The sequence below is a fragment of the Paraburkholderia sp. BL23I1N1 genome (genome assembly GCF_003610295.1).
GTDB lineage: Bacteria > Pseudomonadota > Gammaproteobacteria > Burkholderiales > Burkholderiaceae > Paraburkholderia.
The window spans coordinates 6,377,345-6,608,030 of the sequence record NZ_RAPV01000001.1 but is presented as its reverse complement, the minus strand read 5'-3'; the positions used below and the strand labels follow the sequence as shown (position 1 = coordinate 6,608,030).

Below are 230,686 nucleotides of genomic sequence, written 5' to 3'. Positions count from 1 at the left end.
ATGCACGGTCTGCTCGAAGCGCGGCGGCGCGGCGTGCGGTATGTCGTGGTGACCATGTGCGTCGGTGGCGGGATGGGCGCTGCGGCACTCTTCGAAACAGCGGCGTAGACCGCGGTCGGAGCTTTACATGGGACCAGAGTAACGAGCTTTACATGGGACCAGAGTAACGAGCTTTGCATGGGATCGGAGTAAGCGCTAAAGCGCCAACTCCGATCGACAGCTAAAGCGCGAACGCCGATCGACATCTGGTCGACAGGAGACAAAAATGAAATCGACAATTCCCGGCTTGCTGCTCTCGGCGGCCGTGCTGGGCGCGGCGCTGTTTGCGTTTTCGCCTCGCCCGGTGCCGGCTTTCGCGGCGACCACCATTCAGGCCGATCGCCTGCAGATCAACGGACTCGCCAAAGCGGGCACGCGCGTCGTCGCGGTGGGCGAGCGCGGCGTGATCCTCCTGAGCGACGACGCGGGCGCGTCCTGGCGGCGCGCCGCGATGGCATCCGACGAGGCGTCTGCGCTGACGCAGGTATTTTTCATTTCGCCGCGTATCGGCATCGCGGTGGGGCACGACGGCTGGATCGTGCGCACCGTCGATGGCGGCGCGCATTGGAGTGAAGTGCGCTTCGAGCGTAAGCATTCGGACCCGTTGCTGTCCGTGTGGGGCAATGCAAACGGACTGGTATTCGCCAGCGGCAGCTTCGGCCAATTGTTCGTTTCGCACGACGCGGGCGCCACCTGGACCCAACAGAAAACGCCCGCTGACGATCGTCACCTGAATGCGATTTCTGGCGATTCCAGCGGCTGTCTGATGATCGCCGGCGAAACCGGCACGCTGCTGCGCTCAATCGACAACGGCGCGACCTGGGAGAAGCGGCCCGTCCCCTATCAGGGCTCGTTATTCGGTGTGCTGAAGCTTGAGAACGGCGACTGGCTCGCGTACGGCATGCGCGGCAACGTGCTGCGCAGCACCGATCAGGGCGACACGTGGACACATATCGATAGCCGCATCGGCACCTCCTACTTCGGCGCGGTGCAACTCACTGACGGCGAGCTGGTGCTGGTCGGCCAGGGCGGCGCGATCGTCACCTCGCGCGATAACGGAAAGAGCTTCACGGTCCGCAAGGTGGGTGGCGTGCAGAGCCTCGCGGCCGTGGTCGACGCCGGGCATGGCGAGCTTGCGCTGGGCGGAGAAGCAGGCGTGGCGTTGCTGCCAGTGTCGCCAGCAGTCCAATCTCAGCTTGCGTCGCCCGGCGCGCCACCTTCCTGAACGCGCGGCTTCGTTCGCCGACATTCCATAGCGCGCGCGCCGGCTACCGATTCGCCGCGCCCGCCGCGCTCCCCGTTGCCTTGCCGTGAGACGCATCATGAACGCATCGTCCCATCCTTCTTCGTCCCGCCTTTCGCATTTTGTCGAGCGTTGCGCCGACGCCATCATGCGGCACCGGCGCATCCTGCTGACGCTGTGCCTCGCGGTGACCGTCGCGCTGGGGTGTTCCGCGACGCGCCTGCGGCTCGATCCCGGGTTCAACAAGATGATCCCGATGCAGCACCCGTATATGCAGGTGTTCAACCGCTATGCGAGCGCCTTTCCGGGCGCCAACACGATTCTCGTGAGTCTGCGCTGGAAGGGGCACGGCGACATCTACAACCAGGCGTTCATGGACGACCTGCGTCACGCGACCGATGACGTGTTCTTCATTCCCGGCGTAAACCGCTCGCGCGTGTTCTCGCTGTTCACGCCGAATGTGCGCTATACGGAAGTCACCGAAGCGGGTTTTCGTGGCGACGTAGTTGTGCCCGGCCAGTTCAGCAGTGCGAACCCCGACGATCTCGCCAAAGTGCGCCGGAACGTGGCGCGCTCCGGGCAGATCGGCAGACTGGTCGGCAACGATCTGCATTCGGCGCTGATTCGCGCAGAACTACGCGAGACCGATCCCATCACCGGCAAACATCTGGATTACGGCGCGGTGGCGCGGCAACTCGAACAGATTCGCGCGCGCTATTCGAATCAGGATGTCGAGGTCGACATCATCGGCTTTGCGAAACTGGTGGGAGATGTCGAGGCGGGCATCAGCGGGGTGATCGGCTTCTTCGCGCTCGCGTTCCTGATTACCGCCGCGTTGCTGTTCGTGTACACGCGCTCGGCGAAGACCACGGTGCTTGCGCTGTTCGTCGCGTTGCTGCCGGTGGTGTGGCTGCTCGGTGCGTTGCCGATCCTCGGCCTCGGCATCGATCCGATGTCGATCCTCGTCCCGTTCCTGATTTTCTCAATCGGCGTCTCGCATGCCGTGCAGATGACGAATGCCTGGAAACAGGCGCTGGTTACGGGCATGTCTTCCACCGATGCGGCACGTGACGCATTTCGCAAACTATTCGTGCCGGGCACAGTGGCGCTGCTGACGAATGCGCTTGGCTTCATGGTGATCATGCGCATCCAGATCGAGATCGTGCGTGAACTCGGCGTGACGGCCTGTCTCGGCGTGCTGCTGATGATCGTCACCAACAAGGTGTTTTTGCCGATCCTGTTGTCGTACACGCAGCTGGAAGCCGGCACCCTGACGCGTGCACAGAACCGCGCCGCGCGTGGCGGCAGCCGCCTATGGACGCGCTTCGCGATATTCGCGCGGCCCGCACCGGCGCCTGGCGTGTTCGCGATCGCGCTGCTGTTGCTGGCGTTCGGCGCAAAGGAGTCGCGCAATTTGCAGATCGGCGACATCGGCGCCGGCGCGCCCGAATTGCGCAGCACCTCGCGCTACAACCTCGACAATGCGCGAATCACGAGCCAGTACAACATCGGCGTCGATGCGCTCGCGGTGATTGTCGAGACGACCGGTTTCGACGATGCCTGTCTGCACTATCCGGTAATGAGCGCGATCGAACGCTTCGAGATGGAGATGCGTGGTGTGGCGGGCGTGCAGTCGGTGGTGAGTGTGCCTTCGCTCGCGAAGATTTCGATTGCCGCCTTTAACGAAGGCAATCCGCGTTGGGGCGCACTGCCGCGTTCGAGCGACGGCCTCACGCAAGGCGCGAGCGCGTTCGATCCGGACAACGGGATGAACACTGAGAAGTGCCAGGCGATTCAGGTGTTGATCTACACCACCGATCACGAGGGCAAGACGATCGCGCATATCGTCGATGAAATCAAACGGCTGGCGGCCGCGGACCACACGCCGAATATCGCTTTCCGGCTCGCGGGCGGCAACGTCGGCGTGATGGCGGCGACTAACGAAGCAGTCGGCGACGCCGAGGTGGCGATGCTGCTGTCGATTTTTGGCGCGATCGCATTGCTGTGCTTCGTGACCTTCCGTTCGTGGCGCGCGGTGTTGTGCATCGTCGTGCCGCTGACGGTGGTGTCGATTTTGTGCAACGCGGTGATGGCGGGGCTCGGCATCGGGCTGAAGGTTGCCACGTTGCCGGTGATTACGCTGGGCGTGGGGGTGGGCGTCGATTACGGCATTTACCTGTATGAACGGTTGCAGCACGAAGTGCGCGCGGGCGCCTCGTTGCCCGAAGCGTTCGCGGCGGCGATGCGTCAACGCGGCACCGCGGCCTTGTTCACCGCGGTGACCATGTTCATAGGCGTGGGGACGTGGGCGTTTTCGGCGCTCAAGTTCCAGGTCGATATGGGTGTGCTGCTGGCCTTCATGTTCCTCGTCAATCTGTTCGGCGCGGTGTTTCTGTTGCCTGCGCTGGCGGCATGGCTCGGGGTGGAGCGGGCGGAGCGGCGTGCGGGCGCGCGGCTTGGCGCAGCGGACGTGCCGAATGCGGCGGACGTGCCGGATCTGCCGGCAGGACCGGGGGCGTCTGTGCGCGGTGCTGCGTCGGCTCCTGGCGAAGTCGAGCCCGCAGCGCTCGAGCATGGTAATCCCGCACGCTGACGGGTAGCTGAAGTCCCTAGTCCGTCGGGACGATGAAGGCGGAGTGCGTCGCGCTTATCGTCAGGCGTGAGCGCGAAAGTGTCCGCGCGCTCCGCAAGAACACTGATGACGGCGGCTATCCAGGAGCGCCGTCTTTTCCAATGGAGGAGATACGAGATGTCCGCACGTCCCTACAGAATTGAAGCGCAGCCGCTGGTGCAGCGATATGCACGCGGCTGGCATTGTCTTGGTCTTGCCAGTGACTATAAGGACGGCAAGCCGCACACGCTGAACATCTTTGGCCAACGTCTTGCCGCGTTCATGGATTCGCAGGGGCGCGTGAACGTGGTCGACGGTTTTTGTCCCCATATGGGTGGCGATCTGAGCAGTGGCCGCGTGGACGGCGACACGCTGGTGTGTCCGTTTCACGGCTGGCAGTGGGACGGAGAGGGCAACTGCCAGTCGATTCCGTACTGCAAGCGGATTCCGCCGAAGGCCAAAATCGGCACATGGCAGACGTGTGAACAGAACCAGTTGCTATTCATCTGGCACGATCCTGAAGGCAATCCGCCGGGCGAGGACGTCGCGATTCCCCGCATCGATGCATGTTCCTCCGACGAGTGGTCCGATTGGGTCGTGGACCTGATGGTGATCGGCACCAATTGCCGCGAGCTGGTCGACAACATTTCGGACATGGCGCACTTTTCCACGGTGCACGGCGCGCCGGTCGATTACTTCGCGAACCTGTTCGAAGGGCACAAAGCGACGCAATTGCTGGTGGGCCGCAGCGAACGTCTCGGTGACGACGAGTTGATCGCGCTGTCCACTTACTTTGGCCCGGCGTATCACATCACTGAGATGACGGGGCAAAGCGGCGGCCATCCGATTCATTCGATTCTGCTGAACTGCCATGTGCCGATCGACATGAACAGTTTCGAGTTGCGTTATGGCGTGATGGTGAAGAAGGTTCCCGGTTTATCCGACGAACAGAACATGGAGATTGCGCGCGCGTATTCGAAGCAGGCGCAGGCCGCGTTTTATGAAGACGTGACGATCTGGGACACCAAGACGCGCATCGACAATCCGTTGTTGTGCGAGGGCGATGGTCCGTTGTATCAGATGCGTGATTGGTATTCGCAGTTTTATCTGGATGCGGCGGAGGTAAGGCCGTCTAGTACGGCGAGGAAGGTTGTGGAGATTAAAGTGCGCGATGGCAGTGCGCCGCCGGCTTTGCGGCATGTGTTTGAAGGGTGATTGGCCCTTGCAGGGCGGTGCTTTGTTGTGGTTTTTGCCTGCGCGGCGCTTTTTGTCTGTGCGCTTATGGTTTTGGCCTTTCCTTGATTTGATATTGGTTTATTAGCGTCGCCCCTGTGCGGGGCAATGCTCTCAACTTAAGCCCCACTGCATCAGGCGAGTTTGTAGGCGAGATGGAAGTGGGGCTTGGCTTTTCTGGGTGGCCTTGGATAGGAGCGTGAGGGCTGTATCCGGCATCGGGTGTGGTGGATCATTTCCAGCACACCGGCAAGGCCGTCCAGACAGCGCCGGATGCGCAGAAGGCACGCGCCGAGGATGGGCTTTAGTGCGCCCAGTGCGTACACCCGGTTAGGACGGCTGGCATGTCTGTCGTCGTGCGGCGCATCGAGATCGCTGAGCAATGTACACAGGTTGTCGGCGAGGATTTTTGCACCGAAGTCCTGCTGCAATGCCAGGTAATCGAGGCCTGTAACGGCTTCCAGCCTGAGACGGTGCTTGAGTCGTTTGAACGCCTCCTCGACCCGCCAGCGCTGGTGATAGAGCGCGCCGAACGATGCGCCCGGATAACGCTCGCCATCGAGCAGCGAGGTCATCAGCACACGCACGCGCCCGCCTGGCGTGACGTCGCGGATCAGCCGCACGGTCGTCGGCGTACGCGCCAGTTCATAGTCGCGGGCATCCAGTTCGCTGGGCGCCTCCAGTGTCACGACGCGCTCGGCTTTACCGCTGCGGGCAAAGACGGTGACGCACTTCCAGTTACGCGCATCCACGCGCATGCAGAACGGGATCTCGCGCTGCGCGAGCGCCGCCACCATCGCGTTGCCGATATAGCCGCGATCGAGCAGCAGCAGGTCGGTGCGCGGCTGCAGTACATCGAGGGCTTCGAACAGCATCTGCCGCTCGCCGCCGTCGGCGGGATGAAGTGCGGCGTGCAGGGTCAGTTCGGAGCCCGGCAGGAACAGCGCAAACGCGTAGTGATCGGCGCGCAGTTCATGGCCGCGACGCGTGCCCACACGCAGGCGACTACCGTCCGCTGCGACCAGTCTCAGCCCGTTCCAGCGCATCGAATCGATATGGGGTTGGGCCAGTGAAATCAGGCGGGTGCGGGCCAGTTCGAACAGTTCGGCAGACAGTCCCTGTCGCGCCTTGCTGAAGGCCTGTGCGCTGACAGCGCGGGTGCGTCCGCCGCTTCCCAGTGCGCCGAATAGCGCGTCAAGTTCGGTCTGCACGCTGGCGCACATGCCAGACATCATCAGCGCGGCCATGCGCGGCAAGGTCAGTCTGCGATTGCGGGTAAAGGCGGTGGGAGAACGACGCACGCGATCGGCGAGCGCCGGATCGAGCAGGAAATCGGAGAACTCAGCCAGAAACCGCGAGGACGCTGGTATTTGAGTTCATATCGTTGATTTATCAGTGAGTTATGCGATGAAGTTTACAGGGGCAATGCCTCGTTTACAAGCCCTTTAAGGCTTAAGTTGAGAGCATTGCCCCGCACAGGGGCAACGCTAATAGACCACTAACAAATCAAGGAAAGGCCAACGGCATAAAAACACAGACAGCAACCGCCGAGCAGGCAAAAAAACCAGGCAAAGCCCACCGCCGTGGGCATACAGACCAAAAGCGCCGCGCAGGCAAAAAAAGCCTATGACACCAATACCCCCCGCTCCCGAGCAAGCGTCAACGCCGTATCTTCAATCATATCCTCCTGCCCGCCGACCAGGCGCATCCTCCCCATTTCGACAAGAATATCCCGCGCCGGAACCCGATACTTCGCTTCAGCCCGCTTGGCAAACAGCAAAAACGACGAATAAACCCCCGCATACCCAAGCGTCAACGCATCGCGATCAATCCGGATCGGCGCATCCATGATCGGCAACACAAGATCTTCAGCCACATCGGAGATGCTAAAAACATCAACCCCAGTCTCAATCCCCATTCGCTCGCAAACAGCGATAAAAACTTCCATCGGCGTATTGCCAGCGCCAGCCCCAAGCCCTGCTGCAGCGGCATCGATACGATTGGCCCCGGCAGCGATAGCAGCAATCGAATTAGCCACCCCCATCGCCAGATTGTGATGCCCGTGAAATCCAAGCTCGGTCTCCGGCTTCAGCGCCGCACGCACAATGCCAATCCGTGCAGTCACATCGTCAGGCAGCATGGAACCCGCCGAGTCGGTGATATAGATGCAGTTCGCCCCATACGATTCCATCAGCTTCGCCTGGCTTGCGAGCTGCTCGGGCGGCGACATATGCGCCATCATCAGAAAGCCGACCGTGTCCATCTCCAGCTTGCGCGCAAGACCAATGTGCTGTTCCGACACGTCCGCTTCCGTACAGTGCGTCGCGACGCGGATGGTATGCACGCCGAGCCCGTGCGCCATGCGCAAATGTTCAACCGTACCGATACCCGGCAGCAGCAGGGCAGACACCTTGGCCTGTTTTAGCTCGCCGATCACGGCGCTTAGATAGGCTTCGTCGGTATGCGCAGGAAAGCCATAATTGACCGATGCGCCACCCAGGCCATCGCCGTGCGTGACTTCGATCAACGGTACGCCGGCGGCGTCGAGGCCGCGTGCGATCGAACGCATCTGGTCGAGTGAAATCTGGTGACGCTTGGGGTGCATGCCGTCGCGCAACGTCATGTCGTGCACGGTGATGCGGGTTCCTGCTAATGACATGGTGGACTCCTTACGCAGTGGCAGGGGATGCGGCAAGCATCTGTTGTGCAAATACTTCGGCGGTGCGCGCGGCAGCCGCGGTCATGATGTCGAGATTGCCGGCGTATTTCGGCAGATAGTCGCCGAGACCTTCGACTTCCATGAACACGGACACGCGGCGGCCGTCGAACACGGGGCCGTTTTTCAACGTATAGCCGGGTACGTATTGGCGTACTTCCTCGATCATGGCGTGCACGGAGGCCGTAATTGCTTCGACATCCGGATCGGTTTCGGTCAGGCAATGGATGGTGTCGCGCATGATCAGCGGCGGCTCGGCCGGATTGATCACGATGATCGCCTTGCCCACCGCAGCACCGCCGACCTGCTCAATCGCACGCGAGGTTGTGCGGGTGAACTCGTCGATGTTCTTGCGCGTGCCGGGGCCGACCGAGCGCGACGACACGGTCGCGACAATCTCGCCATACACCACGCGCTGCACGCGCGAAACCGCGTACACCATCGGAATGGTGGCCTGACCGCCGCACGTAACCATGTTGACGTTCATCGCCTGCTGATCGATCTGCGCGGCGAGATTGACCGGCGGCACGCAGAACGGCCCGATCGCGGCGGGCGTCAGGTCGATCACGCGCACGCCGCGCGCGGTCAGCTTGTCGGAATGTTCGCGGTGCACGTACGCGGAAGTGGCGTCGAAGGCGATACGGATGTCGTCGGCGGCCAGATGCGGTAGCAGGCCGTCAATGCCGTCGGCAGTCGTTTTCAGTCCCATCTCGCGGGCCCGCGCGAGGCCGTCGGAGTCCGGGTCGACGCCCACCATCCACACGGGTTCGAGCACCGCACTGCGGCGCAGTTTGTAAAGCAGATCGGTACCGATATTGCCGGGCCCGATCAACGCGCATTTGATCTTGCTCATTGAATGCATCCTCAAGGAAAAGACGGTGAAGCGCTTAGATGAAGCGCACGGAACAACTCCCGATGCCCTCAATCCGCATGTGCAACTGGTCGCCGCAAGCAACGGGAATCAATGCCGCCAGTGAACCCGACAGCACGACTTCTCCGGCGAGCAGCGGCACGCCGAGCTCGCCCAGCGTGTTCGCGAGCCATGCGACAGCATCGGCCGGGTGACCCAGCGCGGCCGCGCCGACTCCTTCCGCTACGCGCGTGCCGTTCTTATCGAGCGTCATGTGGCATGCGGCGAGATCGAGCCCGTGCGGCGAAACACGCTCATCGCCGAGCACGTAGACGCCGCATGACGCGTTGTCGGCCACCGTGTCGCCAATGCGGATCGCCCAATCACGGATGCGCGAATCGACGATTTCGAAACACGCGCCGACGGCTTCGGTTGCGGCCAGCACCGCTTCTCGCGTGATGCCCGGACCGCGCAAATCATCCTTCAGATAGAACGCAATTTCGCCTTCCGCGCGGGGTGCAATCAGTTTCGCGATCGGGATGTCCTCGCCGGCGACGTAGTGCATGCCGGACAGCAGCACGCCGAAATCGGGTTGGCGCACGTCGAGCATGTCCTGCACGGCCTGGCTCGTCACGCCGATTTTCTTGCCGACGATGGTTTCGCCCGCTTCGATGCGGCGTGCGACGAAGTGCTGCTGCACGCGGTAGGCGTCGGCGAGCGACAAGCCGCCGGCGCGGGCCGAGAACGGAGCGATCGGCGCGCGCTCGCGCCATGCGTGGTAAAGCTCGTCGCCGAGTGTGGCGTGAAGTGTCGAAGTCATGGCGAGCGCCAATAGAAAGGGAAAAACGCCGGGGCGGAACCTGAATCCGTCCCCGGTCGTGGCCTCAAAAGAGGTGCAATGAGATCAATTACCCGCGCCGCGAATCGCGTCGGGCGAGAAGTACGCTTCGGTCAGTTGCGAGCCGCGCGTGAGCACCGGCATCGGTTCCTGATTCGACAGACGGTCTGCGTAGTAGGCGCCTGAGATCAGATCGTGATAGAACACGGAGGTCGAGTAGAACGTTTTGGCGTCGAACGCGTAGAGCGTCGGGGCGAGGTTGGTGCGCCACAGCGTGCCGCGGGCGTCGTAGTTATCGGCGGTAACTGCGTTCCAGGTGTCTTCGTCGAGATACAGCACCCGTTTCGCGTATTGATGGCGATAACCCGACTTGAGCGTGGCCTGCAACACCCACACGCGATGCAGTTCGAAGCGCATGTATTGCGTGTTCTCGTGACCCTTGGTCAGCAGATCGGTGTACTTGATCGACGAGTCCATCAGCTTGTAGTTGTCGTACGGCACATACACTTCGCGCTTGCCGATGATCTTCCAGTCGTAACGCTCGCCTGACCCGTTGAAGAGGCGATCGTCGTCGACGGTACGAAAACCGCCTGGCCCCTCGGGCTGGTCGAAGCCGAACTCCGGCGCCTGGCGCACGCGTCGCGTGCCGGGGTTATACGACCATGTACGGCGCGTATCGGAGCCTTCCCGGTCCCACATTTCAAAGCCGGTGATGATCGTGCCGCGATCCGAGAGCGGCAGCATCGTGGTCTGGCGGAAGAAGCTCTTCGCGTTCAGCGTGTTCTTCGGATCGAAGTGGTCGGCGCTGCGCGGCCCGTAAATCGCGTACTGCACCTTACCCCATGCAATATTGCCGTCGGGGTAGACCACGGCCTGATCGTAGGTCGCGGTTTCGCCTTCGATCGCCGATGCGAAACGCAGATTCCACATCGCCTCGACACCGTGTTTCGGCACTGGGAATGGCGTGACCGGCGGGAAATCCTTCAGGCCGTTCTGGTCTTTCGTCATCGTGGTGGTGGGGGCGTACAGGCGGATATCCTTGTACACGGCGTCACCATAGCTGAAATCGCGGTGGCTCGGATAGACGGGAATCTTGAAACTGTCAGGATACTTCTTCAACAGCGCTTTCTCGCCGTCGGTGAGACGCGCTTCGTACTGCTGCATGTTCTGCGCGGTGATCACAAAGAGCGGTTTCTCGTTTGCATACGGATCGGGGAAGCGCTGGCCCGGCTTGTAGTCGACGCCCGGCGGCGTGCCGAACCATTTGCCGCTCCACGCGGGAATCGTGCCGTCGGCGTTGCCCGCGCGCTCGGCGCCCATCGGCGTGAGCGGACCTTCGAGTTTGGCGAGATCTTCCGGGCTGGTTTTGGCGAACGATGGGGCGCCCAGTGCGGTGGCGAGCGCGGCGGCGGCCGCGAACGCGCAGACGCGCAATGCGGGATTGAAAATTCGACTCATGACCAAATCCTCTTGCAGTAAAAAGACGGCTGATTCAAAGGGTGATGCATGCTGCAAAGCGCCTGATACGCTAGGCGCTCGTCAAGCTCGGCGCGCGGCGTCAGAACGAGTAAGTCGCTGTTGCAAGCACATAATCGCGATCGGCGAGCGGGCGATTGTTCGGGTCCGGCGTACCGAGAAATTTCGCGTAGACGATCCCGAGCTTCAGGTTGCTCAGGCGCGTGAAGTTCACGCCGACGGTCACGCGGTGGTCGCCCACGCCGGTCAGTGAACCCAGTGCACCGGAGAGCGCGGATTTGCCGGTGAAGTCGTCGGCATAGGTGAGCGGCACGTCGACGTCCCAGCCGTTGAACACGTTCTTGTAGCTGAGCGTCCATGCCACCTCGAAGGCGGCGGAATTGCGCGTGGCGTTGAGCGTCGTCGAGCCCATAATCGGCGTGAGGTTGCCAGCGTGCACATACGAGACTTCACCCACCAGCGTTTGTGATGCGGCAAGGAAGGTCGGTCCGATCGAATAGATCGCCGAAAGATTCGATTGCCATACGTCGCCGCGCGTCGACTGCGCACCCGTGGGTGTGTTCACGAGCACGGCGGCGCCTTGCCGGTACGACGTTTCACCAGCGACATTCACGCCGTTCAGATCGGTCGAGAAGCTCAGGCCGGTGAGTTTGATGTGATCGAAGTACTTCTGCTGGTACTGCAGCGTCGGGAAATACGTCGTCACGACACTCGGGTTCATGTCGTTGTAATGCAGGTAGTACGCACCGATTTCGGTGTCGCCGAACACGCGCCAGCGTGCGCCCACGCCCCACTGGTCGTCGCCGTTCGGCCGGATGTCGTTGCCGCGCGGAATCTGGAGGCCACCCGGCCCGATGATGTACTGCGCGCCGGGGCCGACGACGTCCGAGTAGCTCCAGAAGGCGCCGGGCGGCACGAGTCGGTTAGGCTGGAACGCAAACTGGTAATAGCCGAGCAGGCTGAAGTTAGGCGCGATTTGCCACTGCGTCGAAATTTGCGGCACGGGCAGCAGGATGTCCTTGACCTCCGCTCCGGCCACATAGCTGGCGGTCGCATTGGCTGGCCCCTGGGCGCCTGAGATGTTCGGAAAGAACACGCTCTCGCCCCACGCGACCACTTGTTCGCCCACCTTGACGTTCAGGCTCGTGCCGCCAAAGTGGATCGTGTCGTACGCGTAGGCTGCGAGCAGCTGCGGGTATCCGCCGGCAAAGTAGCTCGCGTCGCTGGTGAACTGGTTGTACGCGCCGCTATGGTTGACGGTGAAGGGCGCGTCGTTGTTGTTCGGGTGCTGGTATGCCTGATCGTAGAACACGTTGGCCCGCACGAAGATACCCCAGTCGTCGTGCTTGACGTTCACTTCGCCGAGCAGGCTCACCTGATTCTCGATCAGCTTGTTCTTCGCGAAGTTGCGGTCGCCGTCGTCGCCGTTGATGTTCGCGGGCGTCAGCAGATTGCCGCTCGGCGCGCGCGTGCGCATCCCCAGGCCATAGCCGAGCGTGAAGGTGTAATCGAGCGTGGTGTCCGCGCCGAGATTGACGGTGTCGCCCGCGTAAGCCGGGGTGGCGAAGGTCGTCATCGTTGCTGCGGACGCCGCTGCCAGCACGGCGAGCCTGCATGCCGCGCACACCGCGCGCATCGCCGGTGCGCGCTCTTGTGTTCTGTTGATCTGCATCCTGTCTCCTCTGTGGTCACATCTGAAATTTGTTGTGATCAGAGGTTAGGGGGCACGTGCGGCGCGAGAATCGTCAAAACGGACTAGTCGCTTGCCCCAGGGATGCGAGGCGTGCGCGAGCGAATGCGTCTACGGCTTGGTGGCGAACGCTTTGTGCAGATCGGTGGCGGCGAGAAAGGCGGGCACTTCGCCGCCGCCTTCGAGAATCAGATTGCTGCCCGAGGCATAGGCGGCGTGCGGCGAGGCGAGAAACAGGCATGCGGACGCAATGTCGCCGGGTTTTGCGAGCCGGCCGGCGGGAATCGTCGCGGTGATGTTGTCGAGCGAAGCCGCGCCGTCCGCCGATGAGGACCCTGTATGGCCGCTGGTGGCGGCTTCGGTTTCGACGAGACTCGGACTCACCGCGCACACGCGAACCTTGGGGGCCCATTCCACCGCGAGCGAGCGCACGGCATTCAGCAAGCCGGCTTTCGCTGCGCCATAGGCGGCTGTTCCGGGCGACGCCCGCAAACCGCTCACGCTGCCGTTGAACAGCAGGACGCCGCCTTCCGCTTGCTGTTGCATCAACGCATTCGCACGTTGCGCGAGTTGGAGCGGCGCCAGCAGGTTCAGACGGATGACGGCTTCGGTGAAGCGCGGCGAAGCCTGCGCAGCGAGTGCGAACGGCGCGCCGCCCGCGTTGTTGACGAGCACGTCGAGCCGGCCGGTTTCGCGTTCGATCCGCGCGAGCATGGCGTCGATGGTGTCGATGTCGCGCACGTCCGCAGCGATGAAGCGCGGGGCGTTGTCAGGCAAATCCGCATGTGGACTCTCTTGCGGATTTGTCTGCGAACCTGCTGCCGCGCTCGCAGGCGGTGTGCGTCCGCATATGTACACCGTTGCGCCTGCCTCCCTGAAAGCCTGTGCGATGGCCGCACCGATCCCTTTGGTGCCGCCTGTCACCAGCACCACCTTGCCGCTGAAATCGAACCCTGTCATTGCCGTTATCTCCCTCCGCTCATGTGGGGCCGATGGTAGGAGAAATGCGGCGCTGCCTCGTAGTCCGAAAAGACGATGTTTCGCTGCGGATTCGAAGGGATGATGCTTTCGCTAGCGACCCTCATACAATCTGCCGCGCGAAAGAGCGCGGCGCGCGGCAGCAGCCAACTTGCATGGCCGACACAGGAGACAAGCGCGCATGAACGCAACGCCCACCGAATCCCAACACGCCCGAAGCGCACGCCAGGTCCGGCAACGCGCCGGTAACCCTGCAGGCGCCCAAGGGGATTTTCACGGAAGTCCCTGGCGGCCTGACGCTGCATCACTTCGAGGCCGGCAGCGGCGCGCCCGTGGTGTTCATTCACGGCAGCGGCCCGGGCGCGAGCGGCTTCAGCAACTTCAAGCACAACTACCCGCAGTTCGCCGCCGCCGGTCATCGCGCGATCGTGGTCGATCTGCCGGGTTATGGCGCGTCGTCGAAGCCCACGGACGTGAACTACGCGCTCGACTTCTTCGTCGACGCGTTGCGCGCGCAGCTCACCGCGAACGGCATCGGCCGGGCGACCTTGCTCGGCAATTCGCTCGGCGGCGCGATCGCGTTGCAATACGCGCTCGACTATCCCGACGACGTCGACAGCCTGATCATGATGGCCCCAGGCGGTGTCGAGGAGCGTGAGACTTACTTCAGGATGGAGGGCATCCAGAAGATGGTGTCGCTCTTCACGAACCGCCAGATGAACCGCCTGACGATGCGGCAATTGCTCGAACTGCTGGTGTTCGATCGCAGCCTCGTCACGGATGCGCTGGTCGAAGAACGCCTCGCCGTGTGCGAGCAGCAACCGCCGGAAGTGCTGTCGACGATGCGCGTGCCGAATCTCACTGAACGGCTCGGCGAACTCAAATGTCCGGTGCTGGGTTTCTGGGGCACGGACGACCGCTTCAATCCAGCCAGCGGCGCGATGCGTTTTCTCGAACACTGCGCCGACGCGCGCTTTGTTCTGATGAATCGCTGCGGGCACTGGGTGATGGTCGAGCATCGGCGGTATTTCAATCGCGAATGTCTGGAATTTCTCGCGGAACGGCGCGCCGCTTGAGGCATGCTTCGGATGCGGCGTGCCGCAGAAACCCCAACTAAAACATGACGGAGACGGTATGACATTTCCCCATCAACTGTTCGACATGAGCGGCAAGGTGACCGCCATCACGGGCGGCGCGCGCGGCATCGGTGCGCAGACGGCCCGCACGCTGGCCGCGGCCGGTTCGGCGATCGCGGTCCTCGACGTGCTGACAGAGCCGGGCGAGAAACTGGTCGCCGAGATCAACGAGTCGGGCGGGCGCGCGGCGTTCTGGAAGATGGACGTCACGCAGGAAGACAACGTGCAGCGCGTGTTCGGCGAAATCGCCACGCGCTTTGGACGGCTCGACGCGCTGGTGAACAACGCCGGTATCGAAGGCGCGAATCTGCCCACGCACGAAATGACGCTGCAGCAATGGCAGAAAGTCATCGATGTGAATGTGACGGGCGTGTTTCTCTGCACCAAGTACGCGATTCCGCACATGCTGACGGCGGGCGGCGGCTCGATCGTGAATCTGTCGTCGATGTATGGGCTGGTTGGCGGGCCGGATGTGCCGGCTTACCACGCATCGAAGGGCGCGGTGCGGCTGATGGCGAAGACCGAGGCGATGCTGTACGCCACGCAGAACATTCGCGCGAATTCCGTGCACCCTGGCTTTATCCGCACGCCGTTGCTGGAAGAGGCGTTCGCCAAACTCGGGGATCCGGAGCAGATTTTCGCGCATATGAAAACGCTCGTGCCGCTCGCGAAGATCGGCGATCCGCAGGATATCGCGGCGGGCATTCTGTATCTGGTGTCGCCGGCCGGCCGCTATGTGACCGGCACGGAGTTGGTGATCGACGGCGGCTACACCGCACGTTAGGAGATCAGATGAACACCAGCGAAACCATGAAGGCTCGCCTCGTCGACTATATCGAGGCGTTCAACGCGGCCGACGCTGCACGCGTCGTCGCGCTGTTCGCCGATAACGCGAGCGTCGAGGATCCGGTCGGCACGCCCCTGAAAGAGGGCAAGAGCGAAATCGAAACGTTCTATACATACGCGACGTCAGTGGGTGCCCGGCTCGAACTGATGGCGCCGCCGCGCGGCTCGCACGGCAACAGCGCGTCGATCAGCTTTCGCGTGCATATCGCGGGGCAGGACGGCGGGCCCGCGCATATCGACGTGACCGATGTCATGGACTTCGACGCTGCTGGCAAGATTCTGCGCATGCGTGCCTACTGGGGTGCGGACGACTATCACGTGCTCGCGGACGCGAGCTGAACCGGCGCGATGGCGCTCTACGAGTTCAACGGCAAGCGGCCGCGCGTCGATCCGTCAGCGTACGTTCATCCAAGTGCCGTGCTGATCGGCGACGTGACGGTGGCCGCCTGCTGTTACATCGGGCCGCATGCGAGCCTGCGTGGGGATTTCGGCGCGGTGGTGGTGGAGCGTGGCAGCAACGTGCAGGATAGTTGCGTGCTGCACACCGGCGTGGCGAATGCTTGCCAGCTTGGCGTCGACAGTCATGTCGGGCACAGCGCGATCATTCACGGCGCGACCCTGGAACCGAACACGATGGTGGGCATGCATGCCGTCGTGATGGACGGTGCCGTACTCGGCGCGACGAGCATCGTGGCCGCTTGCGCGTTCGTCAAGAAGGACTGGCGGGTGCCGGCGGGCGTACTGGTGGCCGGGGTGCCGGGGCGCGTGGTGCGCACCCTGAGCGAAGAGGAGATCGTGGCGAAATCGTCCGGAACCCGGCTTTACCAGCAGCTCGCGGCGGATTGCCTGCGCACCATGCGCAGCGTTTGAGATTCGACGCGGCCCATTGGGTGGCGCCAGTGTGGCATTAAAGTAGAAACGCAGCGGCCGGCGCAACACACGCGCCGGCCGCTGCGCTCTTCCATACCTATACTACGTCACATACCCCTGCGCCACATTGATCAACTGCACGCGATTGCGCACGTTGAACAATTGCCGCAAGCGCCGCAGGTGATAGTCGACGTTGTGCGGCGACAGCCCGAGGAAGTAGGCAATTTCCTTGTCGCGCTGACCCTGCACGACCGCCTTCAGCACCGCATGCTGCAAATCGCTCAGCGCGACGCGTTGCTGCTGCGCGGGCGCGATGCCGATCACGCTTTTCGCGTGCGTCCAGATGAATTCGTGGATCGTGTGCGCGAACATCAGCGTTTCGGCCACGATCGATTCCGTCATCCAGCGCGGGTTGCCGATCTCCGAGTTGAAGCACAGGCTCGCGCTCAGTTCCGGCTCGGGCAGCGGCATCTGCGTAAGAATCCCGCTTTTGCGGCCGGTGGCCTCCAGCAAGTCGATCAGCCCGCCGAGCCTTTCACTGCGCATCTGCGCGCGCGGCAGGTCGGCGCGCATGTCGGCGGTGTTCCAGAGGAACGGCATGCCGGTCGGCGACGCCAGCGCGACGCGCGGATCGAGCTCGAAATAACGCTCTCGGAAATAGCGCGTGAGCCATGTCTGCGACTCGTAGCTGGTCAGCACGAACATCGTCTTGTGATGCGCGGTGGTGCGCGTGGCCGAATAGCTGAACGAGTCGAAGCCGAGTTGCCTGATGCGCCGCCGCACGAATTCGATGCGGTCCTGCGCGCTGCCAAAACGCACCAGCGGGCTGATTATCGGTGCGGACCGCCGCGCGGCGGGCGAGGGCGTGCCAATCTCCTCCTCGGTGAAGAGCGTGAGAAAACCTGCGGGCGCCATGCCTGATGCGGTGCGGGCGGATGCCCTGGATGCTTCAGCCGCGTGGGCTGATTTCTCGGGTTGCCGCATGCCGGCCGGGTAAACCGGTTGTGCGGTAACCGCTGAGTTGTAAGCCGCCGACACGTGGCTGGCTTCGCCTTGCGGCGAGCCGGTCAGCCAATGCGGCAGCGTATCGCATTCGTGTTCCATGAAACGGTAGCTCCAGCGTTCGAAACGCGTGATGGACGACAACCTGGATGATTAACTATTTCCAAATATTACGGTAGCCGGTTCCTTGCTATCATTTTTGAGATCTTGCGCTGACCTCTAACCGGGACCTGGCTTAACCGGCAATACGGGTGTGACAGGGTTTGCTCATGTGCATACGGGACCTCCCAGGAATAGACGACGTGACGGCAAAAATTCCAAAACTGACAACGACGCTTGCTTACGACCGCTATATGGCGGGCCAGAAACTGGTGTCGAGCGTGGATCGCCCGTGGCGGCACCTGGTGCTGCGCTCGTACCTCGAACCCGCCGAGCAGGAACTGCTGGAGGCGCCTGGCCTGCAGGATGTCACGCTGATGACGCTCGGCAGCGGCGCCGAACACCTCGAGCGCAACCTGAACGGACGCTGGGAAAGCGCCGACCTGCGCGTGGGCGACGTCTGGTTCGTGCCGCCCGTGCCGATCGCGTGGCGCTGGCGTTCGATCAGCGATGAGCCGCTGTCGACCGTCCATTTGCACCTGGAGCGCAGCCTGATCGACAGCGTCGCCGACCAGATGGGGCTGGGCGGCTCACGCGAGCTGTCTCTTGGCGACGCGATGCAGTTTCATGATCCGTTGATCGCCGCGATGCTCGGCGCATTGCATCGCGCCGCGGGCGACCCTGCCGACTCGCGGCTGTACGTCGACGCGCTGGCTCACGCGCTCGCCGCTCATCTCCTGCAACATTACTCGCGCGGCCGTCGCGCCGAGGCCGGCCTGCCGCCGCAGCCCGAGCGCCTGGTGCCGCGCCGCATCCGCCGTGTAACCGATTACATTCGCGCCAACCTGGCCGCCGATCTGGCCATCGGCGAACTGGCCACACAGGCCGGGTTAAGCAGCTTTCATTTTGCTCGTGTGTTCCGCCGCGAAACCGGTGAAACGCCTCACCAGTTCGTCACGCGCTTGCGGCTCGAGGAGGCTGCGAGGCTGCTGCGCGCCACCGATCAGCCGGTGCAGCAAATCGCGATCGCGGTTGGTTTCGAGAACGCCAGTCATTTCTCCGTGCAGTTCAAGCGTGGCTACGGCGTCACGCCGCTTGCCTACCGGCTGCGCGGTTAAGAGTCGGGCTGCGCGGCTGGATGGTGTGGGCGGCTTGCCGGCGTGCGACGTTCAAGCGGCAGGCCGGCGATTGACGGCACGCGGGCCGTTCTCCGGCTGCGATACGCTGTACTGCCTGGCCGCGCGGGAATGCCTGGTCGCCGCATGACGCAGCGCATCGAGGCCAACCGCCGTGCATCATCGAGGGCAAGGTTCAATGAATCGCCGAAACGGCAATCACGTACTTTTCGCAGTTTGCTGCGCATTGCGCGGCTTGCAAACTACGAACTTTCGTGGCGCTATTGAGGACGGACCTGGCATGGGCAGGCCTTGACGCTGTTCCGGCCAGTTCCGGAGCCTTTGGGTTCAATATGTGGTTAGCATGAAGCCGCGCGCAACTGTTGTGCCTGTTGGATTGCAAGAGGTGACGGCGGTTCGTGGCGGGTCGCCATGAATGGGTTGTGGCCTGCGTGACGTGCGGTCGCCGCCGCCACTGGTTCAACTGGCCTGACCAGATGTACCGCAACTGTATCTGTCGAAGCCTTGCATCGGCCGACAGAATGTTGCGCCAGCGGCCTGGCCCCGGCCGGCGTCTGACCGATCTTTCCACTTAACCTTCACACCGGATACCCAGCGATGACCCGACTTCGAATCACCTCCTGCGGCCACGTCTTTACTGCCGAAACGCATCCTGACGCACCGCAAACGGTGGCCGCCTTTCTGAAGCTCCTGCCGTACCGTCAGAAGATCATCCACGTGCGCTGGAGCGGCGAGGGTTGCTGGGTTCCGCTTGGCGACTTCAAACTCGAAAACGACGGCGCGGCGGTCGGCTTTGAAAATCACACGAGCCATCCGTCGGTTGGCGACATCCTGTTCTACCCGGGCGGTTACAGCGAAACTGAGATCATTCTTGCGTACGGTTCGTGCTGCTTCGCGAGCAAGATGGGCCAGCTTGCGGGTAATCACTTCCTGACCATCGTCGAAGGCAAGGAAAAGCTGCGCGAACTCGGCACCAAGGTGCTGTGGGAAGGTGCGCAAGACGTGCTGTTCGAGAAGATCTGAAGTTCTTCGATGAAATGATGGCGTCGCGCTGGCTCCCGATCGAAGCGAAACGGCGGCGCCTCGTCAAATAGTTGTGTCTACCTCGGCGAGCGGCATCAGACCGCTTGCCGACTTGTCTCGTTCAATGCCCGTGTCTCGCACGGCGCTGCGTCACTCCATGTCACGTCGTTGGCTCAATACCCCTCCTCCCGGTTTAAGAAACGTTAGGAGCGTGTCTTAACGCCGCCTAAAAATATCCCGGCTGACCTAAGACGTTTGGCACTTTTCGTCCTAAACGCGGTATGTCGTTTGTCCTTATTCAAGCTAAAAAATCGCTTTTAGGAGTTGTCGTATTCGCCATCGTGTAAGCGGACGGCACACTAGGGGACTCGCGTTTGCCGGTCAGTGAACGTGCAGTGCATTCTTAAGTTTTTCTGCGTTTAAGTTAAATATTTAGGATGTCTTAAGAAAAATCATGGTGTCTGAATGTCGATAAAAATGATTGGGAGGAATGTTGAACAAGATCTATAAGACTGTCTGGAATAGAACGACCCGCACGTATGTGGCCGCGTCGGAGGTGGCGAAGAGCCGTGGCGCGAAGGGTGCGTCGGCGTGCGGTGCGCTGGCGGTCGCCGGCGCGGGGTTGTTGGGCGTACTGGCGTTTTCGCTGCCGGTGAGTGCTGCTGAGTGTGGAGCGGAGACGGGTTGTATCAAAGTGGATGAGGTTCCAGGCGCGCAATCTGCCGACACTGCGAAGCCGGTGACCGTCGATACAGCAACGCCCGTACAGTTGGCGGTGGCGATCAACAACGCGAGCGGGTTTGCGGGCAATCCGCCGGTTGCCGCGGTGCAGCGGGCGGGCCGTGCCCAGGCGAGTTCAATGAACCTCGGGGCGGTCTCTGCGGCGGCGTCTGTGATGGACTACATTGCCGTGAGTGCAAACGTCGTTCAGGGCACCTCCACCAGCGCGTCGAGCGATATGAACGCGATGGCCATCGGTCCAGCGGCGACAGCCTCCGGCGTCAATGCTCTTGCAGTTGGGGCGAAGGCTGTTGCGGGTCTCGTCGGTGCGACGGCAGTCGGCTCGGGTGCCGCCGCTCTGGCGGCGAATACCACCGTGATCGGTGCGGGCGCGTCGACCAGCGCCAAGGCAAGCAACGCTGCGGCGATTGGCTACAACGCCGACGCTGAAGGATTCAACACGTTGGCCTTTGGCACCAATGCGATGGCAAATGGAGGCTGTTCGGTTGCCATTGGCTATAACGCGTTCGTCGCTTCCGCGGCGGGGAGTTCGATGGCGTTGGGCACTAACGCATTAGTTAGTGCGGCCGGCTCTGTCGCCTTGGGTAACGACTCGGTGGCGGACAGGTTGAATTCGGTTTCAGTGGGCACTACCGCCCAGCGTCGCCAGATCATCAATGTCGCAAGTGGAACATTCGATTCCGACGCGGCGACAGTCGGGCAACTAAGAGGCGTGGCTGGGGCACTTGGGGGCAGCGCCGCAGTGAACCAGGACGGTTCAGTGACCGCGCCGGCCTATGCCATCGCAGGTTCTACCTGTAACGACGTCGGTGCGGCTTTAGCCGCGGTTGCGAAAAGCAGTGCAGCCGGCAGCGCCGACGCGCTCCAGTACGACTCCGCCAAGCACGATATCGCGACGCTCGGCAATGCTGGCACGCCTGTCAAGCTCACTAACATCGCGACTGGCGAGCTGACTGCAGATAGTTCGGACGCCGTCACCGGCGCGCAGCTTTACGGCACCAACCAGGCGGTCGCGCAAAATGCCGCGGACATTGCCGGCATCACCACGAACATCAACAACGGCACGATCGGTCTTGTTCGGCAAGACCCCGTTTCGCGTGACCTGACTGTCGCGAAAGCCACCGACGGCAAGCGCGTCGACTTCACCGGGACCGCCGGCTCGCGTGAGTTGCTCGGCGTGGCAGCGGGCACAACGGCGGGTTCCGCGGTCAATCTGAGTCAGCTCAGTCCGGTCGTCTCGTCGCTCGGGGACGGGGCCGCGGTCAATGCGGACGGTTCAGTAGCCGGCCCGACCTATCATGTTCAAGCCGGTACTCAAACCACGGTGGGCGGCGCGCTCAGCTCGCTCGACACCGGACTGTCGTCGTTGCAGACGCAAATCAATACCGGTACCGTCGGGTTGGTGACACAGGATCCAACCTCTCATGACCTTCTTGTCGGTGCAGCGACCGACGGGGGTCACGTCAATATGGCGGGCAGGGGGGCAATCGTTCAATATCGGGCGTGGCCGCAGGTGCGATCAACGCCGTCAGCGATCAGGCGGTGAACGGCTCGCAACTGTTCGCGACCAACCAGGCCGTGGCGCAGAACACCAGCGATATCGCCACCAATACCACCAGCATCACCAACCTCGATCAGCGCACCACAACCATCGAAGGAGACGTGACCAACTTCACGAATCAGATCACGAACGGCGAGATCGGGCTTGTCCAGCAAGATCAGGCGTCGCGCAATTTCACGGTCGCCAAAGATCTCGACGGCGCCAGCGTCGATTTCACCGGCACCGGCGGCGCGCGCGAACTGACCGGGATCGCGGCGGGCACCACGGATGCGTCCGCAGTTAACCTCGGCCAGTTCAAGCCGGCGGTGTCGGCGCTCGGCGGCGGCGCGCAGATCAACGCCGACGCTACGGTGACCGGCCCCACGTACCACATGCAGGGGGCCACGCAAACCACGGTCGGCGACGCGCTTGGCTCGCTCGACAGCGGGCTCACCACGCTGCAGCAGAGCATGCAGATCGACGGCATCGGCATCGTCACGCAAGATCCGGTGTCGCGCATCATCAACATCGGCGCGACCACGGGCGGCAGTCTGATTAACGTGGCCGGCACGGCGGGCAATCGCGTGGTCACCGGCGTGGCTGCAGGTGCGGTCAATCCCGCGAGCGCGGATGCAATCAACGGTTCGCAACTCTATACGCACGCGGCAAGTACCGCGGTGGCGCTCGGTGGCGGCTCGACGGTCAACCAGGACGGGTCGGTAACGGCTCCGTCGTACAGCGTGGGCGGCACGGTTGTGAACAACGTCGGCAGCGCGATCACCAATCTGGACGGCCGCGTGACGCAAAACACCAGCGACATCGCAGGCTTGCAAACCACGATCGGCACCATGAGCGGCACCGTGGCGAATGCGGTCCAGTACGACAGTTCCGCACACAACAAGGTTACCCTCGGCGGCACGGCAGCCAATACGCCGAAGGTTACGCTCACCAACCTGCAGGCGGGCGATGTATCGGCCACCAGCACCGATGCGGTCACCGGCGCGCAACTCTGGAACACCAATCAGCAGATTGGCAGCCTCGGTCAGCAGTCGGCGACCTCGGTCAGGCGGTGAAGAATACGCAGATCACCGGCAGCTCATATGTCGCCGTCAACAGCTCAGGCAATGCTGCGCAGGCGATCGGCAACGGTACCGTGGCGATCGGCGGCGGCGCAAAAGCGAGTGCGCCGAACTCGGTTGCGATTGGGGAAGGCTCGGTTGCCGATCTGTCGAACACGGTGTCGGTCGGTTCGAGCGGCAACGAGCGCCGCATCACCAACGTCGCAGCAGGACAAGCGCCCGGCGACGCCGTGAACATGCAGCAATTCCAGGGCGGCATGAACGAGATGGCGCGCAATGCGTATTCGGGCACGGCGTCGGCTATCGCGTTGACCATGGTTCCGGAGGTCGATGCGAACAAGAACCTCGCAATCGGTGTCGGAACGGCCGGCTATAAGGGCTATCAGGCGGTCGCAGTGGGTCTGTCGGCTCGTGTCACTCAGAGCATCAAGGTGAAGCTCGGTGCGGGCATCAGTTCTGCCACGACGACAGTCGGCGCCGGTGCGGCGTACCAGTGGTAGCGGGAGGAGGAGGCTAGGAAAAGACGGCTAGAAGAAGGCGAGAAGAACGCGCGCGGCTTGCGCGCGCGTTCTTCCGCTTGTCTGACACCCCGCACGTTCGATCGTGCGGGGTACAGCGCAACACTTACTTGAACAGTTTCATCGCTTGCGTGAGCGTATTGATCACGCCCCATGCCAGCGGCAGCGTGACATACAGCCAGAAGACGGCGAGCTTGACCTTGTTGGTCGGATGAGCGGCTTGAACGGTCGACATGCGAGTCTCCTTAGGCGCCTTTGGCGAGTTGTGCGTCGGTCATGTGGTGCTTGTCGTCGACGCGCTTGACCAGCAGGTTGCAGACAAAGCCGATCACCAGCAGCACAACCATGATGTGGATCGTCATCGTGTAGGCATCCGCCTTTGCCACGCCGTGCGCCACTTGATAGGCACGGATGTAATTCACCAGCACAGGGCCCGCAACGCCGGCCGCGGCCCAGGCGGTCAGCAGTCGGCCGTGAATGCCGCCGACGAACGCAGTGCCGAACATGTCCGCGAGATACGCAGGCACCGTCGCGAAGCCGCCGCCGTACATCGACAGAATCACGCAGTAGGCAAGCACGAACAGGGCGATCTGTCCGGATGCGGCAAAGCCGGGCACGAGGTAGTACAGCACGGCGCCGAGCGCGAAGAAGATGAAGTAGGTGTTCTTGCGGCCGATCCAGTCCGAAGCCGAGGCCCATACGAAACGGCCGCCCATGTTGAACAGCGACAGCAGCCCGACGAAGCCGGCGGCCGCGGCAGCCGTTACGGTGTCCTTGAAGCTCTCCTGAATCATCACCGAGGCCTGGCCGAGAATGCCGATGCCGGCCGTCACGTTCAGAAACAGCACCAGCCAGATCAGATAGAACTGCGGCGTCTTCAACGCCTGATCGATGTGAACGTGGTTGCGCGAAATCATCTTCTTCTGGTTGGTCGCGGGCGGCGTCCAGCCGGCCGGCTTCCAGTCCGCCGGCGGCACGCGAATCGCGAGCGCGCCAATCGACATCGAGATGAAGTACGCAATGCCGAGCACGACGAAGGTCTCGGCCACGCCGATGCTGGTCGCGCTGCGGAAGTGATTCATCAACGCCACCGACAAAGGCGCGGCAATCATCGCGCCGCCGCCGAAGCCCATGATCGCCATGCCGGTCGCCATGCCGCGACGGTCCGGGAACCAGCGGATCAACGTCGACACCGGCGATACATAGCCGAGACCGAGTCCGATCCCGCCGATCACGCCGTAGCCGAGATAGAGCAGCGCGATCTGATGCAGATGCACGCCGAGCGCTGAGACCAGGAAGCCGCCGCCGAAGCAGCACGCGGCGGTAAACATCGTGCGGCGCGGGCCGACATGTTCGAGCCATTTGCCGGCAAACGCCGCCGACAAACCCAGGAACACGATCGCCAGCGAAAAGATCCAGCCGAGCGAGGTCAGCGACCAGTCGTCAGCGGTGGATTGGGTGATGCCGATGACTTTGGTCAGCGGACCGTTGAACACGGAGAAGGCGTACGCCTGGCCGATACAGAGGTGAACGGCAAGGGCCGCGGGCGGAACCATCCAGCGCGAGAACCCCGGTTTCGCAATGGTGGCCTGTTTGGAAAAGAATGGGGCAGAGCCTGAATGGCCGTTCGGCTCGGTGATACTACTCATGGTCGGTCTCCGGTGAGGAATTCTTTGTTATCGGCGCTTCATACACAATGCTTGAGTGCCCGGCGTAAAAATTGCTGGCCGACGCCTTGCAAATATATGCATTCGAATGTCATATATAGTATGCATATTTAATACAAAACCCGATTCGACGAACAATAGGATGTGGATTTGGCCTTTGCAATATGAGATGTAAATGCATAATGCATTAGCTTGTTGAAATTCGACCGTAATCTGTCGAATTGCGGCAATGCGGCATGACGCCTCGGAATGGGCTAGCGGACACGGGGGAAGTTGGACGCCGGAATCGGCAGGCAGGCGGAAATAAGAAAAAAGCGGGCCGGCGTTGGCATCTTCGCCAAGCCGGCCCGCTGCAACAGTTACTAGCTATCGAGTCGAATCAGGCGACCGTGCGCCCGGTCTTCATCTTCGCTGCCACCAGCACCGAGATCAGGCAGCCGATCGCGAGATACGCCGCCACCGGATGCCAGGAGCCGCCGGCAAAGCTGACCAGCGCCACCGCGATAAACGGCGTGAAGCCGCCGCCGACCACGCTCGCTACCTGATAACCGACGCCCGCGCCGCTATAGCGATACTCGGTGCCGAACAGTTCGGTGAACATGGGTTGCTGCACGCTTACGACCATGTCGTGGGCGACGTTGGCGAGCATGACCGCGAAGATCACGATCCACACGGTCGAGCGTGCTTCGAGCGCGAGAAAGAACGGCACTGCGCTGAACATGCCGACCAGCGCGCCGGCGATATACACGCGGCGGCGGCCGAAGCGGTCCGCGAGCCACGCAAAGCAGGGAATCGTCACGCAACTCACCGCGCCGACCAGCAGGCCGATCGAGAGGAAGAATTCGCGCGGCATGTGCAGATTGGCCGTCGAGTAGTTCAGTGCGAACGCCGTCACGATATACATCGTGAACAACTCGGCAAGGCGCAACGCGATGATCAGCAGGAACGCCTTGGGGTGCTTCAGCAGAGCCTCGACGATCGGCAGCCGCACACTGCGTTCGCCGTGCTCGCCAACCTTCTCGACGAACTCCTTCGATTCTTCCATGCTCGAGCGGATCCACAGCGCGATCAGCACCAGCACCACGCTGAACAGAAAGGGCAGGCGCCAGCCCCAGCTCAGGAACGCGGCGTTGTCCATCGAGCGGCTGATGATCGCGACAAGCCCGGTCGCGAGCACGAGACCCACGCCATAGCCGACCTGCACGCCGCTGCTGTAGAACGCCTTTTTCTTCTCCGGCGCGCTTTCCACCGCCATCAACGCCGCGCCGCCCCATTCGCCGCCAACCGCGAAGCCCTGGATCGCACGCAACGTCACGAGCAGCACCGGCGCCCACCAGCCGATGCTGGCGAAGGCCGGCAGCAGGCCGATCGCCGCGGTGGAGAGGCCCATCATCATCACCGTGAGGACCAGCATGCGCTTGCGTCCAAGCCGGTCGCCGTAGTGGCCGAACACGAAGCCGCCGAGCGGCCGGAACAGAAAGCCGACACCGAAGGTCGCGAATGCGGCGAGCGTGCCCATCGCCGGGCTGACCTTCGGGAAGAACTCGGCGTTGAAGACGAGCGCGGCGACGATGCCGTACAGCAGGAAGTCGTACCAGTCGACCACGGCGCCGACGAAGCTGCCGAGCGCCGCTTTGCGTGCGCGGCTGCGCGCCGTGCGGTTGTCGGCCATGGCCGTTTTCGGCGCATTTGGGAGGGCGGTACTCATGACGGTGTCTCCTTCAAATTCTCGGGTGCTGTCTGGAAGCGCGCGGCGCAGGCGAGGTTGATGCAGGGCAGTGGCCGCCACGGGCCCATCACAGGATTCCCGAAGGTTAATGATGGGACGCCGTTCCCACAATCCGCATTCAGGCGAAATTGCGCGATCATCGAACGCAGATGCGCGCATAGCGCGCGTTTTGCGCGTTTACACCGAGCTTCATCGGTTTGGACGAGCAGACGAACCGCCGGCAAGCTGCTCGTGCTACCTTGAATATGTGATCCTAAAAACAACATCAACTGATATACTACATACGGAATATTGATTTTTGCGGCGTTGCAGCATATGATTGAGTCATCTGTTCACTTAATCATTCGGAGTTGCAAATGGAATTTGTTCCTCTCGCGCTGCTTGCCGCTGCTGTTGTGGGTTTAGGCTTTGCCGCCACCGTCCTGCTGACCCGCTGGATTCCTCAACCGGTTGCGCAGCTTGCAGCGCAACATGGCCGGTTCATCGGCCTGGGCGAGCAAGACGGCGGAATGGCTGCGGCGGCGCCGTATCGTAAGCGTGTTCAACAAGAGGCGATGAATGTCGTCAAAACTTCAAACTGAAGCAGTGGCTACACCCCTGACGCTGTCGTTGCAGCCGATCAGCGCGAGCGCGAGCTTGCGCGATCAGGCGTACGTCATGCTGCGTCAGGCTATTGCCGACGCGGATATCTATCAGACGCATGAGGAAATCCGCCTCGACGAGCGCGTGCTGAGCGAATCGCTGGGCGTGAGCCGCACGCCGGTGCGCGAGGCAATGACGCTGCTCGAACAGGAAGGTTTTCTGCGCATGGTGCCGCGGCGCGGCATCTACATCGTGCGCAAGAGCAAGCGTGAGATCGTCGAAATGATCCAGATGTGGGCCGCGCTCGAAAGCATGGCGGCACGTCTTGCCACGCTGCACGCCACAGACGAGGAAATCGCCCGCCTGCGCCACATGTTCGACCATTTCCGCGACGCCACGCCGGCCGAGCACATCGCCGAGTATTCGGACGCCAACATCGCGTTTCATCAGGCAATCGTCGAGTTGTCGAAGTCGCAGATCATTCTCGACACGATCAAGAACATCTTCATCCACGTGCGGGCGATTCGCCGTATGACCATTTCGCAAAGCGACCGCGCGTCGCGTTCGATCGTCGACCACCTGCGCATCACCGAGGCGCTGGAGCAGCGCGACACCGAGCTGGCCGAACGGCTGACGCGGCAGCATTCGCTCGATCTGGCGGCGTTTGTCGAAGCGAATTGCGATTTTCTGGATTGACGGCGGGTTAGGCGCCTGATTGGCGTTACGGATCAAAAGAGGCCTGCGGTGAGGACATCACCGCGGGCCTTTTTGTTTCTCTGACCTGCATGGGTCGGGGGAGGCCGGCCAGCACATGGCGCCGCCGCGTTGCGCCACCAGAATCGTCTCCCCAATGCCGCGTCCAGCCGGCGTCTTCTGTACCTGTCCATGTTCATCGTCTCCCCGTTTGGACGCCGTCAACCTGCAGTACGGGTTAAGCCCTGCTTGACGCTCCGTGAAATATAGTATGTGATATATCAAAAAGCCGGAAATGCACAGCGACTCAGTGTTTTCCCTCGGATCAAGAGCACGTGCGTGGTGTTATTTCGCTGCAATGTAGACCCGGCAGGCATTCAGCACGAAAACTCCGGAACAGCAGTATCTTGAAATCGATCTTGATTGAATGTGATATATCACATACCGTATGTATCGAGGCTACCCAGGCATCCACGCTAGTGGACGTTATCGAAGCGGGCGCGTCGGTCGATAACCGCTGCACAAAACTGACTGATCAGGAGACATGACATGAGCAAAGCACTCGACGGCGTGCGCATTCTCGATTTCACGCATGTGCAATCGGGGCCGACCTGCACGCAATTGCTCGCGTGGTTCGGCGCGGACGTGATCAAGGTGGAGCGGGCCGGTGCCGGCGACATCACGCGCGAGCAACTGCGGGATATTACCGACGTGGACAGCCTGTACTTCACGATGCTCAATCACAACAAGCGCTCGGTCACGATCGATACCAAGAACCCGGAAGGCAAACTGGTGCTCGAGGCGCTGATCCAGAAGTGCGACGTGCTGGTGGAGAATTTCGCGCCGGGCGCACTCGACCGGATGGGCTTCACGTGGGAGCGGATTCAGGAATTGAATCCGCGCATGATCGTGGCTTCGGTGAAGGGTTTTGGCCCGGGTCCTTATGAGGACTGCAAGGTCTACGAGAACGTCGCGCAATGCGCGGGCGGTGCGGCCTCGACCACCGGTTTCGACGACGGTCCGCCGGTGGTGAGCGGCGCGCAGATCGGCGACAGCGGCACGGGTTTGCATCTGGCACTCGGCATTGTCACGGCGCTCTATCAGCGTACGCAAACCGGGCGTGGGCAGAAGGTGCTCGCGGCGATGCAGGACGGCGTGCTCAACCTGTGCCGCGTGAAACTGCGCGACCAGCAGCGGCTCGAACGCACGGGCACGATGAAAGAGTATCCGCAATATCCGAACGGAACGTTCGGTGAAGCGGTGCCGCGCGCGGGGAATGCTTCAGGCGGTGGTCAGCCGGGCTGGATTCTGAAATGCAAGGGCTGGGAGACGGATCCGAATGCGTATATCTACTTCATCACGCAGGCGCCGGTGTGGGCGAAGATCTGCAACGTGATCGGCAAGGAAGACTGGGCCACCGATCCGAATTACGCGACACCTGCCGCGCGCTTGCCGCATCTGAAGGACATCTTTGCCGAGATCGAACGCTGGACCATGACCAAGACCAAGTTCGAGGCCATGCAGATCCTCAACAAGTACGACATTCCTTGCGGGCCGATCCTGTCGATGAAGGAAATCGCCGAAGAGCCGTCGCTGCGCAAAACCGGCACGATTGTCGAAGTGGATCATCCGACTCGCGGCAAGTATCTGACGGTTGGCAATCCTATCAAACTGTCTGACAGCCCGACCGAAGTCAAGCGCTCGCCGCTGCTGGGCGAACATACCGACGAGGTGATGACCGAACTCGGCTACTCGCCCGAACAGATCAGTGCATTGCGCACGGCTGGCGCGATTTGAACGTTCAAGGAGCGACATATGGATACGTGGATGCGTTTCATGTCGAACGACGGTAGCGTCGTGTTCGGCCGGGTGGAAGGCGGTTATCTGCACGAGTACGAAAGTCTCGATCAACCGGTGCCGACCGGCGCTGTGCTGTCGACCCGTGCACTCACGCCGCTCGCGCCTTGTGCGCCCCGCAAGATCGTCGCGTTGTGGAATAACTTTCACGCGTTAGCGGCGAAGCTCGACAAGCCTGTGCCGGCACACCCGCTATTTCTGCTGAAGCCGGCGGAATCGGTGATCGGTTCGGGTCATGCGATCCGGCGGCCGCTCAGTTACGCGGGCAAGATCGTCTACGAAGGTGAGCTAGGCATTGTGATCGGGCGGCGTTGCCGCGATGCAAGTGCCGAAGAAGCTGCGGATTCGATCTTCGGCTATACGCTGGTCAATGACGTGACCGCTGCCGATCTGCTGAACGAGAATCCCCACTTCCCGCAATGGTGCCGGGCAAAGGGCTTCGATACGTTCTGCTGTATCGGACCTTCGATCGTTTCCGGATTCGACTGGCGTTCTGCGCGTCTCGTGACAATGCTCGACGATGTGGAGCGGCAGAACTATCCGCTCTCCGATATGGTATTTTCGCCTGCCGAGCAGGTGCGTCTGATTTCGCAGGACCTTACGCTCGAGCCAGGGGACGTGATCGCGTGCGGCACGTCGGTCGGCGTTGGATCGATCAAGGACGGCGCGACGGTAACGATCACGGTCGACGGAATCGGCACACTAAGTAATACGCTGGCCGCTGTGTGCGAGGTAGCGGTATGACGCGACGGCCTGGGCTCGTTGCGTTGCTTGGCAGCGCCATGGGGCTCGCTGTCATGTTGGGCGGGTTCGCCTGTTATTTTTCGGTGATGGCGCAGGCGTCTGCGTCCGTGACAGCCCAGGCGAACGTCGAGCGTGTCGAACTCTATGCCGCGGTGTTCATCGGTGCGTTGGTCTTCGCCACATCCGCCATCGCATTCTTCAAGTTGCGCGGCGCGTTGGACCTGAGCGTGGCAGCGCGTCCGGGCCACGGCATCGTCAACGTGTCGGCGCTGCTGCTGTGTGGATGGCTTGGCTACGGTTTCGTCACTGAACAGGCACAGCCGTTCGGACTCGCTGCGTTGCTGGCGATGAGCGTGCTAGCGGCTGCGCTGGGCACGCATCTGATGGTGACTCGTGGGTACTCGAATGAGCGCGATTCGCACATTCATGCATTCGCCGGCCGCTGCCATGGATTTGCGCTCGAGCGGCACGGACTGTTGGCACGTATCGAATGGCACGGTGGCGAAGAGCAAACATGGGCGCTGCGCGAGATAGCGCCCGGCATGATCCGCGCGGCATCACACCGGCACCGCCGCGGCTGGCATAACACCGGGAACATGGGTGTACAAAAGCGCGGAACTGTCCGCCTACGTTTCATTCACCGCGCGATATTCCGTCAAAGATGAATACACCGGCGCGTCGAGCGGCAGGCAGCGTGATTGGCAGAAGCGCCTCGCCGACGCCCTTACTCGCCGGCTGCCGCGAACTCGCTGTAATACCAGGCCTTCTTGCTCAGGATCATCTGGGCGAGAAACTCGGCGTCGTACGCCTTGTGAAGATGCGCGTGAAATCGCTCGATGTAGGCCGTAATGCGTGCGGCTTCACTATTGAATTCCTTCAGCACGTCGAGGGTGACCTGATCCCAGCGGAACCGCAGGCCGAGATCGCTGAAGGCAGCGTTGTACGCGCTCAGATGGGCGTCGTCGGGACTTTGCACCGTAGCGCGTGCAGTACGCGTGCCGGCATGAGACTCAACCGAAGCGTGATTCATGATCGGCCTCCTGGGCTGACAAGTAAGGGAACTCACTTGCAGCATAGGGATACTGATCAACGTGCAATAGTTAAAGTTTTAATGGCTTTCCATAAACTACTGCTTATAGACGCTCAATTCCTTCACGCGAGTGATCTTCTCGATGAGACTCGCGCCTTCTTCCATCAGGAAGCGTTTGAAGGCGACGGCGACCGGCGGCAGGCGCTTGTTCTTCCGATGCACGACGTACCAGTTGAGCATGACTGGAAAGCTCTCGACGTCGAGTACGACCAGATGGCCGAGTTGCAACTCGAGACTGATCGTATGCGCCGAGAGAAATGCGATGCCCATGCCGGCGATCACGGCCTGCTTGATCGTCTCGGTGCTCTTGATCTCCATGGCGATCTTGAGATTGGAGAGGCGGCCGGCGAAGCCTTCCTCCATCGAATTCCATGTGTCCGAGCCGCGTTCGCGCACGATAAAGGCCTCGTTCGCCAACTGGCTCATCTTGATGTTGCGCTTGTTCGCGAGCGGATGCGTGGGCGCCGCCACGATCACGTAAGGGTGCGGCGCGAACGGTTCGTTGGTCGCGTCGGTTTCGTGCGGCGGACGCACCATGACCGCGAGATCGGTCTGATTGGTCGCGAGTTGATGCAACAGTTCCGCGCGATTGTGCACCGCGAGATTGAGCGCGACACCCGAGTAGCGCCGCGTGAATTCGGCCAGCAGGCGCGGGAAAAAGTAGTCGCCGGCACTGATCACCGCGACGTTCAGCTTGCCGCCGGAGACGCCCTTGAGCTGGCCCATCGCCTCGTCGACTTCGTGGAACTGCTGAATGATCGCGCGGCTGTAGTGAAGCATCTCGGTGCCGGCCGGCGTCAGATAGATTTTTTTGCCGAGCTGCTCGAACAGCGGCAGCCCTGCATGCTCCTCGAGTTGCCGGACCTGGGTGGAGACGGCGGGCTGCGTGAGGTGCAATTCTTCCGCGGCGCGCGAGAAGCTCAGGTGGCGCGCCACCGTTTCAAAGACCTTCAGTTGCCGCAGCGTGGCATTGCGCATCGTCATGGCCAATGTATAAGCAAATGTGAATCAACATAATAACAAACTTTAATTATTAGTAATTCAGCAATGACCCTAGCATGGGTCTTATAAGAGGCGGAATTGCTGGCGTGATACTCGGGTTAACGCTCGGATTCGAGGCGTGGCGCGGGTGGCAGCGAAGATTTTCAGGCAGCGCCGATACTTAATTGATTGGAATAAAGAATTGATCTGCAAAGCGATGATTCAAGCAGAACAGTTTTTAAAATAATGCGAATTAAAGACGAAATATTAAATGTCGCCGAATGGCAAGGCTATTCGGGTCGTAACCATAAGGTGAGACGTATACAGTGCGGCGCGAAGTCGGCTCGCACCATATAAATGGCGGAGACAAGGCTCATGGACGACAACAATCAGCAAACCACGACTCGCGTTTTCTGGGCGAACCGCTGGTGGCAGCTCGTCATCGGCATGATGTGCATGGCATTGGTGGCCAATCTGCAGTACGCATGGACGTTGTTCGTCACGCCGATGAATGCGCGGCATCACTGGGGTGAAGCGTCCATTCAACTCGCCTTTGCCATCTTCATTCTCACCGAAACGTGGCTCGTGCCGGTAGAGGGTTGGCTGGTCGACAAGTTCGGTCCGCGCCCGGTGGTCGCCGGCGGTGCGGTATGCGCGGGCCTCGCATGGGTCATGAATTCGTATGCGACGACCTTGCCGATGCTGTATGTGTCGGCGGTCATTGCCGGGATTGGCGCGGGCGGTGTGTACGGTACGTGCGTCGGCAATGCGTTGAAGTGGTTTCCGGATCGCCGCGGTCTCGCGGCCGGCCTGACGGCGGCAGGTTTTGGCGCCGGCGCGGCTGTCACCGTGATTCCGATTGCCAGCATGATCACGCGCTCGGGATATGAACATACCTTCTTTTTCTTCGGCGTCCTACAGGGTGTTTGCATACTCGCGCTCGCGTTGCTGTTGAAGAAACCGAATTTGCGCCCGCAAGCTGCACCGAAGAAGAAATTCGCGGTCACCAAGGTCGATTACACGCCGGGCCAGATGATCAAGACGCCGGTGTTCTGGGTGATCTATGTGTCGTTCGTTGCGGTGGCGGCGGGCGGCCTGATGGCGACTGCGCAAATCGGTCCGATCGCGAAAGACTGGGGACTCGCACGCATCCCGATGACGATCTTCGGCATGAGCTTGCCGCTGCTGACCGCCACGCTTTCTATCGACAACATTTGCAACGGCTTTACCCGTCCGCTGTGCGGTTTCATCTCCGACAAGCTCGGCCGTGAAAACACGATGTTCGTGATCTTCATTGGCGAAGGCCTCGCCTTGCTCGGCCTCATGCAGTACGGCAGCAACCCGTATGCGTTCATGACGTTCGCCGCGCTGATTTTCCTGTTCTGGGGCGAAATTTTCTCGATCTTTCCGGCGATCTGTGCCGACACGTTCGGCAGCAAATATGCGGCGGCAAATGCGGGCACGCTGTACACAGCAAAAGGTACGGCGTCGCTGCTGGTGCCGATTGCTTCGGTGCTGTCGGCCACAGGCGGCTGGAATCTCGTCTTTATCGTTTCCGCCATCGTCACGATCGCCGCGGGCATCTCGGCGAAGTTCATTCTCGCGCCCATGCGTTCGCGCTGGATCGAATTGCACAACGAGCCCCAGGGCGTGCTGGCCGTCGCCGGCAGCAAGTCCTCGCGGCTGAGTCAATGGCCCGAACAGTCAGGGGAATAGGGTGAGCTGCCCGCGCCCTGCAGTGACGTTATGAATGTCTCGCTGCAGCAACTCAAGGTGTTCGTCGCCGTCGCGCGTGAACGGAGCTTTACGCGCGCGGCGCGCGAGTTCGATCTGACGCAGTCGGCGGTGAGCCGTTGTGTGCGCGAACTTGAAGACGCGGTCGAATTGAAACTATTCGACCGCACCACCCGCCAGGTCGCACTGACTCATGCGGGCGCGAGTCTCGAGCGCCGAATCGGCCGCCTGCTCGATGAAATCGATCTGACGCTGCGCGAGGAGCGTGCCGCTTACGAAGGACACACCGGCGTGGTTGTGCTGGCGAGCAATCCCGTGCTGTCGTCGAGTTGGGTGGCGCAGGGGCTTGCCCGCTGCGCGTCGGCGTTTCCAGAGCTGATCGTGTCCGTCAAGGATCAGGCGCAAAGCAACGTGCTCGCGAGCGTCGAACAGGGCGAAGTGGACTTCGGCGTGGTCTCGGTAGCGGAGCCCCTGAGCGCCGATCAGTTGCACGCGCAAGTGGTTTTCACAACGCCGCTGCACGTGGTGATGCCGCCCGCGCATCCGCTGGCGCGGCACGCCGGCGTTGCGTGGAGCGCATTGCAGGATTGGGCGCTTGTCACGCTGAACGCCGATGCGGGCATGCGCGCGGCGTTCGAGCTCGCCCTCGGCGCGCGCGGCATGAAGGGACGGCCGGTGCAGGAACTCGGACACGTCGCGGCGGTGTCGCGCATGGTCGAGCTGGGCATCGGCATCGGCGTTTTACCCGTCGGTGGACATTGGCCCGCGCCCGCCGCGTCGCTAGTGAGCCGGCCGCTCGTTCCTGAGATCAATCTGACGACGCTGCTCGTGCAACGCCGCAACCGCTCCCTCAGACCCAACGCAGCGGCGGCGTGGGCACAGTTCGCTGCGCTCGCCGATCCGCTGCCCGTCAGCCCACGCGACATTCCATACAAGGAGCTTCATGATGGAAACTGAAACCGACCTCAGGCGCCATGATCTGTTGATCGACGGCAAGCGTTTGCCGCCCGGCACGGGCGAATATTCCGTCGACATCAACCCGGCGACCGAAGAGCCGATTGCGCTGGTTGCGCAAGGCAGCGCCGCCGATGTCGATACCGCGGTACTCGCTGCGCGTGCCGCGCTGAAAGTGTGGAACGCGATTCGGGCGGCCGAACGAGGCCGCATCCTGATGCGTTTCGCCGGCCTGATGCGCGCGAATCTGGACGAGCTCGCCGCACTCGAAAGTCTCGACGCCGGCAAGCCGATTTCGGCGGTGATGCGCCAGGATATTCCCGCGGCGATCGATACGCTGGAATACTACGCAGGCTGGTGCGACAAGATCAACGGCCAGGTGGTGCCGGTGCGTCCCGACGCGTTGACTTACACGCTGCGTGAGCCGGTCGGCGTGGTCGCCGCGATTGTGCCGTGGAATTTCCCGCTGATGATCGGCATGTGGAAAATCGCCCCCGCGCTGGCATGCGGTTGCACGCTGATCGTCAAACCGGCGGAGATTACGCCGCTAACCGCGTTGCGCATCGGCGAACTCGCACTCGAAGCGGGCGTTCCGCCGGGAGTACTGAACATTGTCACTGGCAAGGGGCGGGTAGTCGGCGATGCGCTGGTGGCGCATCCCGGCGTCGATAAAGTAACGTTCACGGGCTCGCCTTCCGTGGGGCGCGGTATTTTGCAGGGCGCGGCCGGCAATTTCAAGCGCGTTACGCTGGAGCTCGGCGGCAAGTCGGCGAACCTGATTTTCCCGGATGCCAATCTCGACAATGCGGTGCGAGCGGCGGCGTCGGGAATTTTCTTCAACACCGGCCAGGTATGTTCGGCCGGCTCGCGCATTCTGGCGCATCGCGATGTCTACGACGAAGTTGTCGAGCGTCTCGCGGCGCGTGCAAAGGCGATCAAGGTCGGCGATCCGGCTGCGCGCGAAACGTCGATGGGGCCGCTCATCTCCGCCGCGCAGATGAAAACCGTGCTCGGCTATGTCGAGACAGGGCGCGCCGAAGGCGCGTCACTCGTGGCTGGCGGCGCGCGTGTGGGCGAGCGCGGCTTCTTCGTCGAGCCGACAGTGTTCGCCAACGTCGAGCATGAAATGCGCATCTCGCAGGAGGAGATCTTCGGGCCGGTGGCATCCGTGATTCGCTTCAACGACGAAACCGATGCGATCCGTATCGCCAATGGCACGTTGTACAGCCTCGCGGCCGGCGTATGGAGCGCGGATATCGGCCGCGTGCATCGGGTGGCGCGTGAGCTGAAAGCGGGCACGGTGTGGATCAATACCTACGGCTATACCGACGTGCGCCTGCCGTGGGGCGGTTCCGGCGATTCCGGTTTTGGCCGCGAGCATGGCGACGTGGCGATTGAAAACTTCACCGAGCCGAAGGCGGTGTGGCTGGCGATCGATCAATAGGGATCAATAGGGATCAATAGCGGATCAATAGCGGATCAATAGCCATGAAAAAAGGATCGAACGCGTGGCGTTCGATCCTTTCCTGAAAATTAAGACTTCGTTCGAAGCGAAAACCTGCGCTCAATCACCCTGCAATGCCATCCGTTCGCGCAGTTTGACGAGAGCAAGCACGACGTCGATCGTCGGCGTGGGCTCGCCAACGAGACGGCCCATTTCCTGCACCACCGTCAATAGCGGATCGATCTCCATCGGACGGCGATTCTCGAGATCGACCAGCGTCGAGGTCTTATGCACGCCGACTGCGCCCGCACCGTCGATACGTTTTTCCACATCGACCCGAAAATGCACGCCGAACTGATCCGCAATGCGCTTGGCTTCCAGCATCATCGTGCGCGATACCGCACGCGTGCCGGGGTCGCTGGTGAGGATGTCGAGCGTGGCGTGCGTCAAGGCGCTGATCGGGTTGAAGCACAGATTCCCCCACAACTTGAGCCAGATTTCGTCGCGGATATTGTCGCGGATCGGCGCGTCGAATCCCGCTGCCTGCATGATCTCGTGCAACTGCTGGATGCGCGGTGTGCGTTCACCGCTCGGCTCGCCGATCGGGAATTTCTTGCCGTACACGTGCTTGATGACGCCCGGCTCGACGATTTCGGCAGCGGGATACAGCACACAGCCGATCGCGCGTTCGGGGCCGAGGCGCGACCACTGGCTGCCGTCCGGATCGATGCTGGCGAGGCGTGTGCCGGCGAATTTTCCACCGTGCTGGTAAAAGTACCAATACGGAATGCCGTTGACGCCGGTGACGATCGCCGTGTGCTTGCCGAGGAGCGGCTGCATCGTGTCGACCACACCGGGCAGCGAGTGCGCCTTCAGCGTGACGACCACGACATCCTGCACGCCGAGTTCGCGCGGGTCTGACGTACAGCGTACCGGCACGCTATAGGTTTCGCCGTCCATGATCAGGCGCGCGCCGTGCGCGCGCATTGCAGCAAGATGCGCGCCGCGCGCGACGAAACTCACATCCGCGCCGGCTCGGGCCAACTGCACGCCCATCAAACCGCCAATCGCTCCTGCTCCGAAGATACAGATCTTCATGATGCCGCCCCTGTGACGATGAAAAGTCGCTTGCCCAATGCCGCATCGGGTCTTGCCGCGGCGGCGGGTCATTCTTCGAGCATAGGGGTGCAGGACAATTGCTGATAGTTAAAGTTTCTGCGGCCGAACATTAGCTATCGTTTATGGTTGCGCCAGTGGTCCGGCTAGCATGCTGGTGCCGACGGACGGTGCGAGAGGATGCCGTACAGTCGGAGCATGACAGGTGAGATCGTTCGGTAAGCTTAGTACTTGTTATTGCGCTGCGAATCAGGCGTGTTACGTCCGCCGAACCAGCAAAAAGCTCACACCGATTGCCGCCAGAAACGTCCCGCAGCAGCGATTGAACCACCGGCGAACCTTGGTGCGAACGAGCCACTTGCCAAGGTGCATGCCGGCCCAGGAATAGAGCGCGATCGCCACCCATTCGAGGATCAGAAAGCTCGCGCCGAGCACCGCGAACTGCGGCAGCATCGGCTTGGCGATATCCACGAACTGCGGCAAAAATGCGGTGAAAACCAGAATCGCCTTCGGATTGCCTGCCGCCACCAGACACTCCTGCCGCGCGATGCGCCAGAGCGACGCGTCGTCCTGCTGGGTCGTATCGATGGCCGGCGCGTTGCTGCGCCACAACTGGATGGCGAGCCAGATCAGATAGGCGGCGCCGGCGAGTTTGATCGCCAGAAAGAACCACTCGGATGCATGCAGCACGACCGCGAGGCCGGTGGCGGCCAACCCCAGCATCAACGCGAAGGCCACAAGCCGGCCGGTGCCGCCCACGAAGGCCGACATGAAGCCGTGGCGCGCGGCGACGTTGATCGATAGAAGATTGTTGGGGCCGGGCGCGAGGTTGATCGCGAAGCACGCGGGCAGAAAGAACAGCCAGGTGGTGATAGACATGACGGCTCGCACGGAGAAGGGGCGGGATTGCAACGAATCGGGGTCGCGAGGTTGATCGCGAAGCAGGCGCTAAGACGCCGTTCCGCGCGATTCAGCTTTTCCCGATATTCCCCGATTGTAGCGAATCGGCGGACCGTGCCGATTCGGTCCGTGCGCTCAATTCACCGATTTGACGAAGCCCGGATCGCTGATCAAGGCATCGACGCTGAGCCTGACCGTGTCTTCGATGGCGATGGTGTTGCTGGTGAATTTAGGCGACTTCTGCCGGACCGTCTTGGTGGTTGCGAACACAACCTTCTGGGTTGCGGCATCGGTCACGATGTAGCGCATTTTCAGTGTCCAGAATGCCGGCGATCGCGAGTCGTCTACCGTGAATTTCTCGATGCTGCCGCTCAGAACCTTCCCGCCTTCGGCGAGATGAAAACCGGCGATCCGCAAACTGCTTGCAATGCCGTTGCGCACGGCCTCGTTGATATCGCTTTTTAGCACAACGGCGGTCATCGCCGTGTTTTCGATCCGGTTCGGCGAAACCTGGCCGTCGCGCGCCGGCACGTAGACGAAATCGCTGGCAGGGGCGACGCTGAGCCAGCCGGTTAAATGCGCGGCCGTGCGCGGTGGGCTATTCAGGCCGAACCATGACCAGGAGCAAGCCGACAGCATCAACGGCAGTGCGACGGCGCCGCAACCCTTGAGCACAGCGGTTCTCAGGGCCGGAGGCGGGGGACCGAGCGGTTGCCGCAGAGACTGACTCTGTTGCGGCGACTCGGGCGCTGTGCTGGAAAAAGCGGCGGTCGAGGTCAGAGGAGTTGCCTTTTAAGTTGAGTCATCGCGGTACAGAACAGCATGGTAACAGCGAGCCGTGCATCTTATTAAGCGGAGCGGGGCCGGAATTTGCTAACGATTGAAACAGTCTTGCGGGGCGGGCAACCCGATCAGAAGAAACCGGCTTTGCCCTGAGTCATATCCACGAGCGCTAGCCGGGCATCGTCGACCGCGTTGACGGGCAGCCGGACCGTCATCTTCACCAGCATCCCGTAGGCGCTGTCCACGAGTCCGTAGCCTTCGGCCTCGATCCATCTGCGCACTTTCGCTTCGTCGGCGTAACTCACTTCGACGATCAGCGTAACCAGAGCAATTCTCTCCACTCGCGGCGCATCTAATAGCGCCGAGGCAATCGCGTCGGTATACGCCCGCACCAATCCGCCGGCGCCCAGCTTCACGCCACCGTAATACCGCACGACGGCCGCCAGCACGCCGTCCAGATCATGGTGCCGCAGCACTTCGAGAATGGGCCGGCCCGCGGTGCCGGACGGCTCGCCGTCGTCGGACATGCCTGACTGGCCACCTGCCAGCAGCGCCCAGCACACATGCGTCGCGCCAGGATGCTCGTCGCGCAGACGCCGCAATTCGGCCATCGCGGCGTCGCGGTCGGCGACCGGTATCGCATGCGCGATGAATCGGCTCTTGCGAATTTCGAGTTCCGCGCAGAGCGGCGCGGGCAAGGTATAGGTGGGCAAGGCAAAGACGTCGGTGGATGAAAAATGCGGGCCTTATGTGGGTCTAATGCATGAGTCTCACGTGTGACTCTCACGCGTGACTCATGCATTAGACCCATGCGGCCCTGTGCCCGCCATGGTAACGGATCGCCGGCGGGGGAATCGGCGAATGTCTATAATCGTCCGCTAAACGCATGCCGGTCTGCTGAATCGGGTGCGCGACCAAGGAGACGACATGCTTGATTTTTCTACACTGGGAACGTTCGTTGCCGTTGTATTAGGGCTCTTTCTGATTCCTGGCCCGGCTGTGCTGCTGGTTTTGACTCGCACGGTGCATGGCGGGCGCAAGGCCGGCATACTCACCGGTCTCGGTATCGCCGTTGGCGATTTCATCCACACGTTGGGCGCGGCGGTCGGGCTGTCGGCCTTGCTGATGACGTCGACACTTGCCTTCAATGCCGTGAAATTCGTTGGCGCCGCGTACCTTGTTTATCTGGGCATTCGCGCCTTGCGCGAAAAGCGGGCGAGCACGCTTTTGCCGACGGTTGCGCCGGTCTCCGCTTCTAAGGCGTTCTTTCAGGCGATTCCCACCGAAGTGTTGAACCCGAAGACCGCACTGTTTTTTCTCGCGTTCCTGCCGCAGTTCGTTCGCCCCGAGCACGGTTCCTCATTCCTGCAGTTCACGACGCTCGGACTGATTTTCGTCGGTATGAGCGCGCTTTATACAACGCTGATCGTGCTGACCATTCGTCCGCTGGGCAAATTCGTCAAGCGTCTGACATGGCTGAGCCGCTGGCAAAACAAGATCATCGGCGTGTTGTTCATCTCTCTCGGCCTGCGCGTCGCCACGCAAACGCGCTAGATATTCCGGCGCTGCCGCCTCAGGCGACCTTCGCGTGCATATTCCATCTGGCCCTGGGTGTGCACGGCGAGCCTTTCCTGTTCGGCGCGGCCTATCTGCCGCGTATCGTCGATATCGCCAACCCGCAGCACTTCCTGCGCGATCCGTATGCGTAGCGTCATTAATGGTTCGCCGCGCTCGACCAGCGTGCGGTCGGCGGCGCGCGCCTGCTGGACGCCGCTGTCGATCAGGTTGCGCAACTCCAGCAGAGTGAGCCGTTGACGCTGGACCTCGAGGATGAGCCGCTGAACGGCCTGCTCGTCGCGCGTGCGCCACCAGGCGCGCAGATCGCCGAGCGTGGGAGGGTCGAAGGGAGGAAGGCGCATTGCTCAGACGAAAAGTACTGTATATATGTACAGTATATCCCGTCTTTTTACGGAAGCGCGTGGCGCGCTTTAAGTGTGTTGGGTGCGTTGAGCGGTTCGCAACCCGCAAGAGGGGGCGTTACACCACTCAGGTGAGCGCGAGCATGATCGAGGTGGAGACCACGATAATGAAAAGACAGGCAGCGGTCAGTAAGTCGTACGGATAGGTCATGTCGAAACCATAGCGCGTCTGGCGGAAGAGTCCATGATAGGCAAAACCGTTCTCCGTGACTGTCAAGCATTGCAAACCCGCTGCGATCCGGCTGCCTATATCCAGGAGGACACTGAACGACGCGGGCGAAACACCTTCCGCGTTATCGCGCACGTCCCTTCGCTGAGGTTTTTCCCGTTGCAGGCACAAGCGGTTCGCCCGCATTGCCGCATAGCAACGCCACCCCCGCAACCGCTGTTGCCCGCAGCGACGCGCGCGAATCGCCCGCGCGGGCGCGCAACGCGAGGCTGTGCAAAATCGCCGACGCGAGCTTCGCGAGGAGTGGCGCTTGTGCATCGGCGGCCAGTTCGCCCGTGGCCTGCGCCAGCTTGAAGCGTTTCTCGAAGGCTTTGTCATAGGTGCGCAGTCCCTCGGAAAGTGCTGCGCGGACCTCGGCGTCATCCACCGCTTCGACCGCGGCGGTGCCGATCATGAAGCAGCCAAGAGGATCGCCGTCGGCGGGCAAGTACCACGCGAGCGCGCCGTCATAAACGCGTAGCAGCGCCTGCGGCAGGGGCAGGTCCTCGCCGAGCGCATGAACCATCGCGAGCCGGCCGGCCTCGATATAACGGTCGAGCGCGGTCAGATACAACGCATGTTTGTCGCCGAATGCGCTGTACAGGCTCGGGCGATTCATGCCGGTCGCGGCGCTCAATTGATCCAGCGAGGTGCCCGCGTAGCCGCTGCGCCAGAACACATCTCTTGCATCGGCGAGCGCCTGGTCGGAATCGTAGGCACGCGGGCGGCCACGAGGGCGGATTCCTTTTTTTGTACTGGTCCGCATAAAAATATGGCGAAAGTGATTTATATGCAATATAGTACAAAAACACCAACGACAGGAGTTTCCCCCATGGATTTGTACTTCTCGCCGCTTGCTTGCTCAATGGCCACCCGCATCGCGTTGTACGAGGCGGGGGCGCAGGCCGGGTACATTCAGGTCGATACGCAGTCGAAACAGTTGTCGGATGGCTCGGACTTCTATCCGATCAGTCCGCTTGGGCAAGTGCCGGTGTTGCGCACGGACGAAGGCTGGCTGTTGACCGAAAACACGGCGATCCTGCCGTACGTGGCCGATCATTTTCCGGCCGCACGGCTCGCGCCCGCCGCGGGCACGGCGCAGCGCGCGCGGCTGCAGCAATGGCTGGGTTTTATCAGTACGGAATTGCACAAGGCGGTGTTCGTGCCGCTACTCGACGCGCGCGCACCGGAAGACGTGAAGCGCTATGCACGCGACAAGGCCGCGTTGCGGCTAGGCGCTCTGCAAGATCATCTGGTGCAAAGCGAGTATCTGCTCGACGCATTCAGCGTGGGCGATGCCTATCTGGTCACCGTGCTGAACTGGGCGTCGTATGGCGGCATCGATCTGTCGCAATGGCCGGCGGTGGCTGAGTACTACAAGCGGTTGATGCAGCGCCCGAGTGTCGCCAGGGCCGTTGCGGAAGAATTCGCGCTGTTTAAGGAAGAAGTGGCGAAGCGCGCGAAAAGCTGAGAGGGTGCCAGCTGCGCGATTAGTCGTCGCCTAGTCGTCGATTAGTCGTCGCTATGCTGGCAGAAGCGGCGCCCCGGAATGTGCGATACGACCGCCTGGGCGATTTCGAGTGGCGTGCTTTCCGCGGGCACGACGCGGCGGCTAGACTCGGGGGTGTGCTTCATGGTCCATTCGACGAGTCTGTACGAGCGTCCCCAAGGGGGTTGCAAAGGGTCCGAGACCTTGCATGAGTGGATCTGGCGCACCCATTCGTTGCCGGGCATCGCGCGCAAATGCTCGAATACCGTGTCTTCCACCATCGTTTGACTCCTTCTTCGCAGGCATGCTGTCCATCTATCGGCGCGTCGGCGACATCCCTTTAGAAAAAAAGCGCCGCCGATGTTCTGGCGGCTCAACAGGGGATGTTGTGCGCCATAGTTACAGGTAAGAATTAAGCCAAACTTAAGATCGCGCTCAAAGTTTCCGCGCCTGCTCCCGCTATCTGATCGCCTTGTTACGCCGCTGTTTTGCACGCGCGGTGATGCAACCCTCAAGACCTCGCGGAATTGGCCGTTATTACAGCGATTGGGGCCGTCGACCCCGCTTCGCCTCCGGGCCCGCATCATTGCTAACGTGACGAATCTCGCTCAAACGCCGCTTTCAGACCGCCTTCGCTCGCTCGTCGATACAGTGCAGCACAACGAGCGCACGCTGCGCCGGTTCCAGAACGTCGAGTTGAAGTTGATCGGCGCGCAGGATTTCGCGTCGTTTCTCGACACGCTATTCAGCCATCTGCCGCAAGAATTCTCGCTGGCGAGGGTGGCGTTGTGGCTCGACGATCGCGCGCCGATGTTGCTCGAGCTGCTCGAACCGAACGCTTTGCATGCGCTCGACCAGCCCAATCTGAAAACGTCGCGCGAAGGCGGTCTCGCTGCCCAGGGTCTGTGCGACGAGGGACAGCCGTGGCTGGGCAAGCCGAGCGAGCTGGATGAAACGGCGCGCCGCGCGTTCTTCGGCGACGCCGATACGCCGGCGAGCGCGATCTTGCTGCCGCTTGCCGCCGGCGATACCGTCAGCGGCTATCTATGCCTCTGCAGCGACGATCCGGGCCGTTTCGCCGAAGGCATGGCGACGGATATTCTGGAGCGCTTCGCGAGCATCGTGACCGCGAGTCTCGACAATGTCGCGCATCGTGAGCGGCTCAAGCAACTCGGCATGACCGATTCGCTGACCGGCCTCGCCAATCGCCGCTACTTCGACGAACGGCTGCGCGAGGAGATCATGCGCGCCGTGCGATATGGCGTACCGGTCGCGTGTCTTTTCATCGATATCGACAGTTTCAAGCGGATCAACGATACCTACGGACATCAGACCGGCGACCGCGCTCTTGCCGCGGTGGCGGCCTGTGTGCGACAGCAGGTGCGGCTCGGCGATACCGTGGCACGCTACGGTGGCGAAGAGTTCACCGCGCTGCTGCAAGGCGATCGGGCCGACGCGCTGACGGTGGCCGAGCGCGTGCGGCTGGCCGTCGAAAGGCTGGATTTGCAGGACGATCACGGTGAACGCATTGTGTTGACCGTGTCGATTGGCGTGGCGGCGCGCACGATTACCGGCGCGCCGGCCGAGGCGGCCGTGCACGGCCACGCGATGATGGAAGAAGCCGATCGGGCGATGTATCAGGCCAAACGCAACGGCCGCAACCGCATCGAGGCGCTGGTGAAAGCGGACGGCGATAACGCGCCGCGTTGATCGCCGCAGCGCCAGAGCCCGCCTCACGCATCCGGCGGCACCCCCAGCAATTGCAGCGCGCCACCCGTCACCGCACCGAACACCGGCCCGGCCACCGTCCCGCCGTAGAACGCCTTGCCGGCCGGGTCGTCGATCATGACGGCAACGATCAGCCGCGGGTCGCTCATCGGCGCCATGCCGACAAACAGCGCGCGGTACCGGTTTTTCGCGTAAGTCGCGCCGACCTGTTTGCGCGCCGTGCCGGTTTTGCCGCCGATCCGGTAGCCTTCCACCGCCGCGGTACGCCCGGTGCCGCCCGGGCCCGTGGCCATTTCGAGCATCGAGCGGATCGCGCGCGCGGTGGCGGGCGTCGTGACTGCGTGACCTTTATCGACGGTTTGCGACGGGTCACTCGCACCTGGGTTCCTGTCTGAGTCTCGGTCCGCCTCTTTGTCCTTCCGCAACAGACTCACAGGATGCAGGGTGCCGTCACCGGCATAAGCGGTGTAGACCTGCGCGATCTGCAGCAGCGAAGTGGACAGCCCGTAGCCATACGCCATGGTCGCCTGTTCGATCGGACGCCAGCGTTTGTACGGGCGCACCTTGCCTGATGCGACACCCGGAAAGGTCAGCTCGGGTCTCAACCCAAGCCCGTATTCCTGATACTTGTTCCAGATCTTTTCGGCGGGCAGATTCAGCGCGAGCTTGGCGAGCGCGATATTGCTCGACTTCTGCACGGCTTCGGCAACCGTCATCGCGCCATGATTCGACGTGTCGTGAATCACGGCCGGGCCGATCTTGTACCAGCCCGGCGCGGTGTCGATAACGCTTTGCGGCCGCACCTTGCCTTCGTCGATCGATAGCGCGACCACCACCGGCTTGATTGTCGAGCCCGGTTCGAAGGTGTCGACGACCGCGCGATTGCGCAGTTGCCGTCCGGTCAGACGCGCGCGGTCGTTCGGATCGAAGCTCGGATAGTTGGCGAGCGCGAGAATCTCGCCGTTGCGCGCGTCGAGCACGACCACGCTGCCGGCTTCGGCGTGATGTTTGGCAATGGCGTCTTTCAGTTGCGCGTAGGCGACCTGCTGAATGCGTCGGTCGATTGTCAGGTGGATGGTGTCGCCGTTCTGCGCGGGCACGAGCGGCCGGGTTTCGGACACCACCCGGCCCAGACGGTCGCGGATCACTTCGCGCTGGCCCGGCACGCCAAGCAGTTGCTCGTTGGCGGCGAGTTCGACGCCCTCCTGGCCGTTGTCCTCGATATCCGTGAAGCCGACCACGTGCGCCGCCGATTCGCCTTCGGGATAAAAACGCTTCGAATCGGCAATCTGCGTGATGCCGGCGAGGCCCAGTTTGTTGACGTGATCGGTGGTGTCGGCGTCCACCTGGCGCTTGAGCAGCACGAAGGTCTTGTCGCCGTTCAGACGCCGGCGCAGTTCCGCCAGCGGCAGGTCGAGCAGCTTCGAAAGCGGCGCGAAGGCGGCTTCGTCGAGCAGTTTGGGCGAGGCCCAGATTTCATAGGTCGCGAGGCTGACGGCGAGCATCGAGCCATTGCGGTCGACAATGCGCCCGCGCGTCGCATCGAGTTCGATGGTGCGTTGATAGCGTTTTTGCCCCTGGTCGACGTAGAAATCCTGATTGACCACCTGCACCCAGAACGCGCGCCCCGCCAGCGACGCGAACGCGGCGAACACCAGCAGGACGACAAATTTTGAGCGCCACACCGGCAGGCGCGCGGCCAGCAACTGGTTCTTCGCGACGGGCGCGTATGGATCGTGCGACTGCGATTTCTTCTTTTGGACCATGAGTGCGGTGAGCGAACAGCGAGGCGAAACAGCGATGCGTTGCGTGCCAAAACCGGCAACGCCAGCGGCCTGTTGCGCGTGGCTGTCGAGCGTGCTCCTCGAGTGAAAGCCACACGCGCGAGGCGTGCAGCGGGATTAACTTGCGCCGCCCGAATCGGCGGCGGTGAATACCTTGAGTTGCCAGCGAAACCGCACGGCCAGCATGCGGGCCGCGAAGCCCCCGGCCAGCACCGCGAGGGAGGCCGGCCCCGGCGCCACGTCGCAGGCTTGCAGGGCCACGTACAACGCGCCCGCGCCGAGCGCGATGCTGGCGTACAACTCCTCGCGCAACACGAGCGGCATCTGATTGCACAGCAGGTCGCGCAGCATGCCGCCGCACACGCCGGTAATCGCGCCGGCCAGGAAGACGATTGCCGGGCTCACGTCCAGCGTCGCGGCAACATCGCAACCGATGATGGTGAACGCGATCAGGCCGATCGCGTTCACCGTGACGAACAGCCGTTGCCAGTGGCGCAGCCATTTGGCGCTGGCCGCGGCAATCGACGCTGCCCCGATTGTAATCAGAACGTAATCTGGATGCGAGATCCATGCAAGGGGATAGTGGCCGAGCAACACGTCGCGCACCGTGCCGCCGCCGAGTGCGGTGACGGTGCCGACGAGGCACAGGCCGAAGCGGTCAGTGCCGCGGCGCATGCCCATCATTGCGCCGGACATGGCTTCGGCGATGATCGCAAGCAGGTAGAGGAGGTGGAGCAACATGACGGCGGCCTTGACGGGACGGCACTCGCGAGAGAAACGGCTCCGCATCGGAGCGTGCCGCGAGGCGGGCGTTTGAAAGCGGCCATTCTCGGAAGCGGCGAGTCATGATGAAAATGCCTTAAGCCGAATTCGGCGATGCCAAATTCGGCTTAACCTGGTTGCGGGATGAGGCGCGGTAAGCGTTTGCTGAACGGCAAGGGCCTGCGCTTTCGCCGGGCAGACGCGGCTGTGGCTTTAGCCGCGGACGGCCACAAAAAAGCCGCGCGGACTTGAAAAATCCGCGCGGCTGGTTCGTTCGATTAATGCGTCGACTCCGACGCGGCGTGTTAAAGGGGCGCTCTCTGCCTGTTGAGCGCCTTCTTTTTCTGCTCACTTCCCCTGACGTTCCACTGCCTGACCGGATCCGGCGGCCTCAGGCCGGCAGGGCGAAGCTCGAAATCGCCTCGCGCAACACGCCCACCTGATCCTTCAGCGAATGGGCCGCGGCGGCGGCTTCCTCGACGAGTGCGGCATTTTGCTGCGTGACCTGATCCATTTCGCCGACGGCGCGATTGACCTGTTCGATGCCCGCGCTCTGTTCGCGTGACGCATTGCTGATCTCCTCGAGGATTTCGTTCACGCGGCGCACCGACTGCACGATCTCGCCCATGGTCGAACCGGCGTTGGCGACCAGCGACGCGCCGGCTTCGACGGTATGCGTGGACGTTTCGATCAGCCCCTTGATTTCCTTCGCGGCCGTGGCCGAGCGCTGCGCGAGGCTGCGCACTTCCGCCGCCACCACGGCGAAGCCGCGGCCCTGTTCGCCCGCGCGGGCCGCTTCGACGGCGGCATTGAGCGCGAGAATGTTGGTCTGGAACGCGATGCCGTCGATCACGCCGATGATGTCGCCGATCTGACGCGAGCTGCTGGTGATTTCGCCCATCGTGCGGACCACGTCGTCGACGACGCGGCTGCCGCGCGTGGCCACATCCGCGGCCTGACCGGCGAGATGCGCCGCTTGCAGCGCGCTGTCCGCGTTCTGCTTCACGTTGACGGTCATCTGATCCATGCTCGACGCCGTTTCGACGAGCGCCGCGGCCTGTTCTTCGGTGCGTTGCGACAGATCCGTGTTGCCGGCGGCGATTTCGGTTGCGCCGATATTGATGTTTTCGGTGCCCAGACGCACGCGCGAAACCGTATCGACGAGACCGGCCTGCATGGTGTGGAGGGCGTGCAGCAGACTGCCGGTGTCGTTCGATTGCACCGGTACTTGCGTGGCGAGGTTGCCGCGCGCCATCAGTTGGGCTGCTTCGACCGCGACTTCGAGGTCGCCGCCGAGCGTGCGGCGGATGCTGCGCAACACCAGCAGCATGACGACGGTGGCGATCGTGCCGAGCGTCACGGTGAGGACGATCCAGCGCAGCAGATTGGCGTAGAACGCGCGCTGCACGTCGTCCATATACATGCCGGTGACGAGATACCAGTCCCACGGCGCGAAGTGCAGGGAGAAGCTGGTTTTCGCCACGGGTTTATCGCTGCCGGGCTTGGACCATAGATAGTCGACGAAGCCGCCGCCCTCGTGATTGCCAGCGTCGACGATGTCGGTGAACAGGTGATGACCGGCCGGGTCGGTGAATTGCGTCATGTTTTTGCCGACCAGTTCCGGCTTGATCGGGTGCATCAGCATGACCGATTGCGAGTTGTTGACGGAGATGTAGCCGTCTTTGCCGTAGCGCATGGCGGCGAGTGTTTCGAGCGCCTGTTTTTTGGCTTCGTCTTCGGTGATCGTGTGTTGCTGGGCGAGGGTGTAGTAGCGGTTGACGATATGGTTGGCCTGGTCGATCAGCGCGGTGAGTTGATCGCGGCGGTCCGAGATCATCGACGCGCGGTTCTGCCATGCGCCGAAGCCACCGATCAGGATCAGGCCGGTCCAGAGGACCGCGATCATTGAGGCTAGTTTTTTGTTCAGAGTCATGGCGGTTTGGTTTCGCTTTTGCTTTCGCTTTCGCGAGGTGGTCGGTCAGGGTGGGGGCTATTTCACTTCTTCACTTTTTCGCTTGCAGCGATTGGCTTGTTGCTCACTGTGTTTACGGCCTGGCGCTCTTTGCTCCGCAGGGGAGGGGAAACCCGTTGTGGTTTTGTCTGACTAATTGGGGTGGGTGCCTGCGGCGCTCGGGTTCGCTTGTGTTTTTTGCCTGCGCGGCGCTTTATCTGTTTGCCTGTGGCGTTGGCCTTTCCTTGTTTTCTTATCGGTCTATTAGCGTCCTGTGCGGGGCGGCACTTTTCTTTGCCTGCCGCAAAGAAAAGCAACCGTATTGGAAGTCAAGCGGCGAGCAGTTACTCAAGATAGAAATTGTCAGCGTCAGGGAGCATTTTGCGCGCGCGAGTCGTCCTCGCGACCTGCACGATTGAGTGACCTGCACAAGGGTGGGCACGGGGGGCCGCGAGTGCCTGGGTTAAAGCGCCACAGGCGGCTCAGCCATGCCGGAAGTCAGTCAGCCGATGGTCTCCATGGGGTCGAGTTGTGGACCATGGTGTTGAGCGTCACGATGAGCTTGCGAATGCACGCGGTCATGGCCACCTTGAACGGTTTGCCAGCCTTGCGCAGACGGTCGTAAAAGGCCCTGATCACCGGATTAAAGCGCAGCGCAGGTATGCAGGCCATGTAAAGCGCGCGCCGCACGATGGCACGACCGCCGTGAATGCGACGCTTGCCGGTGTGCTTGCCGCTGTCGCAATTGAACGGTGCGACGCCGGTAAGGGCGGCGATCTCGCGGCGGTTCAGCGAGCCGAGCTGGGGCATGAAGGCGATCAGCGTAGCCGCGGCACCGGGGCCGATACCGGGCACCGAGCGCAGCAGATCTTCCCTCTGGCGCCAGGCGGGCGAAGAGCGCATGAACGAATCGATGTCCTTGTCCGCGACGGTGAGCTGCTGTTTGAGCCATTTGATGTGGTCATTGAGGCTTTCCTTCGCCGCGGCGTGTGCGCGCTCCAGGCGGGCCTTCTCGGCCACGAGCATGTCGATGAGCTGGGCACGGCGCAGCAGCAGCGCTTGCAGCTGCTCGGTCTGCACATCGTTCAGTGGACGCACGACGGGTTTGATGACGGCGGCGAAATGGGCAATGACGAACGCGTCGATGCGGTCTGTCTTCGCCCGTTTGCCGGTGGCTTTGGCAAAGTCGCGCACCTGCCGGGGATTAACCGCGACAGCGGGCAGGCCGGCCTGACAGAGCGCCTTGAGCACGGCAAGTTCGAGCTTGCCGGTGGCCTCCATGACGATCAGGGTGGGACCCAGCGTGATCAGACGCTGGACCAGCTGGTCGATGGCGACGGTTTCATTGTCGACACTGAAATGTTCGGTGGTGTCGTGGATGGCAACGTCGAGGGTGCTACCGCTGACGTCGATGCCGATATAAACGGAAGAGGAAGTCTGGTTCATCACGGTACCCATACTTGCAGGAAAATACGAGCTCGAGGCTCAGTCAACTGTTCGGGTTAAGAGGATGAAAAGGACAGTCGCTCAGGCTTCTCTGCGTGCTCGAGGCACTGTAGGCAGACGAGCTGACTGTCCATGTGGCGGCAACTGATCGGGTCAACGCCACAGGAGGGAATATACAAGTAGGCAAAAGAAAGCGGCTCACACCGCTAATTTTTAAGCGGGTCCCCCGCACGGTCTCGGTGCATCTGGAATCCGTGCTCTCGCACATTCGGCGTGAGTGACTAAGGGCTCATCAGCTCCCACTCCGCACTGCGTGCGTCGCGGATGGGTATGCATGGGAAAAGCGAGGCTTCGTTTTGATGTACTGGGACCGTCGGCTTCACACCGACAAAACGTCTGCTCACTTATGGCGCCGACAACCGCGAATCAAATGTCGGCGGACTGCAGTAGCAATGCAATGACGAGCCACGCTCGCGAGAAAAATACGGGCGATAAACGAAGCGGATGGTTTTACGAAGTACCGCTGCGGCGCGCGCAGCGTCGCCGGAAGAATGACGGCCTTGTCACTCACGCCGAATGTGCGAGAGCACGGATTCCAGATGCACCACTACCGCGACTGCGCGGGGGACCCGCTTAAGAGGTGTCCGATGTCATTGGACCACTACAAGTGCCGCCCCGCACAGGGCAACGCTAATAGACCAATAACCTATTAAATGCAGAAATAGAATAATTCAAGGCAATACAAAGGCAAAAAACCAACCAAATAAGATAAAGAAAAAAACCCCAACACCAAGCCCCGCATGAGCAAAATCACATTTCTCCACACAACGCCAAAAAAATCCAAAGCCAATGCCAATGCCAATGCCAATGCCAATGCCAATCCCAAATCCAATCCAAACCGCATTGCATGAAATGCAAAAAACAACACATTTCAACACTTAACAACAACATCAGAAAACCCAAATACTACTCAGACAACCCATAAAAACGTTTTCAGCTATAGTCGCCATTTTCCAGCCGTCAGCCGGGCAAAAAAAGCGCACCAAAAAGCACCAATAAGCCCGCAAAAAGGAGTAAAAGAAAATGAACGCCCGCGAACCCGCATTCGTCTCCGCGTCCCGCAGCGCGCGCCTGCGCCAGATGCTCGTCAGCAACGAACTCGAATTCATGATGGAGGCCCATAACGGCCTCTCCGCCCGTATCGTCCGCGAAGCCGGCTTCAAAGCGATCTGGGGTTCGGGCCTCGCGATCTCCGCCCAATTCGGCGTGCGTGACAACAACGAAGCGAGCTGGACGCAAGTCGTCGATACCCTCGAATTCATGGCCGATGCCAGCGATCTCCCCATCCTCCTCGATGGCGATACCGGCTACGGTAACTTCAACAACGTGCGCCGCCTCGTGCGCAAACTCGAACAACGCGGCATCGCCGGCGTCTGTATCGAAGACAAACAATTCCCGAAAACGAATAGCTTCATCAACGGCGAAGCCCAGCCGCTCGCCGATATGGACGAGTTCTGCGGCAAGATCAAAGCCGGTAAAGACTCGCAGTCGGATGAAAACTTCTCGATCGTCGCCCGCGTCGAAGCACTCATCGCCGGCTGGGGCATGGACGAAGCGCTACGTCGCGCGGAAGCCTATCGGCAAGCAGGCGCCGACGCGATCCTGATTCACAGCAAACTCTCGCGTCCCGATGAAATTCTCGAGTTCGCGCGCGAATGGGCCGGTCGCGCACCGCTCGTCATCGTGCCGACCAAGTACTACAGCACGCCCACCGCAGTGTTCCGCGAAGCCGGCATCAGCACGGTCATCTGGGCGAATCATCTGATCCGCGCCGCAACCTCGGCCATGCAGGCGGTCGCCAAAGACATTCACGCGAGCGAAACGCTCGTCAACGTCGAAGACAGCATCGCCGCCGTCAACGAAATCTTCCGTCTGCAAGACGCCGACGAATACTCGGAAGCGGAAGACCGCTATCTGTCGAGCGGACGCGCGGCCGGCGCGGCCATCGTGCTCGCGGCAAGCCGCGGCAAAGGGCTCGAAGCCGTCACCGAAGATCGTCCGAAAGTCATGCTGCCGATCGCGGGCAAGCCGCTCTTGCGCTGGCTCGTCGATGCGTTCAAGAAGCAGAGCGTCAACGACATTACCGTGGTGGGCGGTTATCGCGCCGATGCGATCGATACGGCCGGTATCAAGCTGGTCGTCAATGAACGTCACGCGCAAACCGGCGAACTGGCGTCGCTCGCGTGCGCAGTCGAAAAGCTTGCAGGCGACACGGTCATCTCGTACGGCGATCTGCTGTTCCGCAGCTACATCCTGCGCGATCTGGTCGAGAGCGAAGCCGCGTTCAGCGTGGTGGTCGATTCGTCGCTGACCGATGCGGAAAACGCCAGCGTGCGCGACTTCGCGTGGTGCTCGGCGGGCGACGACCGTGGTCTGTTCGGCAACAAGGTCACGCTGCGTCACGTGTCGAGCGGGCAGGAGGCAACGTCCGCCATCGCGTCGCAAGCGCCGCACGGCCGCTGGGTAGGTCTGCTGAATGTACGCGATGCGGGGCGCGAGCGTCTGCAAGCGGTACTCAACAAGCTGCAGGCGCGCCCGGATTTCGATTCGCTCGACATGCCCGCGCTGCTCAATGCGTTGATCGAAGCGGGTGAAGCGATCGAAGTGCAATACGTGCACGGCCACTGGCGCGGTGTGAACGATCTGGAAGACTTCCGTCGGGCCGGCGATTTCGCGCATGCGCAAGCGCCGTTCGCGGCAGCGGCCGGCAAGATGAACGAAGCCAGCGGAGCGGCGCAATGATCGAGGCGGCACAGTTCGTCGAGGCGGCGCGCGAACGCGGCTTCGACTGGTATGCAGGCGTGCCGTGCTCATATCTGACGCCGTTCATCAACTACGTCTTGCAGGATGAATCGCTGCACTACGTTTCGGCCGCCAATGAAGGCGACGCGGTCGCGTTGATCGCGGGCGTCACGCTCGGCGCGCAGAACGGCCGGCGCGGCATCACGATGATGCAGAACTCCGGCCTCGGCAACGCGGTGAGCCCGTTGACCTCGCTCACGTGGACCTTCCGTTTGCCGCAATTGCTGATCGTCACGTGGCGCGGGCAACCCGGCGTCGCGGACGAACCGCAGCACGCGCTAATGGGACCCGTCACGCCGGCCATGCTCGATACGATGGAAATTCCGTGGGAGACCTTCCCGACCGAGGCTGACGCAATCGGCCCGGCGCTGGATCGCGCCATCGCTCATATGGATCAAACCGGCCGCCCGTACGCGCTCGTGATGCAAAAGGGCAGCGTGGCGCCGTACGAGTTGAAAGTAAGCGACTCACCAGCTCGTCGAGTGCCAGCGGTGCCGCGTTCGCAATTCAGGAGCGTCGCGGTGAATGAATTAGCTTCACGTCACGATGCGCTGCAGAAAGTCATCGCGCACACGCCGCTCGAATCGACGGTGGTGCTCGCGTCGACGGGTTTTTGCGGTCGCGAACTCTATGCAATCGACGACCGTCCCAATCAGTTGTACATGGTCGGCTCGATGGGCTGCGTGACGCCCTTCGCGTTGGGTCTCGCACTCGCGCGTCCCGACCTGCACGTGGTCGCGCTCGACGGCGACGGCGCGGCGCTGATGCGCATGGGCGCGTTCGCCACGCTCGGCGCATACGGTCCGTCGAATCTCACGCACGTGCTGCTCGATAACGGCGCGCACGACTCGACCGGCGGTCAGGCGACGGTGTCGTCGCAGGTCTCGTTTGCGGGTGTCGCTGCGGCTTGCGGGTACACGTCGGCGATTGAAAGCGACGACATCAACGTGATCGACGAACTGTTCGAAACAGCGCCGTCGCCCCATGGTCCGCGCTTCGCGCGACTGGCGATTCGCCGCGGCACGCCCGATGGCCTGCCGCGTCCCACTATCACCCCGCCCGATGTGAAGACGCGCCTGATGCGCCACATCGGCGCCGCTTAAGGAGTGTGCTCATGCTGCTACTCAATCCAGGCCCGGTGACCCTCACCGAACGCGTCCGCAACAGCCTGTTGCAAACGGATTTGTGCCATCGCGAAAGCGAATTTTTCGACTTGCAGGAAGAAGCGCGCACACGTCTGGTCGATCTGTACGGCCTCGACGCCAGCGAATGGCAGGCGGTCTTGATGACCGGCTCCGGCACGGCGGCTGTTGAAAGCATGACCGCCGCGCTGGTGCCGCAAAACGGCAAACTGCTGGTCGTGGAAAACGGCGTGTACGGAGAGCGTATTTCGCAGATCGCCACGCAATACGGCATTGCGCATGAGTCGCTGAAACACGACTGGATGCAGGCGCCGGATCTCGCGAAAATCGCCGAACGCCTGGATGCGGACAAAGCGTTCACGCACGTCGCGGTGATTCATCACGAAACAACCACAGGGCGTCTGAACGATCTGCAGGCGCTCGGCGCGTTGTGTCGCGAACGTGGTCTGCGGTTGCTGGTGGATGGCGTCAGCAGCTTCGGCGCGGAAGCGATCGATTTCGCCGACGCCAGTCTCGACGCCGTCGCGGCGACCGCGAACAAGTGTCTGCACGGCGTGCCGGGCGCCTCGTTCGTGCTGGTGCGGCGCGCGGCGCTCGCGCAGGCGGCGAGCCGCACGTATTACCTGGACCTCGGGCGTCTCGCGCGTTTGCAGGACCAGCGTAATACGCCGTTCACGCCGTCGGTTCATGCGTATTACGCGCTGGTCGAGGCGCTGCGCGAACTCGCCGACGAAGGTGGCTGGCGTGCGCGCCACGCGCGCTACGCGGCACTCGCCGAGCAGGCGCGCGCGGGCCTCGCGGAGCGGGGCATCGGCAGTGTGTTGCCGCCGGAGCAGTCGTCGGTGGTGCTGCGCGCGTATCGGTTACCGGACGGCGTCTCGTATCCGCAACTGCACGACGCGCTGAAAGCGCGCGGTTTCGTGATCTATGCCGGTCAAGGCGGGCTCTCGGCCGAGCTGTTCCGCATCTCGACGATGGGCAACATCCACGCTGCCGACATCGACCGTCTGCTGGAAGGCTTTATCGCGCTGACACGCTAAGGTGCGCGTTCAGGCGGGCGTCCGGTGACGATGTCGTGACACGCCGCACGGCAGCGCGTCACACCGGGTCTTTGTCCGGCGGTCCATCGGGCCGCTGAGGCTCTTCGGTGTGATGACCCGGCGATGGCGGCACCAGCGGATCGGCTTCGGGATCCCGGTTCGGATCGGCATTCGGATCGGGAATCGGGCTGGTATGCATGTCGTAGCTCATTGCATCACCTTTTCGTTGAGAAGCGAGCTGAACGCGGGCGGTACGGCCGCAGGCGGACGAACCCACCCGTACGCCGGCTGCTTCTTTCAAGCGCAGGCGATTCAGCTCGCAGGCCGTTCCCTTCTAGCGTAGGCGATCCAGCACGCCATGGCCCCTTACTTTTTCCCGCGGCGGCTCACGCGCAATTGCCAGTAGCGTTCGGCCGCGAAAACGTCGTCGTAATTGCCCGCGCCGAACGCGCGCAGCTGGCTTGCGTAGGCGTTGACCGCTTCGCGTTTGAGCTGGGCGCGGCGCGGGAGATCAATCGTATGACTCGCGCTCGGATAGGCCGGTGTGGCGACGATGCCGCGTTGCGCGAGGTCGGCGAGGCGCGCCTGCACGACCCCGGGTGTGAGGCGGTGAATGGCGTCCTCGTAGGCGAACCACGTGAGATGCGACAGGCGCGGCAGGATTTCGCTGCAGGCTTCGAATACGCGCACGTGATCGTCGTGATACAGACCGAGCGGCATGAGCAGCGTATTCGCGGTCGTGCGGTAGATGGTCTCTTCAAGCGCCGCCGCCAATCTGGCGATCGATGGCGAATCCATGTACTGGCCGTCGCGAAACGGCAAGCGTAAGGGAATCGCGTCGAGCATCTCCAGCGCGAGGTTGTCTTCGCGCGTGCGGGCGTGGACGGCCTGATGGGCGCTCGTGAAACCCGACTTTTCATCCCATTCGGTATGCATTTCCTGCTCGGGCGGCGCGGCAAACACCGTGCAGACCGCTGCGTCGGGATGGGCGGCGAGTAATGCGCCGCAACTGAAGACGGCGTCGTCGAAATGGGGCGAGACGATGAAAAGGCGAGGGCTGGTTTCGCTCATGAATGTGTGGTGGTTTCGAAACGCGCGGGGCCGCATTCGAAGCGTTTGTGTGGCGCGAGACGAACTTGCTGGATGGGTGGCGTCACCTCAGCTTAGGCGGAATCGGCGCGGCTTGTGTAACCGTTGTGAGATTCGCAAGCCGCGTGCCTGGGCGGCCCGGATGCTGCGGGCATCCCGTAGAGGCTCACCGTTTCGCGGTCTGCGGCTCCTGAATGTGCTCACCTTGAGCGGGCGCGCTGCCAGGCGTGCGTCGCGCACGCGTAACCGCTCGGATATGAGCGGTTAGCCTGATTAACCGCTTACCTGCGAGCGGTTACGTTTGTGCTCCTGCTGGCTACGCACCGCCGCCCGCCAGCGCCGCTGCGCGGCTGAACGCCGTCGCAATGCTCGCCAGGATGTCGTCGCGCAACCTGGCGTCGGCCATTCCCAGCGCATACGACGGATGCCAGGCCGGCACGATCAGGCGCCCCTCGTGGGCAATGGTTTGACCGAGGTATTCGGACAGATTGACGTGCGCGCCGGTCAGCGCTTTCAGCGCGGTCGCGCCGAGTGTGACGACCACGCGTGGCGCGACCCGTGTCAGTTCTTTTTCAAGCCAGTACTGGCAAGCCTCGACTTCGCGCCGCGCAGGCGTGCGATGGACGCGCTGCTGGTCGAGCGTTTCCCATTTGTAATGCTTGACGGCGTAAGTCAGATACAACGCCTTCCTCTCCAGTCCGGCGCGCACAAGCACGGCGTCCAGCAATTGACCCGTCGGGCCGGTGAAGGGCTCGCCGTGCTGGTTCTCGTACTCGCCGGGCTGTTCGCCGACCACCATGATCGCCGCGGATGCAGGCCCAGCGCCCGCAACCGTCTGCTTCGCGTTGCGCCATAACGCGCAGCGCCGGCAGGTGGCGAGCGGGCCAGTGGGCTCCAGCAATGGCGGCGTCATCGCCGAATACTCGACCGGCGGTGTAGGGGGAACGGTGACGGCGGCGCTCTGCGCGCCGAGACGGCTGCGCTCGCGCGCGAGGCGTGCGGGCAGCGGCGGACCCGCAGGCGGCATTCTCCAGTAACGCAGCGGCACGGGCGACGGCAGGCCATTGAAGGCGTTGGCGTAGTACGCGAGCCAGAGTGCCTCCGCGGGCGTGCTGGTGATGGCTTCGCCAGTCATGGCGCTTGCCGGCAGCGCGTGGGCGGCTGGTTCGCGTTCCTCCGCTGCCGGCCGGTCGATGCGCAGCAGCATGCCGTTCCAGAACACCGCGCCATGCGGCGTGGCCAGCATCCACGTGGAATCGCCCATGCGTGCGGCAAACCGCGCGGCGGCGCGCTCCAGCAAGTCATGATGCGGCTCGTACCAGCCGACGAACTCGGGTGGCCCCATCGACGGATCGCGCCGTCTGAACAGCGTGAGCGTCAGCAGATCCTCGGTTTCGTGCTCAATCGCCTTGATACGTTGATCGAGCAGCGCGCCGTCGGGGTCGCTCAGATCGAGGACGTGGTGTTCGCCGTGCGTCCAGCGCCACAGGACGCGGTACAGCAGCGCCCAGCGGTCTGGTGCGCGGAAGCATGCGGCTGTTTTCAGCCAGGAGAGGAGTTCGCGGGGGATGGCGAGCGCGGCGGTAGTGCCTGTGTCGACGTCGCCTGCAACGATACCCGCGGGCTCTGCGCCTGGCACGCCTGCTGCCGTCGCGCAGGCGATATGCTCAGCCGCGGAGGTTGCAGAAGATGGCAAGGCGTGTCCGGCGGCCGAACCATTGTCGGCGCCACGACTTTCGACTGCCGCCTCGCTTCCTGATTCGACCCACTCGATTTGCGATGGATCGACGCCTTGCCGCAGCAGCGCCCGCGCGGCGCGCCGCCATGCGGCGAAAGACAGTTCAATCGGAATGCGTTTCATGCTGACGCGCCGTGGATGCGCGCAGCGTCATGCGCGTAACCATGCGTCCCAAATGCTGTATGAATATACAGTATCCACCAAAATGCCGGCCCGAATCAAGTCCGCCGGTTCTGCCGGGAAACTGAATGAGTTAGACCAGGGCACATTCCGCGAAACTGGAATTGCGGAATTCACGAGACTGCCCGGACGCGCGAGCGCGAAGGGCAACAATCGGACCCGGAGCGCTCCCTAATCACAGCGCGGCCGTAGCGTCACGTTGCAAAGGACAGCGATCATTCGCAGCGCTGTCAACCGCTCGACACACAGCGGGATCATCGTTAAACGCCAGGAGCGCCAAGCCGCATTTTGTCGATGCGGCCGATCTGTCAGGACACAGCCCGCAAGCGAGTATCCGCACGGTCCGATCGAACGCGAATTCACAGCCTGTTCGCGATCGACAAAGCGAGAATCCTCGACTTCCAGGCCTACCGTGGCTGATTCGCAAGCTCGCTTACCGCTTCCGCAATCATAAACATCTTCAGGTGCGGGGCGGTAAAGAGAAGAGCAAAATATCGACACGCCGCCCGATCACAGCAAGGACAGCGACAGCTCATGGACGACACGCCCACCCTGAAATCACCGACCAGCGCGGAACCTGCGCGCAGCGGTCTTGGCGTCGCGGCGCTGCAGCGCGACATCGTCGACAACCTGATCTGTCTGCAGGGCCGATATCCAGAGATTGCGTCCCCGCACGACTGGTACATGGCGCTTGCGTTTGCCGTCCGTGACCGGATGATGACACGCAGGGTCGCCACTACGCACGCCTACGTGGCACGCGGTGCAAAGGTCGCCTGCTATCTGTCCGCGGAGTTCCTGATCGGTCCGCAACTCGGCAACAACCTGATAAACCTGGGTATCCAGAGCAATGCGCGCGATGCGTTGCAGGCGCTCGGCCTTGACCTCGACGACCTGCTCGCGATCGAGGAAGAACCAGGGCTTGGCAACGGCGGGCTGGGCCGCCTGGCGGCATGCTATCTCGACTCGCTTTCCACCCTCGAAATTCCGGCCATTGGTTATGGCATCCGCTACGAATTCGGGATCTTTGACCAGGAGATCCGTGACGGCTGGCAGGTGGAAGTCACCGACAAGTGGCTGCAGAAAGGCAACCCTTGGGAGATACTGCGCCCGGACGTTGCCTTCTACGTGAGTTTCGGCGGCCGCACGGAAAGCGGGACCGACGCGCAGGGCCGTTTTTGTGTGCGATGGGTTCCGGCATACACGGTCAAGGGCGTGGCCTGCGATACGCCAATGCCGGGCTTTCGCGTCAACATGTGCAACACGCTGAGGCTCTGGAAGAGTGAGGCGGTCGAGTCGTTCGACCTTCAGGACTTCAACGCCGGCGATTACTACGAGGCCGTCCAGGAGAAGGTGAGGTCTGAAACGCTGTCGAAGGTGCTCTATCCGAATGACGAGCCGGAAGCCGGCAAGCGCTTGCGGCTCGCGCAGCAATATTTCTTCGTCTCATGCTCGCTGCAGGACATGCTGCGTCTGCTCGCGCTCAAAGGCGAACCGATCGGCCGCCTGGCGGACATGTTCACCGCGCAACTCAACGACACGCATCCCTCGATTGCCGTCGCCGAGCTGATGCGTCTGCTGGTGGACGAGCGACAGGTGCCGTGGGACGAAGCCTGGGACATCACGCGGCGCGCGCTCTCCTATACGAATCACACGCTGTTGCCCGAAGCGCTCGAGACGTGGGGGCTGTCGCTGTTTCGGGATTTGCTGCCGCGTCTGCTCGACATCATCTATGAGATCAATCGCCGCTTCCTCGATGAGGTCCGGCAACGCTACCCGGGCGATGACGAACGTCTCGCGCGCATGTCGCTGATCGACGAGAACGGTGCAAAGCGCGTGCGTATGGCGCATTTAGCAACGGTCGGCAGCCACGCGGTCAACGGCGTGGCCGCGCTCCATTCGGAACTCCTTGAGCAGACCGTGCTGCGGGATTTCGCCGAACTATGGCCCGAGCGGTTTCACAACGTGACCAACGGTGTCACACCGCGCCGATTCATGATGCTTAGTAATCCGGGCCTTGCAACCCTGCTGGATGAAACGGTCGGCGAAGGTTGGGTGACCGATCTCGCCAGGCTGCGCAAACTCGACGAGTACGCCGACGACGCAGCGTTTCAGGATCGCTGGCGCCGCGTAAAACAGGCAAACAAAGAGGTGCTCGCCGCGCGCATCCACAGCGCGACGGGCGTCATTGTCGACTCGGGCGCACTGTTCGACATTCAGGTCAAGCGCATCCACGAATATAAGCGGCAACACCTGAACGCGCTTTTCATCGTGGCGCTCTATCTGCGCTTACGGCGCAATCCGCAGATGGCGTTGACGCCGCGCTGCTTCGTGTTCGGCGGCAAGGCCGCGCCAGGCTATGCGATGGCCAAGCTCATCATCCGCCTGATCAACGGAATCGCCGAAGTTGTCAACGACGACCCGGTAGTGAACGGGCGGCTGAAGGTCGTGTTCTTTCCGGATTTCAACGTGAAAAATGCGCAGTTCATCTACCCGGCCGCCGATCTGTCCGAGCAGATTTCGACAGCCGGCAAGGAAGCCTCCGGCACCGGCAACATGAAGTTCATGATGAATGGCGCATTGACCATTGGCACGCTGGACGGGGCCAACGTCGAAATCCGCGAGGAAGTCGGCGACGAAAACTTCTTCCTGTTCGGTCTGACCGCAGACGAAGTGGAACGTGTGAAAGGAGCGGGCCACCGCCCGATCGAGTACGTGAATGCGAACGAGGCGCTACGTGAAGTGCTGGAGCTGATCGCCGCCGGGCACTTCTCGCGCGGAGACCGCGAGATGTTCCGTCCGCTGGTCGACAATCTGCTTCACGCGGACCCGTTTCTCGTCCTTGCCGATTACGCGGCGTACGTGGCGCGCCAGGAGGACGTCAGCGACGCCTGGCAGGACACGCGGCGCTGGACTCGCATGTCGATCCTGAACACTGCGTATGCGGGCAAGTTCTCGTCCGATCGCGCAATCGGCGAATACTGCGAGCAGATCTGGAAGATTCGCCCGGTGAAGATCGCTCTGGAATGACGGCTGTGAAAGCGGGGCGCCTCTTCTTGGACGCCTCGCGCTTTCTCCTCGAGATGCTTGACTGACCGACTCAGGGCGTGAAGCGGCCCTTCGACTCGATGCGAGCGCTATGGCAGCTTCCAAACTGGAACTGCCGGGGGGGGTAACTCAGGCGATGACCTTCTGCTCCCCGGCAGCCTGCTCACGCATGCGACGGGCTTCGTCGCGCAGGAACTGCTGGTAATCGTCCAGGTCGCCGTCGAAAGGCTCGACGCCACCCTTGGTGACGAGCCAGAACTCGTCACATACCGCGCGCAGCAGGGACCGGTCGTGACTGACCAGCATCACTGTGCCTTCGAATTCGTTGAGTGCCATGCCTAGCGCTTCGCGTGTGGCCAGGTCGAGGTGGTTGGTAGGCTCGTCGAGCAGCAGCAGGTTGGGGCGCTGCCACACGATCATGCACAACACGAGCCGCGCCTTTTCGCCGCCGCTCATCGTTCTGACCGCCTGGTGGACCATGTCGCCACTGAAGTTGAAGGTGCCGAGGAAGGTGCGAAGCGATTGTTCGGTGCCACTCTGGCCGGGGGCACGCATGCTCGCCGGCGTGTCCTTGGCAAGGCGGATCATGTGTTCCATCGGCGTGTCGAGAGGACGCAGCACGTCGAGTTCCTGCTGGGCGAAGTAACCGATGTTCAGGCCTTTGCCTTCGCTGATTTCGCCGGCAATCGGCGCCAGCTCGTGCGCCACCGTCTTCACCAGCGTGGACTTGCCCTGGCCGTTGGCACCGAGAATGCCGATGCGCTGCCCGGCCAGCACGGAACGGTTGATGCCCCGCACGATGACCGTGGGCGGCGTGCCCGGCGGTGTGTCGGCCGGTGCCGGGTAGCCGAAGCTCGCGTCCAGCATCGACAACAGCGGGTTCGGGATGTTGAGCGGCTCCTTGAACTCGAAGGCGAACTCCGCGTCGGCAAGCACCGGTGCGATCTTCTCCATGCGTTCGAGCGCCTTGACCCGGCTCTGCGCCTGCTTCGCCTTCGAGGCCTTGGCCTTGAAGCGGTCGATGAACTTCTGGAGGTGGGCGATCTTGTCCGCCTGCCTGGCCACCGCGGCCTGCTGCAACACGAGTTGCTCGGCGCGCATGTCTTCGAACTTGCTGTAGTTGCCGCCGTAACGCACCAGCTTGGCGTTGTCGACGTGCACGGTCACCTGCGTCACCGCGTCGAGGAATTCGCGGTCGTGGCTGATCACGACCATGGTTCCTTCGTAGCGCTTGAGCCACGCTTCCAGCCAGACCAGCGCGTCGAGGTCGAGGTGATTGGTCGGTTCGTCGAGCAACAGCAAGTCGGACGGGCACATGAGCGCGCGCGCCAGCTGCAGTCGCATGCGCCAGCCGCCGGAGAAACTGTTGACCGGCTGGCTAAGCTGCGCAGCACTGAAGCCCAGGCCCTGGATCAGCGCCTGGGCACGTGCGGGGGCATCATGTGCACCGGCGTCGTGCAGGGCCATGTAGGCGTGCGCCATGCGCATGCCGTCGTCGCTGGCCTCAGCGGCGGCTACTTCGGCCTGCGCGGCCAGCAGTACGGTGTCACCGTCGATGACGAAGTCGGTCGCACTTTGCTCGGTCTCCGGCATCTCCTGCGCGACCTGGCCCATCTTCCATGCAGCGGGAATCGAGAACTCGCCGCCGTCTTCGTGCAGCGTGCCGTTGAGAAGGCCGAAGAAGGATGACTTGCCGGCGCCATTGCGGCCGACAAGGCCAATCTTTTCGCCGGGGGCGAAGGTGACGGACGCGCCGTCGAGTACGACATTGACGCCGCGGCGCAGCGTGACATTACGGACGGAAATCATAAGGAGCTACTTCGGAGAGGATAGGCATGATAGCCGACCGGACGTACAGGGCGGTCTCTTTTCTGGCCGCACGAGTGAAGAGCCACTTGCGCTTTGCGGCGCCCACCGGCCGCAAAGCGAGGCGGGCACTGCGCACCGGGCGTTCCGGCTGCGGGGCTAACGAACAGACGGTGAGTGACGGCTCCTGGCCGTATTTAGCCCCACGCGGCCGGCGCGAAACGGGCCAATCTTCCCATCCAGCACCATCATGCCAAACCTAAACATTGCGCAAATCTTCCGGCGTATCCACGTCCCGCAGAATCCCTGCATCGTCGACATCCAGCCGCATCACCCGCTGCGAGGCCAACAACGCGCGCGCGCCAGTATCGCCGTCGAGTGACATCAGCGCGTCCCGATGCTCGACGCCAAAGCCGACCGGATGGCCGCGCTGTCCCTGATAAAACGGCGCCACGATCGACGCGCCGCCGTCGAGCGCCCGCGCCACCGCTTCGATCGTCGTGGTGGCGATGTGCGGCATGTCGGCGAGCGCGACGATCCAGCCCTCGGCGTCGTCGCTGGCTTCGATGCCGGCGGCGAGGCTCGCGCCCATGCCTCGATTGGCGTCCGCGGCGAACACCACATCGCAGCCGGCGTTGTTCAGGAGGCGCGCAAGGGCATCCGACCCCGGCCGCACCACGGCCAGCACACGCGAGACGACATGCAGCAGCCGGTGCGCGGCTTCGTGCGCGACCGGCGTGCCGTCGGGCATGTGCGCGAGCAGTTTATTGTGCAGGCCGTCCGGATCGAAGCGTGAGCCGAAGCCGGCGGCGAGCAACACGCCAGTGGCAAGCGAGGCGTAGGCCATGGACGGGCACCGGTAGAAAGGATGAGCCCGATTGTGCGATGCAACGCGTCGCCAGGCAAGCGCCAATGCATACGCCGACGTGCGCCGTCATGCGCGGCAGTGCCCGTACAATGAGCCGCTTACCTTACATCAAAGCGAATCTTCATTGCCATGAAGCGTCTCGACGACAATGCCGCACTGATCCTGATCGATCTGCAAAAGGGCATTCAGTTTCCGAAGCTCGGCCGCCGCAACAACCCCGACGCCGAACGCCATCTCGCGGCCTTGCTCGCCCATTGGCGCGACACCGCGCGTCCTGTCGTGCACGTGCGCCACATTTCCCGTGAGCCGGACTCGGTATTCTGGCCGGGGCAGAGCGGCGTCGAGTTTCAGACGGCGTTCGAGCCGAACCGCAACGAGCATGTCGTCGAAAAGAACGTGCCGGATGCGTTTATCGCGAGCGGGCTCGAACGCTGGTTGCGCGCACGGAAGATCGCTCAGGTGGTGATTGCGGGCGTGATCACGAACAACTCGGTCGAAGCCACCGCACGTACGGCCGGTAATCTCGGCTTCACCACGCTGGTGGCGAGCGACGCCGCCTTTACCTTCGACATGCGCGATCTGAACGGTCGCTTGTGGGCGGCCGAGGATATTCACGCGCTGTCGCTCGCAAACCTTGCGATGGATTATGCGCAGATCGCGACCACCGCCGAGATTGTCGGCCGCGCGTAACGCACTTAGCGCCGCCACAGCGATTCGGTCCACCACGCATGCAGCGCAACCGCACCGCGTGCGCGGCGGTTCTCGTCCACGCGCCACACGCCCCCTCACGCCTGCCGCACCCCCATCACTTTATCGAGCGTCACCGGCAGATCGCGCACGCGCACGCCGGTCGCGTGATACACCGCATTCGCGATCGCCGCCGGTACGCCGGTGATGCCGATCTCGCCGATGCCGCGTACGCCGAGCGAGTTGATGTACGGATCAGGCTGATCGATGAACGTGATGTCGAGCGAGCCGATGTCGGCATTCACCGGCACGTGGTACTCGGCGAGATTCGCGTTCGTGAAGCGCCCGTAGCGCGTATCGAGCAAAGTCTCTTCCTGTAGCGCCGCCCCCACGCCCCACACAATGCCGCCCATCAACTGGCTGCGCGCAGTCTTCTCGTTCAACACGCGCCCCACGTCATACACGCCGACCACGCGCGCCACGCGAATCGTGCCGAGGTCGGCATCGACATGGACTTCGGCGAACACGGCGCCAAACGAGTGAAACGAGTACTTCTGCCTCTCATCGCCGGGTTTGACCGTCGAGGCGGCCTCGATCGGTTTGCCGCCTGAGCGCGCGATGATCGCGGCCGCCGGATCGCGCTTCGCCGGTTGTGAGCGGCTCATGACCCAGCCATTTTCCACCGTGATGTCGTCGGGTGCGATGCCGTGCACGGGCGAGGCTTCGTCGGCGAGGGCCAATGCGATCAACTGGCTGCGCGCCTGGCTCGCGGCCTCGCGCACAGCAGGCGAAACGCTCGCCGCCGATTGCGATCCGCCTGACCCGGGGGCTTTCGGCAGCGACGAGTCGCCGAGCGCGAAGTGGATGTTTTCCGGCGCGAAGCCGAGGGCGTCGGCGGCCACCTGGGTCATCACGGTGTAGGTCCCGGTGCCGAGGTCCTGGGTGCAGGAGGCGACCATCGCGCTGCCGTCCGGCAGAATCCGCGCGATGGCCGCGGCTTCGTTGCGGTTGGCCGGATAGGTCGCGGTCGCCATACCCATGCCGATCAGCATCTTGCCGTTGCGCATCGAACGCGGTGCGGCGGTGCGCCGGGACCAGCCGAATTTCTCGGCGCCGATCTGATAGCACTCGCGCAAGGATTTCCCGGACCACGGTTTGTTTTCCTGTGGATCGGTATCGGCGTAATTCTTCAGGCGCAGCGCGAGCGGGTCCATCTTCAACGCCGCAGCGAGTTCGTCCATCGACGATTCGAGCGCGAACGAGCCGGTCGTCTCGCCAGGCGCGCGCATGAAGGTCGGTGTGCCGAGGTTCATCGGCACGATCCGGTGCGTCGTGACCTGATTGGGCACCGCGTACAACATGCGCGTGACCATGCAGCAGGTTTCGGTCCAGTCTTCGAACATCGACGTATTCGACACACTGTCATGGCGTATCGCCGTCAGCGTGCCGTCGTGCCGCGCGGCAAGCGTGAGATGCTGCTCGGTCCGCGGACGGGCGCCGACGGACCCGAACATCTGCGGACGCTCGAGCACGAGACGCACCGGACGCCCAGTCTGCTTCGCTGCCATCGCGCACAGCGACACGTGCGACCACGACGATCCCTTGCAACCAAAACCACCACCGATAAACGGCGAAATCACGCGCACGTCGCCGGGTGACATGCCGAGCGTTCGCGCGACCGCCTGCGCCGCATTGCTCACGCCTTGCGTCGAGTCGTAGAGCGTGAGTTGCGGGCCGTCCCAGTGCGCCATCGTGGCGTGCGGCTCCATCGGGTTGTGATGTTCGATCGGCGTCGTGTAAACGGCGTCGACGTGAACCGTGCCACTGCGCATGCCATCCTCGAAGCTGCCGCGTTGCGTGTCGGTGATGCGGCCTTGCGGTCTGTCAGGTGCATGTCCGTTCGGCTTCGCCTGCGCAAAATCGAGTGTCGCGGCGCTGCTCTGGTAGGTAATGCGTAATTGACGCGCGGCATCCGTGGCGTGTTCGAGCGTATCGGCAACCACCACGGCGACCGGCTCGTTGTTGTAGTGAATCTCATTGTCCTGCAGCAGCGACAGGCGGCGGACGCCCGGCGGCGTCAAAGCGGGCTTGCCGCCATTGGGCAGGCGCGGCGCGTTCTGATACGTCATCACCAGCAACACGCCTGGCAACGCTTGCGCGCGGCTCGCATCGATCGATGCAATCGTGCCGCGGGCAATCGTGCTGGTGACGAGCACAGCATGCGCTAGCCGCGCCTCCGAGAACTCGCCGGCGTAGCGCGCTTCGCCGGTGACTTTCAGCAGACCGTCGATGCGGTCGAGCGGTTGACCGATCAGATTCATGCCACACCTCCGGCGCGGCCCGCGGCCAGGTTCACGGCGCGCACGATCGCGCGCTGCGCAAGCTGCACCTTGAAACGATTGTCGTGCTGCGGTCTCGCATCGCGTAGCGCTGCGGTAGCGGCGTCGTGTAGCGTCGCCTGTGTGAGCGGCCGGCCGTTGAGCATCTGTTCGGCGGCATGCGCGCGCCACGGTTTGTGCGCGACACCGCCCAACGCGATGCGCGCGGTTGTGATGTGGTCGCCGTCCATCTGCAATGCGGCGGCCACCGAGACCAGCGCAAATGCGTAACTGGCCCGGTCACGCACTTTCAGATAGTGCGAGTTCGCGCTGAACAACGGCGGCGGTAAATCGACAGCGGTAATCAACTCGCCCGCCTGCAACGTGGTATCGATATCGGGCCGGTCGCCGGGAAGCCGATGAAAGTCCGCGAACGGAATGGTCCGCTCGCCTGCGGGGCCATTGACGCGAACAACGGCGTCGAGCGCGGCGAGCGCCACGCTCATATCCGACGGGTTCACGGCAATGCATTGCGGACTCGCACCAAGAATCGCCTGCGTGCGATTGTGGCCTTCGAGCGCCGCGCAACCGCTGCTTGGCACGCGCTTATTGCACTGCGTGAAGGTGGTGTCGTAAAAATAACTGCAGCGGGTGCGCTGTAGCAGATTGCCGCCCACGGTCGCCATATTGCGCAGTTGCGGCGAGGCGCCCGCCAGAAATGCCTGCGACAGCAACGGGTATTGTTCGCGCACCAGCGCGTGATTGGCGGCATCGCTATTGCGCATCAGGGCGCCGATGCGGATGCCGCCATTCGGCAACGTGGCGACCGTATCGAGCCCGCTAATGTGCGTGATATCGATAAGCCGCATCGGCCGCGCCACGCCGCTCTTCATCAAGTCGAGCAGATTGGTGCCGCCGCCAATGAACACCGCACCCGGTTGCTGCGCCGCGTGCACGGCGCCGGCGACATCGCCGGCGCGTTCGTAAGAGATCGCATCCATGCTGGCCGCTCCGTCACGCGTTGCCGTGGTTAGGGCGGGCATTGCTGCCGGCACTGTTCTGACCACCGCTCTCATGCACAGCGCGCACCGCCGCGACGATATTCGCGTACGCACCGCAGCGGCAAATGTTGCCGCTCATGCGTTCGCGGATTTCGTCGTCGGAAAGTTGTGGCGGGCGGCTGCGGACGTCGGCGCTCACAGTGCTGGCCGTGCCGTTACGGAATTCGTTCAGCAGGGCAGTCGCGGAACACAACTGCCCGGGCGTGCAGTAGCCGCACTGGAATGCATCGTGTTCGATAAAGGCCTGTTGCATCGGGCTGAGCACTTGATTGCCGGCGAGTCCTTCAACGGTCGTGATGTGGCTACCTTCATGCATCACGGCAAGCGTCAGGCAGGAATTAATACGACGGCCGTCGGCGATCACCGTGCATGCGCCGCATTGCCCACGGTCGCAGCCTTTCTTCGTGCCCATCAGACCCGCGTACTCGCGCAAAGCATCGAGCAAGGTCACGCGCGGTTCGAGATGCAGCGAGTAAGCACGGCCGTTGACGGTCAGCGTGACAGGGCGGCCCGGCACCGGCGCACGAACTTCGGCGGGCGGCGGCGCGGCCGGGGTTTGTGTTTGTGCGCGCAAATGCGGCGCCGCGCCGATGGTGGCGGCAGCGGCGGCCGATTGCAGAAAGCGGCGGCGCGAAGATTGGGGTGATGTGGCGTCGGGTTCGTCGCCCGAATCCTGTGGTTTGTTATTCGTAGACATGACGGTCTGCTGGCTCCATTGAAAGGTCAATGCAGGCATGGCGACATGCGGGTATCTGACATGCGGGTATCCGAAGCGTCGCGGTGTAACTCTTCACACTCAGCAATTTCGGTGCCGTTGCGAACGCAACAGGTTATCGACGCGGCGCAACCGGATTCACTGTGACCCGGCAGCGAGCCACGATGAACCGGATCGAATCGTTGAAAGCGCAACCAGACATGCTGCGGCGCGCGTCAACTAGGGACGTTGCGCTTAACGAACAGGAAAGTAAATACGCGGAGGTGCCTTCTTTCTGGATGAAAAAAGAAAGACTGTTTTGCGCGGGACGAGGAGTCCGGTCGATCAGGCGTCGGCCCAGCGGCGCAGCAGATTGTGATAAATGCCGGTGAGACTTACCACGGTTGCATCGTTCGAACCTTTTTCGGCCGCCAAACGTTGCACGTCGTTGTCGAGTTGAAACAGCATGGCGCGTTCGCCGTCGTTGTGCACCATACTTTGAATCCAGAAGAAGGATGCGACCCGCACGCCACGCGTCACCGGGTTGACGTGATGCAGGCTCGAAGCAGGGTAGAGCACCATGTCGCCGGCCGGCAGTTTCGAGCGATGCATGCCGTAGGTGTCTTCAATGCAGAGTTCGCCGCCGTCGTAGGACTCCGGCTCGGCAAGAAAGAGTGTGGCCGAGAGATCGCTGCGGATGCGGAAATCGGTGCCGCGCAGGTGGCGGATCGCGTTGTCCACGTGCGTGCCGAAACCGTCGCCGCCTGCATAGCGGTTAAAGAGCGGCGGAAAGACTTTCAGGGGTAACGCGGCCGAAAAGAAACGCGGGTTGCGGCCGAGCGCGTCCTGAATCGCATCGCCCACCGCGCGTGCGGCGGGGGAGCCTTCGGGCAATTGCTGGTTGCGCTTGGCCCGCGCCGACTGTTCGCCGGAAGTCGCGTTACCGTCGGTCCATTGGGCCGCGTCGAGGATTTCGCGGTATTGCGCGACCTGCTGTTTGCCGAGTACGCCTTGCAGATGCAGCATCATGTGCGTGGCTTCCGAACCAGGGGCATCATCGCGCCTGCAGCGGTGCTTGTATTCGTGCCTGGAACCGCGCTTCTATTCACCCCTTGGTTCATGCCCGGCCCCGAGTTTCCGTGTGTGCCTGGATCCGTGCTTATATTCGCCGCTATTTGCGCGCGTATACCTGTACTCAGGTCTTCAGCCAGCGCACGAAAGGCACCGACCGGAGAAGCGGCAAGCCACGCCTGCATCTTCGCGATGAACGCCGGCGTTGCTGTGCGTGGTACACGCCGCAACCACACCAGCGCGGCGTCGATCTCGCCGCGCCCGGCCAGTAGCCTCGCATAGTTGAACTGGCCGCGGAAGTCACCGCCCACTGCCGCGCGCCGGTAATAGTCGAGCGCGATGCTTGCGTCGGCATCGACTTCCCAACCGTCTTCGTAAAAGCTGCCGATAAAATTAAGCGACTTCACGTGACCCATTTCGGCGGCACGCCTGAACCACTGTAGCGCCTGCACACGATCGCATTCCACGCCATGGCCGAGCGCCAATGCCGACGCATAGTTGTACATGCCCCAGTCGAGTCCCGCCTGCGCCGCGCGCCGGTACCAGTAGACCGCCACCGGCGCGCACGCCGCCGTTCCCCAACCGTGTTCGTAGCATCGGCCCAGCATATTCATCGCCATCGGATGATCCTGCCGCGCCGCGTGCCTGAACCACGTCAACGCTTCTTCGGCATTGCGCGCCACACCGTGACCGTCGAGCAGATACTGGCCGTACACCGCCTGCGCTTCGACGATGCCGTTATGCGCGGCCGCCGCCACCCACGCGGCGGCTTTGGCGGGCGGCCCGGAGAGAATCGCGGCGAGCTCGTCATGCGACACGCTCGCCAGCGCCTTCAGCGTTATCTGTTCCATCCTGCAGTGCTTAGTAGTGCGCGTTGAGCGTCAGGAAGGCGGAACGGCCGGCTGCGATCGACGCGTAGTGCGCCGGATACGCCTGATCGTAATACGTCCGGTTGAAGATGTTCTGCACGTTCAGTTGCAGATCGACCTTCTTGTTGATCCGGTAAGTTGCCATCCCGTCGAAACGCCAGTACGAGGGCACCGCGCGCAGATTCGCCGTGTCGCCGTACACCTGCGACATGTAGAAGGCGCCGCCGCCGATCGTGAACTTCGGCAGCACATCGTAATTGGTCCACAGGCTGATGCTGTTCTTCGGCGTGTTCGGGAACTGGTGGCCGTTATCCGCCGTGTTCTTGCCGTTGTCGCGCAACTGGCTCTTCATGTACGTGTAGCCGCCGAACACCTGCCACTTGTTCGTCAACTGACCGGCCACGCCGAATTCGAAGCCTTGCACGCGCTTGTTGCCGACCATCGGGTATTCGTTGTTCGGCAGCGTGACGCGGGCGTTGGTCGTATCGATCTGGAACAGCGCGCCCGTCAGCGAGAGGTGGTTGTTCAGCACATTCCACTTGGTGCCGAGTTCGACGCTGCGGTTCTTTTCCGGGGCGAGCTGATCCGCGTTCGCACCGACACCGCCACGGCCCGGCGTCAGCGACTGCGTTTCGCTGACCTGGCCGAGCGTGGCGCCGGCCGGCGTTGACGACGTCGCGATCGACGCATACACGCTGCCGTTCGAAGCCGGTTTGAAGACGAGGCCGAACTGGTAGTTGAACAGCGTGTCGTCGCGCGTGGTGTGCTTGCCGCCCTTAGCAAGCGTGTTGCGGAAATCAGTCGAATAATCGTCGACGCGCAAGCCGATGTTGGCTTGCCAGCGTTTGGTGAATTCGATCGTATCGAACGCATACAGCGATTTGATGATGGTGCGCTGCTCGTTCGTATCGTTCGCTTTGCTAACCGAACCGGCCCACGGGTCGTTCGGATTCGGCGACCACAGGCTCGTGCAGTTATAGCCGGACGCCGCGCCGATACCCTTGGTTTTGCAGATCGCACCGGTGGCCGTCGCCACGGTGTACGAATCGTTCACGCTGGTTTCGCGCGACAGTTCCAGGCCGGTGGTAAAGCTGTGTTTCAGGAAGCCGGTCTTGAACTCGCCGAACAGCTCGGTCTGGTTCGCGAGGCTGTAGACGTCGCTGGCGCGCGTATTCGCGCGGCGCCACACCATGCCGTTCACTACGTTGCCCTGGCTGTCGTCCGGCTGCGTCCAGATGTAGTCCTGGGTGGACTTCGTATAACGCGTGGTGTTGCGGACCGTCAGGTTGCTGTTGATGTCGTGTTCGATGCGCACCGTGCCAACGTCCGAGGTCGTCTTGCGGAAATCGCGGTCGATCAGGCCGTAAAAATTGTGACGGTCCACGTTGGCCGGATAGATCGTGTCGACGTTGGCCGGCTTGTTGGTGGTCGTGTAGTAGTACAGAATGCCACTGTCGGGCAGGTCGTCAGTCGAGAGGTGGTAGTAGCTCGCCGTGACGCGGGTCGGCGTGCCGAGACCGTAAGTGAACGACGGCGCGATACCCCAGTGCTCGTTGTTGACCGCGTCGCGCCCGGGCACGTCATTGTTGTGGCTCATCACGTTCAGGCGAAAGGCCGCGTGGTCGGCCATTTACCAGTTGCCATCCGCGGTGAAGCGGCGGTAGCGGTCGGTGCCGAGGCCCGCGCTGCCGTCGGCGGAATTGCCCAGATGCGGGGTCTTGGTGATCAGGTTGATGCTGCCGCCCGCGCCGCCGCGGCCGCCGTAGGCGCCATCCGAACCCTTGGTCACTTCCACGCTTTCGATATTGAACACTTCGCGGGTGGTCGCGCCGATGTCGCGCAGGCCGTCGACGAAGGTGCTCCCTTGTGCGTCGTAGCCGCGAATGAACGGCCGGTCGCCGAGCGGATTGCCGCCTTCGCCGGCGCCGAACGTAATGCCCGGCACCGTGCGCAGCGCCTCGGTCAGCGTCGACGCGCCCGTGCTCCTGATCAGTTCCTGCGGAATCACGGTCACCAACTTCGGCGTATCGACCAGCGGCGCCGTGAATTTGACCGACGCCGAGTGGTCGGTCTTGAAGCCGTCGTCCGCCTGGCTTTGAACGGCGATCGGCGCGAGCTGGCTTTCCTTGTCGGGCGGCGCCATTCCGGGCGTGCCTTGCGCGAGAGCTGGGCCTGCCGCCAACATGCCGCACAGTGTCGTGCTGATTTTGCCGAGCTTCGGTTCGTCGGACCGCAACTTCATTTTTATCCCCGTCGTTGAGTGCTGGCGACCGGGCGGGTAATGCATTCCTTACCCGGACATTCCATGTTTATTACAAAGTTTTTTCGGCGTGCATTCTATGCAATCCGGTTGTAATTGAGAAACGTTCTCAACAAAATATCTCGATACGTGGGATTGCAGGCGTGAGCCGCTGCATGGAGTTGGTGGGGCGATAGACGAAGATGGGTGAAAAAGACGTGGATTTGATGGCTTCGAGTGGGCGTGGTGGCGACTTTGCGTCTGTCGCGAGAGCGGCTTTTATAGCGAATGCTGGGCCCGTTCCGATTGAAGGACGGACCGCTCGGTTTCTTACCGTGCCGCGAGTTCGGCCAGCGTGTCCCGCAACCACATGAGCGCCGGATCGGCCTGATTGCGTGGATGCCACCCCGCGTACAAGGTGAAGCCGCGCGCGTCGAACGGCAGCGCAAAGGTGTCGAGCCGATCGGTGTAGCGTGCCGCGAAGCGCGACGGCAGCGTCGAAACGTAGTCGGTTTTCGAGAGCAACTCCGGCACCAGCGTGAAGTGCTGGACCGACAGCGCGACGCGCCGCTCGCGGCCGAGTTCGTCGAGATGCTCGTCCATGTAGCCATGAAAGCTGCCACCGCTGGTCGACACCAGGACGTGATCGAGCGCGCAGTAGGTATCGAGATCCAGCGGGGCGGTGCCGCGTGGGTGGCCCTTGCGCTGCACGAACACGAAATGCTCGTCGTAGAGCTTGCGGGCTTTCATCGACGGCGGAATCATCCGGTCGGAACCGAGCAGCAGGTCGATCTCGCCGCTTTCGAGCCGTGACGCGGCGGTGGGCTGATCGCCGATCACGAACGCCACGCGCACGCCCGGCCCCGCCAATGCCGGCAAGCGCTCCATCAGGCGCATGCCGAGTACTGCGGTGGCGTTGTCGTGCGCGGCGATCACGAAGCGCCGCATGTCGGTGAGGGGATCGAAGCCAGGCTGGTGGCGCACCACCGCTTCGAGATTCTTCAACGCGGCATGGAGCGGCGTCATCAATTCCAGCGCCCGGGCCGTGCGCGTCATGCCGCGGCCGGTTTCGGCGGGCAGCAGCAACGGATCGCCGAAGATCTGCCGCAAGCGCGCGAGTTGCGTGGAGACGGCCGGTTGCGTCAGATGTAGCCGCTCGGCCGCACGCGTGACGTTCGACTCGGCGAGCAGTGCGTCGAGCGAAACGAGCAGATTCAAATCGATGCCGCGTAGATCAATCATGTTGATAGGTCGCATATAAGTAATTGATTTCTAGAATACGTACCGCGCTTCTACAGTTCAAGCACCGAAACGAACTGAAGGACGACCAACATGAAAGCCTGGATGCTCGATCAACCCGGCAAGCCGCTGGCCTTGCGCGACGTGACACAACCGGAGGCGCGCCGGAACGCCGTGCTGGTGCGGATGGAAGCCGTGCCGTTGCTGAGTTACACGCGCAACTATGTCGAAGGGAAGTTGCCGTACGCGTACCCGCCGGGACCGTTTTCGCCTGGCACGAATGGGGTTGGCCGGATCGTCGCGGTCGGCGAGGGCGTGGTGGCATTTCGCGTCGGCCAACGCGTTGCTGTGAATCCGTACTGGATCACCGACGAAGCAGTGCGCGAGCCCGCGCAGGCGCTGTTAGGGCTCACCGGCATCAGTGCCGACAGTGGCGCGTTGCTGGCTGAGTTCCCGCACGGCACGTTGCGCGAAGTCGCCGAAATTCCGGCCGCGACGCTGATCGCGCTGGACGGTCTGGACGGGATCGATGCCGCACGTCTCGCGTTGCTGGCCAAATTTGCCGTGCCCTTCGGTGGTTTGCGGCGCGGCCGACTGTCGGCGGGTGAAGCGGTGGTGGTCAACGGCGCAGGCGGTTACTTCGGCTCGGCGGCCGTGCTCGTCGCGCTGGCGCTCGGCGCGAGCAAGGTCGTCGCGCTCGGCCGGCGCGCGGAACCGTTGCAAGCGCTGGTCGAGCAAGGCCACGGGCGTGTGGTCCCCGTCGTGCTGAGCGGCGATGCCGCGCAAGACACAGCGGCGATTCGCGCCGCTAGCGGTGGCGGCGTGGATCTCGCCTTCGACATGGTCGGGCAGGCCACCGACGCGAACGCAACCCTCGCCGCATTGCGTAGCTTGCGCCGCGGTGGCCGGCTCGTGCTGATGGGCAGCATGCAAGTGGACCTTCCGATTCCGTACAGCGAGATGCTGTTGAACAACTGGGAATTGATTGGCCACTTCATGTACACGCGCGCTGACTATCTCGCGCTGGTTTCGCTCGTCACCTCCGGGCAGATTCCGCTCGAGGCGGTCGAGTTGAAGGCGTATCCGTTTGCCGAACTGGAGACGGCGATCGACGCGGCTGGCCGCATGTCGGGCCTGCAATGCACGGTGGTAGTCGGCACGTCGCCGCAAGCGTGAGCGTGTAGCGGCGTGATCGCGACGGCATAAAAAAGCGGCCTTGCTGGTTCTCAGCAAGGCCGCTTTGCATCGGCAAATCGTGATCGGTCAATCAGCCGATCCGTCGGTCAATCAATGCCGTGAAACACCGCGTCGTCCGGACCGAGATACGCGGGCGGACGCCACGCGGCATCGCGCATTGAATGCTGGACCAGCTTTTCGACGCCCAGCAGCACCGCGAAAATCGCCATCCGCACCGGAATGCCGTTATCCGTTTGCCGGAAAATCGCCAGCCGCGGATCGTGATTCAGATCGACGCTCAGATCGTTCGCACCCGGCCGGCTGTCGCGCGGCAGCGGGTGCATGATCAGTGTGTCGGCGCCGCATACGCTATCCATCAGCGCCTGATTGATCTGGAAATCCGGCGTATAGCCTTCGAACGATTCGTCGGTGAAGCGCTCTTTCTGGATGCGCGTGGCGTACACCACGTCGGCGCCGCGCAGCCCGGCGGGCAGATCGTGAGTCTGCTCGATCACGTGGTCGTTGCGCGAAATCTGCTCGATGATGTAGCTCGGCATTTCGAGCATGGGCGGCGAGATCAACGTGAACTTGATGCCGCGATAGAGCGCGAGCAACTTGACGAGCGAATGCACGGTGCGACCATATTTCAGGTCGCCGACCAGCGCGATATGCGCGCGGTCGACGATCTTGCCGAGCCGCGAGAACTCGCGCTGGATCGTGTACAGGTCGAGCAGCGCCTGGCTCGGATGTTCGCCCGGGCCGTCGCCGCCGTTGATCACCGGCACGTTGGTGGCACGCGCGAATTCGGCCACCGAGCCTTGTTCCGGATGACGGATCACCAGTGCATCCACGTAGCCGCTCATCACGCGGCTGGTGTCGTAGATCGATTCGCCCTTTGCCATCGACGAAAACGTGAACCCGGTGGTGTCGCACACCGAGCCGCCAAGCCGGCAGAAGGCCGCGCCGAAGCTCACGCGGGTCCGCGTGCTGGCCTCGAAAAACAGGTTGCCGAGCACCGCGCCTTCCAGCACGCGGGAGATTTTCCGGCGCCGCGCGATCGGCTGCATGATGTCGGCGACGCGAAACAGCGCCTCGACCGAGTCGCGCGAAAACTGATCGACCGACAGCAGTTGCGGCTTGCCTTCGAACAGCATCTGGCTCGCCAGCGACTGCGAGTCTACGCTTTGCGTATACTTCTCGCCCGGCTCGCCGTGCACCACGATTTCCGACACGAAACGCTCCACGATCTCCGGCATGGCGCGCGATTCCTGCGAGTCGTCCGGCAGCAGCCAGGTGTCGAGCGCACGGCGCGATACGCCGATGCGGCTCGCGAACGTGTCGCGGGTCATGTTCAGGCGACGCATTGCATCGCGTAGGAAGGCTTGTTGCGGGACGCTCATGCGGGCACCTGTCGGGAAAGGGTTGTGTACCGATTATGTACGCGATGCGTATATTAATTTTCCTGTCGCAGAAGTCAAGCAATTTTGCGATGGGTGTGCAAACCCGCTTTGCAAACTCCCGCCGGACGCGGTTACACTGCGTTTCATGCATTCCGGCCGAACGCTCCGACTCCGTCCGTCAACGACCGCACGTCTCGCTTTTGTGAGCGTCGTGGCCGCGCGCGCGGGTTGCGCGAGTGTCAACGCCAAAGCCAAAAAACAGCCGCTCATCTGACCGGAGCCGCTGTTCCGTCAGATGTTGCGACGGAACAGCCGGTCAACGCCCCCCGCGGCATTTCCTGTTTTTCCTCCCTCGCACCGCTGATCGGAATCGATACGGTCGTCATCGAGGTAAAAACATGTCTAATTTTTCGGGTATCTGGGTTCCGCTCATCACGCCATTCGCCGACGGCGAGGTCGATCACGCCGCGCTGCGCGCGCTGGTGCGCCGCTATGCCGACGCGGGCATTGCCGGGCTGGTCGCGCTCGGTACGACCGGCGAGCCGGCCGCGCTCGACGACGCCGAGCAGGACGCGGTACTGGCGACGATTCTCGACGCAGCGCAAGCCACTGCCGATAGCGCGGACGCACAAGCGCTGCCGGTGCTGGTCGGCGTGTCGGGCAATCACACGGCGAGCATGCGAGCGCGCGTCGAGCAATTGAACGCACTGCCGATAGCCGGTGTGCTGATGGCCGCGCCGTACTACATCCGGCCTTCGCAAGCGGGCATCGTCGGGCATTTCATGGCGCTTGCCGACGCGAGCGACAAGCCCGTCGTGCTGTACGACATTCCCTATCGAACCGGTGTGCGGCTCGAACTCGACACGCTGCTGACGCTTGCCGCGCATCCGCGAATCCAGGCGGTGAAGGATTGCGCCGGTTCGCTCGATACCACGCTCGCGCTGATTCGCGACGGCCGCTTGCAGGTGCTGACCGGTGAGGACATCAATATTTTCAACACCTTGTGTCTGGGTGGGAGCGGCGCGATCGCGGCGTCGGCGCATCTACGGCCCGAGCGGTTCGTCGCGTTGTATCGCGCGCTGTCAGCGGGCCAGCTCGACGAAGGACGGCGCATTTTTCATGAGCTCGTGCCACTGATCCAGGCGCTGTTCGCCGAACCGAATCCGGCGCCGGTGAAGGCCCTGCTCGCCGCGCAAGGCCTGATACGCGACGAGTTGCGCATGCCCATGACGCGTGCCGGCGATGCACTGGTCGCACGGCTCAGGGAGATGGAAGGGCTTGATCGGCGAGGGTCGTACGCGGCGGCATCGTGAGCTTGAGTGCGGATTCGCTGCCGGCCATTTGTATTTGAGATGATGGTTCGCGGTGCCAGGCGATAATCGGCGCCCTTTGTCTATTATCGCCACCGGCTCTTTGTCCGGTCGATGCTGCATGCAGTTAGTCTCGTCCGCCAATCTCCTGTCCCGCTTCAGCACGCTCAGCACGCTTACGGCGGGCTCGTTCAACACGCGGCACACACCGCACTCGCCGCACACGCCGAATGTACGCCGTGCCGCCCGTGCCCAACCGCGCACCTGCCGCATGACCTGCGCCGGGAGCCGCTGATGCCCTCCGTGTTTCGCACCGGCAGCCAGCTTTCCAGCGGCTCGGTCAGCTTCGTCACGCGCCGCACCGCGCTGACCATCGCCACGGCCACGGCATTCGGCGCAACCGCGCTGGCGCTCGCCGCGGGCATCGCGATCGGCATCCATTGGCCGGCGCACGGCGGCTCCGGCGATCAGGTGGCGAACCGTGTCGAGCACGATTATGCAATCGATCAACTCGGCAAGCTGAATGCGTCCGTGGCGCAGATCGAACCGCGCATCGCGCGTCTGATGATGCAGGTCGGCGCGTTGCGCGATTTCGAAGCGCGTCTGAATACACCGCGGCCCGCGCCGCGCGCGCCGGCCACGTCGGCTGTCCCGGCTACTCCGGGCGCCGCCTCCGAACCCGACATGTCCGCGACCGACCGCGAAGGCGGCCTGTCCTTGCCGCCGCGGCGCTGTACGGATGTCGTGCCGCAACCGGCGGGTCAAGCCGATGCCGCGCCCACCCGGCAACACCTGGATTGCATTGCCGCAACGCTGTCCGCGCTCGAGCAACAGATCGCCGATCACGCGATCGCCTATGCCGCTTTCCCCGGCCGCATGCCTGACGACGGCGCGCGCTTCGGCTCGCCGTTCGGCAACCGGGCCGATCCGTTCACGAATCGTTTGAGTTTTCATCCGGGCATCGACCTGGTCGCCAAAACCGGCACGCCGATTCTGGCGGCCGCGGGCGGCCGGGTGATCTTTGCCGGCGAGAAGTCGGGCTATGGCAACGCTGTCGAAATCGATCACGGCAACGGCCTCGTGACCCGTTACGGTCACGCGTCGCGGATCGTGGTGCATGTCGGCGATCTGGTGCTGCCGCGTCAGTATGTCGCCGATGTCGGCTCGACCGGCCGCTCCACCGGACCGCATCTGCATTTCGAAGTGCTGGTCAACGGCGCGCCGGTCGACCCGGCCGCCTACCTCGCGCTATTCGCGCCCGTGCCCCATGGCTGAACGACGTTTTTCCCGCGACGCGGGCAGTCTGACCCACCGCGCCTATGTCTTGCAACCCGCGCGGTCGCTCGTTCTCCGCGTGACCCTGTGGGTTCTGGCGTGCGCGCTCAGCGCGGCAGGCGGTGCCGCGGCCATCGCGACATGGCACGCGCAACGCGCCGGCACGCCGGCCGATCAATGCAACGCGGCGCCTGTGGATGAAGAGCGCGAACAGACGGAGCTCGCCCGCACGCGGCTTGCGCTGGCGCAGGAATCGGCGGCGCGCGCCGCCGTGCAGAAAACCGCGGACGGCGCCGCGGCCGATGTCGCGCGATTGAACGCCGAACTGCAGTTTCTGCGCGGCCAGAGCAAAGCGAAGCGACCCGCGCCGCGCGGTTGACTGTCATTTTCATTTCGAAGAGGTACTTATGTTCAGCAAGAAAAAACACGCGGGCATCCGGCAGACCAAGCTCGCCACACTCATCGCACACGACGTGCGGATCACGGGCGACCTCGTGTTCAGCGAAGGTCTGCGGATGGACGGTCACGTGAAGGGCAACGTCAGCGGCGAGCCGGGCACCCAGACGCTGCTGGTATTGAGCGACCGCGGCTCGATCGAGGGCAACGTGCATGGCCATGACGTTGTGGTCAACGGCCGGATCGTCGGTGATGTGATCGCCGATCACTTCGTCGAATTGCAGAGCAACGCGCACGTGACCGGCAACATCTACTACCAGCAACTGCGGATGGACTGCGGCGCCTCGGTAGACGGCAAGCTGACCAAGCGTGACGCCGCGCAGGCGGTGACGCCGATTCTCGTCTCGGTGGCCGATACGGCGCGCGAGGAGCGCAAGGCCGGCTAACTGGCCAAGCAGTTAAGCGGTCAAGCAGCCGCCCTCGGCGTCAAACCGATCCCGGCAGCGACTGACATGGCGCGGACGTGTCGTGGTCCAGCGCATCGCAGCGTGACAATCGCGAATCGCGCAGAACGCGCATTTCCCGTGCTTCGGCGAGACGTTGCAGCGCGCCGCGATCGAGCGTGGCGAGCATGTCCCGTTCGACGATCAACTGGTGCAAGGCCAGCACGATCAGGCCGATGGTCAGCAGCAGATCGCCTGCAAACACGACTGCGTAAAGTGCCGAGGTGGTGCGGGGATTGCCGTACAGCAGCGTCATGTTGGCGCGGTCGAGCAGCACGAGCACGAGCGGCACGATGGCGCTGAGCGCCGCGATTCCGCTACCCACCGCCACCAGCATCCGTGCCGCCCCAAGATGAGGACGGCGCCGGCGGCACACTTCATACAGTGTCGCCGCGCGACACGGCAGGAAAAACAGCGCGAGCAAGCCGGCGCGGACCACCAGTGGCGCATTCCACGCCAGCACGCTGCCATACAGCAGGCCGAACACGGCAGTGACGAGGAGGCCGGCACGCCATGGTGCCGATGCGCCGAACAGGTCGCGCGTGCCCGACCAGATCAGAATGCGGCTTTGCAACGCCAGCGTCGCGGTGGCCAGCAACAGCAGATCGTTGGGCCAGATCTTATGCAACGCAAAGCAGGCCGTGGCGGTGGCAAGCAGATAAAAACCGACGGCCCAGAAACGGAAGGCACCGACCTGCGCAAACATCCGGGAAAGCGCCGTCGTGATGAGGGCGCCGCACAGAAACGTGACCAGCCAAACCGTTTGGAACGTTGCTACGTCAATTTTCATGAAGTCTCCACCAGCCAATCTGTCGGTTCGAGCTTATCGGTAAAACGAGGCCGCGCGGCGAAGTGCGCCTTGACGGACAACTGAACTGCGCGGCCACACGCGCTTCGAATGGATCCGGATGCTCATGCGGCCACCATTCTTTCGCGGAGCAGATCGCCGAAGTCGTCGGCGCTGAGTGGCTTGCCTAGCAAGAAGCCTTGCATCTCGTCGCACATCATCGACTTGAGCATGTCGAGCTGGGATTCGGTTTCGACGCCTTCGGCCACGACGTCCATTTCCAGCGAGTGCGCGAGCGCAATGATCGCGGACACGATCGCGCTGCCTTCCGGCCCGTGCTCGTCGAGCCCGTTGGTGAAGAAACGATCGATCTTCAACTGCTTGACGCGAAAACGCTGCAGATAGGCGAGGCTGGAATAGCCGGTGCCGAAATCGTCGATGGCGATTTCAAAGCCGCTTGCCTGAAACGCGCGGATCATTTCGATGGTTTTCGGCGCGTCCTGCATCGCGACGGTTTCGGTGATTTCGAACATGATCTGCTGGCATTGCACGCCTTCCGCGTTGACGATCTCGAGCATCGTTGCAACGAGATTCGGTTGCGACAACTGGCGCGGCGACAGATTGATCGCCACCTTCATCGAGGGCAGGCCTTGTTCGACCCAGCGGCGAATCTGCCGGCAGGTTTCGCGCAAGACCCAGTAGCCGATCTGCACGATCTGGCCCGAGCGCTCGGCGATCGGAATGAACTCGAGCGGCGTCAGCGTGCCGAGCTGCGGATGATGCAGGCGGATCAGCGCTTCGGCTCCTGCCAACGAGTCGCCGCTGCCGTGAAACTTCGGCTGGAAGTGCAGCGAGAAATGTCCGGCGTTGAGTGCTTCGTGCAGCGCGCTTTGAATCTGCAGCGTGCGTGTCGCGGCTTCATTCATGCTTTGTTCGAAGAAGCGATAGGTACTGCGGCCCGCGCGCTTCGCTTCGTACATGGCCGCGTCGGCATGTTTCAGCAGCGCGTCGACGCTATCGCCGTCGTAGGGAAAGAGCGAGATGCCGATGCTCGGCATCACCTGCAACGGTTGCGAATCGGTCCATACGCCCTCGCGCATCCGGTCGAGCACGCCTTCGGCCATCGTGCCGGCCTCTTCGCGTGAGTGAAGGTTCTCGGACAGCACGACGAATTCGTCGCCGCCGAGACGCGCGACGGTGTCGTCCGCGCGCACGCACAGCAGAAGGCGCTGGGCGAATGCGGACAGCACTTCGTCGCCGGCCGAGTGGCCGAGCGAATCGTTGATGGTCTTGAAGCCGTCGAGATCCATGAACAGGATGGCGAACAGCGAGCGCTGCCGGCGCGCGCTAAGGATCGCGCGTTCAATGCGGTCCGTGAGCGTGCTGCGGTTGGGCAGGCCGGTCAGCGTGTCGAGCGTGGCGAGCCGAACGATCTGACCGTTCAGTGTGGACACCGAGCCGATCAGAAAGCTGGTGCGGGCATCGAAACGCGACAGCATCAGCGTGACGATCAGAATCGCAAACGTGAACAGAATCACCGAGGTCGCGAGCCACGCGGCGTTCACGCCATTGGCCGCGCCGCATATTGCGCCGGCCGGAAACTCGGCGGCCGCCATGCCGGCGTAATGCATGCCGCTGATCGCGACGCCCATGACCAGCGCCGCGATGCGACGTTTGCGCAATACGTGGCGCGCTTCGTCGTTACTGAGTGCGCGCGCGATCCACAGCGCGGCGGTCGACGCGCCGATCGAGATCGCAATCGAGCCGGCGAGCCAGGCCGGTTGATAGTGGAGGCCCGGCTCCATTTGCATCGCCGCCATGCCGGTGTAGTGCATGCCGGCAATGCCGAAGCCCATCAGCACGCCGCCGGCCACGAGCCGAAGCCGCGTGAGCCGCGTGTGAGTCGTCACGACCAGCGCCAGGTACGAGACGCCGATCGCGAGTCCAAGCGAATAAGCGGTGGTCGCGAAGTCGTAGCCGAGCGGAATCGGCAGCGAGAACGCGAGCATCGCGATGAAGTGCATCGACCAGATCCCGACACCGAGCGCCGCGGCGCCGCCGAGGCGCCATGCGTGCCGCAGACGTGCCGATGCCAGCAGGAAGATGCGGCCCGTCAAATCGAGCGCCGTGTAGGACGCCAGCACCGCGACGAGAAACGAGATGGCGACCAGCCAAAAATTGTATGAGCTCTGCATGTTAAGTCCAACCGCGAAAGGGAAGCGGCTGAACTTGTTATCGACCGTTGGCGGCGTTTATTTAATTGATTTTCAATATGTTAGTCATCCGCGTTGAGCGTCTCGTGTTTGGCCGTGGCTTGTGCCAGCGTGAACCCTTCGGCGAGCCAGCCCGTGATGCCGCCGCTCATCAATTTCACGGGCCGTCCCAGCTGCGCGAGACGCAGTGCGCCGCGCGCGGCGCCGTTGCAGTGCGGGCCCGCGCAGTAGGTGACGAACAGCGTGTCCTGTGGGTACGCCGCGAGCTTCGACGCCACGATCTTGCCGTGCGGCAGGTTCACCGCGCCCGGCACGTGGCCCTGGTCGAACAGCGCCGGGCCGCGCACGTCGAGCAGCACGAAGCCGGGCGTGCCGCTCGCGAATGCCGCGTGAACGTCGGCGCAATCGGTTTCGAATTGCAGCGACGCCTGGAAGTGGGCGAGGGCGGCGGCGCTATCGGCGGCGGGGATGGCGGTGACAGCGTTGACGGCATGGTGCGTAGGCATGGTGAGGTTCCGGTTGGGCAGCGAGCGGGGTTGCGTGGCGAAGCGATTCTTGAGCCTTCATTGTCGCGATGCCGCATGCGCCGGGTAAGTGGCGTAATCGTCAATCTCCGGTAACATCACGCCATGCACAATCATCTTGTCGTTGCGCTGGCTTACGACCGGCTCTGTACGTTCGAATTCGGCTGCGTGACCGAGCTGTTCGCGCTCGAACGTCCCGAGCTCGGCGTGGACTGGTATCGCTTCGCGGTGTGCGCGAGCGAACCCGGTCCGATTCGCGCAGCCGGCGGCATCACCGTCGCCGCGCCGTACACGCTCAAGCTTCTGGACCACGCTGACACGATCGTCATTCCCGGCTGGCGCGACGCTGATGAATTGCCGCCCGAGCCGCTGCTCAAGAAGATTCGCGCGGCCTTCGAGCGCGGCGCGCGCCTCTGTTCGATCTGCTCCGGCGTATTCGTGCTGGCTGCCTCGGGTGTGCTCGACGGTAAGTCCGTCACCACGCACTGGTGCTACGCCGACAAACTGCAGCAGCGCTATCCGCAATTGCGCGTGCAACCGGATGCGTTATATGTCGACGAAGGGCAGATCATTACGTCGGCGGGATCGGCGGCCGGGCTCGACATGCTGCTGCATCTGGTTCGACGCGATCACGGCAGTGCCGTCGCCAACCGGGTCGCGCAGCGGCTCGTGGTGCCGCCGCATCGCGAGGGCGGCCAGGCGCAATTCGTGCCGCGGCCGATGCTGCAGGACGAAGGTGGACGTGTGGCGAAACTGATGGACTGGGTGCGCCGCTATCCCGCGTTGCCGCACACCCTGAACTCGCTGGCCGAACGGGCGGCGATGAGTCCGCGTACGCTGCAGCGTCAGTTTCATGACGCCACCGGCATGGCGCCCTACGAATGGCTGGTGCGTGAGCGCGTGGCGATCGCGCGGGAACTGCTGGAAGCGCCGACCCCGTTGCCGATGGCGCGCATTGCGGAGCTGGCGGGCTTCGGTTCCGAAGAGTCGCTGCGGCGGCACTTCCGGCGTATCGCATTGACGAGTCCAGGCGCGTATCGTAAGAAGTTCGGGGCGCAGGCCGAGGTGCCGGCAGCCCGGTAGACGCGCAGCATTTCCGTGTTGCCGATCCTGCACGCGTGATCCGTTTCAAACGAACGCTTGCCGATGTGCAAAATCATCCGCGGCTCATGCATTGCAAGCGGTTCGATGCGCGCTGCATGAGTATGAAATGCGCTTCAGGCGAGCCTCATGCATGTCCAAACGCTCACGGAGCGCCGCGTGTCGTGCGTTGCGGCTGAATCGCATGATTGACCGCCCGCTTCGGCAGCATACAAGGGTTCGCGCAATCGCCGGTTTTCTGTCAGCATCACGGCCAGCGTCCGTGGCAAACCACGTCAAACGTGTGGCGCATACGGCTGATTGAAGCGCGTCTTCGAAACGCGTCGTCGTCGTCACTGTCCTTTCTTTCTCATGAACGTCAAAACCGTCGTCGCCGCTACTGCCGTTGTCGTCACTGCTGCTGTTGCTGTGCTTACGCCTGCGCTCGTCGCGGCGCAAACGGAAGCCGGCGCGTCGCGCGCCGAGCTCTATCGGCGCAACCTGCTGGCGGGCAAGGACGTGCCGTGCCGCACGAATGCGTCATGCGCGGCGTTGGGCGTGGCCGCGCTCGAAGCAGGGCGCATCAAGGAAGCGCAAACGCTGGTCGAGATGGAAGCCGCGCTCGCCGAGGCCACCGCCATGCAGGCCGGCGAGGAGAATTCGCCCAAAGCAACCAGTTCGGCGCGGGCCCGCGTGGCGATGGCGCTGGTTCATCAGGGCGACGTGCAACTGAGGCTGGGCGCGCTGCCCGACGCGCGCGCGTACTACCGAACGGCTGTGAGCCGTGGCAAAGACTATCCCAACGACGCGCTGCTCGGCCGAGCCGTGGCGGCTGCGCGTCAACGTCTCGAGTCGATTGCGGACAAGTCGGTGGTGAACGGCGTGCCGCCGGACGGCGCCCGTTTCGCCAGCTATATGTTTTTCGGCGCGTGGAACAGTATTGAGGTGAAGCCCGCGAAAGGGCGGCGCGGCGTCTATCGGATCGACGGCGACTTCATGTATCCGACCGTGGGCGCCGACGGTCAACCGAGCGCGAACACGGGCAGCCTGTCAGCCTACGTGCGTTTTTACAATGGCGTGGCGCGTGTGCCGGTAACCGATGGCGGCGGCAATTTGCCGCTCGACGCCACCGCCAGGATCACCAACCTTGCGCCTTATGACAAACCGGCAGACAAACCGGCAGACAAACCGGCAGACAAACCGGCAGACAAACCAGCGGACAAACCAGCGGACAAACCAGCAGGCAAGCACGCGGACAAATGCCTGATCGAGTTCAAGCTCTCCGCACCGGAGACGCTCGACGTAGAGACGCATGGTTCGTTGACGGAATGTGGTTTCGGCTTCAATGTCAGCGCAGACGGGCGTTATTATCTGATGACCGGCTCCTGACGGACGCGAGGCTACCGGCCACGCGCCTGTTCAGCTTCGCCCGCATGCTTCCCCATCCGCGCTGCGTCTTTTATGATGCAGTGGCTGTGCACGTTTTACCATCGTCAGACATCGTTCAAAGTGTTCCCGCTCACAAAACCCTGATAAGAACAACGCCCGCTCATGCAAAACATCCTTAACTATCCGGGAATCGTATTCATTTTCTTCTTCGTCGTGATGTGGTTGTCGGCGCGCCTTGGCGCGTCCGTGCTGCGGAAATTCAGAAAGATCGACGAGGATGCACGCGACGACTTCAGCGTGATTCAGGCCGCCACGCTAACGTTGCTCGCGCTGATCATCGGTTTCACTTTTTCGATGGCGGTAGGCCGCTACGATCAACGCAAGAACTACGAGGAAGAAGAGGCGAACGCGATCGGCACCGAATACGTTCGCGCCGATCTGTTGCCCGCCGCCGATGCGGCGACCGTGCGCGGCTTGCTGAAAAAATATCTGGATGAACGCGTGCTGTTCTACACGACGCGCGACGCCGACGAACTCGCCCGGGTCAATGCCGAGACATCGCGCCTGCAGAACGCGATGTGGTCGACCGTGAAGAACGCCGTCGCCGCGCAGCCCACGCCGGTCGCCGCACTCGCTGTCGCCGGCATGAACGACGTGCTCAATACGCAGGGTTACACGCAGGCCGCGTGGTGGAATCGCATTCCCGTCGCGGCGTGGACGCTGATGACGCTGATTGCGGTGTGCGCCAACGTGCTGGTCGGCTATGGAGCACGGGGATTGAAAGCAGGAGCCGGATTATTGGTGATCGTTCCGCTGATCGTGTCGCTGTCGTTTATGCTGGTTGCCGATATCGACAGTCCGCGCGGCGGTGTGATTCGTGTGAAACCGCTCAATCTTCATGCACTCGCGGCTTCGTTCGGCTCGAATTGAACCCGTACTGAACCCGCGTTGAAGCCGTGTTGAAGTCCATTGAGCCGCATGAAAGGAAAACCCATGTCCGATATTGCAAAGATCATCACAAGCTTCAATACCGGTCGCGATCCTGAACGGCTCGCGATGAAATACAAGCTCATGCGCGGCTCGCCGTTCGTGTTTCTGCGCGGCGCGTGTCATTTGTTTTACGCGCGCTTGCCGCGCGACAAGGTGCTCGACGATGCGCCGCCGGTGTGGATTTGCGGCGATATGCATCTGGAAAATTTCGGCAGCTACAAGGGCGACAACCGCCTCGTCTATTTCGACAACAACGATTTCGATGAAGCCTGCCTCGCGCCGAGTCTCTACGAACTGGTGCGGTTGCTCACGAGCGTGCTGATCGGCGCGAGCGATCTCAAGCTGAGCCGTGCGGAGGCACTGGCGCTCTGCCACACTGCGGTCGATGCGTATAGCGCGGCGCTCGCCTTCGGCAAATCGCGCTGGATCGAAGCGGAGACCTCAGTCGGCATGGTGCGCGATCTGTTCGACGTACTGGCGAGCCGCACGCGCACCGCGTATCTCGACCGTCGCACCACGCTCGAGGGCAAGACCCGCGTGCTTAAAGTGGACGGTAAAAAAGCGCTCGCGGTCAGTGACAAGGCGCGCGCCGACGTCACCGCGTTCATGCATCAGTTCGCCGCCAGTCAACCCAATCCGGACTTCTATCGCATCGTCGACGTGGCGCGGCGGATTGCCGGCACCGGCAGCCTGGGTGTGGACCGCTACGTGATCCTAATCGAAGGCAAAGGCTCACCGGATGGCAATTATCTGATCGACCTGAAGGAGGCGTTGCCTTCTTCGGTGACGCCGCATGTTCGCACGCCGCAACCGAAGTGGGACAGCGAGGCGCAGCGCGTGGTTGAAATTCAACGGCGCAATCAGGCGGTATCCCAGGCGTTCTTGCATGCGGTCGAATTCAATCAGCGCTCGTATGTGCTGCGCAGCTTGCAGCCTTCGGAAGACCGCGTGGCGTTGAGCGACTGGAACGGCAAGCTGTCGCGGCTCGAAGCAGTGATCAACAGCATGGCCGAATTGAGTGCGTGGGGGCAACTGCGCAGCGGCGGCCGGCAGAAGTCGTCGATTGCAGACGAATTGATTGCGTTCGGCAATCGTAAAGATTGGGCAGTTGCCGTTGATCGACCTCGCGACGCAATGCGAGGCGCAGGTGAACGCTGATTGGAAAGCGTATTGCGAAGCTTATGACGGTGGTGCGTTCGATCTGCCGGCGAAGTCTTGAGGTTAGCCGCACCTTAGCAACTCAGGTGATCCACGTATCACCCCATGCGCGGCGCATGACAGCGCCGCGCATGCCAGTCAGTTCTCCATACAAACCCTGATTGCTGCGGTGAATCCGCCACTGCTATCGTTCGCTGGTCTGTGTGGAAGCGCTTCCACTATAACTTTCAAGTGGTTTCCAGCTAGCGTCCACATCGACTCCCGCCGTACCCGGTTCAACGGCCTCAGCGCAGGAGAGAATCCGTGGCAAACGACGCATTCGCTGTATCCGACGCACGCTCCCCCCATCCACTCGCCGACCCCTTCAGCCCGCCCGCCGACTCCGCGCTGTGGCGCAAGAACTTCCTGCTTGGCGCCGCCACGGCTTCGTATCAGATCGAGGGCGCGGTGGATGAAGACGGCCGCCTGCCGTCGATCTGGGACACCTTCTCGGCGACGCCCGGCAAGGTGCTGGCGGGCGACACCGGCGCCGTTGCCTGCGATCACTATCATCGATGGGAAGCCGACATCGACATGCTGGTTTCGCTCGGGCTCGAAGGCTATCGGCTCTCGATCGCATGGCCGCGTGTCATGGACGCGGCGGGCTCGCCCAATCGCAAAGGGCTCGACTTCTATAAGCGCCTTTTAAACCGCCTGAAAGAGAAGGGCATCACGACCTTCGTGACGCTCTATCACTGGGACTTGCCGCAGCATCTGGAGGATCGTGGCGGCTGGCTCAACCGCAACACCGCTTACCGTTTCGTCGACTACGCCGACCTGATGAGCCGCGAACTGGCCGGCACGGTCGACGCATGGGCGACGCTCAACGAGCCGTGGTGCTCGGCCTATCTCGGCTACGGCAATGGCCTTCACGCGCCCGGTCTCGCCGACGTATGCTTTGCGACGCAGGCCATGCACCATCTGCTGCTTGCGCACGGGCTCGCGATGCCGGTGTTGCGCGCCAACGATCCAGCCTCGCAGAAAGGCATAGTCGCCAACATCGGCCGCGGCACGCCCAATAGCGACAGCGCTGCCGATCAGCGCGCAGCGCATCTGTTCGAAGTCCAGCACAACGCGTGGATTCTCGATCCGTTGCTCAAGGGTGCATATCCGCAAGACCTGTTCGAGTTGTGGCCGGGCACCGAGCCGCTGATGCTCGACGGCGACATGCAGACCATTTCGGCGTCGCTCGACTTCCTCGGCATCAACTATTATTTCCGCACCAACGTCGCGAGCGACGGCGCGCATGGATTCCGCGACGTACCGCTCGAAGGCGTCGAACGCACGCAGATGGGCTGGGAGGTGTATCCCGATGGCTTGCGCGATCTGCTGACCGGGTTCAACCGCACGTATCGCAATCTGCCGCCGATCTACATCACCGAAAACGGCATGGCCTCGGACGATAAGGTGATCGACGGCCACGTGGACGATACGCAGCGGATCTCGTTCCTCAAGCGCCATCTTGCGGCGGTCGATCGGGCGATCAAGGCCGGCGTGGATATTCGCGGCTATTTTTTGTGGTCGCTGATGGATAACTTCGAGTGGGCGTTCGGTTATGAGCGTCGCTTTGGTGTCGTACACGTCGATTACAGTACGCAGAAGCGCACGGTCAAACGCAGCGCGGAGTTAGTGGCGAAATTTTTGAAGGAGCGTAAGGCACAGGTCTAAGGCACGGGTATAACGGCAGGGGAAGCTGGTCGACACAGGAGACGGAATGAACAGCAGAAAAATGATCGCGGCGAGTGCGGTTGCGGCGCTGACGTTATATGGCGTCGCCGCGCATGCGGAGCCGCTCAAGGCCAACGTGATTCACTGGTGGACCTCGGGCGGCGAGTCGGCCGCGATCCGCCAGTTCGCCGATGCGTATAACAAGGCCGGCGGCCAGTGGGTCGACAACGCGGTGGCCGGCGCCGATCAGGCGCGCTCCACCGCGATCAACCGGATCGTCGGCGGCGATCCACCCACCGCCGCGCAGTTCAATACCTCCAAGCAGTTTCACGACCTGATCGATCAGGGGCTGCTGAACAACGTCGACGACGTTGCCGCGAAAGAAAACTGGAACAGCGTGTTCCCGCAGTCGATCATCGAGAGCATCAGGGTGAAGGGCCATTACTATGCCGCGCCGGTCGATATTCACATGCCGGCCTGGTTCTTCTACTCGAAGCCGGTGTTCCAGAAGGCCGGCATTGCCGCTGAGCCGAAGAGCTACGATGAATTCCTCGCCGATCTCGGCAAGCTGAAGGCCGCGGGTGTGATTCCGCTCGCACTCGGCGGTCAACCGTGGCAAGAAAAGATCACGTTCGACGCGGTTTTCGCCGACGTCGGCGGTCCCGATCTTTATCTGAAGGTGTACCGCGATCGCGACCAGAACGCGGTCAAGTCGGATGCGTTCAAGAAGGTGCTCGCGTCGTTCAAGCGCTTGCATGACTTCGTCGACCCGGGCTCGCCTGGCCGCAACTGGAACGATGCCACCGCGCTGGTGATTTCCGGCAAAGCGGGCGTACAGATCATGGGCGACTGGGCCAAGGGCGAATTCTCGGCGGCCAACCAGACGGCCGGCAAGGACTTCGGCTGCTTCCCGGGCTTCGGTCCGCACTCACCGTACCTGGTCGCGGGCGACGTATTCGTGTTTCCGAAAACCGACAACGCCAACGCGATCAAGGCGCAGAATCTGCTTGCCACGGTAATGACCTCGCCGGCCGCGCAAGTCGCATTCAGCGCGAAGAAAGGGTCGATTCCGATTCGACCCGACGTGGACGCGAGCAGTCTCGACATCTGCGCGAAGGAGGGCATTGCGATCATGAAGGACAAGTCGCGTCAGTTGCCGAATCCGGAAATGCTGCTCACACCCGACACCCAGGGCGCGTTGATCGACGTCATCACGAACTTCTGGAACAAGAACCAGTCGGTCGACGATGCGCAGAAGGCGTTTGCCAGTGCGTTGAAGAGCTAGGCGTTCGCCATGCACGCGCTCAAGCTGCCGACCGCGGACACCAGGCCTCGCAAGAGGCCGCTGAAAAAGAAGCCGCTAGGCAAGCGCTTGCCGATAGCGGCATGGGTGGCGTTGCTGCCGATGGTCCTGACCGTCGTGTTCGCGTATCTCGGCACGATGATCTGGACCGCGCGCGTGTCCGTCAGCAACTCGCGCACGTTTCCTTCCGGCGACTTCGCGGGCCTCACGCAATACACGCGGCTGTTTAACAACGACCGCTGGTTGTTGTCGCTGCAAAACATCGTGATCTACGGTGCGTGCTTCATTGTGGTGTGCATGGTGATCGGTTTGCTGCTGGCGATCTTTATCGATCAGCGCGTGGTGGCCGAAGGCGTGTTGCGCACGGTGTTTCTTTACCCGTATGCGATGTCGTTTGTCGCAACGGGTCTGGTCTGGCAGTGGATTCTGAACCCTGAGCTGGGCGCGCAGGCCGTATTGCACAAGCTTGGCTTCGCGCATGCGCGTTTCGACTGGATCGTCGATCAGGACTGGGTGATTTACACCATCGTCATCGCGACGGTGTGGCAGGCGTCCGGCCTCGTGATGGCACTGCTGCTGGCCGGCTTGCGCGGTATCGACGACGAGCTGTGGAAAGCCGCGCGTATCGACGGGATTCCGCGTTGGCGCGTGTATGCGAGCATCGTTGTGCCGATGCTCGGGCCTTCCATGTCCACGGCTTTCGTGCTGCTCTTCGTGATGGTCGTGAAGCTCTTCGACGCCGTGGTTGCCATGACGCAAGGCGGCCCCGGCACGGCGAGCGAAGTGCCCACGAAGTTCATCATGGATTACCTGTTTGGCCGCGCCAATATCGGGCTCGCGTCGGCCGCGTCGATCGTGTTGCTGGCCACGGTGCTGGCGATTCTCGCGCCGTTCTTCTATGCCCGCAGCCGCGCTGCGTTGCGCAAGGACGTGTGATGAACACGCTCAGTCCTCCTCTGAATGGCGGCACGCCCAATCGCAGCCGCCGGGGCCGCCGCGCTTTTACACCCGCACGCGTGGGTGTGTACGCATTTCTCCTGACCGCTGCGTTGTTCTTCCTGTTGCCGTTGTATGTGATGCTCGTCACGTCGGTCAAGCCGATGAGCGAGATTCGCCTCGGCAATCTGCTCGCTTTCCCGGCGCATTTCACACTCGACGCATGGAGCGCCGCGTGGCAATCCGCGTGTACGGGGCTCGATTGCAACGGCATCCGGGTCGGCTTCTGGAATTCGGTGCGGATCGTCGTGCCCAGCACGGTGTTGTCGATCGCGATTGGCGCGGTGAACGGCTATGCGCTCTCGTTCTGGCGGCCGCGCGGGGCCGGGCTGCTGTTCGGCGTGCTGCTGATGGGCGCCTTTATTCCCGTGCAGGTGATGGTCTATCCGCTCGTGCGCGTACTCGCGAGCGTGCACCTGTTCAGTTCGTTGCCGGGCATCGTGGTGATTCACACCATCTTCGGCATGCCGGTGATGACGCTGCTGTTTCGCAACTATTACGCGTCGATTCCGCAGGAGCTGTTCAAGGCGGCGCGCATTGACGGCGGCGGTTTCTGGCGCATTTTTTTGCAACTGATGTTGCCGATGTCCACGCCGATCATCGTCGTCGCGGTCATCATGCAGGTGACGGGCATCTGGAACGATTTCATTCTCGGCCTGGTGTTCGCCGGCACGAAAAACCTGCCGATGACGGTGCAATTGAACAACATCATCAACACGACGACTGGCGAGCGGCTCTATAACGTGAATATGGCGGCGACCATTCTCACCTCCATGGTGCCGCTGGCAGTCTATTTCATTTCGGGCCGCTGGTTTGTGCGTGGCATTGCGTCCGGCGCCGTGAAGGGATAGATCAAGGGATAAGGCATGACGAACCTGGCTAATCTGGCAAATGCGGTAGCCGATATGACGGCGGGCACGACGGCAAATGCAGCGGATGTCGCTAACGCCGGCGACGTGGCGGATGCGGCGGGTTTGTCGCATCCTGCCAACGTATCGGTGCGCAATCTGAAGATCCAGCTCGGCGCGAATACCGTGATCGAGAATCTCGATCTCGACGTGCGAGCGGGTGAATTCGTGGTGTTGCTCGGACCTTCAGGTTGCGGCAAATCCACCTTACTGCACAGCATTGCCGGCCTGATCGACGTGACCGACGGCAGCATCGAAATTGCCGGCGAAGACATGACCTGGGCCGATCCGAAAGATCGCCGTATCGCGCTGGTGTTTCAGTCGTACGCGTTATATCCGACCATGAGTGTCGAGCGCAATCTGTCGTTTGCGTTGCGCATCAACGGCACGCCCAAGGCGGAAATCGAGCGGCGCGTAGCGCGCGCCTCCGAGATGCTGCAACTCGGACCGCTGCTCAAGCGCAAACCGGCGCAACTCTCCGGCGGGCAACGGCAGCGCGTGGCGATCGGTCGCGCGATCGTGCGCGAGGCCGACGTGTTCCTGTTCGACGAGCCGCTCTCGAATCTCGACGCCAAATTGCGCACCGAATTGCGTCGCGAACTCAAGCAACTGCACCAGCGTCTGGGCGCGACGATGATCTACGTGACCCACGACCAGGTGGAGGCCATGACGCTCGCCTCGCGCATGGCGGTGATGCGCGGCGGCGTGATCCAGCAGTTCGGTACGCCGGCCGAAGTCTATGCGCGGCCGAACAATCTGTTTGTCGCGACGTTTCTGGGTTCGCCCGCGATGAATCTGCTCAAGGGCACGCTTGAGACACGTGACGGTTCGCACCACTTTTGCACAGCGCATTTGCGGCTCGACGTGTCGCACTATCCTTTCAAAAACCTGCCGGCGGATCGTCTGCCTTGTGTACTAGGTGTGCGGGCCGAAGACGTGCGCGTAGGCGAGGGCCCAAGCACGACAATAAACCAGGGGGCGACTATTTCTTTGGTCGAGCCGATGGGAAACCACCGTGTCATCTGGCTCGACTATCATGGAGTGCAAATCGCGTCGATCGATCAGACAAAAACGCCGGTGGCGATAGGGGATGGTGCGGCGTTCTCGTTCGATTGTGCGCATATTTCGCTGTTCGAGGAAGAAGGCGGTGCGCGTCTATAGGGGCGGGACGCGGCGTCGTTGACTACAACGGGCTTGACGGAGAACCGCGTGGCAACACTCAAAGATGTCGCGGCACTGGCCGGCGTCGGCATGTCGACTGCGTCGCGAGCCATTTCCGGCAAGGGACCCATTTCCGCCGATGCCGCCGCGCGCGTGAAGGCCGCTATCGAAGCGCTGAATTTCCGGCCGTCGTCGATCGGCCGCGCAATGGCGACGCAATCGCTCGGCATCATCGGCATTTTCGTGCCGACTTTCTTCGGCTCCTACTATGGCACGATTCTCAAGCAGACTGACGCGGAGTTGCGTGCGGTACGCCGTCACGTGGTGGTGGCGACGGGGTGCGGGGAAGTGTCGCCGCGCGAGCAGGCCATGGAAGCGGTGCGCTTTCTGATCGGCCGCGATTGCGACGGCGTGGTGGTGATCAGCCACGATCTGCACGACGAAGATCTGGACATGCTGCATCACATGCATCCGAAGATGGTGTTTCTGAATCGAGCGTTCGATCAGTTGCCGGAGGCCTCGTTTTGCGCGGATCATCGGCGCGGCGGTGAACTGGCTGCACGTACGCTGCTCGATCACGGGCATCGGGAGATCGCGGTGATATCCGGGCCGTTCAGCGCGTCGGACAATCAGGCCCGGCTCGGAGGCTTCTTTGCCGAACTGTTGCGCGAGGGCATTGCACGCGAGGACGTCAAGCTGATCGAATCGGACTTCTCGCCGGAAGGCGGCTACGCTGCCGCGCAGCAGTTGCTCGATTCGAAGCGGCGTTTCACCGGGCTCTTTTGCGCGAACGACACGATGGCGGTGAGCGCGCTGGCGCGCTTTCATCAGGCGGGCATTGCCGTACCGGACGAAGTGTCCGTGATTGGCTATGACGATGATTATTCGGCCGCCTATGCCGCGCCCGGACTTACCTCGGTGCATATCCCGACGGCGGAGTTGACGCAAAATGCCGTGCGCTGGCTGGTCAATCAGTGCTACCGGACCTCGTGGGAAATTTTCCGCGAGTTTCCGGTGAGCGTGACGATGCGGGAGTCGGTGGGGCCGGCGCCGGGCGTGGCGGCTTCGTCGATCAAGGTGTCGGCGGCCAGTCTCAGCAGCGCGTCCTAGCCGCTTCTCGAAGCGGTGCGGCGTGGACGTGCAGGTGCCGCTTATGTTCTGCTTATGTTTTGCTTACGTCCCGCTGCGCAGTGACTGTTCGTAGCGCAGGCGCGCTTCTTCGTCGAGGCGGGTGTCTTCGAGTTCCTGCAGCACGCCTTCGAGATCGATCGGCGTGGTGTCCAGTTCGACACGGCCGGTCAATTCGGCATCCACGTGCAAAGCGCCCGCTTCGTACAGCGACCAGATTTCTTTGCCGTAGCTCGTGTCGAGCAGCGCGGGCGCGAAGCGGCCGAAATACGTGGCGAGGTTGTTCACGTCGCGCTCCAGCATGGCCGGCGCTTCCAGATTGCCGGCGGCATCCACCGCTTGCGGCAGGTCGATGATCACCGGGCCGTCTGCCGCGAGCAGGATGTTGTATTCGGACAGGTCGCCGTGAATCATGCCGGCGCACAGCATGCGCACCACCTGGTTGAGCAGCACCGCGTGCAATTCGAGCGCGCGTGCTTCGGTCATCTCGACATCGTTCAAGCGCGGCGCGACGTCGCCGTCCGCATCGGTCACCAATTCCATCAGCAACACGCCGTCGGTGCAGATGAACGGTTGCGGCACGCGCACGCCGGCATTGGCGAGCTGGAACAGCGCGTCCACTTCGGCGTTCTGCCAGGCTTGCTCCTGCACTTCGCGGCCATAGCGGCTGCCTTTTTCCATCGCGCGCTGCTGGCGGCTGTTCTTGACCTTGCGACCCTGCTGATAGGACGCGGCCTGGCGGAAACTGCGCTGTTTGGCGTCCTTATAGACCTTCGCGCAACGCGTGGATTCGCCGCTGCGGACCACGTAAACGGTGGCTTCCTTGCCGCTCATCAACTGCGAGATGACTTCGTCGATCAGGCCTTCTTCGACCAGCGGGAGCAGACGTTTGGGTGTTTTCATGCGGCCGCCGGAGAGCGGTGGGCGGCCGATCGGCCGGGTGCGGCGGATTGCGGGGGGAGAGGGTGCGGAAGTCGGATCATGCCGGATTATAAGGGGTAGGGGGAGATGTGCCGGAACGCGAGCGCGATGGAGGCGGATCCGAGCGGCACGCCTCGGACATGGAGCTGCTCGATGAGGGCATCAAACCTGAAATACTGGCTCCATTCGCTGTATTTCGGGCCTGGACAGATTCAGTGCGGTGGCTTCTTCCCGCCATGTGTCGACCGCGTCTTGAACTTCCGCGACTATACGGCGCGCATGCGTGTCGTCGAGCCGATAAAACTCGGCGGTTTCGATGGTGGTTTCGAGGCTCGGCAGAGCGCTGATGCCGTCCAGCGTCAGCGCGTGTTCGCGCTTGCCCGGGTTCGGATTCATATCGAAGGCCGGCGAGAGTCGCCAGCCCGACGGCTCCCGAATGAAGCCGTGATTGCGAAGATGATCGTCGCGGTTCCCTACGAGTACGTTAAAGACCACTCTTCGGAATAGTTGAGCAAGATCTTCGTCGATATGGCCTTGCGCGCCGTTATCGGCGAGGTACTCGGCAATGTCCAGATAGCTTGCGTCCGATTCGCCATCCTGACGTTCGAGCAAGGTCATGGCGGAGGTGTACATGCGCCGGCTGCCTTCCCGGCGATCAAATCGTTCGACGCAGAACGTCCCGTAACGTGGGCCGACGTATTTGAGCTCGGACTGCGGCACCCAGATGCCGGCTTTCCTGGCCAACCGGTGGAAGATGAATTCCCACGCGCCGATGTCGTAGCGGTCGTCTTTCGCGGGGAATTTGGCGATCCACAGATCGTCGCCCAGGCTTGTGAAGTTTGCCTTGGGACGAGCGCCGCCGAGTGAGGTGCCGGGGGCGATCAGCATGGCGAGCCACTGCTCGTACTCGGGTAGCTTTTCGATATCCGCCTCTTCAATGCGCAGGCTGATATGCGCGAGGGGTGCGAGGTCGGTGACAGGCGGCGCGGCGTCGGCACTGTTGTCGAGAAAACGTTCCTCCACATCCTGAAACCGCAATGCGCCTGCTCGCGTCAGGTCGTGTACGCCCAGCAAAAAGTCGAGTTCCTGCAAATTGCGCATGGGCCGGTCTTCGCGATCCGCCGCGGCGGCTTCGCGGCGCTCCATCAACACGCGCCCCCAGCGATCCGGCACCGAATCCATGAAGACGCCGAATGCGACGGACTTCGCAGGCGGGTATTGCTCGTCGGTCCATAACTCGAGACGCGGGTCGAGCATGAATGCGTTGCGCTCGTCTACCCAGCGCTTCGCATAGGAAAAAGAGGCAGGCAAGTCGGTACGTGAGGTTTGGCGGTACAAGGTGCCGACCTGTTGCAAGTCGCTCAGTTCGGCTGCGTCGAGGAATACCTTGAATGCATCTCGAGGTTTATTGCTGGCCATCAGATTTCTTCGGGTGTTTTTTTGCCGGCGGCGCGCTTTTGACAGACGCAGCGCCGGACACGTTCGTACGCGGTTTTCGCTGGCCCGGCAACTTGAGGTCTTGCAGCTTGCGGCCCAGTTCGTCGTCGCGGGCGACGGCGTCCATGTCCTTGTCGAGACCCAGCACGCGAAGCGCTCGCATATAGGTGCCGAGAGCGATATTCGGATCTCCTTTCTCGAGGCGGCTCAATGTGTCGCGCGAAATGCCGAGCCTTTCGGCGAACAGAACAGTGGAGAGTTCGCGCCGCAGACGAGCGAGTTTGAGCCGCTCTCCGAGAGCGCGCATCTGTTTCTCGACCGACGGGAAGGAACGATTAAAGGTGCGTGGCATGTCCGATAGATTAGGCAAATATTCGTACTTTGTCAAAAGTATCGGACAAATTGACTTTGATCTGAGGCCGCGGACGGGGTGGCGATACGCACTAAAAATCTTCACGATGTGTCCGATACTTCGTGCATTTGGCGAATTTTTGTGTGAAGTATCGGACAAAAAGAGGCGGGAACGACTGGCTAATCCACCCTGCCAATCCATTCAAACCCCTTCGCCCACCACCGGCCCCTTCAACAGCGGCCCGATTGCCTGCTCGATGCAGTGGACAAAATATTCCGCCGGCCGCGTCAGTTGCGATTCTTGCGGCGACAGCAGATACAACTGCAGCGGCGGCGGCGCGACCGGCAGCGCGAGGCGCACGAAGCTTTGCCCGAGCGCGGTCTCTTCAAGTGAATGCGTGGTCCACGCGAAAATCGCGTCGGTGCTGATCGTCAGGCTGTAAAACAGTGCGTACGACGTGCAGCGCGTGATCCGGCGGGGCGGCGCGAGCTCGGCGCATTCGAACATCGCGCGCACGAAGCCCGGGTAGTTGTCCGTCACGTCGGTGTGAATCCACTCGGCTTCCTGCACCGCTTCGAGCGACGCCGCGTTCGCATAGGGACTCTGCGCGCGCGTCACGAATACGGTTTCGAACGAGACCATCCGCTTCACGCTGCCCAGATCGCTCGCCGGTCGCGCGAATGCGGCGAACGCCAGATCCAGCGTGCGATTGCGGAGTTGTTCGTGCAACTGATTGAAACCTAGCTCGCGAAACTCCAGCGTTACCATCGGCCAGCGTTTGCGAAATTGGACGAAGGCGTCGGCAAGTCCTGTCGTGCCGACAATCGGCGTGATGCCGATCACCAGGCTGCCGTCGCGCAATCCCTTCAGATGCGCCATATCCTCCTCGGCGCGCTCCATCTCGCGCACCACGGTGCGCGCCCGGCTCACCAGCGCCGCGCCTTCAGCCGTGGGCACGACGCCCCACGGGTTGCGCTCCAGCAGGCGCACGCCGAATTCCGTCTCCAGTTCCCGCACCGCCTTCGTGATGGCCGGTTGCGTCACGTACAGCGCTTTTGCCGCGCCATTGATGCTGCCGGTCGAGGCAATCGCGACCAGTGCTCGCAGGTGGTGAATTTTCATGATGCGGAATATAGCACCAGTGGTTATGCGCATCAAAATTTGTGCTTATTTGTTTTCAGGTCTGATCTTTACGATTTGCTTCGACCGTTGCGAAACGACAGCCGGCCTAATCGGAGCAAAACGAATGACGCAGTCTTTTCCCCAGCTTCTCGCCGAACTGCGCGAGACCGAGCACGAGTTCATTTCGATTCGCCGCGACATCCACGCGCATCCCGAACTCGGCTTCGCTGAAACGCGTACCGCCGAACTGGTCGCGCGCAAGCTCGCCGAATGGGGCTATGACGTGACAACGGGCATCGGCGGCACCGGCGTGGTCGGCCAACTGCGGCGGGGCGCGTCGAGCCGCACGCTCGGCCTGCGCGCCGACATGGACGCCTTACCGATCCAGGAAGCCACCGGCCTGCCGTACGCGAGCACTGTGGCGCAGACCATGCATGCGTGCGGCCACGACGGCCACACCGCGATCCTGTTGGCCGCCGCGCACCGCCTCGCAATCCGCGGCGAATTCAACGGCACGTTGAACGTGATCTTTCAACCCGCGGAAGAGGGCCTGGGCGGCGCCTCGAAGATGATCGCGGACGGTCTCTTCGCGCGTTTTCCGTGCGACCAGGTGTTCGCGCTGCATAACGCGCCGGGCTTGCCGGTCGGCCATTTCGCGCTGCGCCACGGCTGCATGATGGCCTCGTCCGATTCGGTGACGATCACCGTGACCGGCAAGGGCACGCATGGCGCAATGCCGCAGTTGGGCTGCGATCCGATCGTCGCGGCGGCCAACATCGTGCTGGCCTTGCAATCGATCGTCGCTCGCAACATCGAGCCGACCCGCGCGGCCGTGGTGACGGTCGGCGCGATCCACGCCGGCACCGCGCCCAATGTGATCCCCGAAACCGCGACGCTGAAACTCTCGGTGCGCGCGCTCGATTCGGAAACGCGCGACACCGTCGAAGCGCGGATCCGCAGCATTGCCCAATTGCAGGCGCAAACCTACGGCGCCACGGCCGAAGTCGACTACAAGCAGATCTCGCGCCCGCTCGTCAACCATCGCGGCGCAGCCAACATCGCGATCGAAACCATCGAAGCCCTGGCCGGGCCGCAGGGCTACACGCTAATGCCCGATGCGGTGATGGGCAGCGAGGACTTCTCGTGGATGACCGAAGTAGTGCCGGGATGCTACGTGGTGCTCGGCAACGGCGTCGACTCGAAAGGCGGTTGCGCGGTCCACAACCCGGGATACGACTTCAATGACGCGGCACTCAGTTGGGGTGCTGCTTACTTCGTCGGACTCACCGAGCGCTGTTTGAGCGTGGCTTGAGGGCTGCCTTGGTGGCCACCTGAGCACGGTCGGCTCGCCCGGTTTCGATCCGGCGTCCCAAGCGCCGGAATCTTCAGTTCAGTTTTGCACTTCATTTCCAGCCATCAATGGCACGCGAGGAGTAGGGAGACCCATGAAAAAACGTATCGCAATGAGCGCGGCACTGCTGACGCTCGGCACTAACACGGCGCACGCAGAGTCGTATCAGTCGACTTTGCTCGCCGCGCTGCCGGAGTTCAACGGCAGCCTGCGTGAAGGCATGGCGCTGTACGGAGCGGTCGATATGGGCGTGAACTATCAGACCGTGGGCGGCAAGTCGCTGGTGCAGACTCAGAGCGGCGGCGAATGGACGTCGAAATTCGGCTTCTTCGGGCGGGAAGATCTGGGCGGCGGTCTGCGCGCCGAATTCAATCTGGAAAGTGGCTATCTTGCCAATAGCGGCGCCATGCAGGACAACAGTTCGTTCTTCAATCGCCAAGCATGGGTGGGGCTGAACTCGTCGACCTATGGCCGCGTGCGTTTCGGCAAACAGATCGGCACGGGCCTGCCGCTTTTCGTCGACGTGTTCGGCACGGTGGGCACCAATTCGGCCTATACGTGGCTCGGCACCGGTGTCGTGCAGACAGCGAAGGGCGTTGGCTACAACAGCGACCTCGGCCGGGGCGCGACGCAACTTCCCGCGCGGGTGAACAACGCGATCACCTACCTGTCGCCGAGCTTTGCGGGCTTCAGCACGCAGCTGATGTACGCGCCGAGCAATGTCGCGGGACAGGCGCCTGCCGCCGCGGCGCAGGGCGCGCTGTTGCAGTGGTATGACGGCACGACTTACCTGACGGGGACCTACAACCAGGTGTGGGGTGCGACAGGTACGGGTGGCGCGGGCGGAACCGGCGGTACGGGCAGCGTGCGCAACGATCTGTACGGCCTCGGCGTGGTGGTCGACACCGGCAAGATCGTGCTGTCCGGCGCGTTCAACCAGTACGCGCCGAAGCTCGCCAACGACGGCATCGCGCGCGTCTATACACTCGGCACGATCTGGCCAGTCGGGCGCAATGCATTCCGGGCTTCTGTGGTGTATCGCGATACGTCCGGCGTGCACGACTCGGCAAACAACCCTGCGAAAGATTCGGCATTCGGCGTGATGCTCGGTTACGACTACACCCTCTCCAAACGCACAGGGCTCTATGCGCGTGCTGGCTTTATCCGCAACTACGGCATTTCCACCGTACTGCTGAACAATAATCCGCTGCCGACCCAAACCGGCAGCACCGCACCGGAACTCGGCACGACGCCGGTCACCATGTCGCTGGGCATGTATCACAACTTCTAGGCGCGACTCTCCGATGAATACAATCCAACACACCGCCAGTACCGTTGCGGCCGAGGTGAACGAGGCGGCCAACGCGGCCAACGCGACCAACGCGACCAACGCGAAAGAGCGGCAGGCGTCGCGCCGGACCGTCTTTGCCGCGGCGCTCGGCAACGGCCTCGAGTTTTTCGACTTTACGGTCTACAGCTTCTTCGCCGCGGTAATCGGCAAACTGTTCTTTCCGGCCGGAAGCGAACTGGGCGCGCTGATGATGTCGCTCGCCACCTTCGGCGTGGGCTTCGTGGTGCGGCCGCTCGGCAGTATCGTGATCGGCGCGTATGCCGACCGCGTGGGCCGCAAGCAGGCCCTCGTGCTGACCGTTTCGCTGATGGCGCTCGGCACCGGCATGATCGGCCTCGCGCCGACTTACGCAACGATCGGCCTGGCAGCACCGGCGATCATCGTGCTGGGCCGTTTGCTGCAAGGCTTTTCGGCGGGCGGAGAAGTGGGCGCGGCGACCACCTTGCTGATGGAGTCGGGCAGCACGGGGCGGCGCGGTTCGCTGGTGAGCTGGCAGATGGCCTCTCAGGGCGGCGCGGCGCTAGCCGGTGCGCTGGTGGCCGCAACACTCACGCGCAGCCTGTCGCATGAAGCATTGCTTGCCTGGGGATGGCGCGTGCCGTTTTTGATCGGGCTCCTGATCGGTCCGCTCGGTTTCTATCTGCGCAAGCATCTCGACGAGACCTTGCCGGCCGCGCATGCGGCGAAAGCAGGGTCGCCAATCGCGGCCCCGCCTAAGGCGCGCATCGAATGGCGGCAGATCGTAGCGGGCACGATGCTGGTAATCGGTGGCACCTCGTCGATGTACGTGATCGTGTTTTTCCTGCCGTCTTTCCTGACGATGACAACCGGCATGCCCGCCGCGGTGTCGCTGCTGGCCGGTTGCACGGCCGGCCTCGTGCTGCTGATCGGCTCGCCGCTCGCCGGCCGTCTCGCTGACCGCATGCCGCGTCGCAAGACCTTGCTGTACGCGGCGTCGGTGGTGTCGCTGACCGTGCTGCTGCCGGCGTTTTACGCGATCAAAACCTGGCCGTCGATCTATACGGTGGTGCTGGTCGTCTTCGTGCTGATCGGCTTGATGACGCTTTCCAGTCCTGCGGCTTTCGTGCTGATTCTCGAAGCGTTCAAACCGGAAGTGCGGGCGACCTCGCTCGGCATCATCTACGCGCTGGGCGTGACGCTTTTCGGCGGCTTTGCGCAGTTGATCGTCAGCGCCTTGTGGCGCATGTCGGGTAGTTTCTACGCACCGGCCTGGTATGTCCTGGCGTGCGGGCTGGTGAGTTTCGCCGGTGTGGTGCTGTTCAAGGAAGCGAAGTAGGCCGGCGCTTTCACGGCGCGGGCGGCGCGGCCTCCGCAGTCCGTCCGTTTTGTCCATTTTGTCCGTTTTGTCCGGCATGGCCCGCAGCAGGATGCGCGAAGCCTGCATCGCCATAGGTGCGCAGCACTTCGGAGATGATCACCTGGTAACCATCGAGCCAGTTTGCCTGCGCCGCTTTCGCTTCCAGATGCGCAGGGTGCTGCATCAATGCCTGCAAGGCGTCGAGCGACGCCCAGTAGTACACATTCGACGTCAGGCCGGTCGACGTGTTTTCCCACGCCTCTTCGCCGAGATAGCCGGGAATGGCCTTGGCGGCAGAGGCGATGGCGTCGTCGAGCCGATAGAAGCGTTCATCTAATTGCCGGGTCGCAAAGATGAAAGTTGACGTGTACATGGCGTAACCCGTTTGTAGGTGGGCAAAGGTTTGCGCATCTTAACGCGTCGTGTCGTGCGTGCATTTTTTTGCGTTATTTACCGCGTTTTCAGGTGCATTTTCGCGAGCCACCGGCCGCCCGGGAGTAACCCTGTCGTAATAGTCCGCAACAGTGTATTGCGTTTTCCCTCATTCAATTCGCATGGCAATCGCTTAAACTTGGCAGTAACAATTTGTTACGAGGTGCGAGATGCTGGCCGTGTTCATCATCGCCTGTCCGATCTGCATCGCTGCGCTGTTCGGTTTCGCGCGGCACGTGGATCCGCTGACAGGGCAGTTCAGGCGTTAAGCCAAAGCGGGACGGTTTCGGCGGTGGGTTCGGCGCCATTGCGCTGGTTTTAGCCATTTTCTTTAGCCAATCGAAGCAGGGCAATCGCATGAAAGATTGTTTACCCACAATGGGTTACGAATGGGGGTTGTAAGCTGCTGCGAAGAAGCGTTAGCTCCTGGTTTTGCCAGGAGCCGGGAGTGGTGTGGACGACGAATACGAGCCGTTGAGTTTGCAAGACGCGTTTGGGGACCTGAAGGACCCGCGTGTACGCACCCCGGAGCATGATCTGACGGAAATGCTGGTGGTTGCACTGGCGGCGATCCTGTCGGGCGCCGACGGCTGGGTGGGGATCGCTTTGTGGGGGCAAGGACAACTGGAGTGGCTGCGCCGGTACTTGCCGCTGCGCAACGGGATTGCCTCGCACGACACGTTCGGACGCGTATTCGCAGCGCTTGATGCGCGGCAGTTCGAGGCCTGCTTTGTGCGGTGGGTAAGCGGTATCTGTCCTGCCGTCGCGGGCCTGGTGGTGGCCATTGACGGCAAGACAGTACGGCGCTCGCACGGCATGGGGCGTAGCGCGATCCATCTGGTATCGGCCTATTGCGGCGCGTTAGGGGCGACCTTGGCTCAGGTCAGGACTGCCGCCCAAAGCAACGAGATCACCGCGATCCCGGTGTTGCTGGATGCCTTGCTGCTCAAGGGTGCGATCGTGACGATCGACGCGATGGGTTGCCAGCGGGAGATCGCGGCGAAGATTGTGGCTGGAGGTGCCGACTATGTGCTGCGGTCAAAGGCAATCAGCCTGCCTTGCATGAAGCAATCGTGCAGCTGTTCGATGCACAGCGCACACAGCCTCTGCGCAGCGTGCGCTTCGTTGAGCACTGTCAGACAGGCAGGAAAGTGCACGGAAGAATCGAGACGCGCCGGTGCGTTGCGACCGACATGATTGACTGGCTGGATGAGGACGGTAAATGGGCCGGCCTGCGTTCGGTGGCGATGGTTGAGGCCACCCGCGAGATCGACGGCCGCGTTTCGCTGGAGCGGCGGTACTACATCAACAGCCTGCCCGCTGACCCGAAACGGATCAACGAGACGGTGCGCGCTCACTGGGCCATCGAAAACAGCATGCATTGGGTGCTCGATGTCGCGTTCGGCGAGGATCAATGCCGCGCCCGGGTGGACAATGCAGCACAAAACTTCGCGATCCTGCGCCGCATCGTGTCGAATCTACTGCGCGCTGACAAAGCCACCAAGGTCGGCATAAAGAACACGCGGCTCAAGGCCGGATTCGATGAACACTATCGGGCTCGAGTGCTTGGAATGCAGGTCTCCTGATGCGATTGCCCTGCCAATCGAAGCCCCAATCCTTGCCTTTCTGTGCCGAGTCACGGCACGATGCGCGATAACCTAAGTTCGGGGCACGATCGCGCATGCGAGATTTTCTGGCAAACCTCACCACACGCCTTGGCGTCTTGAAAGGTGTACTTCCTTTGAGCCGTGCCGCGGCGGCGCGCGATGCGCTGGCCGGCGTCCAACTGGCATCGATGGATATTCCGCAGGTGCTCGGCTACGCACGCATTGCCGGCATGCCTGCCGTTACGGGTCTTTACACCGTCTTTCTGCCGCTTATCGCGTTCGCGTTCTTCGGCGCGTCGCGGCACCTCGTGGTCGCGGCCGATTCCGCCACCGCCACCATTTTCGCCAGCCGGCTCTCGACCATGGTGCCGGCATCGAGCGCCGAATACGCGGCGCTCGCCGGCATGGTCGCCTTGCTCACCGCCGCGCTACTGTACATCGCGCGAATCTTCAAGCTCGGTTTTCTCGCTGACTTTCTCTCGCGCACGGTGTTGGTCGGCTTTCTCGCCGGGGTCGGCGTGCAGGTCGGTATTGCCATGCTGGGCGACATGTTCGGTGTCCCCGGGCATGCCGCGCGCAGCGTCGATCAACTCGCGCTCGTGGTGCGCGAGTCGGCGCAAATCAATCTGCCCACACTCGCTATTTCTGCGCTGGTGGTGATCTCCATTCTGGTTTGCAAGCGCTATTTGCCCCGTGCGCCGGTGCCGTTGATCGCGGTGGTGGCGGGTATCGCTGCGAGCGATGTCTACGGTTTCGCGGCGCATGGTATTTCCGTGCTGGGGCCGGTGGCAGGCGGATTGCCGCCGCTGCGCATGCCTTCGGTCACGTGGCAGCAGATGCTCGATCTGCTGCCGGTCGCCGCCTCGTGTTTCGTGATGATCGTCGCGCAAAGCGCCGCCGCGAGCCGCGTATTCGCCGAGCGTTATCACGAAGCCGTCGATACCAATGCCGATCTGCTGGGTCTCGCGGCCGCCAATACCGCGGCGGCGTTTTCCGGCGCCTTCGTGGTGAACGGCAGTCCGACGCAAACCGCCATGGCCGATCGCGCCGGTACGCGCAGCCAGTTCGCGCAGATTGCATTCGCGGTGGTAGTGGTCGTGGTGCTGCTGTTTTTCAGCCGTTTTTTGCAGTACCTGCCGCACTGTATTCTGGCCAGCATCGTGTTTACGATCGCCATCGGCCTGATCAATCTGAAGACGCTGTTTTCGATTCGCAGCGAAAGTCCAGGTGAATTCACGCTGGCCGTGTTCACGGCGGCGGCCGTGGTGCTGATCGGTGTCGAGCACGGCATTCTGGTGGCGGTGACGTTATCGCTGCTGCGGCACGTGCGGCACAGTTACCGGCCGCACACGATGATTCTCGTTCCCGGTCAAGACGGCATCTGGGTGCCGGTACCGGCCGCGCCAGGACTTCAGACCGCGCCGGGGCTGATCGTTTATCGCTTCGGCGCCGATCTGTTCTACGCGAACGATCACTTTTTCGTCGACGATACCCGCGGCCTGATCGATCATGCGCCGAGCGCGGTGCGCTGGTTCGTGATCGACGCGAGTGCGATCACCGACCTCGACTATTCGGCGGCGCGTTCGGTCGGCGAGTCGTGCGAGACGCTAAAGCACAGTGGCATCGAAGTGATCTTCGCGCGCGTGAACTCGTATTTGCGCTCGGATATGGACCGGCATGGGATTACGCCGATTGTTGAAGCAAGATGTATTTTTGGCACCCTGCATGAAGCGTTGCGCGCGGCAGGGGTGCAGCAACCCGGCAATCACGTTAAAGAGGCGTTGTAAATACCTGTTTGGCCAGGCGAGATGAATTGCTTCAGGTCTGCGGTCCTTCGTCGGCAAAGAAGTAGCCGATAAAGAAGCATGCGCCCGCGAGCAGGGCGCCAAGCACGGCCACCGTATAGGCGAGCGCCGTGCCGTGGCAAAGACCGTCGAACCACTGATGAAGCTGGGCCATCAGAACCGCCGCGTCGCCGCCGATACGCTGCAATTCGATCTGATAGCGCGGGTCTGCGATGCTGTACATGGCAACCGCGCTATCTGGCGCCGGAGCCATGGCATAGATGATCGCCGCGGCGATCAGGCCGGTGAGCAGCACAACGGCGCCTGCCAGATAAAGCCGCTTTTGCAAGGGCGAGCGCTTCGCTGCCGGATTTAGATCATTGCCACTGCTCATCGTGTTCGCTTACCCGCTCGAGTCATCAAGGTGACAGTATCGCAGAGCGGGCGCGCCCCAAAGGCGGGGTTAGCTTTTCGAAGTCAGCAGCTTGATTCCCGCAATGCCGAACATGATCGCGAGCGATCCGTCCAGCCAGCGACGGATCGCGACGTAGATGCGCCGCGCGGACGCGGTTGAAAACAGCACCGCGTAGCTGCTGAACACGGATACGCCGATCACCATGCAGCCGAGCACCACCGGCGTGGTGTGCGACGTGCCGTTGGCGGGCGACATTGCCAGCGAAACGATCGAGAGCCACACCAGAATCGCTTTCGGATTGGTGAGATGCAGCAGCAGGCCGCGCAGATAGAGCCGTTTGAGTGGCTCGCCTTCGCGTGCGGTATTCGTGGGCAGCTTTTCCGCGCTGAATGCCGAGCGCGCGGATTTGAAGCCGAGCCACAACAGATAAAGGCCGCCGGCAATCTTGATCGCCACCAGGCATTCCGAGTAAGTGGCGAGGACCGCCGACAAACCCAGCGACGCCAGCAACGCCCAGAAGTACGAACCGGACACCACGCCGAGCGCGAAAGTCAGTGCGGATTTCCGGCCGGCGCTCATGGCAAGCGACATGATCGCGAGATTGCTCGGCCCAGGACTCGCCGTACCGACGAAGTAGGCGCTATAGGCGATCAGGACATCGGCGGTGAGGAATGTGCTGGCGGTCATGGGCTGATAAACCTTGGGGCAGGCCAACCGTGCTGCTCGTTACAAGCACGGGTGAATGGCGCGAATCGATGCGAGAACAACGATTCTGCTCGCCCGCCTGCAAATCTCACAGATACAGTTGAGGGTCTGTGAAACAGCACAATCGTGCCTTTGGCGGGCCGCTTGTTGAGTCCGGCGGTATTCGGAATCAGCATCAGGCCGATACGCGCACCCGCGCCGGAAACGTGCCGTACTGGCTGACGGCGATAAAGGTTTTGAGTTCGCTGAGCATCGTCGATTGATCGATTTTCGTGTTGGTCAGATCAAATAGATATCGTTTTTCACCACTTTTAGTCGTGGTTAAAATGGACCTCACGCGTGTGCCTTCAGAGTCTGCTTCATGAACCAATGCGCGATCCCACTTTCCCCTCTGCGAGTTTTCCCATCATGAGCGTTGCCGAAACCGTTTTGCCGCCGTTCCACCTGGCTTTCCCTGTGCACAGCCTCGCCGCCGCGCGCGCGTTCTATGGCGAGTTGCTCGGCTGTCCGGAAGGGCGCAGCTCACCGGACTGGGTCGACTTCAACTTTTACGGCCATCAGATCGTGGCGCATCTCGCGCCGGACGAAATCGGTTATCGGCAGACCAGCAAGGTCGACGGCGACGCGGTGCCGGTGCGCCACTTCGGCGCGGTGCTCTCGATGGCGCAATGGCAGGCCGCCGCGGACAAGCTGCAAAAGGCCGGCATCGACTTCATCATCGAACCGCATGTGCGCTTCAAGGGCGAGGTTGGCGAACAGGCGACGATGTTCTTCCTCGATCCGTCGGGTAACGCGCTGGAATTCAAGGCGTTTGCGGATATGTCGTCGTTGTTCGCGAAGTGATGTCGATGCAAGGATGGGCGCAACAATCTGGACGCAACCACCTGGGCAGTGATCGCCTGGACGCGAACGGAGCGTAAGGTATTTGTATTGCGCAATAAAATATAAAGGCATGTCTCGCATGAGTTTGGCGAGGCATGCCTTTAATAGCCCCCTTAAAATCGCCTATCTCCGCCGTTTCAAACGTTTGCTTCCCATCACGCCGCGTGCGTTCGCCGCGCTGCATATCCTTACATTAGCCTTCCTGACAATCCTGCCATTTTGGCGCCATGCAGGCGTTGGTGCTACCGATCTAGCATACGTGCTGATTCACCCATCCCCTATCGAAATTCTCTCAGGCGCGTTTCATGTGGATCGTCAACGTAGCGCTTAAGCGGCCATACACGTTCATCGTGATGGCCATTCTGATCTTGCTGGCGACGCCATTCGTGCTGTTGACCACGCCGGTCGACGTGTTGCCGGAAATCAATATTCCGGTGGTCAGCATCATCTGGAATTACACGGGCTTGTCGGCCGAAGACATGGCCAACCGCATCACGTCCGTGAACGAGCGCAGTCTGACCACCACGGTCAACGACATCGAGCACATCGAATCGCAGTCGCTCGCGGGCATCACGATTATCAAGCTCTTCCTGCAGCCGAACGCGAACATCCAGACCGCGATCGCGCAAACCGTGGCCGTCGAGCAGGCACAACTCAAGCAGATGCCGCCGGGCGCAACGCCGCCTCTCGTGATCAGCTACTCGGCCTCCAGCATTCCGGTGATCCAGCTCGGCCTGTCGAGCCCGAAGCTCTCCGAGCAGGCGCTCAACGACACCGCGCTGAACTTCCTGCGGCCGCAACTGGTGACGATTCCGGGCGCGGCCGTGCCGTATCCGTACGGCGGCAAATCGCGTCTGATCTCGGTCGATCTCGACACGCGCGCCTTGCTCGCAAAAGGCCTGACGCCATCGGATGTGGTCAGCGCGTTCAACGCGCAAAACCTGATTCTGCCAACCGGCACGGCCAAGATCGGACCGAAGGAATACACGATCAATATGAACGGCTCGCCCGCGACGGTGGACGGGCTCAACGATATTCCGGTGCGCACGCTCAACGGCGCGACGACGTATCTGCGTGAAGTCGCTCACGTGCGCGACGGTTTCTCGCCGCAGACCAATATCGTGCGGCAGGACGGACACCGCGGCGTGCTGATGTCGGTGCTGAAGAGCGGCAGTGCGTCGACACTCTCGATCGTCAATACGCTGCAAGGCCTGCTGCCGAACGCCCGCGCCGCGTTGCCGCCGGACCTGAAAATCACGGCCCTGTTCGATCAGTCCGTATTCGTGAAAGCGGCGGTGCAGGGCGTGGTGCGTGAGGCGCTGGTGGCCGCCGCCTTGACCGCCGCGATGATTCTGCTGTTCCTCGGCAATTGGCGCAGCACCTGCATCATCGCGATTTCGATTCCGCTGTCGATTCTGTCCTCGCTGATTGCCCTGCACGCGCTCGGGCAAACCATCAACATCATGACGCTCGGCGGCCTTGCACTGGCGGTCGGGATTCTGGTCGACGATGCGACGGTGACGATCGAGAACATCGAACGGCACCTGCATATGGGCACGAATCTGCACGATGCGATTCTCGAGGGCGCCGGCGAAATCGCGATCCCGGCACTCGTCTCGACGCTGTGCATCTGTATCGTGTTCGTGCCGATGTTCTTCCTGACCGGCGTCGCGCGTTATCTGTTCGTGCCGCTTGCCGAAGCGGTGGTGTTCGCCATGCTCGCCTCGTACATTTTGTCGCGTACGCTGGTGCCGACGCTGGCGATGCTGCTGATGGGCCATGCGCACAAGCCCAAGGCCGATGCCGCGCCGAATGTGTTCCGGCGCCTCTATCTGCGTTTCGATCGCGGCTTCGAGCGCATGCGGTCCACCTACATCATGATTCTCAGCAGCGTGCTGGTGCGCCGCGGCATGTTCGGCAGCCTGTTTCTGGGTTTCTGCGTGCTCTCGATGAGTCTTGTTTTCGTGCTTGGCGAAGATTTCTTTCCGAGCGTCGACGCCGGCGACATCCGTCTCCACATGCGCGCGCCGACCGGCACGCGCATCGAGGAAACCGCGCGTCTCGCGGATGAGGTCGAGAAGGTGATCCGCGAGGTCGTGCCGCCCCGGGAACTCGGCACGATTCTCGATAACCTCGGCTTGCCGTATAGCGGTATCAATCTCTCGTACAGCAACGCGGGCACGATCGGCACGCTCGACGGCGAAATTCAGGTGGCCTTGAACGAGGGCCACAAACCGACGCAAACCTACATGGACAAACTGCGCGCGATCCTGCCGCAGCGCTTTCCGGGCGTCGAGTTCTTCTTTCAACCGGCCGACATCGTCACGCAGATTCTCAACTTTGGCCTGCCCGCCGCCGTGGACGTGCAGATTACCGGCACGGATCAGCTGGGCAACTTCGACGTTGCGCGCAAGCTGATGAAACAGGTGCGGATGATTCCCGGCACCGTCGATACCCATATCCAGCAGAAACTGGACGAACCGGCGATCAATCTTCAGATGGATCGTACCCGCCTGCAACAACTCAATCTGAAGCGCGAGCAATGTGGCGCAAAAATGTGCTGATTTCCTTGTCGGGCAGCTCGCAAACGTCGCCGGGTTTCTGGTTCAACAACAAGAACGGTGTTGAATACAGCGTCGCGGTGCAAACGCCGCAGTATCAGGTGTCGTCGATCGACGAGTTGTTGCGCACGCCCGTGTCGGGCTCGGCCAACGGCCCCACGCAACTGCTCGGCAACCTCGTGCGGGTCTCGCCGCAGAGTCAGTTCGCGGTTGTCTCGCACTACAACATCCGGCCAGTGATCGACCTGTACGTGAGCGTCGAAAAGCGCGACCTGGGCAGCGTGGCCAGTCAGGTCGACAAACTGGTTAACAACGTACGGGCTTCGCTGCCGCGCGGCAGTCAGATCATCTTGCGCGGGCAGGTGCAGACCATGCGCAGTTCGTTCTTCGGTCTCGGGATCGGCGTGGCGATGGCCATCGTGCTGGTGTACCTGCTGATCGTCGTGAATTTCCAGTCGTGGGTCGATCCGCTGATCATTATCAGCGCGTTGCCCGCGGCACTGGCGGGCATCGTATGGATGCTGTTCCTGACCGGTACGCATTTGAGCGTGCCTGCCTTGACCGGCGCGATCATGACGATGGGCGTGGCCACTGCCAACAGTATTTTGATGGTGTCGTTCGCGCGCCAGCGGCTCTCCGCCGGTGCGCCGCCGCTCACCGCCGCGCTCGAAGCCGGCGCAAGCCGGATCAGGCCGGTGCTGATGACCGCGTTCGCGATGATCATCGGCATGATTCCGATGGCGCTGGGTCTCGGCGAGGGCGCCGAGCAGAACGCGCCGCTGGGCCGCGCGGTGATCGGCGGCTTGCTGTTTGCCACCGTGTCCACGCTGTTTTTCGTGCCGCTGGTGTTCGCGGGCATTCATAGCCGCCTCGCACGGCGCCACCGCGACGAAGACGATACAGACCCGATGAGCGGCCACGGCGGCGAAGGCAAACCCGCGTAACGCTTACTGACGGCAGAATTTGACGGCCGACTGAACTGGCTAACCAAGATGGCTGACTGAGATTGCTGACTGAGATGACCGAAAAAACTCATGCATCGCTGGCGATTCCCGCGCGCGAGACCGATGGCGGCCACGCCTTGCCGCCGCGCAGCCGCGAATGGAAGCGCGCCAAACTCGCCATCTGGATCGTGCTGGCGCTGCTCGCCGTGGGCGCGTTGCGCACGGTGATCGCGAATGTTCTGCAGAACCGTTCGGTGGCCGAAACGACGAAGCAGAACGCCACGCAGTACGTGAATGTGGTGACTCCGGCGCAAACGGAAGGCGGCGGCAACACCTTGTTGCCAGGTACCTTGCGCGGCAGTGTCGAATCGCCGATTTACGCGCGCTCCACCGGCTATCTGCTGCACTGGTATGTCGATATCGGCACGCGCGTGAAGCAGGGGCAACTGCTCGCCGATCTGGATACGCCGGAAATCGATCAGGAGCTCGCGCAGGCCTTGGCGCAGCGTCAGCAAACCAGCGCGAGTCTCGGCCTTGCCAAAAGCTCGCTGGAACGCTGGCAACAACTGCGTCAACGCGATGCCGTCTCCCAGCAGGAACTCGACGAACGGCAGAGCACCTACACGCAGGACATCGCCAATCTCGCCGCCGCCGATGCCAACGTGAAACGCCTGCAGCAACTCGAATCGTTCAAGCGCATCGTCGCACCGTTTGCGGGGGTGATCACGCAGCGTAATGTCGACGTCGGCGACCTGATCGACGCGGGCAGCGGCACGAGCCGCGCGCTGTTCGCTCTGGCGCAGTCGGATCCGTTGCGGGTCTATGTGCAACTGCCGCAGGCGTACGCGCAAAACGTGTCGGTTGGACAGAAGGTGGTGGTCACCCAGGCCGAATTGCCGGGGCAGCAGTTCCACGGCACGATCACGCACATCTCCGGTGCGATCGACGTGCCGACCCGTTCGCTGCAAGTCGAAGTGACCTTGCCCAATCCTGACGACACGCTGCGGCCCGGCGCGTATGTGCAGGTCGCCGTGCCGGCGGTTGCTCATGCGCAATTGACGGTGCCGGGCAATGCGTTGCTGTTTCGCGCCGAAGGCCCGCGGCTCGCGGTGGTCGATGCGAAGGGTAATGTGACGTTGCGCAAGATCGTGATCGCGCGGGACCTGGGGCAGTCGCTCGAAATCGAAAGCGGGATCGAGGCGAACGACAAGGTCATCATCAACCCGAGCGATTCGATCGCGGACGGCGATCACGTGCAGATCACGCAGCTGCAGCAAAACGGCAAGGGGGCGTCGTGATCGCGAAGCAGGCGGGCGCTTACCGGGCACTCACATCGCGAACGTCACGAACGCCCCGAACGACACTCACGGCGCTCGCGGCCACCGCGAGTGCGGCCTTGCTGGCTGCGTGCACAGTCGGCCCGGATTATCAACGACCGCAAGCCGAGGTGCCGCCCACGTGGCAAACCGATTCGTACTGGCGCGTCGCGGCGCCATCGCACGCGCCGATCTCGCTCGACTGGTGGAGCGCCTTCGGCGATCCGACGCTCGCCACGCTGGAAACGCAGGCGCTCGCGCAGAATCAGACACTGGTTGCGGCGAGTGCGCACTACGCGCAAGCCAAAGCGACCCTGGCGAACACCCGTGCGCAGCAGATTCCTGAAGTCGATCTAGGGGCGTCCGGGTCGCGCTTCAGGATTTCGCACGACCGCCCGCTGACCAATTACGGCACGCCGACCACGTCGACGGTGCAGAACAATGTGCAACTCGGCCCAACGATCAACTACGACACCGATCTATTCGGCCGGATACGTCGCGAGGTGGAGGGCGCCACAGCCTCCGCGCAACAATCGGCTGACGACCTCGCCAACGCGCGGCTCGTGCTCACCACTGATCTCGCCACCGACTATTTCTCGCTGCGTGAACTCGACGCCGAGATCGACGTGCTGAATCAATCGGTGAAACTGCAGCAAAAGGCGCTCGATTACGTCACGACCGAGCACGATCTCGGCTCGGTGTCCGGGCTCGACGTGTTGCAGCAAAAATCGCTGCTTGATTCGACGCGTGTGCAGGCGCAACTCCTGCTGAATCAGCGCGCGCAGTTTGAGCATGCAATCGCCGCGCTGGTGGGCGTGCCCGCGCCGCAGTTCGCGATCGAACCCAAAGTGCTCGACACGCAGGTGCCGACTATTCCGCTTGGGCTTCCGAGCGACGTCTTGCAACGCCGCCCGGATATCGCATCGTCAGAGCGCGCGATGGCCGCCGCGAACGCGCAGATCGGCGTCGCCAAAGCGGCGTTCTTTCCGAGCCTGACGCTAACGCCGGGCATCGGCTGGGAAAGCACGCAGTTGGCCAGTCTGCTGAGCGCACCCACGCTGATGTGGACGCTTGGCGCGACGGTCGGCCAGGTGCTGTTCGACGGTGGCCGCCGTGCGGCGAACGTCCAGTTCGCGAGCGAAGGCTACAAGGCGACCGAGGCGAACTACCGGCAAACCGTGCTCACCGCGTTCCAGCAGGTGCAGGACGGCATCACGGGGCTGTCGGTGCTGGATGGTGCGTCGAAGCAGTCGCACGAGGCGGTGACCGATGCGCAGCATTTACTGGCGCTTGCCAACGACCGTTATTCGGGCGGTCTGGTCGCGTACCTCGACGTCATCACCGCGCAGCAGTCGTTGCTGACCAGCGAGCGCCAGGACGTGCAGATTCACGGCCAGCAGATGACGCTTTCGGTTTCACTGGTGAAGGCGCTCGGCGGCGGCTGGGATGCCGGCATGGCGGTATCGGGCGCGCAGCCGCCCGGCAATACACTGAACGCACCGACCGCAGCGAATACAGCCAGCGCAGCAAACACGAAGGAGGCGATGGCGCCCGCGCGGTGAGCCACCCGACAATGACACGGCCAGGCAGGAAAAAGGGAAAGCGAGGCGTTTCGTATAATGCAGACACAAGGGGACGCGCATGAAATTGCTGATTGTTGAAGACGAGCACAAGGTGGTGGACTACCTGCGCTCCGGTTTGACAGAGCAGGGCTGGGTTGTCGACGTCGCGCTCGACGGCGAGGAAGGCATGCATCTAGCTACCGAATTCGACTACGACGTGATCGTCCTCGACGTGATGCTGCCCAAACGCGACGGCTTCAGCGTGCTGAAGGCGCTGCGCATGCGCAAGTCGACACCGGTCATCATGCTGACCGCCCGCGATCATGTGAACGACCGCGTGCGGGGCTTGCGCGAAGGCGCCGACGACTACCTCACCAAACCTTTTTCCTTCCTCGAACTCGTCGAGCGGCTGCATGCACTGGCGCGCCGCACCCGTTCGCAGGAATCGACGCTGATTTCCGTGGGCGATCTGTTCGTCGATCTGATCGGCCGGCGCGCCACCCGCGACGGTGTCCGTCTCGATCTCACCGCCAAAGAGTTCCAGTTGCTCAGCGTGCTGGCGCGCCGCCAGGGCGACATTCTTTCGAAGACCGCCATTACCGAACTCGTATGGGACGTCAACTTCGACAGCCATACGAACGTGGTCGAAACCGCGATCAAACGGCTGCGCGCCAAACTCGACGGCCCGTTTCCCTCGAAACTGCTGCACACCGTGCGCGGCATGGGCTACGTGCTCGAAGTACGTGAAGAGGCAGAACAATCATGAACCGTTCTATCGCGCGCCGCCTCGCGTTAATGTTCGCGTTTGTGGCGCTACTGGTGTTCACGCTGGTCGGCACCGGGCTGTTTCTGATTTTGCGCACACAACTCGAACACCATCTGCGTGAATCGCTCGACGATCGCACCGAGATCGCGCGCATCATCGTCTATCACGCGGTGACGCCGGAAAAATGGCGCATGGCCCGCGAAAAGCTCACCGACATGATGCCGCACGACGGCAGCACCGTGTATTCGGTATCGAGCACCGATCCGTATTTCCACTATGGCAAGCCCGTCGAGGGGCCGGTGGTGTCGAGCTGGCAGGGTGGGTACTCGAGGGTTTCGCCGGTCGGCGGCGGCGCGGACATGCTGACTATCGCGGTGACGATACCGGCTTACGGCGCACGTCCCCCCGTGCAATTGCAGGTTGCCGCCAGCTGTTCGCCGAACACCCGCACGATGCGCGTGTTCGGCTCGGCGCTCGCCGCGCTGTCCGCGTTGGGCAGTCTCGCCGTGCTGCTGCTGAGTTATTCGGTCACGCGGCTGGGTCTTGCGCCGTTGACGCGCTTGACGAGAGATGCGTCCGCCGTGAGCCCGAACAACCGCTCACAGCGTCTGAATACAGCCTCGCTGCCGCCCGAACTGAACGATCTGGCCAACTCCTTCAACGGTGCGCTCGAACGTCTCGACGGCGCATACGGCCGCCTCGAATCGTTCAACGCGGACGTGGCGCACGAACTGCGTACGCCGGTGACAATCCTGATCGGTCAGACCGAAGTGGCGCTAACACGCAACCGCTCGGTCGACGATTTGCGCCATACGCTGCAATCGAATCTCGAAGAGTTCGAGCGCATGCGCACGATCATCAACGACATGCTGTTCCTCGCTCGCGCCGATCAGGGCGAGCGCGCGACGGGTCTCGTCGAAGTGTCGCTGGCCGCGGAGGTCGCGCATACGCTGGAGTTTCTGGAGATTCCGCTGGAAGAGGCGCGCGTGCATGCGCAGTTGCGCGGCGATGCGGTGACGCGGGTGAACCGCTCGCTGTTCGGCCGTGCCTGCACGAATCTGCTGATGAACGCGATCCAGCACTGTGCGCCGGGCGCGGCGATTACGGTGACGATCTCGACTGCGGCGGATCAGGTGCGCGTAGCGGTGGCCAACCCTGGCGAGCCGATCGAGGCGGGCGTGCTCGAACACCTGTTCGACCGGTTTTATCGTGCGGAAGTGTCGCGCACCAATAGCCGCGAAAACCACGGGCTGGGTCTCGCGATCGTGAAGGCGATTGCGGAAATGCATCGCGGCACGGTGTCGGCGGAAAGCGCGAACGGGATCAACACGTTTGCGTTTTCGATTGCGGCCTCGAGCGTGGAAAGCGGCTTGCCGGCGGCACGCGCGAACGCCGGTGTTCCTGCGGAAGCAGCGGGTTAATCGTCGCCGGTAAAAGGCAAATCGGCCTGAACCGGCAGACGCGGCTTCGCCGGCTGCGCGTTGGCCGGTGTCAATGCGCTCACGCGCACGCCCAGCAGCCGCAGCTTGCGATTCAATTCCACCCGTCTCAGACATTCGGTTGCCGCGCGCCGGATTTCGGTGGCGTCGGCAGTCGGTTCGTCGAGGGTCAGGTCGCGCGTGACCGTGCGGAAGTCGTCGTAGCGCAGCTTGATGCCCACGGTGCGGCCCACATAGCCTTTCCTCACCAGGTCTTCCGCAACCCTTACACACAAGCCGGTAAACGAACTGGATAACGCAGGGCGATCATGACGCGGATGCAGATCGCGTTCGAAGGTTGTCTCACGGCTCATCGACTTGGGCTCCGACTCGACCACGACGGGCCGCTCGTCGTAGCCTTGTGCGACCTGCATCAGCCACGCCGAGTAGCTGCGCCCGAAGTTGTCCTGCAGCAGGCCCGCGTCGGCTGCAGCCAGATCGCCGACCGTGACGAGACCGAGCGTGGTGAGCTTTTCCGCGGCCTTCGGCCCGATTCCGTTGACCTTGCGCACCGGCAACGGCCACACGCGCAACGGCACATCCGCGGGCGTCAGAATCGTGAGGCCGTCAGGTTTATCGAGTTCGGAGCCGATTTTCGCCAGCAGCTTGTTCGGCGCCACGCAAATGGAGCAGGTGAGGCCGGTCGCCTGATTGACGGCCTGCTTGATGCGCGCGGCGATCTCGCGCGGCTCGTCCGGCAACTCGGTGAGATCGATATAGATTTCATCGATGCCGCGGTCTTCGATCCGGTCTGTGAAGGTGGCGACCGCCGCTTTGAACAGGCGGGAGTAGTGGCGGTACGACTCGAAATCCGTGGGCAGCAAGATCGCCTCCGGCGCGAGCACGGCGGCTTTCATCATGCCCATTGCGGAGAACACGCCGAGCGCGCGGGCTTCGTAGGTGGAGGTGGTTACGACGCCTCGGCCCGCATAATCGCGCAGCTTCGCAAAGCGAAGGCTGCCGTCTTCTAGCGTTTGCGGCACGGCATTTCGGCCACCACCGATCACCACCGCCTTGCCGCGCAGTTGCGGATAGCGCAAGAGCTCCACGGACGCATAGAACGCGTCCATGTCCAGATGCGCGATACGGCGGCTTGCAGAACTCATGGATGGCGGATGGAGTGACGGCGCGGGCCGCGAGCATACCCGTCGATGTGCGCGGCCGTTGCCCTGTCTGATGGCTTGCTGCGCCGGGCGTCAAGCCGTAATTTTACCTTGCTCCGCCGGGCAAGGTGTCGCGGCTTCGGGGGGGCACAAACGGCCACGCTCATCAGGGCGTCGGCTGGCGCCCGGATGCATGCGCTTCGTCCGGGTTATCCGCGCCGGACGTTATCTTAAGCATCACCCGCAAGCCGGTTTGGCCTTCTTGCAGGCGTCGGCAAGCTGAGGCGGCGGGTCTTTCTTGAACACCGTCTTATACGACTCGAGCACGTTCGACTGAACCACCGGCAAAGACTGCACGCCGATCCACGCCGGCGGTGTCTGGCCGATCAGCGCCTTCATCATTGCCATGGCCTCGGCCACGCCTTGATCGTACGGGCGTTGTGAGCCGGTTGCCTTGAGCGGTCCGCCCTTGGCAATTTCAATCGCTGACTGAAGGCCCAGATCGACTGTCGTGACGGGAATATTCACACCTTGTGCGCGCATCGACGTCAGCGTGTCGAGCGCCGGTTGATCCCAGACCGCGAACAGCCCCTTGACGTCCGGATTCCCGGTGAGGAAATCGCCCGCGATCTGCCCCACTTTCGACGGGTCCGTAAAGGCGACCTGTTTGACCTTGATGTCCGGACGATTTTTCTTGATCCAGTCATTGACGGCCTTGGTGCGTTCCGTCGTGCTGAAGTAATCCACGCCGAAATTCACGAGCCCGATCGTGGCGCCCTTCGGGACGCACGAGGAGAGCACTTTCGCCGCGATCTGGCCATTGCCTTCGCTGTCGGCGGAAATCATCGACGCGTATTGCTCAGGATGTTTCAAGCCGGTCGGCACGTTGTCCATGAACACGAGTTTGATCCCGGCCTCGGACACTTTCTTGTACGTGGCGGCCGTTGCCGTTCCATCGACCGGAATGGAAATGATCCCGTCCGGGTGGCGCTGGATAGTGTTCTCGATATCCGCGATCTGCTTGTCGACCTGGTATTCCGCCGAAGCCGTGCCGATCACTTCCACGCCGTATTTTTTGAGCGTATCCGTGATGCCTTGCACCTGCAATTGCGACCAGTCGAGATTCATGGTCTGCATCGAAATGCCGACCTTGAATTTGCCGGCCTTGATTTTGGCGATGTCGGCGTCGCTCAGCTTCACGGCATCCACCGAGGCTGCTTTTTCGCCGTTCGGCCCTTGCCCGACAATCGTCTTCGGTCCGATCGAACCGGCCGGCAGACTGGTGACGCATTGCGCGTAGACGCCCGGCGAGGCCAGCATCACAACGGCGGCCGCCGCAATAAGAGTGGGTAGAACACCTACTGAGCCACGACGATGTTTCATGATTCTTCTCCGTTGGTCTTCATGTTTGTGTTACGTCTCCTGCCATTCACGAACAACGCGGGCGCGTGAGCTGATGCGTGATCGACGTGCCGCGTTACTTACTGGGTCACTTCCTGAGTCATTTCCTGGTAAAGGCCACAGCCGCGACGATGATGGCCCCCTTGATCACCAGCTGCAGCGACGAGCTGACGCCGAGCAGGACCAGCCCGTTATTGAGCGTGCCGATGATGAGACTGCCGAGCAGCGTGCCGAGCACGAAGCCGCGGCCGCCGAACAGACTGCAGCCGCCGAGCGTCACCGAAGCGATCACATCGAGCTCCATGCCTTGCACGACGTCGGGCCGCGCCGCATGCGAGCGCGCGGAGAGCACGAGCGCGGCGAGGCCGGCCAGCATGCCGGTAAGAATGAAGGCGAGGGTGGTCACGCGTCGCGTGTTGATACCGGAGTAGAGCGCCGCCGTCGGATTGCCGCCGGCCGCATAGATCTGCCGGCCGAACACGCTGTAGTGAAGCAGCAGGATGCCCGCGATCACGGTCAGCACCGTCCAGATGATCGGCACCGGCACGCCGGCAATGTCGCCCTCGCCGAAGATCGCGATGAACGAGTCGTTGGTGATGATCTCGGGCCTCGTGGTCGTCACCATCAGCGCGAGTCCGCGCGCGGCGCTCAAGGTGCCGAGCGTCACCAGGAACGAGGGAATGTTCAGCCGCGTGGTCACGACCCCGTTGATCGCGCCCACGATCGCGCCGGTGCCGATACCGGCAATCGCGCCGATGATCCAGTTGTCGCCGACATACGCCATGGCGAGCGCCGCGGACATGCCGGACAGCGCCAAGGTCGAGCCCACCGACAGATCGATCTGCCGGGCGATGATCACGAAGGTCATGCCGATGGCGACGATCGACACGAGTGCGGTTTGCCGGCCGATATTCAGGAAGTTGTCGACGGATAGAAACCAGGGCGAGGCGAAGCTGAACACCACTAGCAGGATCGCGAACGCGCCGTAGAGCGCATAGGGCCGGTCGCCTTGCAGCAGGAGTTGCGCGATGCGGCGCATACGGCTCTTGCGCGGTGGCGATGCCTGCCGTTCGGCGGTCAGAGGAGAGACAGAATCGTTCATATTGCGTGCGCCGAGGAGGAAGTCTCCCGTCCAGAAGAAGAAGGTCCCCCTGAGGGACCAGGAGACTCGATAGAAGAACGGGACAGTTGGATCAGGTGGTGAAGCGCTTCGGCGTTGGCGAGATCGTCGCGCTCGACGGTCTTGACGATAGCGCCGTCCGCGACGATCGAAATCCGGCCGCACAGGCGCAAAAGTTCATCGAGGTCCGAGGACACGACGAGCACGCCGGTGCCCGCGCGCGCGGCGTCATGAATCACGCCGTAGATCTCCTCGCGCGCGCCGACGTCGACGCCGACCGTCGGTTCGTCAAGCAGAAGAATTTTGGGGCGCGGGTGATTCCACTTCGCAAAGACCACTTTCTGCTGATTGCCGCCGGACAAAAACTTGACCGCGGTCGATGAGCCGGGTGCCTTGACGGCCAGCTCCTTCATCGAGCGTTTCGCCTGGTTGACGGCCGCCTGGCCGCGCATCCAGCCCCAACGGGAAAATCGCGGCAGCCGCGGCAAGGTCAGGTTGCGTTCGATCGAATGATCGAGGACGAGCCCTTCAAGATGACGATCTTCGGGCACCAGCGCCATGCCGAGCCGGATGGCTTCGGCAGGCGTCATCCGCGCGCGGGATTGACCGTCTATCACGATCGCGCCCGACTCGATTTTGCGAATGCCAAAAATGGTTTGCAGCACTTCCGTGCGCCCGCTGCCGATCAATCCCGCGAGCCCGTGAATCTCGCCGCGGCGAATCATGAGGTCGACGTGGCGAAGCCTGTCATTGCTAACGTCCGATAACTTGAGCATGGGCGCAGCGGCGGCATGGAACGTCGCCAGGGTTTGCCGCTCGACGGCAGAGCCGTCATCCCGAACGCCGGCAGCCATCCGCTCCCGCTCCCGCGCCTGCATAGCGGCATGACCGGGGCCGACGATCGCCGCGACCAGTTGCTTCATATCGGTCTGCGCGGTCTGGAACACACCGGCATTGGCTCCGTCGCGAAATACGGTGACGCGCTGCGAAATCCGGAACACCTCGTTCAGACGATGCGTCACATAGATCACGCCGACGCCGCGATCCGTGACCGCGCGAATCGCGTCGAACAGGATCTGCTCTTCGCCGCCCGTCAGCGCCGAGGTGGGTTCGTCGAGGATCAGCACCCGCACGTCGCCCATCAGCGCCTTGCAGATTTCGGTCATTTGCCGGTACGCGAACGGCAGCGCGCCGACCGGGGTGCGCGGGTCGAGCGGGATGCCGTGCGAGCGGAGGAATTCGCTGACGGTCGCCATCAGTTGCCGGTTCTTCACGAAACCGAGACGCGTGCGGGGCTCGCGCCCCAGCATCAGATTGGCCCCGACCGACAGCGATTCGACCAGGCTCAAATCCTGGTAGACCACCGCAACACCGGCTTCACGCGATCGTGCCGGCGAGTCGAACGCCACTTGCTGGCCGGCGATCTCGATGACGCCGTCGTCGTAGGCGTGAACGCCGCTGAGTATCTTGATCAGCGTGGATTTGCCCGCGCCGTTTTCGCCGAGCAAGGCATGGACTTCGCCGGGCAACACGTCGAGGCTCACGCCGCGCAGCGCCTGCACGCCACCAAATCGCTTGGTGACGCCCGCAACACGGATCAATGGAACCTGAGGCGATGACGCGGCCGCGACCGCAACCGGCTCACTCATCTGGCATGTCTCCTGCGTCGATACGACGAAATTTTTTCTCTTTGTAGTGCACTGACGATCGAAACCGTGTTGTGATCTTCGCATCATGAATATGGTGCGTCAATAACATTTCTGGCTCTTGGTGGTACCTGATGTCTATTTATGTCATGATTGAATCGTGATGCTTGTTATGATTCTATCAATCGTTGTAGCATAAGTGGGAACAACGTGTCGGCGGCTGTTGTGCGTCGCGTCAAATTTCTGGATGTCTTATGCCTGAAGCCCCTGTGCTGTCTTCTTCGGTCGTTGCGCTGCGCGGCGGCCCGCTCGTCCATCCGGTTCGTAATCCGGGCATGCCGTTCGACGCGTCCTGGCTGGACGGCTTGCGCGTCAACCAGTCCGCCGTGGAGCGGCGCACGGCCACGCTCGGGACGCGCCGCAGCGTCAAGAAGGATGCGCAGGCGGCGTGGCTCCTGAAGGCCGTCACCTGCATCGACCTCACCACGCTGAACGGCGACGACACCGAGGGGCGCGTGCGGCGCCTTTGCGCGAAAGCGCGTCAACCCGTGCGGGCCGATCTGCTCGAAGCGCTCGGCGTCGCGCCGCGCGGCATCACAACGGGCGCGGTCTGCGTGTATCACCGCTTTGTTGCGGCGGCGGTGGATGCGCTGCAGGGCAGCGGCATTCCGGTCGCCGCGGTATCGACAGGATTTCCCGCCGGGCTGATTCCGCATCCGCTGAAGCTGAAAGAGATCGAGGCCTCGGTCGCGGACGGCGCACAGGAAATCGACATTGTGGTCACGCGAGAGTACGTGCTGACCGGCAACTGGCAGGCGCTTTACGACGAAGTGCGCGAGTTCCGCGCGGCCTGCGGCCCGGCGCACCTGAAGGCGATTCTGGCAACCGGCGACATCCGCACGCTCTCCAATGTGGCGCGCGCCTCGATGGTCTGCATGATGGCCGGCGCTGACTTCATCAAGACGTCCACCGGCAAGGAAGGCGTCAACGCCACACTGGATGTCTCGCTGGTGATGGTGCGCATGATCCGCGAGTACCAGGAGCGCACCGGCGTGCCGATCGGCTTCAAGCCGGCGGGCGGTGTGTCGACTGCGAAATCCGTGCTGTCCTATCAGATCCTCATGAAGGAGGAACTCGGCCGCCCATGGCTTGAGCCGGATCTGTTCCGGGTCGGCGCATCGAGCCTGCTGGCCGATATCGAGCGCCAGCTCGAACATCACGTGAGCGGTCGTTACTCCGCTTTCAACCGTCACCCCGTAGCCTGAACAGAAGACCGATCCCATGAGCGTAGCTGAGTATTTTTCATCGATGGAGTACGGTCCCGCACCCGAGGACGATCAACCCGCGCGCGCGTGGCTCGCGCAGCACGAGTCGGGCTTCGGGCATTTCATCGGCGGTGCATGGCACGCGCCGGCCGCCGGTGAGCGCTTCGTCTCGCACGCACCCGCCACGGGCGAGCGGCTCGCCGGGATCGCCCAGGGCGACGCGGCCGATGTCGACGCGGCGGTGGCCGCGGCGCGCGCCGCGCAGCCGGGCTGGCTCGCGCTTGGTGGCGCCGGGCGGGCGCGGCATCTGTATGCGCTCGCACGGATGGTCCAGCGTCATAGCCGGCTTTTTTGCCGTGCTCGAAGCGCTCGACAACGGCAAGCCGATTCGCGAAACGCGCGATATCGACGTGCCGCTCGTGGCACGGCATTTCCTGCATCACGCGGGGTGGGCGCAGTTGCAGGAGAGCGAATTCGCCGATTACGCGCCGCTCGGTGTGGTCGGGCAGATCGTGCCGTGGAATTTTCCGCTGCTGATGCTCGCATGGAAAATCGCACCGGCGATTGCGACGGGTAACTGCGTCGTGTTGAAGCCGGCCGAATACACGCCGCTCACTGCGTTGCTGTTTGCCGAACTGGCCCATCGAGCCGGCTTGCCGGCAGGTGTGCTGAACGTCGTGACGGGCGACGGCCGCACGGGCGCCGCGCTCGTCGAGCATCAGCAGGTGGACAAGATCGCGTTCACGGGGTCGACGGAAGTGGGCCGCCTGATCCGTGCGGCCACGGCCGGCACGGGCAAATCGCTGACGCTCGAACTCGGCGGTAAGTCGCCCTTCATCGTGTTCGACGACGCGGATCTCGATGGCGCCGTCGAGGGTGTTGTCGACGCGATATGGTTCAACCAGGGACAGGTGTGCTGTGCGGGTTCGCGCCTGCTCGTGCAGGAGGGGATCGAAGCGCGCTTCATCGCGAAGCTGAAGCGCCGCATGGACACGCTGCGCGTCGGCACGTCGCTCGATAAGAGTATCGATATCGGCGCGATCGTCGATCCGGTGCAGCTCGAACGCATCGAGGCGCTGGTGGAAACCGGACGGCGCGAAGGCTGCGCGGTGTGGCAGTCGCCCGATACGGCGATGCCCGCGGGCGGCTGTTTCTATCCGCCCACACTCGTCACCGGCGTGGCGCCGGCTTCCATTCTGGCGCAGGAAGAAATCTTCGGACCGGTGCTGGTCACGATGAGCTTTCGCACGCCGGACGAAGCGATTGCGCTCGCCAATAATTCGCGCTACGGGCTCGCTGCGAGCGTATGGAGCGAAACTATTGGCCGCGCGCTCGATATCGCGCCGCGCCTTCAATGCGGCGTGGTGTGGATCAACGCGACCAATCTGTTCGATGCGGCGGTCGGCTTCGGGGGTTATCGCGAGTCGGGCTATGGTCGCGAAGGCGGTCGTGAGGGCATCTACGAATATCTGAAACCGCGCGCCTGGCTCAATCTTCCCGTCCGTCGGGCCGCACGCGCTGAGCCGGCAGCAAGCGCCGGCAAGCGTGATCCGTTGTCGAATGTCACGCTGATCGATCGCACCGCGAAGCTCTTTATCGGCGGCAAGCAGGTGCGTCCGGACAGCGGCTACGCGTTGCCGGTTCACGCGCCGGATGGGACGCTGGTGGGTGAAGTGGGCGAGGGGAACCGCAAGGACATTCGTAACGCGGTCGAAGCGGCGCGCGCGGCGCAGAAATGGTCGCAGGCGAGCACGCATAACCGCGCCCAGGTGCTGTTCTATCTCGCGGAGAACCTGGCCGTTCGGGCGGACGAGTTCGCGCGGCAACTGGTGATCAGAAACGGGGCGACGGAAGCGGCGGCGCATGCGGAAGTCGAAGCGGCGGTAGCGCGGCTGTTCACTTACGCGGCGTGGGCCGACAAGTTCGACGGCGCGGTGCATACGCCGCCGCTGCGCGGCGTCGCCCTCGCGATGCACGAGCCGCTCGGCGTGATCGGCATTGCCTGTCCGGACGAAGCGCCGTTGCTCGGCTTCGTCTCGTTGGCGGCGCCCGCGCTGGCAATGGGCAATCGCGTGGTGGTGTTGCCGAGCGCCGCGTGTCCGCTCACGGTGACTGACTTTTACCAGGTGGCCGAGACGTCGGATGTGCCGGGCGGCGTGCTGAACATCGTCACAGGGGAGCGTGGCGCGCTGCTGCCGGCGCTTGCCAAACACGACGATGTCGACGCCGTCTGGTGTTTTGGCCATGCAGCGGATTCGACGCTGGTCGAGCGCGAGTCGATCGGCAATCTGAAACGCACCTTTGTCGATCACGGCCGCCAGTTCGACTGGTTCGACCGTGCGAGCGAAGGCCGGCCGTTTCTGCGTCAGGCCGTGCAGGTGAAGAACATCTGGATACCTTACGGAGACTGACCGACGGACCGACAGACCGATCGGGTGTCGGAACGACATGCACGCCAACCAGAAAATGGAGGAGACAACGTGCTGAAGAATCTGGGTTTGCGATTTCTGCTATCGAATGCCACGGTGCTGCGCGTAGCGCATGCCCCGCGTGAAGGCTTCCTGACGAACGCGTCTCAGGGAGAACGCGAATGAACACGTCCTCGCAACGAAACGGGCGTGTCGTCATTCTCGGCATCTACGTCACGGACCTGACGTTTCGCGCCGGGCGTATGCCGCAGATCGGCGAGACGATCGCCGGCACGGCGTTCGCGATGGGGCCGGGAGGCAAGGGTTCGAATCAGGCGGTGGCCGCGGCGCGCGCCGGCGCCGAAGTGGTGTTCTGCACCCGCATCGGCAACGACGCGTTCGGCGAGATTGCGCACGCAACGTGGGCCGCTGAAGGCATCACGGCGCGCGCCTCGGTGATCGAGGGCGTGTCCACGGGGGCCGCGCATATCTTCGTCGACGACAACACCGGCATGAACGCGATCATCGTCGCTTCAGGCGCGGCCGGCACGATGAATGCCGCCGACGTCGACGCGATCGAAGCCGACATCGCCGCCGCGCGCGTGTTCGTCACGCAACTCGAACAGCCGCTCGCGGCGGCGCGCCGCGGGCTGGAGGTGGCGCGTCGGCATGGCGTCATCACCGTGTTCAATCCGGCGCCCGCCATGCCGCTCGACGACGCTATCTTCCCGTTGTGCGACTTCATCACTCCCAACGAAACCGAAGCCAGCACACTCACCGGCGTGCCGATCGCGAATGCCGACGACGCGCGCCGAGCCGCCGAGGTGCTGCTCGCCAAAGGTGTCGGCACGGTCATCGTCACGCTGGGAGAAGGTGGCGCGTTGCTGCACTCGGCCACCCAATCGGTGCTGGTGCCGGCTTATCGCTGCGGCCGCGTGGTGGAGACCGCCGGTGCGGGCGACGGCTTCACGGGCGGCTTCGCGGCAGCGCTCGCACGCGGCGACGACGCCATCTCGGCACTGCGTTTCGGCTGCGCGCTCGCGGGCATTTCCGTCACGCGGCCGGGCACGGCGCCTTCCATGCCGACGCTCGACGAAGTGAACCGCGTGTTGAGCCAGCCGACCGAGCTGTCCCCAGCATCCTCGCCGCTGTCCTGACCATCGCGAAGACTTAAGGAGATCGTGCTCACCATGAAGTCCTCGCTTACCGCTGGAAACGCCGGAAAAATGTTCGGCGACCGGCAACTGAATTTTCTGCTGATCGTCAACGTGCTCGTCGTGCTGGTCGCGACGTGGCTCTCGCACGGGCAATTCGTCGATATAGACAACCTGCAGTCGATGGGCGGACAGTTGCCCGAACTCGGCCTGCTCGCACTCGGCATCATGTTGTCGATGGTGTCGGGCAACGGCGGGATCGACCTGTCGGGCGTCGGGCTCGCGAATCTGTCCGGCATGGTCGCCGCGCTGGTCGTGCCGCGCTTCGTCAATGGCGAGGACTCGCCGGCGCTCTACACGTCGCTCTTTTGCGTGATCGTCGTGGTGACGGGGTTGCTCGGCGGGCTCCTGAACGGTGTGGTCATCGCGCGCCTGCGGCTCACGCCGATCCTCTGCACACTGGGTACGCAACTGCTCTTCACGGGTTGTGCGGTGGTGCTCAGCAATGGCGCTTCGGTGCATGTCGACTATGTCGACCCGTTGTCGGATATCGGTAACGGTACCGTGTTTCAGGTGCCGATCGCGTTCTGCATCTTTATCGCTGCGGTGATCGTGCTGGGATGGCTGCTTAAGCGCAGCCCGTTCGGTCTGCGTCTCTACCTGATGGGCACCAATCCCAAAGCCGCGTTCTATGCCGGCATTCCACGCGCGCGGATGCTGATCACCACCTACGCGATGTGCGGCGTGCTGGCGTCGCTGGCCGGTCTGATCAGCGCGACGCATACGTCCAGCGCGAAATGGGACTACGGGAACTCCTATCTGCTGATCGCCATTCTGATCGCGGTGATGGGCGGTGTGAATCCTGCAGGCGGTCACGGCCGCATCATCTGCGTGTTTTTTGCCGCAACCGTGCTGCAGTTTCTCTCGAGTCTGTTCAACCTGCTGGGCGTATCGCAGTTTTTCGGCGACTGCGCGTGGGGATTTCTGTTGCTGCTGTCGCTCGCATTCGCGGGCGGCGAGCGGGTGCGCGCGATCTTCGGATTCGGCGGTGGAGGCGGCGCAGGTGGCGCAGGTGGCGCAGGTGGCGCAGGTGGCGCAGGTGGCCGAGGTGGCGGCAGTGCGGCGAGTTCCAGCACGGCGCCGAAGAGTTAGTGCGCCGTGCACCTGCGAGGCGCAAGCAAGGTTTCAGTACGCGACGGACAACGAGCCCTGGCTGTCCGTGACAGTGAAGTGGGGCGACATCGAACCATAAAGGAGACATCGCATGAAATTGACTAGACTGGGTACCGCGCTCGCAGCAGGCGCGCTGACGGTGGGCGTGATTGCCGCTGCGCACGCGGCCACCAACGAGACGATCGTCACGGTCGTCAAGGTGACCGGTATCAACTGGTTCAACCGGATGGACGACGGCGTCAAGCAGTTCGCGAAAGACAACCCCGGCGTGAACGCGTATCAGACCGGTCCAGGCCGCGCGGACGCGGCACAGCAACTGAAGATTATCGAAGACCTGATCGCGAAGAAGGTCACGGCGATTGCCGTGGTGCCCTACGATCCGCCGACGCTCGAACCGGCGCTGAAGAAAGCGATGGATCGCGGCATCAAGGTGGTGACCCATGAAGCCGACAACGCGAAGAACACGATGGTCGACATCGAAGCATTCGACAACACGGCCTACGGCGCCGGCCTGAACGAACGCCTCGCTTCGTGCATGCACGACGACGGCAAGTGGGTGGCGCTGGTCGGTTCGCTCGGCAGCCGCTCGCAGGTGCAATGGGCTGACGGCGGGATCGGCAACGCCAAGGCCAAATATCCGAAGATGGACCTGGTCGAACCGAAACTCGAAACCAACAACGACGGCGAGCGCGCCTATGAAGTCGCGAAGGAAGTGCTGCGCAAGCATCCGGACCTGAAGGGCTTCCAGGGCTCGTCCTCGCTCGACGTGATCGGCATCGGCCGTGCGGTGGAAGAAGCCGGCATGCAGGGCAAGATCTGCGTCTACGGCACGGGCCTGCCGACTGAAGCAGGCAAGTTCCTCGAGAGCGGTGCGATCAACGGCATTGCGTTCTGGGATCCGAAGCTTGCGGGCATCGCGATGAATAAGGTTGCGCAGATGCTGATCGATGGCAAGACGGTCGAGAACGGCGCCGATCTCGGCATTCCGGGCTATACGAAAGTCACGGTCGCGAAGGGGCCGGGCAAGGGGATCATCGTGCGCGGCCAGGGCTGGGTGAACGTCGACAAATCGAACTACAAGCAGTATCCGTTCTGACATGAATCAAGACGCAGCTTCACGGCAGTCACCGCTGCCAGCGCGATCCGGCACGCCGCAACCGTTTTTGCAGGTTGTCGGCGTGCACAAGCGCTTCACCGGCGTGCATGCCTTGCGCGGGGTGAGCCTCTCGTTCGAGCGCGGTCAGATCTATCACCTGCTCGGCGAGAACGGTTGCGGCAAGAGCACGCTCATCAAGATCATCTCCGGCGCGCAGCCGCCCGACGAAGGCGAACTCGTGATCGAAGGCGTTCGACATGCGCGGCTTTCCGCGCTTGAATCGTTGGCAGCGGGAATCGAAACGGTTTATCAGGATCTCTCGCTGCTGCCCAACATGAACGTGGCGGAGAATGTCGCGCTCACCGCCGAGCTGGCCACGCACGCAGGCAGGCTTGCGCGCACGTTCGACCGGCGTTTGCTCGCGCGCACGGCGGCGCGCGCGCTGGAATCGGTCGGCCTGCCCGGCGACGCCGAATTTCAGGCGACCCTGATCGAGCACTTGCCGCTCGCCACGCGTCAGCTCGTCGCCATTGCTCGCGCGATTGCCAGTGAGGCAAAGTTCGTCATCATGGACGAACCCACCACGTCGCTCACGCAAAAGGAAGTCGACAATCTGATTGCGGTGCTCGCGAATCTGCGCGCGCAGGGCGTGACGGTGCTGTTCGTGAGCCACAAGCTCGACGAGTGCTACGCGATCGGCGGCGAAGTCATCGTGCTGCGCGACGGCCAGAAGATGGCGCAGGGACCGATCGCGCAATTCACCAAAGCGCAGATCAGCGAGCTGATGACGGGACGTCATTTGTCGAACGAGCGCTATCGTGAAGGCGCGGTTGGCGAGGATGTCGTGCTCGACGTGCGCGGCTTCACGCGCGCGGGTCAGTTCAGCGATGTGTCCTTCGCGCTGCATGGCGGTGAAATTCTCGGCATTACCGGTCTGCTCGACTCGGGGCGCAATGAACTGGCACGCGCCCTCGCGGGCGTTGCACCGGCGCAAGCGGGACAGGTGATGCTCGACGGCAAGGCCATTTCATTGCGCACGCCCTCGTATGCGAAACAGCATCGAATTGGTTACGTGCCGGAAGACCGCCTGAACGAAGGGCTGTTTCTCGACAAGCCGATTCGCGACAACGTGATTACCGCGATGATCGCGAGCCTCAAGGACCGCTTCGGCCAGATCGATCGCACACGCGCGCAGGCGCTTGCGGAACAGACGGTGAAAGAACTGCAGATCGCGACGCCCAGTGTGGACAAACCCGTGCAGTCGCTTTCGGGCGGCAACCAGCAGCGCGTGCTGATCGGCCGCTGGCTCGCCATCGATCCGCGCGTGCTGATTCTGCATGGACCGACGGTCGGCGTCGACGTCGGATCGAAGGACATCATCTACCGCATCATGCAGCGCCTGTCGCAACGCGGCATTGGCATCATTCTGATTAGCGACGACCTGCCTGAACTGCTGCAGAACTGCGATCGCATCCTGATGATGAAGAAGGGGCGTGTGGCCAACGAATATCGGGCCGACACGTTGAGCGAAGCCGATCTGTATCACGCGTTGCTTTCGGAAGCCGCATAAGGACGTCGATACCCATGAACTCGCGGATCCAATCGCGCATGAACCAGACCATGACCACCCCGACCGTTGTCGAAGTCGCACCCGAGGTCAAGCCGCCCACTTTGCGGGCCAGGCTCGCGCGCAATCCCGAATGGTTCACAGTCGCGTTGATCGCGGCGACGTGCCTGATTGTCGGCGCGATCAACCCACGGTTCTTCCAGCTTGCGACGCTCTTCGATCTGCTGCATTCGGCCACCACGATGTCGCTTTTCGCGCTGGGTACGCTAGTTGTGCTGGCGTCCGGCGGCATCGACGTCTCGTTCACGGCGATCGCGGCGCTGACGATGTACGGCATCACAAAGGCGGTGTTTGCCTGGTGGCCGGACGCGCCGTTCGCGCTGATTCTGATCACCGGCGCACTCGGAGGCGTGTTGCTCGGCATCGTCAACGGCCTGCTGGTGCACCGATTGAAAGCGCCTTCGCTGATCGTCACGATCGGCACGCAGTATCTGTATCGCGGCTTGCTGTTGACGTTTATCGGCACGACGTTCTTTATGAACATTCCGCACAGCATGGATCACTTCGGCCGGATTCCGCTGTTTTTCTATCACACCAATGAAGGCCTGCGTGCTGTGCTGCCGATTTCGGTGCTGGCGCTGGTGGCGGCCGCCGTTGTCACGTGGTGGCTGTTGAACCGGACCATGATGGGGCGCGGTGTCTATGCGATGGGCGGCAGCCTCGCGATCGCCGAGCGGCTCGGCTATAACCTGCGCGCGATTCATCTGTTCGTGTTCGGTTACACCGGCATGCTCGCCGGCATTGCGGGCATTCTGCATGTATCGAACAACCGGCTCGCGAATCCGTTCGATCTGGTGGGCTCGGAACTCGACGTGATCGCCGCGGTGATCCTGGGCGGCGCGCGCATTACGGGTGGCACGGGTACGGTGGCCGGCACGTTGCTCGGCGTGGTGCTGGTTACGCTGATCAATAGCGTGCTGATTCTGGTGGGCGTGCCGAGCACCTGGCAGAAGGTGATTATCGGCGCGTTCATTCTGATCGCCGGGACGTTGTTCGCGTTGCAGCGCAAAAGCTGAACGCTGAACGCTGAACTCCGGCTGCGCTGGCCGCTCGGCCAGCGCATTCATTTGCGCTTGCGAAGCTCCTGGCCTTTCTCGGTGATGATGGAATCGAAGTCGTCGACCTGCGAGAAGCGTACCGCCTTGACGACGCCGAACTTGCTCTGATCCACGACCAGATGGCGCTCGACGGCACTTGCCATGGCCGCCTGTTTGAGCGCGACTTCGTGAAAATTCCAGCACGTGACCCCGCGTGCGCTATCCACGCCGCCCGCCGAAATGAACGCCTTGTTGATTCCCATGCGACGCAGCATCTCCAGACTTTCTTCGCCCGCGAACGAATCTGAAGAGGGTACGTAGACGCCGCCTAGCAGAATCATTCGCACATTTGGCTTGCGCCGCAGAATCTCCGCCACGTTCAGCGAATAGCAGACCACGGTGACGTGACGCTCGAGCGGGATCAGGCGCGCGAGGGTGGTGAGCGTCGTGCCACAATCGATGAAGATCGTTTCGTGGTCGATAACAAGCTTCGCGGCGATCGCGGAGGCTTCCGCCTTGGCCTGCGCGAAATGATCCTTCTCTTCTTCGAGTGAATAGCCGGCGCTGTTCGGTACGTCGGTCGCGCTGACGATGTAGCCGCCGAGATATGTGAATCGCTCAGGACTGCCCGCGATATCGCGCCGGACAGTCATTTCCGATACGTCCAGCAGGCTGGCGGCGTCGCGCAGGCGCATCACGCTCTGCTTGGCCAGCGCATCGGCGAGGGCGCGGAGGCGGTCGGGTTTCAGCATGGAGGTCCTGTCGCGCAATGTGGAGGAGCGTTATGTTTTGTTCGAGTTGATGAAAGAATTATAACAAGAGGTGCTCGGTGCGGCGAGTCTGATTGAGCCTTGGTTTGAGCCCGGACACGCGGTCTGCTTCGCATCTGCAATAGAAAAAAGCCTTTAACCCGAGGGCTAAAGGCGTGTTGCTGGGGAATCGGAAACCATCCGATAGCTGTTAGCTTGAGCTCGGAGAAGCGGGTCCGTTCCGCCTCATTGGGACGAATCCGACCTGCAGGCCGAAGAGCTTCGCAACGCTGTTGAGCGAGTCGACGGTCGGATTTCCGGTGCCGCGTTCGATGTCCTGAATGACCCGGCGGCTGACGCCCCGATGCGCGGCGAATTCCGCCTGAGTCAGGCCCGTCATCTTGCGCATCGCCTTCATGGCTTCAGGAATGGTCATGTCGCCCCGGCCGATCGGTTCATAGAAAGCGCGGCGAAGGGCGTTCTGCTCTTCACGGGTCAGTTGGTTCCGACGGGGCATGATGAGCCTCTGGCGGTTGAAGGGCCTTCAGTTGTCGGACCTGTGTATCAATGGATTGCGTCAGGAACTCGATGACGTCGTGATCGACCAGGAATATTTGCAGGGTGCAATCCATGAGGCAACTCCTTGTGCATCGTAAAGGTAGCACGATGGAACGATGAATTGCTTATGCGCTTCTTATAAGGGTTTTTTTGCCGAGTTCGCGGATGGGACCGATGCCGAGATAGGGCATCACGCGCGGCAATGTGACAATGACGTCGAATGGATAGACGGGGCCGTTATACGGAAAGCGTGGATGATCCGTTCGCTGGCGGGCGGCTCAGCGAAGGCGCGATTTGGCGCCTGGAGGCGGACAGCGGGTCACGGCAACGTGGTGGATTTTCCACCTGTTGCCGCAACCGCGTGCCTGCCGCGAGCGCGTGACGCAAGCCGCAGGGTACTCACTATTACTGCTTGATGCCTTCAGCCTGAATATGCAACGTGGTCAGCATCTTGAAGCCATAGGTCTTGCCGAAGTCGACGCCGAAGTCATCGCGATTGAACGTTGCGGTCGATTCCGTGCCGCACACTTCGCGCTTGATCATCGGGTTCATCACGCAGTTGAACGATTCGATCTTCAGGTTGACCGGCTTCGTCACGCCATGCAGGGTCAGCGTGCCGATCACTTCCACCGGCTTGTCGCCGTCGAAGCGGATCTGCGTACCCTTGTAGGTCGCGCTCGGGTATTTGGTGGCATCGAAGAACTTGTCCGTGACCAGTTCCGCGTCGAGCTTGTTGTTGCCGATATCCACCGAGCTCATGTCGATCGTCACGTCGACCGTGCCGGTCTTCGCCGCGCGATCCAGCACCACGGTGCCGCTGCTCTTCGTGAACTTGCCGCGCCAGGTCGACAGGCCACCGAAGTGGTCGGTCTCGAAGCTCGGGTAGGTGTGCATCGGGTCGAGTTGATACGTCACGGCGGCCATTGCGTTGAACGACATGGCGGCGGTCAGTGCGCCTGCGGCGAGCAAAAGTTGTTTCTTCAAGTGATTCTCCAGGTTTCAGAAAGTGCGGCGACGCTTCGAAAAGTGCTGCGCCGCTTTAGTGTGTCTCGTCACTTCTTCGAAGCGACGATATGAAATTTGATGACGACTTCGTCGGCAACAACCGACGTGTCTTTCCATTCGCCCGTGCCGACATCGAACTGCGAGCGTTTGATCGGCAAGGTGCCGTCGAAGGTTTGTGTGCTGCCCTGGCTGGCGATGGTGACCGGCACCACCACGGTCTGCGATTTGCCCTTGATGGTGAGCTTGCCGGTGATCTTGTACTGATTGCCGCCGGCCGGCGCGATCGCGCTCGAGACGAACGTGGCGGCCGGATAGGTCGCGCTGTCGAACCATTCCTTGCCTTGAGCCTGCTTGTTGTAGTCGTCCGCGCCGAGGTCGTAGCTGCCGGTGTCGATCGACACGTTGGCGCTGCCGGCGGTCGGCTTGGCCGGATCGAAATTCAGTTGCGCCGAGAACTTTTTGAACTTGCCGTCCACCGGCACGTTCATCTGTTTCGTTGTAGCGACAACGCTACTTTTGCTCGTGTCGAAATCGGCGTGCGCAAGGCCTGCACCGAAGAATGAGAGGGCGGCGATGCCGGCCAGCGTGGCGTGATAAAAGTTTGATTTCATAGTGGTACGCATCCTATCGAACCCGCGCGCGCGAATTGCACACCGCTGGGAATTAAATTGCCAACAGGCTGTAGCCAATGACCTGCGATTCGCCTGCTACGCGCCTATTACTCGTGTGTTATTCGTGTGCTATCTGAGGAACGGAATCATCCGCGCGAGTAATCCGTCGCGGTCGACAAATTGATGCTTGAGCGCCGCGAGGACATGCATCGCAACGAGTACCAGCAGCGTGTAATTGAGCAGTATGTGGACCGTGCGCAGGCTCGCCTTGAGCGCCTGGTCCGGGCCGATGAAGGTGGGCAGCGGCACAATGCCGAGGTACACCACCTGAATGCCCGCGGCCGAGCTATAGAAGTAGCCGGACAGCGGAATCGCCAGCATCAGAAGGTAGAGCACGCCATGCACGAGATGGGCGGCAGCCTTCTGCCACGTGGGCGTAGCGCTATCGAGCGCCGGTGCGCGGTGCGTGGCGCGCCACAGCACGCGGGCCACGGCCAGCATGAAGACGGTGACGCCGATCCATTTGTGCCACGAAAAGTACTTCAGCTTGGTGGGCGTGAAGCCGGGAATATCGGTCATGATCCAGCCGATATAGAACCCGCAAATGATCAGCAATGCGATGAGCCAATGCAGGGCGACGGCAGGGCCGCTGTAATGCTCGACATCTGTGGGACGGGGTTTCATCGATTCATGCTCGCTATTCGTGGTGCCTGCCGCGTACGGTATGTCACGTGTGAAAGCGGATGGTAGGGATGTCAATGAAGACTGACTAGACGCGGAGAAGAGAACAGATTGTTCTAGCCATGACGCTAATGGGGATGAAATGAGCGCGTGCGGCGGCGTGAATGTTGCGTGGCACGCAGTTTGCGACCCATTTCCGGCTGCATTCCGGTCATGGGTTATGCTGCGCTCCACGACCGCGCTCGCGCACAATCAGAATTTAGGACCCACTTCGTGCATTCCATTTTTTTTATCCTGGGGTATCGCCATCGCCGCCACGGCCGGCGTTATCACCCGTCCGTTCAAATGGCCCGAGGCCGTGTGGGCCGTCGCCGGCGCGTTATTACTCGTGTCGCTGGACCTGCTTCCCGTCGATCTGGCCATCGAGGCAGCCGGCAAAGGCATGGACGTTTACCTCTTCCTGTTCGGCATGATGCTGTTATCGGAAGTCGGGCGGCGCGAAGGCCTGTTCGACTGGGTCGCCGTCTTCGCGGTCAACCACGCCAAGGGCTCGCCGAGAAGGCTCTTTCTGCTCGTCTATCTGGTCGGCGTGGTGATCACTGCCTTCCTGTCCAACGACGCCACCGCGGTCGTCCTCACGCCGGCGGTATTCGCCGCCGCCAAAAAAGCGAAGACGCATCCGTTGCCTTTCCTCTTTGTCTGCGCGTTCATCGCGAATGCCGCGAGCTTCGTGCTGCCGATTTCAAACCCGGCCAACATCGTGTTGTACGGCAATCACACGCCCGCGCTTGGCGCCTGGCTGATGCGCTTCACGCTGCCTTCGCTGCTGTCGATCGTTGCGACCTACGTGCTGTTGCGCTGGACCCAGCGCGAAGCGCTCGCCGGCACCTGCGAGGCCAATCTCGAGCCGCTCGAGTTGTCGTCGAGCGGGCGTGTTGCGCTGGTGGGTATTGCGGTGACCGCCGCTGTGCTGCTGACGGTTTCCGCCTTCGATGTCCCGCTCGGCCTGCCCACCGCGATACTCGGCGCGCTGACCGCCGTGGTCGTGCTGATCCAGGAGCGCAAATCGCCGCTGCCGATGATCCAGGAGATATCGTGGAGCGTGCTGCCGCTGGTCGCCGCCTTGTTCGTGCTGGTCGAAATGCTCGATCACACCGGCGTCATCGGGACATTCGTCAAACTGCGGCAAGACGCGACGCAACACAGTGAACTCGCGACGGCCGGCTGGGCAGGCAGCGCTATCGCGATCGGCAGCAATCTGATGAACAACCTGCCGGCGGGGCTGATTGCCAGTTCGACCGTGACGCAGGCGCATAGCCCGGAGCGGGTGATCGATGCGTTCCTGATCGGTGTCGATCTGGGTCCGAACCTGTCTATCACCGGTTCGCTCGCCACGATCCTCTGGCTCAACGCAATTCGCCGCGAAGGCGAGGACGTGAGCTTTATGACGTTTCTGAAAGTCGGGGTCGTGGTGATGCTGCCGGCCCTTGCGCTGGCGCTTGCCGCGCGGATTCTGACTTCCTGATCCTCACCGCCTGCGTCATGCCCGGGTGCCCGTCGCCCGCATGGGCCGCTCGGCCATCAGTTTTTGCGCGGACTGCTCGAGTTTGCGCAGCGCGGCTTCAAGCCGTGCGAGGCGTGCGCGCTGTGACGGCATCAGCAATGTTTTAGGAAGCATGCCCAGCCGATTGCGCCAATACGACAACGGAATACGATCGTTGGCGGAAATCAGCCTGAATACGTGTTCAAAATGGGCAATCTCTTTGTCTATGTCCTGGTAGCTCATCTAACGTTCCTGAAGAAGAGGTGGGTAGCCGACGTCGGCTGGACGGATATGTCCAACTATTGGACACGCCTGACGTTGGTACAGATTTCAGCAAGAGCCGTGCCGCGCGCCGCTATGTTGAGTGGGTATCGAGCCTTCAAACGCCCGGTATTTGTCTGATATATCGGCACCTTCCAGGCAGGAAGGTCTTTGGCGCAGACAAACCCTCTTCCTGTTTCAATCCGCCAATACAGGGAGGAACGTGGCGCAACATAGCGAAGCGCCAAAGAAAGCGAGCAGATTTTGCATCTCTGCCTGTAAGAATCGTGGCGTAGAACACAAGCTACCGATCGGTCGCCGTGCCGTGCCCGACCGCCTGTTTTGGCCCGCTTTAGCCTGGCCCGATTTAGCCGCGTTTCAGATTCGTCCCAGCCTCGCCTCAAGCTTCTCCAAAGCAAAAAAAAAGAACGGAGCGCATCGCATGAAACCCTTCCTTCCGGTTTGTCGTCGTGCTGCCGTGCTCGGGGCGGCATTCGTGCTGTCGTTCGTGCCGTTACTGTTACTGACTGGTTGCAATTCATCGGTCGATTCGATGGCCGCGGACAATGCCTTGCTCCTGAACGCGCCGTCGCCGCAATGGCAGGACCAGATCATCTATTTCGTGCTGACCGACCGCTTCAACGACGGTGACACGAGCAACGACAATCAGGGCGCCGGCGAATTCGACCCGACCATGGAATCGAAATACAGTGGCGGTGATATTCGCGGCATCCAGCAGAAAATCGCCTATATCCAGGGCCTGGGCGCCACCGCCGTATGGTTGACGCCGCCGGTCGCGAACCAGTGGTGGGACCCGCTCGTCAATTACGGCGGCTACCACGGCTACTGGGCCGCGGACTTCACGCAGGTGGACCGCCATATGGGTTCGGTCGGTGACTATCAGCAACTCTCGAGTGCCTTGCATAAAGCGGGCATGTATCTGATTCAGGACATCGTGGTCAATCACACCGGCGATTTCTTCGCATACCAGGGCGGCTGGAATGCGAACAATCCCGCGCAATTCTGGATCCGCAACGCCGGTTCGGTGCCGGTTACCGCGCCCACCCAGGCGCCGTTCAACGAGGACGATCCAACCGATCCCGCGCAGCAGGCCGCGGCGATCTATCACTGGACGCCGGACATCAGCAACTTCCAGGATCAGAATCAGTTGTTCAACTACCAGCTATTCGGCCTCGACGATCTGAACACCGGGAATCCGGTGGTACGTACGGCATTGCGTAGCAGTTACGGCTACTGGATCAAGACCGTCGGTGTCGACGCGTTTCGCATCGATACCGCGTTTTACGTACCGCAAACCTTTTTCAGCGACTTCATGAACTCGACCGAGACGGCCGCGCCCGGCATCTTCCAGGTCGCCCAATCCACCGGCCGCACGGCATTTCATGCGTTCGGCGAAGGACAAGGCCAGGACGCCGCCTACGACGACACGATTTCGAAGAAGATCCAGACGTACATGAGCGACGCCAACGGCAACGACATCCTGCCGGCCATGCTCAACTACACGCTTTACTACACCCTGGTCGACGTGCTGGAGAACGGGCATCCCGCAGCCGAACTGAGCTACCGCATCCGCGACATGATGCAGGTGTTCAAGCGGCCGTATCTGATGCCGACTTTTCTCGACAATCACGACGTCAACCGCTTTCTCTCCGCCGGCTCGCTGGCGGGTCTGCAACAGGGTCTCGTTCTCCTGATGACGCTGCCGGGCATTCCAGTGATCTATTACGGCACCGGGCAACAGTTCTCCGTGCAGCGCGCTTCCATGTTCGCCGCGGGTTACGCGTCGGGCGGCAAGGATCACTTCGACACCAGTGCGCCGATGTACCGGTTCATTGCGCAACTCAGCGCGCTGCGCAAGCAGTACAAAGTGTTCTCGCGTGGCACGCCGGCCATTCTTCAGGACAACGGGAATTCACCAGGCATTCTTGCGTACAGCATGTCCTATGCTGGTTCAACGGCCATTGTTGTAATCAACACATCGGATACGGACACGCAGACGGCGCATTTTGCGCCGGGCCTGCCCGCGGGGAGCGTGTTGACCAGCCAGATCGCCGTCGGTGCGACGGCCCCGAATCTGTTCGTGGCCGCCGACGGCACCGTCACACAGTCCTTGCTTCCTCGTTCCGCGTATGTCTGGCTCGCTGCCGCCGGCAGCTAGCGGCAAGGTAGTCTGATCCAACGCGTTAGCACCACAGTGGCCTCGTTACCGCGGCACCACCAGCACAGGCTGCGCGTAAGTGACGACAGGCGCGGGCAGCACGACCGTCGAGTACGCGGTCACGGGTTTCGGGGGCAGCGGTACGGGCGTGCCGGGCGCGACAGGAACAACAACGGGAACGGGTGCAGGAACCGGCGGGGGCGCCACCACATAGACCGGATTGACCGGCGCGTAGTAATAAACGGGGCGGGGCGGCGGCGCGTAGACGACGGCAGCGGGCATATAGACGACCACTCGGGCGAACGCCGTCGACGAACAGGCGAGACCGAGGGCGGTGAAAGTAGAGGCGCAGACGAGACGAATACTCACTTGATACTCCTGAGACGTTTTGAACGGCGCGGCGCGTTCTCCGGTGAAGAAGCTCGGGCGGATGGTTCGGATTGCTTGATAACTTTGCCGAACCGTCGGGGCGCTTGTGGCGCTAGTGGCGTTTGGGTGCTTGCAGCGCCGGCAGACGAAAGATACGCAAACCGCGTTCGAAACGGCAGCGCGAACTTATTTCATTTGATGTCGCGTGAAAGCGAGCCGGGGAATAAACCTGCGGGTGTATGAAGCACATGCTGGGTTGTTGCGACAGCGCGCGTGCCTGTCATGCGGACGCCACGAAAAACATGACACATGGCGACATGATTCCGACATTGCCATCCGGCGGCGTTTCCTCAAGAATTCGGCCTGTCATCGAACGGATCGCGGCGGTTTGCAGGCGACGCACGATGGCTTGATCCAAGGAGTCAGTCATGAAAAAGTTGATCGCCGTTGTGCTGCTGTGCTGTGCATCCGCCGTCACGTTCGCCCAAACAGCTGCACCGCAGGGCGCCAATCCTCAACGCATGGAACGCATGGAACGCATGGCGCAGCAGTTGCAATCGCGCTTTGCAAATGCCAACACCACGCACGACGGCAAGCTCACCAAGGAACAGGCGGCAGCCGGCATGCCGATGGTCGCGAAGCATTTCGATGAAATCGACACGCAGAAAGCGGGCTACATCACGCTGCCGCAGATCGCGGCATTCATGCAGGAACGCGGGGCAGCGCACTGAGCCGCGCGGGCATCGGCGGGATCGTAGGATTTTTGACGCTTCAATGCGCGATGAAACCTGCCCCGTCCTGCCGCCTGACCTTCGCCTGCGCGCTGATTGTGTCGATGAGCGTGGCGCTGTCAGGTTGCGTGACAGTCGGGCCCGACTTCAAACAGCCGGACGTGACGCTGGAAAACCAGTGGCTCGAGAGCTTGCCTGAACAGGCACAGATCGCGCCCGCCGCAGAGGCGGCCTGGTGGACCGCGTTCAACGATCCGGTGTTGAGCGCGCTGGAACAGCGCGCGTATGAGCGCAACCTGTCGCTGCAAGTGGCGGGTCTGCACATTTTCAAGGCGCGCGCGCAACTCGCGACCAGTGCGGAGAATCTGCTGCCGCAATCGGGCAGCGTCTCAGCCGGCGCGGACCATATCAATACGAGCGGCGTCGGTCCCATTCCGCCGGCGCATCTGTGGGCCGAGCATCTGCGGGCGAACGTCGGCTGGGAAATCGACTTCTGGGGCAAGTACCGCCGGCAGATCGAGTCGGACCGCGCACAACTGCGTGTGTCGGAAGCCGCCTATGACAACTCGCTCGTGTCGCTGTTCGCCGATGTCGCCAATGCGTACATAGATCTGCGCGCGCTCGAGCAGCGTATCGTCGTAGCGCAGCAGAATCTGAAGGCGGTGCAGCAGAGTCTCACGCTGACCCAGGCGCGCTACAAACGCGGCGCGTCGACCCAGCTCGATGTCGAACAGGCCGCCACGCTGGTGGCCGAAACCGAGGCGGCGATTCCGCCGCTCATCAAGGCACGCGCGCAAGACCGCGACACGCTCGCGGTGCTGCTCGCCGATCCACCCGACGCCGTCGATGCGCAGCTCAAAGGCAGCACGGCGATTCCCGTGCCGCCGACGCAGATCGATGTCGGGATTCCCGCCGATCTGTTGCGCCGCCGTCCCGATGTGCGCCAGGCCGCGCTCAATGCCGCGGCGCAATCGGCGCTGATCGGCGCGGCCAAGGCGAAGCTGTACCCGTCGCTATCGTTGACGGGACTGTTCGGGCTTTCGTCGGGTGAACAGCATGGTATCGGACTGACGCAATGGGGCAGCAAGACGATCGGCCTCTTTTCGGTGGGGGTTACGGTGCCGATCTTCAATCGCGGCCAGTTAAAAAACGCCGTGCGGATTCAGGACGCCGCTTTCGAGGAAGCCGTGCTCGACTATCAGAATACGGTCCTGCAAGCGCAGAGAGAAGTGGAGGACGCCATTGCCGCGCTGCGCACCTCGCTCGATGCGCTGGCGGCGTCGTCGCGTGCGTCCGATGCGTCGCAACGTGCTTTGAAGCTCGCCAATATCCAGTATCGCGCCGGGTCGGTCACGTACGACACGGTGATCGATGCGTCGCGTTCGGTGTTGCGCGACGGCGACTCGCTCGCGCAGAACCAGGGGATCGCCGCGCTCGCGGCGGTGTCGCTGTATCGCGCATTGGGTGGCGGATGGGAAGTGGCGCAGGAGCAGCAGGTGGTGAGCGAACAGATTGCCGAACAGATGGCGCAGCGCACGGACTGGGGGCGGTTGCTAAATCCGCCCGCGAATTCCGCGCTGGCGCGCACCAGTGGAGACCGGCTCGAGAATGAGAAATGACAACCTGAGGAACAGGGACGGGGCGCGGCGTAGCGCGGCAAACAGGCACGCTGGAGTGGGGCTTTGCATCGTGCTGGCGGTGGCGTTAGCGTTAGCGTTGGCCGCGTGCCGCGACGGCAACACCTCCTCAGCGCAATCGGCGCAATCCGCGCCTTTGCCGCAAGTGAGCGTGACGCGGCCTATGCCGCGCGAAGTGCGCGAGCAGCTCGATCTGAGCGGCACCGTCGCACCCTCGGCGACGGTCACGCTCGTCGCGCGCGTGCAAGGCGTGCTGAAGGAAATCGGCTTTACCGATGGTGCTTACGTCAAGCAAGGACAGGTGCTGTTTCGCATCGAGCCGGATACGTATCGCGCGCAACTGACCTACGACCAGGCCGCGCTCGAGAACGCCGACCAGGAACTGGTCCGGCAAAAGCAGCTCACGTCCGATAACGCTACCTCCGAATCGACGCTGCAAAAAGCGCAGACCACACGCGACCAGGCGCTCGCCAAACGCGACATGTCGCGTATCAATCTCGCTTACACGGAAATACGCGCGCCGTTTGCCGGCCGCGTCGGCGCGCGCGCATTCGACGTCGGCAATCTGGTGGGCGCCTCCGACTCCACGAAGCTCGCCACGCTGGATCGCATCCAGCCGGTGTACGTGAATTTCACGCTCAATGAGCGCGACGCGAACCGCATCGGAATTTTTACGCAGCCGCCGCGCACGGTGCGCGTCAATGTGCTCGGCTCGCCCGCCGGCCAGGGGCAGGGTGAGGGCGCCGCGCTCGAATTCGTCGACACACGGGTCGATCCGGACAGCGGGGCGGTCAAGCTGCGCGCCGATATTGCCAACCAGGACGCACACCTGATTCCGGGCATGTCGGTCGAGGTGCATATTCCTGCCGGCGCGCCGCACAACGTGCTGCTGGTGCCGGACACTGCGTTACTGCGCGAGCAGGCGGGCGCGTCGGTACTGGTGGTGAACAGCGCGGGCGTGATCGAGAAACGCGCGGTGGTCACGGGTGGTCTGTACGGTTCGCAGCGGGCCGTCACCTCGGGTCTCGATGCAAACGACCAGGTCGTGACCGGCGGCGCGCTGGCCGTCGCGCCCGGCGCCAAAGTGCAGGTGGTCGCCGCTGCGGCGCTGGGCCAGTCATGATCCGCTTCTTCGTCGAGCGTCCGGTCCTTGCCAATGTGATCGCGTTGATCGTGATGCTGCTCGGCGCCGCGCTGATCAACTTGCCGATCGCGCAGTATCCGCCGATTACGCCGCCGACCGTGCAGGTTGTCGCCCGCTTTCCGGGCGCGAGCGCGGCGACCGTGATCGACCGCGTGGCGCTGCCGATCGAAACGCAGGTCAATGGTGTGGAAAACGCGCTGTACATGCAATCGACCAGCACGAACGACGGCACCTACACGCTCACGGTCACCTTCGCCGTCGGCACGGACGTCGATAAAGCGCAGGTGCTGGTGCAAAACCGCGTTTCGGCCGCCACCGCGCAATTGCCGCAAGCGGTGCAGCAGCAGGGCGTGACCGTGCGCAAGCGCTCCACGGCAATCCTGCAGTTGTACACGCTGCAGTCGCCAGACCCGAAATACGACACGCTGTTTCTGAGCAATTACGCGGTGATTTATCTGCGCGATACGCTGGCGCGTTTGCCGGGTGTCGGTGACGTTACCGTGTTCGGCACGGGGCAGTACAGCATGCGCGTGTGGCTCGATCCACAGAAGCTGAGCGAGCGCAATCTGACCGCCGCCGATGTGATGCAGGCGATCCAGAGTCAAAGCAAGGACGTGAGCGCGGGCCAGCTCGGCTCCGAGCCGAACGCCGGCGGCCAGGCATTCCAGCTCACGGTGAACATGCAGGGCGTGCTCTCCGATCCGCACGAGTTCGACGACATCATCATCAAGGCCGATTCAAACAATGGTGGCCACTTCGTTCGAATTCGCGATGTGGGTCACACCGAACTGGGTTCGTCGAGTTACGGGCAATTCTTCAATATCGACGGCAAACCCGCTGCGGGTATCGCTATCTATCAACTCCCCGAGGCCAACGCGCTGGAAGTGGGCAACGCCGTGAAGGCGACCATGGCGCGTCTCGCGAAAGACATGCCGAAGGGCGTCAGCTATCAATTGCCGTTCGATACGACGATCTTCGTACGGCAGTCGGTGATCGACGTGTACAAGACGCTGTTCGAAGCCGGGTTGCTGGTGCTCGCGGTGATCCTGCTGTTTCTGCAGAACTGGCGCGCGATGCTCGTGCCCGCCACGACGATTCCGGTGACGATCATCGGCACGTTCGGCGCAATTTACCTGCTCGGCTTCTCGATCAATCTGTTGACGCTGTTCGCGATCGTGCTGGCAATCGGCATCGTGGTGGACGATGCCATCGTGGTGGTCGAAGGAATTACGCAGCATATCGAGCGGGGCAAGACGCCGAAGCAGGCCGCCGTCGACGCGATGCACGAGTTGCTCGGGCCGATTGTCGGCATCACGCTGGTGCTGATCTCGGTGTTCCTGCCGTCGGCGTTTCTCGGCGGCGTGACCGGCCAGATGTACCGGCAGTTCGCGCTGGTTGTGGTCGCCACGACGATCATCAGCGCGATCAATGCGGTGACGCTGAAGCCGGTGCAGAGCGCACGCTGGCTGCGTCACGCGCGGCCCGGCAAGCCGAACATCGTGTATCGCGTGTTCGACAAGGGATACGCCAGCGCCGAAAAGGTCTATGTACGCATTGTTTCGTGGTTCGTGCAGCGCTGCGGGCTGGCGCTCGTCATCGCGCTGGTACTCGGCGCAGCGTCCGCGTTTCTGCTGACACGCGTGCCGACCAGTTTCATTCCGCTCGAAGATCAGGGCTATATGCTGATCGCCGCGCAACTGGCGGATGCCGCTTCGCTCGAACGCACCCGTGAGGCGAGCGCGCAGATAGAAAAACGTATCGGCGCGATTCCCGGTGTGAGCCACGTGGTGTCGATCGGCGGCATCTCGCCGCTCGATAACAACGCATCGCTACCGAATTCCGCGCTGATCTACGTCACGCTCGACGACTGGAGCAAGCGTGGCAAAGGCGAGGACCTGCGCTCGCTCTATTTGCGCATGAATAGCGAACTTGCGAAACTGCCCGATGTACGCTCCGTAGTGATCGTGCCGCCGCCGATTCAGGGCCTCGGCAATAGCGGCGGTGTGCAGATGCAGGTCATGCTCACGGACGGCTCTCAAAACTATCAGCGCTTGCAGGACGCTACCGACGCGCTGATCGCCAACGTCTCGAAGCGGCCCGAACTGCAGCGCGTGTTCAGCCCGTTTCGCGCGGCGGTGCCGACCGTCGAACTCACGCTCGATCGCGCCAAGGCCGAGTCGCTGCAGGTACCGGTCGGCAATGTGTTCGACCTGCTGGAGGATTACGTCGGCTCGAGCTATGTGAACCAGTTCACGACGTTCAACCATACGTTCCCTGTATTCGTGCAGGCCGACGGCGCGTTTCGCCGCGAAACCGACGACATTCGCCGCCTGCAGATTCGCAGTAACAGCGGCCATATGGTGGAGTTGGGCACCTTTATCGACGCGCATGCGAGCGTGGGCCCCGCGGTGGCGACGCTGTACAACCTGGCGCCGGCCGCGGCCATCAACGGCAATCCGGCGAACGGCTATAGCACCGGTCAGGCGATCGCCGCGTTCGAGCAGGAAGCGGCGCGCGTGCTGCCCGCCGGTATAGGCTACGAATGGACTGCGATGTCGTATCAGGAGAAACTGGTCGGCAATTCGGCCTATTGGGTGTTTGCCGTGGGCGTATTACTGGTGTTCTGCGTGCTGGCGGCCCAGTACGAAAGCTGGTTGTTGCCGGTGGCGGTGGTGCTCGCCGTGCCGATCGCGTTGCTCGGTACGGCCGGCACGCTTGCCGCGCTCGGCGCGGCCAACAATCTGTACACGCAGATCGGCCTCGTGCTGCTGATCGCGCTCTCCGCGAAGAATGCGATTCTGATCGTCGAATTCGCGCGGCATTTGCGCGCGCAGGGCGTGAGCATCGCCGAGGCCGCGGTGGAAGCGGCGCGTTTGCGGTTCCGGCCGATCATGATGACCTCGTTCGCGTTCATTCTCGGCGTGGTGCCGCTCGTGATCGCCACCGGCGCAAGTGCGAGCGCGCGCCGGTCGCTTGGGATTGCGGTATTTTCTGGGATGCTTGCTTCAACGTGTATCGCCGTGCTGTTCATTCCGTCGATCTACGTGCTGTTGCAGCGCCAGGCCGAACGGCACGCGGCGCGGCATGCATCGCCCGACGCTTAAACCGAGGAGCTTTCGTATGGATCGCCCCGCCAAAATCATTGTGCTCGACGACGAAGCCGAGCTGCGCAACATGCTGCAGCGTTTCCTGCGCGGCCACGGTTTCGAGGTGCGGATCGCGGAAGACGGCAAGCGGCTCGACCGCTATCTGGAGCGCGAGCCGTTCGATCTGCTGGTGCTCGATCTGATGATCGGTGAAGAAGACGGCCTCGAAATCTGCGCCCGTTTGCGCGCGCAAGGGCAGACGTTGCCGATTCTGATGCTGACCGCCAAGGGCGATCCGCTCGACCGGGTGGTCGGCCTCGAAACCGGCGCCGACGATTATCTCGCCAAACCGTTCCTGCCGCGTGAACTGGTGGCGCGGATCAACGCGCTGCTGCGCCGCCAGAAGATCGCCTCGGGCGATGTCACCGTGACCTCGCAGAGCGTGCGCTTCGGCGATTTCAGTCTCGACGTCGGCAAGCAGCAGTTGTCACGTACGGGAGAGTTGCTGGAGCTTCATTCGGCGCAGATGATGCTGCTGGTCGCGCTGGCTTCGTCGCCGAACCGGCCCGTGAGCCGCGACAATCTGCTGGCGCGCGCCCGTGGGCGCGAGCACGATGCGCTTGATCGCAGCATCGATGTGCAGGTGTTGCGGCTCCGGCAGATCATCGAGGACGACCCGTCCAAGCCGCGCTTCATCAAGACTGTGTGGGGCGTCGGCTACATGCTGGTCGCGGACGTCGACTCATGACGCGCGCCTGGCTGCCGAGGTTGCTCCCGAAAACGCTATTGGCACGCAATATCGTCCTGCTGATCGTGCTGGTGATGCTGAGCCAGATCTGCGCGCTCGTCGTGTTGATGCATTACGTGCAGCGCCCTCGCGTCGAACGCGCGGCTACCGTGTTTGCGACCTACGTGAAGACGATGGATCAGTTGCTCGCCGCCACGCCGCCTGCCGCGCGCGCTGAATTGACCGCACGTCTCGACGCACGCACCGCGCTACCCACCGAGGCCACCATCGAACCCACGCCCAGTTTGATGCGCGCCTATCGCACGTATCAGCGCAGCGTGTTTCTCGACAGCCTGCGCGCGCATTTGCCTGTCGACATGCCCGCGCTGTGGCAGTCCGAAGGCGGTCAACGGTTGTGGATTCGTATGCATGCGCCGGCCGATGCGCCGCACACGCCGTACTGGATCGCGCTGCCGATTCCGGAGGACGCGCAAGGCGCCGAACTCGACGCCGCGATCCTGCTGTCGCTTGGTTTGGGCGCACTGGCGGCGCTGACCGGCTATGTGATTCAGCGTCACCTCAACAAGCCGCTTCAGCAGCTGACGGGGGCGGCGCGCCGCGTGAGCGCCGGCGAAACGCCCGCGCCGCTGCCGACCGATGGCCCCCTCGAGATCGCCACCGTCAGTAGTGCGTTCAATCAGATGACCCACGCATTGCAGCAGGCCGAGGCGACGCGCGCGCTGATGCTGGCGGGCATTTCACACGACATCCGCACGCCGCTCACCAAGCTGCGGCTCTCGATGGCCATGGCGATGCCGGATGGCAGCGACAGCAGTTTTGTGGTCGCGGCGGAGTCGTATCTGGACCAGATCGAGACGATCTTGCAGCAGTTCATGGATTACGCGGGCAGCGGCGAGCGCGAACCGGCCGAGCCCGGTGATCTCAATGCGCTGATCGAACGGCTCGCCGGCGATTTCGCCGGGCTCGGTCACGAGTTTGCGTTGTCGCTGGCGGTGTTACCCGCGATTCCGAATCGGCCGATCAGCATGATGCGGCTCCTGATGAACCTCATGCAGAACGCGATCGTCTACGGCGGCAGCGGGCTCGCCGTGCGGAGCTGGGCGACCGGCGAAGCCGTGTATGTCGCGGTCGGCGATCGCGGCAAAGGGCTCACGGCGGAGGAGCTGGAACAGCTGAAAGCGCCGTTTCAGCGTGGCCGCAATGCTCGCACGCATAGCGGCGGTACCGGGCTGGGGCTGGCGATTGTCGAGCGGATTGCGCGGCTGCACGGCGGCAGCCTGCAGTTTCATACGCGCGAGGGCGGCGGGCTGGAGGTGTGGGTGGTGTTGCCGCTCACTCCTTATCCAGCCACGCATCCAGCCCCACCCGGAACGCCACACCCGCGATAACCGGCACGGTCATCATGAGAATGATGCCGAAGTTGGGAATCTCGTCGCCGTAAGTGATCGGACCGTAGAGCACGACCGTCGAAACGATCGCGAAGACCACGACGCCGACCAGAACCATCAGAAGATTGCGCCACACAATGGACAGATCCTTGCGCTTCGCCTTGTCAGGCTGGGTGCTGGTAGCAGGGACTTCGTCGTGATGGGCGGGCATGATGGTTCTCGTGGCTAGGTGAAGTGCCGCGCAAGACGCGGCTGCATATGCAACGTCTGAAAGCTATGAAAAAGCGCAATGACAAAGCACAACACAGTGCGGCGATGAATCGAACGCTGACCGGTGTGCGATCGCATCATACCAGGGGGCGTCCGTGCCGCACACATCACGCCGCGCCGGCCAGTAATCCCGCGGCGACGATCACCAGCACGAGGGCGGCAATCGCGCTGAACCGGTAGTCGCGCTGATGCAGGAACATCCCTAACATCAATATAAGCCGCATTACCGGCAGCAGGATAAAAAGCGCAATGCCAATGGTCACAATATGTATGCCGGCCGGCATTGAAAGCAGTCCGGGGGGAGTTCGCATGCCGGGCAACGCGCTTGCAAGGGGGCTTCCGGGGGTACCTAGAAGGCTAATTGCAAGGCCGGCCGCGATCGTGCCCGTCGCCACCCATGTGCCGTAATGCAGGAGCTTCGCAAGCCAGTGTTCGAGCCGCCATCCGGCCGACGCGACGCGGTTCATGCCGACGCTCCGGAAAGCCGGACGCCGAAGGCTTGGAGCAGCATTTGCACGGCGAGCACCGCGAGCACCACGACAAAGAGCACGCGCAATTTGTCGCCCGAAACCCGCGTGAGGATGCGCGCGCCGAGCACGGCGCCCACCACCGAGCCCAATGCCACCGGGCCGGCAATTGCCGCCATGATTTCACCGCGCAGGAAGTAAGCGCCGGCGCTGGCCGCCGCCGTCACGCCGATCATGAAATTCGACGTTGCAGACGAAACCTTGATCGGCAGGCGCAACGCCGTATCCATGGCCGGAATCTTGAGGACGCCGCTGCCGATGCCGAGCAAGGCCGAAATCAAGCCCGCTCCGTACATCAGGGACAAACCCAGCGGCACGCGTTGCACGCGATAGTCGACATCGCGTCCAAGCGCGCGATCCGGATAGCTTGAATCCAGACGCAACACAGCGCCCCACGAATGTGCGCCCGGCGCGCTCGCGCCAAGGCCGGCGACCGGGTCGGCACGCCGTGCGAGCATTTGCTGGGCGGAGAGCAGCAGGATGACGGCAAAAACGAAAAAACAGCACGGGCACCGGAATGAGCCCGCTCAGCAGCACGCCGGACAACGCGCCCAGCGTGGTGGCGGTTTCAAGCACCACGGCGAGACGAACATTGGTCAAGCGGCCGCGCAGGAAGGGCGCGGCGCTCCCGCACGAACAGGCGATTACCGAAACGATGCTGGCGCCAATTGCGACGTGAATATCGAGGTGACCGAACGTGGTCAGAATGGGCACGATAAAAATGCCGCTTGCCATGCCGAGCATGCCGCCCAGCGCGCTTGCCCCGAACGACACCGCGAAGAGCCACAGCGTGTAGCTCAGATCTATCGCTGCCTGCGCGCCGGTCATGGACGGTTCGGCTTGCGCCGGGCGAGACGGGTGACGAACTGGATCTGATCGCCGCGGTAGTACAACTTTTCATAGTCGACCGGACGGTTGTCGTCGCAATACGAGGTTCGCTCGATCAGGAAAATCGGGCTGCCCGTGTCGACTTCGAGGGCCTGCGCAACGGCTTCGCTCGCGGCGATCGCTTCGAGCCGGTATTCGGCCTCGATCAGCGGAATGCCGTACTTCTCCTCGAGCAGCGTAAAGATCGGCTCCGCCTCCAGATCGTTTTCGATGATCTTTTCGCCGATGTCTTTCGGCAGCCAGGTTTCGTCGAAGGAAAGCGGTGTGCCGTCGGCAATGCGCACGCGCTGAATGTGGACGACGGGCGTGCCCGGTTCGAGCGCCAGCTTGGCGGCAACGGCCTCGCTGGCATTTTCGATTTGCCGCGCCAGCAGCCGGGCGGTTGGATGGCGGCCGTGCGCGCGCATATCCTCGACAAAGCCGCTCAGTTCGGTGAGCGGCTGCGTGAGGCGCGGCTGGGTGACGAAGGTGCCTTTGCCGCGACGGATTTCGATCAGGCCGCGCGTGATCAGGTTCTGCACCGTTTTTTGCAGCGTGGTGCGGCTGATGTTGAAGCTGGCCAGCAGGCTCGCTTCATTGGGCAACTGCGTGCCTGGCGGATACGTGCCGTCCGCGATCCGCCCGGCGAGGACCGCTTCGACTTGTGCGTAGAGCGGGAGTTGGCTGTTTCGTTCGGCGTTCATGCGAGACATCATGACGTCATGATGTCGCGGTGTCAAGGCGCGATTTTGGGGCGGATTTTGGGGCCGGCGTCAGTGCACGAAGGTTACGGTGACAGCAGTGTCGTAGCCGATTTGAACGTGATCGTGACGCGCGAGCGAGCCCACGACCTTCACCAGCGCAGGGTCGGTCACCTTGATCGTGTGAGCGGTACCGGATGCGTCGGCAATGGTCAGGACATGCTTCTGACGATTGATCGCGGTGACTTCCACCACGCCGTTATAGGTCCGCACAGCCTGGAAACCGTCTTGTCCGGCATCGGCTGCAGACTTGGTTACTTTGACCGAGCGCGCCAAGCGCGTGAGGGGGGTACCCTTCGTGCGAGTCAGGCCGGTGACGTACGGCTCCTGATAGCCGATTGCGATCTTGTCGCCGACGCGAACGCGATCCAGCACGTCGGCATGTTCTTTCGCGTTGAGGCTGAGCTCCTGCCCACCGCTGCCCGTCACAACGATGATTGCATTCTGCATGTCGATGAAACTCCAGGCGGATTCGCGAACGATTCGGTGTCGGCCCTCAGACCGCTGCGGTATTGGTCGCTGTTGCAGGCGACAATCCTGAACGCCTCAAAAGTGAAGCTGCGTTGGCGGCACTTTGCGGCACAAGTCCATTGCAGGCGTCGTCCGGCAAGACGGTCCGACATCGTTTGAACAGGGGCGGTGACCGCTCTGCGAACAACGCCCTGTGGACTATCGCCATGGTTCGGATGCGCAGCGATCCGCGCACCCGCGCCTATGTCGAACGCCGCACGAAGGAAGGCATGTCCAACAAGGAAATCCACCGTTGCCTGAAGCGCTATATCGTCCGGGAGTAGTACCCGCTCATTCTGGCCGATCTGGCCGATTCGGCGGCCTCTGCTTGACATAGGAGCGTGAACGCGGTCGTGGAGCGCTTCTTTAGAAGCCTGAAAAGTGAATGGCTGAACCCAAAGGGGTACCTCGATCACGCAGAAGCCGAACGCGACATCAAGGCCTATATCGACGATTTTTATAACTGCCGGCGGATCCATTCGGCAACGAACGGAGTGCCGCCGGTGCGGCACGAGACTTCATTTTTTTAACAACTTCCTTTGTCGGTGTCCAAATTTACTTGACCACTACACACCTACTTTTCTTTGCCTGCCACAAAAAAAAGTAGGTGCCCCCCGCACAGGGGGAACGCTAATAGACCACTAACAAAGCAAGGAGAGGCCAACGTCGCAGGCGCACAGACAACAAGCGCCGCACAGGCAAAAAAAGAACGACTAATTCGACAGCGACAAATAAGGCGAACTCACCGGCGTAGGCGGAAACGGCTGCAACCCCGTCTGCTTACTAAAGCTATACCGCACATAAACAGCCGCGAGCCACTCGCGATACTCGTAAGCATTGCCGAGCGACGCAGTCGCCCCAAACGCCAACTGCGGCGCAAGTTGATATTCCCCCACCGCGCTAAGCGAATAAGAAACCCCAGTCTTACTCTGCCCAGGATAAACCGCACCACTATCCAAACCCGAACCAAGGGTCTTGGCTTCCGCCGCCGCATCGCTCTGGCGACTTGAACCATCATTGAGCGGGAAGTAATTCGACGCATCCTGCCGGTAATGCTGCACGCCGATCGACCCCTTCAAATCATAGGTAAACGCGCCATTACGCCCAGTCCACTCCACCGGCAAATTCAGAATCATGTACTGCTGTGGACTGAAGTACCCGCCCTGACCATAGGTGAAGTAGGACAGGTTGTTGTTATAGGTCATCAGCGTCGTGTTCACACCGATAGTCAGCGTCTGATCGGCATCCTTCACCACGCGCGTGTAGACGCCGCCGCCGCCTTTGTATGCGTTATTGCTTGCGACGTGATTGCCCATGTAGTGCTGGTACGCGGCATTCGCATACAGGCCGCTGGTGCCGTCGTCCCATGCAATGCTGGCGAGCCCGCCGTTGGAAGTCACGCCGCCCCATTCGAGGCCGGAACCCGAATCGCGCGCGCCAGCATAAGACAACAGGCTGTCAGTCACCGCGCGGCGCGCAATGGCCAGTGAATACGACACCTTGTCGGTAATGCCACCGTTATATTGCAGGCCGCCCACGACGGTCTTCTCGGGGAAACCGAGCGGCGTCACGCCGACATCGCCGCTAAAGCTGCGCCCTGCGTAGCCAAGCGACAGCCCCACGCCGCTGGCGGTCTGGCTGCCATAGATGTTGTTGCCGGCAACCGCCGCCGCCGCGGACGTGCTATTGGATAACCCCGCGCCAAATCGCGCGAGCGTCGATAAATTGCCCGCGGCCGTGCCGGCATCCAGCGTCACCGGCGTCGCCGTCACGACAATGTGGCCATTGCCGGCCTTGATACGCCCCTGAATCGGCGCTTCGATATCCGTCAGCGTCGAGAGGCCGTCTTCTCCTGTGCGATTGCGGAACACGATCCCGCCCGACACGGTGCTCGACTGCTCGCGATTGACCTGCGCCAGTTCCTCAGCAACACCGAGCGTCTGCGTGTTGGCGACGTTCGGTTGCGCGTAGTTGCCGCCGTTACCGTTCGCGCCGGGTTGTTGCGGGTAATACGGCTGCGCATAACCAGTCGGCGGCTGCGGAATGTACGGCTGCTGTTGTTGCGCGTAATAACCGGAGCCCTGGTTCGGATACGGCTGATAAGGCTGCTGACCGTAAGCCTGCTGCGGCGGAATCGGTTGGTAAGGCTGCTGCGCGTAACCCTGTTGTTGTTGCGGATACGGTTGATAAGGCTGCTGGCCGTAGTAGGGCTGCTGCTGCGGATAGCCTTGCTGCTGCCAATAAGGCGCCTGCCCATACGGCGCCTGCGCATAGGCTTGTGCGTTACGGTTGCTCTTCGAAGCACTCGTCTTCTTGCTGGTCGAGTGTTTCGTGCTGGTGGACGAGCCCGTGTAACGCGGCTGCTGCATGGAACCGGCATTGGCTTGCGCTTCACGTGCCGCAGGCGACATCGGCCATGGCGTGGGTGCATAGCCGTCCGGCACCGGCTGCTGAGCGTATCCACCTTGTTGAGGATATGCACCCTGCTGCGGATACCCCGGGTTGTACTGCTGTTGCGGCAACTGCTGCACGGGCGGCATCTGCGCCTGTCCCTGACCCGGATACGGCTGCAACGGCGCGCCCGACTGGCTCGATCCGTTGGTCTCCTGGCCGTAGCCACCCGTATTGGCACCGGGACGCGGCGCGTTATAGGGAACGGCGGTAGGCGCGGCGTTCGGCACGGCGGTAGGCACATACGGCTGCGCGGGCGCCGAATAAGGCGCGACATACGGCGCGACATACGGCGCGACATACGGCGCGGGCTGCGAGGGCGGCGGATAGTTCGGCACGGTCTGTGACGGCAAGGAGGACTGCGAGTACGGAAGCGAAGCACGCGCGGCATTGGAGCCACCGCCGGCAAACGCGGCGTTATCGGCATCGGTCGGCGAGATCGTGGCGGTTTTACCTTCGAAGGGATTGGTGCCCGGCAGCGGCGTCGCGCCGATCCGGCGCATCGCGGCTTCCCAGCCACGCGGCACGTTGCTCTGCGCATTGGCGCGTGGCGCGTTGGCCATCAGTGGCGTATTGGCCGCGACGAGCGAGCGCTGCAAATAAGTCGACGCGAGCGACAGCTTGCCTTCGGCGCGATACATGCGGCCGACCGTCGCCAGCACGCCCGGATCGCCAGGCGCTGCCGCGAGCGCCTGCTTGGCGAGCGATTCGGCGTAGCTGAACTGTTTCGCACCGCTCGCCGCGGAGATGGCCGACTGCAGCAGGTTCAGGTCGTCGGGCTTGCGCTGCAGCGCGACGCGGTAACTAGCAAGCGCATTGCGGTCGTCGCCGGCGCTCGAGTAGAGGCGCCCGAGGGCGGCCTGCAGGTCGGGGTTGTCGGGCATCGCCGCAAGCCACGGCGCGATCACGTCGTAGGCGCTGGCAAGCTCGCCGCGCTGACGCACCAAGTCGCATTGCTTGATGACGATCCCCAGATTCAGATTGCCGAAATCCGTGCGCTGCTGCGGCGTCAGTTGCATCGACGCGAGCCGCCGCATCACCATGCCGAGCTCGGCCTCCTGCCGGGTGGCGGACAGAATGCCCGCGTATTGCAGCAGCAAATCGGTGTTGCCGGGCGCCGCGTTCATCGCACTGCGCACGAGGCTCAACGCGCGGGTTGGGTCGCCCGCCTGCTGATATGCGGCGGCAATCACACCAATTAGTTCGGGGCTGTTGCCCGCGACCGGCTCGGCTGCCTGCAACGTCGCCAGTGCCTGTTGCGACTGGCCGTTGCGCGCCATCCGCGTGGCGAGGTCGGCCTGCTGACGCACCCACAAGCGATGCTGCAAGGTCGTCATCGCGTCGGTGCGTTGGGCGGGGGGAATCCGTTCGAGTTGCGCGAGACCGGCTGCCCAGTCCTGCGTTTCCGCCGACAGCAACGCGCTCGCATAGAGCGCGTCGGTCATGTCGGGATGCGCGGCGAGCAAGCCGTCCATCATGCTGCGGGCATTCGCAACCGCCCCCTGGCGCACGTAAATGCGCGCGAGGTCGAGGCGCAGCCAGGGATCGTCGGGGTCGTTCAGCAACGCGTCTTCGAACAGGCTGCGCGCGCTGCCGAGATCGCCGCGCGCTTCGGCCGCGCGCGCCTGCGCGGCCTGCGCTTCGCCGCGCAGACGGTTGATGCCGCCGGCCTTCGATTGCTGTTCGCTGTTCAGCTGATTGGCGAATTGCAGCGCTTCGTCGCCACGGCCTTGCGCGGCAAGCGCGCCGACGAGGCCGCGAATCGCATCGGGATTGTCGGCCTGGCGGCGCAGGGCCATCCGGTAGGCCTGCTCCGCGCCGACAGGGTCGCCGTTCGACAGCAGCATTTCGCCGAGCAGCACCTGCGCGGTGACGTCGGACGGATTCAGTGCGATCGCGCGTTCGAATAGCGACTTCGCCTTCGCGAACTCTCCGTTGCTGCGGGCGCCGATGGCGTCGCTGGTATAGGTCCAGTAGGTCGCGCTATCGAGCGCGGTTTTCCAGCGCGCCGGGTTGCCGCTGCGCGATGCGCGTTCCAGATAGTTGCGGGCTTCGGCGAATTTTTCCTGCTTCAAGGCGGCGATACCCATGCCGCCGAGCGCATCGCTGTCGTTTGGACTATTTGCCAGTACTGACGAAAACTGCGCGCGCGCCGTGCCGAGGTCGCCGCGATCGAGCGCAGCGAAACCGTCGGCGATGGTGCGGCCGCGGGCGTCGACGGCGGCATTTTCCTGGGCGCGATCGCGGGCCGCCTTGTCCTGCACAACCATCGACTCGAAACGCGCCTTGACCGCGGCGTCGTCGGTTGCGCCTTGCAGATACGCTTCGTACAACGCAGCGTCGGAGGGCCGTGCATCGAGCCACAACAACGCCTGCCGCCAGCTCTTTTTCGCCGACGCGCCGACCGTGCTGTCGCCCGCCAGTTTCTGCAGCCGCGCGATGCCTTCACGGCGCGTCACGTCGCGATACGTCAAATGCTGGGCGTAGGCAAGGGCGTAGCGCGGGTCGTCGGGGTTGTCGCGCGCGAGTTGTTCGAGGCCGCGGCGCGCCTGGTCCCAGCCTTGCGGCGTGGCCGACAATGCCTGGTAGTACTCGAGTTGCAGTTCGGGCGTGGCCGGCTTGCCGTTCAATGCGCGCTGATATTCCTCGACCGCGCTCGCGCTTTGACCGCTTTGCGCGAGCCGGCGCGCGTCATTGACAGTCTGGTCGCGCAGGCTCGATTCGCCGAGCCGCCGGCCCAGTTCGTCCAGATTCGGATAGTTCGGCGCAACCGCTTTCAGACGCGCCAGATATTGCTGCGCACCCGCGCCGTCCTTGCGGTCGGCGAGCACCATGCCCATGCCGTAGAGCGCATCGGGCTGCTTCGGATCGATACGCAATACTTTCTGCCAGGCCTGCTCGGCGAGGTCGCCGCGGTGATGCGATTGCCAGTACTTGCCCTGATCGATCAGCACGTTCAGGGGATCTTTCGACGCCTGCGCCAACGCGTCAGGCGAAGCCGTCGCCACGCAGCAGACGGCCGTGAGGCTCAGCGCGAACCGCAATGAAAACGCGAGGGCGCTCAATCGCATGCATTTCTCCAACTCGGCACGAGACGGCCGGCTTCGTCGAAACGATAGCGGCCGTCGATGAATCCGGTGCCGAACAAGCCCAGCACACGATCGTAATAGACAGGTTCGCGGCCCGGCACGCTGGTGTCGAGCACGGCAAGATGGGTGCGCGCGAGGCCGAGGCCGCGCTCGTCGCCGAGCGCCTTGAAGTACGGCGCGAGCGCGCCCCAGTAGCTCAACGGTCCTTCGCCGCTCGCGGTGCCGGTGGTCGACGAAACCTTCTCGGGCGGGATGCCGGTTTGCGCAACCTTCGCGCGCATGCCGCCGAGCGCCGCGAGCCAGGGTTTGGCGAGCGGATCGGCGGGCGAGGCGAGGCCGGCCCACAGGTAGACGCGGATTGCGTCGTAGCTGCCCGTGTCGCCTTCTTTTGGATCGACCACGAACTGGCCGTTCTGCCACGCGGCCCAGTCGGGGCGAAGCCTTGCGGCGCAGTGGTCTTGATCAGGGTGTAGGCGCTCTCGGCGAGCTTGCCCCACGGGCCGCCGGGTATCTCCTTTGCCAGCGCGCGCAGCACCGGCAAGGGCAGATAGCTCGGATTCAGGCGCGTCACGCCGCCATTCCTGAAGCCCTGCGGTCCGGGCAGCAGCATCGGGCCGACGCCGGGCAGCGTGGTCATTTCCTGGCGAGCGATTTGCGCGGCGAGCGCCTGACCGAGTTGCGTATAACTTGCCTCATGCCAGAGGCGGCCGGCTTGCAGCAGATCGTAGGCGATCCACAGGTCGGAGTCGGACGCGGAATTCTGATCGAGCACGCCGAACGAGCCGTCCGGTTTTTTGCCCCACAGCCACGACGGCAGCCGGACATTTTGCGGGTCGAACTGATTGCCCGCGAGATTGGTGCGGGTCCAGTTGAGCAAGCGGTCAAAGGTCGCGCGGTCGTTCGCGACCAGCGCGAAGAACAGGCCGTACGACTGGCCTTCCGAGGTGGTTTTCAGTTGTGGCGACGAGTAGTCGATCACGCGGCCGTCGGCCTGCACGAAGCGTTCGACGAAGATACGGTACGCCGGCCAGTCGGTGTTGCACGGACCCGCCTGACCCGGCGTTGACGTCGCCTGGGACACCTTGGTGATACTGGCAAAACTCGCGGTCGCAGCCAAGGCCAGGCCCAGCCCGAGCGTCAGTGCGACGGATGTCTTATTGGTTTGATGCCGCATATCAGTCCTATCAGTCCTTCAGGCGGCGCGCGGCGATCGAACGCAGCGTCCGGTAGAACAGTCCAGCGATGATCAGCGCGGCGAGCACGCCGCCCAGCATCAGCAACAGCGGATGCGACGACAGCGCCCAGCGCAAATATTCCTGCGGCGACAAATGGCCGACATAGTACGCGTCGCCGTTCGACGTGATGGTGACGGTGCGGCCGTGGATCACGGCCATCGCGCCTTGAATTTCCGGCAGCACGTCGGCGTCGAGCAGGGCGGCGGACAGATCGGCATCCGACTGGCCGGCCGCGCTCACCAGTGCGACGGCGCTGCGGTTCTTTTGCAGCGGCGATTCGAAACCGGTCAGGAGCGCGTCGCCGTTCGAACTCACGAGCGTAAGGTCGGCGCGCGCCGGCGAGCGTTCCACACCGCGCTCGCCATGCCACCAGTCCTCGAGCTTGAAGACAACGTCCGAGAGCGTGAAGGTGCGCGAATCGCCGTCGCTAGAGAACGGCATCGATTTGGCCCAGCGCTGCAACAGCGGTTGACGGCCCGGCGCGCCGAAAATCAGCAGGTCCTTGTTGGCGTACTTGTCGACGTCCTGCGACGTGCCGACGGTGACGCCATCCACCGGATAACCCGTCGACGCGCCCATGCGGCCCATGGTCAGCAGGTACAGGCTGTAGTCGCTCGAATCGGCCTCGTCCGGCAGGATCACCGCGGTCTCGGAGAGGTCGGCCATCCGCGTGAACGGGAAGCCGCTGTTGGCGAATGCCGCCAGGTCGGGCAGCGCCATGTAATGCGGGAACGACGACAGGTCGATGGTCGAGTTCGGATCGATTGCGCCGACCACGTTCTCCAGCAAACGGCCGTGACATTCGCCGGTGTTCGGAATGTCGTAATAGAAATGCAGGCGCACCTGGGCGCGCGGCGTCAGCAGCAGCGGTGGAATATAGATCGTGCGAGTCGCTTCGGCGGTCTTGTCCGGCAAGACACGCGCGAAGTAGTGGCTCAGTTCGAACACCGAGGCCGACTCGGCCGGAATCGGCAGGGCCTGGACGAAGCCGTCATTGACGCTCACGTTCAGCGACGAACGGTCCCGCAGCGGCCGCACCGTGTAGCGGTAGCGCAGATCGATCGGCGCGCCCTTGGTGTGCCACATGAACAGATCGGGCGGCACGCGCAGGTTCACGCGCACGGCGTCGGCGTCGTAACCGGACACCGTCAGGTCGCGCGGGTCGGCGAGCTCGCCGAAACGCACGGGGCGGTTGGTGGGCAGCCAGTTCGGCGCGTCGTACGGCACGCGCGGCGTGAGTTCGTTCAGTTGCGTGATCGTCGCGCTCGGACCGGTCAGCGTGTTCTGTCCGATGCCGAGTGCCTTGGCGGCGGTTTTCACTTCGGCTTCGGTGCGGCCGAGTACGAGCAGCAGTTTGCCGCGCGCCGGTGCTTCGCGATCCACCACGGCGATCGTCGGCCCGGAAATCGCCGGGATCGTCACGCCGGCCGGGCGCTGGTCGTCGGTGGCGAACACCACCGCGTTACCCGACAACGGGGCGTTATCCAGCTGCGCCGGAAATACCGCGCCACGATAGCCGGCGAGCGCGCCGAACCATGAGGCGACGATGCCGCCCGCTTCGAGCGTCGCAGCGCCGGGTTTTTGCGGGAACACGAACGGCAGCTCGAGACGGCGCACGTCGCGGCGGTCGAAGAACGGCTGCGGCAATGCAGCGAGATCCGGCTTGCTGGCGAGCGACGCGTAGGTCAGATCGAGCGAACTGGCGTTGCTGACGGTGGCCCACAGCGCCGAATTCGCCGGGTCTTCGCAACTCGTCGTGTAGTGGCCGATCAACTGCACGTTCAGGTGGTTGAATTCGGTGATGAAACGCGGATCGATCGAGACGTCGCGCGCCACCAGCATGCCGGCCTGTTCATGCGGCACGGGCAGCGTCGCGGCGACTTCGCCGTTCACCAGCACTTTCAGCTGGGAGATATTCGCGAGCAGCGCGGGCGAGTAGCTATAGACCAGATGCAGGATCGCGCCGGTCACCACTTCGTCGCCGCGCACGGAGAACGCGACGCCGTTCTGGCCGTCCGTGCCGCGCAGTTGCAGCGGATCGCGCGCGCCGAGGTCGACGAACGTGAGCGTCTGACGGCGGCCGCCCGGCACCAGCGTGCCCGGTTCGGCGGTGGTCGGCGTTCTGATGCCCAAGGCTTTCACCGACGACGCGGCGAGCGCCGGCGTGGGCGTGGCCAGTTGCGCCTGGGCAATCGCGGTCGGATCGTAAGGCACGGCCGCGCTCGGCGCGGGCACGCTGCCCACGCCGGTGGCGACGCGCGCGCCTGGCGCGGCCTGGGCCAATGTTTGGGCCGATGTCTGAGCCACTACCGCCTGGCCGGCTTGCGACGCACTCGCGCCGCTCATGGCCGCCGCGGCGACTTCAGCCGCCGAAGCCAGCGGCGCCGCCAACGCGGTCTGCAACGCAAGCCAGCAGGCCAGCCCGCGGGCCAACCGTTGCGAGCGGGAGCGTCCAGACAGACGCGCCTCCGCTTCCATCGCACTGCGCTCGTGATTCGAGCGTTCGACGTTTGACTTCGCCATCCTGTTGCCCATAGATCAGTCTTTGGTTTTTAGCTTCTTGACGTCCACCGGACGGCTTTTCATCGAGCTTCGAAGGTCGGCATATAGATGCTCGAAAAGACCCACAATGCCGCGCGCCCCCACTGAGAGCACATGCGACAGACCGCGCAACGGCGTGTCCTGCTGACGCCCTTCGGCCCAGCCGGTCCACGCGTCGGCACGCGCGAAAGTGGTTTTGACGAACTCGTATTCCTGCTCCCGCGTCAGCGTCGAGAAGCGCAGGCCCACGCGGCCCGGCTCCGTGAAACCGACCGTGGCGGGGAAGGCGTATTCCTCGTCGCCGCGAAACAGCGAGACGGTCACGCGTTCGTGCATCGGCACCTGGATTTTGGCCGGCAGCGCCACGCCGACGCCGCCTTCCGAGTAGTCGATGGTTTCGCAGGCGAGCGTGCGGCCGGTCGAGAACTTCAGCATCACCGGCATCTGCATCGCCACGCGGTGCACGGCGCGAATCTGCCGGCGCTCGCTCGCGGCGGCCACGCTCGCGCCGAGAATCAGCATGTTGTAGGTGGTCCAGCCGAGGTTCAGGATGGTCGTGTTCACCACGCTGCGGGTGTGCCAGTTCAGATAGATATGCACGATACCCACGACAAAGCCGATCAGGTTCAGCAGCAGCAGGAACAGATACGGCCGCGAGATCGACCAGTCGAAGTAGTTCTTCTCGATCTGGCCGCCCTTGGCCGTCACGTTGAACTTGCCGAGCTTCGGGTTGATCAGCGCGAGCAGCGTAGGCGCGGTAATGTACGACGCCAGCACCGATTCGTACACTTCGGCCCAGAACGAGTGGCGAAACGAGCGCTGCATCCGCGAGTTGGTGATGCTCGCATGCATCATGTGCGGCAGCGCGTAGATCGCGATCGTGCTGGCGGCGGCTTCGATCACGTGCGCGCCGAAGAACAGATACGACAGCGGCGCGGTCAGGAACACCAGACGCGGGATGCCGTAGAAGAAGTGCATCATCGCGTTCAGATAGCAGAGCCGCTGGCCGATTTTCAGGCCCTTGCCGGTCAGCGGATTGTCGATCCGGAAAATCTGCGTCATGCCGCGCGCCCAGCGAATCCGCTGGCCGATGTGGCCGGAGAGGCTTTCGGTGGCGAGACCCGCTGCCTGCGGAATCGCCAGATAGGCGGTGGTGTAGCCGAGGCGGTGCAGCTTCAACGCGGTGTGCGCGTCTTCGGTGACCGTTTCCACCGCGATGCCGCCGATCTCTTCGACCATGGTCCGGCGCAGCAACGCGCATGAGCCGCAGAAGAAGGTCGCGTTCCACAGATCGTTGCCGTCCTGCACGAGACCGTAAAACAGCTCGCCTTCGTTCGGCACCTTGCGGAAGGTGCCCAGATTGCGTTCGAACGGATCGGCGGAGAAGAAGTGGTGCGGCGTTTGCAACATCGACAGCAGCTTGTCGCGCAGGAACCAGCCGAGGCCGATCTGCAGGAACGAGCGGGTGGGAATGTGATCGCAGTCGAAGATCGCGAGGTATTCGCCCTGGGTGATCTTCAGGGCTTCATTGATATTGCCGGCCTTCGCGTGGCGGTTGTGCGTGCGGATCGTCCAGTTGACGCCGACTTCCTCGCAGAACGCCTTGAACTCGGGACGGCGGCCGTCGTCGAGCACGTGGATCGAAATCTTGTCGGCCGGATAGTCGAGCGCGAGCGCGGCGTAGATGGTGGGCTTCACCACCGAGAGCGGCTCGTTGTAGGTCGGGATGAACACGTCGACGCTCGGCCACTGGTCGCGCGAAGCGGGCAGCGGCATGGGCGTGCGCTTGAGCGGCCACGCGGTCTGGAAGTAGCCGAGCATCAACACGATGGTCGAATAGACTTCGGCGGAGACCAGCAACAGGCCCCACGCGGCGTCGAGCGGATGTTCCCAGTAAGTGGTCGACGTGAGCCGCCAATACATATAGCGCCCCGAAGTGACCACCGAGAGCATGATCATCACCATCGTCGCGTAACGGCCTGGCAGGCGGCGGAACAGCAGGGCGGTGACGAAGCAGCAGGTCGCGAAGGTCAGTTGCTCGTAGAACGCGAGCGGCACGGTGAAGACGAAGTACAGCGTGAACAGCGCGAACAGCGTGATCAGACCCGTCACGATCCGGCTGTTCCAGAAGCGTGCGTCGACAAAGCGGTCGAGCCGCGAGGGCTTGGCAACTTCGAGGCCAGGCAAAGAAGGCGTGCTCATGCGACGTTCCTCGGCGAGACGGCGATCGCATCGACCGCCGTCATCAGCCAGTTGCCGCACGAGCGAAAATCCGCGGCGGCCTGGCTGAGTGGATCGTAGTGAATCAGCGTGGTGTCGCACGCGAGCGCTTCGCTCACGCCTTCGTCCAGATGGATCACGCCCGGGAAAAGCTTGTCGCCGAGCATCTGGCGCAAGACCTTGAGGACGTCTTTGGTCAACTGGCGGGACTGGTCGATCTGGTTGACGACGTAACCTTCGCCTCCGAACTCCGGGCGCGGCGCTGCATACGCTTCAATCAGCCGCTCCATTAACGGAATGGCCGCGTACGAGGCGGCGTCGGCGAGCACCACGTTCAGCGCGAAGGTGGCCGCGCTCAACGCAGTGCGTACATACGCGGACGAACCCGGCGGCGTATCGATGACGACGATGTCGGTCCTGTCGAGCCGCAGCGATTGCAGCGACTGCGCGAGCCACTGAGGGTTCTGGTCGATATGCGCTTCGAAGCGGCGGCGGTCGTCTTCAATCAACGCGCCATAGGGCAGCACGGTCACGCCGTCCACGCCGTCGAACATCACCGTTTGCCATGGGTCGCCCGTCAGCGTGGCGCGCGACAAACCGTCGATGCTGTCGAGCGGTACGCCGAAATGCAGACGCAGCGCATTCTGCGGATCGAGGTCGAGGGCAATCACGCGCCGGCCGCTGGCGGCCAGCACGGAGGCGAGATTGGCGGCGAGGGTGGTTTTACCGACCCCGCCTTTGGCGGACACGACCGCAATGACTTTCATGAGCGACGAGGGCCGTTGACCAGCCACGAGTTGGAGGCGGCGGGCGTGGCGGCCCGGGGTGCGACGGCCGGCGCGGCGGCCGTTTGAGCGGGCGTGCCGCGCAGACGGTCGAAGACCGATTGCAGCGGTGCGGATTCGCTGGTGGGCGCGGCCGGCTGCTGCGGCGGCACGAGTGCGGGTTCCGGGGCGAACAGTTTGCCGAGAATCGAAGCGGGTGGCTTGGGGGTTGCGGGTGCTGTTGTGTAGGTGGGGGCGGGTGCCCGTGCTGATGCCCATGTTGCGGGGGCGGCCGCTTGCGTCCATGCCGGAGCGGAGACTGGCGTCGCGGCGGGTGCAAAGACGGGTGCCGATGCGGGGGCGGAAACCGCCGCTGGTGCGGTTGCAAAGACCGGGGATGGCGCGGGCGCAGGGACTGCTGCCGTGGCGATGGCGCGTGGCGTAACGGCCGGGATCTCGACGCGTGACGTCACCGCGTCGATCCGTGCGGCGGCTGGCGCTGTTTGCTCCGCAGCATGATCGTTCGTTTCGGGTGCGCCGAAACGCGAAGCGCCGCGCGGTGCGGCCTCCTGAGCGGCGAGGACAACCGGCGGAATGTCCCGCCGATGCGACCGGGTAAACAACGGCGCCTTCGCGCGCGTGACCGAGGCGGTGTCTTTAGGCGTCGTGTCCTGACGATCGTCCGCCGGCGCCACGGTTTGCGCCACGGCTTCGCCAGCGACCGCGCGCCGTTGCACGATCGCGGGAATCGCCGGCTGCGTCAGATCCAGCGTCACCAGCAACGGCCAACGCGTGCGCGCCGAACGCGCTTCGTTTTCGCGGCCGATTTCCTGGTACGCGTTAGCGTCGCCCCCAAAATGATCGAATAGCTTCTCGATGTCGCTCGATGAACTCATATTGCCGCCGTCTTGTGCATGACTTGCCTTGCCCCGATCCATCCACTTGCCGCTCAAATACGATGCCGGCCTAGCCGGAACTCGATGGCGGTGTCCGCGCCGTATTCGCTCGTTTGCGCGACCGACAGGCCCGCTGCGCCCAACGCGCTCAACCAGGTCTGATAGACGCCTTCGAGAAACGCCGGAGTCCAGGTGAGCGCCGTGTTGCCGAACGCCTGCAGCGGCGCGCAGTAATGAACGATGCGCAGAGAGTCGGGTTCGTCGGACAACTCGACGTAGCCCCAATCCATGCCCTGCCAGACCCGATTCAACGCCTGAGCGAGTTCCTCGGTCGATCCGCAAGCGGGCAATTGATGCGCCGCGGCAAACCGGCAGCCGACCCGGTACATCAGTTGGCGTAGTTCGTCGCGTCCGATCTGCGCTTCGAACTCCGTTGCCAATGCAGTCAGCATGCCATGCCATTGTGGCGAGATCTGGCGTTCCAGCAGGTAATCGAGAATTGGGACCATATTTTCCGGGAAATGGCCTTTGCTTCAGCCGTGTATGAAAACGGGTGCCGACGGTCGAATGCAAGTGAAAGCGTTACGGAAGGCCGCGCGTTGCACGCGTCCGAAGTTACTTTTACCGAACTGTCTAGTCTGTCCGCCACATTTCGCAGGAGTCTACTTAAGACATTAACTTTTAGCCACTTTACATTCGTCTGAGTTATACGCGCAAACGATTGCCATAGATGTCTCGGGTATGCCTATTACCCACGTAACACGCATGTCATTTTTTGCTGCTGAATTTCCTTTCATGCTTTCTCACCGCGGATACCCGCTGCCAAAGTGCTCGCGACCATTTTCATCGTCTCTGCGTTGCCTTTGCTTTGCCTCAGTTAACGGTTGTTTTCACTGTTGTTTTAGCGTTTCGTTTCGTGGCTAAATGCAACGCTGCCACTTTGCCTGGATGCAATACGCATTTGCCTTCACCTGTCGTTCCTGGGAGACTCCCGCCGAATCGTTGTGCCCTCAATTTGGCTCAGGGCCGGTAAGCTTACGCATTTGCGCAGCCCTCCTGACCATGCAACGGCGCAAGTCTCGCAGGCCAACAGGAACGTGGCGCGCCATAGCAATGCCGCTCGACTCAAGATAACAATGGTCAATCCACTCACTATTCTGGTTGTCACGGTTTTATCGGGCGCGATGGGGATGGCCGTGCTCGGTTCGTTATGGCGCGCGACGATACCCGGCGTCGGTTACTGGATCTCGGCCAATGCGGTCGCGATCGTGGCGCTGCTTGCCTTTGCCTTGCAAGGACACGCGTCGCGCTGGCTGACTATCGTGGCGGCCAACGAGTTGTTGGCCATCTCGCTGCTGCTGGTAGTTGAAGGCTGCTACCGCTTTCTGGGCCGCCGCACGCGACCGTGGGCGGCCTACGCCGGCGCGGTGGCGGTGTTGATCGGCATGATTTACTGGACCTTTGTCACGCAGGACTTCAACGCCCGCGTGAGCGTGGCGTCGGCCTATCACGCGCTCCTCTACGCGATGCTCGCCGTGACCATGCTGCGCGATCGCCCCTCGAACCGGCCGCGCTATTGCTACTATTTTCTCGCGGTAGCGTCGGTGCTGTTATGCGCGGGACATCTCTCGCGTGGCGTCATGTACGGCTTCGGCATGCTGCTGCAGACCAGCTTGTTGCAAGTGACGCCCGGCAATGTCGGCTTTCTCGCGCTTGGCATCCTCGCACCGCCGTGTCTGTCGATCGGGGTCGTGATGCTGGCGCACGATCACCTCGCCGGGCGGCTCGAGCGGCTTGCCAATGTCGACGACCTGACCGGCGCGCTATCGCGCCGGGCGTTTCTCGCGGTCGGCGACGCGTTGCTGGGGGCGTCGCAGCGCACCCGCTTGCCGGTGGCGATGGCCATCATCGACATCGATTCGTTTAAAGCGGTCAACGACTGCTACGGCCACGCCGTCGGCGATCAGGTGTTGAGCCATTTCGCGGCGTTCGTGAGCGCCAACCTGCGGGCCGGCGACGTGTTCGGGCGGCTGGGCGGCGAGGAGTTCGGCGTGCTGTGCCCGGCAACGAGCAGCGCCGAAGCGGTGCGATTGCTGGATCGCTTGCGGGTGCGGCTCGCGTCCGCCGCGCCGGCGGAGTTGCCGCGTGGGCTGAAATACACCTTCAGCGTCGGCGTGGACCAGCATCGGCGCGACGAGTCGCTTGCCCAGTTGATGGCGCGTGCCGACGGCGCGTTGTATGCCGCCAAGGCCTCGGGGCGCGATCGCGTGATGGCCGCGTAGTGCTGAGGGGGCGGGGCGCAATTCTATTTGCGGGTGGGGCATAAATATTTGTCAGACGGTTGCCGTTATACATTGGACGAGTGACCGGAGCCAGCCTGATATCTATCAATATGCTTTCCACCTCAACGAAGCACCTGTCCGATTCCGGTTTGCGAGATCGTTTTCATCGACGATCGCTGGAGCATCAGCGTCCCCTTTCGACCGTGACGATGGCGTTTACCGTCGTCGCGTTCCTGTGTTTCGTGGGTGCGCGCAACATGGTTGCCGGTCCGGCAACGCCGCTCGCCTACCGGCTCGCTTGCGCGCTGGCGCTCGCGGTGCTGGTGATGGCGATTCCACGCGCCGGCTCGACCTGGACATTCGGCGCAATCGGCGTCGCGTATTCGCTGGTGCTGGTGGGGGGCCTTGCGCTGAACGTCTCCGGCGTCGAACAACCGTCGCTGTGGGTACTGCCGGCCATGGTGGTGATCCCGATCTGCGCCGCGCCGCTATGGCTCACGCCGCTGCATTTCTTCGTTGGTAGCGCGATTTTCTATGGGGCGGCGCTTGCCTTGCTGTTTGGCGAACCGCGCACGCATGACGTCAACGTTGTCGTGTGGATGTGGATCGTGGCGATCGGCGTACCGACTTCCGTTGTGTTTCACTTCGGTTTCTACCGGTTCCGGCGCAACCACTTTCTGCTCGAGAGCCAACTGGCGCAGCTCGCCGCAACCGATCCGCTGACCGGCCTGCAAAACCGCCGCGCGTTTGTGAAGCAGGCCGAGCGCCGCCTCGAAACCATGGCGTCGGATGCGCGGATCAGCGCGATTTTTCTCGACATCGACAGCTTCAAATCGTTGAACGACCGCTTCGGCCACGCCGTCGGCGACCATGCGCTGTTCCAGGTTGCCAAGGTGCTGATGGAGGAGACCACCGCGGACGACAGCGTGAGCCGGATCGGCGGTGAGGAATTCGCGGTGTTGCTGCGCGACGGTCTGGCCGGCGCGCTGGCGCTGGCCGAGCGCTTGCGCGGCGCGATTGCCGCGATCGAACGACCGGACGGTTATCTGACCGCGAGTTTTGGCGTGGCCGAACACCGGAACGGCGAAAGCATCATGGTGTTGCTCGACCGCGCCGATGAAGCTTTGCTGCGCGCCAAGCATTCGGGCAGAAACCGCGTGTGCGCCGAGCGTGCGTTACCGTTCGAAGCACTGCAACTCCTTGCCGACGCCGCGTGCGAGGAGGGCGGGGCGGCCGCGCGACGGCACCGATGGGACGACTATTACCTGACCTCCCACTTCCAGCCGCTCTACAGTTTGTCGCATCAGAAGCAGGTGGGATTCGAGGCGTTGCTGCGCGGCGAACAGGACGACGGCGCGCTGGTGCCGCCGGTCGTGTTGTTCGCGCCGAGGCCGTCCAGCGACGAAGGCGCGCTCGATCGCGCGAGTCATGCCGTGCATCTGGCTAACGCGCGCAAGTTGCTGCCTGGCGACGCGTGGCTGTTCCTCAATATTTTGCCGGCCACGTTCATTGCTGAAGGCTATGCCGATCAGCTCGCCACGATTGTGCGCACGGTGGGCTTAGAGCCTGAGCGGGTGATTCTCGAGATTCTCGAATCGCACGGCGGCAGCGTCGACGACATGTCGCGCGCGGCGGCTTTGTATCGCGAGCATGGCTTCCTGATCGCCGTCGACGATTTCGGTGCGGGTCAATCGAATCTCGACCGCTTGCTGCGGATCCGGCCGGACATCGTCAAGCTTGACGGCGAACTGATTCGTGCGACGAGCCACGGCTCCGAGCAGCCGATCTTGCCGAAGCTCGTTTCGCTGTTGCATCAGGCGGGGATGCTGGTGGTGGTCGAGGGCGTGGAGACGACTGAGGAGTTGATTCTCGCGGTGGAATCGAACGTGGATTTTGCGCAGGGGTATCTGCTGGGGCGGCCTGCTGCGGAGATTGCGCGGCCGGAGTCGGTGCATCGGCGGATCGATGAGGCTTTCGACGTGATTGCTCAGGGGAGGGCGCATCTGCATGCGTTGTTCGAGTCTGAGGTCGAGCCTTATCGGATTGCTTTGAGGCGGGCCGCCGATCAGTTGCTGGCGGGTGTTTTGATGGATGACGCGTTTGTTTCTCTGGCGACGTTTGATCGCTGTATCAGCTGTTTTATTCTCGATGATTCGGGGCGGCAGATCGGGCATGAGGTGCCGGGGCCGGCATCGAGGAGTGAAGGGGCTTCACTGCATCCGGTGGCGAATCCGCGGGATGCCAGGTGGGATCATCGGCCTTATTTTCGTAATGCGGTTTTGTTGCCGGGGGTTGTGGTGACTAGTCATCCTTATCTTTCTTTGGCCAGCGGCCGGCCTTGTGTTGCGGTTACTTTGGCTGTGCAGATTGCTAATGAACGGGCGGTTGTGGGGGTGGAGTTGGATTGGGCGGAAGTGGGGTTGCCTTGGCCGGCAGGGGATTGAAGTTTTTTTTTGCCTGCGCGGCGCTTGTTGTCTGTGCGCTTGTGGCTTTGGCCTTTCCTTGTTTTCTTAATACTACAGCCGTAGATTTTTTTACTATACTCAAATAATTAAGGATTACTACATGTTAAGGCTATGTATTCGACTGCAAAAGCGTGGGAGCGTGAACTGGAGGTACTGCACCAGCGGCTCGGGGAACTGTTCAGGCGTCCGGAGCCCCGACAGCGGTCGCTCGCATACCTGAAGGGCCTGCTGGGTACAGTCGGGCGCAAGAACGGCTGGCAACTCGCCGAATGGATCGGCGAAGCGACACCCGATGGCGTACAGCACCTGCTGGAGCGGGCGCAATGGGACGCGGATGCCGCTCGCGATGTGCTGCGTAGCTATGTAGTGGAAGAACTGGGCGAGCGTGACGCGGTGCTGATTGTGGACGAGACCGGCTTCGTCAAGAAGGGACAGCACTCGGCCGGTGTTCAACGCCAGTACAGTGGCACGGCAGGTCGTATCGAGAACAGCCAGATCGGCGTGTTCCTCTGCTATGCCGGTCGTGGCGGCAGTGCGTTCATCGACCGCGAACTGTATATACCCAAGGTGTGGACCGATGACCGGGTGCGCTGCGAGGCAGCGGGCATTCCCGAGTCGGTGGAATTCGCAACGAAGCCACAGCTTGCGCGTCGTATGCTTGAGCGGGCGCTGGACGCAGGGGTGCCGTGCGGCTGGGTCACGGGGGATGAAGTCTACGGCGGTGACCGCCACCTGCGACTGTGGCTCGAGTCGCGCGGCCAGTCTTTCGTGCTGGCCATCGCGAAGAACGAACCCCTATGGTGGAAAGGTCCAGACTACGTACGGGCAGACCGGATCGCCGAGACCCTGCCGGCAAGGGCATGGCGCCGCCGGTCAGCGGGTGCCGGCGCCAAGGGCGAGCGCCTGTATGACTGGGCGCTGACTCCGCTGTGGCGCTTGCAGATCACCGAAGAGGAGCGTCGCTTCGGGCATTACCTGCTGGTGCGACGCAGCCTGGACGAGCAACGCGAACATGCGTATTACGTCGTATACGCACCGCGCAGCAAGGCCACACGGCAAACCCTGGTGAACGTCGCGGGCCGCAGGTGGGAAATCGAGACCGGCTTCGGGGCGACCAAAGGCGAATGCGGACTCGATCAGTATGAGGTGCGCCGATGGCAAGGCTGGTATCGCCACATCACGCTGGCTCTGCTGGCCCATGCGGTACTCGTCACCCTGCGGGTGCACGGCAAAAAAAACACTTGAAGGTTTGGTGCCGCTCAGCGTGCAGGAGATCCGCCGGCTGCTCTGTCGCATCCTGTGGCGCGGCGCCCACTCTATCGCGTACGTGTTGTCCTGGTCGGCATGGCGGCGCCGACACCAGTACCGCGCCCAGCAGTGCCACTACCGAAGACGAGGATGTGTGCCTCCAGTTTACCTAGATCTACGGCTGTAGTGTGTGTCACGAACACGGGCGGAAGCCTGTGATGCTGTATCAAAGATGGGAGCAGGCCTCCCGAAGCCGGCCTGCAGGGGCAGGCTTCAAACCGCCCGGTGCTGCTGCGTTCAAAAGGCGTGGTGGTGAGCGACCGAGGAAAAGTCATCCGTGAAGGATGGCAGGTACGTATTGGGAAGATGAGCGAAAGCAAACTGGCCGATGACGCATCGTTACGTACAAACATACTGTCAAAACCGGGGTTGACTACAGGCTCCAGGACAAGTCGGGACGATACCTGTTTACGGACCCGTCGGCAGTCGGTGTATAGGCGGCATGAGCCCAATACAGGCTTTGATATGGAACGTGAGAACCTTTCTCCGGATGCAAAGGGAAATGACGAATGGCAGACACCATGAGGAAGAATACCGATGCCGGAGCGAGGGGCGGAGCCGCCTGTAGTAGTGTTGAAGCTCCTGTAATGGGAGTGGAGCGAAGGGGCGGCGTTATCCAACTGACGAAGGTCATCAACCTGCACTGCGGGGAGGAGTGACATGACATCAGCGAAACCTTACTGCATAGCGAAGCGGGTCGTGTGGGAGGCGTATCAACTGGTAAAGGCCAACCGTGGCGCTGCCGGCGTGGATGATGAAACCATCGCCATGTTCGAACAGAATCTCTCGGGAAATCTGTACAAACTGTGGAACCGGATGGCATCGGGGTCGTACTTCCCGCCGCCGGTGAAGCAGGTGGAAATTCCGAAGGCCAAGGGCGGCACGAGAAAGTTGGGCGTGCCCACCGTGTCTGATCGAATTGCTCAAAGTGTTGTCAAGCTCATGATCGAGCCGACACTCGATCCGGTGTTTCATCCTGATTCTTATGGATACCGGCCGGGCAAGTCGGCTAAACAGGCGATTGCTGTGACGCGCAAGCGTTGCTGGCAGTATGACTGGGTTGTTGAGTTTGACATCAAGGCGGCGTTCGATCAGATCGATCATGCGTTGTTGATGAAGGCGGTGCGAAGCCACATCAGGGAGGACTGGATCCTGTTGTACATCGAGCGGTGGCTGACTGCGCCGTTCGAAATCGCGGACGGAACGAAACTGTCCCGGACGCGAGGTGTTCCACAGGGTGGTGTGGTCAGTCCAATCTTGATGAATCTGTTCATGCATTACGCGTTCGATAGCTGGATGAAGCGGACGTATCCACAATGTCCCTTCGCGCGCTACGCCGACGATGCGGTGGTTCACTGCCGCACCCAGGCGCAGGCAGAAGCGGTGATGCGCTCTATTGCATTACGGCTGGAGGAATGTGGGCTGACGATGCATCCGGAGAAGTCGAAAATCGTGTACTGCAAGGACAGCAAGCGTACTGGTGCCTTTCCGAACGTGCAATTTACGTTTCTGGGCTTCACGTTCGGGCCCAGGGGGGCGCGCAGTCGACACAACCGGCTATTTACCGGCTTCCTGCCGGCGGTGAGTGGCGACGCGCTCAAACGGATGAGGCAGGTGGTGCGGGGCTGGCGGGTCCATCGCCGCACGCCAGCGACGCTTGAAGAGATCGCGCAGTTATGCAACCCGATGATACAAGGGTGGTGGAACTACTACGGGGCGTTCTATAGGTCGGAGATGCGAAAGCTCTTCCACTATATAGACCAGAAGCTTGCACAGTGGGCCAGGCGCAAATACAAGACACTACGGCGGCGAAAGCAACGTAGTGTCCGATGGCTCGGCAAGATGAAGGAACTCGCTCCACGGTTGTTCGTTCACTGGCGTATCGCTCGGCGCGAGGTTGGGTAACGGGAGCCGGATGAGGTGCGAGCCTCACGTCCGGTTCTGCGAGAGCCTCGGGGTGAAACTCCCCGGGGCTACTCACCATTAGAGGCCAGTTCAAAAAGGGCGCTCAGTTCGGCTGAAGATGTTCCAGCAGACGAGTGAGCAGGCTAGTTTGAGGAATGCTTCATGAATGTCGGATCGGCGTTCGAAGCGAATGCGAAGACGACGGAAACCATGGAGCCACGAATGAGTCCGTTCGACGACCCAACGGAACTTGCCGAGGCCGCTGCCGTGTTCGGTGCGGCGCCTGGCGATGGCCGGTCTGATGCCACGCTCGCGAAGTCTGCGGCGATGCGAGTCGGAGTCGTAGCCACGGTCGGCGTAGATGACCTTGGGCTTGCGAAGCGGTCGGCCACGAGTGCCGCGAATCGGCGGGATAGCATCGACCAGCGGCAGCAGTTGCGTGACATCGTTGCGGTTCGCGCCGGTCACGATCACGCTGACAGGAACGCCGTTCGCGTCTACGGGGACGTGGTGTTTGGACCCTGGTCGTGCGCGATCGGTGGGGTTTGGCCCAGTTTTTGGCCGGCCCCAACGGCTCGCACGGACGATGAATCGACAGCCGCATATGAGAAATCGAGCTGGCCAGATTCGCGCAGCTTGTCGAGCAGTAGCCCGTGCAGCTTGTCCCACACTCCGGCCTGCTGCCAGCCGTGCAACCGACGCCAGCACGTCGCTCCAGAGCCGAAGCCCAGGCGGGTCGGGAGATGGTTCCATCGCATCCCTGTCTTCAGCACGAGCAGGATGCCATTGAGTGCTGCACGGTCCGAGACCGGCAGCCGTCCAGGGTACCGCCTGCGTCGCGGTTTGGGCGGTGGAAGTAGCGGTTCGATCAGTGCCCACAGTTCGTCATCGATGATAGGTGCCGGCATTCCTTGATCCGTTGTTCAGGCATCCAAGGTTAACCGTTTCGTGGAAAAGTAAACAGCCCTTTCGGGCTCTTTTTGAACTGGCCTTTTAGTGGTTTATTAGCGTTCCCTCGCACAGGGGGAACGCTAATAAACCACTAAGAAAACAAGGAAAGGCCAACACCATCCGCGCACAACGGAACAAGTGCCACGCAAGCAAAAACCCCAATTCCTGATGCCTGAAAGGCACCCTTCAATACCCACCCTTCGCGGGTCCCGCCACGACAGCACTCTTCTTATACGAAGCCGCCAAATCCGCCGCCGCGCGGCTCAACAAACCTGTATCCGTCCCCACCGCCACAAACGTCGCGCCCGCCGCCAGGTATTCGGTGGCAATCCCGGCATCCACTGCCAGCACGCCCGCCGCCTTACCCGCATCCCGCACCCGCCCAATGCCATTGCATATCGCCTCGCGTACGCGAGCGTCCCCCGGCCTGCCCAGCAATCCCATCGATGCACTCAAATCCGCCGGACCAAAAAACACTCCGTCAACACCGTCCACCGCCGCAATCGCCGAAAGATTCTCCATGCCTTGCATCGTTTCCACCTGCACCAGCACACACAACTCATCAGCCGCGGCGTTCAGATAATCAGGAATCCGATTCCACCGCGAGGCCCGCGCCAACGCACTCCCCACGCCGCGAATACCCTGCGGTGGGTAACGCGTCGCCGCGACGGCGTCCGTCGCCTGTTCCGCCGTGTCGATCATCGGCAGCAACAACGTCTGGGCGCCGATGTCCAGCAATTGCTTGATCAACGCGCTATCGCTTCGCACCGGACGCACCACCGGATGCGATGCATACGCAGCCACCACCTGCAATTGCGCCAGCGTGCTGCGAACATCGTTCGGTGCGTGCTCATTGTCGATCAGCAACCAATCGAAACCGGCCGTGGCCAGCAATTCGGTCACGTAAGCATCGGCAAGTGCCGCCCATAATCCGAATTGCAGCTTGCCTTCAGCCAGCGCGCGCTTGAATGTGTTTTGCGGTAAGGACATGTCGGCGACTCAAATAAAATTCAAACCAATACCGCCCAGCGGACCATAGTCGACATGGAATGTGTCGCCCGCCCGTGCCGGGATCGGGCTCGTGAACGACCCGCTCAGAATCACGTCGTTCGCGTTCAGGATTTCGTCATACGGGGCAATCTTGTTCGCAAGCCATGCAACGCCAGTGGCTGGATGATTCAGCACAGCCGCGGCGAGCCCGCTCTCTTCCACGGCGCCATTCTTGTAAAGCAGTGCGCCAACCCAACGAAGATCGACGTCCATCGGGCGCACCGGCCGGCCACCCAGGACGATGCCGGCGTTCGCCGCGAAGTCCGAAATGGTGTCGTAGACCTTGCGTGGTGCCTTCGTCTCACGGTCGAATTGCTCGATGCGTGCGTCGATGATCTCAACTGCAGGCGTTACGTACGCCGTGGCATCCAGAACGTCGAATAGCGTGACGCCCGGACCCTTCAAGGGCTTGCTCAACACAAACGCCAATTCGACTTCCACGCGCGGCGCAATGAAACGGTCGGCGCGGATGTCCTGGCCGCCCTCGATGAACATGCTGTCGAGCAGCGGCGCATAGTCGGGTTCGTCAATTTGCGACGAACGCTGCATCGCGCGTGACGTCAAGCCAATCTTGCGGCCCTTGATTACGTGGCCCTCGGCGAGTTTGAGCTTCACCCACTCGCGCTGGATCGCGTAACCGTCCTGGACGGTCATCTCAGGATACTTCGCCGAGAAGTGCCGCAACTGAGTACGCGTTTTTCTCGGCATGGTCGAGCTGCGCCGCGAGATCGCGGATAGTCTGTTCGTCTAGCATGATGGATTCTCTATATGCGGCTACGAGGCCCGTCGATTAGATCCGGCATTAGCCCCGGGTTTTAGCCTTGTGTATTAGCCTTAAGCCGCGCGTGCAAATTGTTGTGTTTCCACGTTCCTGCTTCGCTGAACTCATTGATCTCCAACGACAACGCCAGGCCGTGTTGTTCAAACTCGGTAATGAAGTACTGTTTGATCACTTCAAACAACGCATCCCCGGTCGCCTTTTTTTCGGCGTCCGAGCGGCCCGCGGCGATCTTCAGGTTCGCGTGCAGGAAGGCCGCGTCGGCTCTGTCATCGGCAATGCAGTACTGATCGCAACGCAAAGCGCGCACGCGAATGCCGCCGAGCGGAAAAACGCGCTGTTCGTTCTCGCGCTGTGCGTCAAGGCTGGCAGCCAGCTTTTTGCACAGTTGGCCGATGCTTGCTTCGTCAGCGAGGTTAGCGCTGTATTCAAGTGTCAAATGCGGCACGGCAGGCTCCTTTCTCAGGCCTTAAGCGGGCAGGGGCGTCACAGGGAAGATCGCATTGATCTGGCCGGTGCCGGAACTGCCGAAATACGGCGTGACGACTTCCACCCTGCCGTCGTAACGATCCCAACCGAGCGCGCCGAGCAGCATCGCGGTGTCGTGCATGCCGCCTTCGCCCCAGCATTTCTCGTTATAAAGCGGCAGCATCTCGCAGAAGGTCTTCCAGTCACCGGCTTCCCACAACTCGACCACCTTGCGGTCCATCTGTTCGAGGAATGGGCTCCACACCTTATGCATGAACTGCTCGGCGGTGCCATTGTTGGCGAAATGGTGGCTCAACGACCCGCTCGCCAGAATCGCCACGGTGCCGTCGTATCGTTCCTCGATGGCTTTGCGTACGGCGAGGCCGAAGCGCGCGCTGGTTTCGAGGTCGTGCCACATGCACCAGCCCGCCACCGACACAGTCCTGAAGTGCTGGTCGCTATTCATATAGCGCATGGGCACGAGCGTGCCGTACTCAAGTTCGAGCGTGGTCGTGCTGTGCGCCCGGCTCCTGACGCCCATTTCGTTGGCGACTTCCGCGATCAGATCGCCGAGCCCGACATTGCCGGGATACGCGTACGGCATGTTCTTGATGAAGTGCGGCAACTCGTTGCTCGTATAGACGCCCTCGAATTTCGGCGCGCAATTGATGTGGTATTCGCTGTTCACGAGCCAATGCACGTCGAATACGACGATCGTATCCACGCCAAATTCGTGGCAGCGTCGGCCGATTTCATGGTGACCGTCGATTGCGGGCTGACGGCAGCCCTTATGCGGACCGTCAAGTTCGGACAGGTATAACGACGGGACGTGAGTGACTTTTGCTGCCAACGCGAGCTTGCCCATCGCGGTCTCCTATTCTGTGCGGTGCGAGGCGGGACGCACTCGCGCATGGCGCTAAACGCGAAAGCGTCTCAAACACCCCAGCGTGGAATGTGATGCGAGCCGAGCGATACGCACACGTTCTTCGGTTCGAGGAACACTTCGTAGCTCCACGTGCCGCCTTCGCGGCCCACGCCCGATGCCTTCGTGCCGCCGAACGGCTGACGCAGATCGCGTACGTTCTGGCTGTTGACGAAACACATGCCCGCTTCGACGGCTGCGGCGACGCGCAACGCGCGGCCGGTGCTCTCAGTCCAGATGTAGCTCGACAAGCCGTACGAGATGTCGTTGGCGAGCTTGATCGCGTCGGCTTCGTCGTCGAACGGAATCAGGCAGGCGACCGGGCCGAAGATCTCTTCCTGCGCGATCCGCATGCGATTGTCGACGTCGACGAACACCGTTGGCTGAACGAAGTTGCCTCGGCGCATGGCGTCGGGCAAGTCAGGTGCATCGAGCCCGCCGCACGCAAGTGTCGCGCCTTCTTTCGGACCCAGTTCGATATAACTGCGGACCTTGGCCAGATGTCCCTGGCTGATCATCGGACCGACGATCGTGCTATCAGCCAGCGGATCGCCCACCGTCAAGCGTTTTGCGCGTTCGATAAAACGCTCGGCAAAGCGCGTGTAAATCGAGCGTTGCACCAGAATGCGCGAGCCCGCCGTGCAGCGCTCGCCGTTGTTCGAGAAGATCATGAACACGGCGGCATCGAGTGCGCGTTCGAAATCGGCGTCGTCGAAAATCACGAACGGCGACTTGCCGCCGAGTTCCATTGAAAACTTCTTCAGACCCGCGGTTTGCACGATGCGGTTGCCCGTTGCCGTCGACCCGGTAAACGACACTGCATGCACATCCGGATGCGCCACCAGCGGTTCGCCGGTTTCCTTGCCGAAGCCGTGCACGACGTTCAGCACGCCGGCAGGAATACCGGCTTCGAGTGCGAGATTGCCGAGCATCGAGGCAGTCAGCGGCGACAGTTCGCTCATTTTCAGCACAGCGGTGTTGCCGAACGCGAGACAGGGTGCAACTTTCCACGTTGCCGTCATGAACGGCACGTTCCACGGCGAGATCAGCGCGCACACGCCGACCGGATGGAACAGCGTGTAGTTCAGGTGCGTCTCGGTGGGATACGTATGGCCGTCGACGCGCGTGCACATCTCCGCGAAATAGTTGAAGTTGTCGGCGGCGCGCGGCACGAGTTGCTTGCGCGTCTGGGAGATCGTCTGGCCGGTGTCTTTCGTCTCGGTCTCCGAAATGTCGGGCACGTTCTTCGCGATCAATTCGCCGAGCTTGCGAATGACTTTGGCGCGCTCCGCCGCAGGCTTGCCGGCCCATGCCGGAAACGCTTCTTTGGCCGCGCGCACGGCGGCGTCGACTTCTTCCGCTCCGCCGCGGGCCACTTTGGCGAGCACTCCTTGCGTCGCGGGATTCACCGTCTCGAAGTAGTCTTTCGCGGCGCCCGATTTACCGTTGATCAGATGTTCGATTCGCATTGCCTTGTCCCTTTCTCTTTCACTGTCGATCAGGCGCGGCCGAAGTCCGCGTCGGATGCAATCGTATTGACGAGACGGCCAAGGCCGTCGATTTCACAGATCACTTCGTCACCCGCATTAACGTTGACGATGCCTTCCGGCGTGCCGGTCAGGATCACGTCGCCGGGTGCGAGGGTCATGAAGCTGCTCAGGTATTCGATCAACGCCGGGATATCGGTGACGAGATCGCGCGTGTTGCCGTGCTGCTGACGCGTGCCGGTCACGAATGTGCGCAATTCGAGTTGCGTGACGTCTTCAATGTCGGCCGCATCGACGAACCACGGGCCGAGTACCGTGCCGCCGTCGCGATTCTTCACGCGCAGGTTGGGGCGGTAATAGTTTTCCAGGTAGTCGCGGATCGCGTAATCGTTGGCGATCATGTAGCCGGCCACATGTTGCATGGCGTTTGCGCGCTTGACGTTCTGCGCGGTTTGGCCGATCACGACAGCCAGCTCGCACTCGTAGTGCATGAAGTTGACGTCGGCGGGGCGGCGCGTGAAGCCGCGGTGACCGATGACCGCGCCCGGGCCTTTGAGAAAAACCAAAGGCTCTTCCTGCTCGTTGAACTGCAATTCCTTTGCATGTTCGGCGTAATTCAAGCCGAGCGCGAAGATCGTGCCGACTTCGATCGGCGCGAGCCAGACGACTTCATCTTCGCGACGCACGCGGCCGTCGGCGAGGCGCACGCCATGGGCGTCCGGATAGGCTTCGTGAATCGCGCCTGCATACGCAACACGGCCGCGCATCATGGCTGTTCTCCATCTTGTTCTTCCGCACCGGCAAACGACACCTCGAGCGGCGGCAATCCGCCAATCGACAGCGTGGCCGTGTCGCCGATATGCGCAACCGGCGAGCCATGCGGCACGCCAAGCGTAATGACGTCGCCGGCGCTGAGTGTCATGAAATCGGTGACGTCCGCGATCAATTGAGCGACCTTGCGGACCGACGCCGCCGTGCTCGCCGTGAAGACCTCGCGTCCTGGCAGCGCAACCCTGATCGTCAAATCGTCGGGCGTAGCAACATGACGTGCTGCAACCACCGCCGGGCCGATGACGCAAAAGCCGTCGCGCGCCCGGAACCGGACCGAAGGCCGGTACACGCTCGCGTGCGGCACGCTCAGATCGGCGACCAACGTGTAGCCGACGATGTAATCGAACGCCTGGCTCGCGTTGACGCGTGTTGCAGTGCGACCCATCACGATACCCAGCGAAGCGCCGACTTCCACGCCCAATGCGTTATCAGGTACGACAACGCGGGCGCGATGACCGGCGAACGTATTGCGCGGCTTCAGATAGAGAATCGGCGCTTTCGGTGGCGCTTTATACGGAGCGGCATGCACCGCGTCGCCCAATGCCTCCAGCGCCGCGCGGTCGTTCAGCAAGGTTCCATAAACCGCGCCGGAAACGGGCGCGCGACAGGCTACCCCACGGGCGAGCAGCGCGGCGACGGCGCGCGCATCCACGTCGCGAGGCAGCGCGTCGCCTTCGGGATGCAGCAGGTGATCGGCAAGGGCAAACATGAATCAGCTGGCTCCCGGTAAAAACACTAACATGTTAGTAGTATCTCGCTTGATATGATCCATGGTCAATAGCCTGTGGGCTGATCGCGGGTTTTCCCTTAAGCTTCGACGGCTGCTTTTACCTATCTTCCGCCATGTCCGCTTCTACCCGAGTTTTGCACCGCAACCTGCCCATGTTGTTGCTGCGTGCCAGAGAAAAAATGATGGAGCGTTTCCGGCCGTTGATTACCGCGCATGGACTGACGGAACAGCAGTGGCGCGTGATTCGCGCGCTCAATGAGCACGGCCCGATGGAGCCGCGCCACATTTCCGATATCTGTACGATTTCGAGTCCGAGCATGGCCGGCGTGCTCGCGCGTATGGAGAGCATGGAGTTGGTGACGAAGGAGCGTTTCGCGGAGGACCAGCGCCGCGTGCTGGTGTCGCTGACCGATACGAGTGTGGATCTGGTGCGCGTGATCTCGAAGGATCTCGAAGCGCACTATCGCGAGCTGGAGCGCAAGGTAGGGCCGGAAATCGTCGAGCGCGTGTATCGCGCGGTCGACGATCTGCTTGCGGGGCTTGAAAAAGACGAGGAGTGAAGTAACGCGTTATTGATTGGCGTTAGCCGGCGAGCCGTGCTCGTGGCACGCTCACCATCCTTGAAAACGCCTCCACTCGACGCTGTCGCCATCCGCCGAGACCGCGTGATACTCGGGAAATTGCGCACCGGTCGCGCATGCATGATTCGGCAGGATGCGCAGCTTCATGCCGATCGGGAAGCGCTCTGCAATATCGTCGACATGCACGCCTTCATCTGTTGACGACAGAATCCCGTGCTCCTGATTGGCGCCGCTCACCACATATCCGCCAAGCGGTGTTCCGTTCAGCAGACAGGGCTGGCCGTAACCGAAATCGTGCGGCTGCTTCGAAGTGCCACGATCGCGGCTCATGGCCATCCAGCCCGCGTCGAGAATCGCCCAGCCTTTATCCGCCTGATGCCCGATCACGGTGGCGAGCACGCTGAGCGCGATATCTTCAAGCGCGCACACGCCGACGTTGTGCATGACCAGATCGAAGAAAACGTAGACGCCCGCGCGCACTTCGGTCACGCCATCCAGTTGCTCGGCGGCGAGAGCCGTGGGGGTCGAGCCGACGCTGACGGCCGGGCACGGAATGCCCGCGTCGCGCAGCCGCTGCGCCGCGCGCACGCAGCCCGCGCGTTCCTGCTCTGCAAGCGCGGCGAGTGCCTCCGGCGTATGAAGCTCGTAGCTCGAACCGGCGTGGGTCATCACGCCGCCCACTGTGACGCCGTTCTCATGCAGAATCCAGCCGACTTCCAGCAGCGTGTCCTGTTCCGGTGTAATGCCGGAGCGGTGGCCGTCCGTGTCCACCTCGACCCATACCTCGAACGTTTCACCGTGCTGGTCCGAAAAGGCGGCGATGGCTGCGGCGGCGGTCGGATTGTCCACCACCAGTTTCAGATCGCAACCCTGGCGGCGCAACCCCAGCGCGCGCGGCAGCTTGGAAGGGGCGATGCTGACCGCGTAAAGGATATCGCTGACGCCGGCTGCAAAGAAAGCCTCCGCCTCTTTGAGGGTCGAGACCGTAATGCCGCGCGCCCCGGCGGTGATCTGCGCCCGGACCACGTCGATGCATTTGGTGGTCTTGACGTGCGGACGGAATGCCACGCCCAGTGTGTTCATATGAGCCTGCATTCGCGCGATGTTCTTCTGCATCCGGGGGATGTCGATCAGCGCGGCAGGGGTGTCGATATGGTCGAATTTCATGCTTTCACCGGGGAATAGCGTGGTTCTGGACTGACCCGAAACGGCTGAGCCACGGGGCCAGTGCGTCGAGCGTCGGCGCCTCCACCTCGGGCGCTTGCGCTCCCGTCACGAGTGGCAGGCCGACGCGGTTATGCCAGTAGGTTCGCAAGCCGACCGCGGCCGTGCCGAACATATCGTAGCTGGAGCCGGCCACGAACGCGGCCTCGTGGGCCGCTACGCCGAGTTTGCCGAGTGCGAGCCGGTAAGGCAACGGGTTCGGCTTGTACATACCGGCTTCTTCAGCGGTCACGATCGCGTCCCACTTGATTGGAAAAAGGTTCGCAGCCTGCGTGCCGAGGCGGATCGAGCAGTTGGTGACGATAGCCAGTTTGCAATGCGGACTAAGCGCCTGCAAAGTGTCGAGGGCACCGCTCCAGGGCGTGAGCTTCAACCAGTCAGCTTCGAGTGCGTGCGCCGCGGATTCCGGCAGTGCGACTTCGACGGCTGCCGCGCGCACCAATTGTTCATACGCAATGTATTGGCCGCAGCCATAGGTCAGGCGCAAATAGGCCGCACGCCACGCACGGCCCGCAGATTCCGAACCCGCGGCGTGATTCCATGATGTCCAGGAGTCGAGCAGGGCGGTCAGGAGGTCGAAGAGCACCGCCTTGGGGTAGGCGGTTGGGAGCGGTAAAGAAGTCATGATGTAACCGGCGAGGGACGGTGAGTCGATTATAAAGTTTCGTCGTTCGCGTGGTGTTCAGCCGCAATAACTCTTAAGTTCAGTTTGAGTGAATGTGTCGATTTTTGACGTGATCCGTCACGTTTCAATTTCTATCTTCTCCACGGCGGCAACGGCCTGAATCTGCCCTGCAAATACTGCATGAAATGCCGCGTACGGGCCGGCAACCCGGCTCGCTGATGCGTGAGCGCGATCACGTTTGCGTCCGGCGCCTTCCAGCCTTGCAGCAAGCGCACGAGTCGTCCCTTCGCGATGTCGTCGGCTACATCCCATTCGGAGCGCAGGATCACGCCGCGGCCTTCGCAAGCCCATTGGCGGATCACGTCGCCGTCGTTACAGCTCAAATGCGACGAAACGCGCACGCTGCGACGCGTACGGCCCTTGCTGAACTGCCAAAGCGAGACATCCTCGTTGTTCTCGCGCAGCACGATGCACGGCAGCTTGCTCAATGCTTCCGGCGAGTCCGGTTGACCAAGATGCCTGAACAGCGAAGGCGCGGCGCATACGAAGCGCGCATTCGGTGCAATCGTATAACCGACCAGATTCGATACCGGCAACTCGCCGATATGCACAACGATGTCGAAGCGGTCCATCGTCTCGGTCAACGGCTGGTCGGACAGCGTGAGCGCTACGTCGATATCCGGGTTGTGTTGCTGGAAGTCGGCGATGGCGGGCGCCAGGTGGCGCCGGCCGAATCCCAGCGGCGCATTGATCTTCAGGGTGCCGATCAGGCCGCCCCGGCGGGTCTGCAAGTCGTCGAACAGCGCGTCGAACTGCTGGACCAGTTCGGCGCCGCGTTCGCACAGGAGCGTGCCTTCTTCCGTGAACTGCAAACGGCGCGCCGTGCGGTTTACCAGCTGCGTACCCAGCTTCTTTTCGAGTTGTTGCAGGCGCTGGGTCACCGCCGAGGGCGACAGGGCCAGTTTTCGCGCCGCGGCGATCAGGCTGCCACTTTCGCGGATGGTCAGCAGAAACCGGATATCGGCCGAGTCGTTCATGGCGGCAGCTTTTGAGTTCGGAAGTCTGGCAGCTTAAAGTGTTTGAATGCGCTGTTCCAGTGCGGCGGGATGAACCGGTTAAAGGCGGCCAGATGCCACGTGTCAGTGAACGCGAGGCGGCATCGCAAGGTAAACTGCTACGTCCCTAACAAAGCCGGCGGCTCGATCCGCTAAAGTGTGCGCTTGAGCCAGGCAGGGCGGATCAATACCTGCCATCCGTCGAATCGTTTTCGCTTCCATTTGAAGAGAAGTCCAATGCCGTTGTCACATGGACCGTCGAGCGGCCCTTCAGGCGCCGCTAGCGGATTGACCAGCATGTCGAATGATCCAGCTTCCCGGCCAACTGAAGGCTCGCAACAAAGTGCCCTGAAACAGGGAGTATTTCTGCACACGGGCTGGCGCAGCGCAGGCACGTGGGTCTGGTCGCGCCTGCGCGCACTCGATTCCGTGACGGGATTCTATGAACCGTTCAGCAACGTGCTCGCCGATCTGAGCCTCGCGGACGTTTCAGCGTCCCGTCCCACTTTGACTTCTGGACATCCTCCGCTCGCAGCGCCGTATTTCGAAGAGTACCGGCCGTTTCTGCAAGAGTGTGCGCGCGGCGTGGCCGGATACAGGAAGCGCTTCGGCATCGACCGGTTCTCACCTGCGCCCGACGCGGAATTCCCCGCATTGCAGGCCTATCTGGCCAATCTGTGCGAACACACCGCCGAACAAGGCAGCGTACCTGTCTTCAAGTTTTGCCGGTCGTCTGGCCGGTTGCCGTGGCTCAAGCGCGCGTTCCCGCAGGCCATGCACGCGGCCGTGCTGCGAAATCCCGCGTCGCAGTTTGCATCGGGGTGGCTGCTCAATCAGCAATGGGGCAATCCGTTCTTCGTGGCCGCGCCGTTTCGCGTGCTGGGTTTGAATCAGACGGACCCGTTGGTCCGGCAGGCCATCGAAATCTGCAGCGTGAGATTGCCGCCTGCCGTGCCGGCTTCGGATGACGCTTACGCCGTCGCATGCGAGCACTATGCGCGCACGGCGGAGGGCAACAACGCGTATCGGGCGTTCGTCGCGCTGTGGATTCTCTGTGCGTTGCGCATGGCGGACGGCGTCGATCTGACGATCGACGTCGACCGGCTGGGAGAGTCGCGCGACTATGCAGCCGGCTTGCGCGCCGGGTTCGAGGCGCAAAGCGGCTTGTCGCCAGACTTCAGCGGCGCGCGCGATCTGGTCGAGGAAACGCGCCGCAGCGCGGCGCGCATGGCCGGGATCGACGGCCGGTCAATGCGAGCAGTTCACTCCGCGGCGCTGAAATTCCTTAAGACGCAGGGCGCAGCGGACGCCGGCTTTGCCGAACTCATCCGCGAGAAGATGGTGCTGGCCAACGAATTGACCGAGCAATGGCGCTGAAGAGTCGATACGGACGCGGCAATACGAATCGTCGCGCTCCTGCGCGCAGCATGATGTCGGTAGCCGGTAGCCGGTAGCCGGTAGCCGGTAGCCGGCAGCCAACGGCTATAACGGGCCGCCGGGAGCGCTGCCCACCAGCCGGGCCGATCACTGCCGGTGGCAAAGCCGCGCATATTGCGGCGACTTCCCAACCAATACAGTTCCCGTGCGAAAAACAATACAGTGAGGCGCGGTTTTATTGTGCTGTATCGGGAATATGACCGGCACCGTCGATACAGTTTGTGGATCAACTCTAGCGGTCTATCCCGAACACGAGGTATCGAAATGAATGCAGTGAACGAACAAGCGAACTTGTCGGTGCAGCAGTTGGGCCATCACATTGGCGGCGCGCCGGTTGCATCGGCGAGCGGCCGTTTCAAGAACGTATTCAATCCCGCTACGGGTCAGGTGACCGGCTCGGTTGCCCTGGCATCGGTCGAGGAAGTGGATGCCGCGGTCAAGGCCGCCAAGGCCGCCTTTCCCGCCTGGAGCGAGACCGCGCCAATCAAGCGCGCCCGCATCCTGTTCAAGTTCAAGGAACTGCTGAACCGGCACCACGACGAACTCGCCATGCTGATCACGCGCGAACACGGCAAGGTGTTCACGGACGCGCAAGGCGAAGTGGTGCGCGGCATTGAAGTCGTCGAGTTCGCTTGCGGCATTCCGAACCTGCTGAAGACCGATTTCACCGACCAGATCGGCGGCGGCATCGACAACTGGAATCTGCGTCAGGCGCTGGGCGTGGTTGCCGGTATCACACCGTTCAACTTCCCGGTGATGGTGCCGATGTGGATGTTCCCGGTTGCGCTTGCTTGCGGCAACACGTTCGTGCTGAAGCCCTCGGAGCGTGACCCGTCGGCGTCGTTGCGCATTGCCGAACTGCTGAAGGAAGCCGGTCTGCCCGATGGCGTGTTCAACGTCGTGAACGGCGACAAGGTGGCGGTGGATGCGCTGATCGAACACCCGGACGTCGCGGCGCTGTCGTTTGTCGGGTCCACGCCGATTGCCGAATACATCTATACGGAAGCGTCGAAGCGCGGCAAGCGCGTGCAGGCGCTCGGCGGCGCGAAGAGTCATCTGGTGGTGATGCCTGATGCCGATCTGGACCAGGCTGTCGACGCCCTCATCGGCGCCGCCTACGGTTCGGCAGGCGAGCGCTGCATGGCGATTTCGGTCGCAGTGGCGGTGGGCAATGTCGCCGATGAACTGATCGAGCGTCTGGTGCCGCGCGTGAAATCGCTGGTGATCAAGAACGGCGAAAACCTCGACGCCGAAATGGGTCCGTTGGTTACCGCCGAACATAAGGCCAAGGTGGCCGGCTATATCGACTCGGGCGTGGCGGAAGGCGCGAAACTGATCGTCGATGGCCGTGCGCATCCGGTCGTGAACGAAGCCGGGTTCTTCATCGGCGGGACGCTGTTCGATCAGGTTGGCACGGAGATGAAGATCTATCAGGAAGAAATCTTCGGCCCGGTGTTGGCGGTGGTGCGCGTGCCCGATTTCGCGAGCGCGGTCGAGTTGATCAACGCGCACGAGTTCGGTAACGGCGTGTCGCTCTTCACGTCGGACGGCGGCGTGGCGCGCGCGTTCGGCCGGCAGATTCAGGTAGGCATGGTCGGCATCAATGTACCGATTCCGGTGCCGATGGCATGGCACTCGTTCGGCGGCTGGAAGCGTTCGCTGTTCGGCGATCACCATGCGTACGGCGAAGAGGGCGTGCGTTTCTACACGCGCTACAAGAGCATCATGCAGCGCTGGCCGGACAGCATCGCGAAGGGTGCCGAGTTCACGATGCCCGTCGCGAAGTAAGCAGCAACGTAGCCCTTAAATACGCTCTAAACTCCAGCGGACGAATCTTCTTCCGCTTCGCTCAGCACGGCAGTCTGCACCGCAGTTGCCGCGCTGACGTAGGGCGGCGCCTGGCGCGGGTCGTCGATGCTATAGCGCAACCGGCCCGCGTCGACATACACACGCAACTGACGATACCTCACCAGATAGATCAAGCCGACGATCGCCGCGGCGAAGCCCGATGCCGCGCCAACGCCGAGCGCCCAACGCGGGCCGAAACGATCCGCGACCCAGCCCACCACCGGCGCGCCGAGCGGCGTGCCGCCTAGCGCGATGGCCAGCAGGATCGCGATGACCCGGCCGCGCATGGCCGGTTCGGTGGAGATTTGCACGAGGCTGTTCGTCGATGTGTTGAACGTCTGTGTCGCCACGCCAACCACGACGAGTGCCAGGCCGAACAATACGTAGTTCGGCATTAGCGCGGCGACCGTGCAGCCCACGCCAAAAACCGCCGCTGCGCCGAGCAAAAGAGCCATGCGAGGTTTCGCTCTGCGTGCGGCGAGCAGCGCACCGGTTACCGAACCGATTGCCATGGTTGAGCTCAGCACGCCGTATTGACTCGCACCCGCATGAAAGGCGGTGACCGACATAGTCGAGATGAAGATCGGGAAGTTCAGCCCGAACGTACCGATCAGAAACATCATTAACAGCGCGGCTTTCAGATCGGGACGGGTCCACACATACTTGAAGCCTTCCACGAAGCTGCCGCGCGTGCGTGTCGCACGTGGTTTCAAATTCAGTTCGCTGATGCGCAGCATGCGCAGCGAACCGAGCACAGCGATGAACGAGAGCGCGTTGATCAGAAACACCCAGCCGGTGCCCACCGAGGCGATCAACAGCCCCGCGACGGCAGGCCCGATCATGCGTGCCGCGTTGAACGAGGTGGAGTTCAGCGCGACCGCGTTCGACAGATCGGCTTCTCTCACCAGGTCGGAGACAAAGGTTTGACGCGCCGGTGAATCGAACGCGGTGACACAGCCGAGCAAGCCCGCAAACACATAGACCTGCCATAGCTGCACGAGCCCGGTTACGGTAAGAAGCCCGGGGCACAAAGCCAGCGTGCCCATTGCCGCCTGGGTGGCGAACAGCAGCTTGCGGCGGTCGAAGTGATCGGCTGCATAGCCGGTTAGGGGCAGAAGGAGCATTTGCGGCCCGAACTGCAGCGACATCACAATGCCCACGGACGTTGCATTGTGATGCGTGAGTTCCGTGAGCACGAGCCAGTCTTGCGCCGTGCGCTGCATCCATGTGCCGATGTTGGAGACGATCGCGCCGCTGGCCCAGACCCGGTAGTTGAACGTGCGCAGCGAACGGAATGTGCCGCTCACCGCAACATCTCCGTGTGGACGATCCGTACCGTGCGGCGGTTAAAACGAGTGGTCATGCGCGCGATTTTTCGAGCAGATCGAGGACGTCTTGCGTCGTGCCAGTTTCGCCGAGGCGCGGGAAGATTCGCGTGATGCTGTTGGTATGGGCGTCGAGGTTCATGTCCGTCATCGCGTCGATTGCGAACGTGACATTGAAGCCGAGTTCGTGTGCGAAACGCGCGGTGGACTCGACGCCGATACTGGTTGCTACGCCGACCAGCACCACTTGCGTGACGCCTTGCTGGCGCAGATACGCTTCGAGGTCGGTGTTCGTGAATGCGCCCCAGGTGCGCTTGCTCACCAGATGATCCGAAGGCTGCTGATTCAGTTCGGGTACGAGGTCCGCAAAACCGGCGGGGAAATCGCCCGTGTGACGCGACTGTTCCGCGCGGCCCGGCGCGCCGGCCGTGACGTTGACGAGCACCACGGGCAGACCGTGACGACGGAATGCGTCGATCAGGTCAGCGGAGCGTTTGATGATCTCGCCGGTGGGGTGGGCGGTGGGCAGCGCGACGATGCCGCGCTGCAAATCGATGACGACCAAGGCGGTCTTTGCGTCGAGCGTGGTGAGGGCCATGATGTTTTCCTTGACATTACGAGTCGATGAGGCGTTTGAGCAAGTCGACGCCGATCGCGAGCTGTTTCTGTTCGGCGGCTGAGAAGCGGGTCTGGATCGTACGGAATAGCCAGTCTTCGCGCGCCGCGCGGCTTGCCTTGACCTTCTTGCGGAACGCGGGCGTAAGAGAGAGAACGGTTTGCCGCCCGTCATTCGGGTCCGGTGCGCCGTTCACGAGTCCGGCTGCTTTCAAAACCGAAAGCGTCTCGCCCATGGATTGCGGGCGCATACCCTGGACGCGTGCGAGCGTAGTGACCGTGGCGGGACCTTCGCGTTCCAGCAGATGGAGCACCTGCACCTGCGACGGCGTGAAATCGCCCAGATGCGCTTCTTCGCGCATGCGGCGGCGCAATTTGCCGACGAGGACGCGCAGGTCCTCTGCCGTTGCATGCAGGGCGTCGGGGTCGGAAGGGGGCCTGGTGGGCTGAGTGTCGTTGCTGGACATACCGGCAGATGTGAAGGTTACCTTCGCAGGTTACCTTCACATCTGCCGGGAGTCAAGTTGACGGAGTGGGCAGCGGAATGCGGGGCGGGCCGCGCATTCCGTATTTTCGCTTGGGTGATCTTGGTGAAGCGAGGCTCGTGGTGATGTGCTGTTTAGAACTTGTGGCGAAGTGCCACGCGCGCTACGACCTGATTTTGCGTCGACGAGGGAGACTGCGTGCCGGGGATGAATGCGTCGTCGAGAATTGAGTTGGTCGAGTTGCCGGCGACCTTCTGATATTCGCCCTGAACGTAGACGTCTGTGCGTTTGGACAGGTTGTAGTCCGCCATCAGCCCGACCGAGTGGATTTTGGGTTTTACGCTGCCTGTCGAGGCGTCGTATGTTTCCATCGTGTAGACGTACTGCGCGCCGACGAAGAACGCGGGTGTGATCTGGTATTTGCCGTTCAATTCGAAGTTCTGGTATTTCAGCGTATTCAGCTGGACGCCGTTCGCGGCGAGCGGGATGCCGATATAGCCGTTGCCGGTGGGGTCTTTGTAGTTCGAGTTGGTGTAGGCGAAGCCGACGGTTGCCGAGCCGAACGTGTAGTTGATACCGCCGCCGAACACGCGCATACGGCCGGCGATGAAGCTTGCGTCGTTCGCGGTGATGGCGCCGTTCGAACCGACGCCAGGATTATTCGCTTGCAAATAGGCCGCAGCGACGAGCAGACCGCCGTTTGCGTATTGAGCACCGAAGCTGTACTGACGGTTGTTGGCGAAATTCGTATCGTTGCTGAAGCTATACGTGCCGCCGAACTGGAAGCCTGAGATTTCCGGGCTGGCGTATTTGATGGTGTTGTCTACGCGAAACGAGTTATCCGTGTTGTCGTTGTCATACGGGTGGGCGAACAGATAGCCTGCCCAATTGCCGTTGGCGGTGGTTTGCGCGAGGTAGTCGACTACTGAATCGTATTGACGGCCCAGGGTAACGGTACCGAAGCGGTCGCTGGTCAGGCCTACGTAGGCTTGCCGACCGAACATGCGGCCGCCTTGATTTAGACGACCGGAGTTCAGGTCGAAGCCATTTTCGAGTTGAAAGATTGCCTTGAGTCCGCCGCCGAGATCTTCCGAGCCTTTCATGCCTCAGCGGCTGCCTTGGGCGTAACCGCTTGCGAGTTCCACGACGCTACCGTGCCCGACGTTATTCGTGTAGTCGATACCTTCGTCGATGACTCCGTAGAGCGTTACGCTGCTTTGTGCAAACACGGGGGAAGCGGCGGCGCTGGCCAGGGCGATAGCGAGGATTTTCTTCTTCATAAGATCTCCATGATGTTTTGAATGTTTTAGCAGGTAGCTTGCGCATGATTTTCCGGCCAATACTTTTTGCAAAGCGAGGAATTCTGATGGCATCAATCGGAAACGCCGATGGAGTGTTATTTGGAAGAAGCGGCAACCGAATCAAGGAACGTCCGCGATCAGAATTGCGCGAGTAGGGAAGGAGGGCAAACAACGCAGAAGGCGAGACGAGCCCAGGCAAGACAAAACAAATCAATCGAGTTGACGCGAGAAGCGACCAGGCAAAACAAGCCGAGATAAGGGAGGGCGACAAACGGTTTTAAGAAGTGCGCATCGGCGCGCGCAGCGCCGCCGGAGGTATGACGCCTTTGTCACTCACGCGGAATGTGCGAGAACACAGATTCCAGATGCACCACTACCGCGACTGCGCGGGGGACCCGCTTAAGAATTGGCGGTGTGAGCCGCTTTCTCTTGCCTCTCTCTTTGCGGCCGGCAAAGAGAAGTAGGTGCCGCCCCGCACAGGGGCGACGCTAATAGACCACTAACAAAACAAGGAAAGGCCAACGCCGCAGACAGACAGACAGACAGACAGACAGACAGACAGACAGACAGACAGACAGACAGACAGACAGACAGACAGACAGACAGACAGACAGACAGACAGACAGACAGACAGACAGACAGACAGACAGACAGACAGACAGACAGACATCAAAAACGCCCACCACAAAACAAACACCAAAACCTAAGCAGCAACCGCCACAACCCTATGCCCCCGCCCCTCCACCATCTCCTCAATCAACCCTGCCAGCACATCCACCGCCGGATCCCGGCAAACCGACGCCCGGTGCAACTCAAGATCCGCCGAAGGCATAGTCGGCATCCCATCCTGAACCCCCAGCACCCGCCAGTGATCCGGCAAAGTCCGCCGATCGATAATCGTCACTGCCGCCCCATGATTAACGGCAACCCTGATCCCCGTAGGACTCTGACTCGTATAAACAACCTGATATGGCCGATCAAGCGCGGCGAGCGCTTCAAGCCCTCGTTGCCGATAACAGCAAGTCTCTGGAAACAGCGCAAGCGGCACCGGCGCCCCAGGTTTCAAATCAAAATCCTGATGCGCGGCCCACACCACTTCCTGACGTCCGAGATGCCGCCCACTGGTCTGCGACCCGTGCCTTACCACTAAAGCCAGATCCAGCTCTCCAGCCTGCAACCGCTCGAGCAACTCAAGCGACATCCGGCAATGAATATGCGGCCGCGCGCCCGGGCGCAGCGCATAGAATTTTTTAAGCAACTCGGGCAACCACAGTTCAGCATAATCTTCAGGCAGGCCAAACCGGATCACGCCATCGCTGCTACTCCGGTTCAACGCGGCAATCGCCTCGTTCTGCACCTGAATAATCCGCCGCGCGTGAATCAAAAAATTCTCGCCATCGCGCGACAACGCCAGCCGCCGGCTGTTACGTAGAAACATGTGCGTTTCCAACCGGTCCTCCAGCGTGCGGATTCGCAGGCTGATAGTCGATTGGGTGCGGTGCAGCAATTTCGACGCCGCAGTGAAGCCGCCGCTATCGACAACAGCAACGAAAGCCCGCACTAGCTCGGGATCCAGAGAACTCAGTTTCGACCAATCGGGTCCGCTGATGGAAGCCATCGGAATTACTCGCTTTCCAAAGAAATTTGGCGATCAAAACATAGGGGTGTTAGAGAGGTGATTGTTGTCGAAAACACCTCCGCCACAAATCAGTCCGAACCCCTATCCGGAGACCCGTCTTGTCACGTCGTTTTCCTCTTGCCGATGCTGTATGCAACGATTTGAGCGACATCGTCACCCGCGACATGATTCCGGTCGATCTGATTGTGCGCCGCAACTATGTCGCTCACGCGATAAAGCGCTTCGTTGCCGCTTGCCTGCGTGAAGCGCGCGTCTGGAAATACGCGTGCGTCTCGCGTAACCTCCTGTGCGGCGACGGTCCCGCAACCGCGGCGCAGAACACTTTCTACAAGCTCGCGAATGAACGGGTGCATCTGGCATGGAGAACGTGCGCGTCGGCACAAGCTTTCAGGCGTTCGTCGGCCAGGCCTGGAAGATTCCCGGTTCCCACCAACGCGCCGTTATTTCACGCTCGCGCAGGGTGCCGGCGTGATCGGTGAATACCCGTACATCGTCGATTACGAGGACAACGACGCGACAAGTAATGACAGCGTAATCGAGCCCGGCATGACGCAATGCATCAAAAGCTTTTTCCGTCATGAAGACGAAGATGAAAGCGTCAAGCTGGACGAGCAGGTGGTTGTACGCGATGACAGCGGCGTGGAACGGCTGTCCGACTATCCGTTCGAGAAGCGCCTGCTCGCTTGAGCGCAGGGCGTGTCCTCACCGGCATGTGAGGAAGAGGGTCGGCCTCTCGCGCATGCCAACTTATTACAATTCAATGCTCCAAGGGTGAAAGACAATGCAATTGAGACAACTTCGGGTAGTACTGTGCGCTGCCGCCATGGCTTTGACGGGCGCCAGCGCGCACGCTGCGGATAGCTGGTGCGCGCAAGGCAAGACAGTGCATTTCGCGGGCATTACCTGGGAAAGCGGCTCGTTCGCGACCGAGGTGCTGCGGCAGATTCTGGAGAAGGGCTACGGTTGCAAGACGGATGTCATACCTGGCAGTACGGCGGCCACTGAAACCGCGCTCGCGCACAACGACGTGCAGGTGTGGGCTGAACAATGGACCGGGCGCAGCGAGATCACTGCGAAGGCCGTGGCCGCGGGCAGCGTGAAGCTGGTCGGCGACACCTTGCCCGGCGGCACGAAGGAAGGCTGGTTCGTGCCGGAATACGTGGTGAAAGGGGATCCCGCGCGCGGTATCAAGCCGGTCGCTGCGGGCCTCGTTTCGGTGACCGACCTGCCTAAGTTCAAGAGCGTATTCGCGGATGACGAGGAACCGGACAAGGGCCGCTTCCTCAACTGCCCGACGGGTTGGGATTGCGAACGGGTCAACACACGTTTGCTGAAGGTGCTGAAGCTCGATGCGAGCTACACCAACTTCCACCCGGGCACGGGCGCCGCGCTCGACGCAGCGATCGCGTCCGCGTACCAGCGCGGCGCGCCGATCGTGTTCTATTACTGGGGCCCGGCCGCGCTGATGGCCAAGTACAAGTTTGTCGAACTCAAGATGCCGGCTTATAACGACGCGTGCTGGAAGACGTTGCGCGACGAAAGCAGCACCTCGCAATGCGCCTCCTCGTACATGGTCTCGCATGTCACCGTGGGCGTCTCCACACCGTTCTACGACGCCGACCCGCAACTCATGACGATGCTCGGCAAGGTCAAGTTCCCGATGGACTTCCTGAGCAGCACGATCCTCGAAATGAGCACGAAGAAACTCGACGGCTCTGCCATGGCCACGCAATTCCTGCGCGCGCATCCGGAGATGTGGAAGCAATGGGTGCCTGCCGACGTCGCGTCGAAAGTGCAGGCGGCACTTGCAGGCGCCTGACAGTCGGTAACGTCAGGCGGATTTCGACGGCACGAGGCCTTGCGGCTTCGTGCCGGGCAGCAGGTGTCGTAGAGCCTGCTGTCCATTTGTAGTGGAGGATGGGTTATGCATTCGTTTTTTCTGCATCTTTCGATTGCCGATTGGGTGAACGACGCCGTGCAATCGTTCGTTACCCGCTATGGCGACAGCTTCCACCAGTTCAGCATCGTGCTTTTGCGCTATGTGCTCGTGCCACTCGAAGGTGGCCTGCGCGCCGTGCCGCCCTGGCTGATCCTGCTGGCGGTCGGCGCGGTGACGTGGAATGCGACGCGACGCCTGACCGTTGCCGGCTTCTTCATGCTGCTGCTCTATGCGATCGGTTGCTTCGGCCTGTGGGAAAAGCTGATGCAGACCCTCGCGTTGATGCTCGTGGCGACCGTGCTGTCGGTCTCGCTCGGCGTGCCGCTCGGCATCCTGACCTCGCGCAGCGCATGGCTGCGACGCGTGCTTCTGCCGACGCTCGACGTCATGCAAACGCTGCCCAGCTTCGTCTATCTGATTCCGGTGTTGATGCTGTTCGGCCTCGGCAAGGTGCCGGCGATTCTCGCCACGATCATCTATGCGCTGCCGCCGCTGATTCGCCTGACCGATCTCGGCATTCGTCATGTGGATAGCGAGGTGGTCGAGGCGGCGCGCGCTTTCGGCACGACGCGCTGGCAGTTGCTGGTGAACGTGCAGATGCCGCTGGCGAGGCCCAGCATCATGGCCGGCATCAACCAGACCACGATGATGGCGCTCTCGATGGTGGTGATCGCCTCGATGATCGGTTCGCGCGGGCTTGGCGAAGATGTGCTGGCCGGCATTCAGACGCTCGATGTGGGCAAGGGAACCCAGGCGGGTATCGCCATCGTGATTCTCGCGATCGTGATCGACCGCATCAGCCAGGGCTATGGCCAGGACCGCCGCACGCGGCGTCTGTTCGCGCAGCGCAAAAAGGCCAAAGCGGCTTCGCGCATTCCCTATCGTACGAGCAGCACGAGCAGCACGAATACGAATGAAACAGCGGCGGGTGAAAGCGGCCTCGAAACCCGCGCGGCCAAGTAACAGGAGTAACAGGAGAGCGTCATGGCAGCAATTGAAGTCAACCACGTGTACAAGCTGTTCGGGCCGCCCACCAGTCATGCGCGCGTGCTCGACCTGTTGCGAAGCGGCAAGGGCAAAGCCGATGTGCTCGCCCAGACCGGTTGCAATGTCGGTCTGAACGACGTCAGCTTGCATATTGGCGCCGGCGAAATCTTCGTGATCATGGGACTGTCCGGCTCAGGCAAGTCGACCCTGGTCCGGCATTTCAACCGCCTGATCGAGCCGACCTCGGGCGAAATCGTGATCGATGGTTCGGACGTCATCAAGCTCGACCCGCAAGGCCTGCGTGAGCTGCGCCGCTACAAGGTCAGCATGGTGTTCCAGAATTTCGGACTGCTGCCGCATCAAACCGTGCTCGACAATACGGCGTATGCGCTGCGGGTGCGCGGCGAGAGCAAGCCGGAGGCCCATGAGAAAGCCAAAACCTGGCTCGGCAAGGTGGGCCTGAATGGTTACGACGAACACTATCCGGACGAGTTATCCGGCGGCATGCGTCAGCGGGTCGGGCTGGCCCGCGCGCTTGCCGCGGATACCGACGTGCTGCTGATGGACGAAGCATTCTCCGCGCTCGACCCGCTGATTCGCACGGAAATGCAGGACCAGTTGCTGCAACTGCAGGCGACGCTGAAGAAGACCATCGTGTTCATCACGCACGATCTCGATGAGGCGCTGCGGATCGGCAATCGCATTGCGATCTTGCGCGACGGCAAGCTCGTGCAGGAGGGGACGCCCAACGAGATTCTGACGCGCCCCGCGGACGACTACGTGAGGCGCTTTGTCGAGCGCCGCCCGGATCGCGGCTCGGCCGGCGTAGCCCAGGATTGATTAACCCACCTCGCAAGCCTGGCAAGCCTCGCGCACCATGCCGAAATGTTGCGCGAGGCCTTCCCAGCCGAGTGCCGTGACGGTCACCGAGCGCGCGGTGGGCGACTTGCGCATCCAGCCCCACGCAATGAACGCGTCCATCAGACGGGCGCCTAACGGCCCCGCGACGTGATATTGCCGCTCGGTCCAGTCCAGACATTGGCGGGCATGGCCCGCCCGCTCGAACGCCGGATCCCCCATATCGATACCGAGCTGCCGCAGCCACTCGCAGCCTGACGCGGTGAGTGCGTATTCGCGCTCGCCGGCTTCAACGATGAAGCCCCGCGTGAGCATGCCTTGCGTCACCGCGACGCCGATCTGACCCGCCAGGTGGTCGTAACAGCAGCGCGCGAATCGCAGCGCCTGAGCGGGGCGGCTCGGCGTAGTGCGCCAGGCCGGGGTGACCGGCCCGACAGACGCGAGGCTTTCGAGCACGCGCGAAACGTGCGGCCCGGCTAGCCGGTAATAGCGATACCGGCCTTTGCTCTCCACACTCAGCAAGCCGCCGTCGAGCAGCTTGGCCAGGTGCGAACTGGCGGTCTGCGCCGTGACGCCCGCCGCTTGCGCAAGCGCGCTCGCCGACAGGGCGCGGCCGTCCGCGAGCGTGATCAGCATCACCGAACGAACCGGCTCGGCGATCAGGTGCGCCACGCTCGAAATATTGTGCTGACCCATTGATTTGCACCGTCCTTCATTGACGCGCGTTTGATGACTGTTGGCAGGTGAAAAACCGTTCGTTTGTTCGCACTGACACTTCGATACAGCCCGAAGCATTCTCTGTGCAGGCCGACTTATAGTCAACGTCGAACCGGTAACCAGAGGCTGGAACGCGTGAACACTGAACATGAATATCAGAAACGGGTATTGATCGCGACGAGCCTCAGCTACGTCATTGTCATCCTGGATACATCGATCGTAAACGTCGCGCTGGAGCCCATTGCCGCCAGTCTGGGCTCGGATATCAGTGGCCTGCAATGGGTGGTCAACGCCTATACGCTGACCCTTGCCAGCTTGCTGCTGAGCGGTGGCGCACTCGGCGACCGGATCGGTGCGAAGACCGTTTATCTCGCCGGATTGCTGATTTTCGCCTGCGCGTCGGCGTTATGCGGATTGGCGCCGGATTTGCGGATTCTGGTTGCCGCGCGGATCGCGCAGGGCGTCGGCGCGGCGTGCCTGGTGCCATGTTCGCTGACCCTGATCAATCATGCTTTTCCGGTTGCGCGGCAGCGGGCTGGCGCGATCGGCATATGGGCCGGATGCGGTGGCATCGCGATGGCGGCGGGGCCGCTCGCCGGTGGTCTGCTGATTCATCTGCTCGGCTGGCGAAGCATTTTCCTGGTGAATGTGCCGATCGCCTTGATCGGCGCCTGGCTGACGACGCGCGTCGATTCGGTGCGCCCGGCGGCGTCGGACAGGCCAATGGATATCGCCGGGCAGGTGCTCGCGATCGTGGCGCTTGGCGCGTCGGTCGCCGTATTGATCGAGGGCGCCAAGTTCGGGTGGCACGCGGGCGCGATACGAGCGGGCGCTGTGGTTGCGCTCGTCGCATGGATTGCATTCGTGTTGGTCGAGACAAAACGCAAACAGCCGATGCTGCCTTTGCACTTCTTTCGGAGTCCGGTGTTTTCCGCATCCGCGTTTGCTACGCTGATTTCCGGCCTGGTGTTCTATGGCCTGTTTTTTCTGCTGAGCCTGTACTTCCAGTCGGCTCGCGGATGGTCGCCGTTGCAGACTGGCCTGGCATTTTTGCCGTTGACGGTGATGGTGGCGATCGGCAGCTTCGCATCCGGTGCATTGAACAGGGCGTATGGCGCGCACCGGCTCGTTTGCGGCGGCTTCCTGCTGTATGCGCTGGGTTTCGCCGGCCTCGCCGCGCTCGCGGACGATGCGCCGTATTGGCGGATTGCGCTGTGCTTTCCCGCTGTCGGCTTTGGCGCGGGGGTGATTACGCCGGCGGCGACCGCCGCGGTGATGACGGCGGTGGACAAGGCGCGTGCCGGCGTCGCGGCGGGCGTGCTCAACGCGAGCCGGCAGACCGGCTCCGCAATTGGGGTCGCGATCTTCGGGGCGTTGATGAGCGCGATCCAGCCCCTCGACGCAGGGATTCGCGTGGCGGTCCATCTGGCGATCGGCTTGTCGCTGCTGGCCGCGCTGGTCTGGGGTGTCGCGTTGGCCGTGGCGGCGCGTTACGCGGGCAGCGATGCCTGTTAAGCGTGTTCAGCCTAAGCGTATTCAACCGAAAACGGGCCGCTCAATCACGAGGCAGTCGGGGCGCGAATCCCGGCTGGCACCATCGAAAGGACGCCACTGGCACTACGCGCGCGTTCGGAATGCTGCGAGGATACCGGCCCTTTCCTGAAGATGTCGTCGTGCGCGGAGCGCAGCAATCGATTTGACCTTCGATTCTCCGTTTTTTTTGCGAATACACGACTCATGAATGTTGCCGATACCCCTTCCATCCTGGGATGTCTGGCCCTGGTGACCCTGGTGGCGGGCATGGCAAAAGGCCTGACCGGATTCGGCGGCGCGCTCGTCATGGCGCCCTTGTTTGGGCTGTTGATTCCCGTGCCCGAAGCCGGCGTCCTGATCGTCCTGATCCATTTTGCGACCTCGCTGCAAGGCGTGCGCAGCTGGGCGAGCGCGGTGCGCTGGCGCACGGTGATTCCACTCGCCTTGGTCGCAATGGCTTGCACGGCAGTCACAACCCTGTGGATGGCCAGCGAGAACGCGGTGGAGCTTCGCCGGATCGTCGCGCTCGCCGTTCTTGCCTCCACGGTGATGCACATGCGCGGTTGGCGCTGGCTTCACGATAGCGGCTGGCGGCCGACCTTCACGGCAGGCGCCATGAGCGGCGCGCTGACCGCGCTAGGCGGTATCGGCGGTCCGCCGGCCGTCTACTACCTCAACGGCGTGGGCCAGGGCGCTGCGCTGCGCGCCAATCTCCTCGCGTATTTCGCGGTGCTCTACGTGGGCGTGGTGGCCCTTCTGGTGGCCGAGCATCGGGTTCACACGCCCCAGCTCGGTTCGCTGGTCCTGCTCGTGCCGGTGTTCGTGCTCGGCGTCGCCGTGGGAGAGCGCCTCGGCCGGCGCGTGCCGGTGCGCCGGGTCGAACATCTCGTGAGCGCTTTGCTGCTGTGTTCCGGGCTGGTCGCCCTGGTCGCGTAAAAGCAGGTAAAAATAACCTGCGAACATCCTCTGAGACGTTCGCGCGAGCGGGTGCAATACCCGCTCAGCGTCCCGCATGTGGACCAGGCGATTTATTATCGCTGGTACTAGTCAGGTGCATTTTCGGCCACCGATACTGAATTCGTCTGCTATGGCCCTCGTGCCCTATCCGCTCGCCGCGGCCCCCGTCACCCGGGTTGGTTCCCCAATGGCGGGCGGATTCAGCAGAGACGATTTCATCGACCACGAAACGCAGACGGAGACTTCATGCTCAAGTTCTTGATTGGGATCGGCATCCCCTACATCGGCGTGATCGGCCTGCTGCCCTGGGTCGCTTCTGTCGATCGATTCGTCCTGGGCGTGCCCTTCATCTATGCGTGGATTTTCGCGTGGTTCATCCTGACGTCGCTCTGCCTGCAGGTGTGCTGGCGTCTGTTCGATCGCCGCGCGGACGATGCAAATCCGCAAACCCACTGACGCAGCAGGAGAGCCCTGATGTCCACCGTTGTCTTTCTCGGTTTGATTCTCTTCTCGCTGTATCTGGCGATACGGTCCAAAAAAGGGCATGGCGCACAAAGCGTTCATGACTTCTTTGTCGCGTCCCGTCAGTTCGGCGCGTATCTGGTCTTCTTCCTCGCCGCGGGCGAAATCTACAGCATCGGCACGATGATCGGCTTTCCGGGCGGCATCTATGCCAAGGGGCCCACGTATGGGGTCTGGTTCCTGGGATACATTCTGCTGGCGTATCCCGTCGGCTATTTCATCGGACCGAAAATCTGGGAGGCCGGCAAGCGCTACAACGCCATTACGCTGCCCGATCTGTTCAAAGGCCATTACGGCAGCCGCGCGTTGGAACTGATCGTCGCCGGATCGGCGATCCTGTTCCTGCTGCCGTGGGGCGAGTTGCAATTCACGGGGCTCGTTGCCGCGTTCAAAGGCCTCGGCTGGAACTTCCAGCCGCTCTATCTGATCCTGATTTCCGCGGTGCTGGCATTCACCTACATCGCCATTTCCGGGGTGCGGGCGTCAGCGTACATTGCGATCCTGAAAGACGTGTTGATGGTCGTGGCGATTGTGATCACCGGGATCGCGGTCGCATGGGAATCCGGCGTCACGGAAGTCTTTCACGCCGCGAGCCTGCACGTCAGCAACAGCATGAACGCCAGCCAACTGACGTTTTCAATGAGCACCATGCTGTTCCAGTCGTTAGGGTTCTACGTGATGCCGTTCGCCGTGCAGGTTTTCTTCACGGCCACCAGTCCGAATACGATCCGGCGCACCCAGGTCGCGATGCCGCTGTACATGCTGATGTATCCGTTTCTGGTGATTGCCTCGTACTATGCGATCAGTCAGAACCTGCACCTCGCGTCGCCGAATGAAGCGTTCTTTGCCGCGGCGATCCGGTTGTTGCCGGGCTGGCTGCTGGGTCTGGTCGCGGCCGGCGCCTCGCTATCCGGTTTGTTGGTGCTGACGGGAATCTGTCTCGCCATCGGCCCGATCGTGACGCGCAATCTGTTGCCGAAGATGCCGGAGAACAAGCAGAAAGCCACCGCGAAAATGGTGATCGTGGTCTACCTGCTGGTCTCGATCGTGATGACCCTCTTGACGCCGAATCTGATGCTCACGCTGATCAATACCGCGTACTACGGCGTGACCCAGTTCTTTCCGGGCGTGATGGTCATTCTGTTTTCGCTTCGAGTCAAACCGGCCGCCGTTGCAACAGGTATTCTGACCGGCCAGATCCTCGCGATCATCCTCTATATCCTTCATGCCGATCTCGGTGGATTCAATCTGGGCTTGTTGTGTCTCGTGATCAATATCGCGGTCACCGCCGTGTTGAACCATGGCTGGAAGCGCAAGCCGGTGCATGCGCTGTCCTGAACGTTCGGCCTGCCTCCTGAATCAGAGAACACTTAACTATGAATTCGATTGAACGAGGTCCCATCACCGTTTTCTCCGCCAGAAAGATTCTGACGATGAATCCGTCTCAACCGCACGCCACGCATGTGGCCGTGCGAGACGGCAAGATTCTCTCGGTCGGCAATCTGGAGGACGTCAGCCGGTGGGGCGAGGTTGAGATCGTCGACACGTTTGAGAACAAGGTGTTGATGCCGGGTCTCGTGGAAGGGCATTGCCATCTGATGGAAGGCGCCATGTGGGACGCCGTGTATCTCGGCTACTACGACCGCCGCGGCCCCGACGGCACGTTGTGGCGAGGCCTGAGAACGCTGGATGAAGTGATCGCGCGGCTCGCCGAAGCGCAACGCGCCATGACGGACGCGGCGGCGCCGCTGCTCGCGTGGGGCTTCGATCCGATTTTCTTCGGCACGAGCCGCCTGTCGGTCAAGGAACTCGATACCGTGTCGGCTCGCCGGCCGATTGTCGTGCTGCACGCGAGCGTGCACCTGATGAACGTCAACACCGCTATGCTGGCGCTCGCTGGGATCGACGAGAACACCGACATCGACGGGATCGACAAAGACGAGGAGGGCCAGCCGACCGGCGAACTGCAGGAATTCGCCGCCATGTTCCCGGTGTACGAAGTGATCGGCAGCCAGCTTTCCATTGCGGCGAGCGAAAAGAAAGCGGCCATCTGGAATTTCGGCAAGGTCGCGCAACTCGCCGGCGTGACCACCGCGACGGACCTGGTGAACGATCTGTCGGCGTTGGGCAATCGCAACCTGCGCGAAGTCACGGCCGACCCGCAGTATCCGGTCAGGATCGTGCCCGCGTTTGCGCCGCAGCGAAGCCCCGACGGCGGCGCCGAAAGAGTGCTGTCGGCGATCGGCGACAGCACGGAAAAATTGACGTTCGGCCCGGTCAAATTCATCGTCGATGGGTCGATTCAGGGCTTTACGGCACGGCTGAAGTGGCCGGGTTATGTCGGCGGGCAGCCGAACGGGTTGTGGCTGATTCCGCCTGGCCAGTTGGAGGAGGTGTTCACGCCGTTCCACCGGGCCGGGCTGCAACTCCATATTCATACCAACGGAGACGAAGCCACCGAAGTCGTATTGAACGTCGTCGAGAAGATGCTCGACGCCTGCCCGCGAAGCGACCACCGCCACACGCTGCAGCACTGTCAGATGGCCGATGCGAGCCAGTTGGCGCGCGCGGCGAAACTCGGCATGTGCATCAACTTTTTCTCCAACCATATCTACTACTGGGGCGACGCCCACTACGCGCAGACCATGGGCCCCGATCGCGCGAACCGGATGAATGCGGCGGGAACGGCGCGGCGTCTGGGCATTCCCTTTGCCTTTCATTCGGATGCGCCGATCACGCAGTTGAGACCGCATTTCACCGCCTGGTGCGCGGTGCAGCGCAAGACCGCAAGCGGTCGCGTGCTGGGTGCTGGCGAGTGCATCCCCGTGGCGGATGCGTTGCGCGCGATCACGCTGGGCGCGGCCTATACGCTCAAGATGGACCATCTGATCGGCAGCATCGAGGTGGGCAAATTCGCGGACTTCGCCGTGCTGGAGGACGATCCAACCGAGGTCGCGCCGGATCAGCTGAAAGACGTCGAAGTGTGGGGCACGGTGCTGGGCGGGCGCGTGTTTCAGTCGCCGGCAAAAAAATGAACGCAGCGGCTCAGTCGACTGCTCCGCCGCCCATTGCGCTGGTGGTGCTTGGCGGTTATCTGGGCGCGGGAAAGACGACCATGCTCAACCAGGTGCTGTCGATGGCGGGGCAGCGCCGCATAGCGGTACTGGTCAACGATTTCGGCGATATCAATATCGACGCCGCATTGATCCGTGAACGCACCGACGACGTCATCAATCTGGAGAACGGGTGCATCTGCTGCTCGATCGGCGGGCGGCTCGTCGACGCACTCGTGAAAATCAGCGCGCGGCCCGAGCGTCCCGAGTTGTTGATCATCGAAGCGAGCGGCGTTTCCGATCCTGTGAAAATCGCGCAGATCGGGCTGCTCGACCGGGCCTTCAGGCTGGTTGGGATTATCGTCGCGGTCGACGCCGAGCGCATTGGCGCAACCTTGCTCGACCCGTACGTCGGCGATATTGTGCGCCGGCAAATCACGGGCGCAACCGCGCTCGTGCTCACCAAGACCGACCTCGTGACCGGGCAGGAAAAGGGCGCGGCAACGGCAGCGGTGTTGTCGCTCGCGACTACGTCCATTCTGGTCGAAGCAGTCAATGGGCAGATACCGCCGGCGTTGATCTTCGACGCGAGTGTGGTGCCTCGCCACCGCGCGGGTGGGCTTGGTGTCACGAAGGAGGGCGTGTCGAACCGGCATCTGGATATCTGCAGTTTTTCTTTCCGCTCGGACTTCCCGCTGGACAGAAAAAACTCAGAGCAGCGCTTCGCGACCTGTCCTCCACGCTGCTGAGAGCGAAGGGCATCGTCTGGCTGGATCAGGATGCCTCGCCGCAGGAACTTCATGTGGTGGGTGGCCGCTTCCTCATCACGCCATTCGCGGGCCACGCAACGGCCGAATCGACGATCGTCCTGATCGGCCGTTTCACTGACGAAGACGAGCATGCGATCAAGCGTTGCCTCGAAAGCACGCAAGCGCTGAACTAACACCCACCTCGCGCAAGTGACGCGCTCATCGTGCCAATGGCGCTAATTAAGCGTACTGGTCGCACGAAGCGCACCACGCACACCAACGGCCTGCACCCAAAAAAGGTTCGAGGCCAGTCAATCCGCCTGTTCCCGACACTCGCTGCACCAGGCGAAACCAGCGCACTGGCCCTACCGTCGAGCGGACACCAAACTTACACTTTTCCTAAGAGATCGCCGCTTAGGCAAGCTCACGAGTCACACCCAATTCACCAAGCAGGAGACATGCATGGCCACAATGGAAACGTCCGCGTCGAAGGTTACCGCGGAGACACTCGCCGCATTTTCCGACGCGTTCAACCGTCACGATGCAAACGCGCTGATGGGCTTCATGACCGAAGACTGTGTGTTCGACGCAGCCGGCGGAAGCGAAGTGTATGGAGCGCGCTTCGTCGGCCGCGACGCGGTGCGCGCAGCATTCGAAACGGTCTTCAGGACTTTCCCGGACGCGCATTGGGGTGACGGCCGACATTACGTCATCGGAGAGCGCGGCGTGTCCGAGTGGGTGTTCACGGGGACGCATGCGGAAGGCTGGCGCATCGAAGCGGAAGGGTGCGATCTGTTCGAGTTCCGCGACGGTCTGATCGCCGTCAAGCGCGCGTTCCGTAAGGAACGCCCGAAGCAGAACGTTTGACGCCGACGAGGAGCTTCACATGGAGCAAAGTGTCATCACACGGGTCGGCGAAGGGTTGTCCGCAGGGCGGGACAGCGCAACGCAGTACGACCCGAGATACGACCCCCTGGTCTCGCCGGGACCCGGTCATGGCAAGCAATACGCACCCACCTACTGGGCCGCGACCGCCGGCACGCCGCCGCCCGACGATGGTCCGATCACGAAAGATATCGACGTGGACGTGGCGATCATCGGCGCGGGGTACACCGGGCTCGCAACGGCGCTGTGTCTCGCGCGCGATCACGGTATCAAGGCGGTGGTGCTCGAGGCCAACAAAACCAGTTGGGGCTGCAGCAGCCGCAACGGTGGGCAAGGGCAGAATGCGTCGGGACGTCTGTCGCGTTCACAATGGATCGAGCGTTGGGGTAAAGATGTCGCGCTGAAAATGCACGACGAGATCCAGGAAGGCTTCGACAACTTCAAAGCGCTGGTAGCGGAAATCGATTGCGATCCGCAACCCGGCGGCCACTTTCTGATTGCGCACCGGCCGCGCATGATGGCCAAACTCGCCGCCGAGGCCAAAGTGTGGAAAGACGTTTTTGGCTACCCGTCCGAGCTGATCGACCAGGCCACGTTGCGCCGTGAGTACGTCAACGATTGCGAGGCGGCCGGCGCGCTCCACGAGCCCGAAGGCATCGGCATTCATGCGTTGAAACTAGCCTACGGCTATCTGCGGCTGGCGCGCGAAGCGGGTGCGCGCGTTCATCCGGCGAGCCCGGTGATCGGCTGGGAAACCATCAACGGCATTCATCATTTGCGCACGCCGGGCGGCATCGTGCGGGCTCGGTCCGTGGGTATCGCGACCGGCGCTTATACGGCGCCGGACCTGCATCCTTCGCTGACGAGCCGTGTGATGCCGATCCTGTCGAATTCGATGGTGACGCGTCCGCTCACGCAGCAGGAAATCGCCGCCTGCAATTTTCGAACGACGCAGGTGCTCACCGATACACGTACCTTGCGTTTCTACTATCGCTTCCTGCCGGACAACCGGCTGCAGATCGGCAGCCGTAGCGCGATCACCGGTGCGGATGCGCCGAATCCGCGTCACTACGAGTTGCTCGTCGAAGGGATGGGCCGCAAGTTCCCGGTTCTGCGTGGTGTCCAGATCGACTATTCGTGGTGGGGCTGGGTGGACGTAAGCCACGACATGATGCCGCGCGTGTGTCAGCCGGATCCGAAGCAGTCGGTGTTTTACGCACTGGGCTACGGTGGCAACGGTGTGTCATATTCCCAGCAGGCGGGGCGCCGCCTCGCTGAACGGATTGCGGGCAAAGGGTCGAAGCAGACGCTGCCGATCTTCACGTCGCCGTTGCCCGGCCATCCGTTCGCACCGTTCCGCCGCATCGGGCAACGGATGCTCTACCAATTGTATTTCCGGCGCGACGAAAAACCTTGAACGCGCTCCGCGTGCCGCGCCACCCGCGGCACGTCATTCGCCAGTCGTCGAGCGTCACGCGCACGGCGCTGCGCAGCGCAGAGAGGTCTGCGCGTTAAGCCATAGGAAAAGACACGAAGCAGCGAGGCGCGTGAGCGACCTCGCTCGATCCGAATTGACGGCGCTCAGGTTTCGGGAATGCATGCAAACGCGCATGCAGCCCCGCACGACTGGCGCCGGCATCAACTGGATGTGGAGGTGACATGGAAGTATCGAACAAAAGTGAACTGAAGACCGGCCTGAAGGAGCGCCACATGACCATGATCGCGCTGGGCGGCGTGATCGGCGCGGGTCTGTTTGTCGGCAGCGGCGTCGTGGTCCGGCAGGCCGGCCCGGCGGCGGTCCTGTCGTTTCTGATTACCGGCGGCCTGATCGTGCTCGTTATGCGCATGCTCGGAGAAATGGCGTGCGCCATGCCGGCGGTGGGCTCGTTTTATGAATACGCGCGCCTTGCCTTTGCCGGCAAGCGCGGGCCGGGCAAACTGGCCGGCTTTCTGACCGGGTGGATGTACTGGTATTTCTGGGTCATCGTCGTGGCCGTCGAGGCGGTGGCCGGCGCGAAGCTGGTTCAGTTCTGGCTGCCGGATACGCCGGCGTGGGCGATCAGTCTTGTGTTGCTGGTCGTGCTGACCGCGACCAACCTGATCTCGGTGGGCAGCTACGGGGAATTCGAGTTCTGGTTCGCGTCCATCAAGGTGGCGGCGATCATCGTATTTCTGTTCCTTGGCGCGCTCTATGTGCTGGGTCTGTGGCCTGCGTCGCTGCACACCACCGCGGTGATGCCGACCCTGTTTTCGCACGGCGGACTGATGCCGAAGGGGATTGGACCAGTGCTGAGCGGCGCCGTCGCGGCGACGGGTTTTTACTTCGGCGCCGAGATCGTCACCATTGCCGCCGCCGAGGCGCATGAGCCGGTCAAGGCGGTCGCCAAAGCCACCAATTCGGTGATCACCCGCGTGCTGATTTTCTACGTCGGCTCGATCCTGCTCGTAGTGGCGCTGGTGCCTTGGGATTCGCCGCGCATGGCCACGCCGTATGTGAGCGCGCTCGATGCAATGGGTATCCCCGCCGCCGCCAATGTCATGAACGCGATCGTGCTGACCGCGGTGCTGTCCGCGCTCAATTCCGGCCTCTACGCGGCGTCTCGGATGATGTTTGCGCTCACCCGCCACGGCGATGCGCCGGCTGCGCTCGCCAAGGTCAATCGCCGCGGTGTTCCGGTTCGTGCCATTCTGATCGGCACCTTGTTCGGCTATGTGTCGGTCGTCATGTCTTACGTATCGCCCGACACAGTGTTCGCATTCCTTGTCAATTCGTACGGAACCGTGGCCATTTTCGTCTACGTGCTGATCGCCGTGTCGCAACTGAAACTGCGCGCCCGGCTCGAGCGCGAGGCGCCGGAGATGCTGCGTGTGAGGATGTGGTGCTATCCGTATCTGACCTGTTTCGCGATCGTCGGCATGATCGGCATTCTGGTGGCCATGGCCTTCATACCGGACCAGCGCACGCCGCTGTGGCTCGGCGTGGTGAGTCTCGGCGTGTTGCTCGTGGCGTATGCGTGGCGGGCTCGGAAGAGCGGGGGTGTTTCGGCTGAGGCGGATTTCGTGGACTATCGGCCTCGTACTCATTGAGGCCTGTCTAACGCGTGCTGTTCGATTTGCAGCGGTGGGTCGTTCGAGATCGCCGCTGCACCGGGTTAATGCGAGGTTGGCGGCGCGTCCTTGCTACTTTGACAAGACCGTCGCCGTTGCCACCGCTGCTGCCGTTGCAGGCTGAAGCAGCGGTCCGATGCGTAAGGCTACTTCCTTGAGCTTCGGCGCTGCTTTCAGCAGATCCTCAAGGCTGGCACGCGCCGTGGGTGCGTGAACGGCCAACGCCGCGAGCACGCGGCCGTCCTCGATGCCGCGCACCGGCACCGCGACCGCGACCATGCCGCGGACGAATTCCTCATTGTCGACACCGATGCCGCGCATGGCGAGGCGGTCGAGTTCCGCTTCCAGCAGATCGATATCGGTCAGGGTGCAATACGTCATTGATTTGAGCGACAAGCGCCGGATGACAGCGCCGCGCTCGGCCGGCGTCATCTGCGAAAGAAACAGTTTGCCGCTGGCAGTGCAATGGAGCGGGACGCGCGTGCCCGGTTGCAGATGCAGGCGCAAAGGTTCGCTCGTCTCGACGCGCTCGACGTACAGCACGGTATCGCCGTCGAGCACGGTGAGATTGCAGGTCTCGCCAAGCGACTCCACCAGCGTGCGCAGCAACGAACGGCACGCGCGCGTAAACGTGCTGTTCGCGAGCGTGGTCAGCGCGAGTTGCGCGGCGCGGGGCCCGAGCGCAATGGCGCGATCGGCCCCGCGCGAATCCGGCATGTGCGTGACGTAACCGCGTGCTTCGAGCGATTCGATCAGGCGCATCAAGGTCGCCTTCGGAATCTGCAGACGTAAGGACAACTGGGAAAGCGACGACGGTTGTCCGGCGGACGCAAGTTGTTCCAGCACGCTGAGCGCGCGCAGGACGCGGGTGTCGTCGGCGGGCCCGTGAGCAGGCGAGGGGAGATGCGTGGTGTCTCTCATTGTCCTTCCCGGGGCGGATGAAGGTGGATGCAGTCCGAACAGATCGGTGACAACCCGGATAAGCGCGTGCGGACCGATCGAAAAGTGAAACGAAAAAGTCGGTTTTCGTACCGGATTAATCAATCGTAACCGGAATCGCTTGAAGTCGAAACTGCCATCCAATAAATTGAGACAAAATGATCCGTTTTTAAAAGCAAAGGCAGCAGCACGGAGACATCAATGGTACGGAGTTTCGACTACGTGGTCGTCGGCGCGGGATCGGCGGGTTGTGTACTTGCCAACCGTCTTTCTGAAAATGGCCGCTACTCGGTATGCCTGCTCGAAGCCGGGCCGCCCGACCGCTTTCTGTGGATTCATATCCCGATCGGTTACGGCAAAACCATGTTTCATCCGGTCTACAACTGGGGCTTTTACACCGACCCGGATCCGAACATGCACGACCGCAAGCTCTACTGGCCGCGCGGGCGCACGCTGGGCGGCTGCAGTTCCATCAACGGGTTGATCTACATTCGCGGCCAGAAAGAGGATTACGACCAGTGGGCGGCGCTCGGCAATTGTGGCTGGAGCTGGAAGGAGTGCTTGCCTTACTTCCGGCGGCTCGAACACAACGAGCTTGGCGAATCGTCGACGCGCGGCGTGGACGGTCCGTTATGGGCCTCTACGATCAAACAGCGCCACGTACTCGTGGATGCGTTCATCGCTGCGTCGAATCGCCTGGGCGTCCAAACGGTAGACGACTTCAATCAGGGCGATCAGGAAGGGGTCGGCTACTACCAGCTGACCACGCGGCGCGGCTGGCGTTGTTCGACCGCTGTCGCCTACCTCAAGCCCGCACGAAAGCGTCCGAATCTGCAGATCGAGACCGATGCGCTGGCGTCGAAAATCCTCTTTGAAGGCACGCGTGCGGTGGGTATTCGTTATGAGCAGCATGGCAAGGTTCACGAAGTGCGCGCGCACCGCGAGGTGGTGCTGACGGCGGGCGCACTGCAGTCGCCGCAATTGCTGCAAGTGTCGGGTGTCGGGCCGGCAAAATTACTCAACGAGTTGGGTATTCCGGTGGTCGCGAATCGCGCGGGTGTCGGCGAGAATTTGCAGGATCATTTGCAAGTACGCCTGACTTACGAGGTGACGCGGCCAATCACGACGAACGACTTGCTGCACTCCTGGACGGGCCGCGCGAAGATGGGCCTGCAATGGGCGCTGTTTCGCGATGGGCCGCTTGCCGTCGGCATCAATCAGGGCGGCATGTTCTGCCGCGCGTTGCCGGACGAGGCGAAAACGCCCGACATCCAGTTCCATTTTTCCACGCTCTCGGCCGACACCGCCGGCGGCGATGTTCATGTCTTTCCCGGCTGCACTTATTCGATCTGCCAGTTGCGGCCGGAGTCGCGCGGCAGCGTGCGGATTCGCACAGGCGACATGCGCGACGCGCCGTCGATCCAGCCGAATTATCTGTCGACCGATCTTGACCGCCGCACGACGGTTGCGGGTGTGCGTTTTGCGCGCCGCGTTGCCGCCACCGAGCCCATGGCATCGCTGATGAAACGCGAAGTGCGTCCTGGCCCCGACGCGCAAAGCGACGACGAACTGCTGCACTTTTGCCGTGAATATGGCCAGACGATTTTTCATCCGTCCGGCACCGCGAAGATGGGTGTGGCGAGCGATCCTGGCGCGGTGGTCGACGAACGATTGCGTGTGTATGGCACGGAAGGCTTGCGGGTGGTCGATTGCTCGATCATGCCGACGCTAGTCTCGGGCAATACCAACGTACCGATCGTGATGGTCGCCGAGAAGGCGTCCAGCATGATCCTCGCGGATGCGCGCGCGAGCGATCGGCCGGCAGGGCAGATGCAAGCACGGAGCATGGAAGCGCAGTATTGACGCAAGAAGCAAAACGATCGCGACCTGACTCGCTGCATTCGAAGTCGATAACAGCAGCGTGCAGGCGGCGAAATTCGTGCCCCAGGAGGAGACAAACGGGGGCTCAAAAGCGCTGCGTTGCCGGACGGCACGCGGCCATCCATTGGAGAAGGCGCTATGGCAATCGATAAGCGGGCTATCCGCCGCGTTGCATTCGCGAGCGTGATTGGAGCGACGGTCGAATGGTATGACTTTTTTCTGTACGGCGTCGTGGCGGGCATTGTGTTCAACAAGCTTTACTTTCCCGCTCACGATCCACTCGTCTCGACCATGCTGGCCTACGGCACGTTCGCCGTCGGCTTCGTGACACGGCCGCTCGGCGGCGTGATCTTCGGTCACTTCGGCGACAAGGTCGGACGCAAGTCCGCGTTGATCTGCACGCTCATCATCATGGGGATTTCGACCGCGGGAGTTGCCTTCGTGCCGACCTTCGCTCAGATCGGCATCTGGGCGCCGATTCTGCTGCTCGCCTTGCGCGTATTACAGGGCATCGGGCTCGGTGGCGAGTGGGGCGGCGCGGTGCTGATGGCCTATGAATATGCGCCGCCGAACCGGCGCGGTCTGTACGCGAGCTTGCCGCAGATCGGTTTGTCGATTGGCTTGTGCCTCGCGTCGGGCATTGTCGCGGGTATTTCCCGGCTGTTGCCGGAAGCGGCGTTCCTCTCGTGGGGCTGGCGTCTTGCGTTTGCCGCATCGCTGCTGCTCGTGGTGCTCGGTCTCTACATTCGCCTTAAGGTGATGGAGACGCCCGAGTTTCTCGCGCTCAAGCGCAACCGCCGCGACGTGAAAATCCCGTTCGTCGACATGATCACGCGCTATCGCAGTTCGGTGCTGCTCGGCATGGGCGCGCGCTGGATCGACGGCGTGTTCTTCAACATCTTCGCGGTGTTCATGATCGGCTACCTCACGCAGCATCTGTCGATGAGCCGCACGGAAGCGCTCACTGGCGTGATGATCGCGGCGATGGTGATGTGCTTCTTCATCCCTTTCTTCGGCAGGATGTCGGACCGGATGGGACGCGCGCGCGTGTATCGCTGGGGCTCGCTGATTTGCGGCGCCTCGGTGCTGCCGGCCTTCTGGCTGATGGAGACGCAGGCCGGCAATACGCTGGCCGTCTGGCTCGGCGTGGTGATTCCTTTCGGCATCTTCTACGCGATGGTCTACGGTCCGGAAGCCGCGCTCTTCGCCGAACTGTTCGATCCGGAGGTGCGTTACACCGGCATCTCGTTCGTGTACCAGTTCTCGGGCATTTTCGCGAGCGGCCTCACGCCGATCATCGCGACGGCGCTGCTGCGGCTCGACGGCGGCAAGCCCTGGTACGTGTGCGGTTACGTGATTCTGTCGGCGCTGCTCTCGGCATGGTCGGCGCGAGCGATGGAACGGCGCACGAAACCCTTCGACGAGATGGCGACCGCGCGTTGACGACGGGCGGCGCCGAACAACTATCCCCGTAGCGGGGAGGAGAATGAAGTGACTGATATCGTGACGGGCAAACCCGACAGAATGGTGGCAGTACGAACCGTTTTCGGCATCGATTCCAGCCTGATGGTGCCCGCTTTCAGCGAGCGCGACGACCACGTGCCGGAGATCGACGAGGTCTACCGTTTCAATCCGGAAGTGACGCTGGCCATTCTGGCCGGCTTCAGCCGCGATCGCCGGGTGATGGTGCAGGGCTTGCACGGCACGGGGAAGTCGACGCATATCGAACAGGTTGCGGCCCGCCTCAACTGGCCGTGCGTGCGCGTCAATCTCGACGGCCATATCAGCCGCCTCGATCTGGTCGGCAAAGACGCGATCGTGGTGCGCGACGATCTGCAGGTCACGGAGTTTCAGGAAGGGATCGTGCCATGGGCATTGCAGCGCCCGGTCGCGCTGATCTTCGACGAATACGACGCGGGGCGTCCGGATGTGATGTTCGTGATCCAGCGCATTCTCGAACGCGACGGCAAATTCACGCTGCTCGATCAGAATCGTGTGATTCATCCGCATCCGTATTTTCGCATGTTCGCCACCACCAACACGGTGGGACTGGGAAATCTGAACGGCTTGTATCACGGCACGCAGGTGCTGAATCACGCGCAGATGGACCGCTGGAACGTGGTGGCCACGCTCAACTATCTGCCGCGCGCGGAAGAGGCCGGCATCGTGCTTGCGCGCGTGCCGGAACTCGCTGACACCGCGGGACGTGCGCTGATCGAATCGATGGTGAGCGTGGCGGAACTCACGCGCAGGGGGTTCGCCAGCGGCGACCTGTCGACGCTGATGTCGCCGCGCACGGTAATCAACTGGGCGGAGAACTGCCAGATCTTCCGCGATCCGGCGATGGCGTTTCGTCTGACCTTCCTGAACAAGTGCGACGAAGCCGAGCGGCCGATCGTGGCTGAGTATTTTCAGCGTTGTTTCGGTGTTGAGCTTGAGGTTGGGGCGAACGCCAACGCTGAAGGCTACGCGGCGGGAACCCGCTGATGATTTCGGAAAGAGAGGCTACGCCGACCCAGGCGGGCTTGGACCAAGCGGCAGAGGACCAGACGGTCCCGCGGCAAGCGGCCTTGAGTCAGGCGACATTGCGGCAAGCGACTACGGGCTCAGCGACCTCGCAGCAAGCAACGCCAGGCCAGCCGACCTCACGGCAAGCCACCCTTCGCGCGGGGCAGCGCGAGGCGCTGTGCGCGGCGGCCGTGCGTGCCCTCACCGGCGACGCCGCTTTGCAATACCGAGAAGGCCGGTTGTGCCGCGATCTGCGGCCTGTGCCCCTGCACGCGCCGCATCTGCGCACCGACCCGCAGCTGGACGACTTCGCGTCCCTGCGCGGCGCCGCCGATGGCGCGGCCCTTCGACTCATGCACTCCGATGCGGCGCTGCATGGCCGCCTATGCCCGGCTGATCCCATCGAGCGGCTGGTGTTCGAACTGCTCGAACAGTTGCGCTGCGAAACGCAGACGCCGCCCGGCATGCCGGGCCTGGCGCAGAACCTGCGCGAGCGTTTCGAGGCCTGGTCGCGAGCTTTCTATCACGCCGGGCTTGCCGAAGACCACCTCGGCATTCTTCTGTACACGGTCGCGCAGATTGCATGGTCGCGCCTCACAGGCTGGCCCGTGCTCGAACAGATCGAAGACCTGATCGAAGCCACGCGCGCGGCGATCGTGCCGGTGCTGGGCGTGCCGCTGGCGGGCTTGCGCCGGCATCGCGCCGAGCAGGACGCGTTCGCTGTCCACGCGCTGGAACTTGCACGGCTGGTGGCCGGGATGATCCGTGCCGCCCGCGCGGACGCGCTGGATGATACGCAGGACGACCCGCAGGAGCGCGACGAAAAGACCCCGCGCACGGCGTTCTCGCTCTGGTTCGACGTCGAGGACGACGAGTACAAGGATATGGCCGTTGCGCTGACCGGCCAAAGCCGCGTGCTCGAGGCATCGGAGCAGGGTTATCGCGCCTTTACGACGCGCTATGACCGTGAGCTATCCGCGGGCACGCTGGTCCGCAAGGCGTTGCTTGGCGAGTTTCGCGAACGGCTCGACGAACGCGTCGCTGCCCAGGGCATCAACGTGGCACGACTTGCGCACGCGCTGAAGGCGGCGCTGGCGATACCGCAACGCGACGGATGGTCGTTCGGTGAAGAACATGGCCGGATCGACGGGCGGCGCCTTGCACAACTGGTTAGTTTTCCCGCTGAACGGCGCCTGTTCCGGCTTGAGCGGAACACGCTCTTGGCGGACTGCGTGGTGAGCTTTCTGATCGACTGCTCGGGCTCGATGAAAGCGCATATCGAGCCGGTGGCGATCATGGTGGACATCCTCACGCGCGCGCTCGACCAGGCTGGCGTGACCACCGAAGTTCTTGGCTTCACCACCGGTGCCTGGAACGGCGGCCTGGCTCGGCTCGACTGGCTGGCCCAGGGCCGCCCTCATCATCCGGGCCGGCTTAATGAACTGTCTCATCTGGTGTTCAAGGACGCCGACCGGAGCTGGCGACGCGCCCGCGCCGACATTGCCGCGCTCTTCAAGGCGAACCTGTTTCGCGAGGGCGTGGATGGCGAGGCGGTCGACTGGGCCTGTGCGCGTCTCGTCGCACGTCCTGAGGCGCGGCGCATCCTGATCGTGATTTCGGACGGCAGTCCTATGGACAGCGCGACGGGCCAGGCCAACGACGCCTTCTATCTCGACAACCATCTCAAGGCTGTCGTGGCACGCCATGAGGCCGCGCGTGACGTGGAGGTGCTGGGTTTGGGCGTCGGACTGGATCTCAGCCCGTATTACCGCCGCTGCCTGGCGGTGGACCTCTCTGCGCCGCCCGACATGAAGCTGTTCGCGGAGATTGTGGGTTGGATCGGCGCTCGCGGGCGGGGCGGAAAAGGGTAGCGGGGATAGCGGGTTTGCGGATTCGCATTCGCGGTTTTACATCCACGGCTTCAGGCGGATCTTGCGACGGTCGAAGCCGTGAAGAGGCAGAAGCCAACATTCTTGAATGCTACGGCCAATATGCACGATGGAGAGATTCGGGCGAGAGCATATTGAATGCCCGAAAACGGTCGGTGACAGTCGGTTTCGCCCGAGCCGGAAATACCGGCGCCTGGGCAGCACGAACGGACAACCAGGTAAGACCGACAAGAAAAAGCCGACCCGCGATGGTCGGCTTTTTCGCTAGCGCGGATATCCCAAAAACATAGCCTTCCGATGATCTGCTAGTTTACGCCGTCACGAATGACGCTATCCAGCAAGGTGCTGAATGCGATTACTTAGACTAGACCTAGGTTCAGGTGGCCACTGCGAGCTGCCTCACCGGACGGAATATCGTGGAGCGTGCAGCAAGGCTGCCCGCGAGAAACATCCCGAACTGGCGAAGCAACTGCCGACTGCGATGCAACGCGTACTGCAGCAGGCGCAGCGGGAACAGGCCGAACGTTCACGGCAGAGCCGTGAGCGGATCCATCAGCGTCGGCGGGATCCGGACCTGGATCATGGCGGGCCTGAGCGCCAGGGTTGAATCGGCTTCTGCGTAACGCTCATGTACTGCTTAATCTCCGGCTTTCCAAGTGCGATCAGGTTAAGCATCGCGACGCAGATGCGCCACGCAGGGACTGGAATCGTCTGTCACAACGGCGTTGTTGCAAAAATCAGGGCGCTTCGCGAGGGCTTGACGTTTACGCGCAACGCTCGGGTTGTCCAGGATGTTAACTTCGCATCGAACTGGGTAGATTCTCGATTTTTTCCCCGAGAAGATGCGCAAGGACGAACGCAAGGCAAGCGAGCCCAAAGGGGTGTACCGCGTCAGAAACTGGCGGGAATACAACACCGGTCTGATCTCGAGAGGTGACGTGACCATGTGGATTGACGAAAGCGTACTGGTGCCGGTATCTGAGGCTGGCCCGGCCAGGCGCGGTCGGCCGCGTGTCTACAGCGATGCGGTGATTCAGATGTTGCTCGGGCTCAAGCAGGTCTTTCATCTGCCGCTGCGCGCTCTGCAAGGCTTCGCGCTCAGTCTGCACAAACTCGCCTACCCGGGCTTGCCGGTGCCGAACTACTCGACCTTGAGCCGTCGCGCACAGACCCTGAAAGTCGTACTGCCAACGCAGCGTCCCGATGCACCCTTGCACCTGGTGATCGATAGTACTGGACTGAAGGTGTACGGCGAGGGCGAGTGGAAAGTGCGCAAGCACGGCTATTCGAAACGCCGGACATGGCGAAAGGTACATCTTGCGATGGACGCGAACACCGGTCAGATCTGCGCTGCACTGATGACCCATCAGGACGAAGGTGATGGCGAAGTGTTGCCCGATCTGCTCGACCAGATTCCGGCTGATGTGGTGATCGATACCATCGGCGGCGATGGTGCCTACGACACCAGGCCGTGCCACGCGCAGATCGCCGCGCGTAGCGCGATCCCATCGATTCCGCCGCGCGAGGGAGCGAAGCCCTGGCCAGATAGCACGCCCGGTGCCGCCTGGCGCAATGCAGCTATCGACGCTATCGGGAGAAGCAGCAGGCGCGAATGGAAACTGGCGACTGGCTACCACCGGCGCTCGCTTGCCGAGACCTTGATGTACCGGCTCAAGGTACTCACGGGCCCGTGCCTGTGGGCTCGTGAAACTGGATCGCAGGCGACCGAAGTATCGATTCGTGCGGGCGTGCTTAACCGCATGACGGCACTCGCTCGCCCGCAGTCCGTCCGTATCGCCTGAGATCGAAAGCACAGGGGTCATGTTGTCTCTACGCCTGATTAACGCAACAACGCCTGTCACAACTAGCAAAGCAGGTTTGCCTATGTCGCAATGGAATACGCTTTCGGTCCCGTTGGAGACCGGTTGGCAATGCACGCTGGTTCCATGACTATGCACCCTGACAAAACGCCGAAGGTGCCCGCGCACGCGCTGGCGCATGCAACTTTTATCATCTCGGGTGATGCTGTAGTGCCGGACTTCTGGACCGAGTATTTTGGCATTCCCCCTGACTCCACAATCACGAAAGGAAAGCCCTTTTTATATCCTTCCGGCAAGCTCAGCACTCGCCCCGGAAAATTGGGTTTGTGGGCGGTAAAAAGCGAGTCTGCGGTGTGCAGCGATCATCTCACCCCGCATTTGCGATACTTGACTGATCGGCTTTTATTGCCGCGTGCTGGCCTGCGCAATCTCGTTTGCCACGACGAAGATAAGATGTCTTTCTGGTGCTACTGGCACAACGAAACCGGCGACCGCGTGCCCGATGTGCCTGACGGCATTCGCGCGATGATGGAAGAGATAGGCGGCACCATCGAGATTGACGAATATCGGTAGCCGGCTTGCCCGCGAAAGGCGAGCTATCCAGCTTGACAAGGGTCATGACGCGAGCGGCGAGGTGCATGGGTCCTTCGCTTCTGCTGTTTGCGCCTGCACGGCGGTCACCGCGATCACGAAGTAGATATCGTCGGCGCTGCATCCGCGCGACAGATCGTTGGCAGGCTTTTTCAGACCTTGCAGCAAGGGACCGATTGCCTTCGCGTCGCCGATCCGCTCCGCCAGCTTGTAACCGATATTGCCGGCCTCCAGGCTGGGGAAAATCAGCACGTTGGCGTGTCCTTGCACCTGCGAGTGCTCGATTTTGCGCATGGCGATCTCGGAGACGAGGGCCGCATCCAGTTGCACGTCGCCGTCGATCGCCAGATGCGGGCGCGAGGCTCTCACCAGACGCGTCGCTTCCACAACCTTGTCGACTGCCGCGTGCCGTGCACTGCCACTGGTCGAAAATGACAGCATGGCGACGCGCGGCTCCTCCATCAACAGGCTTTGCGCGCTGTCGGCCGCCGCCATCGCAATCTGGGCCAACTCACCAGCGTCAGGGTCCACCACCAATCCACAGTCGGAGAAGATCAGCCCGCCTTTGAGCGTATGGAAAGGCTCGCACAGCATCATCAGAAAGAAGCTCGACACCAGCTTGAACGATGGATGAATACCGATGATCTGGATCGCCGTGCGGACCACGTCGGCGGTTGTGTGGACGGCGCCGGCCACCGAACCGTCGGCGTGACCGAGCCGCACCATCAGATTGGCGAAGCAGAGGGGCTTGAGGATCTCCTGTTTCGCTTCGTCGAGCGTCATGCCTTTTTTGCTGCGCAGTGCGAAGAGTTCATCGCTAAAGGAATCGGCGAGCGGCGAGGTCGCAGGATCCACCAACTCCATGCCGGACAGTTCGATGTTTTGCCCAGCGGCCGCTGTGCGAATGCGCGTGCTAGATCCCACCAGCACGATGTGGGCGATGCCCTCACGCGTCGCGCGTTGCGCGGCTTCCAGCATGCGGGGATCTTCCGCCTCGCAGAGCACGATGCGTCTCGGTGAAGTGCGGGCGCTTTCGATGATGCGGTTGATGGCTTTCATGGCACGGGGCGGCGATCACGGTTGAAAAAGGGAGCCGCGAACGAAGGCGGCCAGAGACGAAGCAGGCACCAAACGAACGCGGCGCGAAAACAAAAAAACCGGAAACGGCAGGGGAAATCCCGTTTCCGGCCTGCCGGGCGCGAGGAAATGTGCCTCCCGCGCCCGGACCGTCAGACAACGGTTGAATCAAACATAGTCCTTGTACTTGTCGAGCAAACGCACCGGCTTGGCCAGCGCATCGCGGCGGAACGGATCGCCGAGCTCGCGGGTGCACATGATCTCGATGATGGTGGTCTTGCCGTGATTCATCTGCGCATCGATCGCACGCTTTAACGCGGGGCCGACGTCCTCGAGCCGATCCACGGTGACCCCCTCGGCGCCCATCGCGCGAGCGATCCCGGCAAAGCTCTGGTTGTCGAGTTCACCGGCCACGAAGCGGCGGTTGTAGAAGTCCACCTGGTTCTTCTTCTCGGCGCCCCATTGCCGGTTGTGAAAAACCACCGCCGTGACCGGAATGTTGTGACGCACACAGGTCATGGTTTCCATCAGGCTCATGCCCCACGCGCCGTCGCCGGCGTACGAGACAGCGGGGCGATGGGGCGCCGCAACCTTGGCGCCGATGATGGTGGGAAACGCGTAGCCGCAATTACCCCAGCTCATCGCGGCGAAGAAGCTGCGCGGCTTGTTGAACCGCAGGTAGCTGTTGGCCACGGAGTTGATGTTGCCGATATCGGTGGAGACCATCACGTCGTCCGGCATGGCCTTTTCGAGTTCGCGCAATACCTGGCGCGGGTGCAGATAGGTGCCCCCGCCGGGCGTGCGCTCGTGCTTCTGCTCCTCGATCATGTCGAGGCTGTACGGGTCGCGCTCATGCGTCCAGCCATCCAGTTCTTTCTCCCATGCAGCCTTCTCCGCGGCGATGTGGCCGGCGCGGTCTTCACGCGAGGCGTCGCAGGCGAGGGTGCGGCCTTCGAGCCGCTGCGTGAGTGCAACCGCGGCGGCCTTGGCGTCGCCGCAAATGCCCACGGAGATCTTCTTCACGAGGCCGAGCATTTTGTGGTCGGCATCGATCTGGATGATCTTGGCGTTCTGCGGCCAGTAGTCCATGCCGTGCTGGGGCAGCGTGCCGAACGGTCCGAGGCGCGAACCGAGCGCGATCACCACGTCGGCGCGCTGGATCAGTTTCATTGCCGCCTTGGAGCCCTGATAGCCGAGCGGGCCGCACCACAGCGGGTGGCTGGCGGGGAAGGAGTCGTTATGCAGGTAGCTGTTGACGACCGGTGCGCCCAGGCGTTCGGCCAGCGCCTTGCACTCCTCGATCGCATCGGCCATGACTACACCGCCACCGGAGATGATGACCGGGAACTTAGCCTCGGCGAGGAGTTCGGCCGCTTCGTTCAGGCGTTGATCGCCGCCGGGGCCGCGGTCGAGGCGCTGCGGCTGCGGAATCTCGGCCTTGATCTGGCCGTAGAAGTAGTCTCGCGGAATGTTGAGCTGGGTCGGGCCCATCTCGGCCAGCGCGCGGTCGAAACAGCGGCCGGTGAATTCCGCCATGCGCGCGGGATGGGTGACGTGGCCCTGATACTTGGTGAACTCCTGGAACATGGGGAGCTGCTTCGCTTCCTGGAAGCCGCCCAAGCCGATGCCCATGGTGCCCGCCTCGGGCGTGATCATGACCACGGGGCTGTGTGCCCAATAGGCCGCGGCGATGGCGGTCACGCAATTGCTGATGCCCGGGCCGTTCTGGCCGATCACCACGCCATGGCGGCCCGACACGCGGGCGTAGCCGTCGGCCATATGGCCAGCGCCCTGCTCGTGCACCACGGGAATGAGACGGATGCCGGCCGGCGCGAAGATGTCCATGGCGTCCATGAAGGCCGAGCCCATGATGCCGAACATGTCGGTCACGCCGTTCGCGGCCAGGGTTTCGACGAATGCTTCCGACGGGGTCATGGCCTGCGGGCCGCTGATGGGGGTGTGATCGCTCATGAGGCTTGTCTCCGCTGTTTAATGAAACCGGAACATTTTGTTCCGAAAAGTGATTATCTAAAATGTAGAGCATGCACCCGCGATGGTCAATAGGTGATGCTGGATAAACGGTACAATTTGTCTCGAAAATTAATGAATGCGATGCTGCGTGGAATGTATGGGACGTGGTTCAATCCCACGGCAGCGAATAGGTCTTCACGTTGGTGAAGCTTTTCATCGCCTCCTGCACACCTTCCTTGTAGCCAAGACCCGAATCCTTGATGCCGCCGAACGGTGTCAACTCGAGCCGGTAGCCGGGTACTTCGCGCACGTTCACGCTGCCCACCTGCAGTTCGGCGATAAAGCGCGTGATGTAATCGAGGCGGTTCGTGCAGACCGAAGACGAGAGCCCGTAGTCAGTCGAATTGGAAATCCGGATCGCGTCGTCGATATCGTGAAAGCGGATCACCGGCGACACCGGCCCGAAGGTTTCGTATTTGACGAGCGGCATGTCGGGGGTCGCATGATCGAGGACCGTTGGCGAATACAGCGCGCCCTCGCGGAGATTGCCGAGCAGCAACGTCGCGCCGCGGCTGATCGCATCGTTCACCTGAGCTTCGAAGAAGGTCGCCGCGGCTTCGTCGATAACGGTGCCCATGTCGGTTGCCGGATCGGCGGGGTCGCCATAACGGATGGCCCGGGTCTTCTCCACGAGCAGTTCGACGAAGCGATCGGCCACCGCTTCATGCACCAGAATCCGCTTGACCGCGGTACACCGCTGGCCGGAGTTCTTGTAGGAGCCGGCAACGGTGAGCGTGCTGGCTTCTTCCAGGTCGGCGTCTTCCATCACAATGATCGGATCGTTGCCACCGAGTTCGAGCACCGCGCGCCGATAGCCCATCTTGCTGGCGATAGATTTGCCGATCTGCACGCCGCCGGTGAAGGTGATCAGATCGACGTGCTGATTCGTGATCAGTTCGTCGGCGATGTCTTTCGGGTCGCCGGTGACGACCTGCAGCATTTCTTGCGGCAGGCCGGCTTCGTAAAGGATGTCCGCGAGCAGGTAGGTGGACAGCGGCACCTTCTCGGAGGGCTTGACGACGATGCGGTTGTTGGTTGCGATGGCGGGCACGATTTTGTGCGCGACCTGATTCATCGGATGGTTGAACGGGGTGATCGCGGAGATCACGCCGAGCAACGGATCACGCTGGGTGTAGACGCGGCGCTTTTTGCCGTGCGGCGTGAGATCGCAGGAAAACACCTGGCCGTCGTCCTTCAGCGCTTCATGGGCGCCGAACGTCAGGACGTCGGCGACGCGGCCTGCTTCGTATAGCGAATCTTTCATGCACAGGCCGGACTCGGCGGTGATCAGGCCGGCAATTTCTTCAGTACGCCGACGGACTATGTCCGCGGCACGCAGCAGGATCTGCGAGCGCTCGTAGCGTGTGAGCCGCGCCCGATATGCGTGTGCCCAGGCAAACGCGTGTTGCACGTCCGCCAGCGTCGCTTTGGGCACCGTGCCCACCAGTTCGCCGTTATAGGGGTTGAAGACTTCGATGATCTCCGCACGCCGTATTTTTTCTCCGCCGATGCGCAGCGCTTCATGACGGACCTGCCACTGCCGTACTTCCGCGATCGAATTCATGCTGCCTCCAGCGATAACCGATAGCTGAAGTATTGCGGAGGGTGCGGCTAGCCGAGTAGTGCCAGCCGCCGCCAATCGCTGAGTCCACGCGGGCGGGGGGCTGTATGGCGTTCCACGGCGCCCCATGGTGCAATGCGGCGCCATAAGACAAACGCGGCCGCTATTGGGCCGCGCTAAATCAATCAAACTCGCGGGTCAAACCCGGCCTTTCCACGGCACCAGCACGCGTTCGAGATGGCGCATCAGCAAGTCGAAGCACAAAGCAAAGAAGCCGATTACGACAATGCCCATGATCACCACGTCGCTCGCAAGAAACTCCGCGGCGTTGAGGACCATGAAACCGAGGCCGCTGGTCGACGCCACCATTTCCGCGGCGACGAGCGTCGTCCAGCCGACGCCGATGCCGATCCGCATCCCCGTGAAAATCTCCGGTAGCGCAGACTTCAGAATCACATACAGCACCACCTGTGTGCGTGAGGCGCCCATCGAATAGGCTGCATGAATCTGCTCGATCGACACCGATCGCACGCCGGATCGTGCCGCAATGGCGAGCGGCGCGAAGATGGCCAGATAGATGAGAAAGACCTTGGAGAATTCACCAATGCCGAACCAGATGATGATGAGCGGCAAATAGGCGAGCGGCGGAAGCGGGCGGTAGAACTCGATCGGTGGATCGAAGATGCCGCGCGCAAAACGCGAGACACCCATCATCACGCCGATTGGAATCGCGGTCACACAGGCGAGCGCGAAGGCGCCGAACACGCGCAGCAAGCTGATACCAGTGTGCTGAATGAGCGTGGAACCGGCGAAACCCTCCGTGGCGACAAACACGAACTTGGCATACACCGCTTGCGGCGACGGCAAAAAGAGCGGCTTGATCCAGTGCAGGTTCGTCGCGACAAACCATAGCCCGACGAATAGCGCGACCGTCGCGAGGCTCGCAACGATACTGCTGCCCTGGCCGGGTACGCCGAACGTGTCGCCTGGCTTCGCGGGTTTCTTGGCGAGAAGCCGTGGACGTCGACCGGGCGTGCGTGGCGGCTCGATCGGCGTGTCGGATCCCAGCGGGGCGTCATGGCCTTGCGCAAGGACATGAGCCCGTTTTGAACTAAACATGTGTCACCTCGGCTTCGGCAGCGTGCATTTTCTCGTCGCCGTAAATGATGCTGAGCACGCGCTCGCGCATGTCGATGAAATCGGGGCTCGATTTGATGGCGCGCGCGTCGCGTGTTTCGAGAAAGCGCCGGTTGAAATCCAGCTCGTAGGTGTGCGTGATGCGCCCGGGACGCGGCGACATCACGATCAGGTGGCTGGCCAGAAACAGCGCCTCCTCGACGCTGTGCGTGATGAAGAAGAACATCTTGCTGGTCTTCGTCCAGACGTCGAGCAGCAGTTCCTGAATGGTTTCGCGGGTCAGCGCATCGAGCGCGGCCATCGGCTCGTCCATCAGCAGCATGGCGGGGTCGCAGGTCAGCGCGCGGGCGATGCCGACACGCTGCTGCATCCCGCCGGAGAGCTGATAAATCATGTGCTTGTGAAAGTCCTGCAAGCCGACCAGCGCCAGATTGCGCGCGGCGATCTCGCGCCGCTGCGCTTTCGGCACACCTTGAAGCTTCAGGCCGAACTCGGCGTTGCCGATCACGTTGAGCCAGGGCAACAGGGCATGCTTCTGGAACACGACGCCGCGGTCGGCGCCCGGACCTGCGATCGGCGACCCGCCGAGCAGCAACTCGCCGCTGGTCGGCGCGATGAAGCCCGCCATGAGCGAGAGCAGGGTGGTCTTGCCACAACCCGATGCACCGAGCGCGACGACGAAGTCGCCCGAGTTGATGGTCAGATTGATGTTGTCGAGCGCATGCACCGTCTGACCCGCCTTGCGCCCCGGAAAGACCACGCTCACATCCTTGACTCTCATGCTTTCCATGTTGCCTCCTGATTCGACAGAAACCGCTTACGTCTTACGTCATTTGAGTTTCATGGCCGCTTCGGCATAAGCGGGGGTCACGAACTTCGAGTAGTCGGGCAACACCGCGCTGATCTGCTTCTGATCCTTCAGGAAGTTGGCCGTGTCCTTCAGCGCGAACGTTGCGCGGCCTGCACTGCCGCCGCCCAGCCATTGGGCGGAGGCCTGTTCCTGGAGTGTCGGGAAGGCATACAGCGAAAGCGATTCCGGCACGTCGGCGGGCGAGCCGCCGATCATCTTCGCGATGGCCGCGGCCTGTGGCGAGGTGGCGTTCCATTGCGCCGCGTTCTTGCGGTACTGATCGTCCGCATTGGCGATGGCTTTCACGAGCTTGGCCATGAAGTCCTTATGCGCCTCGCCCCATTGGCGATCGACCGCAATGCCGTCGAAGGTCGGTTTGCCGAGCTTGGACAGGTCGCCGGATGTGATCAGGACCTTGCCGTTTTTCTTCAACTGGGCGAGCGCCGGGTCCCACACGTAGGCGGCGTCGATATCGCCGCGCTCCCACGCCGCGACCAGCTGGTTCGGCTGCATGTTGAGGATCTTCACCTCGGACGGATTGATGCCCCAATGCTGCAGCGCGAACATGGTGTGATAGTGCGTCGTCGAGACGAACGGAACGCCGATCGTTTTGCCCTTCAGATCAGACGGTTTGGTGATGCCCGAGCCATTGCGTACAACCATCGCTTCGGCCTGGTTGATGTTGTCCAGAATCCAGAAGAGCTGCAGGTCGAGCCCCTGGCTCACCGCCGCCGCGAGCGGGCTCGAGCCGATCACGCCGACCTTCACGTCGCCCGAGGCCATGGCGGTCGCGACCTTCGCGCCGGATTCGAACTGCCGCCAGTTGATCTTGTAGCCCGTGTCTTTCTCGATCGAGCCGCTCGCGATCGCGACGACCCAGGGGTCGACGATCTGCTGATAGGCAATCGTGACCTCCTTGTCCTGCGCGTAACTGGCGGGCGCCACCGCGCAGGCCAGCGCGGCCAAGGCCGCCACAGTCACGCGGCGCGTCAGATTGCCGAACCAGCGGGACAACTTCGGGTGTGTGTCGCTTTTCATCGTAGGTCTCCAGAATAGCCGTGTAGGTACGCGAATACACGTGAATTCAACGCACGCCGACGGGGGCTTGTCCCAATCGCCGGCAATGGGTTGATGCGAGTATCGTCAGTAAAAAATGTTGCAGGTTAGGGCCAGACGTGGCTGATCGTTGAGTCCACACCGCTGCACCAGGATGGGCCGTAGCGCCGGTTCGGCCGGCAGCCGCCCGGGGGCGGCTGGCAGGCGTTTTTTTGTGCGTCCACAATGCCGGTGTCCGCCTTCGTGCGGGCGGACCCCGCCTAAAAAAACAGGAGAAAGCATGGCAAGTCGCACCTCGGTGGCCTTATGGAGCCAGCGGTTCCAGCGTTCACCCGAGTCGAACATGAGCCTCCAGGGTCAAATTCGCCAGATGCTGGTGGCCGCGATTCTGGACGGCCAACTGCTGCCGGAGCACGCATTGCCGTCGAGCCGGGAGCTCGCCGACCAGTTGAGCGTCGCCCGCAATACGGTCGTGCTCGCGTACCAGCAACTGGTTGAGGAGGGCTATCTGATTTCGCGCGAGCGCAGCGGGCATTTCGTCAACCCGGCCATCCTCGAAGGGCGGCACGAATTTGCGCCGCTGCAAACCGTCCCGGGGCAGGCGGCCAATGAGGCGCTAGCAAGGCCGGACTGGGATCAGCGCGTTAAAAGACGACCCTCGTCGCAGCGCAACATCGTCAAGCCGGGGAACTGGCTGACTTACGAATATCCCTTTATCTACGGACAATTCGACCAGTCGCTGTTTCCGACCAACGACTGGCGCGAATGCTGCATGAAGGCGCTGTCGGTCATGGAGATCCGCAACTGGGCGCCGGACCTGATCGAGCGCGACGACGATACGCTGATCCAGCAGATCCGCACGCGCGTGTTGCCGCGGCGCGGCGTGTTTGCCATGCCGGACGAAATCGTCGTGACGATCGGCTGCCAGCAGGCGCTCTATCTGATCGCGGATCTGCTGGCGAGCGAGCGGACGACGATCGGTTTTGAAAACCCCGGCTATCCGGATGCCCGTAATATCTTCGAGAACCGCAATGCGCGGCTGCAACCGCTGCCTGTCGATAGCGGCGGCGTGCGCCCGGTCGAAGACGCCGATCTGCTCGCGCAATGCGACTACGTCTATGTGACGCCAAGCCACCAGTGCCCGACCACGGCCACCATGCCGATCGAGCGGCGCCATGCGCTGCTGGAACAGGCGCAGGCTCACGATTTCGTACTGATCGAAGACGACTACGAGAGCGAAAACAACTTCTCAGGCATGCCGCACCCGGCGTTGAAGAGCCTGGATACAGCGGACCGGGTGATCTATATCGGCAGCCTGTCCAAGACTTTTGCACCGGGGCTGCGGCTGGGCTATATCGTCGGGCCGCGTGAACTGGTCCGCGAACTGCGTGCGTTGCGGCGCCTGATGGTGCGGCACCCGGCCGCTTATATTCAGCGCGCCTTCGCCACCTTTCTGGCGCTCGGCCACCACGATGCGCTGCTGCGGCGGCTCGCTCACGCCTATCGGGAGCGTGCCCAGGCGCTGATGACAGCGCTCGACACGCACCTTCCCGAAGCGCGCTATCTGCCGGTGGGCGGCGGCGCGTCGTGCTGGGTCGAGGGACCGCCGTGGCTCGATGCGACCCGCCTCGCCGCGGACGCGCAGGCACACGGGATTCTGATCGAACTGGGGCGCGTCTTTTTCATGACCGGACTGGAGCAGAACCATTGCTTCCGGATGGGTTTTTCAGCCATCAAGCTCGAAAAGATCGACGAGGGCGTGCGTCTGCTCGCGGAGCTCGTGCGTGCGCAGGAGCCCGAAGCTTAGGCGGTGGAACGAGCAGCTTAATAAGCAGTGGAATAAGCCTGCTAGAACGTTTTAGCAAGCTGCTGAGCCGCTTCCTGCAAACGCGGTACAAACTCCAGGGCGCGCGAGAGCGGCGCCCGCGAAACCGGCGCGTGAACGGCGATCGCCGCAATACAGGTGTTGTTCTCATCCATTACCGGCGCGGCCACGCACGCGATGCCGGCGACAAATTCCTCATTGTCGATGGCAATGCGCTTGTGCGCGGTGCGGTCGAGTTCCGCTTCGAGCAGTTCGGGATCGGTGATGGTATTCGGCGTGAAGCGTTCGAGTTTCAGCGTGTGGACGAGGGCGCTGCGTTGTTCGCGCGGCAGCATGGCCAGCAACAGCTTGCCGCTTGCGCTGCAATGCGCCGGCACGTGTGAGCCGGGCTTGAGATCGAGCCGCAACGGCCAGGGCGCTTCGAGCCTGTCGAGATAGAGCACCTCGGTTTCGTGCAGCATCGTGAGGTTGCAAGTCTCGCCGAGATCGGCCACCAGGTTCGACAGGATCGCATGGCGCAGCCGGCGGGCACCCGAATGCATCATGACGCCCAGACCGAGTTGCGCGAGACGCGGCCCGATCACATAGGCGTTCTTCTGGCCCGGCTCGCGGATCACGAGCCCACCGGCCTCGAGCGAAGCGAGCATGCGATGCAGCGAAGCCTTTGGCAAGTCGACGTCCTGGGCAATGTCGGCCAGCGACACCGGACCTTCGGCGCGCACGAGATGTTCGAGCAGCGCGAAGGCACGCAGGGTGGGAGTATCCGCTGTAGTCATGTCGGCCGTTCCGGAAAATGGATCGCCGTCATTGTACCGCGTGGCCTTGCCGGTGGTGGTTTTCGCCGGATCGCAGCGATTCCAGGGCCGTATTTCAGCGTGAGCCGTCCCGTTTTTCGGAATGCATCGCGGCGCAACTGCACGGCGCATGAATGCACATTTGCAGCGGTGGCGGGCCCGTTTTCGGCGCTGCGTGCCGGGACGCTACGCCTATTTCACCCGCGCTACTGCCGGAACGTCTTGGCGGTTTCCTCCGCGGCAAAGCGCAGATCGGGCAGGAAGGCCAGCAGATCGTCGAGCACGACCCGCCCGACCGGCGCCTGGACGGCGATCGCCGCGCATGCGCGATTGCGGTCCAGCATGACCGGCACTGCGATCGCGATGAGCCCCTGCAAATGCTCCTGATTGTTGATCGCGAGCTGACGCCGCCGCGTCACGGTCAGTTCCTTGCGCAATTCGCCGCGATCCGTAATCGTCCGTTCAGAATAGGCGCGTAGCGGCAAGGTTTCGATGACCCGTTCGCGCCGGTCCTTGGGCAGGAAACTGAGCAGCAGCTTGCCGCTTGCCGAACAGTGCAGCGGCACATGCGAGCCCGGTTGAAGATGCATGCGCAGCGGCCACTCAGTTTCCACCCGGTCGACGTAGACCACGTCGTTGCCGGCTAGCATCGTCAGATTGCAGGTTTCGCCGATTTTGGCCACCAGTTGTTCAAGCAGCACATGGCGGGCTGCGGCCGGCCCCGCATGCATCAGCACATTGACCGCCAGCATCCGCACGCGCGGCGAACACTCATACAGCCGGTCGGCGCTGCGCGTGACAAGCCATGCATCCATCAACTGCACGAGGATGCGATGCACGGTCTGCTTGGGCAGTTCGAGGGCATGGACGAGATCGGTCATGGAAAGCGGGCTGCTTGCCTCAGCCAACGTTTCGAGTACGCGAAATGCACGCACGGCCGCTGCATTCGATTGATTCGAAGTCGACACGCTGTCTCCTCAACATCGTATTTATAAGTTGGATTGTGCATCGGACTGTTTAGTTTTCGGGACTATGGAAAGTCCCGAATATTGCACTTTTCGATTCTCGGCGGCACGGCGCAAGGGATAGTTCAAAAAACGGGACTCCGAAGCAGCTACGGCTCACTAGATTGGTATCCACACCCATCTTTTCCGTCCGGAGTGAACCGTATGAACGTTAGGGCCACAGAAGCCGAAGCTGCGCACGCGAGCGCGCAGAGCGAAGGTGAGCGCGTTGTCGCGACACTCGTTGCCCGTGCGCGTGCCGCACAGCGCGAATTCGAGTCTGCGGGGCAGGCGGTGCTCGATGCCGCCGC

General features: G+C 62.4%; 188 protein-coding genes and 13 pseudogenes (2 of these 201 cut by a window edge). 102 read left to right on the top strand and 99 right to left on the bottom strand.

The window, feature by feature from the left end; translation table 11 throughout:
• The 4 genes from B0G76_RS30855 to B0G76_RS30840 all read left to right on the top strand — a co-directional run.
• Positions 1-108, top strand: the 3' end of a protein-coding gene (locus B0G76_RS30855; RefSeq protein ID WP_120295832.1) for an acetyl-CoA C-acyltransferase. It extends 1,098 nt beyond the left edge of the window; 108 of the gene's 1,206 nt are visible here — the last part of the coding sequence; the start codon falls outside the window, past its left edge; its stop codon occupies positions 106-108.
• Between the two features lie 157 nt (positions 109-265).
• A complete protein-coding gene (locus B0G76_RS30850) occupies positions 266-1,264 on the top strand; it encodes a YCF48-related protein (RefSeq protein ID WP_120295831.1) in 999 nt (332 codons plus the stop codon).
• Positions 1,265-1,361: 97 nt separating this feature from the next.
• Entirely contained in the window at positions 1,362-3,875 is a 2,514-nt protein-coding gene (locus tag B0G76_RS30845) for an RND family transporter (RefSeq protein ID WP_120295830.1), read from the top strand.
• A 156-nt stretch (positions 3,876-4,031) separates the two neighbouring features.
• Positions 4,032-5,108, top strand: coding sequence for a Rieske 2Fe-2S domain-containing protein (locus tag B0G76_RS30840; protein WP_120295829.1), 1,077 nt, complete (start codon positions 4,032-4,034; stop codon positions 5,106-5,108).
• A gap of 152 nt (positions 5,109-5,260) precedes the next feature.
• Here the strand turns inward: B0G76_RS30840 and B0G76_RS30835 are convergent, their stop codons facing one another.
• From B0G76_RS30835 to B0G76_RS30805, 7 genes are all read right to left on the bottom strand, one after another.
• Positions 5,261-6,454: an IS4 family transposase gene (locus B0G76_RS30835; RefSeq protein WP_120295828.1), complete on the bottom strand. Its 1,194-nt coding sequence runs from the start codon at positions 6,452-6,454 to the stop codon at positions 5,261-5,263.
• A gap of 296 nt (positions 6,455-6,750) precedes the next feature.
• Positions 6,751-7,785, bottom strand: a complete 1,035-nt coding sequence (gene dmpG, locus B0G76_RS30830; protein WP_120295827.1) for a 4-hydroxy-2-oxovalerate aldolase — start codon at positions 7,783-7,785, stop codon at positions 6,751-6,753.
• A 10-nt stretch (positions 7,786-7,795) separates the two neighbouring features.
• On the bottom strand, positions 7,796-8,695 hold the full coding sequence (locus B0G76_RS30825) for an acetaldehyde dehydrogenase (acetylating) (RefSeq protein WP_120295826.1): 900 nt from the start codon (positions 8,693-8,695) through the stop codon (positions 7,796-7,798).
• Between the two features lie 34 nt (positions 8,696-8,729).
• A complete protein-coding gene (gene dmpE, locus B0G76_RS30820; RefSeq protein WP_120295825.1) occupies positions 8,730-9,512 on the bottom strand; it encodes a 2-oxopent-4-enoate hydratase in 783 nt (260 codons plus the stop codon).
• Positions 9,513-9,596: 84 nt separating this feature from the next.
• A complete protein-coding gene (locus B0G76_RS30815; protein ID WP_120295824.1) occupies positions 9,597-10,988 on the bottom strand; it encodes a DUF1329 domain-containing protein in 1,392 nt (463 codons plus the stop codon).
• 100 nt (positions 10,989-11,088) lie between these two features.
• Positions 11,089-12,678, bottom strand: coding sequence for a DUF1302 domain-containing protein (locus tag B0G76_RS30810; protein WP_259460775.1), 1,590 nt, complete (start codon positions 12,676-12,678; stop codon positions 11,089-11,091).
• Between the two features lie 129 nt (positions 12,679-12,807).
• Positions 12,808-13,656, bottom strand: a complete 849-nt coding sequence (locus tag B0G76_RS30805; RefSeq protein ID WP_120295823.1) for an SDR family oxidoreductase — start codon at positions 13,654-13,656, stop codon at positions 12,808-12,810.
• 269 nt (positions 13,657-13,925) lie between these two features.
• Between B0G76_RS30805 and B0G76_RS30800 the strand changes: the two genes are divergently transcribed.
• From B0G76_RS30800 to B0G76_RS30785, 4 genes are read left to right on the top strand one after another with little or no spacing between them, the layout of a single operon-like run.
• Positions 13,926-14,750, top strand: coding sequence for an alpha/beta fold hydrolase (locus B0G76_RS30800; protein WP_120295822.1), 825 nt, complete (start codon positions 13,926-13,928; stop codon positions 14,748-14,750).
• A 58-nt stretch (positions 14,751-14,808) separates the two neighbouring features.
• Positions 14,809-15,594, top strand: coding sequence for an SDR family NAD(P)-dependent oxidoreductase (locus B0G76_RS30795; RefSeq protein WP_120295821.1), 786 nt, complete (start codon positions 14,809-14,811; stop codon positions 15,592-15,594).
• Positions 15,595-15,602: 8 nt separating this feature from the next.
• The gene (locus B0G76_RS30790; RefSeq protein WP_120295820.1) at positions 15,603-15,995 is read left to right on the top strand and encodes a nuclear transport factor 2 family protein; all 393 of its coding nucleotides are present in this window, start codon (positions 15,603-15,605) and stop codon (positions 15,993-15,995) included.
• 9 nt (positions 15,996-16,004) lie between these two features.
• Positions 16,005-16,526 (top strand): transferase hexapeptide repeat family protein, encoded by a 522-nt coding sequence (locus B0G76_RS30785; RefSeq protein ID WP_120295819.1) that lies wholly within the window; start codon positions 16,005-16,007, stop codon positions 16,524-16,526.
• A 102-nt stretch (positions 16,527-16,628) separates the two neighbouring features.
• Here the strand turns inward: B0G76_RS30785 and B0G76_RS30780 are convergent, their stop codons facing one another.
• Entirely contained in the window at positions 16,629-17,630 is a 1,002-nt protein-coding gene (locus B0G76_RS30780) for a LuxR family transcriptional regulator (protein WP_120296921.1), read from the bottom strand.
• A gap of 167 nt (positions 17,631-17,797) precedes the next feature.
• Between B0G76_RS30780 and B0G76_RS30775 the strand changes: the two genes are divergently transcribed.
• The 5 genes from B0G76_RS30775 (at position 17,798) to B0G76_RS44980 (ending at position 23,646) form a co-directional block, all read left to right on the top strand.
• Entirely contained in the window at positions 17,798-18,745 is a 948-nt protein-coding gene (locus tag B0G76_RS30775; protein WP_120295818.1) for an AraC family transcriptional regulator, read from the top strand.
• A 615-nt stretch (positions 18,746-19,360) separates the two neighbouring features.
• Positions 19,361-19,786 carry a DUF3830 family protein gene (locus tag B0G76_RS30770; protein ID WP_120295817.1) on the top strand — a complete coding sequence of 142 codons (426 nt, stop codon included), beginning with the start codon at positions 19,361-19,363 and terminating at the stop codon, positions 19,784-19,786.
• Between the two features lie 490 nt (positions 19,787-20,276).
• The gene (locus B0G76_RS44990; protein ID WP_120295816.1) at positions 20,277-22,073 is read left to right on the top strand and encodes an ESPR-type extended signal peptide-containing protein; all 1,797 of its coding nucleotides are present in this window, start codon (positions 20,277-20,279) and stop codon (positions 22,071-22,073) included.
• A complete protein-coding gene (locus B0G76_RS44985; protein ID WP_409076738.1) occupies positions 22,070-23,140 on the top strand; it encodes a hypothetical protein in 1,071 nt (356 codons plus the stop codon). The genes B0G76_RS44990 and B0G76_RS44985 overlap by 4 nt, the downstream gene beginning before the upstream one ends.
• Positions 23,137-23,646 carry a YadA family autotransporter adhesin gene (locus B0G76_RS44980; RefSeq protein ID WP_409076737.1) on the top strand — a complete coding sequence of 170 codons (510 nt, stop codon included), beginning with the start codon at positions 23,137-23,139 and terminating at the stop codon, positions 23,644-23,646. Before B0G76_RS44985 ends, B0G76_RS44980 begins: the two co-directional genes overlap by 4 nt.
• Before the next feature lie 124 nt (positions 23,647-23,770).
• Here B0G76_RS44980 and B0G76_RS30755 read toward each other — a convergent pair whose 3' ends face one another.
• From B0G76_RS30755 to shiA, 3 genes are all read right to left on the bottom strand, one after another.
• On the bottom strand, positions 23,771-23,899 hold the full coding sequence (locus tag B0G76_RS30755) for an oxalate:formate antiporter (protein WP_120295815.1): 129 nt from the start codon (positions 23,897-23,899) through the stop codon (positions 23,771-23,773).
• Between the two features lie 10 nt (positions 23,900-23,909).
• The gene (locus B0G76_RS30750) at positions 23,910-25,313 is read right to left on the bottom strand and encodes an OFA family MFS transporter (RefSeq protein WP_120295814.1); all 1,404 of its coding nucleotides are present in this window, start codon (positions 25,311-25,313) and stop codon (positions 23,910-23,912) included.
• A 397-nt stretch (positions 25,314-25,710) separates the two neighbouring features.
• Positions 25,711-27,039 carry a shikimate transporter gene (gene shiA, locus B0G76_RS30745; RefSeq protein ID WP_120295813.1) on the bottom strand — a complete coding sequence of 443 codons (1,329 nt, stop codon included), beginning with the start codon at positions 27,037-27,039 and terminating at the stop codon, positions 25,711-25,713.
• A gap of 377 nt (positions 27,040-27,416) precedes the next feature.
• On the opposite strand from shiA, the gene B0G76_RS30740 reads away from it, so the two are divergent.
• The 5 genes from B0G76_RS30740 (at position 27,417) to B0G76_RS30720 (ending at position 31,601) form a co-directional block, all read left to right on the top strand.
• Complete coding sequence (locus tag B0G76_RS30740; protein WP_120295812.1) at positions 27,417-27,641, top strand: hypothetical protein; 225 nt, start codon at positions 27,417-27,419, stop codon at positions 27,639-27,641.
• Positions 27,619-28,338, top strand: coding sequence for a GntR family transcriptional regulator (locus B0G76_RS30735; RefSeq protein ID WP_120295811.1), 720 nt, complete (start codon positions 27,619-27,621; stop codon positions 28,336-28,338). Before B0G76_RS30740 ends, B0G76_RS30735 begins: the two co-directional genes overlap by 23 nt.
• 546 nt (positions 28,339-28,884) lie before the next feature.
• Positions 28,885-30,132, top strand: coding sequence for a formyl-CoA transferase (frc, locus tag B0G76_RS30730; protein ID WP_120295810.1), 1,248 nt, complete (start codon positions 28,885-28,887; stop codon positions 30,130-30,132).
• Positions 30,133-30,150: 18 nt separating this feature from the next.
• The gene (locus B0G76_RS30725; RefSeq protein WP_120295809.1) at positions 30,151-30,936 is read left to right on the top strand and encodes a fumarylacetoacetate hydrolase family protein; all 786 of its coding nucleotides are present in this window, start codon (positions 30,151-30,153) and stop codon (positions 30,934-30,936) included.
• Positions 30,933-31,601, top strand: coding sequence for an NAD(P)(+) transhydrogenase (Re/Si-specific) subunit beta (locus tag B0G76_RS30720; protein WP_120295808.1), 669 nt, complete (start codon positions 30,933-30,935; stop codon positions 31,599-31,601). Before B0G76_RS30725 ends, B0G76_RS30720 begins: the two co-directional genes overlap by 4 nt.
• A gap of 59 nt (positions 31,602-31,660) precedes the next feature.
• Here the strand turns inward: B0G76_RS30720 and B0G76_RS30715 are convergent, their stop codons facing one another.
• Both B0G76_RS30715 and B0G76_RS30710 read right to left on the bottom strand, forming a co-directional pair.
• Positions 31,661-31,966 carry a hypothetical protein gene (locus B0G76_RS30715; RefSeq protein ID WP_120295807.1) on the bottom strand — a complete coding sequence of 102 codons (306 nt, stop codon included), beginning with the start codon at positions 31,964-31,966 and terminating at the stop codon, positions 31,661-31,663.
• A gap of 96 nt (positions 31,967-32,062) precedes the next feature.
• Positions 32,063-33,010, bottom strand: a complete 948-nt coding sequence (locus B0G76_RS30710) for a LysR family transcriptional regulator (protein ID WP_120295806.1) — start codon at positions 33,008-33,010, stop codon at positions 32,063-32,065.
• Between the two features lie 372 nt (positions 33,011-33,382).
• On the opposite strand from B0G76_RS30710, the gene oxlT reads away from it, so the two are divergent.
• From oxlT to B0G76_RS30695, 3 genes are read left to right on the top strand one after another with little or no spacing between them, the layout of a single operon-like run.
• On the top strand, positions 33,383-34,723 hold the full coding sequence (gene oxlT, locus B0G76_RS30705; RefSeq protein ID WP_120295805.1) for an oxalate/formate MFS antiporter: 1,341 nt from the start codon (positions 33,383-33,385) through the stop codon (positions 34,721-34,723).
• Between the two features lie 30 nt (positions 34,724-34,753).
• Positions 34,754-35,698 carry a LysR family transcriptional regulator gene (locus tag B0G76_RS30700; protein ID WP_120295804.1) on the top strand — a complete coding sequence of 315 codons (945 nt, stop codon included), beginning with the start codon at positions 34,754-34,756 and terminating at the stop codon, positions 35,696-35,698.
• Positions 35,688-37,139 (top strand): aldehyde dehydrogenase family protein, encoded by a 1,452-nt coding sequence (locus B0G76_RS30695; protein ID WP_120295803.1) that lies wholly within the window; start codon positions 35,688-35,690, stop codon positions 37,137-37,139. The genes B0G76_RS30700 and B0G76_RS30695 overlap by 11 nt, the downstream gene beginning before the upstream one ends.
• 120 nt (positions 37,140-37,259) lie before the next feature.
• On the opposite strand, the gene B0G76_RS30690 is transcribed toward B0G76_RS30695, so the two are convergent.
• The 4 genes from B0G76_RS30690 to B0G76_RS30675 form a co-directional block, all read right to left on the bottom strand.
• Positions 37,260-38,237 (bottom strand): 2-dehydropantoate 2-reductase, encoded by a 978-nt coding sequence (locus B0G76_RS30690; protein WP_120295802.1) that lies wholly within the window; start codon positions 38,235-38,237, stop codon positions 37,260-37,262.
• Positions 38,238-38,513: 276 nt separating this feature from the next.
• Positions 38,514-39,134, bottom strand: a complete 621-nt coding sequence (locus tag B0G76_RS30685) for a LysE family translocator (RefSeq protein WP_120295801.1) — start codon at positions 39,132-39,134, stop codon at positions 38,514-38,516.
• A gap of 156 nt (positions 39,135-39,290) precedes the next feature.
• Positions 39,291-39,830 (bottom strand): hypothetical protein, encoded by a 540-nt coding sequence (locus B0G76_RS30680; RefSeq protein WP_120295800.1) that lies wholly within the window; start codon positions 39,828-39,830, stop codon positions 39,291-39,293.
• Between the two features lie 236 nt (positions 39,831-40,066).
• Positions 40,067-40,651 carry a YigZ family protein gene (locus B0G76_RS30675; protein WP_120295799.1) on the bottom strand — a complete coding sequence of 195 codons (585 nt, stop codon included), beginning with the start codon at positions 40,649-40,651 and terminating at the stop codon, positions 40,067-40,069.
• Positions 40,652-40,865: 214 nt separating this feature from the next.
• Between B0G76_RS30675 and B0G76_RS30670 the strand changes: the two genes are divergently transcribed.
• Positions 40,866-41,492, top strand: coding sequence for a LysE family translocator (locus B0G76_RS30670; protein ID WP_120296920.1), 627 nt, complete (start codon positions 40,866-40,868; stop codon positions 41,490-41,492).
• On the opposite strand, the gene B0G76_RS30665 is transcribed toward B0G76_RS30670, so the two are convergent.
• The 3 genes from B0G76_RS30665 to B0G76_RS30655 form a co-directional block, all read right to left on the bottom strand.
• Positions 41,489-41,857, bottom strand: a complete 369-nt coding sequence (locus B0G76_RS30665; RefSeq protein ID WP_120295798.1) for a hypothetical protein — start codon at positions 41,855-41,857, stop codon at positions 41,489-41,491. The genes B0G76_RS30670 and B0G76_RS30665 overlap by 4 nt on opposite strands.
• 127 nt (positions 41,858-41,984) lie before the next feature.
• Positions 41,985-42,221, bottom strand: coding sequence for a hypothetical protein (locus tag B0G76_RS30660; protein WP_120295797.1), 237 nt, complete (start codon positions 42,219-42,221; stop codon positions 41,985-41,987).
• The gene (locus B0G76_RS30655) at positions 42,211-42,891 is read right to left on the bottom strand and encodes a TetR/AcrR family transcriptional regulator (protein ID WP_120295796.1); all 681 of its coding nucleotides are present in this window, start codon (positions 42,889-42,891) and stop codon (positions 42,211-42,213) included. Before B0G76_RS30655 ends, B0G76_RS30660 begins: the two co-directional genes overlap by 11 nt.
• A 66-nt stretch (positions 42,892-42,957) precedes the next feature.
• Here B0G76_RS30655 and B0G76_RS30650 point away from each other — a divergent pair, with 66 nt between their 5' ends.
• The gene (locus tag B0G76_RS30650; RefSeq protein WP_120295795.1) at positions 42,958-43,596 is read left to right on the top strand and encodes a glutathione binding-like protein; all 639 of its coding nucleotides are present in this window, start codon (positions 42,958-42,960) and stop codon (positions 43,594-43,596) included.
• Positions 43,597-43,637: 41 nt separating this feature from the next.
• On the opposite strand, the gene B0G76_RS30645 is transcribed toward B0G76_RS30650, so the two are convergent.
• Complete coding sequence (locus B0G76_RS30645; RefSeq protein WP_120295794.1) at positions 43,638-43,895, bottom strand: DUF2866 domain-containing protein; 258 nt, start codon at positions 43,893-43,895, stop codon at positions 43,638-43,640.
• Between the two features lie 313 nt (positions 43,896-44,208).
• Between B0G76_RS30645 and B0G76_RS30640 the strand changes: the two genes are divergently transcribed.
• A complete protein-coding gene (locus B0G76_RS30640; RefSeq protein ID WP_120295793.1) occupies positions 44,209-45,324 on the top strand; it encodes a diguanylate cyclase in 1,116 nt (371 codons plus the stop codon).
• Between the two features lie 23 nt (positions 45,325-45,347).
• Here B0G76_RS30640 and B0G76_RS30635 read toward each other — a convergent pair whose 3' ends face one another.
• The 4 genes from B0G76_RS30635 to B0G76_RS30620 all read right to left on the bottom strand — a co-directional run bounded on the left by B0G76_RS30635 (position 45,348) and on the right by B0G76_RS30620 (position 51,285).
• Entirely contained in the window at positions 45,348-47,108 is a 1,761-nt protein-coding gene (locus B0G76_RS30635) for a penicillin-binding protein 2 (protein WP_120295792.1), read from the bottom strand.
• A gap of 135 nt (positions 47,109-47,243) precedes the next feature.
• On the bottom strand, positions 47,244-47,867 hold the full coding sequence (locus tag B0G76_RS30630; RefSeq protein ID WP_120295791.1) for a trimeric intracellular cation channel family protein: 624 nt from the start codon (positions 47,865-47,867) through the stop codon (positions 47,244-47,246).
• Positions 47,868-48,279: 412 nt separating this feature from the next.
• Complete coding sequence (locus B0G76_RS30625; RefSeq protein WP_120295790.1) at positions 48,280-49,821, bottom strand: methyl-accepting chemotaxis protein; 1,542 nt, start codon at positions 49,819-49,821, stop codon at positions 48,280-48,282.
• A gap of 516 nt (positions 49,822-50,337) precedes the next feature.
• Positions 50,338-51,285 carry an IS110 family transposase gene (locus B0G76_RS30620; RefSeq protein ID WP_183082176.1) on the bottom strand — a complete coding sequence of 316 codons (948 nt, stop codon included), beginning with the start codon at positions 51,283-51,285 and terminating at the stop codon, positions 50,338-50,340.
• Between the two features lie 1,083 nt (positions 51,286-52,368).
• On the opposite strand from B0G76_RS30620, the gene aepX reads away from it, so the two are divergent.
• The 3 genes from aepX to B0G76_RS30600 are packed head-to-tail and all read left to right on the top strand — an operon-like array spanning position 52,369 to position 56,329.
• Positions 52,369-54,087 carry a phosphoenolpyruvate mutase gene (aepX, locus tag B0G76_RS30610; RefSeq protein ID WP_120295787.1) on the top strand — a complete coding sequence of 573 codons (1,719 nt, stop codon included), beginning with the start codon at positions 52,369-52,371 and terminating at the stop codon, positions 54,085-54,087.
• On the top strand, positions 54,084-55,250 hold the full coding sequence (gene aepY / locus B0G76_RS30605; RefSeq protein WP_120295786.1) for a phosphonopyruvate decarboxylase: 1,167 nt from the start codon (positions 54,084-54,086) through the stop codon (positions 55,248-55,250). Before aepX ends, aepY begins: the two co-directional genes overlap by 4 nt.
• A gap of 11 nt (positions 55,251-55,261) precedes the next feature.
• Positions 55,262-56,329 (top strand): 2-aminoethylphosphonate aminotransferase, encoded by a 1,068-nt coding sequence (locus tag B0G76_RS30600; protein WP_120295785.1) that lies wholly within the window; start codon positions 55,262-55,264, stop codon positions 56,327-56,329.
• Between the two features lie 58 nt (positions 56,330-56,387).
• Here the strand turns inward: B0G76_RS30600 and B0G76_RS43055 are convergent, their stop codons facing one another.
• The 3 genes from B0G76_RS43055 to B0G76_RS30590 all read right to left on the bottom strand — a co-directional run bounded on the left by B0G76_RS43055 (position 56,388) and on the right by B0G76_RS30590 (position 59,279).
• A complete protein-coding gene (locus B0G76_RS43055; protein ID WP_165614491.1) occupies positions 56,388-56,540 on the bottom strand; it encodes a hypothetical protein in 153 nt (50 codons plus the stop codon).
• A gap of 155 nt (positions 56,541-56,695) precedes the next feature.
• Positions 56,696-57,400 (bottom strand): PIG-L deacetylase family protein, encoded by a 705-nt coding sequence (locus B0G76_RS30595; RefSeq protein ID WP_120295784.1) that lies wholly within the window; start codon positions 57,398-57,400, stop codon positions 56,696-56,698.
• A 334-nt stretch (positions 57,401-57,734) separates the two neighbouring features.
• Positions 57,735-59,279, bottom strand: coding sequence for a UdgX family uracil-DNA binding protein (locus B0G76_RS30590; RefSeq protein WP_120295783.1), 1,545 nt, complete (start codon positions 59,277-59,279; stop codon positions 57,735-57,737).
• 591 nt (positions 59,280-59,870) lie between these two features.
• Between B0G76_RS30590 and B0G76_RS30585 the strand changes: the two genes are divergently transcribed.
• Entirely contained in the window at positions 59,871-62,363 is a 2,493-nt protein-coding gene (locus tag B0G76_RS30585) for a glycogen/starch/alpha-glucan phosphorylase (RefSeq protein WP_120295782.1), read from the top strand.
• Positions 62,364-62,510: 147 nt separating this feature from the next.
• Here B0G76_RS30585 and B0G76_RS30580 read toward each other — a convergent pair whose 3' ends face one another.
• On the bottom strand, positions 62,511-64,190 hold the full coding sequence (locus tag B0G76_RS30580) for an ABC-F family ATP-binding cassette domain-containing protein (RefSeq protein WP_120295781.1): 1,680 nt from the start codon (positions 64,188-64,190) through the stop codon (positions 62,511-62,513).
• A 256-nt stretch (positions 64,191-64,446) separates the two neighbouring features.
• Complete coding sequence (locus B0G76_RS30575; protein WP_120295780.1) at positions 64,447-65,034, bottom strand: NTP transferase domain-containing protein; 588 nt, start codon at positions 65,032-65,034, stop codon at positions 64,447-64,449.
• A 150-nt stretch (positions 65,035-65,184) separates the two neighbouring features.
• Between B0G76_RS30575 and B0G76_RS30570 the strand changes: the two genes are divergently transcribed.
• Positions 65,185-65,745: a cysteine hydrolase family protein gene (locus B0G76_RS30570; protein WP_120295779.1), complete on the top strand. Its 561-nt coding sequence runs from the start codon at positions 65,185-65,187 to the stop codon at positions 65,743-65,745.
• A gap of 95 nt (positions 65,746-65,840) precedes the next feature.
• Here the strand turns inward: B0G76_RS30570 and B0G76_RS30565 are convergent, their stop codons facing one another.
• The 7 genes and pseudogenes from B0G76_RS30565 to B0G76_RS30535 all read right to left on the bottom strand — a co-directional run bounded on the left by B0G76_RS30565 (position 65,841) and on the right by B0G76_RS30535 (position 75,236).
• Positions 65,841-68,063 (bottom strand): xanthine dehydrogenase family protein molybdopterin-binding subunit, encoded by a 2,223-nt coding sequence (locus tag B0G76_RS30565; protein WP_120295778.1) that lies wholly within the window; start codon positions 68,061-68,063, stop codon positions 65,841-65,843.
• Positions 68,060-69,061 (bottom strand): xanthine dehydrogenase family protein subunit M, encoded by a 1,002-nt coding sequence (locus B0G76_RS30560; protein WP_120295777.1) that lies wholly within the window; start codon positions 69,059-69,061, stop codon positions 68,060-68,062. Before B0G76_RS30560 ends, B0G76_RS30565 begins: the two co-directional genes overlap by 4 nt.
• A 13-nt stretch (positions 69,062-69,074) precedes the next feature.
• Positions 69,075-69,818, bottom strand: coding sequence for a 2Fe-2S iron-sulfur cluster-binding protein (locus B0G76_RS30555; protein WP_120295776.1), 744 nt, complete (start codon positions 69,816-69,818; stop codon positions 69,075-69,077).
• 342 nt (positions 69,819-70,160) lie between these two features.
• On the bottom strand, positions 70,161-70,844 hold the full coding sequence (locus B0G76_RS30550) for a Fe2+-dependent dioxygenase (RefSeq protein WP_120295775.1): 684 nt from the start codon (positions 70,842-70,844) through the stop codon (positions 70,161-70,163).
• Between the two features lie 167 nt (positions 70,845-71,011).
• Positions 71,012-71,737: pseudogene (locus B0G76_RS30545) on the bottom strand (tetratricopeptide repeat protein); the annotation flags it as partial.
• Positions 71,738-71,747: 10 nt separating this feature from the next.
• A pseudogene (locus B0G76_RS30540) lies at positions 71,748-73,997 on the bottom strand (TonB-dependent receptor).
• 327 nt (positions 73,998-74,324) lie between these two features.
• On the bottom strand, positions 74,325-75,236 hold the full coding sequence (locus B0G76_RS30535; protein ID WP_120295773.1) for a LysR family transcriptional regulator: 912 nt from the start codon (positions 75,234-75,236) through the stop codon (positions 74,325-74,327).
• Positions 75,237-75,326: 90 nt separating this feature from the next.
• Between B0G76_RS30535 and B0G76_RS30530 the strand changes: the two genes are divergently transcribed.
• Complete coding sequence (locus B0G76_RS30530; RefSeq protein ID WP_120295772.1) at positions 75,327-76,409, top strand: zinc-binding dehydrogenase; 1,083 nt, start codon at positions 75,327-75,329, stop codon at positions 76,407-76,409.
• Positions 76,410-76,516: 107 nt separating this feature from the next.
• Here the strand turns inward: B0G76_RS30530 and B0G76_RS30525 are convergent, their stop codons facing one another.
• The gene (locus B0G76_RS30525) at positions 76,517-77,809 is read right to left on the bottom strand and encodes an aspartate carbamoyltransferase (RefSeq protein ID WP_120295771.1); all 1,293 of its coding nucleotides are present in this window, start codon (positions 77,807-77,809) and stop codon (positions 76,517-76,519) included.
• 398 nt (positions 77,810-78,207) lie between these two features.
• On the opposite strand from B0G76_RS30525, the gene dapA reads away from it, so the two are divergent.
• The 4 genes from dapA (at position 78,208) to B0G76_RS30505 (ending at position 81,236) form a co-directional block, all read left to right on the top strand.
• Entirely contained in the window at positions 78,208-79,122 is a 915-nt protein-coding gene (gene dapA / locus B0G76_RS30520; RefSeq protein WP_120295770.1) for a 4-hydroxy-tetrahydrodipicolinate synthase, read from the top strand.
• Positions 79,123-79,413: 291 nt separating this feature from the next.
• Entirely contained in the window at positions 79,414-80,394 is a 981-nt protein-coding gene (locus tag B0G76_RS30515; protein ID WP_120296919.1) for a M23 family metallopeptidase, read from the top strand.
• Positions 80,387-80,773: a hypothetical protein gene (locus tag B0G76_RS30510; protein ID WP_120295769.1), complete on the top strand. Its 387-nt coding sequence runs from the start codon at positions 80,387-80,389 to the stop codon at positions 80,771-80,773. Before B0G76_RS30515 ends, B0G76_RS30510 begins: the two co-directional genes overlap by 8 nt.
• A 28-nt stretch (positions 80,774-80,801) precedes the next feature.
• On the top strand, positions 80,802-81,236 hold the full coding sequence (locus tag B0G76_RS30505; RefSeq protein WP_120295768.1) for a polymer-forming cytoskeletal protein: 435 nt from the start codon (positions 80,802-80,804) through the stop codon (positions 81,234-81,236).
• A gap of 40 nt (positions 81,237-81,276) precedes the next feature.
• On the opposite strand, the gene B0G76_RS30500 is transcribed toward B0G76_RS30505, so the two are convergent.
• From B0G76_RS30500 to B0G76_RS30490, 3 genes and pseudogenes are all read right to left on the bottom strand, one after another.
• Positions 81,277-82,083 carry a hypothetical protein gene (locus B0G76_RS30500; protein ID WP_120295767.1) on the bottom strand — a complete coding sequence of 269 codons (807 nt, stop codon included), beginning with the start codon at positions 82,081-82,083 and terminating at the stop codon, positions 81,277-81,279.
• 122 nt (positions 82,084-82,205) lie between these two features.
• Positions 82,206-84,278: pseudogene (locus B0G76_RS30495) on the bottom strand (putative bifunctional diguanylate cyclase/phosphodiesterase); the annotation flags it as partial.
• A 77-nt stretch (positions 84,279-84,355) separates the two neighbouring features.
• Positions 84,356-84,799: a rhodanese-like domain-containing protein gene (locus tag B0G76_RS30490; RefSeq protein WP_120295765.1), complete on the bottom strand. Its 444-nt coding sequence runs from the start codon at positions 84,797-84,799 to the stop codon at positions 84,356-84,358.
• A 123-nt stretch (positions 84,800-84,922) separates the two neighbouring features.
• Here B0G76_RS30490 and ftrA point away from each other — a divergent pair, with 123 nt between their 5' ends.
• From ftrA to B0G76_RS30440, 10 genes and pseudogenes are all read left to right on the top strand, one after another.
• Positions 84,923-85,900: a transcriptional regulator FtrA gene (gene ftrA, locus B0G76_RS30485; RefSeq protein WP_120295764.1), complete on the top strand. Its 978-nt coding sequence runs from the start codon at positions 84,923-84,925 to the stop codon at positions 85,898-85,900.
• A gap of 369 nt (positions 85,901-86,269) precedes the next feature.
• Positions 86,270-87,286 carry a hypothetical protein gene (locus tag B0G76_RS30480; RefSeq protein WP_120295763.1) on the top strand — a complete coding sequence of 339 codons (1,017 nt, stop codon included), beginning with the start codon at positions 86,270-86,272 and terminating at the stop codon, positions 87,284-87,286.
• Between the two features lie 162 nt (positions 87,287-87,448).
• Positions 87,449-88,216 (top strand): hypothetical protein, encoded by a 768-nt coding sequence (locus tag B0G76_RS30475; protein ID WP_120295762.1) that lies wholly within the window; start codon positions 87,449-87,451, stop codon positions 88,214-88,216.
• A gap of 63 nt (positions 88,217-88,279) precedes the next feature.
• A pseudogene (locus B0G76_RS30470) lies at positions 88,280-89,495 on the top strand (DUF2252 domain-containing protein).
• A 242-nt stretch (positions 89,496-89,737) separates the two neighbouring features.
• Positions 89,738-91,141 (top strand): GH1 family beta-glucosidase, encoded by a 1,404-nt coding sequence (locus tag B0G76_RS30465; protein WP_120295761.1) that lies wholly within the window; start codon positions 89,738-89,740, stop codon positions 91,139-91,141.
• Positions 91,142-91,187: 46 nt separating this feature from the next.
• Positions 91,188-92,426 carry an ABC transporter substrate-binding protein gene (locus tag B0G76_RS30460; RefSeq protein WP_120295760.1) on the top strand — a complete coding sequence of 413 codons (1,239 nt, stop codon included), beginning with the start codon at positions 91,188-91,190 and terminating at the stop codon, positions 92,424-92,426.
• Between the two features lie 9 nt (positions 92,427-92,435).
• Positions 92,436-93,380 (top strand): carbohydrate ABC transporter permease, encoded by a 945-nt coding sequence (locus B0G76_RS30455; RefSeq protein WP_120295759.1) that lies wholly within the window; start codon positions 92,436-92,438, stop codon positions 93,378-93,380.
• A complete protein-coding gene (locus B0G76_RS30450; RefSeq protein ID WP_120295758.1) occupies positions 93,380-94,291 on the top strand; it encodes a carbohydrate ABC transporter permease in 912 nt (303 codons plus the stop codon). Before B0G76_RS30455 ends, B0G76_RS30450 begins: the two co-directional genes overlap by 1 nt.
• A 15-nt stretch (positions 94,292-94,306) precedes the next feature.
• Positions 94,307-95,509 (top strand): ABC transporter ATP-binding protein, encoded by a 1,203-nt coding sequence (locus B0G76_RS30445; protein WP_120295757.1) that lies wholly within the window; start codon positions 94,307-94,309, stop codon positions 95,507-95,509.
• Between the two features lie 48 nt (positions 95,510-95,557).
• On the top strand, positions 95,558-96,619 hold the full coding sequence (locus B0G76_RS30440) for a substrate-binding domain-containing protein (RefSeq protein WP_120296918.1): 1,062 nt from the start codon (positions 95,558-95,560) through the stop codon (positions 96,617-96,619).
• Between the two features lie 63 nt (positions 96,620-96,682).
• On the opposite strand, the gene B0G76_RS30435 is transcribed toward B0G76_RS30440, so the two are convergent.
• The 4 genes from B0G76_RS30435 to B0G76_RS30420 form a co-directional block, all read right to left on the bottom strand.
• A complete protein-coding gene (locus tag B0G76_RS30435) occupies positions 96,683-97,540 on the bottom strand; it encodes a PA4780 family RIO1-like protein kinase (protein ID WP_120295756.1) in 858 nt (285 codons plus the stop codon).
• Positions 97,541-97,720: 180 nt separating this feature from the next.
• Entirely contained in the window at positions 97,721-98,977 is a 1,257-nt protein-coding gene (locus B0G76_RS30430; RefSeq protein ID WP_120295755.1) for a type II toxin-antitoxin system HipA family toxin, read from the bottom strand.
• The gene (locus B0G76_RS30425) at positions 98,964-99,548 is read right to left on the bottom strand and encodes a helix-turn-helix transcriptional regulator (RefSeq protein ID WP_259460773.1); all 585 of its coding nucleotides are present in this window, start codon (positions 99,546-99,548) and stop codon (positions 98,964-98,966) included. The genes B0G76_RS30430 and B0G76_RS30425 overlap by 14 nt, the downstream gene beginning before the upstream one ends.
• Entirely contained in the window at positions 99,549-100,469 is a 921-nt protein-coding gene (locus B0G76_RS30420) for a LysR family transcriptional regulator (RefSeq protein ID WP_120295753.1), read from the bottom strand.
• A gap of 124 nt (positions 100,470-100,593) precedes the next feature.
• On the opposite strand from B0G76_RS30420, the gene B0G76_RS30415 reads away from it, so the two are divergent.
• The 3 genes from B0G76_RS30415 (at position 100,594) to B0G76_RS30405 (ending at position 104,468) form a co-directional block, all read left to right on the top strand.
• The gene (locus tag B0G76_RS30415; RefSeq protein ID WP_120296917.1) at positions 100,594-101,781 is read left to right on the top strand and encodes a M20 aminoacylase family protein; all 1,188 of its coding nucleotides are present in this window, start codon (positions 100,594-100,596) and stop codon (positions 101,779-101,781) included.
• 133 nt (positions 101,782-101,914) lie between these two features.
• The gene (locus B0G76_RS30410; protein WP_120295752.1) at positions 101,915-103,111 is read left to right on the top strand and encodes a porin; all 1,197 of its coding nucleotides are present in this window, start codon (positions 101,915-101,917) and stop codon (positions 103,109-103,111) included.
• A 13-nt stretch (positions 103,112-103,124) separates the two neighbouring features.
• A complete protein-coding gene (locus tag B0G76_RS30405) occupies positions 103,125-104,468 on the top strand; it encodes an MFS transporter (protein WP_120295751.1) in 1,344 nt (447 codons plus the stop codon).
• A 10-nt stretch (positions 104,469-104,478) separates the two neighbouring features.
• Here the strand turns inward: B0G76_RS30405 and B0G76_RS30400 are convergent, their stop codons facing one another.
• Positions 104,479-104,862, bottom strand: a complete 384-nt coding sequence (locus B0G76_RS30400) for an antibiotic biosynthesis monooxygenase (protein WP_259460772.1) — start codon at positions 104,860-104,862, stop codon at positions 104,479-104,481.
• A gap of 605 nt (positions 104,863-105,467) precedes the next feature.
• On the opposite strand from B0G76_RS30400, the pseudogene B0G76_RS44975 reads away from it, so the two are divergent.
• A pseudogene (locus B0G76_RS44975) lies at positions 105,468-106,507 on the top strand (ISAs1 family transposase).
• 95 nt (positions 106,508-106,602) lie between these two features.
• Entirely contained in the window at positions 106,603-108,315 is a 1,713-nt protein-coding gene (locus B0G76_RS30390) for a SulP family inorganic anion transporter (protein ID WP_120295750.1), read from the top strand.
• Between the two features lie 31 nt (positions 108,316-108,346).
• Here the strand turns inward: B0G76_RS30390 and B0G76_RS30385 are convergent, their stop codons facing one another.
• Together B0G76_RS30385 and B0G76_RS30380 are read right to left on the bottom strand one after the other, a co-directional pair.
• Complete coding sequence (locus tag B0G76_RS30385) at positions 108,347-108,706, bottom strand: hypothetical protein (protein WP_120295749.1); 360 nt, start codon at positions 108,704-108,706, stop codon at positions 108,347-108,349.
• A 69-nt stretch (positions 108,707-108,775) separates the two neighbouring features.
• Positions 108,776-109,414 carry a LysE family translocator gene (locus B0G76_RS30380; RefSeq protein ID WP_120295748.1) on the bottom strand — a complete coding sequence of 213 codons (639 nt, stop codon included), beginning with the start codon at positions 109,412-109,414 and terminating at the stop codon, positions 108,776-108,778.
• Between the two features lie 128 nt (positions 109,415-109,542).
• On the opposite strand from B0G76_RS30380, the gene B0G76_RS43050 reads away from it, so the two are divergent.
• From B0G76_RS43050 to B0G76_RS30345, 7 genes and pseudogenes are all read left to right on the top strand, one after another.
• Complete coding sequence (locus B0G76_RS43050; RefSeq protein ID WP_183082175.1) at positions 109,543-109,695, top strand: hypothetical protein; 153 nt, start codon at positions 109,543-109,545, stop codon at positions 109,693-109,695.
• Positions 109,696-109,840: 145 nt separating this feature from the next.
• The gene (locus tag B0G76_RS30370) at positions 109,841-110,275 is read left to right on the top strand and encodes a VOC family protein (protein WP_120295747.1); all 435 of its coding nucleotides are present in this window, start codon (positions 109,841-109,843) and stop codon (positions 110,273-110,275) included.
• Positions 110,276-110,619: 344 nt separating this feature from the next.
• Positions 110,620-113,819, top strand: a pseudogene (locus tag B0G76_RS30365) (efflux RND transporter permease subunit).
• Between the two features lie 74 nt (positions 113,820-113,893).
• On the top strand, positions 113,894-115,117 hold the full coding sequence (locus tag B0G76_RS30360; protein WP_120295746.1) for an efflux RND transporter periplasmic adaptor subunit: 1,224 nt from the start codon (positions 113,894-113,896) through the stop codon (positions 115,115-115,117).
• Between the two features lie 98 nt (positions 115,118-115,215).
• Positions 115,216-116,697 carry an efflux transporter outer membrane subunit gene (locus B0G76_RS30355; RefSeq protein ID WP_259460880.1) on the top strand — a complete coding sequence of 494 codons (1,482 nt, stop codon included), beginning with the start codon at positions 115,216-115,218 and terminating at the stop codon, positions 116,695-116,697.
• A 79-nt stretch (positions 116,698-116,776) separates the two neighbouring features.
• Positions 116,777-117,463 (top strand): heavy metal response regulator transcription factor, encoded by a 687-nt coding sequence (locus B0G76_RS30350; protein WP_007176723.1) that lies wholly within the window; start codon positions 116,777-116,779, stop codon positions 117,461-117,463.
• On the top strand, positions 117,460-118,884 hold the full coding sequence (locus B0G76_RS30345; protein WP_120295745.1) for a heavy metal sensor histidine kinase: 1,425 nt from the start codon (positions 117,460-117,462) through the stop codon (positions 118,882-118,884). Before B0G76_RS30350 ends, B0G76_RS30345 begins: the two co-directional genes overlap by 4 nt.
• Here the strand turns inward: B0G76_RS30345 and dinB are convergent.
• From dinB to B0G76_RS30325, 4 genes are all read right to left on the bottom strand, one after another.
• A complete protein-coding gene (dinB, locus tag B0G76_RS30340; protein WP_120295744.1) occupies positions 118,881-120,047 on the bottom strand; it encodes a DNA polymerase IV in 1,167 nt (388 codons plus the stop codon). The two genes, B0G76_RS30345 and dinB, sit on opposite strands and share 4 nt — an antisense overlap.
• A 234-nt stretch (positions 120,048-120,281) precedes the next feature.
• Positions 120,282-121,427 carry a substrate-binding domain-containing protein gene (locus B0G76_RS30335; RefSeq protein ID WP_120295743.1) on the bottom strand — a complete coding sequence of 382 codons (1,146 nt, stop codon included), beginning with the start codon at positions 121,425-121,427 and terminating at the stop codon, positions 120,282-120,284.
• A gap of 118 nt (positions 121,428-121,545) precedes the next feature.
• Positions 121,546-122,547, bottom strand: a complete 1,002-nt coding sequence (locus tag B0G76_RS30330; RefSeq protein ID WP_120295742.1) for an ABC transporter permease — start codon at positions 122,545-122,547, stop codon at positions 121,546-121,548.
• Complete coding sequence (locus B0G76_RS30325) at positions 122,544-124,214, bottom strand: sugar ABC transporter ATP-binding protein (protein ID WP_120295741.1); 1,671 nt, start codon at positions 124,212-124,214, stop codon at positions 122,544-122,546. The genes B0G76_RS30330 and B0G76_RS30325 overlap by 4 nt, the downstream gene beginning before the upstream one ends.
• Positions 124,215-124,465: 251 nt before the next feature.
• Between B0G76_RS30325 and deoC the strand changes: the two genes are divergently transcribed.
• The 7 genes and pseudogenes from deoC to B0G76_RS30290 all read left to right on the top strand — a co-directional run bounded on the left by deoC (position 124,466) and on the right by B0G76_RS30290 (position 133,950).
• Complete coding sequence (gene deoC, locus B0G76_RS30320; protein ID WP_120295740.1) at positions 124,466-125,476, top strand: deoxyribose-phosphate aldolase; 1,011 nt, start codon at positions 124,466-124,468, stop codon at positions 125,474-125,476.
• A gap of 16 nt (positions 125,477-125,492) precedes the next feature.
• Positions 125,493-127,887: pseudogene (locus B0G76_RS30315) on the top strand (aldehyde dehydrogenase family protein).
• A 179-nt stretch (positions 127,888-128,066) separates the two neighbouring features.
• Positions 128,067-129,041, top strand: coding sequence for a ribokinase (rbsK, locus tag B0G76_RS30310; RefSeq protein ID WP_120295739.1), 975 nt, complete (start codon positions 128,067-128,069; stop codon positions 129,039-129,041).
• A 33-nt stretch (positions 129,042-129,074) separates the two neighbouring features.
• Positions 129,075-130,190, top strand: a complete 1,116-nt coding sequence (locus B0G76_RS30305; protein ID WP_120295738.1) for an ABC transporter permease — start codon at positions 129,075-129,077, stop codon at positions 130,188-130,190.
• Between the two features lie 112 nt (positions 130,191-130,302).
• Positions 130,303-131,307, top strand: a complete 1,005-nt coding sequence (locus B0G76_RS30300; RefSeq protein ID WP_120295737.1) for an autoinducer 2 ABC transporter substrate-binding protein — start codon at positions 130,303-130,305, stop codon at positions 131,305-131,307.
• A gap of 1 nt (position 131,308) precedes the next feature.
• On the top strand, positions 131,309-132,877 hold the full coding sequence (locus tag B0G76_RS30295; RefSeq protein WP_120295736.1) for a sugar ABC transporter ATP-binding protein: 1,569 nt from the start codon (positions 131,309-131,311) through the stop codon (positions 132,875-132,877).
• A gap of 14 nt (positions 132,878-132,891) precedes the next feature.
• Positions 132,892-133,950 carry an ABC transporter permease gene (locus B0G76_RS30290; protein ID WP_120295735.1) on the top strand — a complete coding sequence of 353 codons (1,059 nt, stop codon included), beginning with the start codon at positions 132,892-132,894 and terminating at the stop codon, positions 133,948-133,950.
• A 47-nt stretch (positions 133,951-133,997) separates the two neighbouring features.
• Here B0G76_RS30290 and B0G76_RS30285 read toward each other — a convergent pair whose 3' ends face one another.
• From B0G76_RS30285 to B0G76_RS30265, 5 genes are all read right to left on the bottom strand, one after another.
• Positions 133,998-134,723 (bottom strand): DeoR/GlpR family DNA-binding transcription regulator, encoded by a 726-nt coding sequence (locus B0G76_RS30285; protein WP_120295734.1) that lies wholly within the window; start codon positions 134,721-134,723, stop codon positions 133,998-134,000.
• A gap of 208 nt (positions 134,724-134,931) precedes the next feature.
• Positions 134,932-135,237: a helix-turn-helix domain-containing protein gene (locus B0G76_RS30280; RefSeq protein ID WP_120295733.1), complete on the bottom strand. Its 306-nt coding sequence runs from the start codon at positions 135,235-135,237 to the stop codon at positions 134,932-134,934.
• A gap of 446 nt (positions 135,238-135,683) precedes the next feature.
• On the bottom strand, positions 135,684-136,262 hold the full coding sequence (locus B0G76_RS30275; protein WP_120295732.1) for a YceI family protein: 579 nt from the start codon (positions 136,260-136,262) through the stop codon (positions 135,684-135,686).
• 68 nt (positions 136,263-136,330) lie between these two features.
• Positions 136,331-136,894, bottom strand: coding sequence for a YceI family protein (locus B0G76_RS30270; RefSeq protein WP_120295731.1), 564 nt, complete (start codon positions 136,892-136,894; stop codon positions 136,331-136,333).
• Positions 136,895-137,023: 129 nt separating this feature from the next.
• Complete coding sequence (locus tag B0G76_RS30265; RefSeq protein ID WP_120295730.1) at positions 137,024-137,578, bottom strand: cytochrome b; 555 nt, start codon at positions 137,576-137,578, stop codon at positions 137,024-137,026.
• A 217-nt stretch (positions 137,579-137,795) separates the two neighbouring features.
• Here B0G76_RS30265 and B0G76_RS30260 point away from each other — a divergent pair, with 217 nt between their 5' ends.
• Positions 137,796-139,100: an arsenic transporter gene (locus B0G76_RS30260; protein ID WP_120295729.1), complete on the top strand. Its 1,305-nt coding sequence runs from the start codon at positions 137,796-137,798 to the stop codon at positions 139,098-139,100.
• 15 nt (positions 139,101-139,115) lie between these two features.
• On the opposite strand, the gene B0G76_RS30255 is transcribed toward B0G76_RS30260, so the two are convergent.
• Complete coding sequence (locus B0G76_RS30255; RefSeq protein ID WP_120295728.1) at positions 139,116-139,361, bottom strand: hypothetical protein; 246 nt, start codon at positions 139,359-139,361, stop codon at positions 139,116-139,118.
• Between the two features lie 460 nt (positions 139,362-139,821).
• Here B0G76_RS30255 and B0G76_RS30250 point away from each other — a divergent pair, with 460 nt between their 5' ends.
• Complete coding sequence (locus tag B0G76_RS30250) at positions 139,822-141,558, top strand: alpha-amylase family glycosyl hydrolase (protein WP_120295727.1); 1,737 nt, start codon at positions 139,822-139,824, stop codon at positions 141,556-141,558.
• 45 nt (positions 141,559-141,603) lie between these two features.
• On the opposite strand, the gene B0G76_RS30245 is transcribed toward B0G76_RS30250, so the two are convergent.
• A complete protein-coding gene (locus B0G76_RS30245; RefSeq protein ID WP_120295726.1) occupies positions 141,604-141,927 on the bottom strand; it encodes a hypothetical protein in 324 nt (107 codons plus the stop codon).
• Positions 141,928-142,355: 428 nt separating this feature from the next.
• On the opposite strand from B0G76_RS30245, the gene B0G76_RS30240 reads away from it, so the two are divergent.
• The 6 genes from B0G76_RS30240 to B0G76_RS30215 are packed head-to-tail and all read left to right on the top strand — an operon-like array spanning position 142,356 to position 150,661.
• Positions 142,356-142,658 (top strand): EF-hand domain-containing protein, encoded by a 303-nt coding sequence (locus B0G76_RS30240; protein ID WP_120295725.1) that lies wholly within the window; start codon positions 142,356-142,358, stop codon positions 142,656-142,658.
• A gap of 50 nt (positions 142,659-142,708) precedes the next feature.
• A complete protein-coding gene (locus tag B0G76_RS30235; RefSeq protein ID WP_120295724.1) occupies positions 142,709-144,277 on the top strand; it encodes an efflux transporter outer membrane subunit in 1,569 nt (522 codons plus the stop codon).
• A gap of 55 nt (positions 144,278-144,332) precedes the next feature.
• Complete coding sequence (locus B0G76_RS30230; protein ID WP_259460768.1) at positions 144,333-145,418, top strand: efflux RND transporter periplasmic adaptor subunit; 1,086 nt, start codon at positions 144,333-144,335, stop codon at positions 145,416-145,418.
• On the top strand, positions 145,415-148,543 hold the full coding sequence (locus B0G76_RS30225) for an efflux RND transporter permease subunit (protein ID WP_120295722.1): 3,129 nt from the start codon (positions 145,415-145,417) through the stop codon (positions 148,541-148,543). Before B0G76_RS30230 ends, B0G76_RS30225 begins: the two co-directional genes overlap by 4 nt.
• 16 nt (positions 148,544-148,559) lie before the next feature.
• Entirely contained in the window at positions 148,560-149,273 is a 714-nt protein-coding gene (locus B0G76_RS30220) for a response regulator (protein WP_120295721.1), read from the top strand.
• Complete coding sequence (locus B0G76_RS30215; RefSeq protein ID WP_120295720.1) at positions 149,270-150,661, top strand: ATP-binding protein; 1,392 nt, start codon at positions 149,270-149,272, stop codon at positions 150,659-150,661. Before B0G76_RS30220 ends, B0G76_RS30215 begins: the two co-directional genes overlap by 4 nt.
• Here B0G76_RS30215 and B0G76_RS30210 read toward each other — a convergent pair.
• From B0G76_RS30210 to B0G76_RS30190, 5 genes and pseudogenes are all read right to left on the bottom strand, one after another.
• Positions 150,606-150,872 carry a hypothetical protein gene (locus B0G76_RS30210; protein ID WP_120295719.1) on the bottom strand — a complete coding sequence of 89 codons (267 nt, stop codon included), beginning with the start codon at positions 150,870-150,872 and terminating at the stop codon, positions 150,606-150,608. The two genes, B0G76_RS30215 and B0G76_RS30210, sit on opposite strands and share 56 nt — an antisense overlap.
• Positions 150,873-151,038: 166 nt before the next feature.
• Positions 151,039-151,398 carry a DUF1634 domain-containing protein gene (locus B0G76_RS30205; protein WP_120295718.1) on the bottom strand — a complete coding sequence of 120 codons (360 nt, stop codon included), beginning with the start codon at positions 151,396-151,398 and terminating at the stop codon, positions 151,039-151,041.
• Positions 151,395-152,286 (bottom strand): annotated as a pseudogene (locus tag B0G76_RS30200) (sulfite exporter TauE/SafE family protein). Before B0G76_RS30200 ends, B0G76_RS30205 begins: the two are co-directional and overlap by 4 nt.
• Positions 152,283-153,029 (bottom strand): GntR family transcriptional regulator, encoded by a 747-nt coding sequence (locus tag B0G76_RS30195; RefSeq protein WP_120295717.1) that lies wholly within the window; start codon positions 153,027-153,029, stop codon positions 152,283-152,285. The pseudogene B0G76_RS30200 and the gene B0G76_RS30195 overlap by 4 nt, the downstream one beginning before the upstream one ends.
• 69 nt (positions 153,030-153,098) lie before the next feature.
• Complete coding sequence (locus B0G76_RS30190; protein ID WP_120295716.1) at positions 153,099-153,536, bottom strand: hypothetical protein; 438 nt, start codon at positions 153,534-153,536, stop codon at positions 153,099-153,101.
• Positions 153,537-153,562: 26 nt separating this feature from the next.
• Here B0G76_RS30190 and B0G76_RS30185 point away from each other — a divergent pair.
• A pseudogene (locus B0G76_RS30185) lies at positions 153,563-153,880 on the top strand (transposase); the annotation flags it as partial.
• Positions 153,881-153,940: 60 nt separating this feature from the next.
• Positions 153,941-154,126 (top strand): annotated as a pseudogene (locus B0G76_RS30180) (integrase core domain-containing protein); the annotation flags it as partial.
• Positions 154,127-154,309: 183 nt separating this feature from the next.
• Here B0G76_RS30180 and B0G76_RS30175 read toward each other — a convergent pair.
• The 8 genes from B0G76_RS30175 to bcsD are packed head-to-tail and all read right to left on the bottom strand — an operon-like array spanning position 154,310 to position 167,301.
• The gene (locus B0G76_RS30175; RefSeq protein ID WP_120295714.1) at positions 154,310-159,118 is read right to left on the bottom strand and encodes a cellulose biosynthesis protein BcsC; all 4,809 of its coding nucleotides are present in this window, start codon (positions 159,116-159,118) and stop codon (positions 154,310-154,312) included.
• Entirely contained in the window at positions 159,109-159,336 is a 228-nt protein-coding gene (locus B0G76_RS44250; RefSeq protein WP_259460767.1) for a hypothetical protein, read from the bottom strand. Before B0G76_RS44250 ends, B0G76_RS30175 begins: the two co-directional genes overlap by 10 nt.
• Positions 159,333-160,310, bottom strand: coding sequence for a cellulose synthase complex periplasmic endoglucanase BcsZ (bcsZ, locus tag B0G76_RS30170; RefSeq protein WP_259460766.1), 978 nt, complete (start codon positions 160,308-160,310; stop codon positions 159,333-159,335). The genes B0G76_RS44250 and bcsZ overlap by 4 nt, the downstream gene beginning before the upstream one ends.
• Before the next feature lie 10 nt (positions 160,311-160,320).
• Positions 160,321-162,906, bottom strand: coding sequence for a cellulose biosynthesis cyclic di-GMP-binding regulatory protein BcsB (gene bcsB, locus B0G76_RS30165; RefSeq protein WP_120295713.1), 2,586 nt, complete (start codon positions 162,904-162,906; stop codon positions 160,321-160,323).
• Between the two features lie 3 nt (positions 162,907-162,909).
• Positions 162,910-165,114: a UDP-forming cellulose synthase catalytic subunit gene (gene bcsA / locus B0G76_RS30160; RefSeq protein WP_120295712.1), complete on the bottom strand. Its 2,205-nt coding sequence runs from the start codon at positions 165,112-165,114 to the stop codon at positions 162,910-162,912.
• Entirely contained in the window at positions 165,111-165,899 is a 789-nt protein-coding gene (gene bcsQ, locus B0G76_RS30155) for a cellulose biosynthesis protein BcsQ (RefSeq protein ID WP_120295711.1), read from the bottom strand. The genes bcsA and bcsQ overlap by 4 nt, the downstream gene beginning before the upstream one ends.
• Positions 165,896-166,792 carry a cellulose biosynthesis protein BcsP gene (gene bcsP / locus B0G76_RS30150; RefSeq protein ID WP_120296915.1) on the bottom strand — a complete coding sequence of 299 codons (897 nt, stop codon included), beginning with the start codon at positions 166,790-166,792 and terminating at the stop codon, positions 165,896-165,898. Before bcsP ends, bcsQ begins: the two co-directional genes overlap by 4 nt.
• A 53-nt stretch (positions 166,793-166,845) precedes the next feature.
• Positions 166,846-167,301, bottom strand: a complete 456-nt coding sequence (gene bcsD / locus B0G76_RS30145) for a cellulose biosynthesis protein BcsD (protein WP_120295710.1) — start codon at positions 167,299-167,301, stop codon at positions 166,846-166,848.
• Positions 167,302-167,928: 627 nt separating this feature from the next.
• Here bcsD and B0G76_RS30140 point away from each other — a divergent pair.
• From B0G76_RS30140 to ltrA, 4 genes and pseudogenes are all read left to right on the top strand, one after another.
• Complete coding sequence (locus B0G76_RS30140) at positions 167,929-169,074, top strand: GGDEF domain-containing protein (protein WP_120295709.1); 1,146 nt, start codon at positions 167,929-167,931, stop codon at positions 169,072-169,074.
• A 110-nt stretch (positions 169,075-169,184) separates the two neighbouring features.
• Complete coding sequence (locus B0G76_RS30135; protein WP_120295708.1) at positions 169,185-171,518, top strand: bifunctional diguanylate cyclase/phosphodiesterase; 2,334 nt, start codon at positions 169,185-169,187, stop codon at positions 171,516-171,518.
• A 132-nt stretch (positions 171,519-171,650) separates the two neighbouring features.
• Positions 171,651-172,775, top strand: a pseudogene (locus tag B0G76_RS30130) (IS701 family transposase); the annotation flags it as partial.
• Positions 172,776-173,546: 771 nt separating this feature from the next.
• Positions 173,547-174,752, top strand: a complete 1,206-nt coding sequence (gene ltrA / locus B0G76_RS30125; protein ID WP_259460674.1) for a group II intron reverse transcriptase/maturase — start codon at positions 173,547-173,549, stop codon at positions 174,750-174,752.
• A gap of 90 nt (positions 174,753-174,842) precedes the next feature.
• Here ltrA and B0G76_RS44245 read toward each other — a convergent pair whose 3' ends face one another.
• The 9 genes and pseudogenes from B0G76_RS44245 to B0G76_RS30085 all read right to left on the bottom strand — a co-directional run bounded on the left by B0G76_RS44245 (position 174,843) and on the right by B0G76_RS30085 (position 181,948).
• Positions 174,843-175,340, bottom strand: coding sequence for an IS5 family transposase (locus B0G76_RS44245; RefSeq protein WP_259460879.1), 498 nt, complete (start codon positions 175,338-175,340; stop codon positions 174,843-174,845).
• A complete protein-coding gene (locus tag B0G76_RS44240) occupies positions 175,250-175,660 on the bottom strand; it encodes a transposase (RefSeq protein ID WP_259460765.1) in 411 nt (136 codons plus the stop codon). Before B0G76_RS44240 ends, B0G76_RS44245 begins: the two co-directional genes overlap by 91 nt.
• Positions 175,661-175,889: 229 nt before the next feature.
• A complete protein-coding gene (hpaI, locus tag B0G76_RS30115) occupies positions 175,890-176,693 on the bottom strand; it encodes a 4-hydroxy-2-oxoheptanedioate aldolase (RefSeq protein ID WP_120295705.1) in 804 nt (267 codons plus the stop codon).
• 9 nt (positions 176,694-176,702) lie between these two features.
• A pseudogene (gene hpaH / locus B0G76_RS30110) lies at positions 176,703-177,507 on the bottom strand (2-oxo-hept-4-ene-1,7-dioate hydratase).
• A gap of 61 nt (positions 177,508-177,568) precedes the next feature.
• The gene (locus tag B0G76_RS30105) at positions 177,569-177,979 is read right to left on the bottom strand and encodes a 5-carboxymethyl-2-hydroxymuconate Delta-isomerase (RefSeq protein ID WP_120295704.1); all 411 of its coding nucleotides are present in this window, start codon (positions 177,977-177,979) and stop codon (positions 177,569-177,571) included.
• 21 nt (positions 177,980-178,000) lie between these two features.
• Positions 178,001-178,864 (bottom strand): 3,4-dihydroxyphenylacetate 2,3-dioxygenase, encoded by an 864-nt coding sequence (hpaD, locus tag B0G76_RS30100; RefSeq protein ID WP_120295703.1) that lies wholly within the window; start codon positions 178,862-178,864, stop codon positions 178,001-178,003.
• A 68-nt stretch (positions 178,865-178,932) separates the two neighbouring features.
• The gene (gene hpaE, locus B0G76_RS30095) at positions 178,933-180,390 is read right to left on the bottom strand and encodes a 5-carboxymethyl-2-hydroxymuconate semialdehyde dehydrogenase (RefSeq protein ID WP_120295702.1); all 1,458 of its coding nucleotides are present in this window, start codon (positions 180,388-180,390) and stop codon (positions 178,933-178,935) included.
• A 29-nt stretch (positions 180,391-180,419) separates the two neighbouring features.
• The gene (locus tag B0G76_RS30090; RefSeq protein ID WP_120295701.1) at positions 180,420-181,178 is read right to left on the bottom strand and encodes a fumarylacetoacetate hydrolase family protein; all 759 of its coding nucleotides are present in this window, start codon (positions 181,176-181,178) and stop codon (positions 180,420-180,422) included.
• Complete coding sequence (locus B0G76_RS30085) at positions 181,175-181,948, bottom strand: fumarylacetoacetate hydrolase family protein (protein ID WP_120295700.1); 774 nt, start codon at positions 181,946-181,948, stop codon at positions 181,175-181,177. The genes B0G76_RS30090 and B0G76_RS30085 overlap by 4 nt, the downstream gene beginning before the upstream one ends.
• 173 nt (positions 181,949-182,121) lie before the next feature.
• Here B0G76_RS30085 and hpaR point away from each other — a divergent pair, with 173 nt between their 5' ends.
• Positions 182,122-182,529 carry a homoprotocatechuate degradation operon regulator HpaR gene (gene hpaR, locus B0G76_RS30080; protein WP_120295699.1) on the top strand — a complete coding sequence of 136 codons (408 nt, stop codon included), beginning with the start codon at positions 182,122-182,124 and terminating at the stop codon, positions 182,527-182,529.
• A 51-nt stretch (positions 182,530-182,580) separates the two neighbouring features.
• Here hpaR and B0G76_RS30075 read toward each other — a convergent pair whose 3' ends face one another.
• From B0G76_RS30075 to B0G76_RS30065, 3 genes are all read right to left on the bottom strand, one after another.
• Positions 182,581-183,717, bottom strand: a complete 1,137-nt coding sequence (locus tag B0G76_RS30075) for a DSD1 family PLP-dependent enzyme (RefSeq protein ID WP_120295698.1) — start codon at positions 183,715-183,717, stop codon at positions 182,581-182,583.
• Between the two features lie 4 nt (positions 183,718-183,721).
• Positions 183,722-184,399: an HAD family hydrolase gene (locus tag B0G76_RS30070; RefSeq protein ID WP_120295697.1), complete on the bottom strand. Its 678-nt coding sequence runs from the start codon at positions 184,397-184,399 to the stop codon at positions 183,722-183,724.
• Positions 184,400-184,530: 131 nt separating this feature from the next.
• Complete coding sequence (locus B0G76_RS30065) at positions 184,531-185,436, bottom strand: LysR family transcriptional regulator (RefSeq protein WP_120295696.1); 906 nt, start codon at positions 185,434-185,436, stop codon at positions 184,531-184,533.
• Between the two features lie 315 nt (positions 185,437-185,751).
• On the opposite strand from B0G76_RS30065, the gene B0G76_RS30060 reads away from it, so the two are divergent.
• Together B0G76_RS30060 and B0G76_RS30055 are read left to right on the top strand one after the other, a co-directional pair.
• Complete coding sequence (locus tag B0G76_RS30060) at positions 185,752-186,831, top strand: hypothetical protein (RefSeq protein ID WP_120295695.1); 1,080 nt, start codon at positions 185,752-185,754, stop codon at positions 186,829-186,831.
• A 324-nt stretch (positions 186,832-187,155) separates the two neighbouring features.
• Complete coding sequence (locus B0G76_RS30055; protein ID WP_120295694.1) at positions 187,156-188,679, top strand: CoA-acylating methylmalonate-semialdehyde dehydrogenase; 1,524 nt, start codon at positions 187,156-187,158, stop codon at positions 188,677-188,679.
• A gap of 26 nt (positions 188,680-188,705) precedes the next feature.
• Here the strand turns inward: B0G76_RS30055 and B0G76_RS30050 are convergent, their stop codons facing one another.
• The 5 genes and pseudogenes from B0G76_RS30050 to B0G76_RS30025 form a co-directional block, all read right to left on the bottom strand.
• On the bottom strand, positions 188,706-190,046 hold the full coding sequence (locus B0G76_RS30050) for an MFS transporter (RefSeq protein WP_120295693.1): 1,341 nt from the start codon (positions 190,044-190,046) through the stop codon (positions 188,706-188,708).
• Between the two features lie 52 nt (positions 190,047-190,098).
• Positions 190,099-190,662 (bottom strand): isochorismatase family protein, encoded by a 564-nt coding sequence (locus B0G76_RS30045; protein WP_120295692.1) that lies wholly within the window; start codon positions 190,660-190,662, stop codon positions 190,099-190,101.
• 16 nt (positions 190,663-190,678) lie between these two features.
• The gene (locus tag B0G76_RS30040; protein WP_120295691.1) at positions 190,679-191,146 is read right to left on the bottom strand and encodes a MarR family winged helix-turn-helix transcriptional regulator; all 468 of its coding nucleotides are present in this window, start codon (positions 191,144-191,146) and stop codon (positions 190,679-190,681) included.
• Between the two features lie 152 nt (positions 191,147-191,298).
• Positions 191,299-192,444, bottom strand: a pseudogene (locus B0G76_RS30035) (porin).
• Between the two features lie 724 nt (positions 192,445-193,168).
• Positions 193,169-194,083 (bottom strand): LysR substrate-binding domain-containing protein, encoded by a 915-nt coding sequence (locus tag B0G76_RS30025; RefSeq protein WP_120295690.1) that lies wholly within the window; start codon positions 194,081-194,083, stop codon positions 193,169-193,171.
• Positions 194,084-194,572: 489 nt separating this feature from the next.
• Here B0G76_RS30025 and B0G76_RS30015 point away from each other — a divergent pair, with 489 nt between their 5' ends.
• From B0G76_RS30015 to B0G76_RS30000, 4 genes are all read left to right on the top strand, one after another.
• Complete coding sequence (locus B0G76_RS30015) at positions 194,573-194,791, top strand: hypothetical protein (RefSeq protein WP_120295688.1); 219 nt, start codon at positions 194,573-194,575, stop codon at positions 194,789-194,791.
• 94 nt (positions 194,792-194,885) lie between these two features.
• Positions 194,886-195,923, top strand: a complete 1,038-nt coding sequence (locus B0G76_RS30010; RefSeq protein WP_120295687.1) for an ABC transporter substrate-binding protein — start codon at positions 194,886-194,888, stop codon at positions 195,921-195,923.
• Positions 195,924-196,028: 105 nt separating this feature from the next.
• Positions 196,029-197,006 (top strand): proline/glycine betaine ABC transporter permease, encoded by a 978-nt coding sequence (locus tag B0G76_RS30005; protein ID WP_120295686.1) that lies wholly within the window; start codon positions 196,029-196,031, stop codon positions 197,004-197,006.
• Positions 197,007-197,027: 21 nt separating this feature from the next.
• Complete coding sequence (locus B0G76_RS30000) at positions 197,028-197,870, top strand: glycine betaine/L-proline ABC transporter ATP-binding protein (protein WP_120295685.1); 843 nt, start codon at positions 197,028-197,030, stop codon at positions 197,868-197,870.
• Here B0G76_RS30000 and B0G76_RS29995 read toward each other — a convergent pair whose 3' ends face one another.
• A complete protein-coding gene (locus B0G76_RS29995; RefSeq protein WP_120295684.1) occupies positions 197,871-198,584 on the bottom strand; it encodes a helix-turn-helix transcriptional regulator in 714 nt (237 codons plus the stop codon).
• Positions 198,585-198,740: 156 nt separating this feature from the next.
• On the opposite strand from B0G76_RS29995, the gene B0G76_RS29990 reads away from it, so the two are divergent.
• From B0G76_RS29990 to B0G76_RS29945, 10 genes are all read left to right on the top strand, one after another.
• On the top strand, positions 198,741-200,120 hold the full coding sequence (locus B0G76_RS29990) for an MFS transporter (protein WP_120295683.1): 1,380 nt from the start codon (positions 198,741-198,743) through the stop codon (positions 200,118-200,120).
• A gap of 150 nt (positions 200,121-200,270) precedes the next feature.
• On the top strand, positions 200,271-201,074 hold the full coding sequence (locus B0G76_RS29985) for a sulfite exporter TauE/SafE family protein (RefSeq protein WP_120295682.1): 804 nt from the start codon (positions 200,271-200,273) through the stop codon (positions 201,072-201,074).
• A gap of 267 nt (positions 201,075-201,341) precedes the next feature.
• Complete coding sequence (locus B0G76_RS29980) at positions 201,342-201,551, top strand: DUF3311 domain-containing protein (protein ID WP_120295681.1); 210 nt, start codon at positions 201,342-201,344, stop codon at positions 201,549-201,551.
• A gap of 18 nt (positions 201,552-201,569) precedes the next feature.
• Positions 201,570-202,955, top strand: coding sequence for a sodium:solute symporter (locus B0G76_RS29975; RefSeq protein WP_120295680.1), 1,386 nt, complete (start codon positions 201,570-201,572; stop codon positions 202,953-202,955).
• 38 nt (positions 202,956-202,993) lie between these two features.
• Positions 202,994-204,652, top strand: coding sequence for an amidohydrolase (locus tag B0G76_RS29970; RefSeq protein WP_120295679.1), 1,659 nt, complete (start codon positions 202,994-202,996; stop codon positions 204,650-204,652).
• Positions 204,649-205,419, top strand: coding sequence for a GTP-binding protein (locus B0G76_RS29965; RefSeq protein ID WP_120295678.1), 771 nt, complete (start codon positions 204,649-204,651; stop codon positions 205,417-205,419). Before B0G76_RS29970 ends, B0G76_RS29965 begins: the two co-directional genes overlap by 4 nt.
• Entirely contained in the window at positions 205,335-205,613 is a 279-nt protein-coding gene (locus B0G76_RS44630) for a GTP-binding protein (protein ID WP_120296914.1), read from the top strand. Before B0G76_RS29965 ends, B0G76_RS44630 begins: the two co-directional genes overlap by 85 nt.
• Before the next feature lie 268 nt (positions 205,614-205,881).
• A complete protein-coding gene (locus B0G76_RS29955) occupies positions 205,882-206,286 on the top strand; it encodes a nuclear transport factor 2 family protein (protein ID WP_120295677.1) in 405 nt (134 codons plus the stop codon).
• Between the two features lie 19 nt (positions 206,287-206,305).
• Positions 206,306-207,721, top strand: a complete 1,416-nt coding sequence (locus tag B0G76_RS29950; RefSeq protein ID WP_120295676.1) for an FAD-binding oxidoreductase — start codon at positions 206,306-206,308, stop codon at positions 207,719-207,721.
• 242 nt (positions 207,722-207,963) lie between these two features.
• Positions 207,964-209,391 (top strand): amino acid permease, encoded by a 1,428-nt coding sequence (locus B0G76_RS29945; RefSeq protein ID WP_120295675.1) that lies wholly within the window; start codon positions 207,964-207,966, stop codon positions 209,389-209,391.
• Between the two features lie 93 nt (positions 209,392-209,484).
• Here B0G76_RS29945 and B0G76_RS29940 read toward each other — a convergent pair whose 3' ends face one another.
• Positions 209,485-210,333 carry an IclR family transcriptional regulator gene (locus B0G76_RS29940; protein WP_120295674.1) on the bottom strand — a complete coding sequence of 283 codons (849 nt, stop codon included), beginning with the start codon at positions 210,331-210,333 and terminating at the stop codon, positions 209,485-209,487.
• Between the two features lie 219 nt (positions 210,334-210,552).
• Between B0G76_RS29940 and B0G76_RS29935 the strand changes: the two genes are divergently transcribed.
• The 6 genes from B0G76_RS29935 (at position 210,553) to B0G76_RS29910 (ending at position 219,022) form a co-directional block, all read left to right on the top strand.
• On the top strand, positions 210,553-212,214 hold the full coding sequence (locus B0G76_RS29935) for a GMC family oxidoreductase (RefSeq protein WP_120295673.1): 1,662 nt from the start codon (positions 210,553-210,555) through the stop codon (positions 212,212-212,214).
• 156 nt (positions 212,215-212,370) lie between these two features.
• The gene (locus B0G76_RS29930; RefSeq protein WP_120295672.1) at positions 212,371-213,675 is read left to right on the top strand and encodes an MFS transporter; all 1,305 of its coding nucleotides are present in this window, start codon (positions 212,371-212,373) and stop codon (positions 213,673-213,675) included.
• 48 nt (positions 213,676-213,723) lie between these two features.
• A complete protein-coding gene (locus B0G76_RS29925; RefSeq protein WP_120295671.1) occupies positions 213,724-214,719 on the top strand; it encodes an AAA family ATPase in 996 nt (331 codons plus the stop codon).
• On the top strand, positions 214,719-216,611 hold the full coding sequence (locus tag B0G76_RS29920) for a cobaltochelatase CobT-related protein (protein ID WP_120295670.1): 1,893 nt from the start codon (positions 214,719-214,721) through the stop codon (positions 216,609-216,611). The genes B0G76_RS29925 and B0G76_RS29920 overlap by 1 nt, the downstream gene beginning before the upstream one ends.
• An 860-nt stretch (positions 216,612-217,471) precedes the next feature.
• Entirely contained in the window at positions 217,472-218,431 is a 960-nt protein-coding gene (locus tag B0G76_RS29915; RefSeq protein ID WP_120295669.1) for an IS5 family transposase, read from the top strand.
• A 150-nt stretch (positions 218,432-218,581) separates the two neighbouring features.
• Complete coding sequence (locus B0G76_RS29910) at positions 218,582-219,022, top strand: DUF4279 domain-containing protein (RefSeq protein ID WP_120295668.1); 441 nt, start codon at positions 218,582-218,584, stop codon at positions 219,020-219,022.
• 42 nt (positions 219,023-219,064) lie between these two features.
• Here the strand turns inward: B0G76_RS29910 and pta are convergent, their stop codons facing one another.
• The 6 genes from pta to tauA form a co-directional block, all read right to left on the bottom strand.
• Positions 219,065-220,099, bottom strand: coding sequence for a phosphate acetyltransferase (pta, locus tag B0G76_RS29905; protein WP_120295667.1), 1,035 nt, complete (start codon positions 220,097-220,099; stop codon positions 219,065-219,067).
• A gap of 186 nt (positions 220,100-220,285) precedes the next feature.
• Positions 220,286-222,088 (bottom strand): sulfoacetaldehyde acetyltransferase, encoded by a 1,803-nt coding sequence (gene xsc, locus B0G76_RS29900; protein ID WP_120295666.1) that lies wholly within the window; start codon positions 222,086-222,088, stop codon positions 220,286-220,288.
• 169 nt (positions 222,089-222,257) lie between these two features.
• Positions 222,258-223,712 (bottom strand): phosphonoacetaldehyde dehydrogenase, encoded by a 1,455-nt coding sequence (gene phnY / locus B0G76_RS29895; protein WP_120295665.1) that lies wholly within the window; start codon positions 223,710-223,712, stop codon positions 222,258-222,260.
• A gap of 195 nt (positions 223,713-223,907) precedes the next feature.
• A complete protein-coding gene (locus B0G76_RS29890; protein ID WP_120295664.1) occupies positions 223,908-224,828 on the bottom strand; it encodes an ABC transporter permease subunit in 921 nt (306 codons plus the stop codon).
• Positions 224,821-225,636, bottom strand: a complete 816-nt coding sequence (locus B0G76_RS29885) for a taurine ABC transporter ATP-binding protein (RefSeq protein WP_120295663.1) — start codon at positions 225,634-225,636, stop codon at positions 224,821-224,823. The genes B0G76_RS29890 and B0G76_RS29885 overlap by 8 nt, the downstream gene beginning before the upstream one ends.
• 39 nt (positions 225,637-225,675) lie before the next feature.
• The gene (tauA, locus tag B0G76_RS29880) at positions 225,676-226,734 is read right to left on the bottom strand and encodes a taurine ABC transporter substrate-binding protein (protein WP_120295662.1); all 1,059 of its coding nucleotides are present in this window, start codon (positions 226,732-226,734) and stop codon (positions 225,676-225,678) included.
• 298 nt (positions 226,735-227,032) lie between these two features.
• Here tauA and B0G76_RS29875 point away from each other — a divergent pair, with 298 nt between their 5' ends.
• Positions 227,033-228,559: a PLP-dependent aminotransferase family protein gene (locus B0G76_RS29875; protein WP_120295661.1), complete on the top strand. Its 1,527-nt coding sequence runs from the start codon at positions 227,033-227,035 to the stop codon at positions 228,557-228,559.
• Between the two features lie 41 nt (positions 228,560-228,600).
• Here the strand turns inward: B0G76_RS29875 and B0G76_RS29870 are convergent, their stop codons facing one another.
• Positions 228,601-229,353: an IclR family transcriptional regulator gene (locus B0G76_RS29870; protein WP_120296913.1), complete on the bottom strand. Its 753-nt coding sequence runs from the start codon at positions 229,351-229,353 to the stop codon at positions 228,601-228,603.
• Positions 229,354-229,577: 224 nt separating this feature from the next.
• The gene (locus B0G76_RS29865; protein ID WP_120295660.1) at positions 229,578-230,339 is read right to left on the bottom strand and encodes an IclR family transcriptional regulator; all 762 of its coding nucleotides are present in this window, start codon (positions 230,337-230,339) and stop codon (positions 229,578-229,580) included.
• Between the two features lie 201 nt (positions 230,340-230,540).
• On the opposite strand from B0G76_RS29865, the gene sauS reads away from it, so the two are divergent.
• Positions 230,541-230,686 carry the 5' portion of an acylating sulfoacetaldehyde dehydrogenase gene (gene sauS / locus B0G76_RS29860; protein ID WP_120295659.1) on the top strand. Its footprint extends 1,300 nt past the window's final position, so 146 of the gene's 1,446 nt are visible here — the first part of the coding sequence; the start codon lies at positions 230,541-230,543; the stop codon falls past the right edge of the window.

Excerpts from the sequence above, each read along its gene's own strand:
- bcsP (WP_120296915.1), bottom strand. The coding sequence starts at position 166,792 with ATGAGTTCATCGAGCGACATCGAGAAGCTATTCGATCATTTTGGGGGC.
- B0G76_RS30190 (WP_120295716.1), bottom strand. The coding sequence starts at position 153,536 with ATGCAGAATGCAATCATCGTTGTGACGGGCAGCGGTGGGCAGGAGCTC.
- B0G76_RS29890 (WP_120295664.1), bottom strand. The coding sequence starts at position 224,828 with ATGTTTAGTTCAAAACGGGCTCATGTCCTTGCGCAAGGCCATGACGCC.
- B0G76_RS30750 (WP_120295814.1), bottom strand. The coding sequence starts at position 25,313 with ATGAGTAGTATCACCGAGCCGAACGGCCATTCAGGCTCTGCCCCATTC.
- B0G76_RS30720 (WP_120295808.1), top strand. The coding sequence starts at position 30,933 with ATGACGCGACGGCCTGGGCTCGTTGCGTTGCTTGGCAGCGCCATGGGG.
- B0G76_RS30305 (WP_120295738.1), top strand. The coding sequence starts at position 129,075 with ATGAAGTCCTCGCTTACCGCTGGAAACGCCGGAAAAATGTTCGGCGAC.
- B0G76_RS29920 (WP_120295670.1), top strand. The coding sequence starts at position 214,719 with ATGATTTCGGAAAGAGAGGCTACGCCGACCCAGGCGGGCTTGGACCAA.
- B0G76_RS30090 (WP_120295701.1), bottom strand. The coding sequence starts at position 181,178 with ATGATGCGCGGCCGTGTTGCGTATGCAGGCGCGATTCACGAAGCCTAT.
- B0G76_RS30380 (WP_120295748.1), bottom strand. The coding sequence starts at position 109,414 with ATGACCGCCAGCACATTCCTCACCGCCGATGTCCTGATCGCCTATAGC.
- hpaI (WP_120295705.1), bottom strand. The coding sequence starts at position 176,693 with ATGTCCTTACCGCAAAACACATTCAAGCGCGCGCTGGCTGAAGGCAAG.
- frc (WP_120295810.1), top strand. The coding sequence starts at position 28,885 with ATGAGCAAAGCACTCGACGGCGTGCGCATTCTCGATTTCACGCATGTG.
- B0G76_RS30370 (WP_120295747.1), top strand. The coding sequence starts at position 109,841 with ATGAGCGTTGCCGAAACCGTTTTGCCGCCGTTCCACCTGGCTTTCCCT.
- B0G76_RS30530 (WP_120295772.1), top strand. The coding sequence starts at position 75,327 with ATGAAAGCCTGGATGCTCGATCAACCCGGCAAGCCGCTGGCCTTGCGC.
- aepX (WP_120295787.1), top strand. The coding sequence starts at position 52,369 with ATGAACGCCCGCGAACCCGCATTCGTCTCCGCGTCCCGCAGCGCGCGC.
- B0G76_RS30795 (WP_120295821.1), top strand. The coding sequence starts at position 14,809 with ATGACATTTCCCCATCAACTGTTCGACATGAGCGGCAAGGTGACCGCC.
- B0G76_RS30205 (WP_120295718.1), bottom strand. The coding sequence starts at position 151,398 with ATGAACCGCGTCGCGTCGGCCGGATGGCGGCTCGAACACTGGCTTGCG.
- B0G76_RS29955 (WP_120295677.1), top strand. The coding sequence starts at position 205,882 with ATGGCCACAATGGAAACGTCCGCGTCGAAGGTTACCGCGGAGACACTC.
- B0G76_RS30585 (WP_120295782.1), top strand. The coding sequence starts at position 59,871 with ATGGACGACACGCCCACCCTGAAATCACCGACCAGCGCGGAACCTGCG.
- B0G76_RS44990 (WP_120295816.1), top strand. The coding sequence starts at position 20,277 with ATGTTGAACAAGATCTATAAGACTGTCTGGAATAGAACGACCCGCACG.
- B0G76_RS30665 (WP_120295798.1), bottom strand. The coding sequence starts at position 41,857 with ATGCGCCTTCCTCCCTTCGACCCTCCCACGCTCGGCGATCTGCGCGCC.
- B0G76_RS30790 (WP_120295820.1), top strand. The coding sequence starts at position 15,603 with ATGAACACCAGCGAAACCATGAAGGCTCGCCTCGTCGACTATATCGAG.
- B0G76_RS30655 (WP_120295796.1), bottom strand. The coding sequence starts at position 42,891 with ATGCGGACCAGTACAAAAAAAGGAATCCGCCCTCGTGGCCGCCCGCGT.
- B0G76_RS29930 (WP_120295672.1), top strand. The coding sequence starts at position 212,371 with ATGGCAATCGATAAGCGGGCTATCCGCCGCGTTGCATTCGCGAGCGTG.
- aepY (WP_120295786.1), top strand. The coding sequence starts at position 54,084 with ATGATCGAGGCGGCACAGTTCGTCGAGGCGGCGCGCGAACGCGGCTTC.
- B0G76_RS30445 (WP_120295757.1), top strand. The coding sequence starts at position 94,307 with ATGACGAACCTGGCTAATCTGGCAAATGCGGTAGCCGATATGACGGCG.
- B0G76_RS30590 (WP_120295783.1), bottom strand. The coding sequence starts at position 59,279 with ATGAAACGCATTCCGATTGAACTGTCTTTCGCCGCATGGCGGCGCGCC.
- B0G76_RS29940 (WP_120295674.1), bottom strand. The coding sequence starts at position 210,333 with ATGAGAGACACCACGCATCTCCCCTCGCCTGCTCACGGGCCCGCCGAC.
- B0G76_RS30690 (WP_120295802.1), bottom strand. The coding sequence starts at position 38,237 with ATGAAGATCTGTATCTTCGGAGCAGGAGCGATTGGCGGTTTGATGGGC.
- B0G76_RS30630 (WP_120295791.1), bottom strand. The coding sequence starts at position 47,867 with ATGTTGCTCCACCTCCTCTACCTGCTTGCGATCATCGCCGAAGCCATG.
- B0G76_RS29980 (WP_120295681.1), top strand. The coding sequence starts at position 201,342 with ATGCTCAAGTTCTTGATTGGGATCGGCATCCCCTACATCGGCGTGATC.
- B0G76_RS30060 (WP_120295695.1), top strand. The coding sequence starts at position 185,752 with ATGTCGAATGATCCAGCTTCCCGGCCAACTGAAGGCTCGCAACAAAGT.
- hpaD (WP_120295703.1), bottom strand. The coding sequence starts at position 178,864 with ATGGGCAAGCTCGCGTTGGCAGCAAAAGTCACTCACGTCCCGTCGTTA.
- B0G76_RS30135 (WP_120295708.1), top strand. The coding sequence starts at position 169,185 with ATGCTTTCCACCTCAACGAAGCACCTGTCCGATTCCGGTTTGCGAGAT.
- B0G76_RS30845 (WP_120295830.1), top strand. The coding sequence starts at position 1,362 with ATGAACGCATCGTCCCATCCTTCTTCGTCCCGCCTTTCGCATTTTGTC.
- B0G76_RS30450 (WP_120295758.1), top strand. The coding sequence starts at position 93,380 with ATGAACACGCTCAGTCCTCCTCTGAATGGCGGCACGCCCAATCGCAGC.
- B0G76_RS30695 (WP_120295803.1), top strand. The coding sequence starts at position 35,688 with ATGGAAACTGAAACCGACCTCAGGCGCCATGATCTGTTGATCGACGGC.
- B0G76_RS30780 (WP_120296921.1), bottom strand. The coding sequence starts at position 17,630 with ATGGAACACGAATGCGATACGCTGCCGCATTGGCTGACCGGCTCGCCG.
- B0G76_RS30595 (WP_120295784.1), bottom strand. The coding sequence starts at position 57,400 with ATGAGCGAAACCAGCCCTCGCCTTTTCATCGTCTCGCCCCATTTCGAC.
- pta (WP_120295667.1), bottom strand. The coding sequence starts at position 220,099 with ATGAAAGCCATCAACCGCATCATCGAAAGCGCCCGCACTTCACCGAGA.
- B0G76_RS30330 (WP_120295742.1), bottom strand. The coding sequence starts at position 122,547 with ATGAACGATTCTGTCTCTCCTCTGACCGCCGAACGGCAGGCATCGCCA.
- B0G76_RS30040 (WP_120295691.1), bottom strand. The coding sequence starts at position 191,146 with ATGTCCAGCAACGACACTCAGCCCACCAGGCCCCCTTCCGACCCCGAC.
- B0G76_RS30810 (WP_259460775.1), bottom strand. The coding sequence starts at position 12,678 with ATGCAGATCAACAGAACACAAGAGCGCGCACCGGCGATGCGCGCGGTG.
- B0G76_RS30325 (WP_120295741.1), bottom strand. The coding sequence starts at position 124,214 with ATGAGTGAGCCGGTTGCGGTCGCGGCCGCGTCATCGCCTCAGGTTCCA.
- deoC (WP_120295740.1), top strand. The coding sequence starts at position 124,466 with ATGCCTGAAGCCCCTGTGCTGTCTTCTTCGGTCGTTGCGCTGCGCGGC.
- B0G76_RS30005 (WP_120295686.1), top strand. The coding sequence starts at position 196,029 with ATGCATTCGTTTTTTCTGCATCTTTCGATTGCCGATTGGGTGAACGAC.
- B0G76_RS30300 (WP_120295737.1), top strand. The coding sequence starts at position 130,303 with ATGAAATTGACTAGACTGGGTACCGCGCTCGCAGCAGGCGCGCTGACG.
- B0G76_RS30420 (WP_120295753.1), bottom strand. The coding sequence starts at position 100,469 with ATGAAAATTCACCACCTGCGAGCACTGGTCGCGATTGCCTCGACCGGC.
- B0G76_RS30360 (WP_120295746.1), top strand. The coding sequence starts at position 113,894 with ATGACCGAAAAAACTCATGCATCGCTGGCGATTCCCGCGCGCGAGACC.
- B0G76_RS30480 (WP_120295763.1), top strand. The coding sequence starts at position 86,270 with ATGAACGTCAAAACCGTCGTCGCCGCTACTGCCGTTGTCGTCACTGCT.
- B0G76_RS30235 (WP_120295724.1), top strand. The coding sequence starts at position 142,709 with ATGAAACCTGCCCCGTCCTGCCGCCTGACCTTCGCCTGCGCGCTGATT.
- B0G76_RS29975 (WP_120295680.1), top strand. The coding sequence starts at position 201,570 with ATGTCCACCGTTGTCTTTCTCGGTTTGATTCTCTTCTCGCTGTATCTG.
- B0G76_RS30270 (WP_120295731.1), bottom strand. The coding sequence starts at position 136,894 with ATGAAATCAAACTTTTATCACGCCACGCTGGCCGGCATCGCCGCCCTC.
- B0G76_RS30710 (WP_120295806.1), bottom strand. The coding sequence starts at position 33,010 with ATGACGATGCGCAATGCCACGCTGCGGCAACTGAAGGTCTTTGAAACG.
- B0G76_RS30350 (WP_007176723.1), top strand. The coding sequence starts at position 116,777 with ATGAAATTGCTGATTGTTGAAGACGAGCACAAGGTGGTGGACTACCTG.
- B0G76_RS30550 (WP_120295775.1), bottom strand. The coding sequence starts at position 70,844 with ATGATGCTGCATCTGCAAGGCGTACTCGGCAAACAGCAGGTCGCGCAA.
- B0G76_RS30400 (WP_259460772.1), bottom strand. The coding sequence starts at position 104,862 with ATGTACACGTCAACTTTCATCTTTGCGACCCGGCAATTAGATGAACGC.
- B0G76_RS29935 (WP_120295673.1), top strand. The coding sequence starts at position 210,553 with ATGGTACGGAGTTTCGACTACGTGGTCGTCGGCGCGGGATCGGCGGGT.
- hpaE (WP_120295702.1), bottom strand. The coding sequence starts at position 180,390 with ATGCGAATCGAACATCTGATCAACGGTAAATCGGGCGCCGCGAAAGAC.
- B0G76_RS30850 (WP_120295831.1), top strand. The coding sequence starts at position 266 with ATGAAATCGACAATTCCCGGCTTGCTGCTCTCGGCGGCCGTGCTGGGC.
- B0G76_RS30535 (WP_120295773.1), bottom strand. The coding sequence starts at position 75,236 with ATGATTGATCTACGCGGCATCGATTTGAATCTGCTCGTTTCGCTCGAC.
- B0G76_RS29970 (WP_120295679.1), top strand. The coding sequence starts at position 202,994 with ATGAATTCGATTGAACGAGGTCCCATCACCGTTTTCTCCGCCAGAAAG.
- B0G76_RS30240 (WP_120295725.1), top strand. The coding sequence starts at position 142,356 with ATGAAAAAGTTGATCGCCGTTGTGCTGCTGTGCTGTGCATCCGCCGTC.
- B0G76_RS30580 (WP_120295781.1), bottom strand. The coding sequence starts at position 64,190 with ATGATTTCCGTCCGTAATGTCACGCTGCGCCGCGGCGTCAATGTCGTA.
- B0G76_RS30635 (WP_120295792.1), bottom strand. The coding sequence starts at position 47,108 with ATGGTCCAAAAGAAGAAATCGCAGTCGCACGATCCATACGCGCCCGTC.
- ftrA (WP_120295764.1), top strand. The coding sequence starts at position 84,923 with ATGCACAATCATCTTGTCGTTGCGCTGGCTTACGACCGGCTCTGTACG.
- hpaR (WP_120295699.1), top strand. The coding sequence starts at position 182,122 with ATGTTGTTGCTGCGTGCCAGAGAAAAAATGATGGAGCGTTTCCGGCCG.
- B0G76_RS29985 (WP_120295682.1), top strand. The coding sequence starts at position 200,271 with ATGTCGTCGTGCGCGGAGCGCAGCAATCGATTTGACCTTCGATTCTCC.
- B0G76_RS29945 (WP_120295675.1), top strand. The coding sequence starts at position 207,964 with ATGGAAGTATCGAACAAAAGTGAACTGAAGACCGGCCTGAAGGAGCGC.
- B0G76_RS30825 (WP_120295826.1), bottom strand. The coding sequence starts at position 8,695 with ATGAGCAAGATCAAATGCGCGTTGATCGGGCCCGGCAATATCGGTACC.
- B0G76_RS30220 (WP_120295721.1), top strand. The coding sequence starts at position 148,560 with ATGGATCGCCCCGCCAAAATCATTGTGCTCGACGACGAAGCCGAGCTG.
- B0G76_RS30570 (WP_120295779.1), top strand. The coding sequence starts at position 65,185 with ATGAAGCGTCTCGACGACAATGCCGCACTGATCCTGATCGATCTGCAA.
- B0G76_RS30210 (WP_120295719.1), bottom strand. The coding sequence starts at position 150,872 with ATGCCCGCCCATCACGACGAAGTCCCTGCTACCAGCACCCAGCCTGAC.
- B0G76_RS30600 (WP_120295785.1), top strand. The coding sequence starts at position 55,262 with ATGCTGCTACTCAATCCAGGCCCGGTGACCCTCACCGAACGCGTCCGC.
- B0G76_RS30435 (WP_120295756.1), bottom strand. The coding sequence starts at position 97,540 with ATGAAAACACCCAAACGTCTGCTCCCGCTGGTCGAAGAAGGCCTGATC.
- B0G76_RS30725 (WP_120295809.1), top strand. The coding sequence starts at position 30,151 with ATGGATACGTGGATGCGTTTCATGTCGAACGACGGTAGCGTCGTGTTC.
- B0G76_RS30065 (WP_120295696.1), bottom strand. The coding sequence starts at position 185,436 with ATGAACGACTCGGCCGATATCCGGTTTCTGCTGACCATCCGCGAAAGT.
- B0G76_RS30335 (WP_120295743.1), bottom strand. The coding sequence starts at position 121,427 with ATGAAACATCGTCGTGGCTCAGTAGGTGTTCTACCCACTCTTATTGCG.
- B0G76_RS30000 (WP_120295685.1), top strand. The coding sequence starts at position 197,028 with ATGGCAGCAATTGAAGTCAACCACGTGTACAAGCTGTTCGGGCCGCCC.
- B0G76_RS30525 (WP_120295771.1), bottom strand. The coding sequence starts at position 77,809 with ATGAGCGTCCCGCAACAAGCCTTCCTACGCGATGCAATGCGTCGCCTG.
- B0G76_RS30460 (WP_120295760.1), top strand. The coding sequence starts at position 91,188 with ATGAACAGCAGAAAAATGATCGCGGCGAGTGCGGTTGCGGCGCTGACG.
- dapA (WP_120295770.1), top strand. The coding sequence starts at position 78,208 with ATGTCTAATTTTTCGGGTATCTGGGTTCCGCTCATCACGCCATTCGCC.
- bcsB (WP_120295713.1), bottom strand. The coding sequence starts at position 162,906 with ATGGGCAACAGGATGGCGAAGTCAAACGTCGAACGCTCGAATCACGAG.
- B0G76_RS30055 (WP_120295694.1), top strand. The coding sequence starts at position 187,156 with ATGAATGCAGTGAACGAACAAGCGAACTTGTCGGTGCAGCAGTTGGGC.
- bcsD (WP_120295710.1), bottom strand. The coding sequence starts at position 167,301 with ATGGTCCCAATTCTCGATTACCTGCTGGAACGCCAGATCTCGCCACAA.
- B0G76_RS30415 (WP_120296917.1), top strand. The coding sequence starts at position 100,594 with ATGACGCAGTCTTTTCCCCAGCTTCTCGCCGAACTGCGCGAGACCGAG.
- B0G76_RS29995 (WP_120295684.1), bottom strand. The coding sequence starts at position 198,584 with ATGGGTCAGCACAATATTTCGAGCGTGGCGCACCTGATCGCCGAGCCG.
- B0G76_RS30840 (WP_120295829.1), top strand. The coding sequence starts at position 4,032 with ATGTCCGCACGTCCCTACAGAATTGAAGCGCAGCCGCTGGTGCAGCGA.
- B0G76_RS29965 (WP_120295678.1), top strand. The coding sequence starts at position 204,649 with ATGAACGCAGCGGCTCAGTCGACTGCTCCGCCGCCCATTGCGCTGGTG.
- B0G76_RS30290 (WP_120295735.1), top strand. The coding sequence starts at position 132,892 with ATGAACTCGCGGATCCAATCGCGCATGAACCAGACCATGACCACCCCG.
- bcsA (WP_120295712.1), bottom strand. The coding sequence starts at position 165,114 with ATGAGCACGCCTTCTTTGCCTGGCCTCGAAGTTGCCAAGCCCTCGCGG.
- B0G76_RS29870 (WP_120296913.1), bottom strand. The coding sequence starts at position 229,353 with ATGACTACAGCGGATACTCCCACCCTGCGTGCCTTCGCGCTGCTCGAA.
- phnY (WP_120295665.1), bottom strand. The coding sequence starts at position 223,712 with ATGAATTCGATCGCGGAAGTACGGCAGTGGCAGGTCCGTCATGAAGCG.
- B0G76_RS30425 (WP_259460773.1), bottom strand. The coding sequence starts at position 99,548 with ATGGATTGGCAGGGTGGATTAGCCAGTCGTTCCCGCCTCTTTTTGTCC.
- B0G76_RS30625 (WP_120295790.1), bottom strand. The coding sequence starts at position 49,821 with ATGACTCTGAACAAAAAACTAGCCTCAATGATCGCGGTCCTCTGGACC.
- B0G76_RS30410 (WP_120295752.1), top strand. The coding sequence starts at position 101,915 with ATGAAAAAACGTATCGCAATGAGCGCGGCACTGCTGACGCTCGGCACT.
- bcsZ (WP_259460766.1), bottom strand. The coding sequence starts at position 160,310 with ATGCGGCATCAAACCAATAAGACATCCGTCGCACTGACGCTCGGGCTG.
- B0G76_RS30285 (WP_120295734.1), bottom strand. The coding sequence starts at position 134,723 with ATGCTGAAACCCGACCGCCTCCGCGCCCTCGCCGATGCGCTGGCCAAG.
- B0G76_RS30195 (WP_120295717.1), bottom strand. The coding sequence starts at position 153,029 with ATGAACGCCGAACGAAACAGCCAACTCCCGCTCTACGCACAAGTCGAA.
- B0G76_RS30815 (WP_120295824.1), bottom strand. The coding sequence starts at position 10,988 with ATGAGTCGAATTTTCAATCCCGCATTGCGCGTCTGCGCGTTCGCGGCC.
- oxlT (WP_120295805.1), top strand. The coding sequence starts at position 33,383 with ATGGACGACAACAATCAGCAAACCACGACTCGCGTTTTCTGGGCGAAC.
- B0G76_RS30740 (WP_120295812.1), top strand. The coding sequence starts at position 27,417 with ATGGAATTTGTTCCTCTCGCGCTGCTTGCCGCTGCTGTTGTGGGTTTA.
- B0G76_RS44240 (WP_259460765.1), bottom strand. The coding sequence starts at position 175,660 with ATGCCGGCACCTATCATCGATGACGAACTGTGGGCACTGATCGAACCG.
- B0G76_RS30735 (WP_120295811.1), top strand. The coding sequence starts at position 27,619 with ATGTCGTCAAAACTTCAAACTGAAGCAGTGGCTACACCCCTGACGCTG.
- B0G76_RS30280 (WP_120295733.1), bottom strand. The coding sequence starts at position 135,237 with ATGCCCCGTCGGAACCAACTGACCCGTGAAGAGCAGAACGCCCTTCGC.
- dmpE (WP_120295825.1), bottom strand. The coding sequence starts at position 9,512 with ATGACTTCGACACTTCACGCCACACTCGGCGACGAGCTTTACCACGCA.
- B0G76_RS30260 (WP_120295729.1), top strand. The coding sequence starts at position 137,796 with ATGCTGCGCTCCACGACCGCGCTCGCGCACAATCAGAATTTAGGACCC.
- rbsK (WP_120295739.1), top strand. The coding sequence starts at position 128,067 with ATGAACACGTCCTCGCAACGAAACGGGCGTGTCGTCATTCTCGGCATC.
- B0G76_RS30685 (WP_120295801.1), bottom strand. The coding sequence starts at position 39,134 with ATGTCTATCACCACCTGGCTGTTCTTTCTGCCCGCGTGCTTCGCGATC.
- B0G76_RS30560 (WP_120295777.1), bottom strand. The coding sequence starts at position 69,061 with ATGGATGCGATCTCTTACGAACGCGCCGGCGATGTCGCCGGCGCCGTG.
- B0G76_RS30805 (WP_120295823.1), bottom strand. The coding sequence starts at position 13,656 with ATGACAGGGTTCGATTTCAGCGGCAAGGTGGTGCTGGTGACAGGCGGC.
- B0G76_RS30770 (WP_120295817.1), top strand. The coding sequence starts at position 19,361 with ATGACCCGACTTCGAATCACCTCCTGCGGCCACGTCTTTACTGCCGAA.
- B0G76_RS30010 (WP_120295687.1), top strand. The coding sequence starts at position 194,886 with ATGCAATTGAGACAACTTCGGGTAGTACTGTGCGCTGCCGCCATGGCT.
- B0G76_RS30715 (WP_120295807.1), bottom strand. The coding sequence starts at position 31,966 with ATGAATCACGCTTCGGTTGAGTCTCATGCCGGCACGCGTACTGCACGC.
- B0G76_RS29910 (WP_120295668.1), top strand. The coding sequence starts at position 218,582 with ATGCACCCTGACAAAACGCCGAAGGTGCCCGCGCACGCGCTGGCGCAT.
- B0G76_RS30490 (WP_120295765.1), bottom strand. The coding sequence starts at position 84,799 with ATGCCTACGCACCATGCCGTCAACGCTGTCACCGCCATCCCCGCCGCC.
- B0G76_RS30785 (WP_120295819.1), top strand. The coding sequence starts at position 16,005 with ATGGCGCTCTACGAGTTCAACGGCAAGCGGCCGCGCGTCGATCCGTCA.
- B0G76_RS30670 (WP_120296920.1), top strand. The coding sequence starts at position 40,866 with ATGCTTGATTTTTCTACACTGGGAACGTTCGTTGCCGTTGTATTAGGG.
- B0G76_RS30565 (WP_120295778.1), bottom strand. The coding sequence starts at position 68,063 with ATGAATCTGATCGGTCAACCGCTCGACCGCATCGACGGTCTGCTGAAA.
- dmpG (WP_120295827.1), bottom strand. The coding sequence starts at position 7,785 with ATGTCATTAGCAGGAACCCGCATCACCGTGCACGACATGACGTTGCGC.
- B0G76_RS30645 (WP_120295794.1), bottom strand. The coding sequence starts at position 43,895 with ATGGTGGAAGACACGGTATTCGAGCATTTGCGCGCGATGCCCGGCAAC.
- shiA (WP_120295813.1), bottom strand. The coding sequence starts at position 27,039 with ATGAGTACCGCCCTCCCAAATGCGCCGAAAACGGCCATGGCCGACAAC.
- xsc (WP_120295666.1), bottom strand. The coding sequence starts at position 222,088 with ATGAGCGATCACACCCCCATCAGCGGCCCGCAGGCCATGACCCCGTCG.
- B0G76_RS30390 (WP_120295750.1), top strand. The coding sequence starts at position 106,603 with ATGCGAGATTTTCTGGCAAACCTCACCACACGCCTTGGCGTCTTGAAA.
- B0G76_RS30085 (WP_120295700.1), bottom strand. The coding sequence starts at position 181,948 with ATGTTTGCCCTTGCCGATCACCTGCTGCATCCCGAAGGCGACGCGCTG.
- B0G76_RS30225 (WP_120295722.1), top strand. The coding sequence starts at position 145,415 with ATGATCCGCTTCTTCGTCGAGCGTCCGGTCCTTGCCAATGTGATCGCG.
- B0G76_RS30405 (WP_120295751.1), top strand. The coding sequence starts at position 103,125 with ATGAATACAATCCAACACACCGCCAGTACCGTTGCGGCCGAGGTGAAC.
- B0G76_RS30345 (WP_120295745.1), top strand. The coding sequence starts at position 117,460 with ATGAACCGTTCTATCGCGCGCCGCCTCGCGTTAATGTTCGCGTTTGTG.
- B0G76_RS30575 (WP_120295780.1), bottom strand. The coding sequence starts at position 65,034 with ATGGCCTACGCCTCGCTTGCCACTGGCGTGTTGCTCGCCGCCGGCTTC.
- B0G76_RS30430 (WP_120295755.1), bottom strand. The coding sequence starts at position 98,977 with ATGGCCAGCAATAAACCTCGAGATGCATTCAAGGTATTCCTCGACGCA.
- B0G76_RS30295 (WP_120295736.1), top strand. The coding sequence starts at position 131,309 with ATGAATCAAGACGCAGCTTCACGGCAGTCACCGCTGCCAGCGCGATCC.
- B0G76_RS29915 (WP_120295669.1), top strand. The coding sequence starts at position 217,472 with ATGCGCAAGGACGAACGCAAGGCAAGCGAGCCCAAAGGGGTGTACCGC.
- B0G76_RS30650 (WP_120295795.1), top strand. The coding sequence starts at position 42,958 with ATGGATTTGTACTTCTCGCCGCTTGCTTGCTCAATGGCCACCCGCATC.
- B0G76_RS30510 (WP_120295769.1), top strand. The coding sequence starts at position 80,387 with ATGGCTGAACGACGTTTTTCCCGCGACGCGGGCAGTCTGACCCACCGC.
- B0G76_RS30775 (WP_120295818.1), top strand. The coding sequence starts at position 17,798 with ATGTGCATACGGGACCTCCCAGGAATAGACGACGTGACGGCAAAAATT.
- B0G76_RS30455 (WP_120295759.1), top strand. The coding sequence starts at position 92,436 with ATGCACGCGCTCAAGCTGCCGACCGCGGACACCAGGCCTCGCAAGAGG.
- B0G76_RS30475 (WP_120295762.1), top strand. The coding sequence starts at position 87,449 with ATGCAAAACATCCTTAACTATCCGGGAATCGTATTCATTTTCTTCTTC.
- bcsQ (WP_120295711.1), bottom strand. The coding sequence starts at position 165,899 with ATGAAAGTCATTGCGGTCGTGTCCGCCAAAGGCGGGGTCGGTAAAACC.
- B0G76_RS30215 (WP_120295720.1), top strand. The coding sequence starts at position 149,270 with ATGACGCGCGCCTGGCTGCCGAGGTTGCTCCCGAAAACGCTATTGGCA.
- B0G76_RS30515 (WP_120296919.1), top strand. The coding sequence starts at position 79,414 with ATGCCCTCCGTGTTTCGCACCGGCAGCCAGCTTTCCAGCGGCTCGGTC.
- B0G76_RS30175 (WP_120295714.1), bottom strand. The coding sequence starts at position 159,118 with ATGCGATTGAGCGCCCTCGCGTTTTCATTGCGGTTCGCGCTGAGCCTC.
- B0G76_RS29875 (WP_120295661.1), top strand. The coding sequence starts at position 227,033 with ATGGCAAGTCGCACCTCGGTGGCCTTATGGAGCCAGCGGTTCCAGCGT.
- B0G76_RS30255 (WP_120295728.1), bottom strand. The coding sequence starts at position 139,361 with ATGAGCTACCAGGACATAGACAAAGAGATTGCCCATTTTGAACACGTA.
- B0G76_RS30250 (WP_120295727.1), top strand. The coding sequence starts at position 139,822 with ATGAAACCCTTCCTTCCGGTTTGTCGTCGTGCTGCCGTGCTCGGGGCG.
- B0G76_RS30075 (WP_120295698.1), bottom strand. The coding sequence starts at position 183,717 with ATGAAATTCGACCATATCGACACCCCTGCCGCGCTGATCGACATCCCC.
- tauA (WP_120295662.1), bottom strand. The coding sequence starts at position 226,734 with ATGAAAAGCGACACACACCCGAAGTTGTCCCGCTGGTTCGGCAATCTG.
- B0G76_RS30505 (WP_120295768.1), top strand. The coding sequence starts at position 80,802 with ATGTTCAGCAAGAAAAAACACGCGGGCATCCGGCAGACCAAGCTCGCC.
- dinB (WP_120295744.1), bottom strand. The coding sequence starts at position 120,047 with ATGAGTTCTGCAAGCCGCCGTATCGCGCATCTGGACATGGACGCGTTC.
- B0G76_RS30555 (WP_120295776.1), bottom strand. The coding sequence starts at position 69,818 with ATGTCTACGAATAACAAACCACAGGATTCGGGCGACGAACCCGACGCC.
- B0G76_RS43055 (WP_165614491.1), bottom strand. The coding sequence starts at position 56,540 with ATGAGCTACGACATGCATACCAGCCCGATTCCCGATCCGAATGCCGAT.
- B0G76_RS30265 (WP_120295730.1), bottom strand. The coding sequence starts at position 137,578 with ATGAAACCCCGTCCCACAGATGTCGAGCATTACAGCGGCCCTGCCGTC.
- B0G76_RS29950 (WP_120295676.1), top strand. The coding sequence starts at position 206,306 with ATGGAGCAAAGTGTCATCACACGGGTCGGCGAAGGGTTGTCCGCAGGG.
- B0G76_RS30500 (WP_120295767.1), bottom strand. The coding sequence starts at position 82,083 with ATGAAAATTGACGTAGCAACGTTCCAAACGGTTTGGCTGGTCACGTTT.
- B0G76_RS30700 (WP_120295804.1), top strand. The coding sequence starts at position 34,754 with ATGAATGTCTCGCTGCAGCAACTCAAGGTGTTCGTCGCCGTCGCGCGT.
- B0G76_RS30620 (WP_183082176.1), bottom strand. The coding sequence starts at position 51,285 with ATGAACCAGACTTCCTCTTCCGTTTATATCGGCATCGACGTCAGCGGT.
- B0G76_RS29885 (WP_120295663.1), bottom strand. The coding sequence starts at position 225,636 with ATGGAAAGCATGAGAGTCAAGGATGTGAGCGTGGTCTTTCCGGGGCGC.
- B0G76_RS30070 (WP_120295697.1), bottom strand. The coding sequence starts at position 184,399 with ATGACTTCTTTACCGCTCCCAACCGCCTACCCCAAGGCGGTGCTCTTC.
- B0G76_RS30755 (WP_120295815.1), bottom strand. The coding sequence starts at position 23,899 with ATGTCGACCGTTCAAGCCGCTCATCCGACCAACAAGGTCAAGCTCGCC.
- B0G76_RS30045 (WP_120295692.1), bottom strand. The coding sequence starts at position 190,662 with ATGGCCCTCACCACGCTCGACGCAAAGACCGCCTTGGTCGTCATCGAT.
- B0G76_RS30025 (WP_120295690.1), bottom strand. The coding sequence starts at position 194,083 with ATGGCTTCCATCAGCGGACCCGATTGGTCGAAACTGAGTTCTCTGGAT.
- B0G76_RS30385 (WP_120295749.1), bottom strand. The coding sequence starts at position 108,706 with ATGAGCAGTGGCAATGATCTAAATCCGGCAGCGAAGCGCTCGCCCTTG.
- B0G76_RS30140 (WP_120295709.1), top strand. The coding sequence starts at position 167,929 with ATGGTCAATCCACTCACTATTCTGGTTGTCACGGTTTTATCGGGCGCG.